The organism is Mycobacterium sp. NGS49, from assembly GCF_059812565.1.
In genome coordinates this window covers 56,420-248,598 of record NZ_JCALCX010000007.1, presented here as the reverse complement: position 1 = coordinate 248,598, position 192,179 = coordinate 56,420, and the positions used below count along the sequence as shown (strand labels likewise).

Annotated in this window: 166 protein-coding genes, 2 tRNA genes, 6 pseudogenes and 1 riboswitch (1 of these 175 cut by a window edge); of the genes and pseudogenes, 81 read left to right on the top strand and 93 right to left on the bottom strand. The window is 66.6% G+C overall.

The window, feature by feature from the left end; translation table 11 throughout:
• Positions 1–99: 99 nt before the first annotated feature.
• The 5 genes from AC5Y7D_RS09885 to AC5Y7D_RS09865 form a co-directional block, all read right to left on the bottom strand.
• A tRNA-Ala gene (locus tag AC5Y7D_RS09885) sits at positions 100–172 on the bottom strand.
• 49 nt (positions 173–221) lie between these two features.
• On the bottom strand, positions 222–1,289 hold the full coding sequence (sepX, locus tag AC5Y7D_RS09880) for a divisome protein SepX/GlpR (protein ID WP_499923563.1): 1,068 nt from the start codon (positions 1,287–1,289) through the stop codon (positions 222–224).
• Positions 1,290–1,546: 257 nt separating this feature from the next.
• Positions 1,547–2,200, bottom strand: coding sequence for a GNAT family N-acetyltransferase (locus AC5Y7D_RS09875; protein ID WP_499923560.1), 654 nt, complete (start codon positions 2,198–2,200; stop codon positions 1,547–1,549).
• Between the two features lie 15 nt (positions 2,201–2,215).
• Positions 2,216–3,496, bottom strand: a complete 1,281-nt coding sequence (glp, locus tag AC5Y7D_RS09870) for a molybdotransferase-like divisome protein Glp (RefSeq protein ID WP_499923558.1) — start codon at positions 3,494–3,496, stop codon at positions 2,216–2,218.
• Positions 3,497–3,553: 57 nt separating this feature from the next.
• Complete coding sequence (locus AC5Y7D_RS09865) at positions 3,554–4,465, bottom strand: UTP--glucose-1-phosphate uridylyltransferase (protein WP_499923556.1); 912 nt, start codon at positions 4,463–4,465, stop codon at positions 3,554–3,556.
• An 88-nt stretch (positions 4,466–4,553) separates the two neighbouring features.
• Here AC5Y7D_RS09865 and AC5Y7D_RS09860 point away from each other — a divergent pair, with 88 nt between their 5' ends.
• The 5 genes from AC5Y7D_RS09860 (at position 4,554) to AC5Y7D_RS09840 (ending at position 9,262) form a co-directional block, all read left to right on the top strand.
• On the top strand, positions 4,554–5,159 hold the full coding sequence (locus AC5Y7D_RS09860) for a 5-formyltetrahydrofolate cyclo-ligase (RefSeq protein WP_499923554.1): 606 nt from the start codon (positions 4,554–4,556) through the stop codon (positions 5,157–5,159).
• Positions 5,160–5,235: 76 nt separating this feature from the next.
• Entirely contained in the window at positions 5,236–5,553 is a 318-nt protein-coding gene (locus AC5Y7D_RS09855) for an FmdB family zinc ribbon protein (RefSeq protein WP_499923553.1), read from the top strand.
• A 283-nt stretch (positions 5,554–5,836) separates the two neighbouring features.
• Positions 5,837–7,534 (top strand): peroxidase family protein, encoded by a 1,698-nt coding sequence (locus AC5Y7D_RS09850; protein ID WP_499923551.1) that lies wholly within the window; start codon positions 5,837–5,839, stop codon positions 7,532–7,534.
• Positions 7,535–7,581: 47 nt separating this feature from the next.
• Entirely contained in the window at positions 7,582–8,241 is a 660-nt protein-coding gene (locus tag AC5Y7D_RS09845; RefSeq protein WP_499923550.1) for an SAF domain-containing protein, read from the top strand.
• 55 nt (positions 8,242–8,296) lie between these two features.
• The gene (locus tag AC5Y7D_RS09840) at positions 8,297–9,262 is read left to right on the top strand and encodes a polyprenyl synthetase family protein (protein WP_499923548.1); all 966 of its coding nucleotides are present in this window, start codon (positions 8,297–8,299) and stop codon (positions 9,260–9,262) included.
• 12 nt (positions 9,263–9,274) lie between these two features.
• On the opposite strand, the gene AC5Y7D_RS09835 is transcribed toward AC5Y7D_RS09840, so the two are convergent.
• The 3 genes from AC5Y7D_RS09835 to AC5Y7D_RS09825 are packed head-to-tail and all read right to left on the bottom strand — an operon-like array spanning position 9,275 to position 13,744.
• A complete protein-coding gene (locus AC5Y7D_RS09835; RefSeq protein ID WP_499923547.1) occupies positions 9,275–10,429 on the bottom strand; it encodes a lipocalin-like domain-containing protein in 1,155 nt (384 codons plus the stop codon).
• A gap of 5 nt (positions 10,430–10,434) precedes the next feature.
• Positions 10,435–13,038: an FtsX-like permease family protein gene (locus AC5Y7D_RS09830; RefSeq protein WP_499923544.1), complete on the bottom strand. Its 2,604-nt coding sequence runs from the start codon at positions 13,036–13,038 to the stop codon at positions 10,435–10,437.
• The gene (locus tag AC5Y7D_RS09825; protein WP_499923541.1) at positions 13,031–13,744 is read right to left on the bottom strand and encodes an ABC transporter ATP-binding protein; all 714 of its coding nucleotides are present in this window, start codon (positions 13,742–13,744) and stop codon (positions 13,031–13,033) included. The genes AC5Y7D_RS09830 and AC5Y7D_RS09825 overlap by 8 nt, the downstream gene beginning before the upstream one ends.
• 377 nt (positions 13,745–14,121) lie before the next feature.
• On the opposite strand from AC5Y7D_RS09825, the gene mscL reads away from it, so the two are divergent.
• The gene (mscL, locus tag AC5Y7D_RS09820; RefSeq protein ID WP_499923538.1) at positions 14,122–14,583 is read left to right on the top strand and encodes a large-conductance mechanosensitive channel protein MscL; all 462 of its coding nucleotides are present in this window, start codon (positions 14,122–14,124) and stop codon (positions 14,581–14,583) included.
• 11 nt (positions 14,584–14,594) lie between these two features.
• Here the strand turns inward: mscL and AC5Y7D_RS09815 are convergent, their stop codons facing one another.
• From AC5Y7D_RS09815 to rpmF, 5 genes and pseudogenes are all read right to left on the bottom strand, one after another.
• Positions 14,595–15,140, bottom strand: a complete 546-nt coding sequence (locus AC5Y7D_RS09815) for a MogA/MoaB family molybdenum cofactor biosynthesis protein (protein WP_065045409.1) — start codon at positions 15,138–15,140, stop codon at positions 14,595–14,597.
• Positions 15,140–16,337: pseudogene (locus AC5Y7D_RS09810) on the bottom strand (S1C family serine protease); the annotation flags it as partial. The gene AC5Y7D_RS09815 and the pseudogene AC5Y7D_RS09810, both read right to left, overlap by 1 nt.
• Positions 16,338–16,697: 360 nt before the next feature.
• Positions 16,698–18,227, bottom strand: a complete 1,530-nt coding sequence (locus tag AC5Y7D_RS09805; protein ID WP_499923587.1) for a HAMP domain-containing sensor histidine kinase — start codon at positions 18,225–18,227, stop codon at positions 16,698–16,700.
• A 2-nt stretch (positions 18,228–18,229) separates the two neighbouring features.
• Entirely contained in the window at positions 18,230–18,916 is a 687-nt protein-coding gene (mprA, locus tag AC5Y7D_RS09800; RefSeq protein ID WP_055576902.1) for a two-component system response regulator MprA, read from the bottom strand.
• Positions 18,917–18,991: 75 nt separating this feature from the next.
• Positions 18,992–19,165, bottom strand: a complete 174-nt coding sequence (gene rpmF / locus AC5Y7D_RS09795; RefSeq protein WP_499923536.1) for a 50S ribosomal protein L32 — start codon at positions 19,163–19,165, stop codon at positions 18,992–18,994.
• 259 nt (positions 19,166–19,424) lie between these two features.
• Between rpmF and AC5Y7D_RS09790 the strand changes: the two genes are divergently transcribed.
• The 10 genes from AC5Y7D_RS09790 (at position 19,425) to AC5Y7D_RS09745 (ending at position 31,184) form a co-directional block, all read left to right on the top strand.
• A complete protein-coding gene (locus tag AC5Y7D_RS09790; RefSeq protein WP_499923534.1) occupies positions 19,425–21,116 on the top strand; it encodes an acyclic terpene utilization AtuA family protein in 1,692 nt (563 codons plus the stop codon).
• A complete protein-coding gene (locus tag AC5Y7D_RS09785; RefSeq protein ID WP_499923532.1) occupies positions 21,113–22,261 on the top strand; it encodes an acyl-CoA dehydrogenase family protein in 1,149 nt (382 codons plus the stop codon). The genes AC5Y7D_RS09790 and AC5Y7D_RS09785 overlap by 4 nt, the downstream gene beginning before the upstream one ends.
• The gene (locus tag AC5Y7D_RS09780; RefSeq protein WP_499923531.1) at positions 22,258–23,853 is read left to right on the top strand and encodes an acyl-CoA carboxylase subunit beta; all 1,596 of its coding nucleotides are present in this window, start codon (positions 22,258–22,260) and stop codon (positions 23,851–23,853) included. Before AC5Y7D_RS09785 ends, AC5Y7D_RS09780 begins: the two co-directional genes overlap by 4 nt.
• Positions 23,854–23,858: 5 nt before the next feature.
• On the top strand, positions 23,859–25,841 hold the full coding sequence (locus tag AC5Y7D_RS09775) for an acetyl/propionyl/methylcrotonyl-CoA carboxylase subunit alpha (RefSeq protein ID WP_499923529.1): 1,983 nt from the start codon (positions 23,859–23,861) through the stop codon (positions 25,839–25,841).
• On the top strand, positions 25,838–27,004 hold the full coding sequence (locus tag AC5Y7D_RS09770) for an acyl-CoA dehydrogenase family protein (RefSeq protein ID WP_499923527.1): 1,167 nt from the start codon (positions 25,838–25,840) through the stop codon (positions 27,002–27,004). Before AC5Y7D_RS09775 ends, AC5Y7D_RS09770 begins: the two co-directional genes overlap by 4 nt.
• Entirely contained in the window at positions 27,004–27,789 is a 786-nt protein-coding gene (locus AC5Y7D_RS09765; protein ID WP_499923525.1) for an enoyl-CoA hydratase family protein, read from the top strand. Before AC5Y7D_RS09770 ends, AC5Y7D_RS09765 begins: the two co-directional genes overlap by 1 nt.
• An 87-nt stretch (positions 27,790–27,876) precedes the next feature.
• Positions 27,877–28,479, top strand: coding sequence for a DUF1707 SHOCT-like domain-containing protein (locus AC5Y7D_RS09760; RefSeq protein ID WP_499923522.1), 603 nt, complete (start codon positions 27,877–27,879; stop codon positions 28,477–28,479).
• 112 nt (positions 28,480–28,591) lie between these two features.
• Positions 28,592–28,882, top strand: a complete 291-nt coding sequence (locus tag AC5Y7D_RS09755) for a WXG100 family type VII secretion target (protein WP_499923519.1) — start codon at positions 28,592–28,594, stop codon at positions 28,880–28,882.
• The gene (locus AC5Y7D_RS09750; RefSeq protein WP_499923518.1) at positions 28,879–30,531 is read left to right on the top strand and encodes an alpha/beta hydrolase; all 1,653 of its coding nucleotides are present in this window, start codon (positions 28,879–28,881) and stop codon (positions 30,529–30,531) included. Before AC5Y7D_RS09755 ends, AC5Y7D_RS09750 begins: the two co-directional genes overlap by 4 nt.
• Positions 30,528–31,184, top strand: coding sequence for an LppA family lipoprotein (locus AC5Y7D_RS09745; RefSeq protein ID WP_499923516.1), 657 nt, complete (start codon positions 30,528–30,530; stop codon positions 31,182–31,184). Before AC5Y7D_RS09750 ends, AC5Y7D_RS09745 begins: the two co-directional genes overlap by 4 nt.
• Here the strand turns inward: AC5Y7D_RS09745 and AC5Y7D_RS09740 are convergent.
• From AC5Y7D_RS09740 to AC5Y7D_RS09715, 6 genes are all read right to left on the bottom strand, one after another.
• Positions 31,181–33,208 (bottom strand): vWA domain-containing protein, encoded by a 2,028-nt coding sequence (locus tag AC5Y7D_RS09740; protein WP_499923514.1) that lies wholly within the window; start codon positions 33,206–33,208, stop codon positions 31,181–31,183. The two genes, AC5Y7D_RS09745 and AC5Y7D_RS09740, sit on opposite strands and share 4 nt — an antisense overlap.
• Positions 33,201–34,583: a sigma 54-interacting transcriptional regulator gene (locus AC5Y7D_RS09735; protein ID WP_499923513.1), complete on the bottom strand. Its 1,383-nt coding sequence runs from the start codon at positions 34,581–34,583 to the stop codon at positions 33,201–33,203. Before AC5Y7D_RS09735 ends, AC5Y7D_RS09740 begins: the two co-directional genes overlap by 8 nt.
• Before the next feature lie 44 nt (positions 34,584–34,627).
• Positions 34,628–36,205 (bottom strand): bifunctional phosphoribosylaminoimidazolecarboxamide formyltransferase/IMP cyclohydrolase, encoded by a 1,578-nt coding sequence (gene purH, locus AC5Y7D_RS09730; protein ID WP_499923512.1) that lies wholly within the window; start codon positions 36,203–36,205, stop codon positions 34,628–34,630.
• On the bottom strand, positions 36,202–36,831 hold the full coding sequence (gene purN / locus AC5Y7D_RS09725; RefSeq protein ID WP_499923510.1) for a phosphoribosylglycinamide formyltransferase: 630 nt from the start codon (positions 36,829–36,831) through the stop codon (positions 36,202–36,204). The genes purH and purN overlap by 4 nt, the downstream gene beginning before the upstream one ends.
• A gap of 121 nt (positions 36,832–36,952) precedes the next feature.
• A complete protein-coding gene (locus tag AC5Y7D_RS09720; protein ID WP_499923509.1) occupies positions 36,953–38,275 on the bottom strand; it encodes a cell division protein PerM in 1,323 nt (440 codons plus the stop codon).
• Between the two features lie 39 nt (positions 38,276–38,314).
• Positions 38,315–39,223: a DUF5336 domain-containing protein gene (locus AC5Y7D_RS09715; RefSeq protein WP_499923508.1), complete on the bottom strand. Its 909-nt coding sequence runs from the start codon at positions 39,221–39,223 to the stop codon at positions 38,315–38,317.
• 179 nt (positions 39,224–39,402) lie between these two features.
• Here AC5Y7D_RS09715 and AC5Y7D_RS09710 point away from each other — a divergent pair, with 179 nt between their 5' ends.
• Positions 39,403–40,251 carry an LLM class F420-dependent oxidoreductase gene (locus tag AC5Y7D_RS09710; RefSeq protein WP_499923507.1) on the top strand — a complete coding sequence of 283 codons (849 nt, stop codon included), beginning with the start codon at positions 39,403–39,405 and terminating at the stop codon, positions 40,249–40,251.
• A 111-nt stretch (positions 40,252–40,362) separates the two neighbouring features.
• Here the strand turns inward: AC5Y7D_RS09710 and AC5Y7D_RS09705 are convergent.
• The 4 genes and pseudogenes from AC5Y7D_RS09705 to sucC all read right to left on the bottom strand — a co-directional run.
• Positions 40,363–40,832, bottom strand: a pseudogene (locus AC5Y7D_RS09705) (TLP1 C-terminal extension domain-containing protein); the annotation flags it as partial.
• Positions 40,833–40,947: 115 nt separating this feature from the next.
• Positions 40,948–41,133 (bottom strand): annotated as a pseudogene (locus tag AC5Y7D_RS09700) (acetyl-CoA acetyltransferase); the annotation flags it as partial.
• Between the two features lie 12 nt (positions 41,134–41,145).
• On the bottom strand, positions 41,146–42,048 hold the full coding sequence (gene sucD / locus AC5Y7D_RS09695) for a succinate--CoA ligase subunit alpha (RefSeq protein ID WP_499923506.1): 903 nt from the start codon (positions 42,046–42,048) through the stop codon (positions 41,146–41,148).
• A 13-nt stretch (positions 42,049–42,061) separates the two neighbouring features.
• On the bottom strand, positions 42,062–43,225 hold the full coding sequence (gene sucC, locus AC5Y7D_RS09690) for an ADP-forming succinate--CoA ligase subunit beta (protein ID WP_499923505.1): 1,164 nt from the start codon (positions 43,223–43,225) through the stop codon (positions 42,062–42,064).
• 281 nt (positions 43,226–43,506) lie between these two features.
• Here sucC and AC5Y7D_RS09685 point away from each other — a divergent pair, with 281 nt between their 5' ends.
• The gene (locus AC5Y7D_RS09685) at positions 43,507–44,565 is read left to right on the top strand and encodes a M23 family metallopeptidase (RefSeq protein ID WP_499923504.1); all 1,059 of its coding nucleotides are present in this window, start codon (positions 43,507–43,509) and stop codon (positions 44,563–44,565) included.
• 3 nt (positions 44,566–44,568) lie between these two features.
• Positions 44,569–45,141: a hypothetical protein gene (locus AC5Y7D_RS09680; protein ID WP_499923503.1), complete on the top strand. Its 573-nt coding sequence runs from the start codon at positions 44,569–44,571 to the stop codon at positions 45,139–45,141.
• Positions 45,142–45,225: 84 nt separating this feature from the next.
• Here AC5Y7D_RS09680 and pcrA read toward each other — a convergent pair whose 3' ends face one another.
• Both pcrA and AC5Y7D_RS09670 read right to left on the bottom strand, forming a co-directional pair.
• Positions 45,226–47,547, bottom strand: a complete 2,322-nt coding sequence (gene pcrA / locus AC5Y7D_RS09675) for a DNA helicase PcrA (protein ID WP_499923502.1) — start codon at positions 47,545–47,547, stop codon at positions 45,226–45,228.
• 54 nt (positions 47,548–47,601) lie between these two features.
• Positions 47,602–49,620 (bottom strand): PPE family protein, encoded by a 2,019-nt coding sequence (locus AC5Y7D_RS09670; protein ID WP_499923586.1) that lies wholly within the window; start codon positions 49,618–49,620, stop codon positions 47,602–47,604.
• Between the two features lie 342 nt (positions 49,621–49,962).
• Between AC5Y7D_RS09670 and AC5Y7D_RS09665 the strand changes: the two genes are divergently transcribed.
• From AC5Y7D_RS09665 to pgi, 3 genes are all read left to right on the top strand, one after another.
• Positions 49,963–50,277, top strand: coding sequence for a chorismate mutase (locus AC5Y7D_RS09665; RefSeq protein ID WP_499923501.1), 315 nt, complete (start codon positions 49,963–49,965; stop codon positions 50,275–50,277).
• A 62-nt stretch (positions 50,278–50,339) separates the two neighbouring features.
• Entirely contained in the window at positions 50,340–51,386 is a 1,047-nt protein-coding gene (locus tag AC5Y7D_RS09660; protein ID WP_499923500.1) for an esterase family protein, read from the top strand.
• A 49-nt stretch (positions 51,387–51,435) separates the two neighbouring features.
• Positions 51,436–53,097 (top strand): glucose-6-phosphate isomerase, encoded by a 1,662-nt coding sequence (pgi, locus tag AC5Y7D_RS09655; RefSeq protein ID WP_499923499.1) that lies wholly within the window; start codon positions 51,436–51,438, stop codon positions 53,095–53,097.
• Positions 53,098–53,119: 22 nt separating this feature from the next.
• Here pgi and AC5Y7D_RS09650 read toward each other — a convergent pair whose 3' ends face one another.
• The 8 genes and pseudogenes from AC5Y7D_RS09650 to cobF all read right to left on the bottom strand — a co-directional run bounded on the left by AC5Y7D_RS09650 (position 53,120) and on the right by cobF (position 61,822).
• Positions 53,120–54,661, bottom strand: coding sequence for a PE family protein (locus AC5Y7D_RS09650; RefSeq protein WP_499923498.1), 1,542 nt, complete (start codon positions 54,659–54,661; stop codon positions 53,120–53,122).
• A 255-nt stretch (positions 54,662–54,916) separates the two neighbouring features.
• The gene (locus tag AC5Y7D_RS09645; protein ID WP_499923497.1) at positions 54,917–55,666 is read right to left on the bottom strand and encodes an SDR family oxidoreductase; all 750 of its coding nucleotides are present in this window, start codon (positions 55,664–55,666) and stop codon (positions 54,917–54,919) included.
• 16 nt (positions 55,667–55,682) lie between these two features.
• Positions 55,683–56,153 (bottom strand): zinc finger domain-containing protein, encoded by a 471-nt coding sequence (locus AC5Y7D_RS09640; protein ID WP_499923584.1) that lies wholly within the window; start codon positions 56,151–56,153, stop codon positions 55,683–55,685.
• 150 nt (positions 56,154–56,303) lie between these two features.
• A pseudogene (locus AC5Y7D_RS09635) lies at positions 56,304–56,546 on the bottom strand (DNA-formamidopyrimidine glycosylase family protein); the annotation flags it as partial.
• A gap of 46 nt (positions 56,547–56,592) precedes the next feature.
• On the bottom strand, positions 56,593–58,107 hold the full coding sequence (locus AC5Y7D_RS09630; protein WP_499923496.1) for a PE family protein: 1,515 nt from the start codon (positions 58,105–58,107) through the stop codon (positions 56,593–56,595).
• Positions 58,108–58,212: 105 nt separating this feature from the next.
• The gene (locus AC5Y7D_RS09625) at positions 58,213–59,925 is read right to left on the bottom strand and encodes a PE family protein (protein WP_499923495.1); all 1,713 of its coding nucleotides are present in this window, start codon (positions 59,923–59,925) and stop codon (positions 58,213–58,215) included.
• Positions 59,926–60,037: 112 nt separating this feature from the next.
• A complete protein-coding gene (locus AC5Y7D_RS09620; protein WP_499923493.1) occupies positions 60,038–60,931 on the bottom strand; it encodes a PE family protein in 894 nt (297 codons plus the stop codon).
• A gap of 141 nt (positions 60,932–61,072) precedes the next feature.
• Positions 61,073–61,822: a precorrin-6A synthase (deacetylating) gene (gene cobF, locus AC5Y7D_RS09615; protein WP_499923492.1), complete on the bottom strand. Its 750-nt coding sequence runs from the start codon at positions 61,820–61,822 to the stop codon at positions 61,073–61,075.
• Between the two features lie 126 nt (positions 61,823–61,948).
• Between cobF and AC5Y7D_RS09610 the strand changes: the two genes are divergently transcribed.
• From AC5Y7D_RS09610 to AC5Y7D_RS09595, 4 genes are all read left to right on the top strand, one after another.
• Entirely contained in the window at positions 61,949–62,854 is a 906-nt protein-coding gene (locus tag AC5Y7D_RS09610) for an AurF N-oxygenase family protein (RefSeq protein ID WP_499923491.1), read from the top strand.
• Positions 62,851–64,017 carry a DUF4873 domain-containing protein gene (locus tag AC5Y7D_RS09605; protein ID WP_499923490.1) on the top strand — a complete coding sequence of 389 codons (1,167 nt, stop codon included), beginning with the start codon at positions 62,851–62,853 and terminating at the stop codon, positions 64,015–64,017. Before AC5Y7D_RS09610 ends, AC5Y7D_RS09605 begins: the two co-directional genes overlap by 4 nt.
• A 370-nt stretch (positions 64,018–64,387) precedes the next feature.
• Positions 64,388–65,161, top strand: coding sequence for an STAS domain-containing protein (locus AC5Y7D_RS09600; RefSeq protein ID WP_499923581.1), 774 nt, complete (start codon positions 64,388–64,390; stop codon positions 65,159–65,161).
• A 53-nt stretch (positions 65,162–65,214) separates the two neighbouring features.
• Positions 65,215–66,084 carry an LLM class flavin-dependent oxidoreductase gene (locus AC5Y7D_RS09595; RefSeq protein WP_499923488.1) on the top strand — a complete coding sequence of 290 codons (870 nt, stop codon included), beginning with the start codon at positions 65,215–65,217 and terminating at the stop codon, positions 66,082–66,084.
• A gap of 3 nt (positions 66,085–66,087) precedes the next feature.
• Here AC5Y7D_RS09595 and AC5Y7D_RS09590 read toward each other — a convergent pair whose 3' ends face one another.
• Positions 66,088–66,903 (bottom strand): enoyl-CoA hydratase/isomerase family protein, encoded by an 816-nt coding sequence (locus AC5Y7D_RS09590; RefSeq protein ID WP_499923487.1) that lies wholly within the window; start codon positions 66,901–66,903, stop codon positions 66,088–66,090.
• A 54-nt stretch (positions 66,904–66,957) separates the two neighbouring features.
• Here AC5Y7D_RS09590 and AC5Y7D_RS09585 point away from each other — a divergent pair, with 54 nt between their 5' ends.
• The 4 genes and pseudogenes from AC5Y7D_RS09585 to AC5Y7D_RS09570 all read left to right on the top strand — a co-directional run bounded on the left by AC5Y7D_RS09585 (position 66,958) and on the right by AC5Y7D_RS09570 (position 69,314).
• A complete protein-coding gene (locus tag AC5Y7D_RS09585; RefSeq protein WP_499923486.1) occupies positions 66,958–67,875 on the top strand; it encodes a class I SAM-dependent methyltransferase in 918 nt (305 codons plus the stop codon).
• A gap of 397 nt (positions 67,876–68,272) precedes the next feature.
• Positions 68,273–68,575, top strand: coding sequence for a ricin-type beta-trefoil lectin domain protein (locus AC5Y7D_RS09580; protein ID WP_499923484.1), 303 nt, complete (start codon positions 68,273–68,275; stop codon positions 68,573–68,575).
• Between the two features lie 212 nt (positions 68,576–68,787).
• A pseudogene (locus tag AC5Y7D_RS09575) lies at positions 68,788–68,892 on the top strand (hypothetical protein); the annotation flags it as partial.
• Between the two features lie 173 nt (positions 68,893–69,065).
• A complete protein-coding gene (locus tag AC5Y7D_RS09570; RefSeq protein ID WP_499923589.1) occupies positions 69,066–69,314 on the top strand; it encodes a hypothetical protein in 249 nt (82 codons plus the stop codon).
• 18 nt (positions 69,315–69,332) lie between these two features.
• Here AC5Y7D_RS09570 and AC5Y7D_RS09565 read toward each other — a convergent pair whose 3' ends face one another.
• Entirely contained in the window at positions 69,333–71,264 is a 1,932-nt protein-coding gene (locus AC5Y7D_RS09565; RefSeq protein WP_499923483.1) for a fumarylacetoacetate hydrolase family protein, read from the bottom strand.
• Positions 71,261–73,525 (bottom strand): ATP-dependent DNA ligase, encoded by a 2,265-nt coding sequence (locus AC5Y7D_RS09560; protein WP_499923481.1) that lies wholly within the window; start codon positions 73,523–73,525, stop codon positions 71,261–71,263. The genes AC5Y7D_RS09565 and AC5Y7D_RS09560 overlap by 4 nt, the downstream gene beginning before the upstream one ends.
• Before the next feature lie 23 nt (positions 73,526–73,548).
• Between AC5Y7D_RS09560 and AC5Y7D_RS09555 the strand changes: the two genes are divergently transcribed.
• From AC5Y7D_RS09555 to AC5Y7D_RS09540, 4 genes are all read left to right on the top strand, one after another.
• Positions 73,549–74,496, top strand: a complete 948-nt coding sequence (locus AC5Y7D_RS09555; protein WP_499923480.1) for a carbohydrate kinase family protein — start codon at positions 73,549–73,551, stop codon at positions 74,494–74,496.
• A 4-nt stretch (positions 74,497–74,500) separates the two neighbouring features.
• Complete coding sequence (gene ku, locus AC5Y7D_RS09550) at positions 74,501–75,412, top strand: non-homologous end joining protein Ku (protein ID WP_499923578.1); 912 nt, start codon at positions 74,501–74,503, stop codon at positions 75,410–75,412.
• An 80-nt stretch (positions 75,413–75,492) separates the two neighbouring features.
• Positions 75,493–76,620 (top strand): phosphate ABC transporter substrate-binding protein PstS, encoded by a 1,128-nt coding sequence (gene pstS, locus AC5Y7D_RS09545; protein WP_499923479.1) that lies wholly within the window; start codon positions 75,493–75,495, stop codon positions 76,618–76,620.
• Between the two features lie 256 nt (positions 76,621–76,876).
• Positions 76,877–79,000 carry a serine/threonine-protein kinase PknD gene (locus AC5Y7D_RS09540; RefSeq protein ID WP_499923478.1) on the top strand — a complete coding sequence of 708 codons (2,124 nt, stop codon included), beginning with the start codon at positions 76,877–76,879 and terminating at the stop codon, positions 78,998–79,000.
• A gap of 9 nt (positions 79,001–79,009) precedes the next feature.
• On the opposite strand, the gene pstA is transcribed toward AC5Y7D_RS09540, so the two are convergent.
• The 4 genes from pstA to AC5Y7D_RS09520 form a co-directional block, all read right to left on the bottom strand.
• A complete protein-coding gene (gene pstA / locus AC5Y7D_RS09535) occupies positions 79,010–79,921 on the bottom strand; it encodes a phosphate ABC transporter permease PstA (protein WP_499923476.1) in 912 nt (303 codons plus the stop codon).
• Entirely contained in the window at positions 79,918–80,892 is a 975-nt protein-coding gene (pstC, locus tag AC5Y7D_RS09530; RefSeq protein WP_499923475.1) for a phosphate ABC transporter permease subunit PstC, read from the bottom strand. The genes pstA and pstC overlap by 4 nt, the downstream gene beginning before the upstream one ends.
• A 12-nt stretch (positions 80,893–80,904) precedes the next feature.
• Positions 80,905–82,023: a phosphate ABC transporter substrate-binding protein PstS gene (gene pstS / locus AC5Y7D_RS09525; protein WP_499923474.1), complete on the bottom strand. Its 1,119-nt coding sequence runs from the start codon at positions 82,021–82,023 to the stop codon at positions 80,905–80,907.
• Between the two features lie 292 nt (positions 82,024–82,315).
• Positions 82,316–82,486 carry a hypothetical protein gene (locus AC5Y7D_RS09520; protein ID WP_499923473.1) on the bottom strand — a complete coding sequence of 57 codons (171 nt, stop codon included), beginning with the start codon at positions 82,484–82,486 and terminating at the stop codon, positions 82,316–82,318.
• A gap of 706 nt (positions 82,487–83,192) precedes the next feature.
• Between AC5Y7D_RS09520 and AC5Y7D_RS09515 the strand changes: the two genes are divergently transcribed.
• The 8 genes from AC5Y7D_RS09515 to AC5Y7D_RS09480 all read left to right on the top strand — a co-directional run bounded on the left by AC5Y7D_RS09515 (position 83,193) and on the right by AC5Y7D_RS09480 (position 90,676).
• The gene (locus tag AC5Y7D_RS09515) at positions 83,193–83,984 is read left to right on the top strand and encodes an SDR family oxidoreductase (protein ID WP_499923472.1); all 792 of its coding nucleotides are present in this window, start codon (positions 83,193–83,195) and stop codon (positions 83,982–83,984) included.
• A 10-nt stretch (positions 83,985–83,994) separates the two neighbouring features.
• Positions 83,995–85,077: an NAD(P)H-dependent amine dehydrogenase family protein gene (locus tag AC5Y7D_RS09510; protein WP_499923470.1), complete on the top strand. Its 1,083-nt coding sequence runs from the start codon at positions 83,995–83,997 to the stop codon at positions 85,075–85,077.
• Positions 85,078–85,174: 97 nt separating this feature from the next.
• The gene (locus AC5Y7D_RS09505; RefSeq protein ID WP_499923468.1) at positions 85,175–85,912 is read left to right on the top strand and encodes a flavodoxin family protein; all 738 of its coding nucleotides are present in this window, start codon (positions 85,175–85,177) and stop codon (positions 85,910–85,912) included.
• Between the two features lie 77 nt (positions 85,913–85,989).
• A complete protein-coding gene (locus tag AC5Y7D_RS09500; protein WP_499923466.1) occupies positions 85,990–87,231 on the top strand; it encodes an Nramp family divalent metal transporter in 1,242 nt (413 codons plus the stop codon).
• Positions 87,232–88,359, top strand: coding sequence for a poly-gamma-glutamate hydrolase family protein (locus tag AC5Y7D_RS09495; RefSeq protein ID WP_499923464.1), 1,128 nt, complete (start codon positions 87,232–87,234; stop codon positions 88,357–88,359).
• Between the two features lie 6 nt (positions 88,360–88,365).
• On the top strand, positions 88,366–89,190 hold the full coding sequence (locus AC5Y7D_RS09490; protein WP_499923463.1) for an LLM class F420-dependent oxidoreductase: 825 nt from the start codon (positions 88,366–88,368) through the stop codon (positions 89,188–89,190).
• 49 nt (positions 89,191–89,239) lie between these two features.
• Positions 89,240–89,312: transfer RNA gene (locus AC5Y7D_RS09485), tRNA-Arg, on the top strand.
• Positions 89,313–89,746: 434 nt separating this feature from the next.
• Positions 89,747–90,676 carry a sensor domain-containing diguanylate cyclase gene (locus AC5Y7D_RS09480; protein ID WP_499923461.1) on the top strand — a complete coding sequence of 310 codons (930 nt, stop codon included), beginning with the start codon at positions 89,747–89,749 and terminating at the stop codon, positions 90,674–90,676.
• Between the two features lie 39 nt (positions 90,677–90,715).
• On the opposite strand, the gene AC5Y7D_RS09475 is transcribed toward AC5Y7D_RS09480, so the two are convergent.
• From AC5Y7D_RS09475 to AC5Y7D_RS09465, 3 genes are all read right to left on the bottom strand, one after another.
• Complete coding sequence (locus AC5Y7D_RS09475; RefSeq protein WP_499923459.1) at positions 90,716–91,495, bottom strand: YoaK family protein; 780 nt, start codon at positions 91,493–91,495, stop codon at positions 90,716–90,718.
• Positions 91,496–91,621: 126 nt separating this feature from the next.
• The gene (locus AC5Y7D_RS09470; protein ID WP_499923458.1) at positions 91,622–92,782 is read right to left on the bottom strand and encodes a fatty acid desaturase family protein; all 1,161 of its coding nucleotides are present in this window, start codon (positions 92,780–92,782) and stop codon (positions 91,622–91,624) included.
• A 9-nt stretch (positions 92,783–92,791) separates the two neighbouring features.
• Positions 92,792–93,892 (bottom strand): ferredoxin reductase, encoded by a 1,101-nt coding sequence (locus AC5Y7D_RS09465; protein ID WP_499923456.1) that lies wholly within the window; start codon positions 93,890–93,892, stop codon positions 92,792–92,794.
• Between the two features lie 84 nt (positions 93,893–93,976).
• Between AC5Y7D_RS09465 and AC5Y7D_RS09460 the strand changes: the two genes are divergently transcribed.
• From AC5Y7D_RS09460 to AC5Y7D_RS09430, 7 genes are all read left to right on the top strand, one after another.
• Positions 93,977–95,179, top strand: coding sequence for a PucR family transcriptional regulator (locus AC5Y7D_RS09460; RefSeq protein WP_499923455.1), 1,203 nt, complete (start codon positions 93,977–93,979; stop codon positions 95,177–95,179).
• 103 nt (positions 95,180–95,282) lie between these two features.
• Positions 95,283–95,537, top strand: a complete 255-nt coding sequence (locus tag AC5Y7D_RS09455) for a hypothetical protein (protein ID WP_499923453.1) — start codon at positions 95,283–95,285, stop codon at positions 95,535–95,537.
• A 202-nt stretch (positions 95,538–95,739) separates the two neighbouring features.
• Complete coding sequence (locus tag AC5Y7D_RS09450; protein ID WP_499923452.1) at positions 95,740–96,039, top strand: PE family protein; 300 nt, start codon at positions 95,740–95,742, stop codon at positions 96,037–96,039.
• Positions 96,040–96,047: 8 nt separating this feature from the next.
• A complete protein-coding gene (locus tag AC5Y7D_RS09445) occupies positions 96,048–97,277 on the top strand; it encodes a PPE family protein (RefSeq protein ID WP_499923450.1) in 1,230 nt (409 codons plus the stop codon).
• 288 nt (positions 97,278–97,565) lie between these two features.
• Positions 97,566–98,798, top strand: a complete 1,233-nt coding sequence (locus AC5Y7D_RS09440) for an acetyl-CoA acetyltransferase (protein ID WP_499923448.1) — start codon at positions 97,566–97,568, stop codon at positions 98,796–98,798.
• 2 nt (positions 98,799–98,800) lie between these two features.
• On the top strand, positions 98,801–100,318 hold the full coding sequence (locus AC5Y7D_RS09435; protein ID WP_499923447.1) for a carotenoid oxygenase family protein: 1,518 nt from the start codon (positions 98,801–98,803) through the stop codon (positions 100,316–100,318).
• A 3-nt stretch (positions 100,319–100,321) separates the two neighbouring features.
• Positions 100,322–100,798, top strand: coding sequence for a VOC family protein (locus tag AC5Y7D_RS09430; RefSeq protein WP_499923445.1), 477 nt, complete (start codon positions 100,322–100,324; stop codon positions 100,796–100,798).
• A 92-nt stretch (positions 100,799–100,890) separates the two neighbouring features.
• On the opposite strand, the gene AC5Y7D_RS09425 is transcribed toward AC5Y7D_RS09430, so the two are convergent.
• Both AC5Y7D_RS09425 and AC5Y7D_RS09420 read right to left on the bottom strand, forming a co-directional pair.
• Positions 100,891–101,256, bottom strand: a complete 366-nt coding sequence (locus AC5Y7D_RS09425) for a hypothetical protein (RefSeq protein WP_499923444.1) — start codon at positions 101,254–101,256, stop codon at positions 100,891–100,893.
• Positions 101,222–101,440: a hypothetical protein gene (locus AC5Y7D_RS09420; RefSeq protein WP_499923442.1), complete on the bottom strand. Its 219-nt coding sequence runs from the start codon at positions 101,438–101,440 to the stop codon at positions 101,222–101,224. Before AC5Y7D_RS09420 ends, AC5Y7D_RS09425 begins: the two co-directional genes overlap by 35 nt.
• A gap of 202 nt (positions 101,441–101,642) precedes the next feature.
• Between AC5Y7D_RS09420 and AC5Y7D_RS09415 the strand changes: the two genes are divergently transcribed.
• Entirely contained in the window at positions 101,643–103,202 is a 1,560-nt protein-coding gene (locus AC5Y7D_RS09415) for an HNH endonuclease signature motif containing protein (protein ID WP_499923441.1), read from the top strand.
• Positions 103,203–103,327: 125 nt separating this feature from the next.
• Here the strand turns inward: AC5Y7D_RS09415 and AC5Y7D_RS09410 are convergent.
• The 10 genes and pseudogenes from AC5Y7D_RS09410 to AC5Y7D_RS09365 all read right to left on the bottom strand — a co-directional run bounded on the left by AC5Y7D_RS09410 (position 103,328) and on the right by AC5Y7D_RS09365 (position 116,089).
• A pseudogene (locus AC5Y7D_RS09410) lies at positions 103,328–104,409 on the bottom strand (IS110 family RNA-guided transposase).
• 97 nt (positions 104,410–104,506) lie between these two features.
• Complete coding sequence (locus tag AC5Y7D_RS09405) at positions 104,507–104,935, bottom strand: hypothetical protein (protein WP_499923439.1); 429 nt, start codon at positions 104,933–104,935, stop codon at positions 104,507–104,509.
• Between the two features lie 58 nt (positions 104,936–104,993).
• Positions 104,994–105,767, bottom strand: coding sequence for a VOC family protein (locus AC5Y7D_RS09400; protein WP_499923438.1), 774 nt, complete (start codon positions 105,765–105,767; stop codon positions 104,994–104,996).
• A gap of 66 nt (positions 105,768–105,833) precedes the next feature.
• Entirely contained in the window at positions 105,834–106,307 is a 474-nt protein-coding gene (locus AC5Y7D_RS09395) for a type II toxin-antitoxin system Rv0910 family toxin (protein WP_499923436.1), read from the bottom strand.
• A gap of 4 nt (positions 106,308–106,311) precedes the next feature.
• On the bottom strand, positions 106,312–106,515 hold the full coding sequence (locus tag AC5Y7D_RS09390) for an antitoxin (protein WP_499923434.1): 204 nt from the start codon (positions 106,513–106,515) through the stop codon (positions 106,312–106,314).
• Positions 106,516–106,591: 76 nt separating this feature from the next.
• Positions 106,592–109,948, bottom strand: coding sequence for a PPE family protein (locus AC5Y7D_RS09385; RefSeq protein ID WP_499923431.1), 3,357 nt, complete (start codon positions 109,946–109,948; stop codon positions 106,592–106,594).
• 258 nt (positions 109,949–110,206) lie between these two features.
• The gene (locus AC5Y7D_RS09380; protein WP_499923430.1) at positions 110,207–112,579 is read right to left on the bottom strand and encodes a cation-translocating P-type ATPase; all 2,373 of its coding nucleotides are present in this window, start codon (positions 112,577–112,579) and stop codon (positions 110,207–110,209) included.
• Complete coding sequence (locus AC5Y7D_RS09375) at positions 112,576–114,159, bottom strand: serine hydrolase (RefSeq protein ID WP_499923427.1); 1,584 nt, start codon at positions 114,157–114,159, stop codon at positions 112,576–112,578. The genes AC5Y7D_RS09380 and AC5Y7D_RS09375 overlap by 4 nt, the downstream gene beginning before the upstream one ends.
• 73 nt (positions 114,160–114,232) lie before the next feature.
• Positions 114,233–115,351 (bottom strand): MBL fold metallo-hydrolase, encoded by a 1,119-nt coding sequence (locus AC5Y7D_RS09370; protein WP_499923426.1) that lies wholly within the window; start codon positions 115,349–115,351, stop codon positions 114,233–114,235.
• A 6-nt stretch (positions 115,352–115,357) separates the two neighbouring features.
• Positions 115,358–116,089, bottom strand: coding sequence for an enoyl-CoA hydratase (locus AC5Y7D_RS09365; protein ID WP_499923424.1), 732 nt, complete (start codon positions 116,087–116,089; stop codon positions 115,358–115,360).
• 27 nt (positions 116,090–116,116) lie between these two features.
• On the opposite strand from AC5Y7D_RS09365, the gene AC5Y7D_RS09360 reads away from it, so the two are divergent.
• Positions 116,117–117,616, top strand: a complete 1,500-nt coding sequence (locus AC5Y7D_RS09360) for a carboxyl transferase domain-containing protein (protein WP_499923423.1) — start codon at positions 116,117–116,119, stop codon at positions 117,614–117,616.
• Here the strand turns inward: AC5Y7D_RS09360 and AC5Y7D_RS09355 are convergent.
• Positions 117,601–118,146 carry a TetR/AcrR family transcriptional regulator gene (locus AC5Y7D_RS09355; protein WP_499923421.1) on the bottom strand — a complete coding sequence of 182 codons (546 nt, stop codon included), beginning with the start codon at positions 118,144–118,146 and terminating at the stop codon, positions 117,601–117,603. The genes AC5Y7D_RS09360 and AC5Y7D_RS09355 overlap by 16 nt on opposite strands.
• Before the next feature lie 99 nt (positions 118,147–118,245).
• Here AC5Y7D_RS09355 and AC5Y7D_RS09350 point away from each other — a divergent pair, with 99 nt between their 5' ends.
• The 5 genes from AC5Y7D_RS09350 (at position 118,246) to AC5Y7D_RS09330 (ending at position 123,008) form a co-directional block, all read left to right on the top strand.
• On the top strand, positions 118,246–119,385 hold the full coding sequence (locus AC5Y7D_RS09350) for an FAD-dependent oxidoreductase (RefSeq protein WP_499923419.1): 1,140 nt from the start codon (positions 118,246–118,248) through the stop codon (positions 119,383–119,385).
• 167 nt (positions 119,386–119,552) lie between these two features.
• The gene (locus AC5Y7D_RS09345; protein WP_499923418.1) at positions 119,553–120,170 is read left to right on the top strand and encodes a TetR/AcrR family transcriptional regulator; all 618 of its coding nucleotides are present in this window, start codon (positions 119,553–119,555) and stop codon (positions 120,168–120,170) included.
• Between the two features lie 78 nt (positions 120,171–120,248).
• Complete coding sequence (locus AC5Y7D_RS09340; protein WP_499923416.1) at positions 120,249–120,863, top strand: TetR/AcrR family transcriptional regulator; 615 nt, start codon at positions 120,249–120,251, stop codon at positions 120,861–120,863.
• Between the two features lie 68 nt (positions 120,864–120,931).
• On the top strand, positions 120,932–121,642 hold the full coding sequence (gene prrA / locus AC5Y7D_RS09335; protein WP_499923415.1) for a two-component system response regulator PrrA: 711 nt from the start codon (positions 120,932–120,934) through the stop codon (positions 121,640–121,642).
• 25 nt (positions 121,643–121,667) lie between these two features.
• Positions 121,668–123,008: a HAMP domain-containing sensor histidine kinase gene (locus tag AC5Y7D_RS09330; RefSeq protein ID WP_499923577.1), complete on the top strand. Its 1,341-nt coding sequence runs from the start codon at positions 121,668–121,670 to the stop codon at positions 123,006–123,008.
• A gap of 31 nt (positions 123,009–123,039) precedes the next feature.
• On the opposite strand, the gene arfC is transcribed toward AC5Y7D_RS09330, so the two are convergent.
• Genes arfC through arfA form a run of 3 tightly spaced genes read right to left on the bottom strand, consistent with a single transcriptional unit; the run spans position 123,040 to position 125,463 of the window.
• Positions 123,040–123,729: a channel accessory protein ArfC, sunset domain variant gene (gene arfC, locus AC5Y7D_RS09325; RefSeq protein WP_499923411.1), complete on the bottom strand. Its 690-nt coding sequence runs from the start codon at positions 123,727–123,729 to the stop codon at positions 123,040–123,042.
• Positions 123,726–124,418 carry a channel accessory protein ArfB gene (gene arfB, locus AC5Y7D_RS09320; protein WP_499923407.1) on the bottom strand — a complete coding sequence of 231 codons (693 nt, stop codon included), beginning with the start codon at positions 124,416–124,418 and terminating at the stop codon, positions 123,726–123,728. The genes arfC and arfB overlap by 4 nt, the downstream gene beginning before the upstream one ends.
• Before the next feature lie 13 nt (positions 124,419–124,431).
• Positions 124,432–125,463 (bottom strand): channel-forming protein ArfA/OmpATb, encoded by a 1,032-nt coding sequence (arfA, locus tag AC5Y7D_RS09315; protein ID WP_499923575.1) that lies wholly within the window; start codon positions 125,461–125,463, stop codon positions 124,432–124,434.
• A gap of 99 nt (positions 125,464–125,562) precedes the next feature.
• Between arfA and AC5Y7D_RS09310 the strand changes: the two genes are divergently transcribed.
• Positions 125,563–125,826, top strand: a complete 264-nt coding sequence (locus tag AC5Y7D_RS09310) for a DUF2630 family protein (RefSeq protein ID WP_499923403.1) — start codon at positions 125,563–125,565, stop codon at positions 125,824–125,826.
• A gap of 9 nt (positions 125,827–125,835) precedes the next feature.
• Positions 125,836–127,389: a phytoene desaturase family protein gene (locus tag AC5Y7D_RS09305; RefSeq protein WP_499923401.1), complete on the top strand. Its 1,554-nt coding sequence runs from the start codon at positions 125,836–125,838 to the stop codon at positions 127,387–127,389.
• Between the two features lie 83 nt (positions 127,390–127,472).
• On the opposite strand, the gene AC5Y7D_RS09300 is transcribed toward AC5Y7D_RS09305, so the two are convergent.
• Positions 127,473–128,765 (bottom strand): citrate synthase, encoded by a 1,293-nt coding sequence (locus tag AC5Y7D_RS09300; RefSeq protein WP_499923399.1) that lies wholly within the window; start codon positions 128,763–128,765, stop codon positions 127,473–127,475.
• 191 nt (positions 128,766–128,956) lie between these two features.
• On the opposite strand from AC5Y7D_RS09300, the gene AC5Y7D_RS09295 reads away from it, so the two are divergent.
• A complete protein-coding gene (locus AC5Y7D_RS09295; protein WP_499923397.1) occupies positions 128,957–132,118 on the top strand; it encodes an AAA family ATPase in 3,162 nt (1,053 codons plus the stop codon).
• Between the two features lie 38 nt (positions 132,119–132,156).
• On the opposite strand, the gene AC5Y7D_RS09290 is transcribed toward AC5Y7D_RS09295, so the two are convergent.
• The 4 genes from AC5Y7D_RS09290 to pdxH form a co-directional block, all read right to left on the bottom strand.
• Positions 132,157–134,775: a helix-turn-helix transcriptional regulator gene (locus AC5Y7D_RS09290; RefSeq protein WP_499923394.1), complete on the bottom strand. Its 2,619-nt coding sequence runs from the start codon at positions 134,773–134,775 to the stop codon at positions 132,157–132,159.
• A gap of 140 nt (positions 134,776–134,915) precedes the next feature.
• On the bottom strand, positions 134,916–135,413 hold the full coding sequence (locus AC5Y7D_RS09285; protein WP_499923393.1) for a PE family protein: 498 nt from the start codon (positions 135,411–135,413) through the stop codon (positions 134,916–134,918).
• Between the two features lie 204 nt (positions 135,414–135,617).
• On the bottom strand, positions 135,618–136,883 hold the full coding sequence (locus AC5Y7D_RS09280; RefSeq protein ID WP_499923391.1) for an MFS transporter: 1,266 nt from the start codon (positions 136,881–136,883) through the stop codon (positions 135,618–135,620).
• A 115-nt stretch (positions 136,884–136,998) separates the two neighbouring features.
• Positions 136,999–137,625 (bottom strand): pyridoxamine 5'-phosphate oxidase, encoded by a 627-nt coding sequence (pdxH, locus tag AC5Y7D_RS09275; protein WP_499923573.1) that lies wholly within the window; start codon positions 137,623–137,625, stop codon positions 136,999–137,001.
• 105 nt (positions 137,626–137,730) lie between these two features.
• Here pdxH and AC5Y7D_RS09270 point away from each other — a divergent pair, with 105 nt between their 5' ends.
• On the top strand, positions 137,731–138,852 hold the full coding sequence (locus AC5Y7D_RS09270; RefSeq protein ID WP_499923390.1) for a citrate synthase 2: 1,122 nt from the start codon (positions 137,731–137,733) through the stop codon (positions 138,850–138,852).
• Positions 138,853–138,859: 7 nt separating this feature from the next.
• Here the strand turns inward: AC5Y7D_RS09270 and AC5Y7D_RS09265 are convergent, their stop codons facing one another.
• The 4 genes from AC5Y7D_RS09265 to AC5Y7D_RS09250 all read right to left on the bottom strand — a co-directional run bounded on the left by AC5Y7D_RS09265 (position 138,860) and on the right by AC5Y7D_RS09250 (position 140,984).
• On the bottom strand, positions 138,860–139,117 hold the full coding sequence (locus AC5Y7D_RS09265; protein ID WP_499923388.1) for an Orn/Lys/Arg family decarboxylase: 258 nt from the start codon (positions 139,115–139,117) through the stop codon (positions 138,860–138,862).
• Positions 139,118–139,178: 61 nt separating this feature from the next.
• The gene (locus tag AC5Y7D_RS09260) at positions 139,179–139,931 is read right to left on the bottom strand and encodes a sterol desaturase family protein (RefSeq protein WP_499923387.1); all 753 of its coding nucleotides are present in this window, start codon (positions 139,929–139,931) and stop codon (positions 139,179–139,181) included.
• Positions 139,932–139,939: 8 nt separating this feature from the next.
• Positions 139,940–140,542 (bottom strand): TetR/AcrR family transcriptional regulator, encoded by a 603-nt coding sequence (locus AC5Y7D_RS09255; protein ID WP_499923385.1) that lies wholly within the window; start codon positions 140,540–140,542, stop codon positions 139,940–139,942.
• 109 nt (positions 140,543–140,651) lie between these two features.
• On the bottom strand, positions 140,652–140,984 hold the full coding sequence (locus AC5Y7D_RS09250) for an SDR family NAD(P)-dependent oxidoreductase (protein ID WP_499923383.1): 333 nt from the start codon (positions 140,982–140,984) through the stop codon (positions 140,652–140,654).
• Positions 140,985–141,200: 216 nt separating this feature from the next.
• Here AC5Y7D_RS09250 and AC5Y7D_RS09245 point away from each other — a divergent pair, with 216 nt between their 5' ends.
• Complete coding sequence (locus AC5Y7D_RS09245) at positions 141,201–141,659, top strand: VOC family protein (protein ID WP_499923382.1); 459 nt, start codon at positions 141,201–141,203, stop codon at positions 141,657–141,659.
• Here AC5Y7D_RS09245 and AC5Y7D_RS09240 read toward each other — a convergent pair whose 3' ends face one another.
• Both AC5Y7D_RS09240 and AC5Y7D_RS09235 read right to left on the bottom strand, forming a co-directional pair.
• Positions 141,660–143,348: an FAD-dependent oxidoreductase gene (locus AC5Y7D_RS09240; RefSeq protein ID WP_499923380.1), complete on the bottom strand. Its 1,689-nt coding sequence runs from the start codon at positions 143,346–143,348 to the stop codon at positions 141,660–141,662.
• Between the two features lie 19 nt (positions 143,349–143,367).
• Positions 143,368–144,405 carry an AurF N-oxygenase family protein gene (locus tag AC5Y7D_RS09235; protein WP_499923378.1) on the bottom strand — a complete coding sequence of 346 codons (1,038 nt, stop codon included), beginning with the start codon at positions 144,403–144,405 and terminating at the stop codon, positions 143,368–143,370.
• A gap of 216 nt (positions 144,406–144,621) precedes the next feature.
• On the opposite strand from AC5Y7D_RS09235, the gene serC reads away from it, so the two are divergent.
• Together serC and sepH are read left to right on the top strand one after the other, a co-directional pair.
• Positions 144,622–145,752 (top strand): phosphoserine transaminase, encoded by a 1,131-nt coding sequence (gene serC, locus AC5Y7D_RS09230; protein WP_499923377.1) that lies wholly within the window; start codon positions 144,622–144,624, stop codon positions 145,750–145,752.
• Between the two features lie 146 nt (positions 145,753–145,898).
• Entirely contained in the window at positions 145,899–146,669 is a 771-nt protein-coding gene (gene sepH, locus AC5Y7D_RS09225) for a septation protein SepH (RefSeq protein ID WP_499923375.1), read from the top strand.
• Positions 146,670–146,748: 79 nt separating this feature from the next.
• Here sepH and AC5Y7D_RS09220 read toward each other — a convergent pair whose 3' ends face one another.
• The 3 genes from AC5Y7D_RS09220 to AC5Y7D_RS09210 are packed head-to-tail and all read right to left on the bottom strand — an operon-like array spanning position 146,749 to position 148,288.
• A complete protein-coding gene (locus AC5Y7D_RS09220; protein WP_499923374.1) occupies positions 146,749–147,024 on the bottom strand; it encodes a DUF2537 domain-containing protein in 276 nt (91 codons plus the stop codon).
• Positions 147,021–147,860: a TrmH family RNA methyltransferase gene (locus tag AC5Y7D_RS09215; RefSeq protein ID WP_499923372.1), complete on the bottom strand. Its 840-nt coding sequence runs from the start codon at positions 147,858–147,860 to the stop codon at positions 147,021–147,023. Before AC5Y7D_RS09215 ends, AC5Y7D_RS09220 begins: the two co-directional genes overlap by 4 nt.
• Positions 147,857–148,288 (bottom strand): Rv0880 family HTH-type transcriptional regulator, encoded by a 432-nt coding sequence (locus AC5Y7D_RS09210; protein WP_499923371.1) that lies wholly within the window; start codon positions 148,286–148,288, stop codon positions 147,857–147,859. The genes AC5Y7D_RS09215 and AC5Y7D_RS09210 overlap by 4 nt, the downstream gene beginning before the upstream one ends.
• Positions 148,289–148,407: 119 nt before the next feature.
• Here AC5Y7D_RS09210 and AC5Y7D_RS09205 point away from each other — a divergent pair, with 119 nt between their 5' ends.
• Positions 148,408–148,683, top strand: coding sequence for a DUF2530 domain-containing protein (locus AC5Y7D_RS09205; RefSeq protein ID WP_499923370.1), 276 nt, complete (start codon positions 148,408–148,410; stop codon positions 148,681–148,683).
• Between the two features lie 16 nt (positions 148,684–148,699).
• A complete protein-coding gene (locus AC5Y7D_RS09200; protein ID WP_499923368.1) occupies positions 148,700–149,155 on the top strand; it encodes an SRPBCC family protein in 456 nt (151 codons plus the stop codon).
• Here the strand turns inward: AC5Y7D_RS09200 and AC5Y7D_RS09195 are convergent.
• On the bottom strand, positions 149,152–150,060 hold the full coding sequence (locus tag AC5Y7D_RS09195) for a DUF3027 domain-containing protein (protein WP_499923367.1): 909 nt from the start codon (positions 150,058–150,060) through the stop codon (positions 149,152–149,154). The two genes, AC5Y7D_RS09200 and AC5Y7D_RS09195, sit on opposite strands and share 4 nt — an antisense overlap.
• A 159-nt stretch (positions 150,061–150,219) precedes the next feature.
• Here AC5Y7D_RS09195 and AC5Y7D_RS09190 point away from each other — a divergent pair, with 159 nt between their 5' ends.
• Together AC5Y7D_RS09190 and AC5Y7D_RS09185 are read left to right on the top strand one after the other, a co-directional pair.
• Positions 150,220–151,881 carry an MFS transporter gene (locus AC5Y7D_RS09190; RefSeq protein ID WP_499923571.1) on the top strand — a complete coding sequence of 554 codons (1,662 nt, stop codon included), beginning with the start codon at positions 150,220–150,222 and terminating at the stop codon, positions 151,879–151,881.
• Positions 151,878–152,363: a DUF2771 domain-containing protein gene (locus AC5Y7D_RS09185; RefSeq protein WP_499923366.1), complete on the top strand. Its 486-nt coding sequence runs from the start codon at positions 151,878–151,880 to the stop codon at positions 152,361–152,363. Before AC5Y7D_RS09190 ends, AC5Y7D_RS09185 begins: the two co-directional genes overlap by 4 nt.
• A 92-nt stretch (positions 152,364–152,455) precedes the next feature.
• On the opposite strand, the gene AC5Y7D_RS09180 is transcribed toward AC5Y7D_RS09185, so the two are convergent.
• The gene (locus AC5Y7D_RS09180) at positions 152,456–152,578 is read right to left on the bottom strand and encodes a hypothetical protein (protein ID WP_499923365.1); all 123 of its coding nucleotides are present in this window, start codon (positions 152,576–152,578) and stop codon (positions 152,456–152,458) included.
• A 140-nt stretch (positions 152,579–152,718) separates the two neighbouring features.
• Between AC5Y7D_RS09180 and AC5Y7D_RS09175 the strand changes: the two genes are divergently transcribed.
• Both AC5Y7D_RS09175 and AC5Y7D_RS09170 read left to right on the top strand, forming a co-directional pair.
• The gene (locus tag AC5Y7D_RS09175; protein ID WP_499923364.1) at positions 152,719–156,468 is read left to right on the top strand and encodes a PE family protein; all 3,750 of its coding nucleotides are present in this window, start codon (positions 152,719–152,721) and stop codon (positions 156,466–156,468) included.
• A gap of 58 nt (positions 156,469–156,526) precedes the next feature.
• Positions 156,527–156,856: a PE family protein gene (locus AC5Y7D_RS09170; protein WP_499923363.1), complete on the top strand. Its 330-nt coding sequence runs from the start codon at positions 156,527–156,529 to the stop codon at positions 156,854–156,856.
• A gap of 279 nt (positions 156,857–157,135) precedes the next feature.
• Here the strand turns inward: AC5Y7D_RS09170 and AC5Y7D_RS09165 are convergent, their stop codons facing one another.
• From AC5Y7D_RS09165 to AC5Y7D_RS09155, 3 genes are all read right to left on the bottom strand, one after another.
• On the bottom strand, positions 157,136–158,140 hold the full coding sequence (locus AC5Y7D_RS09165; RefSeq protein WP_499923362.1) for a glutathione S-transferase family protein: 1,005 nt from the start codon (positions 158,138–158,140) through the stop codon (positions 157,136–157,138).
• Positions 158,141–158,176: 36 nt separating this feature from the next.
• The gene (locus AC5Y7D_RS09160) at positions 158,177–160,123 is read right to left on the bottom strand and encodes an acyl-CoA dehydrogenase family protein (protein ID WP_499923361.1); all 1,947 of its coding nucleotides are present in this window, start codon (positions 160,121–160,123) and stop codon (positions 158,177–158,179) included.
• 87 nt (positions 160,124–160,210) lie between these two features.
• On the bottom strand, positions 160,211–160,630 hold the full coding sequence (locus AC5Y7D_RS09155; RefSeq protein ID WP_205874648.1) for a cold-shock protein: 420 nt from the start codon (positions 160,628–160,630) through the stop codon (positions 160,211–160,213).
• Positions 160,631–160,793: 163 nt separating this feature from the next.
• On the opposite strand from AC5Y7D_RS09155, the gene AC5Y7D_RS09150 reads away from it, so the two are divergent.
• The 4 genes from AC5Y7D_RS09150 to AC5Y7D_RS09135 all read left to right on the top strand — a co-directional run bounded on the left by AC5Y7D_RS09150 (position 160,794) and on the right by AC5Y7D_RS09135 (position 163,888).
• A complete protein-coding gene (locus tag AC5Y7D_RS09150) occupies positions 160,794–161,189 on the top strand; it encodes a YccF domain-containing protein (protein ID WP_499923360.1) in 396 nt (131 codons plus the stop codon).
• The gene (gene moaA, locus AC5Y7D_RS09145; protein ID WP_499923358.1) at positions 161,186–162,253 is read left to right on the top strand and encodes a GTP 3',8-cyclase MoaA; all 1,068 of its coding nucleotides are present in this window, start codon (positions 161,186–161,188) and stop codon (positions 162,251–162,253) included. The genes AC5Y7D_RS09150 and moaA overlap by 4 nt, the downstream gene beginning before the upstream one ends.
• Positions 162,246–162,536, top strand: a complete 291-nt coding sequence (locus tag AC5Y7D_RS09140; RefSeq protein ID WP_499923356.1) for a MoaD/ThiS family protein — start codon at positions 162,246–162,248, stop codon at positions 162,534–162,536. Before moaA ends, AC5Y7D_RS09140 begins: the two co-directional genes overlap by 8 nt.
• Before the next feature lie 248 nt (positions 162,537–162,784).
• Positions 162,785–162,961, top strand: a riboswitch (cyclic di-AMP (ydaO/yuaA leader).
• Positions 162,962–162,970: 9 nt separating this feature from the next.
• The gene (locus tag AC5Y7D_RS09135) at positions 162,971–163,888 is read left to right on the top strand and encodes a transglycosylase family protein (RefSeq protein WP_499923355.1); all 918 of its coding nucleotides are present in this window, start codon (positions 162,971–162,973) and stop codon (positions 163,886–163,888) included.
• Positions 163,889–163,930: 42 nt separating this feature from the next.
• Here the strand turns inward: AC5Y7D_RS09135 and AC5Y7D_RS09130 are convergent, their stop codons facing one another.
• From AC5Y7D_RS09130 to AC5Y7D_RS09115, 4 genes are read right to left on the bottom strand one after another with little or no spacing between them, the layout of a single operon-like run.
• Positions 163,931–164,356 carry a molybdenum cofactor biosynthesis protein MoaE gene (locus AC5Y7D_RS09130; protein WP_499923353.1) on the bottom strand — a complete coding sequence of 142 codons (426 nt, stop codon included), beginning with the start codon at positions 164,354–164,356 and terminating at the stop codon, positions 163,931–163,933.
• Entirely contained in the window at positions 164,353–164,832 is a 480-nt protein-coding gene (locus tag AC5Y7D_RS09125) for a MogA/MoaB family molybdenum cofactor biosynthesis protein (RefSeq protein WP_499923352.1), read from the bottom strand. The genes AC5Y7D_RS09130 and AC5Y7D_RS09125 overlap by 4 nt, the downstream gene beginning before the upstream one ends.
• A complete protein-coding gene (gene moaC, locus AC5Y7D_RS09120; RefSeq protein WP_499923350.1) occupies positions 164,829–165,341 on the bottom strand; it encodes a cyclic pyranopterin monophosphate synthase MoaC in 513 nt (170 codons plus the stop codon). The genes AC5Y7D_RS09125 and moaC overlap by 4 nt, the downstream gene beginning before the upstream one ends.
• Positions 165,342–165,350: 9 nt before the next feature.
• Positions 165,351–165,542 (bottom strand): hypothetical protein, encoded by a 192-nt coding sequence (locus AC5Y7D_RS09115; protein ID WP_499923349.1) that lies wholly within the window; start codon positions 165,540–165,542, stop codon positions 165,351–165,353.
• A gap of 71 nt (positions 165,543–165,613) precedes the next feature.
• Here AC5Y7D_RS09115 and AC5Y7D_RS09110 point away from each other — a divergent pair, with 71 nt between their 5' ends.
• Positions 165,614–167,887: a helicase-associated domain-containing protein gene (locus AC5Y7D_RS09110; protein ID WP_499923348.1), complete on the top strand. Its 2,274-nt coding sequence runs from the start codon at positions 165,614–165,616 to the stop codon at positions 167,885–167,887.
• Between the two features lie 60 nt (positions 167,888–167,947).
• Positions 167,948–169,597: a DNA repair helicase XPB gene (locus AC5Y7D_RS09105; RefSeq protein ID WP_499923347.1), complete on the top strand. Its 1,650-nt coding sequence runs from the start codon at positions 167,948–167,950 to the stop codon at positions 169,595–169,597.
• Between the two features lie 163 nt (positions 169,598–169,760).
• Here the strand turns inward: AC5Y7D_RS09105 and AC5Y7D_RS09100 are convergent, their stop codons facing one another.
• Both AC5Y7D_RS09100 and AC5Y7D_RS09095 read right to left on the bottom strand, forming a co-directional pair.
• On the bottom strand, positions 169,761–170,906 hold the full coding sequence (locus AC5Y7D_RS09100) for a thiolase family protein (RefSeq protein WP_499923346.1): 1,146 nt from the start codon (positions 170,904–170,906) through the stop codon (positions 169,761–169,763).
• Position 170,907: 1 nt separating this feature from the next.
• Positions 170,908–171,336, bottom strand: coding sequence for a Zn-ribbon domain-containing OB-fold protein (locus AC5Y7D_RS09095; RefSeq protein WP_499923345.1), 429 nt, complete (start codon positions 171,334–171,336; stop codon positions 170,908–170,910).
• A 144-nt stretch (positions 171,337–171,480) separates the two neighbouring features.
• On the opposite strand from AC5Y7D_RS09095, the gene AC5Y7D_RS09090 reads away from it, so the two are divergent.
• Positions 171,481–173,376, top strand: a complete 1,896-nt coding sequence (locus AC5Y7D_RS09090; RefSeq protein ID WP_499923343.1) for a serine/threonine-protein kinase — start codon at positions 171,481–171,483, stop codon at positions 173,374–173,376.
• A gap of 3 nt (positions 173,377–173,379) precedes the next feature.
• Entirely contained in the window at positions 173,380–175,257 is a 1,878-nt protein-coding gene (locus AC5Y7D_RS09085) for a serine/threonine-protein kinase (RefSeq protein WP_499923341.1), read from the top strand.
• Here AC5Y7D_RS09085 and AC5Y7D_RS09080 read toward each other — a convergent pair.
• Both AC5Y7D_RS09080 and AC5Y7D_RS09075 read right to left on the bottom strand, forming a co-directional pair.
• Positions 175,254–176,237 (bottom strand): LLM class F420-dependent oxidoreductase, encoded by a 984-nt coding sequence (locus AC5Y7D_RS09080; protein WP_499923339.1) that lies wholly within the window; start codon positions 176,235–176,237, stop codon positions 175,254–175,256. The genes AC5Y7D_RS09085 and AC5Y7D_RS09080 overlap by 4 nt on opposite strands.
• Before the next feature lie 71 nt (positions 176,238–176,308).
• On the bottom strand, positions 176,309–177,361 hold the full coding sequence (locus AC5Y7D_RS09075) for an LOG family protein (protein ID WP_499923338.1): 1,053 nt from the start codon (positions 177,359–177,361) through the stop codon (positions 176,309–176,311).
• A 673-nt stretch (positions 177,362–178,034) separates the two neighbouring features.
• On the opposite strand from AC5Y7D_RS09075, the gene AC5Y7D_RS09070 reads away from it, so the two are divergent.
• Positions 178,035–179,693, top strand: a complete 1,659-nt coding sequence (locus tag AC5Y7D_RS09070) for a PE family protein (protein WP_499923337.1) — start codon at positions 178,035–178,037, stop codon at positions 179,691–179,693.
• A 30-nt stretch (positions 179,694–179,723) separates the two neighbouring features.
• On the opposite strand, the gene AC5Y7D_RS09065 is transcribed toward AC5Y7D_RS09070, so the two are convergent.
• From AC5Y7D_RS09065 to AC5Y7D_RS09055, 3 genes are all read right to left on the bottom strand, one after another.
• Positions 179,724–181,367, bottom strand: coding sequence for a PE family protein (locus AC5Y7D_RS09065; RefSeq protein ID WP_499923335.1), 1,644 nt, complete (start codon positions 181,365–181,367; stop codon positions 179,724–179,726).
• Between the two features lie 380 nt (positions 181,368–181,747).
• On the bottom strand, positions 181,748–183,892 hold the full coding sequence (locus tag AC5Y7D_RS09060) for a 3-hydroxyacyl-CoA dehydrogenase NAD-binding domain-containing protein (protein WP_499923334.1): 2,145 nt from the start codon (positions 183,890–183,892) through the stop codon (positions 181,748–181,750).
• Between the two features lie 4 nt (positions 183,893–183,896).
• Positions 183,897–185,108, bottom strand: a complete 1,212-nt coding sequence (locus AC5Y7D_RS09055; protein ID WP_499923333.1) for an acetyl-CoA C-acetyltransferase — start codon at positions 185,106–185,108, stop codon at positions 183,897–183,899.
• 266 nt (positions 185,109–185,374) lie between these two features.
• Here AC5Y7D_RS09055 and AC5Y7D_RS09050 point away from each other — a divergent pair, with 266 nt between their 5' ends.
• Both AC5Y7D_RS09050 and AC5Y7D_RS09045 read left to right on the top strand, forming a co-directional pair.
• A complete protein-coding gene (locus AC5Y7D_RS09050; RefSeq protein WP_499923331.1) occupies positions 185,375–186,805 on the top strand; it encodes a PE family protein in 1,431 nt (476 codons plus the stop codon).
• 54 nt (positions 186,806–186,859) lie between these two features.
• Entirely contained in the window at positions 186,860–188,032 is a 1,173-nt protein-coding gene (locus tag AC5Y7D_RS09045; protein ID WP_499923330.1) for a pyridoxal phosphate-dependent aminotransferase, read from the top strand.
• Here AC5Y7D_RS09045 and AC5Y7D_RS09040 read toward each other — a convergent pair.
• From AC5Y7D_RS09040 to AC5Y7D_RS09025, 4 genes are read right to left on the bottom strand one after another with little or no spacing between them, the layout of a single operon-like run.
• A complete protein-coding gene (locus AC5Y7D_RS09040; RefSeq protein WP_499923328.1) occupies positions 188,029–188,463 on the bottom strand; it encodes an SRPBCC family protein in 435 nt (144 codons plus the stop codon). The genes AC5Y7D_RS09045 and AC5Y7D_RS09040 overlap by 4 nt on opposite strands.
• Positions 188,464–188,501: 38 nt before the next feature.
• The gene (locus tag AC5Y7D_RS09035) at positions 188,502–188,957 is read right to left on the bottom strand and encodes an SRPBCC family protein (RefSeq protein ID WP_499923326.1); all 456 of its coding nucleotides are present in this window, start codon (positions 188,955–188,957) and stop codon (positions 188,502–188,504) included.
• A gap of 57 nt (positions 188,958–189,014) precedes the next feature.
• Positions 189,015–190,094 (bottom strand): CaiB/BaiF CoA transferase family protein, encoded by a 1,080-nt coding sequence (locus AC5Y7D_RS09030; RefSeq protein ID WP_499923324.1) that lies wholly within the window; start codon positions 190,092–190,094, stop codon positions 189,015–189,017.
• Positions 190,095–190,111: 17 nt separating this feature from the next.
• Positions 190,112–190,558, bottom strand: a complete 447-nt coding sequence (locus tag AC5Y7D_RS09025) for an SRPBCC family protein (protein WP_499923323.1) — start codon at positions 190,556–190,558, stop codon at positions 190,112–190,114.
• Positions 190,559–190,641: 83 nt separating this feature from the next.
• Between AC5Y7D_RS09025 and AC5Y7D_RS09020 the strand changes: the two genes are divergently transcribed.
• Positions 190,642–192,179: the 5' portion of an alpha-keto acid decarboxylase family protein gene (locus tag AC5Y7D_RS09020; protein ID WP_499923321.1), read on the top strand. Its footprint extends 130 nt past the window's final position; only the first 1,538 of its 1,668 coding nucleotides appear in the window; it begins with the start codon at positions 190,642–190,644; its stop codon lies beyond the right edge, outside the window.

Below are 192,179 nucleotides of genomic sequence, written 5' to 3'. Positions count from 1 at the left end.
CTACTGGCGCAACCAACAGAAAAACCCCGGCCGATGGCCGGGGAATCTGTAACCCATGACGCGACTCATCTGTAACCGATGACGCGACTCATCACACTGTGGAGCTAAGGGGATTCGAACCCCTGACCTACTCGATGCGAACGAGTCGCGCTACCAACTGCGCCATAGCCCCTGATCGCTAGCAGGCTACCAGCCGCGGCCGCCAGGCAACCAACCGCGCACTACTGCCCGACGGCGCGCGGCAAGTCACGCGGCCAGCCGTAGTTGCGCATCGGCACCGCATAGTCCAGGTGCTCGAAGATCGGGTCCTCGTCGTCGATCTCCAGCACCACCGCACCCGGGCGGCGTAGGCGCGAGGGAACCAGGTCGTATTCGCGGTCCTGGGTGTTCTCCACGCCCAACCGGCTGCGTGCCATCCGCTGCATCCGGCGACGACGCACCTTCTCCTCGATCTTGGTCTGACGACGGAGATAGAACAGGTACAGCAGGGTGATCGTGGTCGCGACGCCGCACAGCCACCACGCCGCCGGCGTCACTTCGAAGGCGGCGATCGCCGAACCGACCAGGACCACCGCCATGGCCACCAACACGCGCTTGCGGAAGGCGTATTTACGGGCGCTTACCGCAGCGGCGGTCTTGTTGTCGAACCGGCGCCGCCTGTTGACACCCACCGCGTAGGCCGGCGGAGCGTCGTCGGCCTCGTCGTCGTCTTCCTCCGGCTCCAGACCAGAGGAGTCCTCCACGTACTCGTATTCGTCGTCTGCGAGTTCGTCACTGCCCTCGGTGTGTGCACCGGCAGCGTCGGCCTCCTCGACCACGAGCAGCGCCGGCGCGGGAGACCCTGCGGAGCGGGCGTCGCTGGCGCCCACCGGGAGCGCCGCCGCATCCTCGTCGATCACGTCGACGTCGAGATAGTCCGGTTCGGCAGGCTCGGCGACCTCCTCGGCCCGCGCCATCGCAGTGACCACCGACCGCGGCCGGGCAATCTCGCCGGTGTCGGCTTCCTCGTGCTCCGAGTGGTCCTTGTCGGCGTCGGCGAAGGCCCCGTCGATCGGCTCGGTGTCCCAGTCCTCCTCCGGCTTCCAGTCCGGGTCGCTGCGATGACCGGCCGCGGGACCGGTTCGTTTGAGCAGCCGGGCATTGGCTCCACCATTGAGCACTCTGGTCGCCAGGGCCACATCGCTGGTACGCCGGACCGCGTCGCGCTTGCTGATCAACATCGGCACCAGCACGAACAACCAGAGCACCACAAGCGAAATCCACAACAACGATTGCGGGATGCTGGGCATGATGACCTGCTCTCTTCGGTTGCTGTCCCCGCGCGGCCCGATGGTGGCCGGCGCGGCCGGGTCTTCCTGAGCGACCAGGGCAATTACACACCTGTAATTTGCCTCTTTCAAGCATCACACGCCACATATGTCACGCTAGCCACAAAATTGTTTCGGTTGTCTCACCGCGGGGCGCGCCGACCCATGCGAGATGGCCACCACGGTCGCGGTTCGGGCACGAATGCAGCCACGACGGCAATGTCGTCGCAAGGAGCGGATCAGACCCAGCTGGCGCGTCCGGCGCGGACCAGCGTGGAAGCCACCGATCCGTAGACCTCTTCCACGGTGAGCGCAACCAGCAGATGGTCGCGCCAGGCCCGGTCCACCTCGAGGTAGCGCCGCAGCAGGCCCTCTTCGCGAAAACCGGCCTTCGCGAGCACAGCCCGGCTCGCGGCGTTCTCCGGGCGGACCGTGGCCTCCACCCGGTGCAGCATCACCGGTCCGAAACAGTGGTCGAGCCCCAACGCGACGGCGCCCGTGGCCACTCCGCCGCCGGTGCACTCACTGGACACCCAATAGCCGATCCATGCCGACCGCAGCGCCCCATGGGTGACGTTGCCGATGGTCAGCTGACCACAGAACTGCCCGTCGAGCTCGATCACGTAGGGCAGCATCCGCCCTGTACGGGCCTCGGCGCGCAGGCCCGAGCACACCGCCGGCCATGCTGCCACCGAGTGACGCACCGGCCACTCCCCTTCGGTGCTGGGCTCCCATGGCTCCAACTTCGCACGGTCGGCCAGGCGGATCCGGCTCCACTGCGCGCCGTCGCGCATCCGCACCGGCCGCAGCCGGATCACCCCCGCCGCCACCCGCAGCGGTCCGACGCTAATCGGCCAGCCGGGATGCCGGGAATTGGATCGCAACAAGTTCACGAGCCGCAGCCGCGATCAGCCGTGCTGAGCCAGGAAGGCCACGTCGACGATTTCACCGGTACGAATCTGCTCGGCGCCGCTGGGCACCACCACCAGACAGTTCGCCTCGGCAAGCGTGGCCAGCAGGTGCGAGGACGCGCCCGGCGCGCCACCCAAGGCCTGCACCAGATATTCACCGCTGTCCTGGTCGCGCATCAGCTGGCCCCGCAGGAAGCCCTTGCGTCCGCTCACCGAGGTGATCGGCGACAGGGTTCGGGCCTGCACGATGCGTCGCATCGGGTGCCGCTTGCCCAGCGAAAGCCTGATCAGCGGCCGCACCATCACCTCGAAAACCACCAGCGCGCTGACCGGGTTGGCCGGCAGGAGAAACGTGGGCACGCCGTCGCGGCCGAGCTGGCCGAACCCCTGGACCGAGCCCGGGTGCATGGCGACCCGCACCACCTCCATGTCACCAAGTTCGGACAGCACCGCACGAACCGCCTCGGCAGCCGCGCCGCCTACTCCTCCGGCGATCACCAGCACCTCGGCCCGGTTGAGCTGGCCCTCGACGATCTCGCCGAGTTCTTTCGGGTTGTTGCTGACGATGCCGACGCGGTTCACCTCCGCACCGGCGTCACGGGCCGCGGCCGCCAGGGCGTAGGAGTTGACGTCATACACCTGCCCATTGCCCGGGCTCCGGGAAATGTCGACAAGCTCCCCGCCAACCGCCATCACCGACACCCGCGGGCGCGGGTGCACCAGCACCCGTTCGCGGCCGACCGCGGCCAGCAGTCCCACCTGGGCCGCACCGATGATGGTCCCGGAACGCACCGCCACATCGCCCGGCTGCACGTCGTCACCGGCGCGTCGCACATACGCACCCGAGGGCGCGCCGCGCAGCACCCGGACCCGGTTCATCCCGCCGTCGGTCCACCGCAACGGGAGCACGGCGTCGGCCAGCGTCGGTAGTGGTGCCCCGGTCTGTACCCGGGCAGCCTGGCGCGGCTGCAACCGGCTGGGGGTTCGCGCACCCGCCTCGATGGTGCCCATCACGGGCAGGGTGACCGGCTCGCGAGTCTCAGCGATGCCGTCATCGCCGACGGCTTCGAGTGGCCCGGAGTCACCGACACCGAGTACGTCGACGCTGCGCACGGCGTAACCGTCGATGGCGGCCTGGTCGAATCCGGGCAGGGGACGTTCGGTCACCACTTCTTCGGCGCACAACAGCCCCTGCGCCTCGGCAATCGCGACCTTGATCGGCCTGGGGGCTACCGCTGCTGCCGATATCCGTGCCTGTTGCTCCTCCACAGAACGCACAGTGCGCCTTCCTGCCGTCCAGCCCAGGCGAACTGAGCCCGAGCACCGGCATGCCGGCTAGTCTTCGGTCAGGCCCAATCGCGCCACCAACCACCGCCGCAGTTCCGGGCCGTAGTCGTCACGATCCAATGCAAAGTCAACCGCAGCCTTGAGGTAGCCGCCGGGATTTCCCAAGTCGTGTCGGGATCCGCGGTGCACCACCACATGGACCGGATGGCCCTCGGAGATCAACAGCGCGATGGCATCGGTGAGCTGTACTTCGCCGCCGGCACCGCGCTCGGTGCGGCGCAGCGCGTCGAAGATCGCGCGGTCCAGCACATAGCGTCCAGCCGCCGCGAACAGCGACGGCGCATCCTGAGCCTTCGGCTTTTCGACCATGCCCTTGACGCGCAGCACGTCCTGGCTGCCACCGTCCGGAACCGCTTCGACGTCGAAAACGCCGTAGGCGCTGATCTCCCCGGGCGACACCTCGATGGCGCACAGCACCGTGCCACCATGCTGCGCACGCACCTGCGCCATCGTCTCCAGGACGCCGGCGGGCAGCACCAGGTCGTCGGGAAGGAGCACCATCACCGCGTCTTCATCCGCCGCCAGAGCGGGCTCCACGCAGCTGATCGCGTGACCCAACCCGAGGGGTTCGGCCTGCACCACCGACTCGACCTTGATCAGTGCGGGGGCGCGACGGACCTTGGCGAGCATGGCCTTCTTGCCGCGGGCTTCCAGTGTGCCTTCCAGCACCAGGTCCTCGACGAAGTGCGCGACGACGCCGTCCTTGCCCTCGGAGGTGATGATGATCAGACGCTCGGCGCCGGCATCGGCGGCCTCGGCGGCCACCAGTTCGATCCCCGGCGTATCGACGACGGGCAGCAACTCCTTCGGCACGGTCTTGGTCGCGGGAAGAAACCGCGTTCCCAAACCGGCAGCGGGGACGATCGCCGTGAAGGGGATCGCTACTTCTGGTCGAGACATCGATTCACACCATAGCCTTATCGGCTGTACATAAACCGCCAGGTGGCGAGAACGCGCGGGTGTTCGGTGGTCTGTCATGGTTAGAGCCATGGCAACCGCGGGCAAGTCGGCGTTGCGGGATCGGCTCCTGGCGGCCCGCCGCAGCGTTGCCGACGAGGTTCGCGCCGCCGAGGCGCGGAGGCTCACCGAGCATTTGGAACAGGTGATAACCGGCGCCGGCACCGTGTGCGCCTACGTGCCGGTGGGCTCGGAGCCGGGTTCGCCGGCCATGCTCGAGGTGTTGCTGCGTCGGGCCGGCCGGGTCCTGCTGCCGGTGGCGCGCACCGGCGCCGATGACACACCGTTGCCGCTGCGGTGGGGCGAGTACCGTCACGGGGACGGCCGGCGTGGCCTGGTCGCCGCGCGCTGGGGGTTGCTGGAACCGCCGGAGCCGTGGTTACCGGAGTCGGCTCTGGCGGAGGCCGGCGTGGTGCTGCTGCCGGCCCTGGCGGTCGACCGCCGTGGCGTCCGGTTGGGCCGGGGCCGCGGCTTCTACGACCGCTCACTGGCGGCGCGCGACCCACGGGCGCGCCTGATTGCCATCGTTCGGGACCCCGAGCTGGTCGAGGAATTGCCGGCCGATCCACACGACGTGCCGATGACGCATGCTCTCACCCCGGGGCGCGGGCTGATTGCGCTGCCGACCGGGGAATGATCGCGGTCACGTGGCGGTTCTAGCACTTGAAACGGTAGAGTGCTAAGTCAGACTTGACATCATCCGGAGGTTTTTTGTGCCGACGTACAGCTACGCGTGCACCGAATGCGGCCACCGCTTCGACAAGGTGCAGGCCTTCACCGACGACGCGCTGACCACCTGCGAGAAATGCTCAGGGCGACTCCGCAAGCTGTTCAACTCGGTCGGAGTCGTGTTCAAGGGCAGCGGCTTCTACCGCACCGACAGCCGTGAGACCGCGAAGAAATCGACGGCCAGCGAGTCCAACGGTTCGGGTTCGGGTTCGGGCTCGGATTCGTCGGACAACAAGACCTCCGGTTCAGCGGAGAAGTCAACCAGCAACTCCACGGCGGCTACGGCGACCACGTCGAGCTGATCCAACAATTGCGGCGTGAATTAAATGGACACGATTCGTGCCTGAACATTACTTGACGCGGTAGCGTCAAAACCATTTACACGAGCCAGCTGCAGTATCGCGTTTTTATAACGCTTAGGCCTCGGTTCAATAACGGGCAGCGCCTTTCTGCGTCAGGTCAATAGCATTCGTCCGAAACGCGAGCAGGAGGTCTGCGATGGTTTTGGCACGTAAGGGCACCGGCCGACCCGACGCACCGACTGCGCCGGGGATGAGTTTTCGAATCTGGGCGTTCCGTCGGCTGTTGATCCATCGTCAATTCCTTATCCCTTTCATCGCGGGGTTTCCACGTTTCTGGAGCTGGGTGAATTCGACACGCAAACTGCGGCGCTGGTGCAATCGCGTGTTTGTCAACTTATTTGCCTACGCCGCGCAGCCGCGGCCCACCGCGCTCTCGCTCTGGAGCCCGGAGCCGGCGGCCCCCACACCCGACTACGTCAGTTGGACGGGCCTGGTGGACCGCCGCTACACGGCGCGGCAACTGCCGCCGGCAACCGCGGACTGGGTGCAGCGGCTTCCCGACCGCGGTGATCTCCGGCAGATTTTTCGGCGTCCGGCGGGCCAGATCAGCTACTGCCCTACCAGCACGGCGCTGTTGGGGTTCTTCGCCCAGTGGTTCACCGACGGCTTCATGCGTACGGACGCCGGGGATCCACGCTGCAACACGTCCAACCACGAGGTCGACCTCTGCCAGGTGTACGGGGTGCATGCCACCGACACGGAACTCCTGCGCGAACGATCCGGCGGCAGGCTCAAGAGCCAGCGCATCGACGGACAGGAGTACCCGCCGTACCTGTTCGAGAACGGCGAGGTGCGTCCGGAATTTCGCGGCCTGTCCTACGTCGGCCTGACCCCGGACGGGACATGGGGCTATCGCGACGCCCGGCTGGCGAACGACCCCTTGCTCACCCCGGAGCGCAAGGCCCGCCTCTTCGCGACGGGTCTCGAACGCGGCAATGTCACCGTCTTGTTCAGCGGCATCAGCACGATCTTCCTGCGCGAGCACAATCGGCTGAGCGCGGAGCTGCACCGGGCCTACCCGGACTGGGACGACGACCGGCTCTTCGAGACCGCGCGCAACATCAACATCGTGCAACTGCTGCGAATCGTCGTCGAGGACTACGTCAACCATCTTTCGCCCGTGAATTTCCGACTGATCGTCGATCGGAGTTGGGCCGAACGCGAGTACTGGTACCGCACCAACCGCATCAATGCAGAGTTCAACCTCCTGTACCGCTGGCATGCGCTCATGCCGGACGTGCTCACGATGCCGGGGTGCACGATTGCTGCCGCGGATTACATGCTGAACAACGAACAGCTACTGGTGCACGGTGTCGAGAACCTTATCGAGGCTGCCTCGTCCCAGCGAGCGGGCCTGATCAGCCTCCGCAACACACCAGACTTCCTGATCGAGGCGGATCTGGCTGCCATGGACAAATCCCGGAGCTGGCGCATCCGCTCCTACAACGACTATCGCGAGCTGTACAGCCTTGGACGCGTGGAGACATTCGCGGAGATTTCTTCAAACCCGACCATCAGCACCGCACTCAAGGATTTGTACGGCTCGGTGGACGACGTGGAATTTCTGGTGGGCCTGCTGGCCGAAGACCGGATCGCCGGGTCACCGCTTGGCGAAACGATGAGCATCATGGTCGGCACCGATGCCTTCACGCAGATCTATACCAATCCCCTGCTGTCTCAGAACGTGTATGGCGAGCAGGCATTCGCGGCGCTGGGGATGCGCAGCATCGAGCGCACTGAATCGTTCGCTCAGCTGGTCGCCCGCAATTGCAGCCCCGGCCGGGGGGCGCCACAGGTGTCGTTCACCCACGTGCGCGCCGAATCCGCATCCGTCCCGCACAACGTCCGCCGGCCCGTTGCCCGCAGCCTGACCGACACCGCCGTGGCCCTCTGGGGCGCACACGCGTTATCCACAGATTGACCTCTGCCGGATACGGCCGATGCTGTGCCGTGCTTAAAGTCTTGGGCATGGGCGAATCGCTCAATCCGACCCTGATCAGCCGTATCGCCGCGCTGTGCCGTCCGGACTGGAGCCGGACCGTCCTGGTCCGACGGATCGCCGCCGGCGCACTGGTGGGGCTGGCCGGACTGGCGGCGCTGCGCTCCAACCCTGAGGGTGATCGCGTCTACGTCCTGGTTGCCGCGCGGGACCTGAGTCCGGGCACCGCCCTGAGCGACACCGACGTGCGGGTTGAGCAGCGTTCGGCGGCAACCGTTCCCGAGGGATCACAGACAGATCCCGGCAGGGTGCTCGGCGTGACGCTGGCCAGCCCGGCGCGTCGCGGCGAGGTACTCACCGACGTCCGGTTGCTCGGTAGCCGGCTGGCGGAGTCGACGGCCGGCCCAGGGGCACGAATCGTGCCGCTGCATTTGGCCGACGGCGCGCTGATCGACCTGATACGGGTGGGCGACGTGGTCGATGTGCTGGCCGCTCCGGCCAACGACATCCAGCAGTCCGCGGTGAGCAAGGTGATAGCCACCGACGCCGTCGTGGTGCTCGTGTCGGCCAAGGAGAAGCTTCGGTCCAGCGAGCAAGACCGCGTAGTCCTGGTTGCGCTGCCGGCCCGCGTGGCCAACACGGTGGCAGGCTCAGCACTGGGGCAGACGGTGACGTTGACCCTGCACTGAGTCCGAAAGTCAGCTCCGACAGGCAGATCGGCCCGGCACACCATAAGTTGTACACGTGCCCAAAAAGAAGAACGGCGTCGCCGTCACCCGGTTTGCGGACGCCGAATCCGCCGCCGGTGTCCCTGACCTGCTCACCCGCATAGAGGACTTGATCGCAGGCGAGCTCGGTGTGAGCGGCGAGGCTGTCCGGGACGCGCTGCCGGACGCACGCCAAGTGGACGATGGTCGCTTGCGGCCGTTATTCACGGTTCTTGCAGCGCAATTCGGGCCGACTCCGGATGCCTGGCAGGTCACGGTCTCCGGCGCGGCCCTCGAACTGATACATCTGGCCACCGTGTGCCACGATGACGTCTCGGATGGGGACGGGGTGCGCCGCGCCGGCTCGAACACCCGCCAGGCCAACAACAACGCCATACTGGCCGGTGACTATCGGTTCGCGACGGCCTCAAAACTCGGCGCTCGCCTGGGCCAGCGGGGTTTCCAAGTTGTCGCGGAGGCTTTCGCCGAACTGATCACCGGAAAAATGCGCGAGATGCTTGGCGCCGCAACGGATGGCGACCCTGTCGAGCACTACCTACGGTGCGTGCGCGAGAAGGAGGGCTCGCTCGTTGCAGCGGCCGGACAACTCGGGGCGACGTTCGCCGGGGCGAGTGAAGAAGAGAGCCTTCGGTTATCCCGTCTGGGGCGGCTGATCGGGACCGCGTCGCAGATCGCCGACGACAATGTCGATATCGTCGGCGCTTTGCGACGCGGTGTCTACAACCTGCCGGTCCTCTACGGGCTCCAAGGGGAGGGGCGGGATGCGGACCGGCTGCGCACAGCGCTGGCCGCCCCTATCGACGACCCTAACGTCGCCCAGGCCGTTGCATCGGCTCGATCTTCGTCCGGCATGGCAGCGGCAGAGAAAGTGGTGGCCGGCTACGCGGCAATGGCACATGAGGAACTGTCCTTGTTGCCGGATTGCCCCGGCCGTCGGGCGCTGTCCAAGCTGATCGACGACTTGGTATCCGCGCGAGTGTAAAGGTGTCCGAGCTCACCGGACCGGTCTTGCATAGCCAGTCATTTCCACGTAGCCACGGCCCCTGATCGGCGTCTCTTGATGACGTCCGTCGAACCCGACCGCACCTTCCCAGTAGGTCGTTGCTCCGCGAAACTCCTGGTTCGGCATCAGTGCGGAGCCTGTCAACCGCAGCCCGAGTCGTCTCACCTCGATTTCCCAGCCACTGGGGTATGTGGCACCGCTGTCGCGGCTAGTCCAACGGCTTTTCACGTCCATGCGCCAGTCGGATCCGTCGAGATGGGTCACCCTACCGTCAGCCGCTACAAAGGAGCCGCTCGACAGCGGACTCACCCGGCCATCCGCCTCACGGATCTGACACACCATCAAGGCGGTCCCGTCATCGAATTGCAGAGAGAACCAGTCCCAGCCCACATCGTGGGAGCTCAGCGCACTGGTGCCGTATTCGTGATCCTTCCAACTGAGACCCGTCACCGCGAATGTTTCGCCATTCACGCTGACGGTACCCCGGGTGTCTTGCCGCACCAACGAGTAGTAGTAAGACGCGTTACCCGCATTCGTACTCTTGATGCTCAAACCGCCATCACCGTGCAGTACGGGCGGCAGATTTTGCGTTAGATTCAAGTCCAGCTTGATATTTCCCGCTTGCGCGAATAGTTGAACGACACCGTTTCCCGCGTCCCGGGCATACCAATCTTCCAGCCACACCCTGTATGGCTCGGCCGTGGCGCCGGCCAGGCCGAGGCTATTGCGACTGAACTTCTCATTCGGATAAAACGCGTTGTTGGCGATATCACTGACCGCAAAATGCGCCATATAGATGTTGTTCGCCCGCCAAGATGACGCATCGATGCCATGCACTTCGTTGCCGGGCGGGGTCAACGACCTCCGGAAAAACGTCAGCTGGTAACCGAAAAGCCTGCCGTCCCCGGTCTGCAGGTTCCCGGTGTAATACCACCATTCCGTCTGATAGTCGAAGTGTGGCCCAAGATCCCGTGGAAACTTAATGGCACCCGGCTGAGTTGCCAACGCATACCCAGCTACGTTCTCGTCGGACACCATGCTGAGCAATGGATCAGACGCGGCTGATTGCGGTTGGTGTTCTTGCCACCACCACAACCCCACCATAGTAGCGACGACCACGAGTAACGCCATTCCAGCCTTTTTCACAGGAATTACTCCTCACGAATCGCTGTGGCAATGCTGATTCGCCCCGATCGCCAAGCGGGATACACGCCGGCCGCCAGTGCAGCCACTAGAGCCACCATGACGGCTTGGCCGAAGTGACCCAATTCCCACTGCATTTCCAACGTCCAGCCGAAGGAGCGCACGTTGATGATATGAATGAGAATCCAGGCCAATGCGAAACCCGAGGGCAGGGCCATCGCGCTGGCCATTCCGCCCATCAGCAGGGTCTCCGCAAAGGTCAATCCCCACAACTGACGTGTACTCATACCGACGGCACGGAACGTACCGAATTCACGGGCCCTTACCAACTGCAAACTCATCAACGCACTCAATACCCCGACAAAAGCGACCACCGTGGCGACCAGCTGTACGGCACGAGTGACAGCAAAGCTGCGGTCGAACGTCGCCATTGCCGCTTCGCGAATGCTGCGTCCGGATTGAATCACAATGTCGTCTCGCCCTTCGAACTTGGCGCGCATCAGGTCCAGCACCCTAGCGGGGTTTGCACCTGATTCCAGTTGGAGAGACATCGTTGTGACATCCGCGTCGGCCCAATTCCGCTGATAACTGGCCTGACTGATCAGTACCACACCCTGATCCGATGTGTAATCGGAGAATACAGCCAGAATCGGAAACACTTTCGGCCCTGAATCCGTCATCAGGGTCAAGGAACCGGGTGGGGTCTTCAAATTCTGACGCGATACCAACGGCTCCGATACCATCACGCCTTCGCCGGACATCACTCGCGGCCAGACTTCGGCTTGATTATCGCCGGTCCAGGTCAGTCGTTGCTTACCCTCGGAAATATCGCCGGAGACCGCCATAACCTGCACATCTCGTCCCCAATCGGGGTCAAAAACCGATGCATACCGAGTCGTGACCGCCTTGCGCACACCCGGCCAGTTGCCCAGACTTGAAACGGCGTCGGCGGGCAGGCTACCGCGGGGACGCCCGGACGTCAGCGTGGGCGGCGACACGTATATATCAGTCGGCCAACTGAGCTCCAGCCAGCTGGCAAATGTCTGGCGAAATGAACCCACCATCATTGACACGCCGACGATGACCGAGATCGCTGTCATCAGTGCGGCGACGGCGATTGACGTCCGACTCAGCGAGCGCACGATATTGCGCGGCGCCATTCGGCCTATCGGGCCGAACAGAAGACCACCGCATGCAGCGAGGCGACACATGACAAACTGCGCCACTGGTGGCGTGATCAGAGCAAAGGAGATCAGAACGGCATAAAGACCGACGAACGCGACGATCAGGTTGTTGCCCGGCCACCGCAGCATTAGAACGCCGAAGCCACCCAGCAAGAGCCACGCGACCCACAACCACGGCATGAAGCTGCCGACTTTTCGTTCCAGGGACGACCGTCGCAAGACAGTGGCCGGCGTGGTGCGCATAGCTTCGTAGGCGGGCGGCACGGTAGCAAACAGGGCAGCCGCGATGCCGACTACCAGTCCTTTGACCAAGCCTGGAACAGCGACATCCACGCTGCGCACATCGGCGACGAAATAGTAGTCGTTGATGGATTTACTCACGAGCCCGACCAGGCCTTCGCCGAGCCAAACACCAAGAAACAGCCCAATTGCGGCGCCGATCAGCGCGGCAGTGAGCGATTCCAACATTATGATGCCGAACAACTGCCCACGGGAGACGCCCAGACAGCGCATGATGCCGAAAATGGGACGTCGCTGCACGATACTGAAGGTAATCGTGTTGTAGATCAGAAAGATGCCGACCAGCAGTGCCACCAAGCTGAGCGCGGCCAAGTTGATCGTAAATGCGGCGGACATCTGCTTGATCGCATTATTTCTTGTGTTCACCGCTTCCAGGCGCACACCGGCCGGTAATCGTCGTTCAATTTGCGCGGCCGTCGCGTCGTCATTGAGGATCAGGTCGATATGACTAAGCCGGCCATGCATGCGCAACATCTCTTGTGCGGTAGCGACATCGGCGATGATCACGTCCTGTAGGCGCTGTCGGCCGATGTCGTCCGCGGGTGCTATGAGACCGACCAGTGTGACAGTGGCCGGATTACCTTCCACTTGGACGGCAAAGTTGTCACCGAGAGCCAGGTTGTACTTTGCCGCCACATCTTGGCTCAATACGACACCATCCGGCCGGGTCAAGAACTTGCTTGCCGTCACGAAATCCTGTTGGGCCCACAAGTATGGCCGGAAAACCGGCTCGGCAAATGGATCCACGCCCATCAGGCGCATTGGGTGGTTTCCCATCTTCCCGGCACGCAGATAACCTTCGACAACGGGCGCCGTCAAATCGTAGCCGGCTTTGCGTAGATCGATGTAAATCTGTTGATCGAACCCTCTGGCGTTACCGCTGAGCAGCCGGTGGGTGGCCTTTCCGGTGACGGCTTCGGCAGAAAGGTCGAACGCGCGCATTGCCGAGCGGTTCGCCAGGTCGACGGCGACGATCATCGCCACGCCCAGCGCAATACCCAGGACCAGCAGGACATATTGAAACGGCTTCTTGCGAAGGCGGCGCCAAGCAATACGACACAATGCCGGGTAAGCGCGGAGCGGGTGAACAACTATGTGTGCTGCAGGGTCGGTACGCGACTCAACCATTGGCTGGTTGGCTTTCGTGGAACACGTCGGGCACCAATTTCCCGCCCTGCAGGTTGAGGACCCGGTCGGCACGTTCCGCAACGGCCGAGTTATGGGTGGCCATTATCAAGGTTTTGCCCGCCCGACGGGTGAGATCGAGCAGCAGCTCCAACACGGTCTCCCCCGATTCGTTGTCGAGGTTACCGGTCGGTTCGTCCGCCAATACCAGCATGGGATTACGCACCAACGCACGGCAAATAGCCACGCGTTGTTGTTCGCCGCCGGAAAGTTTATCGGGGAGACTTTTTTCGCGTTCAGCCATGCCTACCTTCTGCAGGAGGTGGCGCGCGATACCGGCCGCCTTCTTGTAGGGCACTCCGGCTAATTCTTGAGGCAGCGTGATGTTCTCGATTGCCGTGAGGGTGGGAATAAGGTTGAAAAACTGAAAGACGATTCCAATATGGTCGCGGCGAAATCGCGTCCGGTCCCGTTCGCTCTTGGCGGCCACGGGAAAACCGTCAATAATGACCTCGCCGGACGTGGGCGTTTCGATGCCACTGATGATATTAAGCAGGGTGCTCTTGCCGCTGCCACTGTGCCCCAACAGCACGACAAAATGCCCTCGGTCAAAATCGGCGGTGATGTCATCCAAGACGCGGCGTTGGGTTTCCCCTTCACTAAACGTCCTGCTCAGCTGCCTCAGCTGGACGATCGGCTGTTTACTCATCACGGTCCCTTGCCCGGAAAGTCACACCGTATTGTAGGCAAGTTTGTCGCATTTGGCTGAACGAGTGGGGACGGGATTTTTTATCGCTGGCTGGTGTGCCGGTTGGGAACCGATCGCGCCTGTGGTGCCGCGGCCACGTGTTTCACAAGTTTCTTTGCCAAATTCAATGAATTCTCATTGAATTCAAGTTGCCGAGACAAGCCGGGACGATTCGGTGTGCCTGCCCCGGCATGTGGGTCACCGGAGGCGCCGTTTGCTGATCCGCCGGCTAAGGGCCTCAATCCGCTCCCGCGCGGTGGAAAACGACGCAAATTGGGTTAGGTTTTCCTCGGGTGCCGATCCGGGACGGCTGATGACCACTGCAGAAAGGATGTCCCATGCTCAAAGGGTTCAAGGAGTTCCTGTCGAGGGGCAACATCGTCGACCTGTCCGTCGCGGTGGTCATCGGTACGGCGTTCACGGCGTTGGTCACCGCCTTCACCGACAGCATCATCAAGCCGCTGGTCAGCTCGATCGGTGTCAACCAGACATCGCAGATCAACATCCTGAAAATCCACGTCACCGGCGACCAGTACATCGACTTCAATGCCGTGTTGTCGGGGGCGATCAACTTCATTCTGGTGGCGGCGGTGGTGTACTTCCTGGTCGTGCTGCCGTACAGCAAGCTGCGCAAGCAGGGCGAGGTCGAACAGGCGGACGACGCGCAGGTGGTCCTGCTGCAGGAGATTCGCGATCTGCTGGCCCAGACCAACGGCAGCTCTTCGGGCAAGCACGGCGGCTCGCCCGCTGCCGTGCCGCTGTCAGCACCGCCGAACTACGGCCCCCGCGCCGACACCTAGGACGGCCGGGCTCAGATCTCGAGGCTGGACAGCTGGCCGATGATGTGCGCGGCCAGCGGGTTCAGCGTCGCCATGCCGTCACGTACGGCGTAGCGTGAGCCGGCGAGGTTGACCACCAGCGTGCTGCCGGAGACGCCGGCCAGGCCACGTGACAAGCCGGCGTCGGTGATGCCCGCGGACAGACCCGAAGCGCGAATGGCCTCGGCGATGCCCAGGATCTCCCGATCCAGGATGTCGCGCGTGGCTTCCGGTGTGACGTCGCGGGGCGTGACCCCGGTACCACCTACGGATACCACCAGGTCGACTCCGCCGATCACGGCCGTGTTCAAGGCATTTCTGATCTCGACCTCGTCCGCTTCGACTGCCACCACGCCGTCCACCACGAACCCGGCCTCGGTGAGCAACTCGGTGACCAGCGGCCCGCTGTGGTCCTCGTCGCCGTGCGCGGTCCGGTCGTCGACGACCACGACGAGTGCCCGACCGACTACCAACTCCGCACCCTGTTCCATGGGTGCCACCGTATAACCGAGGTCGGACAGCTGACCTTCGACCTTCATCACTGCTCCGCCTTCCCGAGCGTCACCTGCACGGTGCGGCTGCCGCCGGCAGGATCCTGGAATGTCAACGCCACCTTGTCGCCGGGCGCCTTGGACCGCACCGCAGCGACAAGAGCGTCGGCGCTGTTGATCGGACGGTCGTCGACCTTGGTGACGATCACCCCTTTGGGTACGCCCGCGTTGGCGGCCGCACCATTACCGATGACCTCCATCACCTTGGCACCGGGGACGCCCTTGTCGGTAGTCACCTGCACCCCCAGGGAGGCGTGGGTTGCCTTGCCGGTGCTGATCAGCTCATCGGCGATGCGCTTGGCCTGGTCGACCGGGATGGCGAAGCCCAGGCCGATGGAGCCGCTCTGCGCGTCCCCGGAATCGGCGCCCAAGGTGGCGATGGCCGAGTTGATGCCGACGAGTTGTCCATTCATATTGACCAGTGCACCGCCGGAGTTGCCGGGGTTGATCGCGGCATCGGTCTGGACGGCGTCCAGCACGGTGTTCTGGTTGCCGGCTTCACCGGTAGTCGAGACCGGCCGGTTCAGCGCGCTGACGATGCCGGTCGTCACGGTGCCCGCCAAACCCAGGGGGGACCCGATCGCCACGACCGGCTGACCGACCTTCAGGCCGGCCGAGGAGCCCATGGCGATCGGGGTCAGCCCGGAAGCGCCCTGCACCCGGACCACGGCGATGTCACTGGTCGGGTCGGCCCCGACCACACTGAACGACGCGGTACGGCCGTCGTAGAAGGTCACCGTCGTTTTCGGCGGAGGACTTCCGGCGGGCGGCTTGGCGGCGGCCGCGACGACGTGGTTGTTGGTCAGGATCAGCCCGTCAGCCGACAGGATGACACCAGAACCCTCTTCGGACTGCCGGCCCAGATCCGTCTCGAGCATCACGACGCTCGGCACCACCTTGGACGCCACCTGCTCCACCGAGCCGGGCGGCATATTCGCCGCCGGAACACTCGGGGCACCGCCCGACGCTGCGGTGGTGCCGCGTCCGGAACCCGAATCGTGACCCAGCTCCACGACCGTTGCGGCCGCACCGCCGATCCCGGCGGACACGACAGCGATGGCCAACGCGCCGAAGATCAGCCCGCCGGAGCGGCGCCGCCGGGGTGGGGCCATCGGGGGAAGCATGCCCGGGATCGGGCCGGCTCCGGTACCGCCGGGTATCGGGCGGGCGCCGGTACCTCCCGGGAGGGCACCCACGCCGGTGCTACCGGGGATCGGACCGGGCCCGGTGTTGCCGGGAATCGGGCCGCCTCCGGTGCCGGTGAGCGGGTCGTACGAGGGCCGGAACTGCTGCTGGGGCTGGTACCGCCAGTCGAACTGCTGGTTGTAGCTCTGCTGCCCCTGGGCATAAGCGGGCGGCACCGGCTGATTAGGCGTGGCGCCGTAACCCGGCTGCTGCGGCGGTGGCGAATACCTCGGGTGATTCGTCATGTCGCTGAAACGTTCTTCCTCTACCTTGGGGGCTTAGTTCAAGCCGACTCGACCATGCGTGCGTTGCATGGCACTGAATTTCAACACTAACTGCCAACTACCTTGCGCGCGCGGACTAAGAATCGACTGAGATGACATTCGCCGATCCCCGTGAGTTTTCGCTGTCCGGCGCCCGTCTGGTGAAGCCTCTCCGCATGTCGTTGTCGGCGCCGGCGGCGGCGGGGGGTGCCGCGACCGGCATCGGGCGCCCGGGCAACAACACGTAGATCGACGTGCCCGGGGGCTGACCGCCCGGCTCGGTGTCCTCGACTCGCAACGATCCGCCGTGGTTGAGCACCACCTGCTTGACGATCGCCAGGCCCAGACCCGAACCTGGCATCGCGCGGGCCGAGGCCGAGCGGTAGAAGCGCTCGAAGACCAGGCGGCGTTCCTGCGGCGGAATCCCCGGGCCGCGGTCGGACACCACCAGTTCGGCGTGCGACGGGTCGAGTTGGCGCAGCGTGACGCCCACCCGGCCACCCGGCGGGCTCCACTTGGCCGCGTTGTCCATCAGGTTCAGCGCTGCCCGCGACAGCCCGGCGGAGTCGCCGTACACCTGCCACGGGATCACCTCGACGTCGAAGTGAATGTCGTTGCGGCGGCGCCGGACCCGCTCCAGACTGCGGTCGATGACCTCGGCCACGTCGACCGGCTCGTGCACCGCGTGGCCGGCGTCACCCCTGGTCAGGTCCACCAGATCGCCGACCAGCGTGGACAGTTCCTCGATCTGCGCGATCACGTCGGCACGTAGGTCGATCATTTCCTGCTCGGGCAGGCGGGGCGCACCGGGTGCCATCGACGCCATCAGCAGTTCGACGTTGGTACGCAGCGACGTCAGCGGAGTTCGCAATTCGTGTCCGGCGTCGGTGACCAGACGCGCCTGCCGTTCCCGTGATTCGGCCAGCGCCCGCAGCATCAGGTTGAACGCCTCGGTGAGTCGGGCCAGTTCGTCGCTGCCGAACACCGGAATGGGTCGCAGGTCGTCGGTCCGTGCCACTCGCTCGGCCGCCTCGGTAAGACGGCCGACCGGGCGCAGCCCCGCCCGGGTCACCATCCCGCCGGCCACCGCGGCCACCGCCACGCCCACACCGCCGACCATCAGGAGCACGAAACGCAGCTTGCCCATGACGGCTTCGGTGGGCCGCAGGCTCTTCGAGATCAGCAGCGAACTGCCGTTGTTCAGGTGAATCGCGAGTATCCGCTGATCAGATGCGGTGCGTCGGGACATGAACAGCTCACCGCGGATGACCGCCTTCTCCGGCGCGCCCACCGGCAGGGTCTGGCCCGGCTGGTTGGCGGTGTAGATCGACTTGCCCGGGTTCACCAGCATCGCGTTGACGTCCGAATAGGCGGTGCCCTCGATGGCCTTGCCGGGGTCGGCCGCCAGCGAACCGCTGGCGATCAGCAACTGCGCCCGGCTCTGTAGCTGGTTGTCGATGTCGCTGTAGAGCGCGGCAGAGATCACCGCGTACACGGCCAAGGACATCAGCACGACGACCATCGCCACCATGGACATCGCCAGCAGCATCACCCGCCATCGCAGAGACAACGAGCTGGTCGTCCGCAGCGGTGCGCGGCCGGCCCGGCCGGGGCGGCGGGACCACATCATCAGGGCGGTGTTTCGCGTAGCACGTAACCCACCCCGCGCACGGTGTGGATCAGCCGCGGCTCGCCGTCGGCCTCGGTCTTGCGGCGCAGGTACCCGACATAGACCTCCAGCGCATTGCCCGAGGTCGGGAAGTCGAATCCCCAGACCTCTTCGAGAATGCGGCTGCGGGTCAGCACCCGTCGCGGGTTGGCGATCAACATCTCCAGCAAGGCGAACTCGGTGCGGGTGAGACTGATCCGGCGTTGCCCGCGGATGACTTCGCGGGTGACCGGGTCCAGGCTGAGGTCTGAGAAGGTCATCGCCACCGACTCGGCGGCGTCCTCCGGCTTGGTGCGGCGCAGCAGCGCACGCATCCGCGCCAGCAGTTCTTCGAGGGCGAACGGCTTGGGCAGGTAGTCGTCGGCCCCCGCGTCCAGGCCCGCCACCCGCTCGGAAACCGAATCACGCGCGGTCAGCACCAAGATTGGTAAGTCATCACCGGTGCTACGCAGCTGCCGGCACACTTCGAGGCCGTCCAGCCGCGGCATCATCACATCGAGTACCACCGCATCCGGCCGGTCGCTGGCGATCAGTTCGAGTGCCTCAACCCCGTCGTGGGCCAACTCCACCGAGTAACCGTTGAAGGAGAGCGACCTGCGCAGCGACTCGCGCACGGCACGATCGTCATCGACGACAAGTATTCGCACGGAGCCTAGTTTCGTACGAAGGCCTGAGAGCGGCCTGAGAGGCGCGCCGACCGAACTGCGGGGACAGCCCGGGCGCTAGCGCTTGTCGAGGTCGACCAGGCCAAGGCGGGCGGCCTTGAGCAGGCGCCGCGGCACCTTGTGCTTCTGGCCGGCCACGTTCACGGTGACCAGCCCTGTCGCAGTGGCCTTCCACTGGGAACGCCGGCTACGGGTATTCGAGCGCGACATTCTGCGCTTAGGTACGGCCATGGTCGGGCCTAACTCCTCGTTCGGGGTTCTCGGTCGGGGTGTCGCGCTCCATGGCTTGCAGGCCGGACGACGACAGTTGTGCTCAAGAGTAGTTGGTGAGCTGCTTGTCACCAAAATGCGCCCGTCCGGGCCCGCCGCACCGTACTGGTTGACGTGGTGCGGTCGGCACCCGCTAACCTACCGGTTGGTTGGTTGAGTCCGGCCGCCGAATCATCCCAATGGAGGGAGGACGCGCCCTTTGTCTCCTGATTCTGGTGCCGTGCGTATCGCGAACTGCTCCGGTTTCTACGGTGACCGGCTGTCTGCCATGCGCGAGGTGATCACCGGCGGCGAAGTCGACTATGTCACCGGCGACTACCTGGCCGAACTGACCATGCTCATCCTGGGCCGCGACCGGATGAAGAACCCCGAGCGCGGCTATGCCAAGACCTTCCTCACCCAGCTCGAGCAATGTCTGGGCCTGGCGCACGAGCGCGGGGTGCGCATCGTCACCAACGCCGGCGGCCTCAACCCCGCCGGACTGGCGGACGCGGTGCGGGCGCTGGCCGAGCGACTCGGCGTCCCGGCCCGGGTGGCCCATGTGGAGGGCGACGACCTGCAACCGCGTGCGGCCGAGCTGGGGCTCGGCACGCCGCTGACCGCCAACGCATACCTGGGCGGGTGGGGCATCGCAGACTGCCTCAACGCCGGGGCCGACGTCGTGGTCACCGGCCGGGTCACCGACGCCTCGGTGATCGTCGGATCGGCCGCCGCACATTTCGGCTGGGGACGCACCGACTACGACAAGCTCGCCGGTGCCGTCGTCGCGGGACATGTCATCGAGTGCGGCACCCAGGCCACCGGGGGCAACTACTCCTTCTTCCGAGAAATCCCAGGGATCGCCGACCTTGTTCTTCCCGGCTTCCCACTGGCCGAGGTTTTCGACGACGGTTCCTCGGTGATCACCAAGCATCCCGGCACCGGCGGTCTGGTCAGCGTCGACACCGTCACCGCGCAGTTGCTCTATGAGATCACCGGCGCGCGCTACGCCAACCCGGACGTCACGGCCCGGATGGACAGCATTGCGCTGTCCGCCGACGGGCCCGACCGGGTGCGTATCAGCGGCGTGGTCGGCGAACCGCCGCCGCCGACGCTGAAGGTGTCGCTGAACACCATCGGCGGTTTTCGCAACGCGATGACCTTCGTGCTGACCGGTCTGGACATCGAAGCGAAGGCGGAGTTGGTGCGGCGCCAGCTCGAAGCCACACTGAGCGTCAAGCCCGCCGAGTTGGAGTGGACGCTGGCCCGCACCGACCACCCGGACGCCGACACCGAACAAGGCGCCAGCGCGTTGTTGAGTTGCGTCGTGCGCGACCCGGACCCGGCCAACGTCGGACGCAAATTCTCCGCGGCCGCAGTCGAATTGGCGCTCGCCAGCTATCCGGGATTCACCGCCACCACCCCGCCCGGTGACGGCCAGGTGTACGGCGTCTACACGCCGGGCTACGTCGACGCGGCACTGGTGCCGCACGTTGCCGTGCACGCCGATGGCACTCGCGTCGAAATACCCTGTGCCACCGATACTTTGACGTTGGAGCCGGCGGCGGACCCGGAGCTGCCCGAACCGCTGATGGACGGCCCCACCCGGCGGGTACCGCTGGGCCTGATCACCGGCGCCCGCAGCGGCGACAAGGGCGGTTCGGCCAATGTCGGGGTGTGGGTGCGCACCGAGGACCAATGGCGTTGGCTGGTCAACACCTTGACCGTCGAACTGCTCAAGAAGCTGCTGCCCGAAGCGGCTGACCTGCCCGTGACTCGGCATGTGCTGCCGAATCTCCGGGCGGTGAACTTCGTGATCGAGGACATCCTCGGCCAGGGTGTGGCCTACCAGGCACGCTTCGATCCGCAGGCAAAGGGGCTGGGCGAATGGCTGCGCAGCCGTCACGTCGACATTCCGGAGAGTCTGTTATGAGCATCTGGACCACCCCCGAACGCGAGCAGCTACGCAAGACCGTGCGCTCATTCGCGGAACGGGAAATCCTGCCCAATATCGACGAATGGGAGCGCACCGGCGATCTGCCGCGTGAATTGCACCGGCGCGCCGGGGAGGCGGGTCTGCTCGGGGCGAACTTCCCCGAAGCCGTGGGCGGTGGCGGCGGCGACGGCGCCGACGCGGTGATCATCTGCGAGGAGATGCATCAATCCGGTGCGCCCGGAGGGGTTTTCGCGTCGCTGTTCACTTGCGGTATCGCGGTGCCGCACATCATCGCCTCGGGTGACCAGCGGCTGATCGACACGTATGTGCGCCCCACGCTGGCCGGTGACAAGATCGGCTCACTGGCCATCACCGAACCCGGCGGTGGATCCGATGTCGGGCACTTGAGGACGTCCGCGGTCAAAGACGGCGACCACTATGTGATCAACGGCGCCAAGACGTACATCACCTCTGGCGTGCGCGCCGACTTCGTCGTCACCGCGGTCCGCACGGGCGGCCCTGGTGCGGCAGGCGTTTCGCTGATCGTGGTGGACAAGGGCACGCCGGGGTTCGAGGTGACTCGCAAGCTGGACAAGATGGGCTGGCGCTCCTCTGACACCGCCGAGCTGTCCTACACCGACGTGCGGGTGCCCGCGGAGAACCTGGTCGGCGAGGAGAACACCGGCTTCGCCCAGATCGCACAGGCATTCGTTTCCGAGCGGATCGCTCTTGCCGCGCAGGCATATTCGAGTGCGCAGCGCTGCCTGGACATCACCGCACAGTGGTGTCGCGACCGGGAGACGTTCGGGCGCCCGTTGATTTCGCGGCAGGCGGTGCAGAACACCCTGGCCGAGATGGCCCGCCGCGTGGACGTCGCCCGCGTGTACGCGCGCAGCGTGGTCGAGCGCCAGCTGGCCGGCGAGACGAACCTGATCACGCAGGTGTGTTTCGCCAAGAACACGGCCGTCGAGGCCGGTGAGTGGGTGGCCAACCAGGGCGTCCAGTTATTCGGCGGAATGGGCTATATGGCTGAATCGGAAATCGAGCGCCAATACCGGGACATGCGAATCCTGGGCATCGGCGGGGGCACCACCGAGATCATGACGGCATTGGCCGCCAAGCTCCTGGGGTATCAGGCATGACCCAGCTGAAGTCCACTCTCGACCCGAACGGCGCGACCTTCTCCGAAGCCGCTGCCGCCGCGACGACCAGACTCGACGAGATCGCCGCCGAGTTCGCCAACGCCGTCGACGGGGGTGGACCCAAATACGTTGAGCGCCACCACGCTCGCGGCAAGCTGACCGCGCGCGAACGCGTCGAGTTGCTCGTCGACCCCGACTCCCCGTTCCTGGAACTGAGTCCACTTGCGGCCTGGGGCAGCCCATTCAAGGTGGGCGCCAGCACGGTCACCGGAATCGGCGTCGTCGAGGGTGTCGAGTGCATGATCGTCGCCAACGACCCCACGGTCAAAGGCGGCACCAGTAACCCCTGGACACTGAAGAAGATCCTGCGCGCCAACCAGATTGCCTTCGAGAACCGGCTTCCAGTGATCTCCATGGTGGAATCCGGCGGCGCCGATCTACCGACCCAGAAGGAGATCTTCATCCCGGGCGGACGGATGTTCCGGGACCTCACCAGGTTGTCGGCCGCCGGAATACCCACCATCGCTTTGGTATTCGGCAACTCCACCGCCGGTGGTGCCTACGTGCCGGGCATGTCCGACCACGTGGTGATGATCAAAGAGCGCTCCAAGGTGTTCCTGGCCGGTCCCCCACTGGTGAAGATGGCCACCGGTGAAGAGTCCGACGACGAGTCGCTGGGTGGCGCCGAAATGCACGCCCGGATCTCGGGTCTGGCCGACTACTTCGCCCACGACGAGCTGGACGCGATCCGCATCGGACGCCGCGTCGTGGCCCGGCTCAACTGGGTCAAGCAGGGACCGGCTCCCAGGCCGGTCACCGAGCCGCTGTTCGACAGCGAGGAACTGATCGGCATCGTGCCCGCCGACCTGCGCATCCCGTTCGATCCACGCGAGGTGATCGCCCGCGTCGTCGACGGCTCCGAGTTCGACGAGTTCAAGCCGTTGTACGGGTCGTCGCTGGTGACGGGCTGGGCGCAATTGCACGGGTACCCGATCGGCATCCTGGCCAACGCGCGCGGGGTGCTGTTCAGCGAGGAATCCCAGAAAGCCACTCAGTTCATCCAACTGGCGAACCGGTCCGACACGCCACTGTTGTTCCTGCACAACACCACCGGCTACATGGTGGGCAAGGACTACGAAGAGGGCGGCATGATCAAGCACGGCTCGATGATGATCAACGCCGTCTCCAACTCGACCGTGCCGCACATCTCGCTGCTGATCGGCGCGTCCTACGGCGCGGGCCACTACGGCATGTGCGGCCGCGCTTACGATCCCCGGTTCCTGTTCGCCTGGCCCAGCGCCAAGTCGGCGGTGATGGGCGGTGCCCAATTGGCCGGTGTGCTCTCCATCGTGGCCCGCGCGGCCGCCGAGGCCCGCGGCCAGCAGGTCGACGAGGCGGCTGATGCCGCGATGCGGGCCGCCGTCGAGGGCCAGATCGAAGCAGAGTCCCTGCCGCTGGTGTTGTCCGGGATGCTCTACGACGACGGGGTGATCGACCCGCGCGACACCCGCACCGTATTGGGAATGTGTCTGTCCGCCATAGCCAATGGCCCGATCAAGGGGACGTCGAACTTCGGCGTCTTCCGGATGTGAGCTTCATGGGGATCACGAGAGTACTGGTTGCCAACCGCGGCGAGATCGCCCGCCGGGTGTTCGCCACCTGCCGGCGACTGGGTGTGGGAACCGTCGCCGTCTACACCGAGCCCGACGCCGCCTCCCCGCACGTCGCCGAGGCCGACGCCCGGGTGCGGTTGGCGCAGACCAATGACTACCTCAACGCCGAGGCCATCATCGCGGCGGCGCGCGCCGCGGGCGCCGACGCCGTACACCCCGGCTACGGCTTCCTCTCCGAGAACGCCGAGTTCGCGGCGGCGGTGCAGGACGCCGGTCTGACCTGGATCGGACCGCCGGTCGACTCGGTGCGTGCGATGGGTTCCAAGATCGAGTCCAAGAAGCTGATGTCGGCCGCAGGTGTGCCGGTGCTCGAGGAACTCGATCCCGACACCGTGACGGCGGATCAGCTGCCGGTGCTGGTCAAGGCGTCGGCCGGCGGCGGTGGGCGCGGCATGCGCGTGGTGCGCGAATTGGGTTCGCTGGCAGCCGAAGTCGAGGCGGCACAACGCGAAGCGCAATCCGCGTTCGGCGATCCGACCGTCTTCTGTGAGCGTTATCTGCCGACCGGGCATCACATCGAGGTGCAGGTGATGGCGGACACCCACGGCACGGTCTGGGCCGTCGGGGAGCGGGAATGCTCCATCCAGCGCCGGCACCAGAAGGTCATCGAAGAGGCGCCGTCGCCGTTGGTCGAGCGCACACCGGGGATGCGCGACAAGCTCTTCGAGGCTGCCCGGCTGGCAGCCGGCGCGATCGGCTACACCGGAGCGGGGACGGTCGAGTTTCTCGCCGACGATAACGGCGAGTTCTTCTTCCTGGAGATGAACACCCGGCTGCAGGTCGAGCACCCGGTCACCGAGGAGACCACCGGCCTGGACCTCGTCGAACTGCAGCTCGACGTCGCGGCCGGTGGCCACCTGGCTACCGAACCTCCGGTGGGGCAAGGGCATTCGATCGAGGCGCGACTGTATGCCGAGGATCCCGCCCACGGGTGGCAGCCCCAGGCCGGCACGGTGCACCGCATTCACGTGCCGTCGGTGCGTGCCGAGTTCACCTCGCTGGGGCACCGGACCGGGATCCGGCTGGATTCCGGCATCGTCGACGGCTCGGTGGTGTCGATCTTCTACGACCCGATGCTGGCCAAGGTCATTTCGTACGCCCCCACTCGCCGGCAGTCGGCGCTGGTGCTCGCCGACGCGCTGGCCCGTGCCCACGTGCACGGTCTGCGCACCAACCGCGAACTGCTGGTGCACGTCCTGCGTCACCCGGCTTTCCTCGACGGCGCCACCGACACCGCGTTTTTCGACACGCACGGCCTGGCCGAATTGTCGGCGCCGCTGGCCGACACCGCGACGGTTCGGATTTCGGCGATCGCGGCCGCGCTGGCCGACGCCGCGCACAACCGCGCCACCGCCGGGGCGTTGGGGTCACTGCCCAGTGGGTGGCGCAACCTGTTCTCGGGGTATCAGGTCAAGACCTACCGGGACGACAACGACACCGGGCAATGCGTCGAATACCGGTTCACCCGGACATCTCTGGCGCTGCCGCACGACCCGACGGTACAACTGGTCTCCGCGTCACCGGAGGAAGTCGTGCTGGCCGAAGGCGGCGTGGCCAGCAGCTACGCCGTCGCACGCTTCGGCGATGACATCTACGTCGACTCGGCGCGCGGCCCCGTGCACCTGGTGGCCGTGCCGCGGTTCCCCGAACCGGGCTCGGCCGTCGAGCAGGGTTCTCTCGTTGCACCCATGCCCGGCAACGTCATCCGGATCGGTGCCGACGTCGGCGCCACCGTCACCGCCGGCCAGCCGCTGATCTGGCTGGAGGCCATGAAGATGGAGCACACCATCACCGCACCCAACGACGGGGTGCTCGTGGAGATCAATGTGCAAACGGGCCAGCAAGTCGAGGTGGGCGCTGTGCTGGCGCGCGTGGAAGTGCCTGAATCAGAAGGGGATCCGTCATGACCGATACCAGCTTCATCGAAAGCGAAGACCGCCAGGCGTTGCGCAAGGCGGTACGCGAGTGGGTGTCCAGCTACGGCGCCGAGTATTACCTGAAGAAGGCGCGTGCCCAGGAACACACCACCGAACTATGGTCCGAGGCAGGCAAACTCGGCTTCCTTGGGGTGAACCTGCCCGAAGAGTACGGCGGCGGCGGGGCCGGCATGTACGAGCTCGCGATGGTCATGGAGGAAATGGCCGCCGCGGGCAGCGCGCTGCTGCTGATGGTGGTGTCGCCGGCCATCAACGGGACCATCATCAGCAAGTTCGGCACCGAGGAGCAGAAGAAGCGCTGGGTTCCCGGCATCGCCGACGGCACGCTCACCATGGCGTTCGCGATCACCGAACCCGACGCCGGGTCCAACTCGCACAAGATCACCACGACCGCCCGCCGCGACGGCAGCGACTGGATCCTCAAGGGCCAGAAGGTCTACATCTCCGGTGTCGACCAGGCGCAAGCCGTTCTGGTCGTGGGGCGCACGGAAGAGGCCAAGACCGGCAAGCTACGCCCGGCGCTGTTCGTGGTGCCCACCGACTCCCCGGGCTTCACCTACACGCCGATCGAGATGGAGTTGATCAGCCCCGAGCGGCAGTTCCAGGTGTTCATCGACGACGTGCGGCTGCCGTCGGACGCGCTCGTGGGGGCCGAAGACGCCGCCATCGCACAGCTTTTCGCGGGCCTGAACCCCGAACGCATCATGGGTGCGGCCAGCGCCGTCGGGATGGGGCGGTTCGCGCTCGACCGTGCCGTGGACTACGTCAAGACCCGTCAGGTCTGGGGTACCCCGATTGGCGCGCACCAGGGTCTGGCGCACCCGCTGGCGCAGTGCCACATCGAGGTCGAGCTGGCCAAGTTGATGATGCAGAAGGCGGCGACCCTCTACGACGCCGGCGACGACGGAGGTGCGGCCCAGGCCGCCAACATGGCCAAGTATGCGGCCGGCGAGGCGTCCACCCGGGCCGTCGACCAGGCCGTGCAGTCGATGGGCGGGAACGGGCTGACCAAGGAGTACGGCGTGGCGGCCATGTTGACCGCATCGAGGCTGGCGCGGATCGCGCCGATCAGCCGCGAGATGGTGCTCAACTTCGTCGCGCAGACGTCGCTCGGCCTGCCCCGCTCGTACTGATGGACACCCTCGTCGAGTACGCCCGCGAGGGCGTGGTTGCCAGGCTCACGCTCAACTCGCCGCACAACCGCAACGCCCTGTCGACCACCTTGGTCACGCAGCTGCACGAGGGGCTGCGGGCGGCCGCGGCGGACCCCGCGGTCCGGGTGGTGGTGCTCGGACATGCCGGCGGCACCTTCTGCGCCGGCGCCGACCTCAGCGAGGCGGGCGGCGGCGACGACCCCTACGAGCTGGCCGTGGCTCGGGCGACCGAGATGACCGCGCTGTTGCGCGCCATCGTCTCCTCGCCGCGGCCGGTGATCGGGGCCATCGACGGTCATGTGCGGGCCGGCGGGTTCGGTCTGGTCGGCGCCTGCGACATAGTGGTGGCCGGACCGCGCAGCACCTTTGCCCTGACCGAGGCGCGCATCGGCGTGGCACCGGCGATCATCTCGCTGACCTTGCTGCCGAAGCTGTCCGCGCGAGCGGCCGCCCGCTACTACCTCACCGGCGAGACCTTCGGTGCCAGCGAAGCCGCCGAGATTGGTCTGATCACCCTGGCCGCCGACGACGTCGACGCCGCCGTGGCCGGTCTGGTCGCCGACGTGGGCCGCGGATCACCGCAGGGTCTGGCGGCCTCCAAGGCGCTCACCACCGCCGCGGTACTGGACGGGTTCGACCGCGACGCGCAGCGGCTCACCGAGGAATCCGCTCGGCTGTTCGTGTCCGAGGAAGCGCGCGAAGGCATGCTCGCGTTCCTGCAGAAACGCCCTCCGAGCTGGGTCGCCGACGCGGGTTCGGCGTAATGACCGGGCGGCCGGAGCTGGGGGAACGTTGCAGTTTAGCCAACACCTCTTGCAGCAAATCCTGGAAGTCGTAAGCTCGCGAGTGAGATGACCAACCCAGCCCAGCGTGATGTGAAGGCCACGCGTGACGCGTCGTCGCGCGCAGAGGACACCGATCGCATACAGATCGCGCAGTTGCTGGCCTACGCGGCCGAGCAGGGTCGCCTCCAGCTCAACGAGTACGAAGATCGGCTAACCAAGGCGTACGCGGCGACCACCTACCGGGAGTTGGACCAACTCCGCGCGGATCTGCCCGGCACGGCGGTGAGTCCGCAACGCGGCGGCAACTGCAACCCCGCACCGTCCACGCTGCTGCTGGCCATCATGAGCGGGTTCGAACGCCGCGGCCGGTGGAACATCCCAAAGAAGCTGACCACCTTCACGTTCTGGGGCAGTGGTGTCATCGACTTGCGCTATGCGGACTTCACCTCCACCGAGGTCGAGATCCACGCGTACTCGATCATGAGCGCTCAGACTTTCCTGTTGCCGCCCGAAGTCAACGTCGACATCAGCGGTCGCGGAGTTATGGGCAACTTCGACCAGACGGTGGTGGGCGAGGGCACCCGAGGCGCACCGACCGTGCGGTTCAAGGGTTTCTCCCTGTGGGGCGGTGTCGCGATCAAGCGCAAGGCGCGCAAAGCCCGCAAGTAGTGCCGGGCGGGTCGCCTGGCCAATCCACAAGGCCCACTGCTGGTGAGTGGCCCGCAGCGTTCTCCGTTGTCACAATTCGCCGAAAGTTCCCTTCGGCGGAAGGTGAGACGCGGTGGCAGCAGAACTCCGGGCGATTCCGGACGTGTTGGTCCACGTAGGCAGTGCACTGGCCGGCCACGGCCGGGCACTGCTGGTACTCCAGCAGTCGACGCACCGAGACGTCGACGGTGCCCAGCAAGGATGGGTCGGATCGTCGGCGGTAGCGTTACCGGGTCTATTGGACCGGTGGGCGGCCACCGCCGCGCGGCACCAGGCCCGCCTGGGTGATCATGTCAGCGGCATGCGACTCGCCGCCGCGGGGTTCACTCAGGTGGACCAGGACAACGCTGCCGCGTTGCGATGACGCTGACGCTGGCCGATATCGACCGCTGGGATCCCGCCGCGATCACGACGGTTTTCGAGGCCGCGATCGCCCGGGCACATGCAACCCGCACCACATCGGCGGCCGTCACCGAGTTGATGCGCCTGCTCGATTTCGGCGGAGACGCCGCGGAGGCCGCGCACGCGGCGGCCGCGCACACCACGCTCGTCCTGGACGACCACGCCGACGCGTGTGTCGCGCTGGCGCGCGCCGCCGAGCAGTCCGCCGCAGAGGTCACCGCGATCAAACGGCGGCTGGGGGCGATGCGCGACGGAGCACGGGAAAGCCACCTGGTGATCGATGGCGCACGGGCCACGGCATTGCCGCCGTCGAACCTGGCCGCTTACCGCGCCGGCGAGCAACAGGCCATCCTCGACGCGGCGGTGCGGCTGACCGCGGGCCTGCAGCAACTTCTCGCGGATGCCGAGCGGGCCGACGAAGACCTTGCCGCCGCCATCCGCGCCGCAGACGGTGACCTCGGTGATGCACAGGTCGACGCGCAACTGAGCCATCAGCCGCCCCAGGTGCCGCAACTGCCGGCAGCAGGCACCGATCCGCGCACCGTCGCCGCGTGGTGGCACGCGTTGACCCCCGGCCAGCAGGACCGGCTCCGGCAATGGCTTCCCGACTCGCTGCGAAACCTCGACGGCATCCCGGCCACTGTCCGAAGCCAGCTGAATATACCTGTGCTGCAACGGGAACTCGGCCGTGTGCAGCAGGGATGGGTCGACTCGTACGGGTGGCACAGCGATCCCGGCAAGTTGGCGGACCTGACCGCGCTACGAGACATCCTGGCCGCGAACCCGGACGCCAGCCTGCTCTTGCTGGACACCGCGTCCATCCCGGGGAAGGTCCTGGCGGCGGTCGCCGTCGGCGACGTCGACAACGCCGAACGCATCGGCGTCACCGTGGGCGGGCTGACCACCCGGGTCAGCGACACCACCTCAACCATGTTGCGCGAAGCCCGATTCCAGCGCGACGAGGCGCAGCTGCTGCGCGACCGAGCCCGCGTCGCCAACCCCGGTGCGGTGGCCTCCATCGCCTGGCTCGGGTACGACGCACCGGACAGCCTGCGCGATGTGGCGCACGACTGGCTCGCCCGCGACGGTGCCCGGGACCTGAACAGCTTCTACCGCGGGCTGGCTGCGGCCGGCAATGTCCGCGAGCCGCAGATCGTCGCGTTCGGCCACTCCTACGGGTCGTTGACCACCAGTCTGGCCCTGCAGCAGGGCGCGCCGGTCAGCGATGTGGTGCTCTACGGTTCACCCGGCGCCGAACTCACCGACGCCGCGCAGCTGGGCGTACGACCGGGGCACGCCTACTACATGATCGGGGCCGAAGACCTTGTCTCCGAAATGATTCCGGGATTCGAAGCATTCGGCGCCGCACCACAGGACGTGCCGGGAATGAGGGAGTTGTCCACGGATACCGACTATGCCCCGGGCGGCAGGAACGGTGACGGTCAGCTGCATGAACGGGCTTACGGGCACTCGGAGTATGCCCGGACCGGAAGCAACGGGGAACTGCGCATGAGTGGCTACAATCTTGCGGTGGTGCTCGCGGGATTGCCCAACGATCTCATCATGTCCTGGCCGGCCGACCGCGACCAACCGGATCCGTGCGAGCCATGAATCGACAGACGATCCTGCTCGGCACCGCCCTGCTGCTGACCGGCTGCGTGAAGCCGAACACCTTCGATCCGAGCGCCAATCCCGGGCGACCCGAGCTCGATCGGCTGCAGAGGATGGTCAACGCGCGCCCCGATTTGGAGACCGTCGAGCATCAGCTCGGTGAGCTGGACGCGGCGATTCGCGCGGCCATCGCGAAACACGCTCCGCAGAGCCACTTTTCCAGCAGGGCCACCAACGGTCTCACGAACGGCTGCCAGGACCCGTTCACCCGCAGCATCGGCCGTCAGGTCAACAGCGATATGTTCTTCGCCGATCCGCCGCCATCGCCTTCGCAATGGCTGAAGATCGTTACGGAGCTGCTGCCGGTGTTCACGACGGCCGGATTTCGGCCCAACAACTCGGCACCGGGCGGCCCACCGCTGCCGTTGGGCGCCGCCAACGACTCACAGATCCGCGGTGACGGCGCGATCATCAGATTGGTCAACGGCGGCAACGGTAGCCCCCTGAGCTACTCCTACGACACCGGTTGCCATCTACCGGCCGACTGGCGCACCGCACCGCCGCCGCCAGACATGCGGCCGTCGAACGACCCGAACGTGCACTACCCGTATCTGTACGGGTCGCCGGGCGGCCGGAGCGCCGACGCCTACTAGGTCGTCCGGCGTCGGGACCGCAAATAATCGCCCACCACAGCGGCACCCAGTCCGTCGAGGTCCGGCACCACCACCCGCCCCTCGACCCGGCGGGCGATCTTGTCGAGAAACCGGGCCAGGCCCGGGTCGCTGCCCAGCCGGAAAATGGTGATCTGCGCACCGAGCCGGGCCATGTCGTCGAATCCCTTGACGGTGAACGAGATGGTGCGCGGGTTAGGCGGGTAGTCAAAGAACACCGACGTGCCGTCGCCGTAGTCCTCCAGATGGGCGGTCGGCTCGCCGTCTGTCACCACCAGCACCACGGGCTGTGCGTTGGGATGCCGGCGCAGGTGGCGGCCGGCCAGCGCGAGCGCGTGGTGCAGGTTGGTGCCCTGTTCGTAGACGCCTTCCAAGCCGGTCAGCTCGGCGGCCGTCACGGTCCGCGCGTAGCGGCCGAAGGCGATGATCTGCAACGCATCTGACCGGAACCGGGTGCTCACCAGGTGGTTGAGCGCCAGCGCGGTGCGCTTCATCGGCAGCCACCGGTTCTCCATCACCATCGAGAACGAGGTGTCCACCAACAGCGCCACCGCGGCCTGGGTGCGCATCTCGGTCTCGGAGACTTCGACGTCGTCGACGGTGATGCGCAGTGGACCGTCCAGCGTGTGCGTTCCCGACTGTCGCAGCACGGCATTGGTCAGGGTACGGGAGATGTGCCACGGCTCGGTGTCGCCGAACTGCCAGGGCCTGGTGGCGCCGGTCAGCTCGCCGGCAGCGCCCGCCCGCCGATGGTCACGTTCACCCCGTCGGCCCGAAAGTTGTTGTGCCACATCACGCAAAGCCGTCTCACCGAGGCGGCGCATGGCCTTGGGAGACAGTCGCCACTGGCCGTCGGAACCGCGGTCCAGGAAGCCCTGATTGAGCAGCGCCCGTTCGAGTTCGGCGAGTGTTCGCGCGTCGACGGCCGCTTCGTCGCCGAGTTGGCGGGCCAGCGCGTCGAGGTCGACATCGTCCATGGTCGCGCCCGGATATGCCTGCGACAGCTGGTCGGCCAGTTGCTCCAGCTCGCCGATGTCGGCCAGCGCCTGCGCTCCTTCACCCATGCCCAGCGGATTGTCGCCGGAGAACTGCTGGTCTCCCGTCCAGTCCTCACCGGGCCGGGCGGCCTGTAGGTGCGCGTCGAGGCGATTCAGCGCGTTCATCAACGACGGCGAGCCAAAGGCCTGCTGCGCCAGCGCATCCAGTTCGTCGCGCTGCTGCTGGCTCAGGCTGTTGCGGAACCGCTGCGCGGCGGCCGCCCGCTTGGCCAGCGAATCCAGCAACTCCTCGACATTCTGCGGGTTCTCCGGGAAGAACTCGCCGTGCTTGTCCATGAATTCCTGGAAATCCTGCTGAGTGTCCTCACCACGAGAGTGCTTGTCCAGCAACTCGTTCAGATCATCCAGCATCTCGTTGACCCGCTGGCGGTCCTCGTCGGTGGCGCCTTCCAGGGCCTGCTTCATCCCGGCGAAGCGCTGGTCGAGCATCTCGCGGCCCAACAGATCCTTGATCTGATCGTACTTCTGGCGGGCCTCTGGGCTGCGCCACTGGTACTCGGAAAGCTCCTGCACGGCCTTGGCCGGCGACGGCGGCAACGACTCCAGCTGCAACTCAGAGAAGCGTGCGTCGTCATCGAGGGCGCGGGCCAGTTCCTTGCGCTCGGCCAACACCGCCTCGTCCAGCAGCTTTTTAATCTCCTGCAGGGTGCCGTCCAAGTTGTTGCGGCGCAGCAGATCCCGTCGTTTGCGGTTGGCTTCGGCGGCCAGCCGGTCGGCACCGCGCATGCTGTCGGTGCCGCGTCGCAGTAGCTCGGACAGCGCCCGGCGCGGCGAGGTCCCCGCCATGACGTCCTGCCCGATCTGTTCGAGCGCCTCACGCAGATCCACCGGCGGAGCCAGCGGATCGGGGCCGCCGGTGTACGCCGAGTATCGCTGTGAGTGCCCTAGTGACGATCGCGAGCGTTGGAAAGCCGGGCGCCGCGGGTCGTCACCATCAGACCTAGCCATATACGGTCTGCCCCTCCCCGGATACCTTGTCGACCCGCTTGGCCAGGTACAAAGCCTCGAGCGCCAGTTCCAGTGCGGCGGCCCGCTCCCCTTCGGACTCGGCGCCCAGTTTCGCGGCGATCTTGTCCACGACGGGCAGCCCCGGCACCGCGGCCAGCACATCTTTGGCCGACACCCGCTCGCCCGTCGTCACCGCGGACCCTCTTTCGACGGCGGACACCAGGGTGCCGACGTCGACGCCGCCCAGCACCCGGGAGGCGGTGTCGGCGGTCGCGCGGCGCAGCAGGTGCTCCAGAACGGCCTGCTCGCGGCCTTCCTCACCCGACTCGAATTCCAGCTTGCCGCGCAATACCTCGATGACGGTGCCCAGGTCGACCACCCGGGCCACCGGGTCGGTCTCTCCCAGGATCGCCCCGCGGTGTCGTGCCGAGGCCGCGACGGTCTCGGCCGCCGCGATGGCGAAGCGTGCCGACACCCCGGAACGCTGATCGACCGAACTGGACTCCCGCAGGTAGCGGGCGAACCGCGCGATCACCTGCAGCAGGTAGTCGGGCACCTGCGCACTCAGGTGGGCCTCCTGGGCGATGACGCCGATCTCGGCCGCCAACTCCAGCGGGTAGTGGGTGCGGATCTCGGCACCGAACCGGTCCTTGAGCGGCGTGATGATGCGTCCGCGGTTGGTGTAGTCCTCGGGGTTGGCGCTGGCCACCACCAGCACGTCCAGCGGCAACCGCAGTGTGTAGCCGCGGACCTGGATGTCGCGCTCTTCCATCACGTTCAGCATCGAGACCTGGATGCGCTCGGCGAGGTCGGGCAGCTCGTTGACGGCCACGATGCCCCGGTGCGCGCGCGGAATCAGCCCGTACGCGATGGTTTCGGGGTCACCGAGGCTGCGGCCTTCGGCGACCTTGATGGGGTCGATGTCGCCGACCAGGTCGGCGACGCTGGTGTCGGGAGTGGCCAGCTTCTCGGTGTAGCGCTCGCTGCGATGTTTCCAGGCCACCGGCAGGTCGTCCTGCAGCTGGGCGGCGCGGCGGATCCACTCCGGCGTGATCGGCGTGTAGGGATGCTCGCCCAGCTCGGACCCGTCGATCACCGGCGTCCACTCGTCGAGCAGACCGGTCAGCGCCCGCAGCAGCCGGGTCTTGCCCTGGCCCCGTTCACCCAGCAGCACGAAGTCGTGGCCGGCGATCAGCGCCCGCTCCAGTTGCGGAATCACGGTGTCGTCAAAGCCGAGAATCCCCGGCCATACCTCGTCTCCATCCGCCAGAGCGGTCAACAGATTCTCGCGGATCTCCTGCTTGACCCCCCGCTCGCGGTGACCGGAGGCACGCAGCTCGCCTAGGGTGCGGGGCAGATTGCTCGGTGAAGTCACCTCTCCAAGTTACGCGCTGTTGACAGGCGTCACCCGGTGAGCGTTCAGTGCGCGAAGTGCCGGGCGCCGGTGAGGTACAACGTGGCACCGGCTTCGGCGGCGGCCGCGGTCACTTCTTCGTCGCGCACCGAACCACCGGGGTGCACAATCGCCGTGACCCCGGCAGCGGCAAGCGTCTGTAAGCCGTCCGGGAAGGGGAAGAACGCGTCGGAGGCGGCGACGGCACCCTTGACCCGGTCGCCGCCTCGTGCACTGCCTCGTTCGACGGCCAGACGGGCCGCGTCGACCCGGTTCACCTGGCCCATGCCGACACCGATGGTGGCACCACCGGCGACGATCACGATCGCGTTGGATTTGACCGCGCGGCAGGCCCGCCAAGCGAACACCAGATCGGTGAGGGTGACCGGGTCGGCGGGTTCGCCGGCGGCCAGGGTCCAGTTGGCCGGGTTGTCGCCGTGCGCGTCGAGTTGGTCGCGTTGCTGGATCAGCAGTCCACCGCTGATCGGACGCAGCTCGTGGCCGCCGCCCAGTGGCTCCGAGGCGAGCAGTACCCGGATGTTCTTCTTCCGCGTCAACACCTCTACTGCGCCCGGCTCGTAGGCGGGCGCGACGATCACCTCGGTGAAGATCGTGCTGACGTACTCCGCCATCTCGACGGTGACCTCGGTGTTGGCCGCGATCACGCCGCCGAAAGCGCTGAGTGGATCACATTCGTGGGCCTTGCGATGCGCGTCGGCGACAGACACGTCCGAGATGGCGATGCCGCACGGATTGGCGTGCTTGATGATCGCTACGCACGTCTGCTCATGGTCGAAGGCAGCCCGCCAGGCGGCGTCGGCGTCGGTGAAGTTGTTGTAGGACATCTCTTTTCCGTGCAGCTGCTCGGCCTGCGCCAGACCGGGCCAGGCGCCGGGGTCCACGTAGAGCGCGGCCTGCTGATGCGGGTTCTCGCCGTAGCGCAAGGTCGCCTGGCGGTGCCAGTTGCGGGCGACGAAGTGCGGGAATTCCTGCGCCGGCTCTTCAGGCGCCAGCGTTTTCTGCATCCAGGTCGCCACCGCGATGTCGTACTCGGCGGTGTGCTGAAAAGCCAACGACGCCAGCTTCTTCCGCTCGGCCAGGGTGAACCCGCCGTGTCGTACCGCGGCCAGCACCCCGTCGTACCCGCGGGGATCGGTGACGACGGCCACGCTGGGGTGGTTCTTGGCGGCGGCACGCACCATCGACGGTCCGCCGATGTCGATCTGCTCGACGCACTCGTCGGGGCCGGCACCGGATTCCACGGTCTGGGTGAACGGGTAGAGGTTGACCACGACGAGTTCGAAGGCCGCGACCCCGAGTTGCTCGAGCGATGCCCGGTGCTCGGGCTTGCGCAGGTCGGCCAGCAGACCCGCGTGCACCTTGGGGTGCAGGGTCTTGACGCGCCCGTCGAGCACCTCCGGGAACCCGGTCAGTTCCTCGACTCTGGTCACCGGGATCGCTTTGTCCGCAATGGTCTTCGCGGTCGATCCGGTCGAGACGATCTCGACGCCGGCCGCGGTGAGACCCTGGGCGAGTTCGATCAGCCCGGTCTTGTCGTACACGCTGATCAAGGCGCGACGGATCGGCTTTTTGTCGATGTTCATCCCAGGGTCGCCTTTCGCTCTGTAACCGTCACGCCGCGGGTCGCGATCGCGGCCACCACGTTTACCAGTAGTTGGCGCTCCACGACCTTGATGCGTTCATGCAGGGTCTCTTCGTTGTCGCCGTCGCGCACCTCGACGGGCTGCTGCGCCAGTATCGGGCCCGTGTCCACGCCGGCATCCACCAGGTGGACCGTACAGCCGGTGACTTTCACACCGTAGGCCAGCGCGTCGCGGACGCCGTGCGCGCCGGGAAACGCGGGCAGCAACGCCGGGTGGGTGTTCAGGATGCGGCCGTTGAACCGCGAAAGGAATTGCGGCCCAAGGATCCTCATGAAGCCTGCAGACACCACCAGGTCCGGCTCGTGGGCAGCGGTGGCCGCGGTGATGGCGGTGTCCCAGTCGTCGCGGGTCGGATGCGCGTTGACGCGGACGGCGAAGGCGGGAATGCCGGCATTGGCGGCGATCTCGGTAGCCCGGCAGTCACGGTCGACCCCGACAGCGACGACCCGTGCCGGGTAGTCGCCTTGGGCGGCGTCCAGCAGCGAGTTCAGCAGCGATCCGGTGCCCGATGCCAGCACCACCAGCCGCGCCGGTGCACTCGGGGGTACACGGAGCGGAGCCAGCACACGGAGAGCCTAGCCGTCCCGTGCATCGAGAGTGCGCCCATGGCTGGTCCGCCGCGCTGGTCGCAGCCCTCACCGCAAACTCGACGCCACCTCCGCAGACTCGAGGCGCACGGGGGACGAACTAGTCCTCTTCGGGTACGTGGCGCGGATCGACAGCCTGCTCGTCGGGCATCGCGGGTTCTTCCTCGACGGCGCCCTGTTCGTCGTCGTCGTCGTCGTAGACGTCCGGCAGCGGCTCTTCGTGTTCGACCGGCTCCGGCGCGGCAACCGGTTTCACCCGTGGCCGCCGCGGCCGGCGCCGAACACCCCCGGCCATCACCACGGTGACCGCACCCACGAGGGTGAACCAGAACAGCACGCCGAGGAACATGGCTCCGTGGTCGATCCCGACGTCGCCGAAGTTTCCCAGCCTGCCGCCCCCGCCGTAGCCCAGCAGTGTCATCGTCGCCGCGGCGACCACCGCCGCGACCAGCAACTTGGCCATCGCGGGGAGCAACGGAAGCGCGCGGCGGGCACACTGCTGCCCTACCGCCACACCGGATGCCGCACCGATGATCAGCAGCGCAACCCAGATCGCCCCGAGCGGCGGTGTGGGCGCCGCAGCCAGGATCGGCAACGCCGGCACGTCACCGCCGAACACGGTGAATGAACTGAACGTCGCGAATCCGATGTGCGCGCTGGACCCGACCGCGACGGCCGCGGCACCCACCATGACGTTAGGCGCGTACAAGACCGACAGCGCGGTGAGGTTGAACTGTCCCCAGATGGAATCGGTGATGCCGTAGAGGTCCTGCATGGTCGCCCAGTGCACCACCAGCGACCCCGCCGTCACGATCCCGGAAAGTCCCAGCAGCGCCAACACCCCGGCAGCCGCCGCGCGCAGCGAATCGCCCAGCCAGTCGGGTACCGGCGAAGCGGCCAGGGCGCGTCGACCCACCCGCGACCACACCCCGATCGCGGCGCCGATCGCGTGTACCACCAGAACGCTGGTGAACGCGCGCAGCGCGCTGGGCGTCTGTAGCTCGGTCAGCACCGACGACGCGTCGTGAATGACTGCCAGCGCAATGGCGGCGATCAGCAGGGGGCCGCCCAGCGCCGAGGCGAATACCCAGCGGATCACCAGCCACGACGAATAGGCCGACGTGGCGCGCGCGGTCGTGCGTGCGGTGCCCCACACCATCATCAAGACCGGCAACAACGGCATGACGCCCAGTTCTCGGCCGCCGATCGAGATCGGCACTTGATGCACGCCCAGCCAGATGCTGGCAATGGCGCCCAACGCACCGGTCATGTCGCTGTTGGCGATCAGCAACTGCAACAGCGTGACCGCCGCGATCACCACCAGCGCCACCACGGCGGGGGCGAAAGCGACCCTGACCAGGTCGCGCGCCTGGCGGGCGCCCGTTGCCCGGCTGTCCTGGTTTCTTGCCGACACTCTTGTCACTCTTCGCGCGCGAACCTGACTAAGCGCGAGAGCGCACGGTTAGACCGGTGCCGAACCCGGTGCGGACTGCTGACCCTGACCGTAGGACGACTGCTGGCCGCCGGGAGCGTTGCCGTAACTGACCGGGGCCGAACCGCCCTGCGATCCCGTGCCGGCACTGACCGGCGGTGGCGGGCTGAAGCTCGGGAAGCCGGTCGGCGGGGTGTGGGCAGGCCCCTGCTGCTGCTGAGGCACCTGCTGAGTGGGTTGTGCCGCGAATCCGCCGGACTGCGGGTTCGGGTTCGACCCCGAGTAGCCGCCGCCGTACTGCGAGCCGTAACCGGACGATTGGGCCGGGTTCTGCGCGGGCTGCTGTGCACCCGGCTGACCGTAGTACCCGCCCGGCTGGCCCCCGTACTGGCCGTACTGTCCGTACTGACCGTAGCCGCCGAACGGGTCGTACTTGGGACGCGGTGTCGGCGCGGTGATCACGCCGGCGTCGAGCAGCAACGCGCCGACCGCGGCCACCGCCTCGAACACAATGCAGACCAGCACGATCCACAGCGCCCAGCCGGTCGAGTACGCGCCCGGCTTGTTGAAGGTCGCGGAGATGATCAGCAGTACTCCCAGAACCGAGAGCACCGCGATGACCGTCGCACGGCTCTTCGCGTTGGGCAGCAGGCCGACACCGGCCAGCAGCGCGGCGAGGAGTGCGGCGGTAATGGCTAGATGAGTGTCTGTCGAAGCTTCGACGCCTGACCCGCCGCCTGGGTCGGCGCTGTAGGTGAACATCGGGCCGAAGCTGAAGAAGTACGCCAACAGGCCCAGCGCCGATACCGCGACGGCAAGGTAAAGCCCCAGCTTGCTCTCGCCAGGCTCGGACTGGGCCGCTGCCGGCGCGGCCGCGCCATAGGAGCCGGACGGCTGCTGCGCGGATGGATATCCGGGACTACCGGGCGGGTAGGTCATGAGTCCTCCTATTGCTTCCGGTGCCGTCGCGGCCCCGCTGCTGCGGTGCGACGCCGTGCTGCCCGCGACGCATTCGATCAACCACGCTAGCGCACCTTCGGGAACAACTGCCCGTCGCCGCGACCGCCCGTCGCGGGGGTCGCCTGCGGCCAAAAGTAGAACACGTTCTAAATTGGGGCATGGACTACGGGCTCGTTCTTTTCACCAGCGATCGCGGCATATCCCCGGCGGCGGCGGCGAAACTTGCGGACGCACACGGATTTCACACGTTCTACGTGCCCGAACACACCCATATTCCGATCAGAAGGGAAGCGGCCCACCCCACCACAGGGGATGCCTCGCTGCCCGACGACCGGTACATGCGCACCCTTGACCCCTGGGTGAGCCTGGGCGCGGCGTGTGCGGTGACGTCGCGGGTCCGGCTGTCGACGGCGGTGGCGCTGCCGGTCGAACACGACCCGATTACGTTGGCAAAAAGCATCGCCACGCTGGACCATCTGTCCGGCGGGCGGGTCAGCCTCGGCGTCGGGTTCGGCTGGAACACCGACGAGCTCGCCGACCACAACGTGCCACCCGGCCGCAGGCGCACCATGCTGCGCGAGTACCTCGAGGCGATGCGGGTGCTGTGGACGCAGGAGGAAGCCGAATACGACGGCGAGTTTGTGAAGTTCGGTCCGAGCTGGGCCTGGCCCAAGCCGGTTCAGGCCCATATTCCGGTGCTGGTGGGTGCCGCGGGTAACGAGAAGAACTTCAAGTGGATCGCTCGCAGCGCCGACGGCTGGATCACCACTCCCCGTGACTTCGACATCGACGAACCGGTGAAGTTGTTGCAGGACACGTGGGCTGCGGCCGGGCGAGGCGGCGCCCCGCAGATCGTCGCCCTGGACTTCAAGCCCGATGCCGCGAAGTTGGCGCGCTGGGCTGAACTCGGCGTGACCGAAGTGCTGTTCGGCATGCCCGACAGCGATGAAGACAAGGTGGCCGCCTACGTGGAGCGGCTGGCGGGCAAGCTGGCCGCTTTCGCCTAGAGGCACCCAGCGGTTGCGGGTAGTCCTGCGGGGGTCGCCTGCGACGAAGTTGAAACCCCGGTCCCCGGCGTGTCGTGTACCGGGTCGCAGTGTCGCGAATGCCGTTCGGGGTCAGGCCGGTGTGCAGCGGTTGCCGTCATCGAATGAGCGCACCTGCACCCGCCGGCCGAGCGGGTCCCCGTCAACCAGCAGGGACACCAGAGCGTCGTCCTCGGTCGTGGCCAGGAAGCGGCTGTCGTCGGCGGCGAGCCGGCCGATGATGCGCCCGTAGGTCGGCTTCCGGGAACAAGTGCCTCGCGTCGCACCGTGTAGGTCTCGATGGCGGCGGGGCCGTCGGCGTTCTCGGTGACCGGCACCGTCGGCCCGCCGTGGACCTGTGCCTGCAATACAGCGCTGCGATCCGGCTTCCACTGCGCCGGCGCGGTCGAATAGACGCCGACCGAGAACTTGCTCTGAATCCCGCCGTTGGCGCCGACAAACCCGAATTGCCCAGGGGCCCTTCGCATTCGGGCCACAGTCTCGGCGACTCCGTGCATCGAGTAGTTGTTGCCGGCGCCACCTGAGAACGGCAACCCGCCGGTCACTGCTCTCGATGACGGTGACCAGTTCGTCGACCGTGCGCTCCACCGGCGCGGCGGAGTAGGGGTTGCTCGCCGCGACCTTGCTGAACGGCGCGAACAGCTCGGCCATCCGCCGGAGCGTCAGGCCGCGCGGATCGTCGGGCGCGATGGACAGCCCTTCGCAGATGTTGAACACCGGCAGCGGGAAGCAGCTGTACAGATCGAATGTGGCGACCTCCTCGACACCGATGCCGGCCACGGCGAGCGCCTCGCGGGCCGCCATCACCGCCGACGGTGCATGCCCGAGGTCTGCTCGCGTTAGAGGGTGCTCGCGCTAGAGGGTTTTCAGAATCTCCCGGGCCAGCGCCGCGGTCTCGGACGGCGTCTTGCCCACCCGCACGCCGGCGGCCTCCAGCGCCTCCTTCTTGGCGGCGGCGGTGCCCGACGAGCCGGACACGATCGCGCCCGCGTGCCCCATCGTCTTGCCTTCCGGCGCGGTGAAGCCCGCGACGTACCCGACGACCGGCTTGGTCACGTTGGCCTTGATGAAGTCGGCCGCCCGCTCCTCGGCGTCACCACCGATCTCGCCGATCATCACGATGAGCTTGGTGTCGGGGTCCTTCTCGAACGCCTCGATGGCGTCGATGTGGGTGGTGCCGATCACCGGGTCGCCGCCGATGCCGATCGACGTGGTGAATCCGAAATCGCGCAGCTCGAACATCATCTGGTAGGTCAAGGTGCCCGACTTCGATACCAGCCCGACCGGACCGGGACCGCTGATGTTGGCCGGGGTAATGCCCACCAGCGACTGACCGGGGCTGATGATGCCCGGGCAGTTGGGGCCGATGATGCGAGTTTTCTGACCCTTCTGGACGTTATAGGCCCAGGCGTAGGCGGTGTCCTGCACCGGGACTCCCTCGGTAATGACCACCAGCAGCGGGATCTCGGTGTCGATGGCCTCGATCATCGCGTCCTTGGTGAATTTCGGCGGCACGAAGATGATCGACACGTCGGCGCCGGTCTTCTCGATGGCCTCGACGACGGTGCCGAACACCGGCAGCTCGATGTCGTTGTCATGGGCATCCTTGTGCGAGACCGTGGTGCCGGCCTTGCGGGCGTTGACGCCGCCGACGATCTGGGTGCCGGCCTTGAGCATCCGCGCGGTGTGCGTGGTGGCCTCACCCCCGGTAATGCCCTGGACGATGACCTTGTTGTCCTTGTTCAGAAAGATAGCCATTTCCGTGGTCCTCTCAGGCGCTCGCCAGCTCGGCGGCTTTGTCGGCACCGGCGTCCATGGTGTCGGCCTGGATCACCAGCGGGTGGTTGGCGTCAGCCAGGATGCGCCGGCCCTCTTCGACGTTGTTGCCGTCCAATCGGACCACCAGCGGCTTGTTGGCCTCATCGCCCAGGATCTCCAGGGCTTTGACGATCCCGGTGGCCACCGCGTCACACGACGTGATGCCTCCGAAAACATTGACGAAGACACTCTTGACTTCCGGGTCGCCCAGGATCACGTCCAGGCCGGCCGCCATCACCTCGGCCGACGCGCCACCGCCGATGTCCAGGAAGTTGGCCGGCTTCACCCCGCCGTGCTTCTCACCGGCGTAGGCGACCACGTCCAGCGTCGACATCACCAGGCCCGCGCCGTTGCCGATGATGCCGACCTCGCCGCTCAGTTTCACGTAGTTGAGATCGTGTTCCTTGGCCTTCAGTTCCAGCGGGTCAGTCGACGCACGGTCCTCGAACTCGGCGTGTCCGGGTTGGCGGAAGTCGGCATTGGCATCCAGGGTCACCTTGCCGTCCAGCGCCAGGATCCGGTCGTCCGGCGTGCGGACCAGCGGGTTGACCTCCACCAGGGTGGCGTCCTCGCTGACGAACACGCCCCAGAGCTTCTCGATTGTGACGGCCGCGGCGTCGAGCACCTCCGCGGGCAGGTGGCCCTGCTCGGCGATGGACCGCGCGAAGGCCAGGTCGACGCCCGTGACGGCGTTCACCGGCACCTTGGCCAGCCGGTCGGGTTTGGTGGCGGCGACCTCTTCGATCTCCATGCCGCCCTCCACCGAGCACATCGCCAGGTAGGTGCGGTTGGCGCGGTCGAGCAGGAACGAGAGGTAGTACTCCTCGGCGATGTCGCTGGCCTCGGCGACGAGCAACTTCTTCACGATGTGGCCCTTGATGTCCAGGCCCAAGATGTTCTTGGCATGCTCGTAGGCTTCGTCGGCGTTCGCGGCGTATTTCACGCCACCCGCCTTGCCCCGGCCGCCGGTCTTGACCTGGGCTTTGACCATCACGGGCGCACCGATCTCCTCCGCGATGGCCTTGGCGCCTTCAGCGGTGTCGGTCACCCGGCCCTGCGTGCCGGGAACGCCGTGCTTGGCGAACAGTTCCTTAGCTTGGTACTCGAACAGATCCATGGGGCGTCACTGCCTTTGCTCGGCTTACTTGCTAGGCCAACTAGGGTGGCGGTGCCAGGTACTAGGCAACTCGCACGGAGGAACTGTATCGACCCCGAAAATCAGACCTGCCGCCGCATCCCACCGCTGTGGCGCACGTCATGTATCGATCGGAGCTTCCAAACGTGACTCAAGTCACAAAATCGGCCGGATTTGATACTGAGGTTGCCAGCCGCATACCTTTGCGGATACCTTCTCAAGGTCCAGATAACGTTATGGTCACGATCCGAGGACATTTCAGGTTGTCCCAGCACCTTTTCACCCGATCTGCCGCCGCAGTCACGCCTCGCGCACCCCGGGACCGCTGGCTGCGTCACCACCGCAACGAAGTCACCGAGATCATTCCGCTCGACGGATTCGACGAACTCGATGACCTGGAACTGGCCGACCTCGACGATCTCGACTTCGGCGAGGCCGCATTCGATGGCGAGCACGAACTCCTGGCCGCCCCCGAGCTAGATGACCTGAACGACACGGACGAGCTGACTCCGCTGTGGCTGGCCGCTCCGGTCACCGAGGTAATCCCCCGGTGCACCGTCGATCGCGTCCGCACACACACCGCAGACGTCACACCGGTCCCGCGTCGCGGCGGCAGCCACCGCAAGCAGCCGACCAGTGCCGCCAAGGGGCGTCTGCTCATCGGGGCGATGGCGGCCGGCGCGGCAGCAGCGGCGACGCACACCGCAGTCAACCAGTCCGACAACACCAAGATCGAAACGGTGCTGACGGCCAACGCCTCGACGCTCTCCGGTGGCTCCGGGGTGTCCGGGTCGAGCACCGCGCGCGGCGTCCAGGTCATCGCGGCCCAGCCGGCCAACGTCGCGGTACACAACGAAGAGCTGGCCCGCGGCGTGGCCTTCGCTCAGGAGCGCGCACAGCGCGAGGCGCGCCTGCAGCAGCCCCTGTACGTCATGCCGACCAGGGGCATCTTCACGTCGAACTTCGGCTACCGCTGGGGTGTGCTGCACGCCGGCATCGACCTGGCCAATGCGATCGGCACTCCGATTTACGCGGTGTCGGACGGTGTCGTCATCGACGCCGGCCCCACTGCCGGCTACGGAGCTTGGGTCAAGCTGCTGCACGCCGATGGCACTGTCACGTTGTACGGACACGTGAACACCACGCTGGTCAGCGTCGGTGACCGGGTGATGGCCGGCGACCAGATCGCCACCATGGGCAACCGGGGCAATTCCACCGGCCCGCACCTGCACTTCGAGGTACTGCTGGGCGGCAGCGAGCGGATCGACCCGGTGCCCTGGCTGGCCAAGCGAGGACTGTACGTCGGCAACTACGCCGGCTGACCGGTGACCGCGCCCAACGACCCTCCTGCGCGCGAGAACCCGCCCGAGCCCCCCGAAGCACCCGAAGAACCGCGGACCCGGATCATCCGGCGTGCCCCGACCGCCCCGCTGCCCCCGATCGCGTCTCAGCCGACCACCCAGATTCCGCGCGCCTCAACACCTTTGGCGGCGGGCGGCGGCATACCGCCGCTTCCCGTAGCGCTCGGACCCGAGCGCAGTCCCCGGACGGCGGTGGCGGCCAGCGCGGTGAGCATCGTCAGCGGCTGGGCCACGTCGGTGGTGGCCACGGACCTCATCGCCGGCTGGTGGCAGACCGACCGGCTGTTTTGCATTGCGGTCGGATTCCTCGCACTCGTCTTCGCGGTCACCACGGTCTCGGGCGTGATCATGCTGCTGCTGCACCGTCCCGTCGGGCGCTACCTGATCATGGCCGGCTCGGTGGTCGCGCTGCTGACCTACCTCGGGGTGTTCATCGCCGGTGCGCGGGTCGGGTGGGTGGTGCACACGCTGCCACTGCTGCCAATCGCCAGCGTACTGCTGGCGATGCTCCCCGATACCAGACGCTGGGCCGAATAACGATCGCCCCACTTCGCCGAACGTGAACTGGGGGCGGCATTTTCACGATTTTCTCGCCCTGATTGCACGTTCGGCGACGGGATCTCAGAGCTTGCTGATCGGCGCGTGGTTGTGCATCAGCTTGACCCGGCCGGCACTGCCGAAATCGATCAGCGACATCGCCGATTCCCCGACACCGGACACTTCCTCGACCCGGCCGAGACCGTACTTGTCGTGCGTGACCCGATCACCGGGTTCCAACACCACCAGCGGGCGTTTGATCGACCCGGAACGCGTCGGCGCCGACCGCGGAGTGCCGAACCGCCCGGCGCCGCTCACCGGCGCGCTGAACGACGGCTTGGGAGCGAGGCGACGCCAGTCGATGAGCTGCTGCGGAATCTCGCGCAGGAAACGCGATTCCGGGTTCAGCATCGGCTGGCCCCACGACGAACGGACGATCGCCCGGCTGAGGTAGAGCCGTTGCCGGGCCCGGGTGATGCCGACGTATGCCAGACGCCGTTCCTCGGAGAGCTCGGTGGGATCGTCCAGCGCCCGCATGTGCGGGAACATGCCGTCCTCCCAGCCGGTCACGAACACCACCGGGAACTCCAGTCCCTTGGCGGTGTGCAACGTCATCAACGTGACCAGCCCGGCACCGTCCTCCGGGATCTCGTCGGAGTCGGCGACGAGCGAGACGCGCTCCAGAAAAGCCGCCAGGACACCGGTGTCGGGGACGTCTTCGTCCTCTGGCGTATCTGCCGCCAGGGCGGCAGCGTTCGCCTGGTCGGTGCTGAATTCGTGTGCGACGGATACCAATTCGTTGAGGTTGTCCAGCCGCGCCAGTTCCTGGGGGTCGTTCGAAGACTCCAGCTCGCGGCGATATCCGGTGCGCTCCAATACCGCCTCGACCAGTTCGCCGAGGTCGTCGTCGAGGTGCCCACGCAGTTCGTCGAGCAGCTCCACGAAGCCCGCAATGCACTTCTCCGCACGGGTGTTGAGCATCGGCACCTTGCCCGCGGCCGCTGCCTGCAGAGCATCCGCGAAGCTGGCGCCGGTGTTCTCGGCATACACGGCCACACAGGCCTCGGCACGATCGCCGATGCCGCGGCGCGGGGTGTTCAGGATGCGCCGCATGCTCACCGCGTCACCGGGGTTGTCCAGCACCCGCAGATACGCGACGATGTCGCGGATCTCCTTGCGCTCGTAGAAGCGCACGCCCCCAACGACTTTGTACGGGATGCCGGCGCGGATGAAAACCTCTTCGAGCGAACGCGACGAGTTGTTGGTGCGGTAGAAGACGGCGACATCGTTGTAGGTGATGTCGCCCCGGTCTGCCAGTGCGTCGATCTCCTCGGCCACGAACCTGGCCTCGTCGTGCTCGTTGTCAGCGACGTAGCCAACGATCAGCTCGCCTTCGCCGGCATCGGTCCACAACCGCTTCTCCCGGCGCCCGGCGTTGCGGGCGATCACCGAGTTGGCCGCCGAGAGGATGTTCTGTGTCGAGCGGTAGTTCTGTTCCAACAGAATCGTCGTGGCATCCGGGTAGTCGCGCTCGAAGTCCTCGATGTTGCGGATGGTGGCGCCGCGAAAAGCGTAGATCGACTGATCGGCGTCGCCGACCACGCACAACTCCGCGGGCGGCACGTCCTGCTCGGCAGGGCCGACCAGTTCCCGCACCAGCATGTACTGAGCGTGGTTGGTGTCCTGGTACTCGTCGACCAGCACATGACGGAACCGCCGCCGGTAGTACTGGGCGATATCGGGGAAGGTCTGCAGCACTGCGACGGTCTCACCGATCAGGTCGTCGAAGTCCAGCGCGTTGGCCGCCCGCAGGCGCCGCTGGTATTCGCCGAAGACGGATGCGACGGTACGGGCGAGGTCGTCGGATTCGTCGGTGAGATTGGACACCGCCTGATGGGGGTCGATCAATTCGTTCTTCAGGTTTGAGATGGCGTTGGCCAGCAGTCGCGGCGAGTACCGCTTGATGTCCAGGCCCATGTCGCGGCCGATCATCTGCAGTAGCCGGCGGGAATCGTCGGCGTCGTAGATGGAGAAGTTCGAGTTGAGTCCCTCGATCAGCGAAGCCTGGTTGCGCAGGATCCGCACGCAGGACGAGTGGAAGGTGGACACCCACATGTACCGGGCCCGGTCGCCCACCAGATTCACCACCCGCTCGCGCATCTCGGCGGCGGCCTTGTTGGTGAAGGTGATGGCGAGGATCTGGCCGACCCCGACGCCGCGCTCGGCGATCAGGTAGGCGATGCGGCGGGTCAACACCGCTGTCTTGCCCGACCCGGCGCCGGCGACGATCAGCAGCGGCGAGCCTTCGTGTACCACCGCCTGGCGCTGTTGCGGGTTGAGCCCGTCCAGCAGTTCGTCGACCGCGCTGGGACGGGGGTACTTGGCTTGGGTCAGGTGCACACTCATGTCGGTCCAAACTTACCGCCGTCTGCCGACAGACCGCCGCCGGCCGGGCGGCAACTAGAACTCGAAACCCGACTGGTTCACGCCCGCATGATTGCTGCCCGAACTCCTGCTACCCGAGCTGCCCCAGCCGGAGTTGAGCGTCCCGGAGTGACCGAAGCCCGAGTTGTCGGTGCCGACATTCATGAAGCCGACATTCCCGGTGACGCCGCCGTTGGCGTAGCCGATGGCGAAGCTGGCGGTGTTGGAGAAGCCCACCGCGTTGAAACCCGAATTGAAGAAGCCGGTGTTGCGGCTGCTCGTGTTCTGGAAGCCGGTCTGGAAATTGCCGACGTTCCCGTAGCCTTCGCTCGAATTGCCGGTGTTCTGGAAACCCGAGGTGCCGTTCCCGTTGTTGTTGAAGCCCGACGTGCCGGTGCCGGTGTTGCCGAAACCGGAGCTGACGGCGCCGGTGTTGGTCGCGCTGCCGAAGCCGGTATTGGCAGCGCCCGCATTGCCGGCGCCGGTGTTGATGCTGCCCGAATTCCAGTAACCGGTGTTGGTGTTGCCTGAGTTTCCGAAGCCGGTATTGCCCGAGCCGGAATTGAAGAAGCCCACGCTGCTGGAGCCGGAGTTGAGGAAGCCGACGGTGCCGCTCGAACCCGAGTTGAACGCACCCACCGCGAAACCGCCACCGTTGCCCGCACCGACGTTGTTGCTACCCGCGTTCCAGAACCCGACGTTGCCGTGGCCGGAGTTCCCGAAGCCGACGTTGGTATTGGTGGTGTTGACCCAACCCGTGTTGTGGTGGCCGGAGTTCATGATGCCGGTGTTGATATCGCCGGAGTTGGCTAGTCCGGTGTTGAAGTCACCGGAGTTGCCGATACCCCAGTTGCCGTGTCCGGAGTTGAAGAAGCCGACGTTGTTGTTGCCGGAATTGAAGAGGCCGATGTTCCCGCTACCGGAGTTCAACCCGTTGAAGTTGATCCCGACCTGATTCTCTCCGGTGAGACCGATGCCGAAGTTGTTCTTGCCGGAGTTGCCGAACCCGATGTTGAACTCGCCGCTGTTGCCCAGGCCGATATTGAAGTTGCCGAAGTTGCCGATGCCGATGTTGGAGTTGCCGGTGTTGCCGAAGCCCAGGTTGGAGTTCCCGGCCGTGGGCACGGCTCCTGGGCCGCTGTTTCCGAAGCCGATGTTGGAGTTGCCGAAGTTGCCGCTGCCGATGTTGAGGTTGCCGGTATTTCCGTTCCCCCAGTTGCCGCTGCCGCTGTTGCCACTCCCGATATTTCCGCCACCGGTGCTCTGGGAATTGCCGAAGCCGATGTTCCCGTTGCCTCGATTGCCGCCGCCCAGGTTTCGGCTGCCGGTGTTGCCGCCGCCGAGGTTGAAAGAACCGGTGTTGCCCCCGCCGATGTTGAGGATCCCGTTGAGGTTCCCGTCTCCGAAATTGAGGTTGCCCCTGTTCCCGTTACCGAAGTTGAGGCCGCCGGTGTTGCCGCTGCCGAGGTTGAAGGTACCGATGTTGCCCAGACCCAGATTTGCGGCGCCGACGTTGCCCACGGCGGAGAACAGTTGCGGAAGTAACTGTTCCCAGGGAGGCAGCGCCTCGGCGATGGCCGACGCCCCGCTGAAGTAACCGAACATTGCCGCCACATCCTGGGCCCACATCTCCTCGTACACCGCTTCGGTGGCCGCGATTGCCCCGGCGTTCTGTCCGAACAGGTTCGACAGCACCAGCTGCACGATCTGAGAACGGTTGGCGGCGACGGCGATTGGCTGGATCATGGCCGACTGCGCGGCCTCGAACACCGCGGTCACCGTTCGGGCGTGCCCGGCGGCGTCCGCAGCCTGCGCCGCCGCCGCGGTGAGCCAGTCCGCATACGGCAGGGCGGCGGCCGTCATCGCCGCCGACGCCGGGCCCTGCCAGGCCTGGCCAACCAGCCCGGCGGTCACGGACCCGAACGAGGAGGCCGCAGCACCCAGTTCTTCTGCCAACGCGTCCCAGGCCTGCGCCGCTTCCAGCATCGGCAGGGACCCGGCGCCACTGAACATCAGCAGCGAGTTCACCTCTGGCGGCAACACCGAGAAATTCATCGACCGTCCCTTCAGGACCATCCGAACGACCGTCACAACCGCGAGTAGAGAGCCTACGACGATGTCGTTGGCCGCATCGGACAATTGCGCGAATTGTGTTCCCTTGTCGAATGCCGTCAGTTCGCTTGCCGCGCAACAACCGAAGGACGAGCCGCCGGAGCAGTGCCGGAGCCGGTTTTTGCACACCTAGACCACTTGGTGGCACACTCGGTGCGTGCTCAACACGCAGCCCCGATTTTTCTACGGGTACCGGCCAGCGGTGCCCGTGGTCTAGCTGCTTTCGCAGAGCCCCGTGGTCCGCTTCGGATTCGGGGCTCGTTTCTTGTGTGAGGCCCGAACCGGATGAGACCAGAACCACCACCTCACGAGAACGCGGAGATTGCCGACATGAACACAGAGACCATCGGCGCCGATCAACTCGGCATCGACGAATTGCGGGAAGAAATCGACCGGCTGGACGCCGAGATCCTGGCCGCGGTGAAACGGCGCGCCGAAGTCTCCCAGGCGATCGGCAGAGTCCGGATGGCGTCCGGCGGCACCCGGCTGGTGCACAGCCGCGAAATGAAGGTCATCGAACGCTACAGCGAACTCGGTCCCGAAGGTAAAGACCTGGCCATGCTGCTCTTGCGGTTGGGCCGGGGACGACTCGGCCACTAAACGATTACTACCGTCGTTACATTCGGCGAATTCCTGCTTTGCCGGGGTACATTTCGCCGGAAATGGTTACGGCATCTACACCAGGGGTTTCGCCGTTACGCCGGCTGACGTACCTATCAGCCGCAGCGTTGCTCGCACTGGCGGGCGGGCTGTTCAACAATTCGCCGACCTCATCTGCCTGGTCGCGCCAGGGCACGCCGATCGAATACCTGATGGTCCCCTCGCCGGCGATGAATCGTCAGGTCAAAGTGGAGTTCCAGGGCGGGGGCACCCGCGCGGTATACCTACTCGACGGGATGCTCGCCCGCGACGATTTCAACGGCTGGGACATCCATCTCCCGGTCTTCGAATGGTTCGGCCAATCCGGTCTGGCGGTGGTCATGCCGACCGGCGGTATGGCGAGCTTCTATTCCAACTGGTACCGCCCGGCGGTAGGCCACAGCGGAACAATGACCTACAAGTGGGAGACCTTCCTCAGCGAGGAGTTGCCGGCCTGGTTGGCCGCGAACAAGGCGATCAGCGCCGCCGGCAACGCCGTAGTGGGTGCCTCGATGTCCGGATCGGCTGCGCTGATCATGGCCGCCAATCACCCGCAGAACTTCATCTACGCGGCCTCGATGTCAGGTTTCCTGAATTTGTCCGCCGGAAACTGGCCCTCGCTGGTCGGTGCGGCGCAACTGGGCGCCGGTGGGTTTCGCTCGGACGCCATGTGGGGTCCGCCCGGCGACCCGGCGTGGGCCGCCAACGATCCGACCGTCAACGTGCCCAAGCTGGTCGCCAACAACACCCGCATCTGGGTGTACACCGGCAACGGCGGTGACTCAGATCTGGATACGAAGCTCGACGCCAGCCTGCTGGAAAGCGCCACTCGGATCAGCAACAAGGTCTTTGAGGCCCGGTACAAGCTCAAGGGCGGGCATAACGCCGTCTTCAACTTCCCGGCCAACGGCACCCACACGTGGTCGTACTGGGGCCAGCAGTTGCAGACGATGCTGCCGGACCTGCAGCAAGTGCTGGGCGCAGCCCAATCGCGAGTCCCCTCCGGCCTGAACAATTGCAGCGCGGCAGCGGGCAACGGCGCACCGAACTTCGGTGCCGGTGAGTGCTGACACGGCTTGCGGACCCACCGGCCCGGGCGAGCGGCGTTAGGGTCGAAAAATGACCTCCGAATCAATCCCCGACATCACCGCTACCCCGGCGTGGGACGCCCTGCGCACACATCACGATGAAATCGGAGCCACCCACCTTCGCCAATTCTTCGCCGACGATCCGAACCGCGGCCGCGACCTCACCCTGAGCGTCGGGGACCTCTACATCGACTACAGCAAACATCGCATCACCCGTGAAACGGTGCAGCTGCTGATCGACCTGGCCCGCGCAGCGAAGCTGGAAGAGCGCCGCGACGCGATGTTCGCCGGCGCCCGCATCAACACCTCGGAGGATCGTGCGGTGCTGCATACGGCGCTGCGACTGCCCCGCGACGCCGACCTGATCGTCGATGGCCAGAACGTCGTCAGAGACGTGCATGAGGTACTGGACGCCATGGGCGACTTCACCGACCGGTTGCGCAGCGGTGAATGGAAGGGCGCCACCGGGGAGCGGATCAAGACCGTCGTCAACATCGGGATAGGCGGTTCGGACCTCGGCCCGGTGATGGTGTACCAGGCGCTGCGCCACTACGCCGACGCCGGCATCTCGGCGCGCTTCGTCTCCAACGTCGACCCGGCCGACCTGGTCGCGACCCTGGTCGACTTGGAACCCGCCACAACACTTTTCGTCGTCGCGTCGAAGACGTTCTCGACGCTGGAGACCCTCACCAACGCCACGGCCGCACGCCGCTGGCTCACCGATGCACTTGGTGACGCCGCGGTGGCCAAGCACTTCGTCGCGGTGTCCACCAACAAGCGACTGGTCGACGAGTTCGGTATCAACACCGCCAACATGTTCGGCTTCTGGGACTGGGTCGGCGGACGCTACTCGGTGGACTCGGCCATCGGGCTGTCGGTGATGGCGGTGATCGGCCGAGAAGCGTTCGCCGACTTCCTGTCCGGGTTCCACCTCGTCGACGAGCATTTCCGCACCGCTCCGCTGGAGTCGAATGCGCCTGTGCTGCTTGGCCTGATCGGGCTGTGGTACTCCAACTTCTTCGGCGCGCAGTCGCGCGCGGTGTTGCCGTACTCCGACGACCTGGCCCGGTTCGCCGCCTATCTACAACAGCTGACCATGGAGTCCAACGGCAAGTCGACACGTGCCGACGGCACGCCGGTGACCACCGATACCGGCGAAATCTACTGGGGCGAGCCGGGAACCAACGGCCAGCACGCGTTCTACCAGTTGTTGCACCAGGGCACCCGGTTGATCCCCGCCGACTTCATCGGCTTCAGCCAGCCGCTCGACGACCTCCCGACCGCCGAGGGCAGCGGCAGCATGCACGACCTGCTGATGAGCAACTTCTTCGCCCAGACGCAGGTGCTGGCATTCGGCAAGACCGCCGAAGAGATCACCGACGAGGGCACCCCGGCTGAGGTGGTGCCGCACAAGGTGATGCCCGGAAACCGGCCGTCCACTTCGATTTTGGCCAACCGGCTCACACCGTCGGTACTCGGCCAACTGATCGCACTCTACGAGCATCAGGTCTTCACCGAGGGAGTGGTGTGGGGCATCGACTCCTTCGACCAGTGGGGCGTGGAACTCGGCAAGACGCAGGCCAAGGCCCTACTTCCGGTGATCACCAGTGACGCCTCGCCGGACAAGCAGTCCGACAGTTCGACCGATGCGCTGGTGCGGCGCTACCGCGTCGAAAGAGGCCGCTCCAACTAGTTCGCGCCCACTAGCTCCGACGTCAGCTCAGGCCAATCACGCCACTTAGGCCAAACAACCCGCCGGAGCCGCTCTCACCATACTTGCCATCGGTCAACCCTGGTCCGCCATTGCCGCCGTTGCCACCGATACCGAGGAACACCGCATTGCCGCCGTTACCACCGGCACCGCCCTCGTCCTGCCCGCGCCCTCCGTTTCCGCCAGCGCCGCCGTTGCCGATCAGCCCGGCGTTCCCACCGCGACCGCCGGCACCGCCGTCCACCAGGCTGAAGACAGCAACGTCGCCGCCATCACCGCCGGCCCCGCCATTGCCGAACAGCATGCCTGCGTTGCCACCAGCGCCGCCCGCTCCCCCGAAGCTCGTTTGGCCGGTGCCCGCACCGATCACCGAGCCGCCGTCACCCCCAGCACCGCCATTACCGAAGAGCATCCCGCCTGATCCGCCGATTCCGCCCACACCGCCGCTGCTCCCGAGGGTGGAGCGGGAAACCGCCCCACCGACGCCTCCATCGCCGCCGTGGCCACCGAACAGTCCACCGACGCCGCCGGCCCCGCCCGCACCACCGCTTACCGCGGATGTACTTGGACCCGCAGCCGCTCCCCCGGCCCCGCCGTTCCCGCCACGGCCGCCCAGCAACCCACCAGCGCCGCCGGCACCACCGGCACCGCCATAACCCGGACCGCCCAGGCCGCCGATGCCGATGCCGCCGTCGCCGCCGTCGCCGCCGTCGCCCATGAAGAACCCGCCAGCGCCACCGGCACCACCAACCCCGCCGTCACCAAGCGCGTTGGTGCCACCCACTCCGCCGTCGCCGCCCGTACCGAACAGCGGGCCGCCAGCCCCGCCCGCCCCTCCGGCACCGCCGGGTCTATCCACCCCGGTGCTCAATCCTCCCCGGCCACCGGCGCCTCCTGAACCAAACAGCCCTCCCGATCCGCCAGTTCCGCCGATTCCCGGGGCGGTGCCCTGCCCGCCGTTGCCGCCGGCCCCACCGTTGCCAAATAGCTGACCGCCGGCTCCGCCAGCCCCGCCGGCACCGTTTGACCCACCGGCACCGCCGACCCCGCCGGTGCCGAACCACCCTGCGGCTCCGCCGTTGCCACCCGCCTTCCCGGAGGCGCCGGATCCGCCCGCCCCGCCATTGCCGATCAGCAAGCCTCCCGGCGCACCGTTAGCCCCGGTCCCCGGAGCACCGTTGGCGCCATTGCCGATCAAGGGGCGTCCCAACAAGGCAAGAGCGGGTGCGTTCACCACGCCAAGAATGCTCTCCAAAGGACCCGTGCCGGCAGCCTCGGCGGCGGCATAAGTGCCGGCGGCAGCGGTCAGCGTCCGGACGAATTCCGTATGGAAGAGGGCCGCCTGGGCACTCACTCCCTGATAGGCCTCGCCGAATCCGGAGAAAAGGGCAGCGACCGCTTGCGAAACTTCATCGCCGGCCGCGGCGGCTACAGCCGTAATCGGCGGTGCCGCAGCAGCACTGGCGGCCCAGACCGACGAGCCGGCACTCGACAGCCCGCTTGCCGCGGCGGAAAGCGCTTCCGGATTGGTGATCAGAAATGACAATTTGCGTGCCTCTCCCGTGCAACCGGCACCCGAGATGCCCGCGCGGACTGAATTGATAACGCTGAACTTTGGGCGGTCAAATGCCGGTCAAGCGTAACTTTGTCACCGACATTGGTATCGAAAATGCGCGATATCGAATCATTGCTGCCGCGGTCGGCAACCAACACATAGAAATGTATTCGGGACCGGGTTGCGATTGAGTGAACATCAATTGCATGAGCAGGCCACCGCTCGGCGTCTTGACGCTCCGGTTTGCTAAGCGAAGCGCTTGGTCAGCGGTGGCGGCAGCACGCGCATCAGCTGAACCAGCGGCGCCCACGGCCACCACGGCACGGCCGCCCGGCCCGGTTCTCGCTCGATGGCCGCAACGAGTGCCTTCACCCCGGTCTCGTTGTCCACCATCAACATCGTGGTGCCGGACTTGGCCGTCATCTCCGACTCGATGTAGCCGGGCTCGATTACCGAGACCTTGATCGGACCCTTGGCGTACTCGGCGCGCAGCGATTCGCCCAGTGAGCTCAAGCCGGCCTTGCTTGCCGCATATGCGGCTTTGACGCCGGGCACACCTTTATTGCCGAGCACCGAGGAGATGAGCACCAGGTGGCCGGATCCGCATTTGTGGAACATCTCCAGCGCGGTTTCGATCTGCACCAGCGCCGAGACGAGGTTGGTTTCGATGGTCGCCTTGTTAGCCCACAACTTGCCCGAACCCAGCCGGGCGCCCTTGCCGATGCCGGCGTTGACGATGACGCGGTCGATGCCGCCCAACTCATCGCTCAATTCTCCGAATACTTTCGGCACCTGCTCGTGGTCATTGACGTCCAATGCGGCCACGGCGATGTTGATCGATGGATAGTGCTGGGAGAGTTCGGCTTTCAATTCTTCCAGCCGTTCGGTGCGGCGGGCGCACAACGCCAGGTCACGTCCCATGGCGGCGAAGTCGCGGGCCATACCGGCGCCCAGACCGGAACTGGCTCCGGTGATGAGGATTTTCTGGCGGGTCACCCAGGCAGCATATCGATCACTTGAGCAGCCGCGACATGCGCCGGTCGGCCAGCACCTTGCCGCCGGTCTGACACGTCGGGCAGTACTGAAAAGACTTGTCCGCAAAGGACACTTCGCGCACGGTGTCACCACACACCGGGCAGGGCAACCCGGTGCGGGCGTGCACTCGCAGTCCAGAGCGCTTCTCGCCCTTGAGCGTGGCGGCGCCCTGGCCGACGGACCGGCTCACCGCGTCGGTGAGGACGGAAATCATCGCGTCGTGCAGGGTGGCGATCTGTTCGGCCGACAGATTCGCCGCGGTGGCGAACGGCGAGATGCGCGCGACGTGCAAGATTTCGTCGCTATAGGCGTTGCCGATGCCGGCGATCACCTTCTGGTCGGTGATGACGGTCTTGATCCGTCCGGTATTGCCGGCCAGCACCCGGGCCAGGTCCTCGGGGCCGAGCTCCAACGCATCCGGGCCCAGGGCAGCGATCTGCGGAACCAGCTGCGGGTCACCGACCAACCACACCGCCAACCGCTTCTGGGTGCCGGCCTCGGTGAGGTCGAAGCCGGGTGCCGCACCGGGCGTGCCCAGGTGCACCCGCAGCGCGATCGGCCCCTTGCCCGGTCGCAGCGGCGCCGCCGCCAGCTTGTCCGACCAGCGCAACCAGCCCGCGCGGGACAGGTGCGTGATCAGCCACCGGTCGCCGGCCTGTAGGCCCAGGTACTTGCCCCATCGGCCGGCCCCGACGACGGTCTGGCCGTGTAGGGCGTTGATGGGCGGATCGAAGGTCTTGAGCACGCTCAGCGCGGCGACGTCGACGCGACCGACCGTCAGGCCGACGGCGTGCCGGCGCAGATGGTCGGCCAGCGCTTCGATCTCGGGGAGTTCGGGCACCTGATCAGTGTGCCGATCCCGTCAATCGGGTGTCTATCGACCCCAACTACGGAGGTCCGGCCACCCCCGGTTGCCCGAAGAGGCTTCCCCCGGTTCCCCCGGGCCCACCCTTGCCGGTACCGATGCCGACGCCGCCGTTGCCACCGTTGCCGATCAGGATGGCGTTGCCACCGGCGCCGCCGTTGCTCGAATTGCCGCCGCCACCGCCGTTGCCACCGGTCCCGCCGTTGCCGAAGAACAAGCCGCCGTTACCGCCCGCACCGCCGTTATTGCTGGTGACGGGCAGATTCTGCGGATTGTTGCCGCCGCTGGCACCGGCGCCGCCATTGCCGAACAGTTGCGCCGAGCCGCCGGCGCCCCCGGCTCCACCGTTACCGCCGATTGCATTGCCGCCCACAGGACTTACACCGCCGCGCCCGCCGTCGCCGCCAGCGCCGCCGGCGCCGCCGGCGCCGTTCAACCATCCACCGACTCCGCCGGCGCCACCGAGGCCGCCATTGCCGCCGTTACCGCCGAAGCGAACGGCGTTGGCACCGCTCCCGCCCGCCCCGCCCGTGCCGCCGTGTCCGCCGTTGCCCAGCATTCCGGCGTTGCCGCCGGCACCGGCCAGGCCGCCGGCACCGCCGCCGGCACCTACCTCGAAAATCCCTGGCGGGGGGCCGCCCCCGGCGCCGCTGTTGCCGCCGGCCCCGCCGTCGCCGTAGAAGAAGCCGGCGTCGCCACCGCGACCGCCGTTGCCTCCCGCACCGCCGATGCCGACGCTCGTCGAACTGAATAGCCGACCGGTGGCGGTCCCGCCGTCACCGCCGGAACCGCCGGCGCCGCCGGCACCACCGAGCAGCCCGCCGTGACCGCCCATGCCGCCCGAGCCGCCGGCGCCGCCGCTGGCCCCGACACCGCTGCCGGTATTCAGGGCAGCCCCGCCGAGTCCGCCGGCGCCACCCGCGCCACCGGCACCGAACAGCCAGCCCCCTGCCCCGCCGGCGCCACCGTTACCGGCTGGGCCGCCGGCAAGCGAGGCAGGCGTCCCGGGCGCACCGGCCCCACCCGCGCCGCCCGCCCCACCGTTGCCGATCAACCCCGCGGCACCGCCGCTGCCGCCGTTCTGACCGACCGCGCCCGAACCACCCCGGCCGCCATTGCCGAACAGCAGACCGCCGGCTCCACCGTTGCCACCGGTTCCGTCGATCCCGTTGGCGCCGTCACCGATCAGCGGGCGCCCGAGCACGGCCTGGCTGGGCGCATTGATCAGGTTCAGCGCCTGCTGGATCGGAGCGGCGTTGGCCGCCTCGGCGCTCGCGTACGCGCCGGCACCCGCGTTCAGCGCCTGCACGAACTGCTGGTGAAACGACGCCGCCTGCGTGCTGAGGACCTGATAGGCCTGGGCATGCAAGCCGAACATCGCCGCCACGGCCGCCGAGACTTCGTCGGCCCCGGCCGCCAGCACCGCCGACGTAGGTGCTGCAGCCGCCGCACTTGCCGCGTTGATCGAGGAACCGATGCTCGCCAGATCGGTCGCTGCGGCCGAGACCCACTCTGTCGATGCGTATACGAAGGACATGCGGCAACCTCTTCCCGATCAGACGCCACCAAAAATCCGCTGGAAGCGCAGCGTAGCGCTACAGTGGCGCTCCACAGGGGACGTTCGGGAAAAAGAGAACGCCCGTCAGGGGCCGGCCGGCCCGTCGGCGCCGCGCTCACCGAAGAGCGTGCCGCCGTCGCCTCCGGTGCCGCCGACACCACCCTGGGTTGCGCCGGCCCCGGGTCCACCGTTCCCGCCGTTACCGACCAACCCGGCATTGCCCCCGTTGCCACCGATCCCGTTACCCGTGGGAGCGTTGAAGCCGGCCGGGACCGTGCCGGCGAAGCCGCCGTTGCCGCCGTTGCCGTAGAGAAAGCCGCCGTTGCCGCCGTTGCCGCCCACAGCGCTCTGGAACACGTGCGCTGCTGAACCCGACCCCACGGCGCCGGTGTTCCCGCCGCTCCCGCCGGCCCCACCGTTGCCCCACAGCTGGGCGTCACCCCCACGGCCACCCAACACACCGGGACCGGCTCCGCCGAAGTTATTCCCGCCGCTGCCGGAGTTCCCGCCGCCTCCACCGGCACCGCCGGCACCGCCACTGCCGATCAGCCCGCTTTGTCCGCCTTGGCCGCCGAAGCCGCCGAAGCCGCCGCTACCGTTGAAGCTGAGTACCCCCGCCGCGGAGTTTCCGCCGTTGCCACCCAGGCCGCCTACACCGCCCTGGCCGCCATTGCCGACGAAGAAGCCACCGGCACCGCCATTGCCGCCGAAACCACCACCGCCACCCTGACCGGCGATGCCGAACGCACCGACGGTGACCGATTGTCCCGCGCCGCCCAGCCCGCCATTGCCGCCGGCTCCGCCGTTACCGAACAACCCTGCGTTGCCGCCGTTTCCGCCCGTTGCGTCGAAGCTACCGCCGCTCACCCCATTCGCCACGGCGCTGTCGGTCACAAACGAACCGCCGTTGCCGGAATCGCCACCGGCACCTCCGTCGCCGTAAATCCAGCCGCTGTGACCGCCGTTGCCGCCGTTGCCCGCCGCTCCGGCGGTACCAGAAACGGCACTACCCAGCCCGCCCGTGGCGTTGCCGCCGTCGCCGCCTCTACCGCCAATTCCGCCCTGGCCGAACAGCAATCCACCGGCCCCCCCGGCGCCGCCGCTACCACCCGCGCCGGCGTTGAAACCCGCGCCGAACGGATTCCCGCCGCTGGCGTTGCCGCCACTGCCCCCAGCGCCACCCAGTCCACCCTGGCCGTACAGCCAACCGCCATTCCCCCCGACGCCGCCGTTGCCACCGGCCTGTCCTGGTGCAGCCCCGACGGCGTCGGAGCCAGCTCCCCCGGCACCACCGTTGCCGCCGTTGCCGAACAAGCCCGCAGAGCCACCGGCACCGCCGTTCTGGCCCCCGGCACCCGCACCGCCGTTTCCGCCATTGCCGAACAGCCATCCGCCGTCACCGCCGGCGGCGCCGGTGCCGTTGATGCCGTCGGCGCCGTTGCCGATCAGCGGACGTCCGGCCAATGCCACGAAGGGGTCGGTGGTGGCCGCCGCGATCGCTTGCATGGGCAGCGCGTTGAGGGCTTCCGCCGTGGCGTACTGGTTGGCGCCCGCGCTCATCAACTGGACGAATTGCTGGTGAAACGTCGCCGCCTGTGCGCTGAGCGCCTGATAGGCCTGGGCGTGCGCCCCGAAAAGGGCGGCGATCACCGCCGAGACGTCGTCGGCCCCGGCAGCCAGGACCGCCGAGGTCGGCGCTGCCGCCACCGCACTGGCGGCGTCGATCGACGAGCCGATGCTCGCCAATTCCGTTGCCGCAGCAGCAACCCACTCCGTCGACGCGTACACAAAGGACATGCGCCAGCCTCTTCCCGACTAGAAACGTGAGCCGACTTCCGTGAGAGCGGATCGTAGCGCGACGGCTGCGCCCGGAGCCGGGCTTCCGGCGAATCGGGCTGAGAAAGGTCTGTCAGGCTGGTGCGGCGATGCCGGGCTCGCCCAGCACGCCACTACCGCCGGCGCCGCCGTGACCGAACAGGCCGGGCCCGACGCCGCGTCCGGCCGGGGCGAAGAAGGTGTCTGCACGCTCGAGAGCGCGGGCGGCGACGGGTGCGCCGTCACCGTAGAGCCAGCCGCTGCGGTCACCATCGCCGACTGCGGCGCCGGCTTCGGCATGCTGGACCTGCGCGGGGCTGGCGGTGTGCCCGTCGTTGCCGCTCTTGGCTGGTTGAGCCGCAGACGGAGCACTGGCGGCGCCCAGGCCGGCGTTCGCGCCGAGGAAGGGCGCGAACGCTCCCGTGTTGCCGGCGCCGACCGCGCCATCGGCGGCCGGTGCGACGCTGGCCTCCGCGCCGCTGCCGAGAGCACCCACGGCGCCGCCGCCGCCGGTGCCGAACAGTCCGGTAGATCCGCCGGTGGGCGCGGGAGCCATGGCAGCACGCGCACCGAACACCGACGCGCCGCTGCGGGCGGCCCCCAGCGCAGCGTGGACACGGTTGGTGCCGCCGCCGTTCAACTGCTGCGCGCCGGCCATCATGCCCGGTTCGTTCGACTGCGTGGCGCTGTGCTGCATCGGCACCGCGTTGGCTGCTTCGGCCGTCGCGTACTGGCTGGCACCCGCGGTCATCAGCTGGACGAACTGCTGGTGAAACAGCGCTGCCTGCGCGCTCAATTGCTGGTAGGCCTGCGCATGCGCTCCGAACAGGGCCGCGATGACGACCGAAACGTCATCGGCACCCGCCGCCATCACAGCGGAGGTGGGCATCGCCGCCGCCGAGCTGGCGGCGTTGATCGAGGAACCAATGCTCGCCAAATCCGTGGCCGCCGCGGCAACCCACTCCGGGGTGGCGAACACATACGACATCGACAACCTCTTCCCGACCGGCACGACGCGGTGCTAATCACGTGTCTAGCACGTGGAAGTGAATCGTATCGTGGTATCCGGTAACCGGAGCGCGCGTTCTTCGCCGAACGTGACGTCAAACCCTGCCGCGGGACGCCGTCATTACGAGCACCCGCCCGGACGCAGCAGGTAAGTGTCCATGATCCAGCCGTGCCGCGCGCGGGCCTGACCACGCACCGCCTCGATCTGGTCTCCGACCGTCCCGACGGTGCCTGCCAGCAGCAGTTCGTCAGGTGTACCGAGAAAGGCGCCCCACCAGATCCGCGTGTCGGGCGCACAGGCCTGGAACGTGCAGTCGCCGTCGAGCAGCACGACGGCCGAGCCGGCGAGTCCGTCGGCGCGCAGTTGGCGGCCGGTGGTGATCAGCACCGGCGCGCCGATGTCGTTGAGCGGAATGCGGTGGCGAGCGGTTAATGCCTGGATCGCGGTGATGCCGGGGATGACGTCATAGGTGAAATCGACCTCGGCGGCCAGCGCGTCGAGGATGCGCAGGGTGCTGTCGTAGAGGGCAGGGTCGCCCCACGCCAGGAAGGCGCCCACGCCGTCCGGCCCCAGCTCCGTGGCGATGGATGCCGCCCAGATCCGGGCCCGCGCGGCGTGCCAGTCGGAGACTGCCTCCCGGTAGTCGGCACCGGCGGAGCGCTGCGGATCGGCCAGTTCGACGAATCGGTAACCCGGCTCACGGATGAACCGCGCGCAGATCTGCCGGCGAAACGCGACCAGGTCGCTCTTCGCCTCACCCTTGTCCATGGCGAAGAACACCTGTGTGTCGTTGAGCGCGTTGATCGCCTGGACGGTCACATAGTCGGGGTCGCCCGCCCCGACACCGATGACGTGGATGTGACGGGTCATGTCGCCCAAGCTAATTCAGAAGGCGCGATTTCTACCTGGGACCGCAGGTACCCGGTACCAAGGGTATTGACTAAGGCGTGTGATCTGCCTAACGTCGGAGATACGCGATCGAAGGGACGGTCAACGATGACCACTGCGGTGCGCCCGGGTGGGCCCAGTCGTGAAGAATTCTCCGAGCGCCTGCTCAAGGGCTCGGTCAAGAAATCCTATGAACCGGTTGTCGATATCGACTGGGACGCGCCCCTGGACCCGGACAAGTTCTTCCTGCCGGCCAAGCTGGTGTCTCTGTACGGCACGCCGCTGTGGGACGAGATGACCCGCGAGCAACAGATCGAGCTGTCGCGACAGGAACTGGTCAACACCCTCTCGGCCGGCATCTGGTTCGAGAACATGCTCAACCAGTCGCTCCTGCGGACCATCCTGCACGAAGATCCCACCAGTCGCTCGACGCACTACAAGCTGACCGAGCTGGGCGACGAAACCCGGCACATGGTCATGTTCGGTAAGGCGATCGAACGAATCGGCGCAAAACCCGTGCAGCCGCGGCGTTTCCACCGCTACATCATCAATGCGCTGCCGCTGGCCTTCCAGCGCGGCTCGATGCTGTGGGTGGCCGCGCTGATCGGGGAGGAGATCTTCGACTCTCTGCAGCGGCAGATGCTGGACGACCCGGAGCTGCAGCCGATCATCCAGCGGCTCATGCGAATTCACGTCACCGAAGAAGCCCGCCACATCCAGTTCGCGCGGGACGGCGCACGCAAGCGGGTTGCCGAAATGCCGCGGTTCAATCGTTGGTTCATGGCCAACATCAACGGACTCGGTGGGTACTTCTTCAACTACCTGTTCAGCAACCCCGTCCCGTACGCGCGGGCCGGACTGGACCCGATGCGGGCCCGCCGCGCCGCACGCACCAGCGAGCACCGGCGGGAGATCCAAGTTGCCGGATTCGCTCCCCTCGCAGCATTTTTGGCCGAGGTGGGGCTGATGGGCAGGATCGGCCGCCGGGCCTGGAAACGCAGCAGGTTTCTGTGACAACGCCGCATGCGGTGGTGATCGCCGGGGCGGGAACCCGCGCACGCAGCGTGCAGGCCGCCCTGCACAAGGCCGGCATCGGTGACACCGAGACGTGCGCTGAAATGCAGCGCGCGCACTTCGACGACGACACCGACAGCTGGGCTCTGCGCACCGGCGACGGCGCGGTCCGGGCTCGGGTGGTCGTGGCGGCGCACCTGCCGCCCGCCACTCCCTGGATCCCGAACCTGGCCGGGCGCAGCGAGTTTCGCGGAGAATCGGTGCCCGCCGCCCGCTGGGACCCCAACTTCCGCGCGGCCGGTAAGCACATAGGGTTGGTCGGCACCGATTCCTTCGCGGGATACCACCTCGGCCGGCTCTTCGAATCAGCGCGGTCGGTCACCGTCTTTCCCCATGCGCCGCGCCGCGTGATCACCGAGATCGAACTGTGGCCCACCCGCGCCCGGCGCCGGCTGCTCCGCCGCACGCGCCCTGGACCTCAGGTGGGACCGGCGATCCAGGCGATCACCGCAACAGGTATCCGCACCGTGGACGACGCCGAGCATCCTGTCGACGCGATCATCTACGGCACGGGCCTCACCATTGACGGTGAGCCGCCGCTGGCCGGTGCTCGTGGGCTGACCCTGCGCCAGGCTTGGGCCGACGGCACGGAGCCGTTCTTCGGCGTGGCCGTCCGCGGTTTCCCCAACTTTTTCTTCCTCGCCGGCCCCGACATCAACGCCCAGGCGCGTTACATCGCCGCGTGTGTCGCGCAGATGCAACGCAGCGGCAGTCGCCGAATCGAGGTGCGCCACAGCAGCCAGCAGGTCTACAACGAACGCGCCCAGCTTGCGCCTGTCTCACCGCCGCCGCCTGTCTCCGCGTTCGATCTGTCGTCCAGCGCGCCGGACTACGAAGACACCTACGACGGCGAGGCGACGCTGGAGATCGGCGGCTGCCGCCAACCGGTACGCGTCCGGCTGGTCGGGCACCTGGACCCGCTGGACGGCAATTACCACTGGCAGGGGACCATTTTCGACGTCGATGACTCGCTCGATCGGGCGCGGGTCGGCACGCTGTCGGTGGGGCAGCGCAGCGCGTCGGCACGCATCGTCGAGCGGACGCCGTGGGGGACGCACTCGGTGGCGGGAGTCGGCGTGCCGCCGTACGCCCGCAACATCTGACCGCCTGAATTTCCGCGTCTGCGCCGCTGCGTCTGCCCGTCGGGCCGGATACCTACCCGCCTGGAGGTTGACCGCGCACGCGGAATGGGTAATCACTTCATTAGTGCGTGTCGGTAGTACGTGCTGGCAGGCGACAGGACGGCGAGAACGGCATGTTCGGCGTGGCAAAGCGCGGCCCCTCGCGGCCGCTCGGCCTTTTCTTGGATGCGCCAGCGATGCTGCACGTTCACAAAACGGTGTGCTTGCCCGAAGATAGATCTTCTTGGCGGAAATACGCGACGGGGCGATAGTTCGAGGAGCTGGACATGGAACCGCACGGCACGATCGAGTTGGGCTGCCGATTCACGTGTCTGCCGCGCATTGGTATCGGGTGGCCGCAGTGAGCGCGGTCGCGAAGTCGTCCAACTCGCTGGCCCTCGGATCGCGAACCGAGGAGTCGGTGGTCGTGCTGACAGCTGAAGGCGTGCTGGACGCCGGCAACTCCGCGGAACTCCGCGACAGCATCACCAAGGCCACGATCGATGTGCCCACCGCTGTGGTCGTCGACGTCAGCGGACTCCAGGTTCCGCAGGAAGCGGCGTGGTCGGCTTTTGTGAGCGCGCGCTGGCAGTTGGACACCAGACCGGATGTGCCAATTGTCCTCGTCTCGGGCAATCGCGCGGCCCGCGAGGCCATCACCCGCACCGGGGTTGCCCGCTTCATGCCTGTCTACCCGAACGAGAAGGGTGCGATGAAGGGCGTCGCCAAGCTCGGCCGTCGCAAGTTGCAGCACTCGCAGGCGAAGCTGCCCGCCAACTTGACCAGCCTGCGCGAATCGCGTCAGCTGGTCCGCGAGTGGCTCACCGCCTGGTCCAAGCCGGGGCTGATTCCGGTCGCACTGGTCGTGGTCAACGTCTTCATCGAGAACGTGCTCGAACACACCGGCAGCGACCCGGTGATGCGGGTCGAGTGTGAGGGCCAGACCGCGACCATCGCGGTGTCCGACACCAGTGGCGCGCCCGCCGTGCGGCTGTCTGCGCCACCCAAAGGCGTCGATGTCTCCGGGCTGGCCATCGTAGACGCGCTGTCGCGGGCCTGGGGCAGCACTGCGACCTCGTCGGGCAAGACGGTATGGGCGATCATCGGTCCGGAGAACCAGCTCTAAAGACCCGGTTCTACTGTCGAGGCACCCGCCCCTTCGACGAAAGCAGACATGACGTGCGGTTCAGTTTCGCCGAGTCGATGACGAATCCGGCCTTCTACATTCCGCTGGCCAAGGCCGCCGAGGCGGCCGGATACCACAGCATGACCATCGCCGACAGCCTTGCCTACCCCTTCGAATCCGACTCGAAATACCCCTACACCCCGGACGGCAACCGAGAGTTCCTCGAGGGAAAGGAGATGGTCGAAACATTCGTTCTGACAGCGGCTTTGGGTGCGGTGACGACAACGCTGCGGTTCAACTTCTTTGTGTTGAAGCTCCCTGTCCGGCACCCGGCGCTGACGGCCAAGCAGGCGGGCTCGCTGGTCGCGCTGATCGGTAACCGGGTGGGCCTGGGCGTGGGCACCAGCCCATGGCCCGAGGACTACGAGTTGATGGGCCTGCCGTTCGCCCGGCGCGGCAAGCGAATGGACGAATGCATCGAGATCGTGCGGGGACTCACCAGCGGCGACTACTTCGAGTTTCATGGCGAGTTCTACGACATACCCAAGACGAAGATGAGTCCGGCGCCGTCGGAGCCGATCCCGATCCTGGTCGGTGGGCACGCCGACGCGGCGTTGCGACGGGCGGCACGCCTGGACGGCTGGATGCACGGCGGCGGCAGCGACCCCGCCGAAGTCGACCGACTCATCGCTCGGGTCAAGCACTTTCGCGCAGCGCAGGGCGCGACGGGCCCGTTTGAGATCCACGTCATCTCGGCGGACGCCTACACCGTCGACGGCATCAAGCGCCTCGAGGACAAGGGCGTGACCGATGTCATCGTCGGCTTTCGCTGGCCCTACATCAACGGGCCCGACCCCGAGCCGCTGGACATCAAGATCCGCAACCTGGAGCGCTACGCCGACAAGGTGATGTCGAAAGTGTAATTCTCACAGCGGATCCCACCTCGGAGCTCGCTTTTCGCGGTGTGCCATGGCAGCCTCTGCGGGATTGTTGGTGAAGCCGGTCAGGATCTGGGTGCGGTTCTCGATCTCAATGGCATGTCGCAGACTCGGCGCGTCCAGCGCCGCATTGAGGCCGATCTTGGTCTGCCACACACCGAATGCGTTGTTGGCGGCAATCTCGCGCGCCTTCGCCAGCGCGGTGGTCATCAGGTCCTCGGATTTGACGACCTCGTGCACCAATTTGATGCGGTAGGCCTCGTCGGCGTCGATGATCCGACCGGTCAGCATCAGTTCCCGGGCGACCCCGGCGCCGACGATTTTCGGCAGTAGGTAGCTGGTGCCCATGTCCATCGACGAGAAGCCGGCTTTGATGAACACCGACCCGAATCGGGCTTGCTCAGCAGCAATCCGAATATCGGCGTGCAACGCGAACGCCAGCCCGCCCCCCACGGCGACGCCGTTGACCGCGGCAATCACCGGGATGGGCAGCTCGTACATCCGGACGAACAGTTCGGCCAGCCGCGCCTGCGCGTCATAGGTGACCTTGAACCCGGGAGTCGCCGGTTTGACGTCCGTCCAGGCCACACCGGTGCCGCTCAGATCGGCGCCGGCGCAGAATCCGCGCCCGGCCCCGGTCAGGATAGCAACCCGGTATTCGCCTCGGCTCAGCACATCCAGCGCCTCGTCCACGCCGTTGATCAGCGATCCGTCGATGGCGTTCAACAGCTTTGGGCGATTGAGGGTGATGCAGGCGATGTCGTCCTCGAGCGTTTCCAGTGTGACTGCGGGTTCGGGTGCCATATCCGAACGTTAGCGACTCTGCAGACTGCCGGGCATCGGGCTTACGGTAGGTCCATGGCACGTGCCGACGACGACAGCTGGGATCTGGCCACCAGTGTGGGGGCCACCGCCACCATGGTCGCGGCCGCACGGGCGGCCGCCGGCAGACGCCCCAAAGCCGTGGTCAGCGATCCATTCGCCGAGCCCCTGGTGCGCGCGGTGGGCATCGACCTGTTCACCCGGATCGCGGCGGGTGAGCTCGATGGGATCGACGCCGACGGCGAGCTGGGTTTCCCGCGGATGATCGACACGTTCGCCGCCCGCGCCAAGTTCTTCGACGATTACTTCATCGAGGCCGGCGGCGCGGGAGTGCAACAATTCGTGATCCTGGCGTCCGGCCTGGATTGCCGCCCCTTCCGGCTATCGTGGCCGGCCCACACGACGGTGTACGAGATCGACCAGCCCGGGGTCATCGAGTTCAAGACGTCGACGCTGCTCAAACGAGGCGCGAGTGCCGGCGCCGAACACCGGCCGGTGAGCATCGATCTGCGCGACGACTGGCCGGCAGCGCTGTTGGCAGCGGGTTTCGACACCGAGCAGCCGACGGCGTGGCTCGCCGAGGGACTGTTGATCGGTTATCTGCCACCGGAAGACGAAGTGCGGTTGCTGGACAACATCATCCTGCTCAGCGATTCGGGCAGCCGACTGGGCGCCGACTACGGGCAACTGGGCGGCCGGTCCGCCCAAGATCAGCAGCAGGCGCAGCGCATGACCGACCGGTGGCGCCGGCTCGGACTGGATCTGGACGTCGCCGGCCTTACCTACCCCGGCGAGCACACCGATGTGGCGGCTCACCTGTGGGCAAGCGGATGGAGCACGATCACGTCAGATCTCGGCGAGCTCTTCAGCGCCGCCGGGTTGGCGCCGCTCGGCGACGCCGCCGAGAGTGCGCCGGCGAATTCGATCGGATTCGTGCGGGCGTCGTCCCCCTGACGGCCGGTACCGGGCCGGTCAGTACCAACAGCTCGTCACCGGTCAGCAGCACACCCAGGCGGCCAATCGGCGACGCCGTCGTACTCCCGCGAGTAGATGTGTCGGCCAGGGCGTGTCGGCCGGTGTCGCGCCGTACAACGGCTGGCCCAGGCTGGGCAGCGTCAGGTCCGGAAAAGCGTGGCAGCAGAACCCCGTTCGGGTTCATCGGGTCACCTGGCCAAACGTCACTCTCACGTCGTGCGACCCGCCGATGCCGGAGTGACAGCCGTTCGGCAGTGAACGTCGAAGTCGGCGTCATACTGGAAGAGCGTCGAGGGCTCTTTGCCAGATCGAGAAGCCCCACCCGTGCCTGCGGCATGGACGGCGTTCTGTGACGCCATCACCATAAACAAGAAAGATGGAGCCGATGCCCGCAATGTCCGTGATGCGACGTGCTATTGCGATGCTGACCGTCTTCGTCACGGCGTCAGGAGTCGCGACGACAAGAGCTGGCGGGTCCAACGCCGATGGGCCGGCCTCGCTGAAAAGTCGGCTAGGTGACTGGTGTCTCGACGCCCGCAGTAGCGACAACAACACCACGGTAGTCGTCAATCCCTGCGGTAGTTCAGAATCTCAACGCTGGATAGTCAATGAGAGCGGGCAGATCGAAAGCGCGGCTTTCCCCGGCATGTGTTCGACAACCCGGCGAATAAACGCCTAGCTGGTCACCCTGTGGCCCTGTCAGCCCTACACCGTCAGCCAAACCTGGAGCTTCCGGCCGAACGGCCAACTGGCCGGTGGCCTCGGGGGCTTGTCCTGCCGCCAAGTTTTCGGGGCCGCCGATCCCGGAACTGCAGTGGCAGCACTGAATTGCGGTCTCAACGGCATCGGACAGCAGTGGGACAGCGTTTGACCGACCCCTTGCATCCGAAAATGTCCCTTCCGGAAAAGTTCACACCGCCCTCCGTGTCAACAACTTGCGCCGGGCACGACAGGAGCGTCAGCGCCCAGGCAGCGGCCTTCTACGACGAGTTCGTGCGCACGTTGTCCGCCGCTGCCGGGTCATACGGTTACGCCGAGGCCGCCAACGCGTCGCAATTGCAAGCCCCACACGACTTGCTGCACACGATCCACGCACCCACCCAGGCGCTGCTGGGTCGCCCGTTGATCGGCAACGGGGCGAACGGCGCACCGGGGCAATCCGCGGCGGGTTGCCGTTCGGAACGGGAGGAAACGGCGGCGTGGGCGGCACCCGAGGAGTCGGCGGGTCCGGCGCACACGGCGCCGGCGGCGGGATCGGCGGAAACGGCATCAACGGAGCAGCTCCCGGTCCCGGCGGTGACGGCGGTCGAGGTGGCGACGGCGGGTTGGGCGGCGCCGGCGGTACGGGCGGCGCCGGCGGGGCACCGGGTGGTGCCGGCCTGCTCGGCCAGCCGGGGCACACCGGAGCGCATGGCTGAAACCGGTGTCCTCGTCTCTCAACCCTGTTGCCTCTTCGCCAGCCACTCCGCCTGCATCACCACCAACCCCAGCAGCTCCAGCGCCGGCGTCTCCGGATCCAGTTCGCGGTAACGCTGATACATGTTGACCACGACCCGTTCGCAGTCCAGCCACGACGCGTACTCACCGAGGTCGACGGCCTCGACGGCCTCTCGAAACGACAGGCCCTTGCGGTACAGGGCGTCGGCCTGCTCGGTGATGTAAACGAAATAGTCACGCAGGGAACGGATTCCGTCGGGGTCGGTGACGGGTCCGTGGCCGGGCACGACGGTGGGCGCATCGAGCGCGATCATGGTGTCGCACGCGGCGATCCAGTTGGCGATCGGACCGGCCCACACGATCGGCGTGCAGCCGATGAACAACAGGTCGCCACCGAACAGCACACCGGCATCGGGCACGTGCACCACCGAGTCGGCCGCGGTATGGGCCGGCCCCAGGTTCAGCAGATCCACCCGGCGCCCTCCAACGTCAATGGTCAGCTCGCGGTCGAAGGTGTGATCGGCATTGCGAATATGGATACCGCGAAAGTCGAAATGCCCGAACCGGTCTCGCACGAACGGCGTCGCGACCGGGCCCAGGTCCGCAACCTGTATGGTAACCAGCCGGTCGGCGCTGAGGTCGTGCGAGATCTCCTCGGCGGTGTCGGCAGCCGCGATTATCCGCACGCCGGATCCCAACAGTTGATTGCCGTGCGTGTGGTCACCGTTGGAGTGCGTGATCAACGCATGGGTGATCGGCGCGTCATCGGTGATAGGCCGCATCGCCGAAAGCATTTCGCGCGTCAGCGGCAGGTCGAACAGCGTGTCCACCAACAGCGATGCCCCGTCGCCGGCAACCAAACCGGCATTGCTCCAACCGAACCCGCCGTCCGGCAACGTCCACGCCCACACCCGGTCACCAACCTCATGCAGTCCACGCGTGTAGGGCACTTTGGCGGGCGCCGGGTTGACCCGCACCGCCTCCGCCGCGGCCGCCGGATTGGGCCGCGGCGCCAACGGAACCGGCGCCGGAGTCGATCGCACGGTCTGCCGGGTCTCCCCCAACCCTTCGACCTGGAGAGTCACCACATCCCCGTCGCGCAGCCAGCCCGGGAAGGACTCCGGCTCCCTCAGGTGCTCAACCAGAGTGCAGGTGGGCACGGTGCCGGAGCCGATTACATCGCCGGGCCGCAGCAGCACACCCCGCGAGGCATAGGAGATGACTTCGCCGAAGGTCCAGTCCATCGACCCGGTCGAGCCCGTCCCGATGACGGTGTCGTTGACCAGCGCCCGCACCTCCAGGCTGAGTCTGCCGTCCCGAAAATGGACCTCCAGTTCATCGGGGGTGACCAGGTACGGGCCCAGGGTGACCCCGCTGTCCTTGCCCTTAGCCTGCCCGATCCGCAACTGGCCCTCGAGCATCTGCAGGTCCCGTGCCGACCAGTCGTTGAAGATCATGTAGCCGACGATCGCCTTCTCGGCCTGCTCGATCGTCAAGTCACGGCCGGATACCCCTATTACCGCGGCGATCTCCAATTCGAAGTCCTGCCAGGCACTGCCGGGTGCCGACGGCGCGTCGTCATACGGGCCTAATACCGTTGCCGGACAGGCGAAATAGAACGCCGGGATGCGATACCAGGTGTCGGCCAGTACCCGGCCCGCACCAGTGGCCTCCTGACAGTTGCGCATATGGTCGAGGAAGCACAGGCTGTCGCGTATCGAGGGCGGGCGCGGAATCGGCGCGGCCAGTGAGACATCCGCGAGCGCCACGACCGTCGTCGGTGACGCCAACGCCGCTTCGCCGGCACCGCGCAAATCGCCATCACTGATCAAATCCAGCAATGTCGTGCCCGGCGCCACCGCATAGATCTCGTCACCGGAGAGCACCCCGGCACGTTCACCCTCGGGACTGCGGTAGGTAACCCATTTCATTCGCGCACAACCTCATTCGGATTCTTGTCGGGCCGTAGCCCACGCCAGCTGGGCTGGCGAAGCCGGTTGTCCGGCGTCCACTCGCTGTAGCGCACTTCACCGACCAGGGTCGGCCGGACGAACGTGACTCCGCGCGCGTCGCGGGCGGGAAGCTTGCTACTGAACGGCGATTCGTCGGTGTGCAGCGGTTCCAGGGTCTGCTTGAGGTTGGCCAGGTCGCGATCGGTGAATCCGGTACCGACACGTCCGGCGAACTGCAGCCCGTCGGGGCCGGGGATGCCGACCATCAGCGCGCCGATACCGCCGCCGCGGCCACCCTCGCCCTGCCGCCAGCCGCCGATGACGACTTCCTGGGTGTTCCAGTGTTTGTCTTTGATCCACGACGCCGAGCGCCGGCCGGGCTGGTAAGTCGAGTCCCGTTTCTTGGCAACCACGCCCTCCCAACCCTGCCCGGCCGAATACTTCAGTGCCTCGCCACCATTACCGGGCAGCAGTTCGGGAACGATGAGATCGCCCGCCTCGCCCAGGGTTTCCAGCAGCCGCCGCCGGTCGGAGTACTTCGCCCGCAACAGCGACCGGCCGTCCAAGTACAAGAGGTCGAAGGCCCAGAACTCGATGCGGGTGGCCCGCACCCGGTTCTGCATCTGGTGGAAGTTGGGCACACCGTGCTCGTCCAGCGCCACCACCTCGCCGTCGAGCACCACGTGGTGAGCAGCGAGATTTGCTGCCAACGAACGTAATTGGGGAAACTCGAGGGTCACGTCCCGGCCGCTGCGGGAGCGCAGCGCGATGCTGCCGTGGTCGGCGTTGACCAGCAGTCGGTAGCCGTCCCACTTGCCTTCGAACGCCCACTGACCCTTCTTCAGACCGGTGACCGACCCGTGGGTGGTGAGCATGGGAGCGAGCCCGTCGAAATCGAAGACCTTTTGATCCTTCATCCGGTGCGCCAGCCATTGGTCGCCGTTGGTCCGGATCAGCGCGTACCGTCCGGAGATCCGGCTGCCGTGCAGGGTCACGATGACTTCGTTCTCGCGGAACTTCTCGGCCTCGTACGTGCCGGCATCCCAGATGATCACCTTGCCCGCCCCGTACTGGCCCTTGGGGATGGCGCCCTCGAAGCCGGCGTACTCCAGCGGATGGTCTTCGGTATGCACCGCCAAGTGGTTCACCGACGTGGTTTCGGGCAGATTCTTCGGGATCGCCCAGGACACCAGGACGCCGTCACGTTCCAGCCGGAAGTCATAGTGCAGGCGGCGGGCGTGGTGTTCCTGGATGACGAACGTATTGTCCTGCCCAGTAGCGGGTTTGGTCCGCGGCACCGGCTCCGGCGTCTTGGACGCGTTACGCATGCTGCGGTACTTGCTCAAACGATCGGCGATCGGCGCGTCGGTGTCGAGCTCGGCGAGCAGATCACCGTCGCGGGCCACCCGGTCCAGCACCTCGTCGTAGTTGAGCTGGCGCAGATCCGGGTCGTCGAGTTCCTCCCAGGTCCGCGGGGCGGCCACCGTGGGATGTTCGCGGCCCCGCAGTGAATACGGCGCGATGGTGGTTTTCGCGCCGTTGTTCTGGCTCCAGTCCATGAAGACCTTGCCGGCCCGCAGGCTCTTGGTCATGGTCGAGGTGACCAATTTCGGCATGGTCTTTTCCAGTTGCTGCGCAACGCGTTTGGCCAATACACTGGCGCCCCGGCTGCTCACCGGCTCGGCCAGCGGGCTGTAGAGGTGCAAGCCCTTGCTGCCGCTGGTCAGTGGATAGGTCCGCAACCCGATGTCGGCGATCAGGTCCCGCACTTCCCGCGCCACGTCGGCCAGTTGCGCCATCGTCACGCCTTCACCGGGATCCAAGTCGAACACCAGGCGGGTCGCCGGGCCCGGCTTGCGGCTCTCGCCGGCCCGGGTCCACTCCGCGACGAATCGCCACTGCGGCACGTGCACTTCCAGAGCGGCCTGCTGGGCGATCCAGGCCAGCCCGTCCACGCTGTCGATGATCGGGTAGGTCGTGGTTCCGGACCGGTGGGTGACGCTAGCGCGCGGCAACCAGTCGGGCGCGGACGAGGCCAGTTGCTTCTCGAAGAACGACTGGTGGTCGACGCCGTTGGGCCAGCGTTTGCGGGTGGCCGGGCGGCCGGCGATGTGCGCCAGCATCACCCCCGCGATGCCGGTGTAGTAGTCGAAGATGTCGGCCTTGGTGGTGCCGGTGGCCGGGTAGAGCACCTTCTCGGCGTTGGTCAGCCTGACCGCCTGCGGTGACGCCGTACCCATAATGCCAACGTAACGTGTCGGGCATGGGGCGTGGACTGATCATCGGAGAAGCCCTGATCGACATCGTCGACGGGCGATCCTACGTCGGCGGCAGCCCGCTCAACGTCGCCGTCGGGCTGGGGAGGCTGGGGCGCGGCGTCGACTTCCTGACCCATATCGGCTCCGACGCTCCCGGGCAGCGCATCGCCGAGTATGTCAAACATGCTGGCGTGCAGCTGGTTCCGGGAAGCACCGACGCCGCGCGGACCTCGACTGCGGTGGCCGGCATCGCCGCCGACGGCTCGGCCACCTATTCGTTCGACCTGGACTGGCAGCTCACCGGCACACCACCCGTCCCGCCACCATTGTTCGTGCACACCGGGTCGATCGCCGCCGTGCGCGAGCCGGGGTGCCTGGCCGTCGCGGCGCTGCTGGACGCCTACCGGGTGTCGGCGACCGTCACCCTAGACCCCAACGTGCGGCCCTCGCTGATCGTCGATCGCGACCAGGCCGGCGAACGCATCGACAACCTGCTCGCCCGCGCCGATGTGGTGAAGGTCAGTGACGAGGACCTGCGCTGGCTGGTGCCCCACCGTGCGCCCCCCGACACCGCGCGCAGCTGGCTGGCCTGCGGACCCGCGATCGTGGCACTGACCATGGGCGATCGAGGAGCGATGGCGTTCTGCGCGGCCGGTCAGACCGCGGTGCCCGCCCGGCCGGCCGACGTCGTGGACACCGTCGGGGCCGGCGACGCATTCATGGTCGGCCTGCTCGACACCCTCTGGGATCTGGACCTGCTCGGCGGCGACCGGCGAGATCAGCTGCGCCGGATCAGGCTCGACACGCTGAGATCGGCACTCGACGTGGCGGCCACCCTGTCCGCCCTGACGGTTTCCCGCGCCGGTGCCGACCTGCCGGATCGGGCCGCGCTACAGGCGCACGATCACCTGCGCGTGCCCCGGGGTAACCCGGATGCGCACGGGGCATACTGACAAAATGCGCTCCATCTGGAAGGGCTCGATCGCGTTCGGGCTCGTGAATGTGCCGGTAAAGGTGTACAGCGCCACCCAGGACCACGACATCAAGTTTCACCAGGTGCACGACAAGGACAATGGGCGCATCCGCTACAAGCGGGTGTGCGAGGTGTGCGGCGAGGTCGTCGAATACAGCCACATCGCCAGGGCCTTCGAGTCCGACGACGGCAAGAGCGTGATCATCACCGACGACGACATCGCCACTTTGCCCGAGGAGCGCAGCCGCGAAATCGAGGTACTGGAATTCGTTCCGGCCAGCGAAGTCGACCCGATGCTGTTCGACCGAAGCTACTTCCTGGAGCCGGACTCGAAATCGTCCAAATCCTATGTGCTGCTGGCCAAGACACTCGCCGAGACCGACCGGATGGCGATCGTGCATTTCTCGTTGCGCAACAAGACCCGGCTGGCTGCGTTGCGAGTCAAGGACTTCGGCAAGCGCGACGTCATGGTGATTCATACGCTGTTGTGGCCGGACGAGATTCGCGATCCCGATTTCCCGGTGCTGGACAAAGAGGTGGAGATCAAGCCGGCCGAGCTGAAGATGGCCGGCCAGGTGGTGGAGTCGATGGCCGACGACTTCGACCCGGACCGCTACCACGACACCTACCAGGAACAGTTGCAGGAGCTGGTCGAGGCCAAACTGGAAGGCGAAGAAGCCTTTACGGTCGAGGAACAACCGACCGAGCTCGACGAGACCGAGGACGTCTCCGATCTGCTCGCCAAGCTGGAGGCCAGCGTCAAGGCGCGCTCGGGCGCCAAGAAGGAGCCCGCCAACAAGGCGCCGGCGAAGAGGGCACCCGCCAAAGCGGCCAAGAAAGCTCCGGCCAAGAAAGCACCCGCAAAGAAGGCCGGCGCCAAAGCCGGCGGCAAATGAGCACCCGTGTTCGGCTTCCACGGGTTGTCCGTTCACGTATGCTCATCGTGCTGCCGACCCTGAGCATTCGAGGAGTTGCCGTGAATTCCATTCGATCTGGCGTCGCCCTCAGCCTCCTGGTGGTCGGCGCGCTGGTGCTGTCCGGATGTGGCGGCAATTCCGGGAATTCGGCGTCTTCGTCGGGATCCAGTGCCGCGCCCGTCGTTCCGGTGAACTGCGGCGGCAAGAAGAAGATCCTGGCCGGCGGCTCCACCGCGCAGAAGAACGCGATGGAACAGTTCGTCTACGCCTACATCCACGCCTGTCCCGGCCATACCCTCGACTACGCCGCCAACGGCTCGGGCGCCGGCATGAAGGCATTTCTGGGCAACGAGACCGACTTCGCCGGCTCCGACTCCCCGATGAACCCCGATAAGGGCGAACCCGATCGTGCCCGCGAGCGGTGCGGGTCGCCGGCATGGGACATCCCCGTCGTATTCGGCCCGATCGCGGTCACTTACAACATCAACGGAATCAACTCGCTGAGCCTGGACGGGCCGACCATCGCCAGGATCTTCAACGGTGCGATCACCAAATGGGACGACCCGGCCATCAAGGCTCTCAATCAGAGCACCAACCTGCCGCCCACCCCCATTCACGTCGTCTTCCGCGGTGACCAATCCGGTACCACCGACAACTTCCAGCGCTACCTGGACGCGGCATCCAACGGCGCCTGGGGCAAAGGCACCGGCCAAGGCTTCAACGGCGGCGTCGGCGAAGGCGCGGCGGGCAACGACGGCACCTCACAGGCCATGAAACGAACCGACGGGTCCATCACCTACAACGAATGGTCGTTCGCGGTCGGCCACCAGTTGAATATGGCCCAGATCATCACCTCGGCCGGCCCACAGGCGGTGTCGATCAGCGCCGAGACCGTCGGCAAGACGATCGCAGGGGCCACGTTCAAGGCGGGCAGCGACGAACGTGACCTGATCGTGGACACCTCGTCGTTCTACCGGCCAACGCAGGCCGGCGCTTATCCGATCGTGCTGGTGACCTATGAGATCGTCTGCTCGAAGTATCCCGACACCCCGACCGGCCAGGCGGTAAAGGCGTTCATGCAAGCCACAATTGGCGACGGGCAGATCGGCCTGGACGAGTACGGCTACATCCCGTTGCCGAACTCGTTCCAATCGAAACTCATACCGGTCGTCAACGCCATCGCGTGACCATTCGTATACGACCGACGTTGAGGGGCAAACGAATTCGGCGCTCTTGAGTCCGGGCCGGGGTCCGGCGACCGGCCGCTCCGTTACGCACTCGTGATTCAAAATTCATCCCGAGTCGCCGGATTCGGTTGTGTGCCTCCTCTCGGAGGATTTACCGTGTGTTAACCATCAGTTTTCGGCGCGACGGCGCCGGTGGCGTCGGATGTCGCCGGTAGCGGCCCGCGCATCGGGTGGCCGGGCGAAGGGAGCATCGACGGTGACCAACACCGGGTCGGAATCGCGGGTGGGGTCACGTTTTGGGCCCTACCAGTTGGTGCGCCTGATCGGCCGTGGCGGGATGGGCGAGGTGTACGAGGCCGAAGACACCCGCAAGCACCGGGTGGTGGCGCTCAAACTCATCTCGACACAGTTCTCCAACAACCCGGTCTTCCGCTCGCGGATGCAGCGGGAAGCGGATCTCGCCGGCCGGCTCAATGAACCGCACATCGTGCCGATCCATGACTACGGCGAGCTCGACGGGCACTTCTTCGTGGAGATGCGCCTGATCGACGGGGTGTCGCTGCGTTCCATGCTCACTCAGTTCGGGCCCCTCACCCCGGCCCGAACGGTCGCCATCGTGCGACAGGTCGCCGCCGCACTGGACGCCGCCCATGCCAGCGGCATCACGCACCGCGACGTGAAACCGGAGAACATCCTGGTGGCCCAGAATGACTTTGCCTACCTGGTGGACTTCGGGATCGCCCGCGCCGCCCACGACCCGAATCTGACGCAGAGCGGCATGGCCGTCGGGACCTACAACTACATGGCTCCGGAACGGTTCACCGGCGACGAGGTCACCTACCGGGCCGACATCTATGCGCTGGCCTGCGTATTGGGTGAGTGTTTGACCGGGGCGCCGCCGTACCGGGCGGACAGCGTGGAACGGCTGATCGCCTCGCACCTGATGGCACCGGTCCCCCGCCCCAGCGTGCTCCGGCCCGGGCGCGTTCCCGCTGCGTTGGACCAGGTGATCGCCAAGGGCATGGCGAAGAACCCCAGCGAGCGTTACATGACCGCCGGCGATCTGGCTTTGGCCGCGCACGAGGCCCTCAGCACGCCCGAGCAACGGCAGGAAGCCACCATCCTGCGGCAGGGCGACAACGAAACCCTGATGCTGCCCGCGGTCGATCCCGGCGCCGGCGGCTGGTCGAGCCAGGGCGGCTCGGGCTCGTACCCGAGCAGTCCCGCGACCATGCGGGCACCGGTTCCCCAGCAGTTCCGCTCCGGCGACGAGACGATGGCTCAGCCCGTGCCGTCCAATACCGGCGGATGGCGGGAGAAGCCCAACAACTCCGGCCAGTGGACCCAGGCCGCCCCGGTCGCCAACCCGGGGTGGGCCAGCCACCCCGGCGTCGCCACGTCGGGCCCCGTGCCGATGGGTCCGCCGCCGTTCCAGCAGCCCTCCCAGCAGTCATCTCAGCCGTACGCGACCACGACGCCACCACCCCAGCCACGGAAGTCACGCAAAGCGCTGATCTTCGGCGCCGCTGCCGCCGCCGTCCTGCTGGTCGTGATCGCGGCCACCGCGTTCCTCCTCACCCGCCCCGACGGTGGCGGGTCCTCCCCGCAGAACGCGAGCGGGCAGCACGTCCTGCCGTTCAACGGTCTCAATTTCCGTTTCGCTCCGGGCGGGGTTGCGGTCGACGGCAGCGGCACCGTCTACGTCACCAACCAGACCATGTACGGCCGCGTGGTGGCGTTGCCCGAAGGATCCAGCTCGCCCACGGTGAAGCCGTTCAACGGCCTCTACGAACCGCAGGGCATCGCCGTGGACGGGGCCGGCAAGATCTACGTCAGCGACTTCAACAACCGGGTGGTGGCCCTGGCCGGCGGCTCGAACAACCAGGTCGTGCTGCCGTTCAACGGTCTCAATTACCCCGAAGGCGTCGCGGTGGACCCGCAGGGCAATGTCTACGTGGCCGACCGGGGGAACAACCGGGTGCTCAAATTAGCGGCAGGCAGCAACGCCCAGACCGAGTTGCCGTTCAACGGGCTCAAGAACCCCGACGGGGTGGCGCTGGACAGCGAAGGCAACATCTATGTCACCGACACCGACAACAATCGGGTACTGATGCTGGATGCCGGAACCAGCAACCAGACGGTACTGCCGTTCACGGGCATCAACGCACCGTGGGGCATCACCGTCGACGGCCAGGGCAACGTCTACGTCACCGAGCACGACAACAACGTCGTGGCGAAATTGCCGGCCGGCGCGACCGCTTCGGTGGAGCTGCCGTTCACCGGTCTGAACACCCCACTGTCGGTGGCGGTGGACAAGAAGGGCAACGTCTACGTCGCCGACCGCGGCAATGGCCGGGTGCTCAAACTCGCGCAGAACTAGCGAGTGCTGTCAGCGTCGCCGGGTAGCCAGAAACCGCATGCCCGCCGCCGAAAGGTTGATCACGGCGACGATGATGATCAGGGTCAGGGCCGCTCCCCAGACACGCAGGAAACCGGCGTGTTCGGGGTTGGTGAGCTCGGTATAGATCAGCAGCGGTAGCGAAGCCATGTTGCCGTCGAAGATCTTGTAGTTGATCGACCGGCTGTAGCCCACCAGCACCAGCACCGGAGCGGTCTCGCCGATCACCCGGGCGACGGCCAGCAGGACCCCGGAAATGATTCCCGGCGTGGCGATCGGTCCCACGATCCGCACGATCGTCTTCCACTTCGGAACACCCAGTGCGTAACTGGCCTCGCGCAGCTCGTCGGGCACCAGCCGCAGCATCTCCTCGGTGGAGCGCACCACCACCGGCAGCATCAGCAGAACCAGAGCCAGCGACACCGCAAAGGCGCTCTGCTGGAATCCGAGGGTGGCGATCCACAGGCTGAAGATGAACAGCGCTGCCACGATCGAGGGCACCCCGGCCAGCACGTCGACCATGAACGTCGTCAGCCGAGCCAGCCGGCTGGTCCCGTATTCGACCAGATACACCGCGGTCATCAAGCCGAGCGGCACCGCAATCACCGCCGCCACTCCGGCCTGCACCACCGTTCCGTACAACGCTTGGTAGACCCCGCCGGTGAATTCCTCCGGCAGCACACCGCGCAGTGAATGCGTCCACCAGTCTGCCTGCACGACCGCATACCAACCGCGGGCGATCACCACGCCCAGCAACCAGCCCAACGGCACCAGCGCAATAAGGAACGAGGCGAGGAAGAGGAGGGTCGCGACGTTGTTCTTGATTCGGCGGGCCAGGCTCAGGGGCCGAAACACCACTGCCTTTACCGGCTGTTCGAGCGCGGCCGCATTCAGCTGGCTCATCCGTTGACCTTCCCGCCTGCGATCGCGCGGGCCGCGGCGTTGACCATGAACGTCAGTACGAACAACGCGAACCCGGCCGAAATGTACGCACCGGTCGGCAGCGGCTCACTGAATTCCGAAGCCGCCGAGGCGATTTTGGAGGCAAACGTATAGCCGCCGTCAAACAGCGACCAACTTCCGGCCTTGGCGGAAGAACGCAGAATGATCAGCACCGCCACCGTTTCGCCCAGCGCCCGGCCCAACCCCAGCATCGATGCGGCAATAACACCGCTGCGACCGAACGGCAGCACGGTCATCCGCACCACCTCCCACTTCGTCGCGCCCAGCGCCTGCGCGGCTTCGATCTGAATCGGCGGGGTCTGGCGGAACACTTCTCGCGACACCGACGTGACGATCGGCAGGATCATCACCGCCAGCACGATGCCCGCCGTGAAGATCGTGCCGCCACCGGCCAGCGACACGTTGCCGCTCTTGAACAGAAACAGCCAGCCCAGGTTGGTGTTGAGAAATCGGGCGACCGGCTCGAGCTTGGGAGCCAGCACGAAGATCCCCCACAACCCGAAGATGATGGACGGCACCGCGGCCAGCAGATCGACTATCGCCCCGAACGGGCGCGCGAGCCGTTTCGGTGCGTATTGGGTGATGAATACGGCGATGCCGACGGCGATCGGCACTGCCAGGGCCAGTGCGGTGATCGAGCTGAGCACGGTGACCATGAAGAGGTCGCTGATGCCGAACGCCAGCGTCTCGTCGTCGGAGGTGTCGAACTGCGCGCTGGTGAAGAAGTTCGCGTGGTTCGCGCGCAGCGAAGGTATCGCCTTGATCAGCAGGAACACCGCGATCAGCAGGATCGCCGCCACGATGGTGGACCCCGCCGCCGCGGCGATCAGCCGAAAAAGACGATCCGCTCGCCGGGCTGCGTGCGCGTCTACCTCCGCCAGCGCAGACTTTGCCAGCGGAGCTTTGACCACGTAATCCTCAGATCAGGAGATCGCGTTGACCGCGGTCGACAACCTGGACTTGAACGAGTCCGGGATAGGCACGTAGCCGTTGTCGCCCAAACCGTTTTGGCCGCCGCCGATGGTCGACTGCAGAAACGCCTTGACCGCCGTTCCGACATCCGCGGCGGGGTACTTCGAGCAGACGATCTCGTACGTCGCCAACACGATCGGGTACGAACCCGGCTGTGTGGGCCGGTAGAACGAGATCGTGTCGAGCACCAGGTCGTTGCCCTGGCCAGAGATCGTCGCCCCCGCGATCGTCTTGCCCACCGAGTCGGTGCCGATGGCAACGGGTTCGGGACCGGCAGTCGTGATGATCTTGGCCATGTTCAGGCGCTGCCCCTGGGCGAACGACCACTCGTTGTAGGTGATCGACCCTTCGGTGTTCTTGATGGCCGCCGCGGTGCCGTCGTTGCCCTTGGCGCCTTCACCGACACCGCCCTTGAAGGCCTTACCCGTGCCCTTGCCCCACGCACCGTTGGAGGCGGCGTCAAGGTAGCGCTGGAAGTTGTCCGTCGTACCGGACTCGTCACTCCGGAACACGACATGGATGGGAGTGGCGGGCAGGTTGGTGCCCGAGTTCAGCGCGGCGATCGCCGGGTCGTTCCAGGTGGTGATGCCGCCGCTGAAGATCTTGGCCAGGGTGGCGCCGTCCAGGTTCAGCGTACTGACGCCGCCGATGTTGTAGGTGACCGCGATGGGACCGAACACCACCGGCAGGTTCCAGGCCGGCGCGTCGCCGCAACGCTTCATCGCCGCCGCGGCCTCGTCCTTGCTCAACGGCGAGTCGGAACCCCCGAAATCGGTTTGGTTTCCGTTGAATTCGCTGATTCCCGCGCCGGAGCCGTTGCCTGTGTAGTTCAGCGTCTGACCAGGACAGGCCGATTCGAACGCCTTGACGAACCGGGTCATCGCGTTGGCCTGCGCGGTGGAGCCACTGGCCTTGAGCGTCTTCTTGCCGCCGCAATTCACGCTGCCCGACGAGCCACCCGACGTGCTTTGCCCTCCCCCACTTGCATTGTTGTCGCTACCGCACGCTGACAAGACCAGTGCGCCCGAAGCCAGGACACCGAGCGCGGCACCAAATCGGTTGAGTTTCAATTCAGTTCCTAACGGTAGAGATGAAACATACTACCCGCCGCCCCTCCGCACGGCTTGTCCGACCAGACCCTTTACTCACTCCCTTGCCGCTACATTAACAACAGGTAACCTACGGTGAAAGAGTCGACGAAGCCGACGTGGCCGGGCTCGGCGCCGGCAAGTCGGTGCGGGTGGTCCCTACCGCCCGGGTTATCAAAGAAAAGCTCTGGCGCTCAACGCATTTCGTTATCGGAGCGCAGCGCGAGGGCCGGCCACCGCCGGACGCACCCGGAGTGCGGCCGGCCCTCCCAGATCAGCGACCGTTCTGCGCGAGCTGCTCGACCATGACGTTGCCGGCCATGGAACCCGGTTCACCTAACCTGCTCGGGCCGTTGACGCACGCGGCTCCCGTGACCAGGAAGCCCGCGGCCAGTGCTGTCAGCACCACCAAAGCACGCATCTTGGCATGACCCATTTTCCTCATTGCTCATTCCTCCTAATCCGGTGCATCCACGAGAGGCATGGATACGCGCCAAGTATTACGCAATCAATGCTTGTCCGCGCCAATTTAGTCCGAACAATTCATTGCGTTGCGTTGTACCCACGACATCAGCTCGGTAACCAAGGTCGCGCGCCGCAATTCAACCGAGAGCGAGACCATTTCGAGGGGCACCACGCGCCACCGTTAATTCGCCGGACAGATGGGGTATCAGCACTGATGATCATGCTGTGAAACAGCTTTGGTGCCTGCCCGGCAAGTCCACCCGCGCCACGGTTATTTGTTCCTCACGAATGGATCTGTCCAAATTTGGGGCATGGAATTCCCGGTTGTAACATTTATAGTCACCGGACGCGGTATGTCTCATGTCTATATTGCTTGTCCAGTCACTTGACAATGACCACCGGTCACATAACCGGATTTTTCACCGCCGCCGTTCATCGGGCGATTGACGTAAGACACCCGTTCGAAGTGGGTTCGCCGACGACGGCGAGTGGTATGAGACCGCGCGCATCAGCAGGTCACTCCACCACCGCGTCACCGGAAGGCTGAGGCGCTCGCCGCACACCGGGTTCAGGACCTCTCGCGTTACATTTGCCGGGCAGTGTGACAAAGTAGAACTTGTTACAAAAAGCTCTCCGAGACGGTGCGCTCCACTGCCGTGTCGGCCGTCAACTGAAACGAGGCGGTAGTGATCCTCGACAGGTTTCGTCTGGACGACAAGGTCGCCGTGATCACCGGAGGCGGTCGCGGACTCGGTGCGGCCATTGCACTCGCTTTCGCCGAAGCCGGTGCCGACGTCGTCATTTCCTCGCGCACACAAGCGCAGCTGGACGAGGTGGCCGAGCAGGTACGTGCGACCGGGCGACGAGCCCACGTCGTCACCGCCGACCTGGCTCATCCGGAAGACACCGCCACGTTGGCCGGTGCAGCCGTCGAGGCCTTCGGAAAACTAGACATCGTTGTCAACAATGTCGGTGGCACCATGCCCAACACGCTGTTGACCACATCGACCAAAGACCTCAAGGACGCATTCACGTTCAATGTGGCAACGGCGCACGCTCTGACCGTCGCGGCGGTGCCGCTGATGCTCGAACACTCCGGTGGGGGCAGCATCATCAACATCACCTCGGCAATCGGCCGGCTGGCCGGACGTGGCTTCGCCGCTTATGGCACCGCCAAGGCCGCGCTTTCGCACTACACCCGGCTCGCGGCGCTGGACCTTTGCCCGCGCATCCGGGTCAACGCCATTGCGCCGGGTTCCATCCTGACCTCGGCGCTGGAAGTAGTGGCCGGCAACGAGGAACTGCGCGCACCTATGGAGAAGGCGACACCGCTGCGCCGTCTCGGCGATCCGGTCGACATCGCCGCTGCGGCAGTGTATTTGGCTTCGCCCGCTGGTGGCTTCCTGACCGGCAAGACGCTGGAGGTCGACGGCGGCCTCACGTATCCCAACCTTGATATCCCTGTCCCGGATCTGTGAGGAGCACACCATGGCCATCCGTGTCGCCCAGCTCGGCACCGGCAACGTCGGCGTCCACTCGCTGAAAGCTCTCATCAGCAACCCCGAGTTCGAGCTCACCGGTGTGTGGGTGTCCTCGGACGCGAAGGCAGGCAGGGACGCCGCCGAACTTGCCGGCCTGGAGGGATCCACCGGCGTGCTGGCCACCACCGATCTGGACGCAGTCTTGGCGACCGCACCACAGTGCGCCGTCTATAACGCCATGGCAGACAACCGCCTTCCCGAAGCCCTGGAAGACTACCGGCGGGTCCTCGCGGCCGGGATCAACGTCGTGGGCAGTGGCCCGGTGTTCCTGCAGTACCCATGGCAAGTGTTGCCCGAAGAGCTGGTCAAACCAATCGAAGATGCCGCGCGCGAAGGCAATTCAAGCGTGTTCGTCGGCGGCATCGACCCCGGCTTCGCCAATGACCTGCTGCCGATGGCGCTGGCCGGCACCTGCCAGAGTATCGAGCAGGTGCGGTGCATGGAGATCGTCGACTACGCGACCTACGACAGCGCCGTTGTCATGTTCGACGTGATGGGCTTCGGCAAGTCGCTCGAGGAGACTCCGATGCTGCTCCAGCCGGGCGTGCTGAGCCTGGCCTGGGGGTCGGTGGTTCGGCAACTTGCTGCCGGCCTTGGCATTTCGCTCGACGAGGTCACCGAGAAGTATGTCCGGCTACCCGCACCGGAGGCCTTCGACATCGCCTCGGGTCACATTCCCGAAGGCAGCGCCGCCGCGTTGCGGTTCGAGGTGCTCGGCATGGTCGACGGACGGCCGGCCGTGGTGCTCGAGCACATCACCCGGTTGCGAGAGGACCTGTGCCCGGATTGGCCGCAGCCCGCGCAGCAAGGCGGTTCCTATCGGGTCGAGATCACCGGTGAACCCTGTTATGCCATGGACATCTGCCTGAGCAGCCGCCGCGGTGACCACAACCACGCGGGTCTGGTTGCCACGGCAATGCGGGTGGTCAACGCAATCCCGGCGGTGGTGGCTGCCCCGCCAGGGATCTGCACAACCCTGGATCTACCGCTGATCCCCGGCCGCGGCCTGTACAGCCCTACAGCCGGCTGACCAGCCGCGCGGCGGTGTCCGGCGCTGGCGGTTCGCGGCACAGGTATTCTCTCGGCGAACAGGCCACCATCAACACCGACGGACAGGTGCGTAATCCTTGACTCTCCAAGACGGCACGTCATCACCGGAACCGCGTCGCGACGGCCTGCGAGCGCTTTTCATCAACGCCACTTTGAAGCGCTCCCCGGAGCTCAGTCACACCGAGGGGCTGATCGAACGCAGCGCCGGCATCATGCGCGAGCAGGGCGTCGAGATCGACAGCCTGCGCGCGATCGACCATGACATCGCCACCGGCGTGTGGCCGGACATGACCGAACATGGCTGGGCGACAGACGAATGGCCCGCCTTGTACGAACGAGTGCTGGCCGCCGACATTCTGGTGCTGTGCGGACCGATCTGGCTGGGCGACAACAGCTCGGTGATGAAGCGCGTCATCGAACGCCTCTATGCATGCTCGCATCTGCTCAACGCCGTCGGCCAGTACGCCTATTACGGCCGGGTGGGTGGATGCCTCATCACCGGCAACGAAGACGGGGTCAAGCATTGCGCGATGAACATCCTGTACAGCCTGCAGCACCTGGGGTACACGATCCCGCCGCAGGCCGACGCGGGCTGGATCGGTCCGGCCGGGCCGGGGCCTTCCTACCTCGACCCAGGGTCGGGCGGTCCGGAGAACGACTTCACCAATCGCAACACCACGTTCATGAGCTACAACCTGGTGCACCTGGCACGGATGTTGAAGGCCAACGGCGGCATAGCGGCGGAGGGAAACCAGCGCACCCAGTGGGATGCCGGTTGCCGTCCCGACTTTGCCAATCCCGAATACCGCAGCTGAGCCGGCCGCGGCCGGTGTCCGCACGGCTGAATGTTTCGGTTAACCTAACTTTTTGCTTCGAAGAGTAGGTCGCGGAGTTGGCGCAGGACATCACAACCTCGGACACGGCGAGCGCCGACCGGGCGGCCTGGTATCTGTTGGGTCCTGCCTTCGTCGCAGCGATCGCCTACGTCGACCCGGGTAACGTCGCCGCCAACGTCAGCTCGGGCGCCAAGTTCGGGTATCTGCTGCTGTGGGTCATCGTTGCGGCGAACGTCATGGCCGGACTCGTTCAGTACCTCTCAGCGAAACTCGGCCTGGTTACCGGACATTCGCTGCCCGAGGCGATAGGCCACGGAATGGGACGTCCCGCCCGGCTGGCTTACTGGGCACAAGCAGAGGTCGTGGCGATGTCGACCGATGTCGCCGAGGTGATCGGCGGAGCCATCGCTTTGCGCATCCTGTTCGGGTTGCCGCTGCCGCTCGGCGGTCTGATCACCGGCGCGATCTCCCTGGTGCTGCTGCTGATCAAAGACCGGCGGGGACAACGCCTGTTCGAGGCGGTCATCACCGGTCTGCTGCTGGTGATCGCCCTCGGGTTCACCGCGAGCTTCTTCGTCGCCACACCCCCGGCAGGCGAGGTGATGTCCGGCCTGGTGCCGCACTTCCAGGGCACCGAAAGTGTATTGCTGGCCGCGGCGATTCTCGGTGCCACCGTCATGCCGCATGCGGTCTATCTGCATTCCGGACTGGCCCGCGACCGGCACGGACGGCCGGAGCCGGGCACGGCACGGCGCCGACTGCTGCGCATCACCCGCTGGGACGTGGGAGTGGCGATGGTGATCGCCGGCGGGGTGAACGCCGCGATGCTGCTCGTGGCCGCGTTCAACATGCGCGGCCACGGAGAAGTGGGAACGATCGAGGACGCCTACGCCGCGGTTCGCGACACGATGGGACCCACCATCGCCGTGCTGTTCGCGATCGGGTTGCTGGCGTCCGGTCTGGCGTCGTCGTCGGTAGGCGCCTACGCCGGAGCGATGATCATGCAGGGGTTGCTGCACTGGTCGGTTCCGATGGTGGTGCGCCGCCTGGTCACGCTGGGTCCGGCGGTGGCGCTGCTGGCATTCAATGTCGACCCCACCCGGACCCTGGTCCTCTCACAGGTCGTGCTGTCGTTCGGGATTCCGTTCGCGGTGCTGCCGCTGGTCCGCCTCACCGCCAACCGTGAGCTGATGGGCGATCATGCCAACCACCCCGCCACGACGGTTGTTGGCTGGGTGGTCGCGGTGATGATTAGTCTGCTCAACGTGGCATTGATCTATCTGACGGTGACGGGCTGAATGCCGGTCCACCGGCACCTCTACTTCGCATATGGATCCAACCTGTGCGTGCGGCAGATGGCCGCCCGCTGCCCGGATGCCGGTGACCCGCACCCGGCGGTGCTGTCCAATCACGACTGGCTGATCAACGAACGCGGCGTGGCCACCGTTGAACCCTGCCCGGGAAGTGAAGTGCACGGCGTGCTGTGGCGGCTCTCGGATCGTGACCTGACCGTTCTGGACAGCGCGGAGGGGGTGCCGGTGCGCTACCGGCGCGACCGCCTGGACGTGAATACGGCATCGGGGTCGTTGCCGGCGTGGGTGTACATCGACCACCGGGTGACGCCCGGCCCGCCCCGGCCGGGTTATCTGTCGCGCATCGTCGACGGCGCCATTCACCACGGCCTGCCGCAACGTTGGATCGACTTCCTGCACCGCTGGGATCCGGCCCGCTGGCCACTGCCAATGGTCGCCGACGACGTTGGGCCACAGTCGCTTTCAGAGTTGTTGCGTGAGCCGGGGGTAGTGGAGCTGAGCCGGCTGCGCTCCCGTTTCGGCTTCCTTGCGATTCACGGCGGCGGGCTCGAGCAGATGACCGATGTGATTGCCGAGCGGGCCGCCCGGGACGCCGGGGCCTCGGTGTACGTGCTGCGCCACCCGGACCGCTATCCGCACCACCTGCCGTCATCGCGATTCGATCCGGCTGAATCCGCCCGGCTGGCGGAGTTCCTCGACCACGTCGATGTCGCTGTCTCACTGCATGGTTACGGCCGGATCGGGCGCAGCGCCCAGCTGCTGGCCGGCGGACGCAATCGCACCCTGGCCGCGCACGTGGCCGGGCACATTCGGCTGCCGGGTTATCAGGTCGTCACCGACCTCGGTGCCATCCCGACGGAGCTGCGGGGCCTGCACCCGGACAACCCGGTCAACCGGGTTCGGGGCGGCGGGGCGCAGCTGGAACTGCCGGTCCGGGTCCGCGGTTTGAGCCCGCGCAGCCTTCTGTTCGGCGACGACGCTGGGCGCACCGGCCAGCTGCGGAGCCGGACCATCCGGCCTGAGGCCGGGTCCGACGGGTTGCCACCGCTCCCTTCCGCGTTGGCGCAGGGTCTGGCGGCCGCGGCATGCTCGTGGCAGTTTCCTTCGGATTGATAGAGGTTGTTGGTGGACAAAGATTTTCGATTCGGCTTGAGCATCCGCTACTTCAAGTCGCGCGAGGCGTTGGTGGAAATCGCCAAGCGCGCGGAGAATCTGGGATTCGACGTGTTGTGCGTGCCGGATCACCTCGGCGCGGCCGCGCCGTTTCCGACGTTGACCGCGGCGGCAATGGTCACGGAGCGCATCCACCTGAGCATGTACGTGCTCAACGCCGCCTTCTACAAGCCGGCGCTGCTGAGCCGAGACATCGGCGCTCTCGACATCCTCAGCGACGGACGCTTGGAGGTGGGACTCGGAACCGGTTACGTCCGAGAAGAATTCGAGGCGGCCGAGCTGCCCTATCCGAGTGCAGGCGCGCGAGTCGACCACCTGCAACACATGACGCAATACCTGGCCGACCACCACTCGCGGGTGCCGATCATGATCGCGGGCAGCGGTGACCGGGTGATGACCCTGGCCGCCCGGCACGCCGACATCATCGGACTGACCGGCGCCAGGGTGCGCGATGTGGAGGACCCGCTGGCCGAGCGCGTCGATTTCGTCCGCACTGCGGCCGGTGACCGGTTCAGCGCCCTAGAGCTGAACCTGGTGATCACCGCGGTGCCCCGGGAGGACGAGAGCATGCCCGACCTGTCGTTGGCCCGGCGCAATGCGCCCGATCTGTCCGACGAGGAGTTGCTGGCCATGCATTCGGTGCTCAGTGGATCACCGGGCGAAATGGCCGAGAAGCTGTCGGGACACCGGGAGAAGTACGGCGTAACGCACTTCACCGTGCAGGACAACCACATCGACAACTTCGCCAGAGTGATCGCCGAACTGCGCTGACGGCGAGCGGTCGGTGCGCGATCGTGCGCCCGGTAAGCTCAGCGCGTCCGCCCTCGTAGCTCAGGGGATAGAGCACGGCTCTCCTAAAGCCGGTGTCGCAGGTTCGAATCCTGCCGGGGGCACGTTGCGTTTTTTTGATCGGCTCGGGTGGCGGCCCGCGCCGGCCCGGCAGGACTGCCACCGATTTTGGGCACTATGGCGGACGGAAAAGGCAGAAGTGCTCTATCGGGCGCCATCTCGGCAAGGGAGCATGGCGCAAATATTGCAGGTCTCAAGTGAGCAACACGGTGTCTGGTATGAGTCACCGGATGGTTGGGTGTAGTTCAGCCGAGCCTAGGGTGTGTGTGCAGTGATCGACGATGAGTTCCGAGACTCCGGACCAGGGATGGTGGCCGTTGCCGGCGCGCGCCGGCAGCCGGCCACTCGCCGACGCACGCGCCATGGCTGAGGGTCTGAGTGCCGTCCCAAGTCCCGCTTCGAAGTGGCGCGGAGGGCTTGCACCTGAGATCCTCGCTGGGCCTACGGCCGTCCTTTTCCGTCAAGAGAAGTCGCAATTATGCAAGACCTGACGACTCTGCACAGTTTGGTCTTCAACTCTTTAGACGATCAAATTGCCGTGATAGACGAGGCGGGCAACATCGTCGACGTCAATTCGGCATGGACCGACTTCGGCATGGCGAACGGGCTTTCTGCCAGCTACGCCTCGGTAGGCAGCAACTATCTAGAGGTCCTGTCCGCTTCTGTCGCCGGCGGCGACAGCCTAGCCGGAGAAGCTGCGGACGGAATTCTGGATGTGGTAAGTGGGCGGCGCGCATCGTACTACTTCGAATATCCCTGCCACAGTCCGCAGGAGAAGCGCTGGTTCATGATGCATGTCACCCGCCTGAAACATGATTCACTGCGCCTGTATATCATTTCCCATCGCAATATCACGCTGCGCAAATTGGCCGAGGAACGGGCCGAGCACCAGGCCATGCATGACCCGATCACCGGATTGCCCAATCGGCGCTATTTCAGCCAGTCCTTACACAGTGAGGTCCGGAACAGTATCCGTGATCGATCCGCGATCAGCCTCATCGAAGTTGATATCGATCACTTCAAGGACTACAACGACGCGTGCGGGCACCTTGCCGGCGACCAGAGTCTGGCCCGCGTCGGCCAGGTTCTGCTCGCCTATCGCCGCAGACCGACCGACCTTGCAGCACGCCTCGGCGGCGACGAATTCGCGCTGCTCCTGGGAGACACCGACCTCCGCGAATCACAAAGGTTTGCGACCGCGATACTGAAATCGATCAACGATCTATGCATCGTTTACGGCGACTCCAAGCAGGTGACGGTGAGCGTAGGTGTGGCCTCCGTGGTACCCACGCATCAGCAGCATGAGGAAATCTTGTTCAAGGAAGCGGACAAGGCGTTATACCTGGCGAAATTGGCGGGACGAAACCGCGTTGTGTCTGCAGGAACGTTGGTCGATCAGCAAACCTGAGCCGGCCGTTGATCTGATGCGATGCCGCGGCGCCCACGCTCACTGAGATCCCGCATGCGCCGATTGCACCGGCGCCTCATCCGGTTGATTCCGCGTGACGCCCAGCCCTTGCCTATTCAACAGTCCGGCCGTTGCCAGGGCCACACAAACGGCAGCCGGAAGAAACAGCGCGTAGCCGCCGTAGCGCGCACCAGCCAGCAGCCCCAATACTCCACCTAGCAGGAAGAACGCAAAGGTGACCGCAAGAATTGCGGCCTTCCACCTTTCGATTCCGTGCCGCCGGCTACGACCGAGCATCAACCCGAGGTCGGTGACGGTACCGGTGAAATGGGTGGTACGCACCGCCATCCCGCGGAAGTTGGACGTCATACCGTTCTGCATACCGAGCGCTGTGGCAGCGAACATCGCCTGAACCGTGTTCTGCTCGATGCCGAGCGCGGCGATCTGCGACTTGAACACCGACACTTCGAACTGTGTAGCAACGACTAGCAGCAGAATTGCCTCGATAATGAGCACGGCAGCCTGCCGCCTGCCGGTGAGCGCTTGGGTCGGCGCGAGAATCGCACCGGCCAAAGCGGCGCCGCCGAGGAAACCAAGAACGATCGCGGCAAGCAGGTGGCCTTCGTACAGCCATGGATTGGCGGTGTTCATCCCCAGTTGAGTCGTTACCGCGGTCACGTTCCCGACCGGGAACGCCAGTATCAGGATTGCCACGGCGTTGACGTATCCGGCGGTCAGCGCCAGCACGCCGGTATAACCCACCATCAACTTGCGACGGGAGGACTCACCACCACCGGTCGAGTTGCTCCGCGGCGGCATATGGTGAGGCACCCACTTTCACATATTGGAAGTTTATTAATTGTTGTCAGCAGCAACTTTTTGCGAGTCTAACAAGTACTTACCTCGCATGCCGTGCCGCCAAACGGCCTCATAGAGTGTTCTCAGTTACGCAGCTTGCGCTTCCTTGCGCGGTTTGGCGAACATCACCTCGAAGATCGCTGCCGGCTGGATGGCCTCCGACGCCTTGCGACCGAAGTCGTTGGGCAGCGACAGCCAGACTACCTTCTTCCACGCCGACGCGACCTGGCGAGGCAGCGAACCGGTGGTGTACGTCAGGCCGTACCGCTTGAACACCTCCTGCACCTTCGGGGCGATTTCCTGATAGCGATTGCTGGGCAGGTCCGGGTACAGGTGGTGCTCGATCTGGAACGATAGATTGCCACTCATGAAGTGCAGCAGAGCATTTCCCGAGATGTTGGCCGAACCGAGCATCTGGCGCAGGTACCACTGCCCTCGGGTTTCGCCCTCGATTGAGGTCTTCTCGTAGGTCTGCACGCCCTCGGGAAAATGACCGCACATGATGACCGAGTGAGTCCACCAGTTGCGGACCAGGTTTGCGGTGAGGTTCGCCGTCATCGTCGTGACGGCCGAAGGACCGGACAGCAAGGGGTGCAGTACGTAGTCACGCATCACGTGCTTACGCACCTTTGCCAACACCTTTTTGCCCTGCCGCTGAAATTCTTCCTTGTCGGTGCGGCCTTTGAGGTACTTGCCGATTTCGAGATCGTATGCAGCGATACCGTATTGGAATAGGCAGGCGTTGATGAAATTCCACAGCGGTTGGGCCAGATAAAATGGCTTCCACCGTTGATTCTCGTCGACCCGCATGATGCCGTAACCCAGATCATGGTCCTTGCCAAGGACATTGGTGTAGGTGTGGTGGACCTCGTTGTGGGAGTGCTTCCACATTTCCGCCGGGGATGCGTTGTCCCATTCCCAGGTGGTGGAGTGGATCTTCGGGTCGCGCATCCAGTCCCACTGCCCGTGCATCACGTTGTGGCCGATCTCCATGTTTTCCACGATCTTCGAAATCGACAGTCCCGCAGTGCCGATCAGCCAGGCGGGCGGGAAGAGCGAGAACAGCAGTACGGCGCGACTGGCCAACTCGAGACGGCGCTGTCCGTCGATGACGCTGCGGATGTAGGCGGCGTCGCGCTCGCCGCGGGCGGCGAGCACGTTCTCGCGGATGGCGTCGAGTTCGCGGCCCAGGTTCTCGATGTCCTCGGCGGACAGGTGAGCGGTCGGATCGGATTTCTTGGCAGTCATTGCAGCTCCTTACAGATCGATCTCGCAGGCACCCGCGGCAGCGGACACACAGGTCTGGATTTGCACGTTGTCACCCGGGTTGGCGGTCGTCACGTCACCGTTGCGCACGTCGCGCACCGCACCTTGGCGCAGCGGCACGACACAACCGAAACAGACGCCCATCCGGCACCCTGACGGCATCAGCACCCCGGCGGATTCGCCCGCATCCAGCAGCGTCTGAGATCCAGCGGCCTCGACGATGCTGCCGTTCTTGGTGAACGTCACCGTGCCGCCGTCACCGGCGGTGATGACGGCCGGCCGGAAACGCTCCACATGCAGCCGGTCCGCGATGCCGTCTGCAGACCAGCGCTGTTCCAGCGCGTCAAGCAATCCGGCCGGCCCGCAAGCCCAGGTCTCGCGCTCGGCGAGGTCCGGGACCACGTCGGCCAGGCGCGCCACTTCGAGCATGCCCTCGCTGTCGGTGTGCTTCTCCACCAACTTGATCCGGCCCTCCCGGGCCAGCATGCGCAGTTCCCAGCCGAAGATGACGTCGTCGGCAGTGGGCGCGGAATGCACGATGACGATGTCCGGGGCGGGTCCGTTGACGCCGGCGATGTTGCGCAGCATCCCCATCACCGGGGTGATGCCGCTGCCGGCGGTGACGAAGAGGACCTTCGGCGGGGCCTGGTCGCCGAGGATGAAGTCACCGGCGGCCTGTTCCAGCTGGATCACGGTGCCGACGGTGGCGCGGCGCACCAGATGATTGCTGACCACGCCGCCCGGGATGGCTTTCACGGTGACCGCGATGCATCCGTCCCGGCGGTGAGTCTTGGAAGTCAGCGAGTAGGCGCGCCACTGGCGAATACCGTCGACGTCCACTCCGATGCGCACATACTGCCCGGGGACATGTGGACGCCAGCCCCGGCCTGGCTTGATCACCAAGGTGACGGCGTCCCGGGTCTCGGGGTGGATCGCCAGGATGCGCCCGCGCAGGGCAGCACCGGACCGCAGCGGATCGATGACGTCCAGGTAGTCGCCGGGGACCAATGGCGTCGTCACCCTCTCGGCAAACTTCAGCATTCGGTTACGCAATGTTCCGACGACACTGGGTCGGGCGGCCACCGTTGTCATGGCTCCATAGTCGTTGTGAATATGTGTAAAGTCTTGACTAGATCGTGTGAAGTTTTAGCTCGAATTTGTTCATTAGGAATAGTTTTGTCCGATCCATCGCTTCGGTTCAGCGGGTTGCAGGTGGACGAACCCGTGGTCACAGCCCTGGAAGCGATCCTGCCCGCAATGGCGGAGCGAACAGTGACGGCGATCACCGTTGCGGTGCCGAGCTATGCCGATGCGTTCAGCGGCCGGATGGGCCAGATCATCGAGAACGCGGTCCAGACGTCGCTGGGGGTGTTCCTGCGGCTGGCCACCCGTCCCGAGGACACCGATTCCGGCACGTCGCTGCTCCCGGCCATCGACGGCGCCTACGAACTCGGACGTGGCGAAGCGCGTCAGGGCCGGACGATTGATGCATTGCTGGCCGCCTACCGGGTGGGCGCTCAGGTGGCGTGGCGGGAGTTGTCGGCGACCGCCGTCGCGGCGGGACTTCCCGCGTCCACCATCGCCAGGTTCGCCGAGTTGGTGTTCGCCTACATCGACGAGTTGTCCGCGGCCAGCGTGTCCGGCCATGCCGACGAACTGGCCACCACCGGACGTGTGCGGCAGCGCTACCTGGACCGGTTGAGCCAGGACCTGCTGGCCGGTGAGCCCGCGGCCGCCCTGTTGGCCGCGGCCGAGCAGGCCGGCTGGCAGCCCCCCGTCAGCCTTACCGCGGTCCTGGTGCCGTTGGCGCAAACACGCGGTCTGGCCACCCAATTCGGCCAGTCGACGCTGCAGTTGGCCGAGGACCTGCCCGGCGTCGACGCCTCGGAGGCCCTCGCCGTCCTGTTGGTCCCCGACATGGCGGGTCCCGCACGGCGCCAATTGCTGTCCACCCTGGCCAGCAGAAGGGCATTGGTCGGCCCGGCGCGGCCGTGGATGGAGGTCCGGTCGTCCTACTATCGCGCGCTGCGGGCCCGGGACCTGTTGCAGACCACGACCACCAACGCCATCGACACCGACGACCATCTCGTCGAGCTGGTACTCGGCGCCGACCTGGAATCCGCCGCTGACCTACGTGCCCGGGTCCTGGCGCCGCTCAACGGACTGCCCCCCAACACCGTCGAGCGGCTCACCGAAACCCTGCGTTCCTGGGTGCTGCATCAAGGCAGGCGGGACGCGGTAGCGGCGGACTTGTTCGTACATGCCCAGACGGTCCGCTACCGCATGGGCCAACTCCGCGAGCTGTACGGCGACCGACTCAGCGAACCGCGAACCGTGCTGGAACTCACCGTTGCCCTCGGCCTTGGCACGACCGCCTGAGCGCACCAACAGAACGGGCTTGCCGGGGGCCGCGCCAGCGCCTATCGTGATTCGTAATACGGATTCTCTTGATCCGTATTGCGGAACACTTGAGGAGAAGACGATGACCAGCCCCGCGATCAAGAACATTGGTATCTACGCCGCGTTCGCTGCCGCCGCCATAGCGCTGACGGCAACCCTGGGCCTTGACTCGAGCAGCCCAGAAACGACCTCGATGACCGGCACCGCAGGCTCCTCGGCGACTTCGGCCCCGGCGACGTACACGACGACCCTCACCCCACTCACCACCCTGGCTCCGCCGTCGACTCTGGACGCTCCCCCGGCCCTGTCGGCACCACCGGCTCCGCCGCTGCCCTGAACGCGACGCGCCCGGCGGAGAAGCCAATTTATCCAGTCTGACCTGGAAATATTCATCAGCGCCAAACCTGAAGCCGTTAGCCCAACGAAGCAGTAACCTGCAGCTAGCACGTGCCGCACCCGGAACTGGGACATCACCGGTGTGATCATCCAATCCCGCTACGGCACAGGCACTTCGGTTCGCATGGGCTTAGGAGACGCGGATGTCGTTTGTGGTCACGCACCCGGAGACGTTGGCTACCGCCGCGGCGAATCTGCTCGGAATCGGTTCGGCGGTGGCCGCGCAGAATGACACAGCGTTGGGACCCATCACGGAAGTGGTTCCGGCAGCTGCGGACGAGGTGTCGGCGCGGACAGCGTTTCGTTTCAATGCGCACGCCCAGGCGTACCGGGACCTCAGCCTGCAGGCTGCGATGATCCACGAGATGTTCGTCAGCACCCTGGCCGCCAGCGCCGGTTCATATGCGGTGACCGAGGCCGCCAACGCAATCGCGGCCGGCTAGGACGCGCGTTGGCTACCGACTTCGGGTTGCTGCCTCCGGAAGTCAATTCGGGCCGCATTTATGCCGGCCCGGGAGCCGGCTCTATGTTGGCCGCGGCCAACGCCTGGGACGGTCTGGCTACGGTGCTCACCTCGGCAGCGGTGTCGTACGGATCGGTCATCGCAGGCCTGGCGGTCGAGTCGTGGCTGGGCCCGGCGTCAGCAGCCATGGCGGCTGCGGCCGCACCGTACGCGGGTTGGCTGAGTGCGGCCGCGATGCAGGCGGAGCGAACCGCCGCGCAGGCACGCACCGCCGCCGCCGCGTACGAAGCGGCGTTCGCCATGACGGTGCCGCCGCCCTTGGTCGCGGCGAATCGCGAGCAGGTGATGGCGCTCGCGGCGACGAACATCTTGGGGCAGAACAGTCCGGTAATCGAGGCCTTGCAGGCCGAATACGCCGAGATGTGGGCGCAGGATGCCGCGGCCATGTTCACTTACGCGGCCTCATCGGAGGCGGCATCGACGCTGCCGCCGTTCACCGCACCGACGCCGGCCGCTGACCCGGCCGGCCCGGCGGCAGCGGCCGCGGCGCAAACGGCGCTGGACCTGATGCCGACGATCAACACGCAGACCCTGCAGGGGCTGGCCGCGCTGATGTCTCCCGCCTCATCGGCCATTGCGGGATCCGCCGCCGCGATCACCATTCCGACGCCGATCGGTGACCTGGACATAGCGGCCGCCTATATTGCCGTCACCGCGACCGCCAGCCTGTCGCTGTCCGCGGTGAACACCGCCCGGCCATGGATCTTCGGCTTCGGCGCTACCACCCCGACCCGGGACGATGAGGAGGATTTGGAGCCGACTCAAGCCGGCCCGGTTGCTTCACAACAGTTCGCCGCGCCGAGCGCAGGTGGAGGCGCGCCCAGCGCGGGCGTGGGTCAGGCTGCCCTGGTCGGCGCATTGACGGTCCCGCACAGTTGGACGGTGGCCGCACCAGAGATCCGGCTCGCCGTCGAGTCGCTGCCCGGCGCCGGTCCCGGCGCCGGCCCCGCTCCGGCGAACCTGAGCGCGGCACCGGCGGCCCTGCTCGGCGGCATGGCGCTGGCGAGTATGGCCGGCCGCGCCGGCGCCGGCACCGGCGCCTCGGGGACCGCCGACTCTGCGGCCGACGAGGAGGGGCAGCCCAAGCGCAAGCCCACGGTGGTGGTGATCCAGCAGCCACCTGCCGGCCCGGGTCCGGCGGGCAACCGTACACAATAAATCTGTCAACAATCGGTCCGCTCGAATCTTGTTGGCATTCATGCAATTGGGGCCACAGACCCTCGTTCGCGGCCGACCGTTGTCAAGACGAGATGTTTGTCATTGGCCGCGGATGGCAATGACCAAACGGAGGTGGGCGTATCGGCCGGCCTATATGCCCACCCAGGTCCCGTCGGTTCAGCCCGAGAGCCGACGGGACCGCTTTATCTCGGCCCCTTTTCGGCTGCGACCGCGGCGCGCCCCGATCTGCCGTGCTGCGGGCTCCTACCTGGGAGTACCGTGCCGCGTATGAATGGCTCTTCTGCCGGCGTGTGGATCCTGGGCGGCTATCAGAGCGACTTCGCCCGCAACCTGACTCGAGAGCAGTGCGACTTCGCCGCCCTGACGGCGGAGGTGGTGGAGTGCACGCTGGCGGCCGCCCGCCTGGACGCCAGCACCATCGGAGTAGTCCATGTCGGCAATGCCTTTGGTGAGATGTTCGCCACACAAGGTCACCTCGGAGCCATGCCGGCCACCGTGTGCGACGGCCTGTGGGACACCCCGGCCTCCCGCCATGAGGCGGCATGCGCGTCGGGCAGTGTGGCCACGCTGGCGGCGATGGCTGACCTGCGATCCGGGGCCTATGACAGCGCGCTCGTTGTCGGCCTGGAGCTGGAGAAGACCGTGCCCGGCGACACCGCCGCGCAATATCTGGGGGCGGCCGCCTGGACCGGACACGAGGGCGGCGAGGCCCGCTACCTGTGGCCGTCGATGTTCGCGCAAGTCGCCGACGAGTACGACCGACGGTACGGCCTGGACGACACGCACTTGCGGGCTATCGCTGCGGTCAACTACGCCAATGCGCGCCGCAACCCCAATGCTCAGACGCGCGGCTGGACGGTGCCGGATCCGATCACCGACGACGATGCGTCCAACCCGATCACCGAGGGGCGGTTGCGGCGATTGGACTGTAGCCAGATGACGGACGGCGGCGCCGGCGTGGTCCTGGTCAACGACGCGTATCTGCGGGATCACCCCGACGCGCGGCCGGTGGGCCGCATCGACGGCTGGGGGCACCGCACCGTCGGGCTCGGGCTCGCACAGAAGCTGGACCGCACCCGCAACGATCCTCGCGAGAGCTATGTCCTGCCGCATGTGCGGGCCGCGGTGCTGGACGCATTGGGGCGCGCGCAGGTGGCCCTCGATGACATCGACGGGTTCGAGGTGCATGACTGCTTCACGCCCAGCGAGTACCTGGCCATCGACCACATCGGGCTGACCGGGCCCGGGGAATCGTGGAAGGCCATCGAGAACGGAGAGATCGAGATCGGCGGGCGGCTGCCGATCAACCCGAGCGGCGGGCTGATCGGCGGCGGCCATCCGGTGGGTGCGTCCGGGGTACGTATGCTGCTCGATGCCGCCAAGCAGGTCAGCGGCGCGGCCGGCGACTACCAGGTGGAGGGCGCGAAGACGTTCGGCACGCTCAACTTCGGCGGCAGCACCGCCACCACCGTCAGTTTCGTCGTCAGTAAGGGCGTTTGATCATGGACGTGGAGATCGTCGGCAAGTACCTCTCGACACTTCCCGAGGATGACGACCATCCTTATCGCATCGGTCCCTGGCGACCGCAGACCACGGAATGGGATGCCGACGACCTCACCGCGGTGGAGGGTGAGGTTCCGGCAGACCTCGATGGCATCTATTTGCGGAATACCGAGAACCCACTGCACCCGGCATTCAAGACCTATCACCCGTTCGACGGCGACGGCATGGTCCACATTGTCGGCTTCCGCGACGGAAAGGCGTTCTACCGCAACCGTTTCGTTCAGACGGATGGATTCCTGGCGGAGAACGAGGCGGGCGAACCACTGTGGCCGGGCCTGGCCGAACCGGTGCAGTTCGCCAAGCGCGAAAAAGGCTGGGGCGCACGTGAATTGATGAAAGATGCGTCCAGCACCGACGTGATCGTGCACCGCGGCATCGCACTGACCAGTTTCTACCAGTGTGGTGACCTGTACCGGCTCGACCCGTACTCGGGCAACACGCTGGGCAAGGAGAGCTGGAACGGCGGATTCCCGACCGACTGGGGCGTGTCCGCACATCCCAAGGTGGACAACAAGACCGGCGAGTTGTTGTTCTTCAACTACAGCAAGCAGGACCCGTACATGCGCTACGGCGTGGTCGACGAGAACAACGATTTGGCCCACTACGTCGACGTCCCGCTGCCCGGCCCCCGGTTGCCGCACGACATGGCGTTTACCGAAAACTACGCCATCCTCAACGATTTCCCGCTGTTCTGGGACCCCCGACTGCTCGAACACAAGGTGCACCTGCCGCGCTACTACCCGGATATGCCGTCGCGTTTCGCGGTGCTTCCACGTCGCGGCTCCAGTTCCGACATCCGTTGGTTCGAGGCGGATCCGACCTTCGTGCTGCACTTCACGAACGCCTACGAGGACGGCGACGAGATCGTGCTCGACGGCTTCTACGAAGGCGCACCGCAGCCGTTCGATACCGGGGGGACCAAGTGGGAGAAGCTGTTTCGGTTCCTGGCTTTGGATCGGCTGCAGGCGCGGTTGCACCGGTGGCGACTCAACCTGGTCACCGGCGCGGTGAAGGAGGAGCCGCTGTCGGAATCCATCACCGAGTTCGGCACCATCAACGCCGACTACGCGACCAGCAACTACCGCTATGTGTATGCCGCGAGCGGTAAGCCGGGCTGGTTCCTGTTCGACGGGCTGGTCAAGCACGACCTGCTTACCGGACGTGAGGAAAGGCACTCCTTGGGTGAGGGCGTGTACGGCAGCGAGACAGCCATGGCTCCGCGGGTGGGCGGCAGCGGGCATGAGGACGACGGCTATCTTGTGACATTGACCACCGACATGAACGCCGACGCGTCTTTCTGTCTGGTGTTCGACGCGGCGCGGGTCGGCGATGGTCCGGTGTGCAAACTGGCGCTGCCGGAACGCATCAGCAGCGGTACCCATTCGACATGGGTGGCCGGCTCGGAATTGCGCCGGTGGGATCACGCCGAGACCGCAGCAGGGGCGGTGGGGCTGTAAGCCATGGGCAAGGGACATCGGGCGACGCACTGGCCCCTGCGGTTGGCGTCGATCGGCTCTATCAGATTCGCCCGGCGGTCGGCCAATTTTGCCGAAACGGTGCGCTTCTACCGCGACCTGGTGGGGTTGCCGCTCCACGAAACGTTCGGCGACAGCTATGGCAGCAACGGCGCCATTTTCGGACTGCCCAGCTGGAACCTGACGATGGAGATCGTCGAGTCGGTCGAATCCGTCGCGGTGGACCCGCATGAGCAGTTGTGCCTGTACTTCCCCCACCAGCAGGCGCAGCAGGCGGCGATAGCACGCCTTGAAGCGGCGGCGGTTCCGCGCGTCGAGCAGCATCCGTACTGGGCGGCGATGGGTGCGGTCACCTATCAGGATCCCGATGGTCGCGAGGTCGTGTTCGCGCCGTTCGTGTACGGCGTCAACGAGCCGGAGGGCAGTTCGTCATCCGGTACGCACGAATTCCCGTCGAACTGACCGCCTGATCTGGGTATCAACAGTTGGTGCTTTATCCACAGATTGTGCCTGTTGCCTCGTGTCAAGATGCGCGCGTAGGCGTCTTGGTTGCCTCATGTGGGCGTGCGCGTTTGTTGACACCGGCATTGGCTTTGCTGGTGGTCATTGTTAGGAGTTGATTCGCCAAGGCCTGGATCCGGCGTTGGACGGGGGCGGGGTTGAATCTTGCTCTGGGCGAGGGTTAGAGCCACGATGCGGCCCTCGTCGGTCATCGATGGGTGGTTGATCAGGCGGCGAAACCGGGTAGCCCCTGTGTCGTATTTGTTGGTCACCGTGGCGCCGTGGCGAACCTTGGACATTTGTTTCTGCTGCGGGTGGTAGTAGTTGGTCAGTTTGGACTGCAACAAACAGATCTCGTTGAGTAGCAACATTTCTGACGCGGTGTCATAGCGGTGGTAGCGGACCACGGTGCGGACCACTGCGCAGTTCTTCTGCTCGACGTGACAGCCATCGTCCTTGTTCCCTGGCCGCGCCCGGGTGAAGGTGATCTGCCTTGCGGGCGTGACCGCGGTGCCAGCCCGTGGTGGCACACAACTCGTCGAGAATGACGCCCTTGGTCTGCTTGTCCACCTGCGCATAATGCATCGCGGTCGCCTCGGTCACTGCCCCGCGTTCCGCCAATGTCAACCCCATCGCCCGGCCCTACCGACGTCGTAGCTGACCGATCAGTTAGGCGCGCCGCTCGCGCGCATTTCGGGTCAGGCAACGAAGACGAACATCGCCGCCCTTCACGCGCATTTTCGATGAGTCAACGCGGTCATCCAGCGAGGACTGAGAGTCGGTGACGCGGTGTACTATCGAACATATGTTCGAGCAATCGCCGGGCGGAGACGCTTCCAGTGAGGAGGACTCGTTCCCACGGTCGCCCACCGCGCAGGAGTGGGCGTTCTTTGATGCGCATCGGCGGGAATCGGCGGCGCGTCGGCAGGTGTTGGCGGTGGCCACCGAGGCGTCGGCGGGGTGGATGCAGCGGATCTGCGGGGCGGCGCGGGCGGTGAATCAGGACGCCGCCGCGGAGTTGGTGGCGATCGGGCAGTTGTTCGCCCACCGGCTGGTCCAGGGCGGGGAGGCCGAGGACTGGGCAATCGACACGATGAAGGCCGTCGCCGGGGAGGTGGCGGCGGGGTTGCGGATCAGCCAGGGCCGCGCGGAGACCAAGTTGCGCTATGCCCGGGCGATGCGGGAGCGGCTGCCCCAGGTCGCGGCGGTGTTCTGTGCGGGGGACATCGATTTGGAGGGCTTCGCCACGATTGTGTTCCGGACCGATCTGATCGAGGACCCCCAAGTGCTCGCGGCGGTGGATGCGGTGGTAGCCACCCGGGTGACCCGGTGGCCGTCGCTGAGCCGGCGGCGGTTGTCGCAGAAGGTAGACAAAATCGTGGCCCGCGCTGATGCCGATGCGCTGCGCCGCCGCCAGAAAACTCAGGCTGAGCGGGAAGTGTATGTCGGTCCGCCGCTGGATGGGCTGTGTGTCATCGAGGCCCGGGTCCGTCTCACCGACGCTGCGGCGATCGATGCCCAGCTCTCGGCGTTGGCGGCCACGGTGTGCCCCCATGATCCACGCACCCGTGATCAGCGCCGCGCTGATGCCCTGGGGGCGCTGGCCGCCCGTGCGACCCGGCTGGGCTGTGAGTGTGGGCGCGCTGACTGCACCGCCGCGAGCCAGAAGTCCGCGGGCCCGGTGCTGATTCATGTGATCGCCGAAGCGGCCAGCCTGGCTGGACGCGGTGACAGCCCCGGGTGTGTGCTGGGCGGTGACCTCATCACCCCCGAGCTGCTGGCCGAGCTGGCCCTGACCGCCCGCCAGGTCCCGTTGATCCACCCCGGCTACGGCCCGCCCGAACCCCAGCACATCCCGTCTCAGGCATTAGCCGACTTCGTGCGGTCCCGGGATCTCACCTGCCGCTGGCCCGGCTGCGACGTCCCGGCCACCCACTGCGACCTCGACCACACCATCCCCTACGCCAACGGTGGGCCCACCCACGCCGGCAACCTCAAGTGCTACTGCCGCACCCACCACTTGATGAAGACGTTTTGGGGCTGGACCGAAAATCAACTCCCCGACGGCACCCTGATCCTGACCTCCCAAGCCGGCGACACCCACGTCACCACCCCCGGCAGCGCGCTGCTGTTTCCCAGCCTGTGTCACGCCGTGGGCGGCATGCCCGCCCCCGAAGCCCAAACCCCCGACCCCGGCTACTGCGCCGAACGCACCGCGATGATGCCCAAACGCCGCCGCACCCGCGCCCAAGACCGCGCCCACCGCGTAGCCGCCGAACGCCGCGCCAACCACCAAGCCCGCACCACCACCCACGCAACCGCCGACGCCACCGGCCCACCCGACGACGAACCCCCACCCTTCTGATATGGGTGCTGGAAACATCGAGGGTAATACGCTGCGCCGCAACGTGATTCCTCATAGAAGGGACGCGTGTCGCTCGGTCAAACGCTTGCCTTCGTCATCGATACAATCGGGACGGTTGGGATGTGTCAGTCGTCGAGTACGGCCAACGACCAGCACCAGCCGGCGAGTTGTCGGGCGATGGCGGCATTGGCGATCACTGGGCGTTTGTGACGTTGGCCGAAGCGTGCCCAGCGAGTATGCCAGCGACGGTTGGCGGCGTGACTGCGAGCCCGGAGCGCAGGTGTTGCCGTTTCCCAGCGGCGTCGAAGGCGTTGGGAGGGCCGATAGGGTTTGCGGCGGTGCCAGGCGGACTCGATGAGCAATCGGCGGACGTGACCGTTGCCGGTCTTGGTCAGCCCGCCTTGGCTGCGTGTACCGCCCGAGGAATGCTCCGTTGGCACCAGACCGACGTGGGCGCCGATCGTGCGCCCGGTGAAGCGGCGCCAATCACCGATCTCGACGGCCAAACTGAGGGCCGTCAGCGTCGAGATCCCGCGTAGGCACTGCAGGCGGTCGGCGACGTCGGTGAACTCCGAGTCGGCGGCCATCTCGGCGATCGCGCGATCGAGGCGGTCGCGGCGATCCACGGTGGCCAGCATCGCGTCGAAGGCGGCGTCGAATGCTGCCTGCTGACCGCGATTGTCCAACCGCTGCTGCCGCAACCACTTCTCGTGCTTGCCGTTCCAGGCCTCGCCACCGGAATAGACGATTCCTTGGCGCAGCAACAGTTTCGATATCCGGTGCCGCGCACTCATCAGATCGCCGCGGCAATCTTCGCGAGCCCGAACCAGATCCCGGGCAGACGCTTGAGCCACCGAGGGAATCGCGACCGACACCACTTCACCGAGATGGAGAAGCCGGGCCGAATGCCGCGCATCGCGCGTGTCGGTCTTGACCCGATCCCCAGACGGCCGGATCAGCTTCGACGGCGCCAACACCTGGCAATCGATCCCGCCTGCATTCAATGCCCGGGCCAACCCGAATCCCGTCGGACCGGCCTCGTAGACCGCCTCACCGGTCCGGGCAGCGATTGCGCCCATTCAACGACCTCACGATGCGCGGGCGTCATCCGACGCTCGATGAGTTCACCCGTAACACCATCAAGTGCACACCCGAAGACCGATCGCGCGTGCACGTCCAGACCAACACTCGTACGCTGACGTATCACTGGGGCCTCCCAAATCTGGGGCTCTACCGGCCAGGACCTAACTTCCTGACGGCAACCCACGATCACATTTGAGTGAGGCCGCAGCCCCCCATACCGTCTAACGCCGCCCCCCGAACGCCGTGGCTGCCACCGCCCACAGCGCACAAAGCACTGCGCAGACGGCGGCGACCGCCCCCACGTAGAGGCCGTACCCGGCCGATACCGGGACACTGACGTTGCGCTGGTAGTACAGCATCATCAATGCGCCGATGAGCAGCGAAATGACCAGCGCGGCAATCGAAGCAGCCCGCACCGACAGTCCCCGGCCAGCCATGGCACCGGCCACCAACAGCGTCGAGGACAGCAGGACGATGAGCTGGCCGGCGCCGAACCCCCGGGGAAGTTCCAGGCTGCCGTGGGTTCCGCCGACCGCGTTAGCCCAGCCTCCGCCGTTCACATTCGTCGCCAACCAAGGCATCCAAGCGCTGGCCAACAACGCGGTGGCGAATAGCGCAACCAACCAACCGGGCTGCAGACGGCGCGTCATGGCAGCGAGGTTAGTCGAGTCGCTGACTACCTCCCGAGCCTCACGCCCGCGTGGCGCATCAGCCTTGCAGCGAACTCAGGTTGAACGCGACTCCGGTCGGGTCGGTCGCTGCGGCAAGCCGCCCGTACGGCGTGTCCTCTGCGTCTCGCAGCACTGCGCCACCGTTGTCGATGATCACCCGCAGCGTCTTGTCGACGTCTTCGGCACCGAAATAGACGGTCCACTGCGACGGCACGCCCTCCGGCAGGAAGCCGGCGCCGTCCATCACACCGAGCAATTGCTGATCGCCGAACCAGGCTGTGGTGTAGCGAAATTCGTCGGTGTCACCAACCTGCTCCGTGCGCCACCCTAACGCAGCACGGTAGAAGTCGACGGCAGCGCGGTAATCGCGCGTCGTCAGCTGGTGCCAAACGGGCGCGCCGGCCTCGCCGATCACCTCGAACCCGCGGTGCTGCAACGGCTGCCACAGCCCGAAGAGTGCACCGGCCGGGTCAGCTGCCATCGCCATGAAACCCTTGGCCGGGATCTCCATCGGCTGCAGGCAACCCGAGCCGCCGGCCGCCGTGATCGCGGAGACTGACGCATCGATATCCGCGGTGTGGAAGTAGGTCGCCCAGTTGTCCGGGGCCTGCCACTCTGGCTGGTTGGCCATCAGGCCCGCGACGGGGCGTCCATCCTTGGCGGCGTTGATGTACCCGCCGTAGTCGGGGCCGGCGGACTCGAAGGTCCACCCGAAGACGGTGCCGTAGAAGTCTTGCGCCCGGTCGACGTCGGATGTGGTCAGGTCGATCCAGCAGGGTGCGCCCAGCGGCGCGTCGTCACGGGTGGGCACGATGTTCTCCTTGGATACTCGGTTCGGTAGTGGACTACCTCTATCGACCGCCGCCAGGGAGAAAACTCATCGGTGAATTACCCGGTCTCCGTTCGTGCCCGGATCCGGGCGGGTGAACACCTGCACGAAGTTTTGCAGGGATTCGCTGATGTCGCTGCGCAGTGCGGCGGCCACCACCATGCCGATGGGCCCGAACAGCGCTGGCCCACCCAGGTGCACGTCGAAGCTGACGACGGAACCCCGATCTTTCGGGGCGACTTTGGCCATCAGTTTGACTTTGACGCCGCCCACGCCGTCGCCGTTGAGCGTCATGCCCTCCGGCGGCTTGTACCGCACGATCGTCCACTTGATGCGGTTGGGCATGCCCTTGACCTCGACGTAAGACTCGACGACGGTGCCCTTATCGAGAACCTCGGGGAGCTTGCTGCGCCAAACCTTGTGGATGGTGAGCCACTCCCGGTACCTGCTGAGATCGGAAGCGTGCGCCCAAGCCTGTTCGGGCGGCAGCGGTACGTCGATGGATCCGGAAAGTTTGGCCATCTGGTTAGCTCCGCGGCTCGCCGGTGTCGACTACTTTTCTGGCCTCCTCCTGCACCTTGTGGATGGTGTCGGAGTACTTGCCCTGTGTCTTGTCGTCGACGAACTCACCAGCCTTGGTGATTACCGTCTCCACCTTGTCGGCGTTCTGCGACAGCAGGTCCTTGCCCTTTTCCAGGCCCTTTTCCAGGGCTCTATCCAGAAATCCCATGCATGTTCCTTCCCCGTGGGGCTCCATCCCCCGGGAGCCCTACTTTGCTGGGGAAACCTTACTGGTAGCGGTGGGGCTACGGCACGCTGCCTTCCAGGAATAGCCCTGAGAGTCGGTTGCCGATGTTGCCGACACCGGAAATCAGACCGGCCATGGCAATGTTGAGGGCGCTGGTGTTGCCCAGACCGGAAACGGCACTGCCCAGGTTGCTCAGCCCGGACAGCAGGTTGCCGCCGAAGTTCTCGAAACCGGAGACCTGCGAGCCCACGTTCCAGAGGCCGGAGACAGTGTCGCCGATGTTGCCGAAGCCGGATACATTGCCGCCGCCGGAGTTGAAGAAGCCCGACGACGGGACGGCGCTCGAGTTTCCGATGCCAGGCATCGGGGGCAGATTCAGGACTGGGACGGTGATCGGGCCGATAGCTCCGGTCAGCCCGAGTGCCAGGAATGTCGTGTCGCTGCCGACGGTGAGGTCGAGCGGGATGCTGGCGATTCTGATCTCCGGCACCTGAATCGGCTCCAGCTGGGAGCGCAACGGAATCGTCAGTTTGATCGGCAGGCCGGAGATCGGAATAGTGACGGTCCCGACATCGAGCGGAAGATCGATCCTGATGTCGAAACCTTGGGTGTCCGCATCGACGAAGATGTTCACGTCGACCGGGATATTCCCGCCACCCACGCCGCGGATGGCAAATGGGTTGACGGTGAGGCCGGTGATGTCGCCGGTGATCGGCAGTTTGATGGTGCCGCCGCCGCCGAGAGTGAGGGGGATTTCGGGGATGGTCAGGGTGTAGTCGGCCTCGATCAGGCCCTGGCGCTCACCGCGCCAGAGCAGGCCGTTGCTCTGGTTGCCCGAGATCAGGGCCCCGGTGTTCAGGTCGCCGGTGTTGGCCCAGCCGGTGTTGGTGTCCCCGATATTGAAGTCCCCGGTGTTGATGTCACCAGGGTTGAAGGACCCGGAATTGAAATCACCGGTGTTGAACCCACCGCTGTTGTACCCGCCGGCATTGGCCCACCCGGTGTTGAACACCCCGGAGTTGAACATCCCGGTGTTCACCGTCCCGCTGTTGCCGATCCCGGTGTTCAACGACCCCGAGTTCGCGATCCCGAAATTCCCCGTCCCCGAATTGAAGAACCCGATGTTGTTCGTCCCCGAGTTGAACAACCCCACATTCCCGCTCCCGGAGTTCAGCGCCCCGAACCCAACCTGACCATCACCGCTCAACCCGAAACCAATATTATTCGACCCGGTATTCCCGAAACCCACATTATTCAGACCGGTGTTCCCGAACCCGAAATTGTAATCCCCCGCATTACCCCACCCCACATTAAACGAACCAAGATTCCCCAACCCCACATTACGGCCACCCAGGTTACCCCACCCCACATTGCCACTCCCCAGATTCCCCGACCCGAAATTCCCATCCCCCACATTCCCCCCACCCACATTCCCCCCACCCACATTCCCGCCACCCAGGTTGTAATCCCCCACATTCGCACTACCCACATTCCAGCCACCATGATTAGCCACACCCAGGTTAAACAAACTGACCTCATCCAGCCCCTGCGAGAACAACCCCGCCAGCTGCCCACCCACATTGCCCACACCCGACCCCACACTCGGCACCGAGTTGTACCACCCCGACACACCCTCACCCAGATTCAGCACCCCCGAACCCAGCGCCCCCACATTCCCCAACCCCGAAAACCCGACCACCCCCGTCGACACATTCCACCAACCCGAACCCCCACCCACATTCCCAAACCCCGACGCACTACCCGACCCACTATTGAAGAACCCCGACGACGGACCACCCGTGGAATTACCCAACCCCGGCCCCGCCGCCAACCCCAACACCGGAATCACCACCGGACCCACCCCCGGCCCCGAAAAACTCAACTGCAACCCCTGACCCGGCCCACCCACCTGCAGATCCAACGACGGACCCCGCACCACAATCGGATCCACCACAATCGGACCGATCGTGCCGCTCAATTCGGAACCATTGAGACGCAACGTGGGAATCGTGAACGACGGGATTGTGATGATCGGCTGTCCATTCACAATGGAACCGAGGGTGCCCGTCACGGGAAGGTCGATGGGTACATTGACGTCGAGGCCGATGGCGATGCGGGGGATGGTCAGGGTGTAGTCGAAGACGGCCTGACCCTGACTGTCCCCCCGCCAGAAAAACCCGTTGTTAAAGCTGCCCTGGTTGAACCCACCGGTGTTGAAGTCCCCGGTGTTGGCCCACCCGGTGTTGTAGTCCCCGGTATTGAACCACCCCGTGTTCGTCGCACCCGGATTCCACGAACCCGTGTTCGACACCCCCACATTGAAACTGCCCGAGTTATAACTCCCCGGATTCCCCACCCCGGTATTCAACAGACCCGCATTCAACACCCCGGTATTGAGCCGCCCTGCATTGAACACCCCGGTGTTCAACTCACCAGAGTTCCCGATCCCCCAGTTCCCACTCCCCGAGTTGAAGAACCCCACATTACCCGTCCCGGAGTTGAACAACCCCACATTACCGGTACCGGAATTCCACCCCCCAAACCCCACCTGACCATCACCGACCAACCCGAAACCAACATTATTCGACCCGGTATTCCCAAACCCGATATTCCCCACCCCAGCATTACCGAACCCATAATTATAGTCACCATGATTACCAAACCCGACATTGAACCCACCCAGATTCGCCGGCCCCACATTATAGACCCCCACATTCCCCGAACCCAGATTAAAACTCCCCAAATTACCCGACCCGAAATTCCAACTCCCCAAATTCCCGAACCCCACATTACCGCCACCCACACTGCCCGCACCCACATTCAGATCACCAACACCCGCCAACCCAACATTCCCCACCGCGGCCTGCGCTGAGGCGGCCACTGCCACCGACGGTCCATGCAACAACTGGGTGAACGGCGACAAGGCGGAAGCTACGGCGGAGGCTTCGGCGTGATAGCCGACCATGGCGGCGACATCCTGCGCCCACATCTGCTCGTACTCGGCTTCCACCGCAGCAATTGCCGGAGCATTGAAGCCGAACAGGTTGGAGGCTACTAGCGATAGCACGTTGGCGCGGTTGAGTAGGACCGCTCCCGGGTGCACCGTGGCCGCCCGCGTCGCCTCAAACACGGCAGCGGTCATCCGGACCTGCCTGGCCGCGTGCTCGGCCCCGGCTCCGGTTGAGATCAACCAGTCCACGTAGCGCGCGGCCACATCAACCATCGCCGTGGCGGCCGCGCCCTGCCACGCGGACCCCGCCAGCGCCGAAGTTACGGAAGAGAATGCGGTTGCCGCCGTCCCCAGCTCGCCGGCCAGGTCATCCCATGCCACCGCGGCGGCCAAGAGTGTGCCGGTCCCCGGACCGCCAAAGATGCGCGCGGAGTTGATCTCCGGTGGCGACACCAGGAAACTCATCGCATGCCTTCCCCGGGAGCGGTATAACCAATGACCGCCCACCGTTCAGCGACGGAACCATGCCGCGACAACCACCGCGAATGGTTCGACCGCTTCTCGCGGTTGATAGCGCGTCACCTTACGCCAGCAGTAGCCGGACTTTGTGGAATTTACCAAACGCAAATGACCATTGGTCATAGCAATTTGCGATCGATCCGAGAATGTCAAATGCGTGTACACGCCGAGAGCGGACTTTGTCTCGGATAGTCGCCGAGTTCGCTAGCACCACACCCGCGGCCGCACACCGAGAATCCGCCCCCGCACCCACCACATCGTCTCGATGGCCGCCGCGCCGACCGCACCGATCCCTATCGCGATGGATGTGATCCACAGGTTCGAAGGGTCGAGCGTGAACTGCTTCTGAGTCCAGGGCAAGCTGAAGATAACGACATATGCCAGCGCGGAGGCGATCACCAACGCCAGCCGCCACCACTGGTAAGGACGCGCCGCGACCGCAAGGACCCAGAGCGCGGTCACGAGCAAGGTAATCAGCGCCGCTGTGGACGCCTGGTCCTGCTGCACCGATGTGGCGTGACGGCCGTTATAGGCGATCAGGTAGGTCGCGAACGTCGCGATGCCGACGACCAAACCCGCCGGCAGTGCGGACGTCAGCACCCGCCGCACAAAACCCGGATAGGCGCGCTCGTTGTTTGGCGCAAACGACAGGATGAATGACGGGATGCCGATGGTGAACCAGGCCGCAATGGTCACGTGGATCGGCTGGAACGGAAAAACCAGTGGCTCGGCCCCTAGCGGCTTGGCGAGAAGGCACTCGATTCCCACCAGCAAGGCCAGCAAAGCGGAGTAGACCGTCTTGGTCAGGAAAAGACTGGCGACGCGTTCGATGTTGCCGATCACCCGCCGACCTTCGCCGACGACGTAGGGCAGCGTAGCGAACTTGTTGTCCAGCAGGACGATTTGCGCCACCGCTCGAGACGCGGGGCTGCCCGACCCCATCGCCACGCCGATGTCGGCGTCTTTGAGGGCCAAGACGTCGTTGACGCCGTCGCCGGTCATCGCCACGGTGTGGCCGTGCGACTGCAGGGCATGCACAATGGCGCGCTTCTGATCCGGGCGAACGCGACCGAAGGTGTCGCAGGCGTCCAGCACATCGGCGAGTTCCGCTTGATCGGCCGGCAACCGCCGAGCGTCCATTGCTCGGCCGTGCAAGCCGAGTTTATCGGCCACCGCTGCGACCGATACCGCGTTGTCGCCGGAGATCACTTTCACCGACACATTCTGGGCGGCAAAGTATTCCAGAGTCTCACGGGCATCGGGTCGCACTTTCTGCTCCAGTACCACCAGGGCGACCGGCTGCACGGCACCCGGAGCATCCGGATCGTCTACCGCGACATCCGCGGAACACAACAACAGCACCCGCAGCCCCCGGGCGCCGAACCGCTCGGCCTGCTCGGCAGCCGCTGACTTGGGGTCAAGCAGGACATCGGGTGCGCCGATCACCCAGTTGCCGTGGTCCCGAAACGACACCCCGCTCCACTTGGTTGCCGATTTGAAAGGTGCCGTCGCGGTGACGATCCAGTCGGGATGGTTATCACGTGTCTCGGCTATCGCCAGCATGCTGGCGTTAGGACGGGCGTCGGCCGCGGCCAGGGCGGCGAGCACGTCGCCGACCTGCTCTGCGGTAGCGCCCAGTTCCGCCACATCGGATACCCGCATCCCGCTTTCGGTCAGCGTGCCCGTCTTGTCGGCGCAAACCACGTCGACGCGAGCGAGTCCCTCGATGGCCGGCAACTCCTGCACCAGGCACTGACGCCGGCCCAGACGCACGACACCGACCGCGAACGCGATCGATGTCATCAGTACCAAACCTTCCGGCACCATCGGGACCAGTGCTCCCACCGTGGCGAGTACCGACTCCCGCCATCCCGCAGTCGTCGTGAACAACTGGGTATAGATGGTCAGCAGTCCCACCGGAATCAGCAGGTAAGTGATGAACTGCAGTATTCGGTTAATTCCGTTGCGTAGTTCGGATTTCACCAAAGTGAACTTGCTGGCCTCAGCGGCAAGTTTGGCCGCGTAGGCCGCACCACCCACCTTGGTAGCGCGATAGGCACCGGCTCCCGCGACGACGAAGCTGCCCGACATCACCTCGTTGCCGACGTCTTTGGCGATTGGATCGGCTTCGCCGGTCAGCAGCGATTCGTCGATCTCCAGGTTTTGATCTTCGACGACCTCGCCGTCGACCACGATCTGATCACCCGGGCCGAGTTCTATGATGTCGTCGAGTACCACCTCGCCCGGAGCCAAAGTGACCGTGCCGGATTGCCGGCGCACCAAAGGCTTTGCTTGACCGACTATCGCCAGCCTGTCCAGTGTTCGCTTCGCACGGATTTCCTGGACCATGCCGATGACGCTGTTCGCGACGATGAGCAGACCGAACAACCCGTTGATCAACGAGCCGGTGAGCACCACGATGGCAAACAGCACAGCGAGAATCGCGTTGATCCGGGTGAAGATGTTCGCCCGGACTATGTGGGCGATGCTGCGGGTGACGCGCTCGGGGATGTCGTTGGCTTTGCCGTCGGCAACCCGTTGTGCCACTTGCGCATCGGTCAGGCCACCGACAGTCATCGGGTGAAGGTGCCCAGATCGTTGGAATCGAAGTACTCGAGTTTCAGCGCATTGCCGGAAAAGACCGCTTTGGAAATCGATCCGGGCAGGGCATTTTCGGTAGACAAGACGAAGGTGAAGGTGTCGCCGTCCCAATGCGTCAGGTCGAATGTCTGGTTCTTCGGCCCCAGCGACAGCTGTAGCCGGCCGTCGTGGTCGGTCACGGTGGCCGGACCCCAGTAGTCGTTTGCGTAGACGCCGGCATAGTCGCTGAGCGGCCGGGCCGGCGCCGGACTGACCGGCGGCTGCTTGCCGACGAGTGTGCCGTCCGGATTGTTCATCGGCGCAAGTTGTCGGCGATACAGGTTCGCCCAGTCCTCACGTACCTGGCCGTACTGCACCAGATCCATGAATTCGGCGGTCAGCGTCTCGGGCACCCCGTAAGGCGCCGCGTTGGTCAGGGCGATGATGCCGACATCCTCGGCGGGCAGAACGGCGAAATTCGTTGCGGCACCGAGTCCGAAGGCACCCGAATGGCTGTACATGGTGCGCCCCGACGAGGTGACCGAGATGTTGAACCCGTGTCCGTAGGTACCCGCACGGGCATTCGGATTCTTGGCGGCGGTCGAGATGACCTGCGGGGTGATGGCGGGTAGCAGCGCTTCCGGCGAGGTGATCCGCCGGCCGTTGTAGATGCCGTTGGCCATCACCATGGTCAGCCAGCGAGCCATGTCGTTGACCGACGAACTCACCCCGCCCGCCGGTGTCTGGGCGTCGGCATCGCGTTGGAAACGGGCCTCCCATTTGTCGCCGACCTTGATGTGGTTGACCGCGTGGTTGGGCCTGGCCAGGAAATCGGCGAATCTCGAACTGGTGGACGTCATCCCCAGCGGGCGGTACAGCACCTCGTCGGACAACTCCTCCCAGGACTTGCCGGCGGCGGCGGCGACCGCCTCGGCGGCGGCAGTCACACCGAAGTTGGTGTAGGCGTAGCTGATTCGAAACGGGGCCAGCGGCAGGTACCGGAGCCGGTCCAGCACCTGCCGGCGGTCGTAGCCCAGATCCTCGAGCGCGTCACCGGCGTGATCGGGCAGGCCGGACCGGTGCGAGTACAGGTCGGCGACGCTGACGTTTGTGGTGACATAGGGATCGGCCAGGGTGAACCCCGGCAGCTTCGTCGTGACGGGCGTGTCCCAGGTGAGAACCCCTTCGGTCACCTCGTGGGCCACCACGGTCGCTCCCACCGGCTTGGAGATGGATGCCAGCTGAAATACGGTGTCGGCGTTGACCATGTTGTCCGGGCTGTCCGGTTTGCCGGCGTCCTTGACACCGAAACCCTTGGCATAAAGGACTTTTCCGCCATGAACTACGGCCACGGCCATGCCGGGGATGCCCGAGTTCTTCAGCAGCTCGGCAACCAGGCCGTCGACCTTTCCGACGGCCTCATCGATGCGCCCGGCGGGGATCTGCACCGCAGAGAACTCGTTGGGCGGCACCGCCGCGGGCGCCGACGAGGGATTCGATGCCGGCTGTGCGGGACCGCAACCGACCAGCGCCGCGAGCATCACCACGACTGCGGCTGCCGCCGCGCGTTTCGTCATGGCCGCACTCTAGCCCGATACGTGTCGCGCCCAGGTAAGGCGCTGGGGAGGCTTCGCGGCCGCACCGGCGAACCTACATCCGCCACCACGGGTTGAAGCGCAGCGGACTGACGGTGTCGATGCGCTGACCCGGTAGCGGCACTGCCACCGCAACGCCGTCCGGCTCGGCGGCCTTGAGCACCCGCTCCACCGGTTCCGCCCAGGGGTGCGGCGCCAGCCTGAAGGTGCCCCAGTGAATCGGAACCAGCAACCCCGAACCCGAGTCCGTGACGTCCAAATGTCCGCGCACCGCCTCCTCGGGATTCATGTGAATGTCGGGCCAGGCCGTGTTGTATGCGCCGATCGGCATCAGGGTCAGGTCGAAGGGGCCATGGTCGGAACCGATTTGAGCGAAGCTCTTGGTGTAGCCGGTGTCGCCGCCGAAGTAGGCGCGATGCCGCGGACCGATGAAGGCCCACGACGCCCACAGCGTGTTGTTGCGGCTCAAGAACCGCCCCGAGAAGTGTCGGGCCGGCATGCACACGATGGTCAGCTCGTCGACCTTCGCGCTCTGATTCCAGTCGAGTTCGACGATGCGCTCCTCGGGTATCCCCCACGACCGCAGATGCGCACCCACGCCCAGCGGCACGAAGAACGGCGACCGCTGCATGCGGGCCAACGCCCGCACGGTGTCGATGTCGAGATGGTCGTAGTGGTCGTGGCTGATCACCACCGCATCCACCGCCGGCAACCCTTCCAGCAGCACCGGCGGCGGATGCAACCGCTGCGGGCCCACCAGGTCCGACGGCGAACACCGGTCACTCCACACCGGATCGGTCAGCACGCGGTACCCGTCAACCTCAACCAACGCCGTCGAGTGACCGAACCAGCTCACCGCCAGTTCCGCCGGCTCACCCTGGTAGATCGATGGCGAGGCCAACGGAATCGGGCCCGCGGGCAGGCTGGCGCCGCGGTTGCCGATCAACTCCCACGCGATCTGCCGGATCTCCTCGCGGTTCATCACATACAGCGATGACGGGTCGAGGTTGAGGAACACTCCATCGCGATAGTTCGGTGAACCTGCTGAGACGGCCGCGATGGCCGCCGGGTCGGCGCCCAGCGCCGCCGGCGCGCCGTGCAGCGCCCGCAACAGCCAGCCGCCCGCCGCCAGCGAGGCGGTACCTCCGGCCAACCGCAGCGCCCGGCGCATCATGATGGTTCACGCCCCCTGAAAGTTCGGCGGCCGCTTCTCGATGCGGGCTACCTGCGCCTCGATCACGTCCTGGCTGCCCCATGCCTTGTCGAACAGGTCCTTGTGTTCGGGCCACGGCTCTTCGATCGAGCCGTCATCGTTGAGTACCCGCTTGGCATGCTGGATAGCCAGCGGCGCCAGACCGGAAATCTCCTGCGCCCAAGTCTGCGCATCGGCGAGCGAGCCGATCCGGTTGGCCATCCCGGTCTGCAGCGCCACCTCGGCCGTCAGCTTCTCAGCGGTCAACAGCATCGCCCGGGCCCTGCCGTGCCCGACCAGCGACGAAAGGCGCCGGATGCTCCAGTTATCGAGAGCCAGGCCGTATTTGGACGTCGGGAATTGAAAGAAGGCGTCCGGGGCGACGACCCGCAGATCGCATTGCATGGCCAACTGCAATCCGGCTCCGATGGCGGGACCGTTTACGGCGCCGATGACCGGAACCGGCACCGCGTCCATGACCCGGTGCAGCTCAACCAGCCGGTCGGGATAGTCGGCGGCGAAAGCGTCGCCGGACAGGTCCGCGCCGGCGCAGAACGCGGTGCCCTGCCCGGTCAGTACGACGGCCCGGATCTGTCCGTCACCGGTCTTGAGCAGAGCTTCCCGCAACTCCTCCACGAGCTGGGAGTTCAACGCATTACGTCGCTCGGGCCGCTGCAGCTCGATCGTCATGACAGCTTCGGTCTGGGTGATACCGATCATGGCGCCAGGATATATAGCCTCGTCGGTGTGAGCGGTGTCACGACCGACCAACTGCGCGAAGCAGTGCTCGACGAGGGCTCCTTCCTCAGTTGGGATACCGAGCCACTTCCAGTGCCGCTCTCGGACGGCTACGCCAGCGAACTGGCCGAGGCCCGCGCCGCCAGCGGCCGCGACGAGTCGGTATCGACGGGGGAAGGCCAGGTGTTCGGGCGCCGGGTTGCGGTGGTCGTCTGCGACTTCAGCTTTCTCGCCGGCTCGATCGGCGTGGCCGCAGCCGAACGGATCACCGCCGCCGTGCAGCGCGCCACGGCCGAGCGGCTGCCGCTGCTGGCGTCGCCGAGCTCCGGCGGCACCCGGATGCAGGAGGGAACCGTCGCGTTTCTGCAGATGGTGAAGATTGCCGCCGCCGTAAAGCTGCACCGCCAGGCACATCTGCCCTATCTGGTCTACCTGCGCAATCCGACCACCGGCGGAGTATTCGCGTCGTGGGGTTCGCTGGGTCACGTCACAGTCGCCGAGCCCGGCGCCCTGATCGGGTTTCTCGGCCCCCGGGTGTACCAGCTGCTCTACGGCTGGCCCTTCCCGGCCGGCGTCCAGACCGCGGAGAACCTGCAGCGGTACGGGGTGATCGACGGCGTCGTCGGGCTGAACGAACTGAGAGCGACGTTGAACCGGGCACTGACAGTCATCGCCGACGCTGCCGAACCACCACCGGCACGGCCGCGTCCGGAGCCGGTGCCCGACGTGCCCGCCTGGGATTCGGTGCTCGCGTCCAGGCGCCCAGACCGACCCGATGTGCGCGCCCTGCTGCGCCATGGCGCCACCGAACGGGTGCTGCTGTCGGGCACCGGCCGGGGTGAGGCGGCCACCACGCTGCTGGCACTGGCCCGCTTCGGCGGACAGCCCGTCGTGGTACTCGGTCAGCAGCGGATCAAAGACGGCGGGGGCAACATCGTCGGCCCAGGTTCACTGCGCGAAGCCCGTCGTGGCATGGCGCTGGCCGCGGAACTGCGTCTGCCCCTGGTGCTGGTGATCGATACGGCCGGCCCGGCCTTGTCGGCTGACGCTGAGCAGGGTGGGCTGGCCGGTCAGATCGCGCAGTGCCTGGCCGAACTCGTCACGCTGGATACGCCGACGGTGTCGGTGCTGCTGGGCCAGGGCAGCGGGGGGCCGGCGCTGGCGATGGTGCCCGCCGACCGGGTGCTGGCGGCGTTGCACGGCTGGTTGGCGCCCCTGCCGCCGGAGGGGGCCAGCGCGATCGTCTTCCGCGACATCGCTCATGCGCCTGAACTTGCTGCGGCGCAAGGCATTCGGTCGGCCGATCTGTTGGCATCGGGAATCGTGGACGCGATCGTGCCCGAAAATCCCGACGCGGCCGACGAACCGGTCGAGTTTTGCCGGCGCCTGTCGGCGGCCATCGCCGCCGAAGTTCACCTACTGCGTGCGACACCGGGGCCGCAGCGCCTGGCCGCCCGCCTACAGCGCTACCGCAGTATCGGCTTACCCGAGGCTCAGCCGTCCAGGTAGCGCTGAATCGTCGGACCCAGCCACTCGACCACCTCGTCCTGGCTCAGATCGACAACGGGCGGAAGCCGTAACACGTAGCGGCACAACGCCAAACCCAAAATCTGGGTGGCAACGAGCCCCGCTCGCTCGGGGGCCTGTTCCGCCGGCAACCGGGACGCCAACAACGGCTGCAACTGACTGCCGAAAATGTCGCGCATCCGTTGCGCCGCTTCGGTGTTGGTGGCGCTGCAGCGCAACAGGATCACCAGGGAGTCGTCACCACCCTCCCAGCGCCGCAGGAAATGGCCGACCAGCAGCCAGCCGAGCCGGTCCAGGTCAACCGCCGCGAAATCAGGGAACTCCAGATCGAATTCGGCTGCAGCGGCGAACAGCTGATCTTTGGTCCCGAAGTACCGCATCACCATCGCGGGATCCACGCCGGCATCGGCGGCGATCGCCCGGATCGTGGCGGCCTGAAATCCCGCCGACCCGAATCGCTCGCGCGCCTTCGCCAGAATCAGGGCCTTGGTCTCGGCCGATGAGCGCCTCATGTCAACGATTGTAGGCCAACACGTGTTGACATAACGACCCGATCAGGCGCATGATGGGCATGTCAACAACTGTTGACTTAGCTGGGTATAGGAGACGTCATGAACGACACCAAAGTCCTGATTATCGGCGCCGGCCCCACCGGGCTCACCCTGGCCGCATCCCTACTTACCCGCGGCGTCGAAGCGGTGGTGGTCGATCGATTGCCATCCGGCGCCAACACCTCACGCGCGGCCGTGGTCAATGCCCGCACCCTGGAACTGCTCGAAGATCTCGATGTGTCCCGGCGCTTGGTCAAGGCCGGGCTGGCCGCGCCCCGGTTCACCATGCGCCAGGGCTCGCGGGTGCTGATCCCGGTCGACTTCAGCAAACTCCCTACAAGCTATCCCTACAGTCTGATGATCTCCCAGGCCGAGACCGAGCAGGCACTGGAGGATCGGTTGAACGAACTGGGGGGCAACGTAATTCGCCCCAAGACGCTGAGCCGCCTGAGCCAGGACGGCACCGGGGTCACGGCGACATTCGAGGACGGCGAGAGCATCCGCGCGGACTACGTGGTCGGCGCCGACGGCATGCACAGCACGGTTCGCCGACAAGCCGGAATCGGCTTCACCGGTTCAGAGTTCCCGGAGTCCTTCACCCTGGCCGACGTCAGGGTCACCGGCGAAGCGCCGGCCGACGAGGTGATCCTGTTCTACGGCAACGAGGGCCTGACCGTGCTTGCGCCCCTGCCCGACGACGTTCATCGCATCGTGGCGCCGGCGGCCCAGGCCCCGGGAGTACCCACGGCGGAATTCATACAGAGTTTGCTGGATTCCCGCGGCTTCGGCCCGGGACACACTCTGGTCACCGAGCTGGTCTGGGGGTCGCGCTTCCGGATCCACCATCGCGTTGCCGACAGCTACCGGGCCGGGCGGCTGATCCTGGCCGGCGATGCGGCGCACGTGCACAGCCCCGCCGGGGGGCAGGGCATGAATCTGGGCATCAACGATGCCGTCGCACTCTCCCACGCGCTCACCGAGGTGATGGGCGGCGGATCTGATACCGCACTCGATGCCTACGGGGTGGCACAGCGCGGACGGGCACTGCAGGTGCTCAAGCTAACCGGACGGCTGACCAAGGTATCGACGTTGCCGCGTCCGTTGCGGCCGGTCCGCAATTCGGCGATGCGACTGGCCGCGCACTTTCCGTCGGCCCGCCGGGGATTGGCGTGGCGGTTGAGCGGCCTGGTCAATCGCTGAATTATGCAGATTTCGGCGCCGGGTCGGCGCCGAACACCCCTCACGTCCGGCACCGGCCTGCGGCCGCCTCGTCCCTGCACCCGAAATACAGAAGAGCATCTGCTGCGTATATGTATTATATGCTAACTTGTATCGGATGCCTGCGCAAATTCGTAGACGGAGGACCAATGACGTCGCCGAGCACCCGGCGGGTAACCAAACGCCGTGCTGAAACCCGGGGACGGCTGGTCGACGCGGCGATCGACGTCTTCGCGGACAAGGGTTACGGGCAGGTGACCATCAAAGATGTCTGCACCGCCGCCGGCTACACGCGTGGCGCGTTCTACTCGCAGTTCGACAGCCTCGAGGAACTGTTGTTCCTCATCTACCACCAGTGGGCGGCCCAGAACGCCGAGCACGTGCGACGCGCCGTGGAGGCCGGCGACCCGGCCGGCGATCTGCCCAGCATCGTCGCGCGCATCGTGGACACCCTGCTTGTGGACCGCAACTGGCTATTGATCAAGGTCGACTTGTTGGCGGTGGCCGCCCGCAACGCGGAGTTGGCCCACCGTTGGTCGGTACATCGGGCCAGGCTACGACAGACCATCGAGGATTTACTCTCCGCGAGGGGGATTGGGCTGCGCGACTCGATCGGCGGCGTGAGCGACGCCGCCCACGCCATCATTTCGCTCTATGACGGCTTCACCACGCAACTGCTGCTAGAAAGTGACGAGGGTGCGGCCCGGGCCCGGCTCATTCAGCTGCTCACCGCGGTGCTGACACCCGGACAGACCAGGAGGCCGTGACACCTTCTCCACCATGTGGCACCTCACGTATCCGATGTGGCAATGTATCGGCTACACAGGGAATCGGAGGCCACCCACATGTCAACCGAAACCACCGCCACCAAGCCGCCGCGGGTCACCAAACGCCGCGCCGAAACCCGCGCCCGGCTCATGGAGGCGGCCTTCCGGGTCTTCGCCGAGAAGGGCTACGGCCACGTGACCATCGAAGACGTGTGTGAAGCCGCCGGGTACACCCGCGGTGCGTTCTACTCGCAGTTCGACAGCCTCGAGGAGCTGTTCTTCCTGCTCTACGACCAGTGGGCGGCCCGCACCGCCGAGCAGGTCCGCACCGCGATGGAAGGTGCCGACCCGGTCACCGACCTACCCGGAGTCGTCGATCGCATCGTCGACACGCTGCTTCTCGACCGCGACTGGCTTCTGATCAAGTTCGACTTCCTGCTGTACTCCGCCCGCAATCCCGAGCTGGCCCACCGCTGGGAAGTCCACCGCGCACAACTGCGCAAAGACATCGAGGAACGGCTGTCGGCCAGCGGCATCGGTTTCCACAAGGCCATCGACTCCGTGACCGACACCGCCCGCGCCATCATCGCCGCCTACGACGGGGTCAGTGTTCAGCTGCTGCTCGACAGCGACCAGACCGCCGCGCGCGCGTGGCTCACCCAATTGATGAACGTGGTGCTGACGCGCGATTGAGCCCGCGAACTCTGATCCCCGCGAGTGGGGGGTGCGCCTCCCAGCGCGGTAGCGGTCGATCAGGCAAGATGGGCGGCATGGACACTGGTGTGAACTCACCTCGGGTCTTGGTGGTCGACGACGACTCCGACGTACTCGCCTCCCTGGAGCGCGGCCTGCGTCTGTCTGGATTCGAGGTGTCCACCGCGGTGGACGGCGCAGAGGCCCTGCGCAGCGCCACCGAGACCCGGCCGGACGCGATCGTGCTCGACATCAACATGCCCGTACTGGATGGGGTCAGCGTGGTCACCGCCTTGCGAGCGATGGACAACGACGTGCCGGTGTGTGTGCTCAGCGCTCGCAGCTCCGTCGACGACCGCGTGGCCGGACTCGAGGCCGGCGCCGACGACTATCTGGTCAAGCCGTTCGTGCTGGCCGAACTGGTGGCGCGGGTACGGGCACTGCTGCGCCGACGCGGCGCCACCGCCACTTCGTCGTCGGAAACCATCACGGTGGGCCCCTTGGAAGTGGACATCCCGGGCCGCCGCGCCCGGGTCAACGGCGTCGACGTGGATCTGACCAAGCGGGAGTTCGACCTGCTCGCCGTGCTGGCCGAGCACAAGACGGCGGTGTTGTCCCGCGCGCAGCTGCTCGAACTGGTGTGGGGTTACGACTTCGCCGCCGACACCAATGTCGTCGACGTCTTCATCGGATACCTGCGGCGCAAGCTCGAAGCCAACGGCGGCCCGCGGCTGCTGCACACCGTCCGAGGGGTCGGTTTCGTGCTCAGGATGCAATGACTCCGGCAGGTGCCCGATGGCGGCAGTGAACATCCTGTCGCGGATCTTTGCCCGCACGCCGTCACTTCGGACCCGGGTGGTGGTCGCTACGGTCATCGGCGCCGCGATTCCGGTGCTGATCGTCGGCGCGGTGGTGTGGGTCGGCATCACCAAGGACCGCAAGGAACGGCTGGATCGCCGCCTGGACGAGGCCGCCGGCTTCGCGATCCCCTTCGTGCCTCGCGGGCTGGATGAGATCCCGCGATCCCCAAACGACCAGGACGCACTGATCACGGTTCGCCGCGGCACCGTGATCAAGTCGAACACCGATATCAACCTGCCGAAATTGCAGGCCGACTACGCCGACACCTTCATCCACGGGGTGCGCTACCGGGTGCGAACGGTCGAGATTCCGGGCCCGGAACCGACGTCCGTCGCAGTCGCGGCAACCTATGACGCCACCTACGCCGAGACCAACAACCTGCATCGTCGGGTGCTGTTGATCTGCACGTTGGCGATCGGTGCTGCGGCGGTGTTCGCCTGGCTGCTGGCCGCATTCGCGGTACGACCGTTCAAGCAGCTGGCCGAGCAGACCCGCTCGATCGATGCCGGTGACGAGGACCCGCGGGTCGAAGTGCACGGCGCCAGCGAAGCCGTCGAGATTGCCGAAGCCATGCGGGGCATGCTGCAGCGCATTTGGAACGAGCAGAACCGCACCCAGGAGGCGCTGGCCTCGGCCCGCGACTTCGCGGCGGTCTCTTCCCACGAGTTGCGCACCCCGCTGACGGCGATGCGGACCAACCTCGAGGTGCTCGCCACCCTGGATCTGCCCGACGACCAACGCAAAGAAGTGCTCAGCGATGTGATCCGCACCCAGTCGCGGATCGAGGCCACCCTGAGTGCCCTCGAGCGACTGGCTCAGGGCGAGCTGTCGACCTCCGATGACCATGTTCCCGTCGACATCACCGATCTGCTCGACCGCGCCGCGCACGACGCCACCCGCGTCTACCCCGATCTCGACGTGTCCCTGGTGCCCTCGCCGACCTGCATCATCGTCGGGATGCCGGCCGGGTTGCGGCTCGCCGTCGACAACGCCATCGCGAACGCCGTAAAGCATGGCGGCGCAACGCACGTTCAACTGTCTGCGGTCAGCTCACGGGCCGGGGTTGAGATCGCCATCGACGACGACGGCGCCGGGGTGCCGGAGGAAGAGCGTCAGGTGGTGTTCGAACGTTTCTCCCGGGGTTCTACCGCTTCGCATTCCGGCTCGGGACTCGGGCTGGCGTTGGTGGCCCAGCAGGCTCATCTGCACGGCGGGACCGCATCGCTGGAAAGCAGCCCGCTGGGTGGCGCACGCCTGGTGTTGCGGCTTCCCGGGCCGAGTTAACTGCTCGCCCGATGCTTGTGCCACAACGCGATCAGCCGTTCCTGGCACTCTTGCGCCATGGCGTGAAAAACGCCCGGACGGCGAATTCCTCGTCCTCAAACCAGACCTGGGCCTCGGTCTCCGCATAACACGCGTCGCCTGGGGTATAGAAAAGCCGGGAATCCATGCGCCCCTTCACCACCCAGCCGTCCGGTCCACTCCCATCGGCGTTGGCGCGCATCGAACCGGGACCGTACGGCGGGTAGGGGATCAGCGGTATCACCGTCGTCGGCGCGTCGCTGCTCACCGGGATCTTCTCCGTCGCAGCGTCTTTCGCGACCGGCCGACGCCTGGTTGCCTGACCCTTCGGCCGCGCCTTAGCCTTGGCCGCGGCGGCCTTCTTCGCCGGCCTCTTACCGGGGATCGGAATCGTCTCCGTCGCATGGTCTTTGGCGACGTGGATCCGATTGGTCGCGGCATCGCCGGAGCCGGGCCTCCGCTTCTTGGGCGGCGCTTTGGTGGCCTTCTTGGCCGGCCCCGGTTTGGCGACGGGCATTTTCTTCGTCGGCGCCTCGGCGGCCGGGATCTTCATCGCCGGCTCCGGATTGGTGCGCGGTCTGGGTTCAGCGAGGACCCAGGCCGGCATTCGGGTCTTGGCGGGTCGAGCCAGCATGGTGAACGTCAGCACCAAGCCGAGAGCAAACGAGACGCCCGCCAGCCACCAGTGCACGTGGTCGGTCATCGCTTCACTCCGATGCCGGGCCACTGGGACGGAGGCCCGGGCCACTGCGGTTGCGACAATGCGGTTTCGGACTCAGCCTCAGTCGTTTCAGCGTCATCGCCGGGCGGCCCGGAATCTTCCGGCTCCCGCTCGGCGGGCTCGCGCTCGGGCTCGGTTGCAGCTGACGTGGGCTGCGGTGCGGGCCATTGCGGTTGCGACATCTCGGTCGCGGACTCGATGACGGGCGACTCGGCCCCCTCGGCAGGCGGATCAGCAGCTTCTGGTTCGTCGGCAAGCTCAACAGGTTCCGGCTCGGGCTGCTCAGGCTCGGGTTCAGGCTCAGGCTCAGGCTCCACGGGCTGGGGCTCGGGTTCAGGCTCGGGCTCGGACTGCACGGGCTGAAGCTCCGGCTCCGGCTCGGGCTCGGCACTCTGGGCGACCGGCTCGGTAGCCTCCGGCCACAACAGCTGTTCGAACGTTTCCGGCTCTTCCTCGGCCGATGTGCGCGACGCCACCGGCGACCCGGGCTCGGACACATCCGGCACCGGATGGGGATCAACCGGCTCGGGCTCCGCGGGCTGCGGCTCCGTCGCCCCAGACTCGCTCTCGGGCCGTTGCGGCTTGATCAGCAGGGCGGCAATCCCGTAGGCAACGGCCGACCCGGCCACGAAAGCAGCCAGGTAGACCAACCACTGGATCAGAAAACCCATGCTTGATTCTCCCCTAGCTCACCACAAGTTCGGCGCGACGGTTCTTCGCACGACCCTCCGCCGTGTCATTGCTGGCTATCGGGTTGGCCGAACCCAGCCCCTTGGCGGTCACGCGATCGCGGGTCACGCCATTGGCGATCAGGTATTCGGCGACCGCGGTGGCCCGCTGAGCGCTCAGCGGAATGTTGATGCCTTCGGCGCTGGCATTGTCGGTGTACCCGTTGACCGTGACGCGTGCGGCCGGGCATGCCTTGAGCTGGTCGGCCACCCGGATCAGGATCCCGTAGCCGTCCGAGGTCAGGCTCACCCCGTCGGGTCCGAAAGCCAATGGACCTCCGGTCATCTTGTTGATGACCGCCTGCAGGTCGTTGCAGGCACCCGGTCCCGGCGGGGGCACGGAAGCCCCGGCCTGCGGCAGGTTCGGCGTGATCTGCCCCCTCGCCGAGATTTTGTTGGCGACGTTGACCCCGGGCCAGGCACCGACCACCGCACGTTCCACGGCGTCCTTCTGATCGGGCGACGCGGTGCCGCTGAGCGTGACGGTGTCCTTCTCGACTTTGAGATTGAAATCGGGAATCTGCGCGCCCGCGTTGAAAATCGGCTCGGCGCTACCGAAATCGACGGTACGCACCAGCGGGTCGATGTGGATCTGGTCGATGACGTTGACGCCGGGTGTCATGAGCGCCTTGAGCGACTTCATCAGCGCCGCCTTGGCGGCGCCGTCCGGGACGTCGCCTATCAGCGTGATGCTGTTGCCGTTGCGGCTGATCGAAACCAGCGCCAAGGACAGGCTCGGGGCACCGGCGATGGCCGGCGAACCGGCGGGTGCGGCGGTGAGGGTCGGCAGGTTACCGGTCGGCCCGTTAATTCCCATGGGCCGTTCGTAGGCGCCGAACCCGATCACGGCGAGCAGGAACGGAATGGCGGCCACGGAGATCAACCAGGGGCGGCCCAGCCGTTGACGATGGTACTTCGTGGTGAGCTGGGCCTGATTGATCTGACGGGCGGGCGCCGGGGTTTCACCTCCCCCCATTTCTGGACCCACCATCGCTCCTCACTCCAGCCGACGTCATCGCGCTTCCAGGCGATATGAGCCTACCGAGTCACAACCCGATACCGGCGCAGCGTGGGGCAGACTGGAGCGATGGCCAACGCAAGCAAGCCGACGGACAGCGGCACCCTGGCACATATCCGCGAGCTCGTCGCGCAGGAGAAAGCGTTGCGGGCTCAACTGCAGCAGGGTGAAATCTCGACCGACGATGAACACGGGCGGCTGCACGCGCTGGAGGTGGAACTCGATCAGTGTTGGGACCTGCTCCGGCAGCGGCGGGCCCTGCGCGAAACCGGCGGCGACCCGCGCGAAGCCGCGGTACGGCCGGCCGACGAGGTCGAAGGCTACATCAACTAGTGCGTGACGATGGCTGACGCCGAATTCGATGCAGTCATCGTTGGCGGCGGTCACAACGGCCTGGTAGCGGCCGCGTACCTGGCCCGCGCGGGGCTTCGGGTGCGCCTGCTCGAGCGACTGCCGCACGTCGGTGGCGCCACCATATCTGCCCAGGTGTTCGAGGGCGTCGACGTGCGGTTGTCGCGCTACTCGTACCTGGTCAGCTTGCTCCCGTCCCGCATTCTCGACGACCTGGGCGCACAGGTGCAGCTGGCCAGACGACCCTACTCGTCCTACAGCCCCGACCCGGGAACGGCGGGGCGCACCGGTCTGCTGGTAGGGGCGTCCAACAGCTTCGCCGCGATCGGGGCGGCTGCTGATGAGCGCGCCTTCGCCGCCTTCTACCGGCGCTGCGGGCTGGTCACCCGGCGGCTGTGGCCCACCCTGCTCGATCCGCTGCCGACCCGCGAGCAGGCCCGTCAGCTGGTCCTGGCCGGCGGCGATCCGGACGCGGCGGCCGGATGGCGGGCCATGGTCGAAGAGCCGATCGGGCATGCCATCACCGATGCCGTCGCCAGTGATCTGGTTCGCGGGGTGATCGCCACCGACGCGTTGGTCGGCACCTTCGCCCGCCTCGATGATCCGTCGCTGCTGCAGAACATCTGCTTCCTGTATCACGTGCTCGGCGGCGGCACCGGCGACTGGTCCGTGCCGGTCGGCGGCATGGGCGCGGTGTCCTCGAACCTGGCCGCCGCAGCGACCCGGCACGGAGCCGAAACATGCACTGCAGCAGAGGTTTTCGCGGTAAATCCGGAAGGCGAGGTGTGGTACCGCAGCCGGGGCGGCGAGCACCGGGTGCGTGGCCGGTTCGTGCTGGCCGGCGTCGGACCGGCCGTGTTGGCCGGGCTGCTGGGCGAGCAGATGCCACCGGTGGCGCCGGGTTCGCAGGTCAAGGTCAACATGGTGCTGCGGCGCCTGCCGCGACTGCGCGACGAGACGGTGACACCCGCACAGGCATTCACCGGTACCTTTCACGTCAACGAGACTTGGTCGCAACTCGATGCCGGCTACCTGCGGGCCGCTGCCGGACAGTTGCCGGACCCGCTGCCGTGTGAGGCGTATTGCCATTCGCTGACTGACCCGAGCATCGTGTCGTCGGCACTGCGCGGCGTGCACACGATGACGGTGTTCGGCTTCCACACTCCGCACTCGCCGGCCGGTGCCCAACCGGACCTGCTGCGCGGGCAGCTCACCGAAGCGGTGCTGACATCGATGAATTCCGTTCTGGCCGAACCGATTCAGGACGTGCTGCTACCGGACGCGAACGACCGTCCCTGCCTGGAGACCACCACCACCCTGGACTTGCAGGACCGGCTGCGGATGGCCGCAGGCAACATATTCCACGGCGCCCTGTCGTGGCCGTTCGCCGAGGACGACGATCCGCTGGACACCCCGGCGCGCCGGTGGGGGGTGGCCACGCAGCACGAACGAATCATGCTGTGCGGCTCGGGCGCCCGGCGCGGCGGAGCGGTATCCGGAATCGGCGGACACAACGCCGCCATGGCGGTGCTGGCCTCGCTCTAACTGTGCGGGTCATCCCGCGCTAGCTGGGGGCACGCTCCCACAAGTGGGAGGTCCCCTCCCGCTTGCGGGGGAACGCGAACTAGCTACCGTCCGTCGATGCCGACGTAGTCGCGCTCGGTGTAGCCGGTGTAGATCTGGCGCGGCCGGCCGATCTTGCTGTCGCCCTCGTCGTGCATCTCCCGCCAGTGCGCGATCCAGCCCGGCAACCGGCCCAGTGCGAACAGCACCGTGAACATCCGCACCGGGAAGCCCAGCGCCCGGTAGATCAGTCCGGTGTAGAAGTCGACGTTCGGGTAGAGCTTGCGCTCGATGAAGTAGTCGTCGGTGAGCGCCGCCTCTTCCAGCTGCTTGGCTATGTCCAGCAGCGGGTCGCCGCCCAGCTTCGCCAGGATCTTGTCGGCCTGCTCTTTGACGATCCGGGCCCGCGGGTCGTAGTTCTTGTAGACGCGGTGCCCGAAGCCCATCAGCTTGACGCCGGCCTCGCGGTTCTTCACCTTGCGGACGAACTCGCCCACGTCGTCGCCGCTCTCGCGGATCTGCTCGAGCATCTCGAGCACCGCCTGGTTGGCACCGCCGTGCAGCGGGCCCCATAGCGCGTTGATGCCGCCCGAGATCGAGGTGAACAGGTTGGCCTGGGAGGAGCCCACCAGCCGAACGGTCGACGTCGAACAGTTCTGCTCGTGGTCGGCATGCAGGATCAGCAGCATGTCCAGCGCCCGCACGACCTCCGGGTCGGCCTGATACGGCTCGGCCGGCAGCCCGAACGTCATCCGCAGGAAGTTCTCTACCAAGGTCAGTGAATTGTCCGGGTAGAGGAAGGGCTGGCCCACCGACTTCTTGTACGCGTAAGCGGCGATCGTGGGCAGCTTGGCCAGCAGCCGGATGGTGGACAGCTCGACCTGGGTGTTGTCGGTGGGATCAAGCGAGTCCGGGTAGTACGCCGAAAGCGCGTTGACCGTGCTGGACAGCACCGGCATCGGGTGGGCGTTGCGTGGGAAGCCATCGAAGAACCGTTTGAGGTCCTCGTGCAGCATCGTGTGATGCTGGATGCGGCCGGTGAATTCGGCCAACTGCTCGGTGGTGGGCAGCTCGCCGTAGATCAGCAGGTAGGACACCTCGATGAAGGTCGACTTCTCGGCCAGCTGGTCGATGGGATAACCGCGGTAGCGCAGGATGCCCGCGTCGCCGTCGATGTAGGTGATGGCGCTCTTGCAGGACGCGGTGTTGACGAAGCCGTTGTCAAAGGTGGTGTGCCCGGTCTTGGACAGCAGCGGACCCAGCGCAATGCCGTCGGCACCTTCGGTGGCATGGACGACCTTCAGGTCGATCTCGCCCCCCGGGTACTTCAGAGTTGCGGTGTCGTCGGTGTCGCCCACGAGAACCCCTTTGCGCTCAGGCTTGATATGGCTGCCCGCCCTAGGTGCGTGATCGTGCACTAGGTGCGTATAGGTGAAGGTAGTCGTTATCTCGACGGCGTGCCTTCCCGGGGTCGGATCTGCACCTCGGGCGCCCCGCGGAGAACCAGGAACTCCCCTCGATGTGCTGGTGAGCGCCCTATCCTTAGGCAATGACGGGGTGCGGGTCATGCGGTAGCGACCTGCGCGAGCAGGCCAAGTTCTGCGACCAGTGCGGTACTCCCAGGACGTTCCCGGCAGCCACCGCGAAGTACAAGCAGGTCACCGTGCTGTTCGCCGACGTGGTGCGCTCGATGGACCTGGCGGCCGTCTTGGATATCGAGCGGCTCCGAGAAGTGATGACCGAGTTGGTGCAGCGGTCGGCTGCGGTGGCGCAGCGCTACGGCGGGACGGTGGAGTACAACGGCGATGGCGTGATGGCGCTGTTCGGAGCCCCGGTGGCATTGGAAGACCACGCCCTCCGCGGGTGTCTCGCCGCCCTGGAGATCCAACAGGAGGCGGCCGCGCTGGCGGCCGAGGTGGCCCGCCGCGACGGCGTGGCCCTGCAATTGCGGGTGGGCCTGAATTCGGGTCGGGTCATTGCGGGAGAGATCGCGCTGGGGTACGCAGCGACGGGCGAGACCGTAGGGCTGGCTCAGCGGATGGAATCCGCGGCCCGACCGGGCGAGGTGCTGCTGTCGGAGTCGACGGTGCGCCTGGTCGAGCAGGCCGCCGTGACGGGCCTGCCGGAACAGGTGAAGATCAAAGGTGCAGACGCGCCGGTGCCGGCGTTCCGATTGCTGGCCGTCTCCCGGCGCACCGCACCGGTGGGGCGCGCCGAGACGAATCTGGTGGGCCGACGCTGGGAGATGGCTGCGCTGGACGCCATGGTGCAACGGACGGTCGCCGGTCGTGGTGGCGTGGTGACGGTGGTGGGGCCGCCCGGCATAGGCAAGAGCCGGGCCGCCCGCGAAGTCGCGGCGATGGCCGCCGCCCGAGGTGTCGACGTGTATTGGACCTTCTGCGAATCGCACGCCTGCGACCACTCCTTCGGCGTGGTGGCAAAACTGTTGCGCGCAGCCAGCGGCGCTGCTGACCTGGACGGGGAAGCCGCCCGCGCACAGTTGAGGGCAACCGTGCCACCGAACACGAACCCACAGGACCTGTTGCTGGTCGACGATCTGTTGGGCATCGCCGACCCCGACGTGCCACTGCCCCAGATCGATCCCGAGGCGCGGCGGCGCCGGTTGACCAAACTGGTCAACACCACCTCACTCGCGCGCACCGCGCCCGCGCTTTTCCTCATCGAAGACGCGCACTGGATCGACGCGGTCAGCGAGTCGATGCTGGCCGATTTCCTCACCGTCATCCCCCGCACGCCCTCGCTGGTGCTGATCACCTACCGCCCCGAGTACGAGGGGACGCTGACACGGGTGCCCGGCGGCCAGACCATCGCGCTTGCCCCGCTTGCCGATTCGGACACAGCGGCTTTGGTGCACGGGCTCTTGGGTTCGAATCCCTCGGTGCGCAACCTGGCGCCGATCATCGCCGACCGCGCCGCGGGGAACCCGTTCTTCGCCGAGGAGATGGTGCGGGAACTGGTGCAGCGCGGGGTGCTGACCGGCGACCGCGGCAGCTACCTATGTTCTGCGGGAATCGCCGAATTGAGTGTGCCGGCCACCGTGCAGGCCGCCATCGCAGCACGCATCGACCGGTTGGACGCCGCCGCAAGGCAGACGCTGAACGCGGCATCGGTGATCGGTGCCCGCTTCGAGGCCGACCTGCTTTCGGCATTGGGCATCGAGCCGCAAATCGAGGAGTTGCTGCACGCGGAGCTCATCGACCAGGTGCGATTCGACCGGAACGCCGAGTACGCCTTTCGCCATCCGCTGATCCGCGCGGTGGCGTATGAATCACAGTTGAAGGCTGACCGCGCCACGTGGCACGGGCGACTGGCGACCGCCATCGAGTCGAGCAACCCGGTAACGGCCGACCAGAATGCCGCACTGATCGCGGAGCACCGGGAGGCCGCCGGTGACCTGGCCGCGGCATACGCCTGGCATATGCGCGCCGGCGCGCGGTCGGCCAACCTGGACGTCGGCGCCGCGCGGGTCAGTTGGGAACGGGCCATGCACATTGCCGACCTGCTTCCCGTCGAAGAACCCGGTCAACGAGCGATGCGCATCGCGCCCCGCACCATGCTGTGTGCCGTCAGCTGGCAGGCAATCCAGGAATCCCGGGGACTCTTCGAGGAGCTGCGGGAGTTGTGTACCGCGGCCGGAGACAAGGTATCCCTGGCCATCGGCATGACCGGGCTGGAAACCGAGCTGATGTACGCCGGGCAGACCCGGGAGGGGTCGCGGCTGGCATCCGAACAGATGGCGCTGCTCGCTTCGATCGAAGATCCGACTCCGACAATAGGTTTGGCGTTCATTGCGTTCAACAACTGGTTCGATGCCGGTGAGTTCGGCGAACTCCTGCGGTGGTCGCAGAGAGTGATCGAACTGGCCGACGGCGACCCCACCAAGGGAGCCGAATTCGGTTTTGGATCGCCCCTGGCGGCAGCGCTGGCATGGCGCGGGGTTGCGAGGTGGTGGGTGGGTCGTCCGCGCTGGCGGCAGGATCTCCTCGACGCTTACGAATTGGCCCGGCAGAGCGATCCGACCACTCACGCAATGGTCGCGGGCTGGACCTACGGCCTGCCGATAACCTACGGGGTGTTCCGGCCGGACGACTCCGCGCTGCACGAACTCGAGGCGGCGCTGCAGACCGCTGAGGGGTCGAGCAATGCCGCTCTGAGCATCGTCAAGTACGGACTCGCGGTCGCACTCCTGCACCGGGACGCCGCCGCCGACCGTGACCGCGGGCGGGAACTGATGATGCAGGTCCGCGAAATGTGGTTACGCGAGCCCATTCCGTTCCTGGTGCCAGTCGCCGAATTGTGGGTGGCACGGGAGAGGGCTCGCCGGGGCGACCTCGAAGGTGCGGTCGCGGTGATGCGTCCAACGATGGATGAGTTGCGCCGGGCGGGTCGTCCTTTCTTCGGGGTGCTGGGCAGCGGCATTCTGGTGGAGACACTGCTGGAGCGTGGCGCGGAGGGCGACGTAGCTGAAGCGCAGCAGGCGATCGAGGATCTGGCAAACCTTCACGCACAAGAGAATTGGGCCATGCGCGACGTCACGTTGCTGCGGCTGGATGCGCTGATGGCCCGCACGCGCGGCGACGATGACGCTTTCCGGGACCTGTTGTACCGCTATCGGACGATGGCGGAATCGCTTGGCTTCGAGGGACATATGGCCCTGGCGGAGTCGATGGCCGGGACGGTGTCGAGGTAGCAGCCGAGTCAGTCGCGTCTGGCCGGACAACTACCGAATCATAGCTGCCCGCCATTATGCGACACCAGCGCGGCAAGTTCCTCGCGGGTGGTGGTACCGGTCTTCGCCATAGCCCGGTAGATGTGGCTTTCCACGGTGCGCACGGAAAGCGTCAGCCGTTGCGCGACAGCGCGGTTGGATAAGCCCTCGCCGATCAACATCACGATCTCTCGTTCGCGGTCGGTGAACGGCAGCGGTTCGCTTGCCTGCCGTCGTGCCGGCGTCCAGGCACCACCGCACCGTTCGGCCAAAGCATCCGCGCGCGCTACGCTATTCAACGCCGAACCTCGCAGGCCCCGATTGCGGTAGGCAACTGCCGCGTGGGCGGCCGCGTCAACGGCGGCGATGAGGTCACCGATCCGTTCGAAGTCCGCTGATGCCGCCGCCATTTCAGCTGCGTCGCCAGCGCTGAGCGCGGCCGAGAATCGCGCCGCAACCCCGACCCGCGGCCCCTCCACGAGTCCTCGTAGCTCACTTAATCTGTCGGTACCCGATCGATCGCCGAATTGCGCAGCGGTCTGTAGGCATAGCACTTCCGCTGCGAATTGACCTTTGCCCCTTGCTCTTTCAGCTTCCAACAGCGAGCATGTAATCGCCTCCGACACGGCACCCTGGGCCGCGGCCACCCACGCCCGCGCCAGGCCGCGTTCGTAGGCCAGCGATCGGAAAGGACGATGCTGCCGATCAAGCGCCGCAAGCTCAGCAGTGGCCTGCGCACTGGATCCGCCGATGGCGAGCGCGGTGACGCGGGAGATGTCATAGCGGTATCCCCAGCCCAGCGCGTGCGTGGCGGTCAGCCCCACCACCGCGCGTTCGAGCAGATCTCCGCCGGATCCCAGATTTCCCGCACCGAGGGCGGCCCTACCCCTGATCGCGGCACCCAGCAATTGAACCGCGCCCGGCATGTCCGCCGCCCGGCGGCTCACCCCTTCGGCCACCTCAACGGCCTCGGCAATTCGGCCAGCCAACAACAACGCGCTGACGTGTGAATCGGCAATGTTGAATGCCATCTGCGGCGCGTCGAAAGAGCTTGCCGCACTGTCATATCCGGTCTCCGCGAGTGCCACGGCTTCGCCGACTCGTCCCGCATCCGCTCTGATCGTGGCCAGGACCCAGGCGATTTCAGCACCGACTACAGCAGGCAGCTCGGTCAATGCCAGGCTCTTCGACGCGCACAGCGCGGCATCCGGTTCGTCGGTCGCGAACCAGTAGACCGTGCGGAAGGCATCGATATAACTGCGCACGTGCGGCAGTGCGGTCAGCGCCGCGTCGTCGACGATGTCTTTCGCCCGCGCGGGATCCCCCAACGCCCACAGCATGTTGCTGGCCCGTAGGAACGCGAGTCGGGCACGCTCGTCATCGGTCAACAGGCCGTTGTCGATACCGGTCAGCACCGCGTCGGCCTCGGCACCCCGGCCCAACCAAGAAAGTGCATGCGCGCGGACGAAACTTGCTTCAGCACCGGCTCCGGCCCGGACCGCGGCGTCGCCGAGCCGATCGGCGAGCGGCAGATCCGCCAGCCAGACGGCGCCATGAGCCGCGCTGAGGAGAAGGTCGGGATCGGGTGTGAGATCGGAGTCCAGGCTCAGGGTGGCGCGACGCACCACGACCTGGATGTCGTCACTGCCGTGGCAGGTGCCGAGTTCGGCGGCCACGAGTCCGCGCAATCGCCGCAACCGGGTCGACGGAGCGCGCCGGCGCCGAACCTCCCCGTAGAGGGGGTGTGCCAATCGCACCTGCACGTCGCCGTCGGAAGGTTCGAGAGTGATGAGGGCACGTGCATCGGCATCCTCGATTGCTGCCGGGTCGGCGATGCGCCGCAGGTGTGTCAATTCGATGGGTTCTCCGATGGCGACCACGTCAACCACGTCGCTGACCGTCGCGGGCAGCGCACCGATGCGACATTCGATGAGCTCAATCAGCCCGGGAGGCATGACGGGATCACCGAGCCAGCGCCAGTAGCCGTCCCGGCGGATGATCCGCCGATCTGCGACCTCTTGTTCGACGATGTTGCGCAGATAAAGCAGGTTGCCGCGGGTGAGCCGCCAAAGCCGCTGAGCGGCTGATGGATCCACGGGTCCGCACAAGGTTGCCGAGAGCAGCGCAGTGGTGTCGTCGATTGACAGGGGTTGCAGGTCGATTCGTTCGAATTGGCCGATCCGCCATACCTCATGCACCGCAGGGGGAATCGGGTCACCACCGCGAACGGTGAGCAACACCTTCGCCGCACCCCGCTGCACGATCTGATGAAGAACGAATATCGAGAGCTCATCGAGCAATTGGACGTCATCGACGGCCAGGACCACGGGAGCGCCCGAGGGGGCCGCGGCCAGTGCTTGCATGACCGCGCGCGGCAACTGCACGATGTCGGTGACTCCTGGCTGCGCCCACTCCGTGAACGCGCCCAGCGGAATGGCCCGCCCCGCCGAGGTGCCGACGGCCCAACGGCCCTCGCACCCACCGGAAACAGCTGCGGAAAGCGCTTCACGAGCAACACGGCTCTTGCCGACCCCCGCTGCGCCGCAGACAACGATGCCGGGGGTATCCGGGGCCGCGAGAGCAGCTTTGATGATTCGCAACTGCTCGGAGCGGCCGACTAGCGGCCACGACAAGCGCACGTCCGTAGCGTACGTGGCGGCACCGCAGATTCCGCGGCTTATCGGAACAAAGAGCTCACCCTGAAAGTCGGTATGTCAGCTGATACCGAACGGAGCATCACCACAGTCACCCATTCGACCAAGCCCCGGTGACCTCACCCTCATCCGATAGCGGACGCAATAGTCGGCAGAATAATCGCCGCGCCCACCGCCCAGAGGAAGGCGCCGAGAAGCAGATAGGCAGCCGGCAGATAGGCAAACGCTTGAACAAACGCCGGCATCAGGTAGATCCAGGACGACACCCAGTTCGCATACGTGAGCGCAGCGAGAACCATCCCGACGCTGGGTCCAACCTGGATGGCGAACAATCCGTTCAGCAACAAGTTGTTGACGCTTTCGGCACCGGAGTACGAGATCGCGCCAGTCCTCAAATTCTGAACGATCTGATCCTGGTACGCCGCCGCTTGACCAGCCGCCGCGCGGTATTGCTGGGCGTGCTGGGCAAACAATTGCGCAATGCCGGCTGACACCTCGTCGGCGGCCGCCGGCACCAGCGCGAGGGTCGGTGCAGCCGCTGCCAGATGCGCGGCATCGAGGGTGGATCCGATGGTTTCCAGATCCGCTGCCGCCACCGTAATGATGTCCGGCGTCACGCTCACGTGCGACACGTCTCTCACCCGACTTCCGAGCTCCCGGGCCGGCCTCCCGGGACCGGCATGTCTTCCTGCACAGACAGCCTCACGCCAACCGAGGCGGCCGGCTTCAGTAGCCGGGTACTTAATCGGGGAACCGCCGTTGCGAGCCTTGCCAGACCTTGACCGCGCATTGAGTCCCCTCCCGACGATGACGAACGCGACCAACCTTCAGGAACCGTCCGGTGCCCGATACCGGATGAAACCCGGAGCCACGACCGCGGCGAGCAGCACGCCCACCAACACCAGCGCCCTGCCGCCGGCCGCGGCCGCCGTCGTACCCACTACCGCCGCCGCGGCACCGTGCAGTGTGTCCGCCAACCGGGGTCCACCGGCGACCACCACCGTGAACACACCCTGCAGCCGCCCGACCAACTCCTCGGAGGCCGCCTGCTGCAGGATGGTCTGCCGAAAAGCGGCAGACACCATGTCCGCCGCACCGCCGACCGCCAAAAACGCCACCGCCGCCCAGAGCATCGGTCCCGCCCGGCCGTGCGCCATACCGCACACCAACCCGAAGCCCACCATCGCCAGGCCCCACACCGTGATCGCGGCGACAACTGTCAACCCTTGGCGCCGGATCCCGGGCAGCCATCCGGAGAAGACGCCGCCGGCCGCCGCCCCCAGCGACATCGCGGCGGCCAGCAGGGCCATTGCCGAACCACCCTCGATGGGACCGCCGAAACTCTCATGAGCCAGCTGCGGGAACAGCGCCCGCGGCATTCCGAAGATCATGGCGATCAGATCGACGACGAACGACATCAACACCACGGTGTTGCCCGCCAGGTACCGGAAGCCCTCCAACACGCCGCCGATCCCCCAGCGCGCCGCACCGGACGCCTCCAGCGACGGCATGGGCGACAGGAGACACGTGACCCAAATGGGCGCCAGACAGGCCAGCGCGTCGACCAGATAAAGAGTGGACAGGTCCACCCAGTGCAACAGCAGGCCCGCGAGCAGCGGGCCCACAATCGCCCCGAACTGGCCGACGGTCATGTTCAGCGCATTGGCCGCGGGCAGCTGCTCCCCCGGCAGCATCCGCGGGATCGCCGCAGATCGCGCCGGCGAATTGACGGCGAAGAATGCCTGCTGCAGCGCCAGCAGACAGAGCAACACCCATACGTTGTTCAGGGCCAGCACTGCCTGCAGCCACAACAACGTCGCTCCCGCCGCCAGCCCGCACGCGGAGATGATCAGCAGCAACCGCCGGTCCATGGCGTCCGACCAGGCGCCACCCAGCAGCCCGAACACCACCAGGGGCACCAATGCGAACAGCCCGGCCAGCCCGACGTACGCGGAGTTCTGCGTCAGCGCATAGATCTGCACCGGGACGGCGAAAATTGTGAGGTTGGCCCCGATGACGGTCGGAATGCCGGCCACCCAGAGTCTGCGGAAGTCGGCTGTGCGCAGTGGCGTGGTGTCCGCGAACAGGGGCATCGCCGCCGAGCGTAGCCGCAAGCGGCGCCCCATGAACCCGCCGCGAACGTGAAGTCAGGGTGAGTTTCGTCGCAAGACCCGGCCCTGACGTCACGGTGGACGGGTGAGAAACAAGCTACGGCTGGAGCCGCTCGACTGCCCCGTCCATCACTCGAATCCGATTGTGCAACCGGTTCTCCCGGCCCTGCCAGAATTCCACAACTTCAGGGGCGATCAGGTAACCGCCCCAGTTCGGCGGCACCGGGATCTGCTCGGTGCCGGCGAAACGCGCAGTCACCTCCGCGAGTTGGTCGAGCAGCGCCGCGCGCGAGGCGATGGGCTGCGACTGTCTTGAGGCCCACGCACCCAACTGAGACCCGCGCGGACGCTTGGACCAGTAGTCCTCGGTGGCCTGCCGGTCGACCTTGCTCACGGTGCCACGGACGTGGATCTGCCGGCCCAACAGGTACCAGGGGAAGGTCGCCGACGCGTAGGGCATCGCCGCCAGTTCGAAGCCCTTGGCCGAGTCGTAGTTGGTGAAGAAGGTGATCCCCGTCTCATCGGCGCTCTTGCACAGGACCGTCCGGGTGACGGGCCGGCCGTCGGCCACCGTCGCTACCACCATGGCGTTGGGTTCGGCCATGCCGGCCTGCTTCGCGTCGTCAATCCACTTGTGGAACAACGTAAGCCAGCCGTCGGCAAGCCAGTCCAAATCAAGGTCCGGGCTGCCGTCCTTCTCGACGGAGCCATACTCCACCCGCATCCCCGCCAGGTGCTGCCCATGAGGTTCGGTCACCGTCCCAACGGTACTCGGGGACTGTTACCGGCCGGTAGTAAGCGGTCCCGGCAGGAGTGCGAGAATCTGCGCATGACTGTGGTCCCGGAGGATTTTGTCCCAGGCCTGGAAGGCGTCGTGGCCTTCACCACCGAAATCGCCGAACCCGATAAAGACGGCGGAGCGCTGCGCTACCGCGGCGTCGACATCCAGGATCTGGTCAGCCAGCGGGTCACGTTCGGAGACGTCTGGGCGCTGTTGGTGGACGGCAGGTTCGGCCACGGATTGCCGCCCGCCGAACCGTTCCCGCTGCCGATCCACACCGGCGACGTGCGGGTGGACGTGCAGGCCGGCCTCGCGATGCTTGCGCCCATCTGGGGGTACAAGCCGCTGCTGGACACCGAGGAGTCCGTCGCCCGCGACCAGCTGGCCCGGGCATCGGTGATGGCGCTGTCGTATGTGGCGCAGTCCGCCCGCGGCATCTACCAGCCGGCCGTCCCCCAACGCGTCATCGACGAATGCTCAACTGTCACCGCACGATTCATGACCCGCTGGCAGGGCGAGCCGGATCCCAGGCATGTCGAGGCGATCGACGCCTACTGGGTTTCGGCAGCCGAGCACGGCCTGAACGCTTCGACGTTCACCGCCCGGGTGATCGCTTCGACGGGTGCGGACGTGGCCGCCGCGTTGTCCGGCGCAATCGGAGCGATGAGCGGACCTCTGCACGGCGGCGCCCCGGCCCGGGTGTTGCCGATGATCGAACAGGTGGAACGCACCGGCGACGCCCGCGGTCTGGTCAAAGGCATCCTGGACCGCCGCGAGAAGCTGATGGGGTTCGGACACCGGGTGTACCGCGCCGAGGACCCGCGGGCGCGCGTGCTGCGGGCCACCGCGCAGCGGCTGAAGGCACCTCGTTATGAGGTTGCGGCCGCGCTTGAGCAGGCGGCGCTGACCGAGTTGCGCGAGCGCCGGCCGGACCGGGCGATCGAAACCAACGTCGAGTTCTGGGCCGCGGTCATCCTGGACTTTGCCGGTGTGCCGGCCAACATGATGCCGGCGATGTTCACCTGCGGGCGCACCGCCGGATGGTGCGCTCACATCCTCGAGCAGAAACGGCTCGGCAAGCTGGTCCGGCCGTCGGCCATCTACGTGGGTCCGGGTCCGCGCAGCCCGGAATCCGTCGAGGGCTGGGACCGCGTTCTCACCACGGCTTGAGCATCGATCATCTTGCAAAGAGCCGGAATTCGGCAAGGGACTGATCGGCGGCAGCTTCCACCATCACGCCCTCTGCGGACAGTCGCTGCATATAGTCGACGATTGCGTTAGTGAGCAGCTCGCCCGGGGCCACCACCGGGATCCCCGGCGGATACGGGCAGATCATTTCCGCCGACACCCGTCCGGCCGCGTTCTTCCACTGCACACGCTCGGTATGCCCCAGGTAGGCGTCACGCGGCCGGTCGACCGTTGGTGGGAGGTTCATGTCGGCGCACGCTCCCGCGAGAACGGCTTTACACGCTGAAGTGCGGAGACGGCTTGTCGGGTCAGGAAACGAGGGCAACCGGAGTGGCTGCCGGCTTCTTGTAGGTGCCAAAGACCTTGTCGCCGTAGGTCATTACGACCGAAAGGTTGGTGGGGCGCTTCTCGGAATGGTGCAATTCGTGCCCGGAGGCCGCCGGCAGCAGCCAGCGGGGATAAAACTTCATGTCGTAACCGCTGTGGGTGATCACCATCGCCGTGGTGTTGGCCACCGCATAGGCGACCACCACCATCGGATGTGCTCCGAACACCAACGGCGGCACATACAGGCACAGCATCACCATCAAACCCTCGACCGGATGAACCACGAAGTTGGTCCAGATGGTCAGCGGTGACTGCACGCGGTGGTGCATGTAATGCACCTTCTGAAAAACGAACCGGCTGCCGTGCTCGAGCCGGTGCCACCAATAAGTCAAGAATTCGCCGATCACCATGAAGCAGACCAGCTGGGTGGCGAAGGACACCAAAGTCGGTGCGGCGGTGGGCACGTCGGATACCCAGGGATGGAATATGCGATGCAGCACGAAGAACGCCACCGCAGCACCGACATAGGTCGTCATGATCCGCAATCCGAGTCTAGTCGCCGCCTTCGCCGAGATCCGCCGGTAGACAGCAACATCGAAGAACGAGTAGACCACCCCGGTCACCAGCACGACGGCGACCACCACGGGCAGGAAGTACAACGGGAACTCGAAGAATCCCACGCCCAGGTATCGCAGCATCCAGTCCCAAAGTGGTTGCAACGCTGTTTGGTTCACGGTCGCTCCTAGTCGTGAGGGGTATCGATCAGCAGCCGCCGGGCGGCGAGTCGCAACTCGGTGATGCATTGCTCCACGGTGATGTCACCGACTCCGAGCAATGCCAGATCGGCGAAGAAGACGCGCCCGAGCACCGTCATCGCGGGATCGAGTGACAACGACTCGGGAACGTTGTCTACCGCACCGCCCAGCAGGTCGAGGAACATCTGGCGCACACCCATGCGGAATTGCTCGGCGACCGGTCCCTGCGCCAGCACCGAGGCCATTGTGGCGCGGACCATCGGCAGGTCTGAGGCCGCTTCGCGCACCACCTGATCGATGGCGACGTCGACGGCGTCGGCCGGTTCCGCCGCCGCGACGGCCTGGGGAATGCGTTGCGCCACGTCCTGACCCCAGGCCAGCGCGGCCTCGCACACCACATGCTCCTTGGAGGCGAAGTAGCGGTAGGTCGTCGCGCGGGAAACGCCGGCGGTGATGGCGATCTGCTCCATCCGCACCGCTTCGTGGCCATGTTCCCGGATCAGCTGGCGTGCCGCAGCCAACAGCCGCGCCCGCACGTCACGCTGGCGCTCATCCAGCGTGCGGTGAATCGTCAGGGTCACTGCACTCACGCGGCCATCCGTTCGAAACGTCTGCTGAGACAGCTGTCTCAGCTAGGGTTGAGACGAATGTATCACCAAGAGTATCGGCGAGCAATGACGATCGCCCCGGCAACCCGAATCAGATCGTCGTCTGGTTGTAGGAGGGCCCGCGGATGACCGAAGTGATGGCCCGCCCGAAGCGGCGCTCCACGGAACCGATCATCTTCATCACCTGGGATTGATCGGTGCTGTCCGCGGCCACGGCGAACACCCGCTCGGAACTGTAGCCGTGCACGACCCGGCTCAACTGGCTGACGTGGCGCCCGCAGACCGCGACCGAGTAGCCGGCCGCCAGCAAGGCTCGCGCGGCGAAGTACCCGGCGTCGGTCCCGGCGTCCATGACCAGGAACAGTTTGGCTTGATCGGCGGACGGGGTCGGCGTCCGGGGCGGGGCCGGTGCGGTGAGCGACATAAGCCCAAGTAAAGGACGTTGGTCAGGGCGGCGGAATCCGCCGATCGGACAATCCCGGAGGAAACCGGGGTCAACCGATCGGAGGCGTAGGCACTCCCCCGATCGGCTGCGTGTTGTCGGTGGCCCGCCGTAGTGTCCGCGATGAGAAATGGCGTCCAGTCCGGTCAGTACACATGAGCCCGGGGCGGGCGATATCACCGATCAGAGGAGTAACCCATGGCCATCAACGTCGAACCAGCAGTGATCCCCCACCTTGTCGTCGACGACGCTGCCGCTGCCATCGACTTCTACGTCAAGGCGTTCGACGCCGTCGAACTGGCCCGAATTCCCGGTCCGGACGGCCGCCTGATCCACGCCGCGGTACAGATCAACGGCTCGATGGTGATGCTCAACGACGACTTCCCGGAAATGTGTAACGACCAGTCGATGACGCCCAAGGCGCTGGGCGGAACCCCGGTCACCATCCACCTGACGGTTACCGATGTCGACGCGAAGTTCCAGCGGGCGCTCGACGCCGGTGCCACCGTCGTGATGCCCTTGGAGGACCAGTTCTGGGGGGACCGCTACGGCGTGGTTGCCGACCCGTTCGGGCACAACTGGTCACTGGGCCAGCCGGTTCGCGAAGTCAGCATGGAAGAGATCAAGGAGTCGGTGTCCGCGCCGGCCACCGGGTAGTCAGTGGCGAAGCCGTGCCAGCAGGCGTCGTCCCGGTGATGGCTCCTGCGGCGCGGTGGTGGCGGCCGCCAGCATGTCACCGACGTCGGTGAACTTATTGCGCGGACGGCCATCGGCGCTGCCGCGTGCCACCTCCGCCGCGTCGATTGCGCGCCATCCCGACGAGTCGATGACATCGGGCCGGCGTGCGGCCACCAGGCCGGCCAGCGCCGCCGGCTTGGCCACCGGGTCGGTCAGGTGGCCGGCGTTGAAGTCGGCCACCAGGGCCTGCACTGTCTGCAGCGAGCAGGCCTTGTTGGTGCCGATGAAGCCAGTGGGCCCGCGCTTGATCCAGCCCGCGACGTAGGCGCCGGGCACGGGTCGGCCGGTGTCGGGTTCGACGACGCGCCCGCCGTCATTGGGCACGACGGCCGCCGCCTCGTCGAATGGCAGATCGCGAATGGGTTTGCCGCGGTAGCCAATTGACGTCAGTACCAAACCGGCCTCAATCCGACGGGGTTCGCCCGTACCGGTGACGGCGAACTCGGCTCCGCAAGCCCCGTGCTCACCGAGAATGCGTTGCGGCGTCAGCCCGTAGGCCAGCCGGATGCGCGGCCGTGCTACCGGGGCCGCGCTGTCGCCCAACCTGCTCAGCACCTCCAGTTTGCGTTTGGTCAACGGATCGGACACGGTGGCCAAATCCTCACGCACCCAGTCGCGGTCGGCGCTGTCCAGCACGACGTCGCAGGCGCCCGTGAGCCCGATCAACTCCGGCAGTGTGAACGCCGAATGAGCGGGCCCCCGGCGGGCCGCGATCACCACCTCGCGCACGGCTGACTTGCGCAAGGCCGTCAACGCATGGTCGGCGATGTCGGTGCAGGCCAACTCGTCGGGGTCGGCGGTGAGCACCCGCGCCACGTCCAGCGCGACGTTCCCATTGCCGATGATCACCACCCGCTCATGGCTGAGATCCACTGGCAGGCGGGCATAGTCGGGATGGCCGTTGATCCAGGCCACCAGTTCGGTGGCCGTGCCGGTACCGGGCAGTCCCATCCCGTCGACATCGAGCCGGCGGTCATCGGGTGCACCGACCGCGTACAGCACGGCGTGGTGGTGGTCCAGTATTTCGGCGTGGCTGACGTGCCGGCCCACCTCGACATTGAGGAAGAACCGGAAGCGGCGATGGCTGGTGACCCGGTCGAACATCCGGGTGACCCGCTTGGTGTGCTGGTGATCGGGCGCTACCCCGGCCCGCACCAAACCGTAGGGGGTGGGCAGCTTTTCGAACACGTTGACCCGCACGCCGGGCTGCACCAGGAGTTCATCGGCGGCGTACATCGCCGCCGGTCCGGAACCCACGACGGCGACCGTCAGTGGCCGGTGCCGTGCCCGCACCTGCGCCGCCGGTATCACCGAAGCGAGTTTCGAGGTCGGCGGCAACTTCGTGTCTGCCGGGCGAGCCGGGTAGAACGACGCGTTGATCTCCACGAACGGCAGCTGCCTGGCGTCAAGTTTGCTGTCCGGGACGATCGCTCCCACCGGGCAGGCACTCACGCAGGCGCCGCAGTCCACACAGGCCACCGGGTCGATATAGAGCATCTCCGATGTCGCGTAACCCGGTTCGTCCGGTGAGGGATGGATGCAATTGACCGGGCACGCGAATACGCAGGACCCGTCATTGCAGCACGATTGTGTGATCACGTGCGGCATAGAAAAACTCGCAGACTGGTCAGGCAGCCGGCGCAGTGGCCAGGTGCCGGCGCTGCGGCTCACTGCGATAGCGCGACGGCTTACCGTTGATCTTGCAGATCCGCCACATCAGCCGGGCTGAGCGGCTTTCCATCAGGCCGGTGTCATAAGCCAGCATCCGGACGTCGGCGAACATGTCGCGCAACCACTTTCGCGACTCCGGCGATCGGAAGAACAGTTCCTTCTTCACCGATCGCGGGATGTCGAATTCCTCCCAGAACGCCTTCGGCGGAATAAGGATCGCGTTGCACAATGTTCGCATGGTCAGCGGAAAGTAAAGCGAAACCCAGAAGCGTTGACGCCGAGTCAAATTCGGCAATCTACGCCGCAGGAACTCGTGCGCGAACGAGATGTGGCGCGCTTCCTCGGCCACGTGGATGGCCATCACCCGCTCCATGATCGGGTGCAGCGCTTTGCCTTCCCGGAGGACCTGTTTCTGGGTGTGGTCGATCGGTTCCTCACCGGCCAGCACACCGATGAAGAACGCCACCGGCAAGGGCCCGGCCACCAACGGAACCAAGGGCGAGATCCAGCGCAGTCGCCTCGGCATCCCCGGCACGTCGGCGCCCACCCGGTTCACCATCTCCTGGAACATCATGGTGTGGTTGCACTCTTCGACCGATTCATGCAGGCAGTAGCGATATTCCGGTGACCCGTTGGGCACCCAGAAGGTGTAGTTCATCAGCCCGCGAATCAGGATGGACTCGAAGTGCAGGCCGACCTTGGCCACGTTGGCCTGCCGCCACATTCCGATCTTGATCTTCTTCTCGTCGGACTGCGCCTGGTACCACGGGTGCCGGCCCAACGGATCGGTCGCCGGGAGGATCCACCGGGGATCGTTGTCAGTGACGGCGAAGTCCGGTGACTCCCAATCGATATCGGTGTACGGGTTGAAGTTCCGCCGCACCGACCCCTCGGACAGTGTGGCGAGCATCTCCACGTACGCCGCGTCGTCCCGCACTTCCATGTTGCGGCGCCAACGTCGAACCATGCGCGTCCTGGCAGTCGTAGCAACCATCAAGAGCCTCCCCAGCGAGGTTGAGATCCGGACGAATAAAGAACACGGTACCGCCGGTACTGGGAATTATCCAGGGCGGTCACTCCCGTGTGGTCCACGCCCCAATGAGCCCGATGTATGACCCGCATCACAGTCGGCCGCCGCCACACACCTGATTCCGAGCCTTATCCCGACCGCTTGATCTGCGCCCCGCCGCCCCTCACTACCCTGTTCACCATGGCTGACCAGCTGACGACTTCCCTCGAGATTCCCGCCGACCTCAAACCCCGCGACGGCCGCTTCGGCTGTGGCCCGTCGAAGGTACGGCCGGAGCAATTGCAGGCGCTGAGCACTACGGCTGCGGCGTTGTTCGGCACGTCGCACCGACAGGCGCCGGTCAAGAATCTGGTGGGCAGGGTGCGCTCGGGGCTCGCTGACCTGTTTTCGCTGCCCGACGGCTACGAGGTCATCTTGGGCAACGGCGGCGCGACGGCTTTCTGGGATGCCGCGGCCTTCGGATTGATCGACAAGCGCTCGCTGCACCTGACCTATGGCGAGTTCAGCTCGAAGTTCGCCTCATGCGTCGCAAAGAACCCGTTCATCGGCGACCCGATCGTCATCAAGGCCGACGCCGGTTCTGCGCCCGAACCCCAGTCCGACCCATCGGTCGACGTGATCGGCTGGGCGCACAACGAGACCTCGACGGGCGTCGCCGTGCCGGTGCGGCGTCCGGCCGACGCCGGGGACGCCCTCGTCCTCATCGACGCCACCTCGGGCGCCGGCGGTCTGCCCGTCGACATCAGCGACGTCGACGCCTACTACTTCGCGCCGCAGAAGAACTTCGCCAGCGACGGAGGCTTGTGGCTGGCCGTCATGAGTCCGGCCGCCCTGGCCCGCGTCGAGGCGATCGCAGGCTCGGGCCGGTGGGTGCCCGACTTCCTGTCGCTGCCGATCGCCGTCGAGAACAGCGTCAAGAACCAGACCTACAACACCCCGGCCATCGCGACGCTGGTGCTGCTGGCCGAACAGCTGGATTGGCTGCTGGGCAACGGCGGCCTCGACTGGGCGGTCAAGCGCACCGCGGATTCCTCGCAACGGCTGTACTCGTGGGCCGAGGAGCGTGCTTACACCACCCCATTCGTCGCCGACCCGGCGCTGCGCTCGCAGGTTGTCGGCACCATCGACTTCGTCGATGACGTCGATGCCGCAGCGGTGGCCAAGACACTGCGGGCCAACGGCATCGTCGACACCGAGCCCTACCGCAAACTCGGGCGCAACCAGCTGCGGATCGCGATGTTCCCGGCCGTGGACCCCGACGACATCAGCGCGCTGATCAACTGCATCGACTGGGTCGTCGAGCGGCTTTAACCTGGCGACGATGCGGGCCGGCAAGTCCTGCCCGGCCAGGCCGCAACTGCTCAGCGTGTCAGTACCGGGTTACCGGAGTTCGCTGCACTAGAGTTCGCACGTAACGGTTTCGTTGCTGACCTGCAATGAGCCGCCAAGGAGATGCCATGCGGGAACTCAAAGTGGTTGGGCTGGATCCCGACGGCAAATTCGTCCTGTGCGAGGGCGCCAACTCGGCCGAGAAGTTCCGGCTGCCCGCCGACGAACGTCTGCGCGCCGTCCTGGACGGCGAGCCGATACCGCCCGAGCAGCCTGCGCTGGACATCGTCGTGACTAACATGTTGAGCCCCAAGGAGATTCAGGCACGTATCCGCGCCGGTGCGTCGGTCGAGCAGGTCGCTTCGGCGTCCGGCTCCGACGTGGCACGCATCCAACGGTTCGCCAACCCGGTCCTTCTGGAGCGGTTCCGCGCCGCCGAGCTGGCGACTGCCGCCCATCCGGTGCTAGCCGACGGACCCGGGGTGCTGAGCCTGCTGGAAACAGTCACGGCGGCGCTGGTGTCGCGCGGCCTGAGCCCGGAGAGGCTCACCTGGGATGCCTGGCGCAACGAGGACAGCCGCTGGACGGTACAGCTGGGGTGGCAGGCCGGGCGGTCGGACAACGTCGCGCACTTCCGCTTCACACCCGGGGCGCATGGTGGCACCGTCACCGCGATCGACGATGCGGCCAGCGAGCTCATCGACCCGGACTTCAAGCCCCGCCAGCTCGCACCCGTGGCGCGCCTGGCCTTCGACGCAGTCGATGGCGCGACGCCGCCCTCGCAACCCACGCAGCCGGACCACCCCGCCGAGCAGCCGGCCGGCAGCCGGCGCGGGAAGCCGGCCATACCGGCCTGGGAGGACGTGCTGCTCGGGGTGCGCTCGGGCGGACAGCGCTGAATCGACCGCAGCGAGGTGGCTGGTAGGCACCCTCAGGGCCGCTGCTACCTGCAGCGGTTAGCCGATTGACCGGCCCCGGCTAACCGCCGAGCAGCGTCACCGCGAGCAGGGACACCCACGCCCCGGCCACACCCGCCGCTGCTCCCAAAACGAACCACCGCAGCACCGGAGTGCGTCGCCAACCCCACAAGGTGGGTGCGAGCCCGCCTACCGCAACGATATTGAGGCCCACGGCCAACAACGGATGCACCCGGATCAGCCCGAGGCTGAGCACCACGATCGCCGCTCCGGTGACTGCGGCAACGAAGCCGGCCACCGCCAAACCCGTTGCCCAGGGCACGGACTCATCGCTCACGTCGCGAGCCTAGCCCGCGAGCAGGACCGCTCGTAGAATGCCACCGCGGCAGCGGTGGCCACATTGAGCGAGTCGGTGCCACGCGACATCGGAATGCGCACCCGCATGTCGCTGATGCGCAGTGCGGCCGTCGTCAATCCGGGTCCTTCGGCGCCCACCAGCAAGGCCACCCGATCGTCTCGCACCGTCCCCATCGCCTCCCGCAGGCCGCGTGCGTCGCCGTGCGGAGTCATCGCCAGCAGCCGGAAGCCCCGCTCCCGCATTCGCACCAGGTCGCCGGGCCAGTCAGCGGATCGCGCAAACGGCACCAGCAGCGCGTGGCCCATGGAGACCCGAACCGCGCGCCGATAGAGCGGGTCGGCGCAGCCGGTGCCGAAGATCACCGCATCCACACCGAGGCCCGCCGCGTTGCGAAAGATCGAGCCCAGGTTCTCGTGGTCGTTGACCCCTTCAAGCACCGCTATGGTGTTTCCGCCGTCGATCGCCTGGTCCACGCCGGGTTCGGGCACCCGGCCGGCGCTGGCCAACACCCCGCGATTGAGATGAAACCCGACGGCCTGTGCCATCACCTCGGCGGACGTGCGGTAGTAGGGCGCCGGATTGCCGGCCAGGTCGTCGCGGAGTTCGGACAGTCTCCGATCGGTCCCCAGCAGCGCGCGCGGGGTGAACCTCGAGGCCAGCATGCGCTGCACCACCAGCACACCCTCGGCGATCACCAAACCTTTTCCGGTGGGCAGGTCCGGCCGGCGGTCCGCGCTGTTCAGGTCCCGGAAATCGTCCAGCCGCGGATCATCGGGATCGGTGATGTCCTGCACATCGACGTCGGGCGCCGTCACGGGCTTTCGTCGACCAGGGCCGAGATCAGATCGGAGGCATTGCGCAGGGTGTCGCGTTGGGCGTCATCCAGGGTCGCGAGCCGCTCGGCCAGCCACTCCTGACGTGCCTGACGCGCCGCCCTGACCAACTCGGCGCCCGCTTGGGAGACCGAAACCAGCACCTGGCGGCCGTCGACGGGATGCGGTGCCCGGTCCACCAGTCCTTCGTCGGCCAGCGAGGCGATCACCCGGGTCATCGACGGCGGGCGGACCCGCTCGCGGATCGCCAGCGCGCCGGGCGTCATCGCACCCTCGTTCGCCAGTGTCGTAAGCGCCGAAAGTTGGGTCAGCGATATCGGTGACGACGCGTTGCGAAACCGGAGTTGGCGAGCCAGCCGCATGACCGCCAACGACAAGTCTGCGGCCAACCGCGCATCGCTGTCGGGCACAGCGCGAGGTTACAACGGAACACCAGAGACAGGAACGGGAAACGCAAACCGCAGCCGATAGCCGCCGCCTTGCCGGTCCGAGCACCGCCCGCGGCCTCGGCGGTATGTTGAGACGCGATATGACTGACCAACCCGCCCCGGACCCGGAACCGCCGCCCCTGCCACCGGCGTTGCTTGCGGTATGGCCGATCATCCTGGTCGGCGCCCTGGCCTGGCTGGTCGTGGCGGCCACCACATTCCTGGTAACCGGTCTGGAAACGTGGCGTCCGGTGGCCATCGCCGGTCTCGGGGTGGGGGTGCTGGGAACCAGCATCTTCGTATGGCAGCTTGCCGCCGCCCGCCGTGGTGCGCGGGGCGCGCAGGACGGCCTCGAGGCGCTACTGGATCACGAATGACTCCGAGGAGGATGTAATGGCTGCCCCGTTGCTGCAGGCTTCAATCGATATCGATGCCCCGCCGTCGAAAGTCTGGGCACTGATCTCTGACATCCGGCGCATGCCGCAATGGAGTCCGCAATGCCGCTGGATGCGGCAGTTCGGCCCGCTGCGCAACGGAACCCGCACACTCAACCTCAACCGGCGCAACCGCCTGTTCTGGCCGACAACGTCCACGGTGGTCGAAGTCATCCCGGAGAAGAAGCTGGCGTTCCGGGTCGATGCCAACCGCACCATCTGGAGTTATGAACTCGAGCCGCAGGGCGAGGGCACCCGGGTGATCGAGAGCCGGCACGCCGAAAACGGCACCAGCGCGATCTCCAATATGACGGTGAATGCATTCCTGGGCGGAACGGCCAGTTTCGAACGGGAACTCGTCGAAGGCATGAACGCCTCGCTGGCGCGGATCAAGGCCGCCGCCGAGAAAAGCTAGGGCGCCTCGTTCGACGGGTCGGCAGGCTCGGACGGCTCGACGGGCCCGGCAGGTGCTGCGTCGGGTTCCGACGCTTCGATCTCGGGCTCGACCTCGACCTCGACCTCGGGCTCGACCACCTCGGCAGCGGGCTTCTCCACCACCTCGAGGACGCCGTCGTCGTACGGTTCGTACATCGGTGAGCCGGTTCCCGCCGGGGCCGGGGTGTCGGTGTGCGCACCACAGCCGTAGAACTTGTCGACCACGTGCCCGTCGGCGGAGAGTTTGTTGCCGCAGACGCCGAACATTTCGCCGAGCGATCCGGCCAGTGAGAGGAAGAAGCCGCAATCGCGGCACACGCGTTTGGTCGCGCGCGACATCGCCGAGTCGGGCCCGTAATCACCGTCGTGCCAGCGCTCTGCCGTATCGGCGCGGCCCCAGGCGCTCATCACCCAGCGCCGGCCCAGGCCCAGTTCGACGGCGACCTCGTCGATCTGCGGATCGCCGCTGAGGCTGTAACCCGGCACCAGCCGTGGGTCATCCTTGGCCGGCGCCAACAGGTCCCCGGGGCTCAGGTCGCCCGGTCGGACTCGCTGTTGCCACGGAACCCAGTCCGGTGCCAGCAGGGCGGTAGGACCGGGAATCAGCACCACCTCACTGATGGTGGCGCGGTCGGCACCGGCGTAACCCGCGACCACGACGGCCCACTGCCACCCCTGGTAGCCGGGCACATGCGCCAAGAAACGATGGGTGGCGGCGTTCGGGTCTTCGTAGCTGACGCCCAGATAATCCCCGACGGCTTCCGCCCCGCTGAACTCCGCAACTGCGGCCCTGGCCTGCTCAGCCGCACCAGTGAGCACCCCCGCGAGCTCGTCGGGCCATTCGGCCACGGTCGCCACGGAGGACTCCTCGATGGGTCCGGTCACAGTGTCACCTTAATGTCACCTTGCTCGTGCCGTTGTTCAGTGCGCCCCCATACTGCCCGAAGACACGGTGGCCGAGCCACACCCCGGTTTACTCCCCAGCGAGTGCGCATAGGACAGAATTGAATGGTGTCCGGACGGCGAGGTGATGATGCGGGCCGGATGGCCCCCCGCCCGGGCCGCCGGACCCGATCGGCGAACCAGCACCCGGGTATGGCCAACTACCCCGCCGACTATCCTGCCGACGGATCCGACTATCGCCGGTCGCGCCGTCCCCCGCCGATGCCCAGCGCCAACCGCTACCTGCCGCCGCTGGACCAGGAGCCCCCGCCGGAGCGCGACAGCGAGCCGGAATCGCCGCGGGGTTCGGGTGAACGGATCACCGTCACCCGCGCCGCGGCCATGCGCAGCCGCGAAATGGGATCGCGGATGTACTGGATGGTGCAGCGGGCCGCCACCGCCGACGGCGCCGACAAGTCTGGTCTGACGGCCCTGACCTGGCCGGTGATGGCGAACTTCGCCGTCGACTCCGCCATGGCGGTTGCGCTGGCCAACACGCTGTTCTTCGCGGCGGCCAGCGGGGAGAGCAAGTCCAAGGTCGCGTTGTACCTGCTGATCACGATCGCGCCGTTCGCGGTCATCGCGCCGCTGATCGGCCCGGCGCTGGACAAATTGCAGCACGGCCGGCGCGTCGCGCTGGCCCTATCGTTCGCGTTGCGCACGGCGTTGGCGCTGGTGCTGATCATGAATTACGACGGTGCCAGCGGCAGCTTCCCGCCCTGGGTGTTATACCCGTGTGCACTGGCCATGATGGTGTTCTCCAAATCGTTCAGCGTGCTGCGCAGCGCGGTGACGCCCCGGGTCATGCCGCCGACCATCGATCTGGTCCGGGTCAATTCCCGGCTGACGGTGTTCGGCCTGCTCGGCGGCACCATCGCCGGCGGCGCCATCGCGGCGGGCGTGGAGTTCGCATGCACCCACATGTTCAAGATGCCCGGCGCCCTGTTCGTCGTGGTGGGCATCACCATCGTCGGCGCGCTGCTTTCCATGCGAATTCCCAGCTGGGTCGAGGTGACCGCGGGCGAGGTGCCGGCCACGTTGAGCTATCACCGCCACAGCGACCACCTGCACCAGAGCTGGCAGGAAGAAAGCAAGAAAACCGGGGGAAAGCTACGACAACCGTTGGGCCGCAACATCATCACCTCGTTGTGGGGCAACTGCACGATCAAGGTCATGGTCGGGTTCCTGTTTCTCTACCCCGCGTTTGTGGCCAAGGCGCACGACGCCGACGGGTGGGTGCAACTGGCCATGCTGGGAATGATCGGCGCCGCGGCCGCCATCGGTAACTTCGCCGGCAACTTCGCCAGTGCACGGCTGAAACTGGGCCGGCCGGCCGTCCTGGTGGTGCGGTGCACGCTGGCAGTCACGGCCGTGGCCATCGTCGCCGCCGTCGCCGGAAACCTGGTCGTCGCGGCCATCGCGACGCTGATCACCTCGGGATCCAGTGCCATCGCCAAGGCGTCGCTGGACGCCTCGCTGCAGGACGATCTGCCGGAGGAATCGCGCGCGTCGGGATTCGGGCGTTCGGAGTCCACCCTGCAACTGGCCTGGGTGCTGGGTGGCGCGGTCGGGGTGCTGGTGTACACCGAACTGTGGGTGGGTTTCACCGCGGTCAGCGCGCTGCTGGTACTCGGCCTGGCCCAGACGATCGTCAGCTTCCGCGGCGACTCGCTGATTCCGGGCCTCGGCGGAAACCGGCCCGTCATGGTCGAGCAGGAGGGCCGGCGCATCGGCCCACCGGCCACCGGAGCGGTGCCCCGGTGAAGCGGACAGTGGCCGCGCTCGTCGCGGTCGTCGTGGTGGCACTGGCCGCGGGCGCCGGCCTCGGGGCATGGCTGCTCTCCCGAGATCGCGGTCCGCACCTGCCGGTGATCAGCGCCTACTCGCGCGGCCACACCATCAGGGTGGGCCCTTACCTGTACTGCAATGTGCTCAACCTCAACGACTGTCAGACGCCGCAGTCGCAGGGCGAACTACAGGTGAGCGAACGCTTTCCGGTGCAACTGTCGGTACCCGAGTCCATTGGCCGGGCCCCGTGGCGTCTGCTGCAGATCTACGAGGACCCGACCAACACCGCGACCACTTTCTTCCGGCCGGACAGCCGGCTGGCCGTCACCATCCCCACCGTCGATCCGCAGCGGGGACGGCTCACCGGGGTGGTCGTGCAGCTGCTGACCCTGGTGGTCGACGACGGCGAGCTGCGCGAAGCGCCGCACGCGGAATGGTCTGTGCGCGTGGTGTTTTGATCTCTGCCGGATGCAGGCACCGTGGCCGGCCGGCGCGCTGAAGTCCCGAGCGGCGGCCCCGGCGGGGTGCCGACACCAATCGGCCTGCCCCGCTATCCGCACCGGCGCAGCCGCACCGCATAGCCGTCACAGCCCTCCACGGTGACGCGGGTGGCGTCGACGCCGTCGAACTCCACGGCCACGCCGAGCCGACACGCCGGCGCGGTACCGGACACCGCTTTTTCTGTGCTGAATCCAGTTACCGCAAATATTTGCAATCAAGTGATTGATTCTGTCTCACGGGCATACAGTTGGCGCCGAACGAGACGGATCGGCCGCAGCAGAGCTGCCGCGTGAACAGCAAAAGGGGCGCCCGATGTCGCTACTGATCACATCGCCGGATCTGCTCATCGGCGGCGCAACACACATAGCTGGCATCGGTTCACTGATCGACAACGCCACTGTGGCAGCGACCGCAACCACGAACGTAATGACAGCCGCCAGCGACGAAGTCTCGCTGGCCATCGCCTCCCTGTTCGAGCAACACGGCGCCGATTACCAAACGATCGCGATCCGCATCGCGCGCTGGCACGCCCAGTTCGTCGACACCCTGACCAACACCGGTCTGATATATGCCGACTCCGAAACCGGCAACGCCCTGCGGTTGAGCGCCGCCGCCGAGACCGCTCCCCTGGCCCGCATACAGGCGGCCCTGATCAGCACTCCCGAAGCGCTGCTCCTGGACCCGATCGACACCGTCGGCCAGGGCTGGCTCACGAGCCCCCTGGGGTCCCTCGTCAACCCGGTGCTCAATGCACCGTTCACCGCCCTGACCGGGCGTGCCTTGGTGGGCAACGGCGCCGCCGGCGCGGTCGGGGTCAATGGTGGCAACGGCGGCAGCGGCGGTTGGCTCTATGGTCACGGCGGCGACGGCGCCGCCGCCACGGCCACGACCGCTGCCGGGCGTGGTGGTGACGCCGGATTGTTCGGCCACGGCGGGGCAGGTGGGGCGGCCCTGGCCAATTCTGGTGGCAACGGCGGGGCCGGCGGTAACGGCGGTCTGTACTTCGGCGACGGCGGACCCGGCGCACCGGGCGCGGCCTCGCTGAATCCGCTGATTCCCGGCGGCAACGGCGGCGCGGGCGGCAACGCGTGTTGGTACGGCAAAGGTGGTGCAGGTGGGGCCGGCGGGCTGGGCGCGCCCGGAGCGGCCGGCGCCGCGGGCGGCGCGGGCGGCAACGGCGGCGCCGGCGGCATGGGCGGCACCCTCTGGGGCAATGGCGGCGACGGTGGTGTCGGCGGTGCCGGCGGCCACGGCGGGCACGGCAGCAACGGCACTAACGGCGCGGCCGGCAACTTCAGCACCGGCAACGGCACCGGCGGAAACGGCACCAACGGCACGGACGGCGGGGCCGGCGGCGCGGGTGGGACGGGCGGCAACGCCGGCGGCGCCCGCGGCATCGGCGATGCCGGAACCAACGGCAGCGGTGGCGCCGGCGGCGCCGGCGGCAACGGCGGGTTGGCCGGAGACGGCGGAGTCGGCGCCGCGGGCAACGCCCAGTTCATCAACGGCGCGAACGGCGGCAACGGCGGTGAAGCCGGGGCCGCCGGCGCCGGCGGCCTCGGCGGCAACGCGGGAACCGGGGGAACCGGGGGAACTATCGGCGCCACGGGCCTAAGTGGCGCCGTGGTGGCCAGCGGTAGCGGCGGTAACGGCGGCGCCGGCTTCAGTGCCACCACCCCGAGCGCTCACGGCGGCAACGGCGGCAACGGTGGCGTTGGTGGGTCCGTCGGCAACGGCGGCAACGGCGGGGCCGGCGGAAACGGAGCCAACGCCACCGCGTCGGGCGCCGACGGCGGTAACGGCGGTAACGGCGGCAACGGTGGCAACGCCGGCGTCGATGGTGCGTCGGCCGGCAACTCCGGCGGCGGCGGCAACGGCGGCAACGGGTCCACCGGCAATGCGAGTGTCAACGCTGGTACCGGCGGCGCTGGCGGCCAGGGCGGCAATGCGGGCGCCGTCGGAAACGGTGGTACCAAAGCCGCCACCGTCGGCAATGCCGGCAACGGCGGCAACGGCGGCAACGGCTCCACCGATCGCGTCAACGGCGGACCCGGCGGCAACGGCGGCGCGGGCGGCGACGCCGGCACCGTCGGGTCCGGCGGCAACGGCGGCCGCGGCGGCGGGGGCGGAGCCGGCACCAGCTTCTCCGGGGCACGGGCCGACGGCGGTGACGGCGGCCACGGCGGCAACGGCAGTCAGGGTGGTGTCGCCGGCGACGGTGGCGACGGCGGAAACGGCGTCCAGGGCGGCAACGGTGGGCGTGGCGGCGACGGCGGAAACGCCGCCGGCGGCACCGCAGGCGACGGGGGCGACGGTGGAAACGGTGCGGGCAGCAACGTCCTCGGCGACGGGAGCGGCGGTAAGGGTGGAGCCGGCGGCAATGCCGGCACCGTCGGCGCTGCGGCCGACGGCGGCAACGGCGGAAACGGCGGCAACGGCAGCAACGGCAACACGAACGGAGTCGGCGGGGCCGGCGGCCACGGCGGCAACGCCACCTCCGGGCAGGGCCAAGCCGGTAACGGCGGCAACGGCGGCAAAGGTGGCTCCGGAATCCTGAACACCGGCACGGGGCTGGCCGGCGGTGACGGAGGAGACACCGGCACGATCGGCGCTCCCGCAACCGCCGGTAACGGCGGTGAAGGCGGTGCCGGAATTAACAACGGCAGCGGCGGAAACGGCGGAAAGGGCGGCAACGCAGCCAACAGCGGCACCGCCGGCAAAGGCGGCAACGGGGGCGCCGGCGGAGCGAACGGCGGCGCTGGCGGCAACGGCGGCGACGGCGGCAACGGCGGAGGCCACGGCGACGGTGGCAACGGCGGGGCCGGCGGAAACGGGGTACTTGGTTTCAACAACGGGACCGGCGGTGCCGGCGGCGCGGGCGGTAACGCCGGAGCGAACGGCAACGGCGGGGCCGGTGGCGCCGGCGGCAGAGGACTGATCGGCACGGCCGCGCAAAACCCGCAGCCACTGCCCGCCTCGACCAACCCCCCTGCAGCGACCGGCCAACCCGGCACCAACGGCACCGGACCGAACGGCGCGGGCGGCCCCGGCGGACCCGGGGCCATGGGCACCACCGCGCAGCCCGGCGGCGAGGGCGGCGGGGGCGGCAGCGGTCAGATCCTGCAGACGTCGGACGGCGGCAATGGTGGCAAGGGTGGGGATGGCGGAGCCACCAACGGATCCGTCGCAGCGGCAGGCGGCAAGGGCGGAGGCGGCGGCGACGGCCACTTCAGCGGCAAGGGCGGCGACGGCGGCAACGGCGGCACCGGTGGCAGCGGCGGCGGCAGCGGCGGCGACGGTGGCACCGGCGGCCCCGGCGGTATCAGTGGCAACGGCGGCAACGGCGGCAACGGCGGCACCGGCGGTATCGGCGGCGGCACCGGCGGCAACGGCGGCAATGCCCCCGGCGTCGTCGCGACCGGCGGAAACGGTGGCACCGGCGGCGCCGGCGGTGGATCGGGGGGCATCGGCGGCAACGGGTTCAACGGTGGCGTCGGCGGCACCGGCGGCACCGGCACGGCCGGCAACGACGGTGCCGCCGGCGGCAGCGGCGGCGCGGGTGGCGCAGGCGGGACCGTATCCGGCAACGGCGGCGCAGGCGGGGCCGGCGGCGCGGGCGGCGCCGGGGGCACGGGAGCGGTCGGTGGTCACGGCGGCACCGGCGGCGAGGGCGGCGTCAACGGTACGTCGGGCAACGGCGGTGCCGGGGGCCGTGGCGGCGTCGGCGGCGCGGGTGGAGCGGGCGGCGGCGGCGGTGCGGGTGGCACTGCAACCAACGGCACCGGCGGAACCGGCGGGGCCGGCGGCAATGGCGGGGCCGGCGCAACCGGTGGCACCGGTGGCAACGGTGGCGACAGTGGCAGCGCCGACTTCTACACCAGCCCGGGGCAGGGCGGCGTCGGTGGAACCGGTGGCGGTGGTGGCATCGGCGGCAATGCCGGCGCGGGCGGCCAGGGCGGCGGCAGCGTCACCGGCAACCCAGGCCTGTCGGGCCTCTCCGGTGTAGGCGGTGCCGACGGCAAGGCCGGCGCAAATGGCACCAAGGGCTCGGTCACACCCTGAGACTCGGCCGGACAGGTTTGCCGAAAAAGGATTGTTCAACGCAGAACAGAGGCAGACTATGTCGTCTGTTAGCCCGGAGTTGTTGGCCGTTGCAACCTCGGACCTGGCGGGAATCGGCACGGCGCTTGGGGCGGCCGACGCCGCGCCGACCACGGCGTTGGCCGCAGCCGGCGCCGATGAGGTGTCGGGCGCGCTGGCGGCGTTGTTCGGCGGCTATGGCCAGCAGTACCGGTCGGTGGCCGCTGAGATGACGTTGTCCCGCCAGCAGTTCGTCGCCAGCCTGAATTCGGCAGTTGCGACGTTGGGTGCGCTGCAGGCGGCGACGGCGGTCAAGGCGGAGCGGGTGGCGAAGGCGTCAGGGTCTTTTCGGAGAAAGTTTCGGGGGTAGCGGTGGCGCCCGTGGGGACGCCGGGAGTGCCGGGGGCAGCGGCCTGGGCACCGAGGGCGGCGATGCCGGAGCCGGCGGTACGAACGGCGACGGCACTGTGGCGGCCGGAGGCACCCGACGGCCTATCCGGCGGCAACGGGCAGGGCGGCACAACGGCGCGCCCGGCACCAAGGGCATGAACCACCACTCTAGGGACCTGACCCCGCCCGCGTTGTGGATCGGACCATGGCCGTGGGCTCCGTTGACAGCCCCGTGACGTAGCGGTCGGCGCGACAGCCGCTATGCCCCGTGATCGGCCGACACCCGCTCCCCCTCGAGCGGCGGCCCCGGCGGGGTGCCGTCGCCGAAAGGCCTGCCGCCCAACGTTTCCCGTCCATGCGGCGTGAGCCAGCCGGACAGCTCCGGCCCCTTGGGCACGATGCCGGTGGGGTTGATGTCGGCGTGCACGATGTAGTAGTGCTGCTTGATCTGAACGAAGTCGGTGGTATCACCGAAGCCCGGTGTCTGGAACAGGTCTCGCGCGTAGGCCCACAACACCGGCATCTCCGCCAGTTTCGACCGATTGCACTTGAAGTGCCCGTGATACACCGGGTCGAAGCGGGCCAGGGTGGTGAACAGCCGGACGTCGGCCTCGCTGATGGTGTCGCCCACCAGGTATCGCCGCTGCGCCAGCCGGTCACTGACCCAGTCCAGCGCGGCGAACAGCCGGTCGTAGGCCGCTTCGTAGGACTCCTGTGAGCCGGCGAACCCGCACCGGTACACCCCGTTGTTGATCTCGGTGTAGATCCGCTTGCTCACTTCGTCAATCTCGGTCCGCAGTTCCTCGGGGTACAGCTGAGGTGCCCCTTCCCGGTGATAGGCGGTCCACTCCGTGGAGAAGTCGAGGGTGATCTGCGCGAAGTCGTTGGTGACCACGGCACCGGTCGTGATGTCGACGATCGCCGGCACGGTGATGCCCTTGGAGTACTCGGGGTCACGCTCGAAGTAGGCATCCTGCAACCGCGGGATTTTCAGTACCGGGTCCACCCCACCGGGATCCAGGTCGAACGTCCAGCTGCGCTCGTCATGAGTTGGGCCGCAAAAGCCAATGGAGAGCACCGATTCCAGCCCCAAGAGTCTGCGCACGATGATCGCGCGGTTGGCCCACGGACATGCGCGGGCGACCACCAGCCGGTACCGGTCTGGCTCCACCGGATAACCGTCGCGCCCGTCGGCGGTGATGCGTGTGGTGATGTAGTTGGTGTCGCGGTTGAATTCGCCCTTGCCGGCAACGTAGGAGCCCATTCAGCCATCCTGCCGCACGCGACCCGACGCAGATATCTACCGGGTGGCGTCTACCGGCGCACTCTTGAATCGCCGAGCCAGATTCGACTCGGCGGACGGACCCGGCTCCCACTGCGCGATCCACGGCCCAGTGCCCTCCGACTGGTCGATGATGCCGTTCTCCAGCCAGGCGTAGCGCCCCTCCAGCACGGCGTTGGTCAGTGTGACATCGTCGCTGTCGGTGTTGGCCCACAACGCATCGAACAGTGCCTCGACCCGCAAAGTGGCTTGTCGGCAGAACAATTCGGCCAGTTCGTAGGCCGCCTCGCCGGCTACCGGATCGGTGGTCCGCTGCGCCTCGGCGCGCACGCAGGCCGCCGCCATGGCGAACAGCTCCGCCCCGATGTCCACGACCCGGCCGAGGAAGCCTTGTCTCTGCTCCAATTTGGCCTGCCACCGGGCCATTCCGTAGAACGTGTTGCGGGCCAGCTTGCGGCTGCAGCGCTCGACGAACCGCAAGTGCGCCGCCAGCCGGCCGAACTCGCCGTACGACGTGGGGCGTTGTCCGTCGCCGAACACCAGTTTCGGCAACCACTTTGCGTAGAACCCGCTCGCGCCCACGGCGGCCGCCGCCTTCTGGCGCAAGTCAGCGTCCGGTTTGGCCAAGTCGCCCGCGGCATCGAGATGGGCATCGACCGCCTCGCGGGCGATGAGCAGCCGCATGATTTCACTGGCGCCCTCGAAAATCCGGTTGATTCGCAGGTCGCGCAGGGATTGCTCCCCCGGTGCGGCACGCTCGCCGCGAGCGGCCAGCGATTCCGCGGTCTCATAGCCCCGCCCGCCGCGGATCTGCATCAGGTCGTCGGCAATCACACACGCCATCTCGCTGGACCACAGCTTGGCCAGCGCCGCTTCGATCCGGATGTCATTGCGCCCCTCGTCGGCCAGCTGACCCGACAACTCCAGCACCGCGTCAAGCGCGTAGGTGGTTGCGGCCATGAACGCGATCTTGCCGGCGACCGCTTCGTGCCTGCCGATCGGCTTGCCCCACTGCACCCGCTCCCGCGACCACTCCCGCGCGATCTTCAACGACCATTTGGCCGACCCGGTGGCCATCGCGGGCAGCGCCAACCGACCGACGTTCAACGTAGTAAGCGCGATTCGCAGACCGTCACCCTCACGGCCGATCAGGTTCTCGGCCGGAACCCGGACCCGATGCATCCTGGTGACACCGTTCTCGATACCGCGCAGACCCATGAACTGGTTGCGTCGCTCGACGGTGATGCCGGGCGAATCTGCCTCGACGACAAAGGCACTGATGCCGCCACGGTGTCCCTCACTCTTCGGCACCCGCGCCATCACCACCAGCAGTTCGGCGATCACGCCGTTGGTGGTCCACAACTTCACGCCCACGAGCTCGTAGGCCCGGCCGTCGTCGACCGGCGTCGCCGTGCATGCCAGCCGCGCGGGGTCCGAACCCACATCGGGTTCGGTCAGCAAGAACGCCGAGATCGCGCCGGCGGCGCAGCGCGGCAGGAACTTTCGTTTCTGTTCGGGGGAGCCGGCGAGCTTCAGCGGTTCGGGCACCCCGATCGACTGATGTGCCGACAACAGCGCACCGAGGCTGGGATGAACGGTCGAGACCAGCATGAGCGCGCGGTTGTAGGCGACCTGCGACATGTTCAGACCGCCGTATTCGGCGGGAATCTTCATTCCGAAACAGCCCAGTTCGGCCAAGCCGGCGAGGTATTCGTCAGGTATCTGTGCCTCGCGCTCGATGACGCTGCCCCTGACAGTGTCAAGGAATTCCCGCAGCCTGCCCAAAAACTCCGCGGTGCGTTCCTCCTCGGCGACGCGGGGCCGGGGGAAAGGGTGGATGAGGTCCAACGAGAACCGTCCGAGAAACAACTCCTTGGCGAAAGACGGCTTCTCCCAGCCACTTTCCCGCGATTCCTCGGCAACGGCCCGAGCCTGCTCTTCGGTTACCTGAACTTGCTGCGCCATCGCCGCCTCCTCGTTGCGCCCTTACAACCAGGAGTGAGTACCCGCTTCCCGGCGGGATACGCCGGGAACACGGGCGGCGGCGGCCGCCTAAGCCTCGAACTCCCGGGCCACGGCCTTGACCACCTCGGAGATCTGGCGGGCGGTCTTGCGATCCGGGTAGCGACCCTTGCGAAGCTCTGGTTGCACGGTGCTTTCCAGCAACGTGATCATGTCCTCGACCATGCCGTGGAGTTCGTCGGGACTGTGCTTGTGCTCGGCCGGAGCGTCGCGGCGCGGGCGGGCAGCCGACCGGGCCAGGCTTGGCGGCGGGTCGATCAGCTTCAGGCTCAAGGCCTGCGGCCCGCGCCGTCCGGAAGCGATGCCGAACTCGACCTTCTGTCCCGCCTTGAGCCCCTCGACACCCGCGGGCAACGCCGAGGAGCGGACGTAGACGTCCTCGCCATCCTCTTGCGACAGGAAGCCGAACCCCTTCTCGGAGTCGTACCACTTCACTTTGCCGGTCGGCACTGCTCTCACCTGCTTGTCTGATGGATCACTGGTATGCGACATAGAAGACGCGTCCCACCTGCGCAGGACGCGATGACGATCACAGATCCTACTCGGACGCCTGCCCACCGAGCACCCCGGTTTACCCGGCACTCGGTAGGCTGGCGGTACCGCTGGAGGAAAGATGCGCCTGATCCTGAACGTTATCTGGCTTGTTTTCGGTGGCCTCTGGCTGGCCTTGGGCTACCTACTGGCAGCGCTCGTGTGCTTCCTGCTGATCGTCACCATCCCGTTCGGTTTCGCGGCCCTGCGTATCGCGTCATATGCGCTGTGGCCCTTCGGCCGCACCATCGTCGAGAAGCCGGGCGCCGGGACCGGCGCCCTGATCGGCAATGTCATCTGGGTGCTGCTGTTCGGTCTGTGGCTGGCGATCGGCCATCTCACCAGTGCGATCGCGATGGCCGTCACAATCATCGGAATCCCCCTGGCGGTCGCGAATCTGAAGATGATCCCGGTATCACTGGTTCCGCTGGGCAAGGAGATCGTGCCCGCCGACTGGCCGGCGCGGAGGACCGCATGACGCTGACCACGCTCGGTGTTCCGGTCGTGCCCAGGCCGGGTGCCCCGGTCGAAGGCTTGGCCGGACCGTTGGTGGACAGCTTCGGCCGCGTCGCCACGGATCTGCGGGTCTCGCTCACCGACCGCTGCAATCTGCGCTGCAACTACTGCATGCCCGAAGAGGGCCTGAACTGGCTGCCGGGGCGGCAACTGCTTCAGCCCGACGAGTTGGCCCGGCTGCTGCGCATCGCGGTCACCCGGTTGGGGGTGACCAGTGTTCGGTTCACCGGTGGCGAACCGTTGCTGGCTCGCCATCTCGAAGAGGTGGTCGCCGCGGCGGCCGCTCTGACGCCGCGCCCGGAGATCTCGTTGACCACCAACGGGGTGGGGCTGGCACGACGGGCGGCGGCGCTGGCGGCAGCCGGCCTGGACCGGGTCAACGTTTCGCTGGACAGCGTCAACGCCGCCCATTTCGCGGCAATCACGCGTCGGGACCGGCTCGGCGACGTGTTGGCCGGCCTGGCGGGCGCCAAGGCCGCCGGCCTGCAGCCGGTCAAGGTCAACGCGGTGCTGGACCCCGGCACCGGACGCGAAGACGTCGTCGAATTGCTGCGCTACTGCCTGCAGCACGGCTACCAGCTGCGCATCATCGAGCAGATGCCACTCGACGCCGGACACCGGTGGCGTCCCGGCGCCGCGCTGAGCGCCGACGACGTCCTTGCGGCCCTGCGCCCGCACTTCCGTCTCGAACCGGACCCCGCACCGCGTGGTTCGGCCCCCGCTCAGTTGTGGCTGGTCGACGCGGGGCCGGAAACACCGGGCGGCAAGGTCGGAATCATCGCGTCGGTGTCGCATGCGTTCTGTTCGACATGCGATCGCACCCGGCTGACTGCCGACGGCCAGATCCGCAGCTGCCTGTTCTCCAGCGAGGAGACCGACCTCCGCGGCCTCCTGCGCGGCGGCGCCGACGATGACGTCATCGCGGCGGCGTGGCGCGCCGCCATGTGGGCCAAGCCCGCCGGCCACGGGATCAACGAACCAGGATTCGTCCAGCCCGCCCGTCCGATGAGCGCGATCGGTGGCTGAGACGAGAGCTCAGACGGCTCCGCAGGCCGTCCCGATCCGGGTGACGGTTCGCTATTTTGCGGCCGCCAGGGCCGCCGCCGGTATCGAGTCGGAAACGCTCACGTTGCCAACCGGTACGACAGTCGCCGGACTGGTTACGGAACTGGCCAATCGGGGTACTCGACTGGCAACAATTTTGAGCCGATGCTCTTATCTTCGCGATGGAATTGCCGTTCGAGATGAGGCCTCGGTGTTATCCACCGGCAACACGATTGACGTACTCCCCCCGTTTGCCGGCGGTTAAAACTGTGAGTTATCTCACGTAACGGAACGATAACAACGCGGCCACGCTCCGATGTCGAGTGCTATGAGCTGCGGTAACACGGTGCCGTCCTGGCGTTTTGCACGGTTGGTGTGACTAAAACGCCCAGCGGTCGCACACGTGACGGGATCGCCGGAAACCGCTACCGTCTCGGGAGGCTCGTCAACCAAACCCGAGAGATGAGCCCTCCTTCACCTACAGCGCGCCTAGCTCCATCCATGTAGGCGAGGGATTCCGACCCGCGGATGGAGGCGGGGGACCCAACAGGTCCACCGAGATCGGACCGGAGCCATTGGCGGCTCCTTGGGGTGAAGCCGGCGTCGTATCAACGGTGAACGACGCGGCCGGGGGACCTCTCCCATCCGAACCCGACAGCTCACCTCGCAGGCGTGTAACCGAGAGGAAATACCGAGCGTATGACTGGACGTCACCGCAAACCCACCACCTCAGGCGTCAGCGTCGCCAAGATCGCCTTCACCGGCGCGGTCATCGGCGGTGGCAGCCTCGCCATGGCCGCTCAGGCCGCGGCAGCCACCGACGCCGAATGGGACGCGGTTGCCCGCTGCGAGTCCGGCGGCAACTGGGCGATCAATACCGGTAACGGGTTCTACGGCGGCGTGCAGTTCGCAGCCGGCACCTGGGCCTCACACGGCGGCACCGAGTTCGCCCCGTCGGCCCAGCTGGCCACCAAGGATCAGCAGTTGGTCGTCGCCGAGCGCGTACTGGCCACACAGGGCCGCGGCGCCTGGCCGGTATGCGGGACCCCGCTGTCGGGGCCGAGCCCACGCACCCCCCAACCGGCGGCGCTGAACCAGCCGGTGGATGCTCCCGCACTCAACGGTGAGCAGATTCCGGACGCGCCACCGCCGGCAGAGGCTCCCGCGCCTCAGGTGCAACTCGCCGGCAACGACCTCGCGCTTGCTCCGGCTCCGGCCGACCTGGCTCCGGCTCCCGCCGACCTGCCGCCGGCCCCGGCCGACCTGCCGCCGGCCCCCGCCGACCTGGCTCCCGCCCCGGCCGACCTGCCGCCGGCCCCCGCCGACCTGCCGCCGGCCCCCGCCGACCTGGCTCCCGCCCCGGCCGACCTGCCGCCGGCTCCCGGCGATGACGTTCTGCCTCCGCCTGCCCCCGCGGTTGTCGAGACCGGCTTCCAGCCGGCTCCTCCCCCCGCGGATGTACCCGAGCAGGCGCCCGGCGACGTCGAAAACGCGCCGGTGGAGATTCACCAGGTCGCAGCCGTCGGCTACCACCGGCAGCTGTGGCAGGCGATCGTCGGCCAGGACATCGCCGGCAACGACGCGCTGGACGCGCTCGTCGCCGGTCCCGTCAGCTGACGTACGTGGCTCGGGCCTGACCCGGCGGGCTCAACCCGCGGGTCAGGCCGAACCCACCCATTCCTCAGTGCCGTCGTCGAAGAACTGGTGCTTCCATACCGGTAACCGCTGCTTGATGGCGTCCACAAGGCGCGCACACGTGGCGAACGCGGCCTGGCGATGGTCCGCCGCCACCGCAGTCACCAAAGCGGCCTCCCCGATCCGCAGGACACCGATGCGATGGCTGGCCGCGACCGCACGTACCCCGCTGGACTGATCGGCGACCTCGGACACCACCTCGGCGAACACGTCCGGGGCTGAAGGGTGCGCGGAATACTCCAGCCGAACCACCCGACGGCCTTCGTCGTGGTCGCGGATCACGCCGACAAAGCCGACCACAGCCCCCGCTGACTGGTGGGCCACCAAAGCTTCATGTTCGGCGAGCGAAATAGGCTGGTCGGTCACTGCGGCCCGCAGGACCTGCGTCATCGCTGGTGGTCTCCGCCGGCGAGCTGGTCCAGCGCGTGGCTGAGCACATCGGCCAGCACTGCGAGGCCGTCACGCACCCCGCCTGGTGAGCCGGGCAGGTTGATGATCAGCGTTTTGCCTGCCACACCACATACGCCGCGCGACAGCACGGAAGTGGGCACCTTCGGCAACCCGGACCGCCGAATCGCGTCGGCCAGTCCGGGAATCATGTAGTCCAACACCGCCACCGTCTGCTCCGGGGTGGTGTCGGTGGGCGCGATGCCCGTACCGCCAGAGGTGATGATCACATCGACTGCGGCCTCCAGCCCGTCGTGCAACGCGTCACCCACCGCTTCGCCATCGGCGACCACTCGTGGCTGTACGGGGAGAAACCCGCGTTGTTCCAGCCATTCCGCGATGATGGGCCCGCATTCATCGGCATAGACACCGGCCGAGGCGCGGGTGGAGGCGATGATGACCCGCGCCGTGCGGCTCATTGCCGCACCCAACTTCCGCTGCGCCCGCCTTCTTTACTGAGCACACGGATGTCGTCGATGCACGCGGCCGGGTCCACCGCCTTGATCATGTCGTACAGGGTCAGGGCCGCCACACTGACAGCGGTCAACGCTTCCATCTCCACCCCCGTTCGGTCGGTGCTGCGCACCATAGCAGTGATCACGATCTCCGCTTCGCCCATGGTGAAGTCGACGTCCACCCCGGTGAGTGCAAGCTGATGGCACAGCGGGATCAGGTCACTGGTCCGTTTGGCGGCCAGGATGCCCGCTACCCTCGCGGTGGCCAGCGCATCACCCTTGGGCAGTCCGCCGGCCGATATCAGCGCAACGACCTCAGCAGAGGTGCGCAGTGCGCCGGCGGCGACTGCGACGCGCCGGGTGACCCCTTTTTCCGTCACGTCGACCATGTGCGCCGCACCCCGCTCGTCCAGGTGCGACAGCGCCGACGCGGGGGCCTCAGAGCGTTCTTCAAAGGCCCCGGCCCCCGACATCCCGGCGGCCTACCAGGTGGCGTCCGTCACGGGATGGACATAGGGCAACTCTTCGGCAGGAATCGGAAACACCACTTCGCCGAACGGCGAGAGCGCACCCGTGCGGTCGGTCACGAGTTCGCTCACCGCGTGGTCATCGGGGTCGGTGGTCGGCCAGCCGGGGTCCACGTACTTTTCTTTGCGCGCCTTGGTGTCAGCCACGCGTCTATTCTGACAGGTCTGGTCACCGTCCGCGCCGGAAGGTTGATCCTCACGCCTAGGCTTGATCAGCAATGACCGAACACACCCCGGATATCCCGCTGGGGTCCTGGCTGGCCGACCTGCCCGACGAGCGGCTGATCCTGCTGTTGGAGCTGCGGCCGGACCTTGCCCAGCCACCCCCTGGCAGCGTGGCAGCGCTGGCCGCGCGTGCGCAGGCGCGTCAGTCGGTCAAGGCTGCCACCGATGACCTCGACTTTCTGCGGCTGGCGGTGCTGGATGCGCTGCTCGTGCTACAGGCCGACGCGGGGCCGGTTCCGGTCGGCAAGTTGGTGCCGCTGATCGCCGATACCGCGCCGGACGCCGACGTGATGGCGGCGCTGGAGGATCTCAGGAACCGCGCTTTGGTGTGGGGCGGCAGCGCGCTGCGGGTGGCCGCCGACGCCGGATCCGCGCTGCCTTGGCATCCCGGCCAGGTCACGCTCGAAGATCGCACGCACACCGGGGAGCGGATCGCCGCATTGATCGCCGAGGCCGACGAAGCGCAACGCGACGTGCTGAACAAGTTGCTCGAAGGGTCCCCGATGGGACGGACCCGCGACGCGGCGCCCGGGGCTCCGATGGACCGTCCGGTGCCGCAGTTGCTGGCGGCCGGCCTGCTGCGACGGGTCGACGACGAGACGGTGATCCTGCCCCGTCATGTTGCGCAGGTCTTGCGCGGCGAGACGCCCGGCCCGATGCACCTCACCGAGCCTGATCCGGTGGTATCGACCGTCAAAGCCGCGGCAGCCGACGCCTCGGCCGCCGGGGCCGTCGTCGACCTGCTCCGCCAGGTCGACGTATTGCTCGAAAACCTCAGTGCAGCACCCGTTTCCGAGTTGCGTAGCGGTGGTCTCGGGGTTCGGGAACTCAAGCGTCTGGCCAAAGTCACCGGCATCGACGAGCCCCGGCTGGGCCTGATCCTGGAGATCACCGCTGCGGCCGGGTTGATCGCCAGCGGCATGCCCGATCCCCAGCCGCAGCACGGTGATGGACCCTATTGGGCGCCGACGGCAACGGCCGACCGGTTCAGCACCATGTCCGCCGCCGACCGTTGGTACCTGCTGGCCACCACCTGGCTCGACTTGACCTGCCGGCCGACATTGATCGGCAGCCGCGGGCCCGACGGCAAACCCTATGGCGCACTGTCTAATTCACTGTTCTCTACCGCGGCTCCGCTGGACCGGCGACTGCTGCTGGCTTTGCTCGCCGGTCTCCCCGACGGGGCCGGAGTCGATGCGTATAGTGCTTCGGCAGCCCTGATCTGGCGGCGCCCGCGCTGGTCCCGACGGCTGCAACCGGAGCCGGTCGCCGATCTACTCGCCGAGGGGCATGCGCTGGGCCTGATCGGGCGCGGGGCGATCAGCACACCGGGCCGGGCCCTGCTCGAGGAGCAGTCTGACGAGCCCGGCACCGAGCCCGGTTCCGTCGTCGACGCAATGGCGCGCGCACTGCCCAAACCGATCGACCATTTTCTGGTCCAGGCCGACCTGACCGTGGTGGTGCCCGGACCGCTGGAACGCGACCTGGCCGACGACCTGGCCACCGTTGCCACCGTCGAATCCGCCGGTGCGGCAATGGTTTACCGGGTCGGTGAAGCATCGATCCGGCACGCACTCGATATCGGTAAGACCCGCGACTGGATGCACGCCTTCTTCGCCGACCACTCCAAAACCACGGTGCCGCAAGGGCTTACTTATCTCATCGACGATGTCGCCCGCCGGCACGGTCAGCTCCGTATCGGGATGGCGACGTCCTTCGTACGCTGCGAGGACCCTGCCCTGCTGGCGCAGGCGGTGGCAGCACCGGCCGCCGAAGGGTTACAGCTACGCGCGCTGGCCCCGACTGTGGCGGTGTCACCGGCGACCATCGCAGAAGTGCTCACCGCGCTGCGGGCAGCGGGGTTCGCCCCTGCCGCCGAAGACTCCACCGGCGCGATCGTCGACGTGCGGGCACGAGGCGCCCGGGTGCCCGCACCGCCCCACCGGCGCAGTTACCGGCCGGTCCCCCGTCCCAGCGCCGAGACCTTGAATGCGGTCGTGGGAGTGCTGCGAAAGGTGACCGCGGCCCCGTTCGGCAACATCCGGGTCGACCCCGCGGTGTCGATGTCCCTGCTGCAGCGCGCCGTCAAGGACCAGGACACGGTGCTCATCGGCTACCTCGACGCCGCGGGGGTGGCCACCCAGCGGGTGGTGTCCCCGGTGGTGGTCAGGGGCGGTCAGCTGGTGGCGTTCGATTCGGGGTCCGGGCGGATGCGTGACTTCGCCATCCACCGCATCACGTCGGTGATGTCGGCCAACGACGGATAATCGACTGATGCGCGCCGGCGACGATGCAGAGCGCAGCGATGAGAAGGAGCGGCGCCAGAAATGACTGACGGACCGTTGATTGTGCAGTCTGATAAGACAGTGCTGCTTGAGGTGGAGCACGAGCTGGCCGGGGCGGCGCGCGCCGCCATCGCGCCCTTCGCCGAGTTGGAGCGCGCACCCGAGCACATCCACACCTACCGCATCACGCCGCTGGCGCTGTGGAACGCCCGCGCCGCCGGCCACGACGCCGAGCAGGTGGTCGACGCGCTGGTCAGCTTCTCCCGCTATGCGGTGCCGCAACCGCTGCTGGTCGACATCGTCGACACGATGGCCCGCTACGGGCGGCTGCAACTGGTCAAGCACCCGGCACACGGCTTGACGCTGCTGAGCTTCGATCGCGCCGTCCTGGAAGAGGTGCTGCGCAACAAGAAGATCGCACCGATGCTCGGTACCCGCATCGATGACGACACGGTTGCCGTACACCCCAGCGAGCGCGGCCGGGTCAAGCAGATGCTGCTCAAAATCGGCTGGCCGGCCGAAGATCTCGCCGGCTATGTGGACGGCGAGGCGCACCCGATCAGTCTGGAGCCCGACGGGTGGGAACTGCGTGACTACCAGCAGCTGGCCGCCGACTCGTTCTGGGCCGGCGGCTCGGGGGTGGTGGTGCTGCCCTGTGGGGCCGGCAAGACGCTGGTCGGTGCGGCCGCGATGGCCAAAGCGCAGGCGACGACGCTGATTCTGGTCACCAACATCGTCGCGGCCCGGCAATGGAAGCGCGAGCTGGTGGCACGCACCTCGCTGACCGAGGACGAGATCGGCGAATACTCGGGCGAGCGCAAGGAGATTCGCCCTATCACCATTTCCACCTACCAGATGGTCACCCGCCGCACCAAGGGCGAGTACCGGCACCTGGAACTGTTCGACAGCCGTGACTGGGGCCTGATCATCTACGACGAGGTGCACCTGCTGCCGGCACCGGTGTTCCGGATGACCGCCGACCTGCAATCCAAGCGGCGCCTGGGTCTCACGGCCACATTGATCCGCGAGGACGGCCGCGAAGGTGACGTGTTCTCGCTGATCGGCCCGAAGCGATATGACGCGCCGTGGAAGGACATCGAGGCTCAGGGCTGGATCGCGCCGGCCGAGTGCGTGGAGGTCCGGGTGACCATGACCGATAACGAGCGGATGATCTACGCCACCGCCGAGCCCGAGGAACGCTACAAGCTGTGTTCGACGGTGCACACCAAAATCGCTGTGGTGAAATCGATTCTGAAGAACCACCCGGGTGAGCAGACCCTGGTGATCGGTGCCTATCTCGATCAGCTCGACGAGCTCGGTGCCGAGCTGGGGGCGCCGGTGATCCAGGGGTCGACGAAGACCCGCGAACGCGAAGACCTGTTCGACCAGTTCCGGCGCGGCGAGATCTCGACCCTGGTGGTGTCAAAGGTGGCCAATTTCTCCATCGATCTTCCGGAAGCTTCGGTCGCAGTGCAGGTTTCGGGGACGTTCGGATCGCGCCAGGAGGAGGCTCAGCGATTGGGCCGGCTGCTGCGGCCGAAGGCCGACGGGGGCGGCGCTATCTTCTATTCGGTGGTGGCCCGCGACAGCCTGGACGCCGAATACGCCGCACACCGGCAGCGGTTTCTGGCCGAGCAGGGCTACGGCTACATCATCCGCGACGCCGACGACCTGCTGGGCCCGGCGATCTAGCAGGCTCGCCCACTTCCCGCGCAGGCGCGCCCACTTCCCGCGCAGGCGCGCCCACTTCCCGCGCAGGCGCGCCCACTTCCCGCCAGCAGACGCAAAATCGCACGCGAAACGGCATTTTCGTGCGATTTCACGTCTGCTCGCCGAGCTGGCTGGACCCAGCCCGCTAGAGGGACAGGATCGTGGCCGATGCGGTCCCCGGTGCGCCGTAGACCTGCGCCAGGCCCACCCGGGGGTTGCCCGGCACCTGCCGTTCGCCGGCCTCGCCACGCAGTTGTCGCACCAATTCGTGCATCTGCCGCAGCCCTGACGCCCCGATCGGCTCACCGTTGGCGATCAGTCCGCCGTCGGTGTTGACCGGAATCGAGCCGCGGATCTCGGTGGCACCGTCGGCCACCAGCTTCTCTTGTTCGCCGTCGGCGCACAGACCCGTCTCGGCCATGTGGATCACCTCCGCACCGGCGTCGGTGTCCTGCAACTGGGCGGCGTCGACATCCTCCGGCCCGATGCCCGCCGCCTCGTAGGCGGCCCGGGCCGCATACACCGTAGGTGAGGAGTCGCCGTCCAGCGGAGCGAACGTGGCGTGCACCTCGTAGGCGCCGTAGCGGCGGGTGCGAATCTCGCAGGCCCGCACATACACCGGTTTTTCGGTGTACCTGCGCGCCATATCGGCCCGGCACATGATCACCGCCGCCGCGCCTTCATCGGGTGCGCAAAACATGTACTGCGTCAGCGGGTAGTTCAGCACCGTCGAGTTGAGGATCTCTTCCTCAGGAATCACCTTGCGGCGGAACGCGTTCGGATTCATCGCACCGTTGCGGAAGTTCTTGGCGGCCACCTTGGCCAGTGTCGCCTGCGAGATGTTGTGGTCGTGGATGTACTTGTTGGCTTTCATGCCAAAGAACTTCGTGGTGACGAACTGCCCGTTCTGCGCATACCACTGCGGCAGCGCCAGTTTGGCGGGGTCGTCGGTGAACGCGCCGCGCGGATGCTTGTCCAAACCGATGGCGATACCAAGGTCGTACTTGCCCAACCGGATGGTGTCGGCGGTTTGTTGGATGGCGCTGGCCGCCGTGGCACAGGCATTGAACACGTTGGTGAACGTGATGCCGGTCAGCCCGACCAGGCGGGTCACCGCGTCCGGGTTGGATACCTCGTGACTGCCGCCGAAGCCGAACTGGATGTCCTTCCACTCCAAGCCGGCGTCGGCCAATGCAGACTGAATCGCCTCGGCACCCATCTCCATCGCGGACTTCTCGAACCTGCCGAACGGGTGCAGGCCCACGCCGATGATGGCGACATCGTTGGTCATCTCATGCTCCTGCTGTTGCGACCGGCCGGAACGCGAACGTCATGACTTCAGCGCCCTCGTCGTCCCGAGTCAGCGGCACCATGGTGAGCTCGACCTCCTGGCCGAACTGCAACTTGGCCGGGTCGTTCTCGGTGAGCCGGCCCTCGACCCGGATCACGTCATCAAGCTGGACCAGGCCCACACCGAACGGCACGAAGTCCTTGCCGACGGGCCCCGCGTACGGCGCGCCGGGAGGGAAGCCCTGCGTGGTCCACGCCACCAGCGCGCCGCGCCGCGGCAACAGCACCTCGCTCATCTCGGCGCGACTACAGCGCGGGCAGTACTGCTGAACGGGGAACGTTGTGGCGTTGCAGCTGCCGCAGCGGCTGCCGATCAGCTGAGGGTTCTCGTCGGGCCAGGTAGATATTTCGGGCGCCAGTGCCTTCTGCATCGAGGTCCTCCGTCGAGCAAGAAAAAATCCGACTCACTGAACGCTACAACAGCGTTCCACAGAAACGGAAATCACATTCTCATCCCCGGCGGAACGTTCCGTTGTTCGGTGTCGGGGCGGAAATGCACCAATTACGATTTGGCCATGTCCCTTGAGGTTGGCCAGGAATTCGCCGGATACACGATCCTGCGGGTGTTGGGCGCCGGCGGAATGGGCAGGGTGTATCTGGCAACGCATCCACGCCTGCCCCGCGAGGACGCGCTCAAGGTGCTGCCCGCGGAATACACCGACGATCCTGAATACCGGACGAGGTTTGCCCGCGAGGCCGATCTGGCCGCGGGCTTGTCGCATCCGCACATCGTGCGGATCTACGACCGCGGCGAGAACGACGGCCAGCTGTGGATCTCGATGGACTACGTCCCCGGCACCGACGCCTCCCACCTGCTGTACGAGCGTTATCAGAGCGGTCTGCCCGTCGACGAGGTGGTCGCCATCGTCTCCGCCGTCGCGTCGGCCCTGGACTACGCCCATCACCGCGGGCTGCTGCACCGCGACGTGAAACCCGCGAACATCCTGCTCACCGAACCCGACGGCGGACAAGCGCGTCGCATCTACCTGGCGGACTTCGGCATCGCGCGTCGCATCGATGACGCAACCGGCTTGACGGCCGTCGACGTGGCGGTAGGTACGGTCGCCTACGCCGCACCCGAGCAACTCAAGGGGCAGTCGGTCGACGGGCGCACCGACCAATATGCGCTGGCCTGCACGGCTTATCACTTGTTGACCGGCGCTCCGCCGTTCACCGACAGCAGTCCCACCGTGGTGATTACCCAGCAGATCAGCTCCGCGCCGCCCCCGATCGGCACGCGCCGCCCGGAATTGTCTGGTCTGGACCCGGTGTTCGCCATCGCCCTGGCCAAAGACCCGGGCAACCGCTACGCCAGCTGCAGCGACTTTGCCATGGAACTGGCCAAGCACCTGGTGCCGCATAACTACGACACTCCCGTTGCGTTGCACGCCCAGCACACCCAGCCCGCGATCCCGCTGCCCACGCCGGCGACGCCGGACCCGAAGGGGTGGACCCGACGACCGGCAGTACTGTTCGGCGCCCTGGTGGCCGTCGCGTTGCTGATCGTGGGCGGTGTCTTCGCCGCCGCCACGCTTACCGAAGACCGCAAACAGGCCACCCCACCGCCCGGGTCGACCTCGACGGCGCCGCCGGCCACGCCCGCAGCGGCGGAGGGCCCGTTCACCGGCACCTACCGCGCCGACTTCGGCCCCCTGTCCAACCTGGACGGAACTCCTGCGCCGGATACGGAACCGTCTACGGGCACCTATGGCGTGCGGTCGATGTGCGGCGGCGCCGGTTGCGTCGCAACGGCGTCCCGGCTGAAGGGCGATCCCGCATTCGCCTCCACGATGGTGTTCGACCAACTGGCCGGGAACTGGGTGGCGGTGGCGCTGTCCACCCACCCGTGCCGCAACACCACCAGCGAGATCTGGGAGGTCTTCACGTTGCAGGCGCGTGCCGACGGAAGCCTGACCGGCGACCAGACTCGCACGGCCCGCAACAACTGCCAGGAGAAGCGGACCGTGACCTTCACCCGCACCGGCAACGCCCCGCCCGGTCTGCCCGACCCTGCCACCCTGCCACCTCGAGTGGCGTCACCGGCCGAAGCATTCCGCGGTCACTACGAAATGACACGCACCTTTACCGGCGGAAAGCCCGAGCGGATGGGCGATTCCGGAATCATCACGAACTGCCTACGCACCGGCGACCGGTGCATGAGTTACTTCCATTCCAAGGCCGGCGACGTGCCGCTGATCTTCGCCGGAGGCGGTTGGACGTGGGACGAACTGAGCAGCGGCAAGTGTCCGGACGGCAACCCGGCGACACTGCGGGGCACCGCGACCTTTCCGCTGCCCAAGCCTGCGCAAGATCCGTTGGTGTCACTGGTCGGACGTGGGCACTGGACGCAGACCGGGTCCTGTGCGGTCGACCTCGACTTCGACGAAATATTCACCCGCACCGGCGATTAGCACATGTCACTGAACGTCGGCCAGGTGTTCGCCGGATATACCGTGCTGCGCGTGCTGGGGGCGGGCGGCATGGGCACGGTCTACCTGGCGACGCATCCGCGGCTGCCGCGCGAGGACGCCCTGAAGGTCCTGCCCGCGGAGTTCACCGGCGATGCGGAGTATCGGGCGCGCTTCGCCCGTGAGGCCGATCTGGCGTCGGGTTTGTCCCATCCGCACATTGTCGGGATCCAGGACCGGGGCGAGTACGACGGCCGATTCTGGATCTCGATGGATTACGTCGCAGGCACCGATGCCGATCGCCTGTTGGACGAGCGTTACCAATCGGGCATGCCGGTCGACGAGGTGCTGACCATCGTCACTGCGGTCGCCTCAGCGCTGGACTATGCCCATCACCGCGGCCTGCTGCACCGAGACGTCAAGCCGGCCAACATCTTGCTGGCCGATCCCGACGGGCAGAACCAGCGGGTCTACCTGGCCGACTTCGGCATCGCCCGCCGCATCGACGATTCGGCTGGGCTGACCGAGACCAACGTTGCCGTCGGCACGGTGGCCTATGCCGCGCCGGAGCAACTCAAAGGTGATCCGGTGGACGGTCGGGCCGATCAATATGCATTGGCCTGTACGGCATTTCACCTGCTGACCGGTGCACCGCCGTATCCTGACCCCAATCCCACCGTCGTCATCACCCAGCATGTTTTCGCGCCGCCACCCTCGATAGGGGCTCGCCGTGCCGAACTCGGCGATCTGGATCCGGTGTTTGTGCGGGCAATGGCGAAGGAACCGGCCGACCGATTCGGCAGTTGCAGCGAGTTCGCCACCGAACTTCGCAGACACCTCGGTCCCCCGGTCACCACCAGGGCCGACGCCGTCACCGCGCCCGTCACCGCGCCCGTCGCCGTCCCGAGCCGCAAACGCCCGGTTGCCGTGCTCGCCGCGGTGGCGGGCGTCGCCCTATTGATCGGCGGCGGCCTGATCGTCGGTTCCAGACTCACCCAAAAACCCGTCGCGGCCCCCACGCCGAGCATCTCGACGCAGGCGACCGTCAGTACGCCGCCCCCTACCTCCGCACGGCCGCTGGTTCCCGGCCCGTTGAACGGCGTCTACCGTGCGGATTTCGGCGCCGCCACCGATCTCGACGGCAACGGCCGCGGGCCGGCGCCGGCCACCGGCAGCTACGGGCTCCGCTCGGTGTGCGGGGGTGCCGGATGCGTGGCGACAGCGGCGTATCTGGGCAGTGGCAGTGGGTTCGCCGCGACGATGGTGTTCGACGAGATCGACGGACGGTGGCTGGCGGTGGCCCTTGTCACCGATCAGTGCGGCTCCCTGTCATCGGAGTTTTGGCAGGTGTTCACGCTGCAACTGGATCCTGACGGTTCGCTCACCGGCGAGTTCACCCGTACCAGCGCAAGTACCTGTCGGGATAAGCGACCCGTAACCCTCACTCCCACCGGCAATCTGGACGTCAGCACCGTTGCCGACCCGGTAATCGAGGCGCCGCGGGTGGTATCGCCGGCCGAAGCATTACACGGCCGCTACCGCGTGCTGCGGAGCTTCCCTGACGGAACACCCTCGCAGCCGGGCGATTCCGCGGTGACCACCGCATGTCTGCGCACCGGCGAGCGGTGTATGAGCTACTTCCACGGACAATCCGGAGACTCGCCGCTGGTTTTCGCCAACGGCATCTGGTCGTTGAACGCCGAATCTGACTACCAGTGTCCAGCCGGTGGCACAACGCATTTCAGTGCTATCGCCCAGTTTCCGCTGCCGCAGCCGGCGCAGAATCCGATCCAGGTGCTCACCGGCGACGGACATCAGGAACAAACCGGAGCCTGCGCGGTGAACACCGCTTTCACCCAAACATTCACGCGCACGAGCGATTAACTCAGCGCCGGGATCACTTCCCGTTCGAACAGCTCAATTCCGGATCGGTCGTAGGCAGCTTCGGGGAAGTAGCAGATCGCGTACTCGCAGCCGAGATCGCGAACCTTGGCGAGTCGCTCGATCACCTGCTCGGTGGTGCCCATTGCCGAATCGGGCATACCACCGACCATCGAATCCGCCACCGCGTCCGGCAGATAGCCGTCCAATCGGTCACGCACCCGCTTCTTGCGGTCGTTCACCTCGGCTTCCGATGTCCCGACCACCGCGGTGAAGTTCGCCGATCGCACGATCGCATCGAAATCGGTGCCCAGCTTGCGGCAGTGCCCGGCGAGCACCTCGGACTTGTGGGCGAACGCTCCCAGTTCCGGGGTGAAGTTGGTGTACTGCGCATAAGCCGCGGCGATGCGCAATGTCACCTTCTCACCGCCGCCGGCGATCCACAGCGGAATTCCATTGCTCTGCAGCGGCTTCGGTGCCACGATGGCGCCGTCGACCTGGTACTGCTTACCCGCGAAGCTGACTCTGCCGTCGCGCCAGGCGTCGCGCATGATCTGCACGCCCTCGTCCAGGCGTGCCAGCCGCACACCGGCAGACGGGAATCCATAACCGTACGCACGCCACTCGTGTTCGTACCAGCCGCCACCGATGCCCATCTGGATGCGGCCGCCGGAGATGATGTCGGCGGTGGCCGCAACCTTGGCGAGGTACACCGGGTTCCGATAGCTCATCGCGGTGCACATCTGGCCCAGCTTGATTCGCGACGTGACCGCGGCGTACGCCGACATCAACGACCACGCCTCGTGGGTGGCCTCGTCGCTGGGCAGCGGGACGGTGTGGAAGTGGTCGTAGACCCACAGCGAATCCCAGACTCCGCCGTCGGCGTAGGTTGCCAGATCGCGCATCACCGCCCAGTGCCGCTCGGGTTCGATGCCGACGAGGTCCATCCGCCAGCCCTGCGGGATGAAGAGACCGAAACGCATAGACGGACTCTAGCCCCAGCTTCACGATGTTCGGACGCTCGGCGTCCAGGGTCACGTCAGCTTGGAGCTCATTAATGCGCGGCATCCGCCTCGCGGTCGTAATTCCACAACTCGCGGGCACGCGAATGCCGTCGTTCGAGTTTTGGCGCATGGCTCTCGAACGCGGTGATCACTTCTTTGACCGTCGTGACGAAATGCAGAAAGGTCCGGTCCGTACCGGCGAAAAGATTATCGAGTATGGGTTTGACTGGAAATCTCGCGGACCAGCTACTGTCAAGGTCAAGAAACACCATAGGGCGGTGATCACCTGCAGTGCTGTAGTAATTCTGGGCAGCGTCCTGAAATATTTCTTGAAGTGTTCCGGCCTTCCCCGGCGCATAGAGAACACCGTAAAGCGCAACAGCCAACAAGCCATCCTCCCGGATGGAGTTATCGAAATACTTGGCATGCCTATATGCGAGCGGCGTCGGCGTCTCGTAGCCGTATAACCAGGTTGGAATTCCGATAGATACCGGCCGCGTGTCCAAGCCGCTGGCCACGGCGAACGCGGGGGTTTGCCACCGGTGCAGAGCTGCCAGCGATTCTGGGCAGAAGCTGCCGCCTTTGATCAGTTCGCTCGGCTTCAAGGGGAAGGTGAGCGCGGCGGTGTCTGAGGCGATGCGGGTCAAAGCCGCCTCTAGCTCCGATGGCGCGGCGTTGGCGAACGATGCACCTAGGTGAGCGGCTTCCATCGCGCCGGGCCCGCCACCGGACAGGACCGTAAAGCCTGCCCGGGTGAGCGCTGCCGCGCATTCGGCCACGAGGCGATAACCGTGATCGTTGCGAGCCATCTCGTGACCGCCCATCACGGCCACCGGACGGGCTGCAGCGAGTTGCCTCGACAGCGACCTGGTGATCGAAACATCGTGCAGTGCACGCGATTTGGCGACTTGTTCATGCTGCGGATTCCGCAGACCCTGCACGGCCGCGCTGAGGTACGCGCGGGCATCCAGGGTGGCCGCATACGACCCTGGGTCGCGCTCTGACCAGCCATCGAGGAGTGACGGCACATCGTAGAGAGACGCACGCGGGGGCGGTACGAAGTCGGCGTCTGCGCGGCTGATGACGCCTACGGGTCCTGACATGCGTCCGCACTCCTCGCTCGTCGCAGCGTCCGCTACCCAGAAGATGACCGTGCGGTTCAGGTTCGGAGAGGTTTATCACGGGATCTCAGCCGCCAGGTCACACCGAAATTCGACGGCCCGATACATCCCATCGACACAGGTTAACGGCAACTTCGACCTTGTAACAGAGTCCGCTCGACTTTCAGTTGTCTTTGCGCACGTCCCCGATATCGGCTGCACAGTCCGACCCGCGAAGCGGCTCGATCGGTAGCGCTGCGCAGCCCTGAGCCCGTAGTTACCTCCGACCGTCCATCGCAGCGTCGATGGTCGCGCTGACAGTTGGCTGGGCGCCTGTTGACCACCGAATTGCGTTTCTTGGCAGGGCTTGTCAAGTCGGTGAGCGTCGTCCTGGCTTGGTAGCACTGCAACCGCCGGCAGCGCGACCGGCCGAGCGGCAGCCCGGTAAGCGTCGTTGGCCGCCGCTACAGCCGAAGCCGAGGCTGGGGATGCAGACACGCCGCCACCCGTCGAGATCGCGGTCGACAAGGCGACCATCACCGCAGGGGCAACGTTTGCCGAATTGCCAGCCCAACCCGCAGGCAACCCCATTGAATTTCCAGCGGAATACCGTCCACCCGGTACCGAAAGCCGATAGCCTCGGCGGCGGGCCTATCGATCGCGAGAGGACACACCCATGGGATTCGTGACAACCGCGCCGGAGTTCATTGATTTCGCCGCGACAGACTTGACGCGTATCGGTTCTTCGATAGCGACGGCAAACGCCACCGCGGCCCAACAGACGACGGGTTTGTTAGCCGCCGGGGCGGACGAGATCTCCGCGGTGGTCGCGGGCATTTTCGAAATGCATGCCCAGAATTATCAGGCGGTCGGCCTGCAGGCGGCGTCGTTCCATCAGCAGTTGGTTCAGACGTTGACCGCAGGAGCAAGCGCGTACGCCAGCGCGGAGGCGGCCAATGCATCTCCACTGCAGCAGCTGCTCAACGTGATCAATGCACCTACCCAAACGTTGCTTGGGCGTCCGCTGATCGGCAACGGCGTTGATGGTGCGCCGGGTACCGGCCAGAACGGTGGAGCAGGCGGGCTGCTGTTCGGCAACGGCGGCAATGGCGGGTCCGGGGTTCCAGGAGGTCCTGGGGGCACCGGCGGGCCCGCGGGCCTGTGGGGTGCGGGCGGCGCGGGCGGCGCGGGTGGTGCCGGCGTCGCCGGCGCAGTCGGTCAACCCGGCACTGCCGGCGGTACTGGCGGAGCAGGTGGTGCTGGCGGGATCCTGTTCGGCGATGGCGGCCGCGGCGGATCGGGTGGGGCCGGCGGGCAGGCCGGGGCGGCTGCGGTAGGAGCAAATGGCAACGACGGCGGAAACGGGGGCGCCGGTGGCGCCGCTGGGCGCGCCGGGCTGCTGATCGGTACAGGTGGAGCTGGTGGCAGCGGCGGGAACGGTGGCGATAGCACCGGTACCGATGCTCCTGCTGGCACCGGCGGTAGGGCCGGTTTGGGCGGGGCCGGTGCTGATGGCGCCAACGGCGGGTACTTGTACGGCGATGGCGGGCTCGGCGGAAATGCCGGAGACGGCGGGAATGGCATCGTGGACGCGAACGCCACGCAGGCCGCCCGAGGGGGCGGCGTAGTCAGTAATGGGGGCAATGGCGGAAGCGCCGTCTTATTCGGCAATGGCGGGGCCGGCGGCCACGGCGGGTCCGGCGGCGATGGCGTAGTCGGCAAGGTCCTTGGTGGCGCCGGTGGGGACAGTGATGGTCACGGCGGCAACGGCGGCAACGGCGGCATGCTATACGGCAACGGTGGGCAGGGCGGGTTCGGCGGGAGCGGCGGCAGCGGTGGCAGCGGCGCTGGTGCCGGCGGCAACGGCGGCAGCGCCGGCGCAGGTGGCAATGGCGGGATGAGCGGCATCATCGGCAATGGCGGCAACGCCGGCAATGGCGGCAACGGTGGCGACAGTGGCACCGGCGGAATCATCCTGGGGACTGGCAATGGCCAACACGGCGGGTTGGGCGGCAACGCCAGATTCTTCGGTAATGGCGGTGCCGGCGGCAACGGGGGCACCTCCGGCGCGCTCGGCTCGGTGATAGAAGCTGCCAACGGCGGGCGCGGCGGTAATGGCGGATTGTTCTTCGGCAACGGCGGCAGCGGCGGCAACGCCGGCGCCACTTCGAGCCTTCCGCTTATTTCCCAAAGTGGTTTCGGCGGCGACGGCGGTAGCGCCCAGTGGATCGGCAACGGCGGAAACGGCGGTGCGGGCGTCAACGGGCAACCCGGCGGGCAGGGTGGCAAACGCGGGCTGCTGGCTGGTATGCCTGGCGTAGCCGGGCCGCCGTAGCCGACGCGCACTGCGCAAGCGCGGTACCCACTACCCGGTGAAGCCGCCGAACACGCCGCCACTGCCACCGGTGCCGGCCTTTCCGCCGTTGACACCGTTGCCGCCATTGCCGCCGATTCCCACCAGCGACGGATTGAAGGCTCCGTCGGCAATCAACCCGGCATTGCCGCCGTTGCCGCCGTCGGCAGGCCCGACGCCAGTGCCGGCGTCGCCACCGTTCCCGCCGATGCCCAGGCTGAGCAGGCCGCCACCGTCACCGCCATCGCCGCCATTGCCGCCAGTCCCGCCGGCCGAACCACCGCCGTCACCGCCCGTGCCGCCGGCCCCGGCGCCGACGAGCGCAGCGCCCTGACCACCCTGCCCGCCCACCCCGCCGGTAGTTCCGAACCCGCCGCGGCCCCCGACACCGCCGGCGCCCAAGCCGACGAGCGCAGCGCCCTGACCACCCTGCCCACCCCCGCCCCCGGTAGCTGCGGCGCCACCTAGGCCGCCGAATCCCCCTACGCCGATGCCCACGAAAGCGGCGCCCGTGCCGCCCCCGCCGCCCGCGCCACCGGTGCCGAGGGCGACGCCACCCAAGCCACCCGCGCCGCCTTGGGCATAGCCAACCCAGGCGCTGCTGTCGCCGCCAACGCCACCGACACCGCCGGTGCCGACAAGGCCGACACCGGAGCCGATGCTGGCGCCGCCATCACCGCCGTTCCCGCCAAGGCCGAACAACAGCCCTTGTGCGGCGCCGCCCACGCCCCCGGCGCCGCCGGCGATGCCGCCCACTCCGCCCGCGCCTCCGTGACCACCCTGCCCGACGAGCAGACCGCGTGCCGTACCGCCGGCGCCTCCGGTACCTCCCGTTCCAGTCACGGCGTTACCGCCGGCGCCGCCGTCACCGCCCGGCCCAAGAAGAACACCACCGGTACCACCGTGGCCGCCCACCCCGCCCGTTCCAGAGGTGAAGGTGTTGGGGCCGCCGGCCCCACCGTTGCCGCCCCAGCCGAACAATCCCGCGTTGCCGCCCGCGCCACCAGCGCCGCCGATGCCGACGACGCCACCCCTTCCGACAACCGCCGCACCGCCGACGCCACCAGCGCCGCCGTTGCCGAGCAGCCATCCGCCGGCACCACCGGCTCCCCCGGCGGCTCCGGGCCCGCCGGCACCACCTTTGCCGCCGTTGCCGATCAAGCCCGCAGCACCACCGGCACCGCCGGCCAGCCCGTCAGCCGTTTGGGAGAAACCGTTCCCGCCGTTGCCGTACAAGATGCCACCGGCAGCGCCATTGGGACTCGCTACCGATCCATTAGCACCGTTGCCAATCAGCGGACGCCCGAACAATGTCTCGGTAGGCGCGTTGATCACGCCCAGCAGGTTCTGCTCCAACGCCTGCAGTGGCGCAGCACCGGCCGCCTCCGCGGCAGCGTACGCCCCACCGGCAGCATTCATCGTTTGCACAAGTCCGCGATGTAGCTCCGCAGCCTTGGCGCTCAACGACTGATATTGCGCGCCGTAACCGCTGAACAGCGACGCAACAGCTGCCGACACCTCATCGGCGCCGGCCACCAGCACTCGAGTTGTCGACGTCGCCGCCGCGGCGTTCGCCGCACTCAGCGACGTACCGATGCCGGCGATGCTCTGCGCTGCCGACGCCAGCAGTTCCGGAGCGGCGATCACAAACGACATCAAATCCATCCTCTCCACGGCATATGAACGGCCAGCTTCCCATACGCGCAATTGCAATTTCAACGCTAGCTCGACGAACAATTGACGATTATTGAGGGCAATTTGCAGGTATAGGAGCAACACGTGTGAAAGTTACGGTTACGTAGGCAAAAGCGACGGTTACGTAAGTGGAAGTGACGGTTCCGTATTTTTCTTGATAGAGCTTGGTCGAATTGCTGTCGGCAAAAGCGATACAACATCATTTCTTGAGCTGGCAGCGCTGCACGGCCGGGCAGCGGCGACAACGGGGACGGGCTGCCTGGGCGACCTTGTGGCGCGAACAGACACAAAATCGCCCATTTTGCTAGGCAAAAGGGCGATTTTGCGACTGCTCGGCAGTGTTAGGTGAGTGAGTCCGGCGGCAGGAAGCGGTCGCCGTACTTCTCGGCCAGCTCGCGGGCGCGGGCCACGAAGGCTTCCTTGCCCCGGCCGAGCGGGCCCTCGTAACCGAGGATGTACTGCGCGCTACCACCGGTCCACGGCGGGAACCCAATGCCCATGATCGATCCGATGTTGGCATCAGCCGTAGTCATCAGCACGTTCTCGTCGAGGCACTTCTGGGTTTCCAGCGCCTCGGCGAACAGCATCCGGTCGATCATGTCCTGCAGCGGCGGCTCCGAGGAACCGGACTTGAAGGTCTCCCGCAACCCCGGCCACAAGCCGGAACGCTTGCCGTCGGAGTACTCGTAGAACCCGGCACCCTTCAGACGGCCCGAGCGGCCGAGCTCAATCATCTTCTCCACCACGGCTTCTGCCGGGTGGGGCTCGTACTTGCCGCCCGCATCCTCGACACCCTTACGGGTAGCTGCGGCGATCTTGTGCATCAGCTCCAGATTGAGCTCGTCGGAGAGCTGCAGCGGCGGCGCCGGGTAACCGGCCTGCGAACCGGCCTGCTCGATGCTGGACGGCTCCACGCCTTCGCCGAGCATGGCCAACGCCTCGTTGACGAAGGTGCCGATGACGCGTGAGGTGAAGAAGCCGCGGCTGTCGTTGACCACGATCGGGGTCTTGCCGATGGCCAGCGTGTAGTCGAACACCCGGGCCAGCGCCTCGTCAGAAGTCTTCTCGCCCTTGATGATTTCCACCAGCGGCATCTTGTCGACCGGCGAGAAGAAGTGAATCCCGATGAAGTCTTCCTGCCGCTTGACGCCGGTCGCCAGACCGGTGATCGGCAGCGTCGAGGTGTTCGAGCCCAGCAATGCGTTGGGCTCGACGATGTCCTCGATCTCCTGGAAGACCTTGTGCTTGAGCTCCTGGCTCTCGAACACCGCCTCGATCACGAAGTCGACACCCTTGAAGTCAGCAGGGTCAGCGGTCGGGGTGATGCGGGCCAGCAGAGCGTCACTGCGCTCCTGCGTGGTGCGGCCCCGCTCCAGCGCCTTGGCTTCCAGCTTCTGCGAGTAGCCCTTGCCCTTTTCCGCGGCTTCGATGCTGACGTCCTTGAGCACCACGTCGTAACCGGCCTTGGCCGAGACGTAGGCGATCCCGGCGCCCATCATGCCGGCGCCGAGCACGCCGATCTTGTTGATCTTGACCGGCTCGATGCCGTCCGGGCGTGACTTGCCGGCGTTGATGGCCTGCAGGTCGAAGAAGAACGCCTGGATCATGTTCTTCGACACCTGGCCGGTGACCAGCGTGGTGAAGTACCGGCTCTCGATGCGGCTGGCGGTGTCGAAGTCGACCTGGGCACCCTCGACCGCGGCCGACAGGATCGCCTTCGGCGCCGGCATCGGCGCACCCTTGATCTGCTTGCGCAGCAACGCGGGGAACGACGGCAGGATCGACGCCAAGCCCGGCGACGACGGTGTGCCGCCGGGCATCTTGTAGCCCTTCTTGTCCCACGGCTGCTCGTGGCTGTCGGGGTTGGCCTTGATCCACGCCTTGGCGGCCGGCACCAACTCCTCGACGGTCGGCAGCAACTCGTCGATCAGTCCGAGTTCCTTGGCCTTGGCCGGCTTGAACCGGGTGCCCTGCGACAGGATGTTGACGAAGGCGTTCTGGATGCCGAACATGCGCACGGTGCGGGTGACACCGCCGGCGCCCGGGAGCAGACCCAGCGTCGCCTCGGGGAATCCGAACTGCGACCCCTTGACGTCGGCCGCAATCCGGTGATGGCACGCCAGTGCAATTTCGAGGCCGCCGCCCAGTGCTGCGCCGTTGAGGGCCGCCACGACGGGCTTGCCCAAGGTCTCCAGCGTACGCAGTTGCTTCTTGACGTTCTCGACCATGTCGAAGGCCTCACCGGCGTTCTCCGGCCCGATCTGGATCATGCTCTTGACGTCACCGCCGGCGAAGAAGGTCTTCTTGGCGCTGGTGATCACCACGCCGGTGATCGAATCCTTCTCGGCGACAAGACGATCCACCGTCTTGCCCATCGACTCGATGTAAGCCTCGTTCATCACGTTGGCTGACCCCGACGGGTCGTCCAGCGTCAGGGTGACGATTCCGTCGTCGTCCTTATCCCACTGAATGGTGTTGTCGGCCATGTACTTACACCCTCTCGATGATCGTCGCGACACCCATGCCGCCGCCAATACAGAGCGTCACCAGCGCGCGCCGGGCGTTGCGGCGCTCCAGCTCGTCGACCATGGTGCCCAGGATCATCGCGCCGGTGGCACCCAGCGGGTGGCCCATGGCGATCGCGCCGCCGTTGACGTTGAGCTTCTCGTCGGGGATGTTCAGGTCCTTCTGGAACTTCAGCACCACCGACGCGAACGCCTCGTTGAGCTCGAACAGGTCGATGTCGTCGACGGTCAGGCCGGCGCGGTCGAGCACCTTGCGGGTGGCCGGTGTCGGACCGGTCAGCATGATGACCGGGTCGGCGCCGCTGGTCGCGGTTGCGACGATGCGCGCACGCGGAGTCAGGCCCTGCGACTTGCCCGCGGCCTCGCTACCGATCAGCACCAGCGCGGCGCCGTCGACGATGCCCGAGCTGTTGCCACCGGTGTGCACGTGGTTGATCTTCTCCACCCAGTGGTACTTCTGCAGCGCCACGTCGTCGAAGCCACCCATGGCCGCGAGGGCCTCGAAGGCCGGCTTCAGCTTGCCCAGGTTTTCCTTGGTGGTGTCGGGCCGCATGTGCTCGTCGTGGTCGAGGATCAGCAGACCGTTCTGGTCGCGGACCGGCACGACGGACTTGGCGAAGTAACCGCCCGACCACGCCTCGGCGGCCTTCTGCTGGCTGCGCAGCGCGTAGTTGTCCACGTCATCGCGGGAGAAGCCCTCGATGGTGGCGATCAGGTCGGCGCCGATGCCCTGCGGGACGAACATCACGTCGTAGTTGGTGGCCGGGTCCAGGCCCATGGCGCCACCGTCGGAGCCCATCGGCACCCGGCTCATCGACTCGACGCCGCCGGCGAGCACCATGTCGTCCCAGCCCGAGCGCACCTTCTGCGCGGCGGTGTTGACGGCCTCGAGGCCGGAGGCGCAGAAGCGGTTGAGCTGCACGCCACCGGAGGTGACCGGCATGCCGGAGGCCAGCACCGCGGCGCGGGCGATGTCGCCACCCTGGTCGCCCACGGGTGAGACGCATCCCAGGATGACGTCGCTGATCAGGTTCTCGTCGAGGTCGGGGTTGCGTTTGCGCAGTTCCTCGATGAGACCCACGACCAGGTTCAGTGGCTTGACTTCGTTCAGCGCGCCGTTTCGCTGCTTGCCGCGCGGCGTACGGATGGCCTCATAGATGAAGGCTTCTTCGGACATGTCGGTTTCCTGTTCCAAAAAGGGGGTTTGGATCCGTCTTAAAGATTAGGTCCAGCAGGGGAACACTAACAGGGGCTTCGGCCAACCTGTTGGTTGGGCGGGAGCGTGACGAGTCCCAGCAGTCCCGTAAAGGGGTTCACCAGAAGTTAATCAATTCCTCGAATCTTGATCTGGAATTATTGCCGACCGAAGATACGGTGTCACAGCGCCACGGATCGCAGGTGCTCAGAAGTTGCCCTTTGCTGGTCAGAGATCGGAGATCATTCTTGACTTACGTACTGGCGGCACCAGAGGCGCTGGCTGCGGGGGCAACAGACGTGACGGCCATAGGTTCGGCGATCGACGCCGCCAACGCCGCCGCGGCGGTTCCGATCATCGGGGTGCTGGCGGCGGGGAGTGACGAGGTATCCGCGGCAGTCGCATCGCTTTTTTCGGCACACGGACAGGCCTACCAGGCGCTGAGCGCTCGGGTAGCGGCGTTGCACGTCCAGTTCGTCGAGGCGCTGAGGGCCGGCGGCGCTGTCTACGCCGGGGCCGAGGCCGCGAATGCCGTGTCACTGCAAACCGTCGGGCAGCAAGCCCTCAATCTCCTCAATGCGCCCAGCCTGACGGTGTTGGGGCGCCCCCTGATCGGCAACGGAGCCGACGCGACTGTGCCGGGGCAGTCCGGCGGAAGCGGCGGGGTCCTGTACGGCAGCGGTGGTGCTGGCGCGCCGGGCGCAGCAGGGCAGCGTGGCGGCTCAGGTGGCAATGCGGGGCTCATCGGCAACGGCGGAGCCGGCGGTGCGGGCGGAGCAGGCGCGCCCGGCGGAGCTGGCGGGGCCGGCGGGCTGTTATACGGCAACGGCGGCATCGGTGGGATCGGTTCGTTCGGGCAGCCTGGCGGCTCGGGTGGTAATGCGGGCCTTTTCGGAAACGGCGGGGCCGGCGGGACCAGCGAAGCCTGGGGTGCAGGCGCAGGCGGCGCAGGTGGTGCCGGTGGACTGCTGTACGGAAACGGCGGGATCGGCGGGGACGGAAGCGGCGCGAGCACCGCCGCCGGAAGGGATATGGGCGGGGCCGGCGGGGTCGGCGGGGCCGCCGGGCTGTTCGGTGCCGGCGGGGCCGGCGGCGGCGGTGGGAACGGGACGGAGGCGGGGACCGGCATCGGAGGGACCGGGGGAGCGGGCGGCAACGGAGGGCGCGGCGGGCTGCTGTTCGGTTGGGGTGGCAACGGTGGCACCGGCGGGGGCGGCGGCAATCTCATCGGTAGCAGCGCCACCGGAGGAGTTGGAGGCGAAGGCGGTGCAGGTGGCGATGGCGGATTCTTCGGCTTCGGAGGCGGCGGCGGTATCGGTGGCTTCGGCGGCGGTGGCAACGGCGACAAGATGGGGATCGGCGGCGGCGGCGGCGCAGGTGGCGGTGTCGGGTTGATCGGTATCGGCGGCTCGGGCGGCATTGGTGGCGCCGGCGGAACCGGCAACAACCCGCTGCTCAATGCGCCCGGCGGGTCGGGCGGCACGGGCGGTGACGGTGGTGATGTGGGGCTGGTCGGACTCGGCGGCGCCGGCGGCGCAGGGGGCGCCGGCGGCGCCGGTATCGGTGTGGGCGTGCCCGGCGGGGCTGGCGCCGCAGGCGGTGACGGCGGTGCTGTCGGGCTGATCGGCTTTGCCGGAACCGCTGGGAGTTCTGGACCGCCCGGCCTCGCAGGCCAGTAGCTGGCGCGTCCTGCGAAGCAGCTCGCGTCCCCGCAGCACCTAAGCTCGACCACCATGACCGTCAGCCGGCTGCAACCCTACGCGACCACGGTATTCGCCGAGATGTCGGCGTTGGCTGCGCGGGTGGGCGCGGTCAACCTCGGCCAGGGCTTTCCTGACGAGGACGGCCCGCCCGAGATGCTCAAGGCCGCGCAGGACGCCATCGCCGACGGCGTCAACCAGTACCCTCCGGGCCTGGGCATCGCCACTCTGAGACAGGCCATCGCCGCGCAGCGCCGCCGATGTTTCGGCATCGAGTACGACCCCGACACCGAAGTGCTGGTCACCGTCGGCGCCACCGAGGCCATTGCCGGCGCGGTGCTGGGTCTGGTGGAACCTGGCTCGGAGGTACTGCTGATCGAGCCGTTCTACGACTCCTACTCCCCGGTGGTGGCGATGGCCGGCGCCCACCGGGTCGCGGTACCCCTGATCGCCGACGGGCAAGGTTTCGCGTTGGACGCCGACGCGCTGCGACGCGCGGTCACGCCCCGGACGAAGACGTTGATCGTCAACTCGCCGCACAACCCCACCGGCGCGGTCCTGAGCCGGCCCGAGCTGCAGGCCATCGCCGAGATCGCGGTGTCGGCCGACCTACTGGTCATCACCGACGAGGTCTACGAGCATCTCGTATATGACGGTCACACCCATATGCCGCTGGCCGGTTTCGACGGCATGGCGCAGCGCACGGTCACCATCTCGAGCGCGGCCAAGATGTTCAACTGCACCGGTTGGAAAATCGGTTGGGCATGTGGACCGGCACATCTGATCACCGGCGTGCGCGCGGCCAAGCAGTACCTCAGTTACGTGGGCGGGGCGCCCTTCCAGCCCGCTGTGGCGCTGGCACTGAACACCCAGGACAACTGGGTCGCGGCCCTGCGCGATTCGCTGCAGACCCGTCGGGACCGGCTCGCGAAGGGACTGACCGACGTGGGCTTCGAGGTGCACGACAGCTACGGCACCTATTTCCTGTGCGCCGACCCGCGTCCGTTGGGCTACGACGACAGCTCAGACTTCTGCGCGGCGCTACCGGAGAAGGTCGGGGTGGCCGCCATCCCCATGACGGCCTTCTGCGATCCGACCGCCCAACACGCCGAGCTGTGGAATCACCTGGTGCGTTTCACTTTCTGCAAACGGCAGGACACCCTCGACGAGGCGGTCAGGCGACTGGCGGGCCTGCGCGACGGCTAGCTGCCCATCACCCGGCGTCGCAACCCCTCGGTCGCGGCATCGAGGATCTTCTTCCGCGCCCGGTTGACCAGGAATTCGGGCAGCGGCGCCGACGGCTCGACGGTGAGGGTGAAGCGGACCCGCGTCTTGTCGTCGCTCTCGCGGCTCAAGTTGTACTCACCGTGCTGACCGTGTTGTTGCTTGGTCTTCTTGGCGTCCCATACCACCCAGTCCGGGCCCCAGTGGTACTCGAGCAGTTCCCGGTCGACGATGCCGACCACCTTGATGGCCACCTTCACATAGCGCGGGCGACCGTCCGGCCACGTTTCGACGACCTCGGCGCGCTTGTGCACCGAGGACCACGACGGCACCGCCTGCATGTCGGCAAGCGCGTCGATGATCACGTCCGGTGGTGCGTCGATGACGACTTCACTCGATGCTTGGATGGCCATCGGTGTTCAAATTAGCAATCATCTATCGGTCGTGAACTTTATTGGCCCGCTGGAGCTGAATTGCCGCCCATGATGCGTTCTCGCAGGCCCTTGGCCGCGGCCTCCAACACTTGCTCGCTCGCCCGTTTCACGATGAATCCCGGAATCGGGCCCGCCGGTTCGACGGTGATATCGAACCGGACCCGCGTCTTGTCGACACCCTCGGGCTTGAGGTTGTATTCGACGTGTTGGCCGTGCTGCTGAAACGTCTTGTCGGCGTCGTACACCACCCAGTCCGGGCCCCAGTGGTATTCCAGGATCTCCTTGTCGACCAGGCCCAGGATCTTGATCGTGGCCCTGACGTGGTGCGGGCGCCCGTCCGGGTAGTAGTCGATCACTTCGACGTTCTTGTGCAGTGGCGACCAGGACGCCAGAGTGCCGACGTCGGCGAGCGCCTCCATGATCACTTCCTGAGGCGCATCAATGACGAATTCTCGCGATGCTTTTACGGCCACTGAGTTCAAGCTAGCAACGTCACCATGCGCCCGGGCCATGTTGGCGCAAATACTGCGTTACCAGCCTATTTCTGTGACCGCGGTGGTCTTTGCCGGCGGTCGCCCCACTGGGGGGGCCGGTGTCCGGGAGAAGCGGGGAGCCGGCGCGGCCTGTTGCACACCGTGCGCGGTGATGACCGTCGAACGTGCGGTCAGGTGCGCGTCGCGGGCGGCTTCGGCCCAGTTCAGCACCGGTGTCACACAGGCATCGGTGCCGGCGAAGATCTCGGTCCACTCGTCGCGGGTGCGGCTGGCGAACTTCTCGGTGAACAACTCGCGCATCCGGGGGAAGGAGCCGACGTCGAGTTGGCCGGGCACGTCATCGGCCGACAGGCCCAGTCCGGCCAGCAGCGCCGCGAAAAACTGTGGCTCGATGGCGCCGACGGCCAGGTATTTGCCGTCGGCGGTCTCGTAGCAGCGGTAGAACGGGGCGCCACCGTCCAACAGGAACGATTCGCGCTCGTCGCGCAGCGCGCCGGTCGACTTCATCGTCCACATCATCTGCGCGAGCAGGCTGACGCCGTCGACCATCGCAGCGTCAATCACCTGGCCCCGGCCCGAGGACTCCCGCTCGTACAGGGCCGCCACGATGCCCAGCAACACCAGCATCGAGCCCCCGCCGAAGTCTGCCACCAGGTTCAGCGGCGGCGTCGGGGGCCGGTCGCGATAACCCAGCGCCGACAGCGCACCGGTCTGCGACAGGTAGTTGATATCGTGACCCGCCGTCGACGCCAGCGGGCCATCCTGGCCCCAGCCGGTGATGCGCGCATAGATCAGCCGGGGGTTGACGGCCGCGCACTCTTCGGGGCCGATGCCGAGTCGCTCGCAGGTGCCGGGCCGGAAGCAGTCCAGCAACACATCGGCTTTGGCCGCTAACTCCAGCAGCACACCGGGCTGCGTCTTCACGTCCAGGTCGACGATCCGCTTCCCGCGGTGCAACAGATCACGATCCTCGGCAGGCATCTGGATGCCCCCGGGCCGCCGCACTCGCACCACGTCGGACCCGAGATCGGCAAGCACCATTCCCGCGTGCGGCCCGGGCCCGATGCCGCCGAGTTCGATGACCCTGACTCCGGCCAGGGGCCCCCCGCCCGCCACCGTCCCGTCTCCCGCGGCTACCTAGCCGCTTTCTTCACCTTCAGCACCCGGTCGCGCAACTCCTTGGTCGCGGAATCGACCGTTCCCTTCACGGCGCGCTTCAGCACGAAGCCCGGTAGCGGCACATTGGGATCTGCAAGGAGGTCGAACTTGACCAAGGTGCTGTCCCCCTTGGGAATCAAGGTGTACTTCCCGTCCTGAGCCTTCTGCTGGGATGAGCTGACCAGCTCCCAGCTCACCTCGTTGTCGCCCCACGTGTAGGCCACCACTTGTTCGTCGGTGATCCCGGCGACCTTGACCTTCATCTTCACCTTGTAAGGCCGCCCGTCGGATCCCGTCTCGAGGATCTCCGCACTCTGGTGCGGTTCGGACCACTCGGGCATCGCTTCAAAATCGGCGATGACATCCAGGATCTCCTCGGGACTGGCTTCGATGACGATCTCGCGGGATTCTTTGATTGCCATGGCCCGAACATTATCGCTTGCAGTGCCCCGGCGGGAATAGCCGCATCGCCGAAAGATGCACTGCCTGGCGTACCGTCGTTTTCGTGACCGATCCCGCTTACACCGTCGGCGACTATCTTCTCGACCGCCTTGCCGAGCTCGGCGTCACGGAGATTTTCGGCGTTCCGGGCGACTACAACCTGGCTTTTCTCGACCACATCGTGGCCCATCCGAAGCTGCGCTGGGTGGGGAACGCCAACGAACTGAACGCCGGCTACGCCGCCGACGGATACGGACGACTCCGCGGATTATCGGCTGTGGTAACGACATTCGGCGTCGGAGAGCTTTCACTCGCCAACGCGATCGCGGGCAGCTATGCCGAGAACGTGCCCGTCGTGCACATCGTGGGGGGGCCGTCCAAAGACGCTCAGGCCACCCGCCGCGCCCTGCACCACTCGCTCGGCGACGGCGATTTCGAGCACTTCTTCCGGATAAGCCGCGAAATCACCTGTGCTCAAACCAATCTCATGCCAGCAACGGCCCGGCGCGAAATCGACCGGGTGCTGTGCGAGGTGCGGGAACAAAAGCGCCCCGGCTACATCCTGATGTCTACCGACGTCGCCCGATTCCCCACCGAACCGGCCGGCGACCCGCTGCCCTTCTACAGCGGCGGCACCAGCCCACGTGCACTGGCACTGTTCACCGAGGCCGCCGCCCAACTGATCGGCGACCACCAGCTGACCGTGCTCGCCGACCTGTTGGTACACCGCCTGCAGGCGATCGAAGAACTCGAATCCCTGCTAGCGGCAGACGTTGTGCCGCACGCCACCCTGATGTGGGGCAAGAGCCTGCTCGACGAAAGCTCCCCCAACTTCCTGGGCATCTACGCCGGGGCGGCCAGCGCCGAGCGGGTCCGTACGGCCATCGAGCAGGCGCCGGTGCTGGTAACGGCCGGAGTGGTGTTCACCGACATGGTCAGCGGCTTCTTCAGTCAGCGGATCGACCCGGCGCGCACCATCGACATCGGCCAGTACCAGAGCAGTGTGGCCGACGAGGTTTTCGCACCCCTGGAGATGGGTGCCGCGCTCACCGCGCTGGCTGCGATTCTCACGAAGCGCGGGCTCACCTCACCGCCGGTCCCACCGCCGGCCACCCCGCCTCCGGCACCCACGCCCGCGCGCGAAGAGCCACTCACGCAACGCATGTTGTGGGACCGGCTGTGTGCGGCCCTCACGCCCGGCAATGTGGTACTGGCCGACCAGGGCACCTCGTTCTATGGAATGGCCGACCATGTGCTGCCTCAGGGAGTCACCTTCATCGGCCAACCCCTCTGGGGTTCAATCGGTTACACGTTGCCCGCGGCATTCGGCGCAGCGGTGGCCCACCCGGAGCGCAGGACGGTACTGCTGATCGGCGACGGGGCCGCCCAGCTGACCGTGCAGGAATTGGGTTCCTTCTCCCGGGAGGGGTTGTCGCCGGTTATCGTGGTGGTCAACAACGACGGCTACACCGTCGAACGGGCGATCCACGGAGAAACCGCCCCCTACAACGACATTGTGGCCTGGCGATGGACACAGGTGCCGAGCACGCTGGGGGTGGGCAACCACCTCGCTTTCCGCGCACAGAATTATGGTGAACTCGA

What these genes read in the sequence shown, in the direction of transcription:
- sepX (WP_499923563.1), bottom strand. Translation starts at nt 1,289, where the DNA reads ATGCCCAGCATCCCGCAATCGTTGTTGTGGATTTCGCTTGTGGTGCTC.
- AC5Y7D_RS09865 (WP_499923556.1), bottom strand. Translation starts at nt 4,465, where the DNA reads ATGTCTCGACCAGAAGTAGCGATCCCCTTCACGGCGATCGTCCCCGCT.
- AC5Y7D_RS09860 (WP_499923554.1), top strand. Translation starts at nt 4,554, where the DNA reads ATGGCAACCGCGGGCAAGTCGGCGTTGCGGGATCGGCTCCTGGCGGCC.
- AC5Y7D_RS09845 (WP_499923550.1), top strand. Translation starts at nt 7,582, where the DNA reads ATGGGCGAATCGCTCAATCCGACCCTGATCAGCCGTATCGCCGCGCTG.
- AC5Y7D_RS09830 (WP_499923544.1), bottom strand. Translation starts at nt 13,038, where the DNA reads ATGGTTGAGTCGCGTACCGACCCTGCAGCACACATAGTTGTTCACCCG.
- AC5Y7D_RS09825 (WP_499923541.1), bottom strand. Translation starts at nt 13,744, where the DNA reads ATGAGTAAACAGCCGATCGTCCAGCTGAGGCAGCTGAGCAGGACGTTT.
- mscL (WP_499923538.1), top strand. Translation starts at nt 14,122, where the DNA reads ATGCTCAAAGGGTTCAAGGAGTTCCTGTCGAGGGGCAACATCGTCGAC.
- AC5Y7D_RS09815 (WP_065045409.1), bottom strand. Translation starts at nt 15,140, where the DNA reads ATGAAGGTCGAAGGTCAGCTGTCCGACCTCGGTTATACGGTGGCACCC.
- AC5Y7D_RS09805 (WP_499923587.1), bottom strand. Translation starts at nt 18,227, where the DNA reads ATGTGGTCCCGCCGCCCCGGCCGGGCCGGCCGCGCACCGCTGCGGACG.
- rpmF (WP_499923536.1), bottom strand. Translation starts at nt 19,165, where the DNA reads ATGGCCGTACCTAAGCGCAGAATGTCGCGCTCGAATACCCGTAGCCGG.
- AC5Y7D_RS09785 (WP_499923532.1), top strand. Translation starts at nt 21,113, where the DNA reads ATGAGCATCTGGACCACCCCCGAACGCGAGCAGCTACGCAAGACCGTG.
- AC5Y7D_RS09780 (WP_499923531.1), top strand. Translation starts at nt 22,258, where the DNA reads ATGACCCAGCTGAAGTCCACTCTCGACCCGAACGGCGCGACCTTCTCC.
- AC5Y7D_RS09775 (WP_499923529.1), top strand. Translation starts at nt 23,859, where the DNA reads ATGGGGATCACGAGAGTACTGGTTGCCAACCGCGGCGAGATCGCCCGC.
- AC5Y7D_RS09770 (WP_499923527.1), top strand. Translation starts at nt 25,838, where the DNA reads ATGACCGATACCAGCTTCATCGAAAGCGAAGACCGCCAGGCGTTGCGC.
- AC5Y7D_RS09765 (WP_499923525.1), top strand. Translation starts at nt 27,004, where the DNA reads ATGGACACCCTCGTCGAGTACGCCCGCGAGGGCGTGGTTGCCAGGCTC.
- AC5Y7D_RS09760 (WP_499923522.1), top strand. Translation starts at nt 27,877, where the DNA reads ATGACCAACCCAGCCCAGCGTGATGTGAAGGCCACGCGTGACGCGTCG.
- AC5Y7D_RS09750 (WP_499923518.1), top strand. Translation starts at nt 28,879, where the DNA reads ATGACGCTGACGCTGGCCGATATCGACCGCTGGGATCCCGCCGCGATC.
- AC5Y7D_RS09745 (WP_499923516.1), top strand. Translation starts at nt 30,528, where the DNA reads ATGAATCGACAGACGATCCTGCTCGGCACCGCCCTGCTGCTGACCGGC.
- AC5Y7D_RS09740 (WP_499923514.1), bottom strand. Translation starts at nt 33,208, where the DNA reads ATGGCTAGGTCTGATGGTGACGACCCGCGGCGCCCGGCTTTCCAACGC.
- purH (WP_499923512.1), bottom strand. Translation starts at nt 36,205, where the DNA reads ATGAACATCGACAAAAAGCCGATCCGTCGCGCCTTGATCAGCGTGTAC.
- AC5Y7D_RS09715 (WP_499923508.1), bottom strand. Translation starts at nt 39,223, where the DNA reads ATGACCTACCCGCCCGGTAGTCCCGGATATCCATCCGCGCAGCAGCCG.
- AC5Y7D_RS09710 (WP_499923507.1), top strand. Translation starts at nt 39,403, where the DNA reads ATGGACTACGGGCTCGTTCTTTTCACCAGCGATCGCGGCATATCCCCG.
- sucD (WP_499923506.1), bottom strand. Translation starts at nt 42,048, where the DNA reads ATGGCTATCTTTCTGAACAAGGACAACAAGGTCATCGTCCAGGGCATT.
- sucC (WP_499923505.1), bottom strand. Translation starts at nt 43,225, where the DNA reads ATGGATCTGTTCGAGTACCAAGCTAAGGAACTGTTCGCCAAGCACGGC.
- pcrA (WP_499923502.1), bottom strand. Translation starts at nt 47,547, where the DNA reads ATGAGTGTGCACCTGACCCAAGCCAAGTACCCCCGTCCCAGCGCGGTC.
- AC5Y7D_RS09670 (WP_499923586.1), bottom strand. Translation starts at nt 49,620, where the DNA reads ATGAATTTCTCGGTGTTGCCGCCAGAGGTGAACTCGCTGCTGATGTTC.
- AC5Y7D_RS09665 (WP_499923501.1), top strand. Translation starts at nt 49,963, where the DNA reads ATGAGACCAGAACCACCACCTCACGAGAACGCGGAGATTGCCGACATG.
- AC5Y7D_RS09660 (WP_499923500.1), top strand. Translation starts at nt 50,340, where the DNA reads ATGGTTACGGCATCTACACCAGGGGTTTCGCCGTTACGCCGGCTGACG.
- pgi (WP_499923499.1), top strand. Translation starts at nt 51,436, where the DNA reads ATGACCTCCGAATCAATCCCCGACATCACCGCTACCCCGGCGTGGGAC.
- AC5Y7D_RS09630 (WP_499923496.1), bottom strand. Translation starts at nt 58,107, where the DNA reads ATGTCCTTCGTATACGCATCGACAGAGTGGGTCTCGGCCGCAGCGACC.
- AC5Y7D_RS09625 (WP_499923495.1), bottom strand. Translation starts at nt 59,925, where the DNA reads ATGTCCTTTGTGTACGCGTCGACGGAGTGGGTTGCTGCTGCGGCAACG.
- AC5Y7D_RS09620 (WP_499923493.1), bottom strand. Translation starts at nt 60,931, where the DNA reads ATGTCGTATGTGTTCGCCACCCCGGAGTGGGTTGCCGCGGCGGCCACG.
- cobF (WP_499923492.1), bottom strand. Translation starts at nt 61,822, where the DNA reads ATGACCCGTCACATCCACGTCATCGGTGTCGGGGCGGGCGACCCCGAC.
- AC5Y7D_RS09610 (WP_499923491.1), top strand. Translation starts at nt 61,949, where the DNA reads ATGACCACTGCGGTGCGCCCGGGTGGGCCCAGTCGTGAAGAATTCTCC.
- AC5Y7D_RS09590 (WP_499923487.1), bottom strand. Translation starts at nt 66,903, where the DNA reads ATGGCACCCGAACCCGCAGTCACACTGGAAACGCTCGAGGACGACATC.
- AC5Y7D_RS09585 (WP_499923486.1), top strand. Translation starts at nt 66,958, where the DNA reads ATGGCACGTGCCGACGACGACAGCTGGGATCTGGCCACCAGTGTGGGG.
- AC5Y7D_RS09580 (WP_499923484.1), top strand. Translation starts at nt 68,273, where the DNA reads ATGGAGCCGATGCCCGCAATGTCCGTGATGCGACGTGCTATTGCGATG.
- AC5Y7D_RS09565 (WP_499923483.1), bottom strand. Translation starts at nt 71,264, where the DNA reads ATGAAATGGGTTACCTACCGCAGTCCCGAGGGTGAACGTGCCGGGGTG.
- AC5Y7D_RS09560 (WP_499923481.1), bottom strand. Translation starts at nt 73,525, where the DNA reads ATGGGTACGGCGTCACCGCAGGCGGTCAGGCTGACCAACGCCGAGAAG.
- AC5Y7D_RS09555 (WP_499923480.1), top strand. Translation starts at nt 73,549, where the DNA reads ATGGGGCGTGGACTGATCATCGGAGAAGCCCTGATCGACATCGTCGAC.
- ku (WP_499923578.1), top strand. Translation starts at nt 74,501, where the DNA reads ATGCGCTCCATCTGGAAGGGCTCGATCGCGTTCGGGCTCGTGAATGTG.
- pstA (WP_499923476.1), bottom strand. Translation starts at nt 79,921, where the DNA reads ATGAGCCAGCTGAATGCGGCCGCGCTCGAACAGCCGGTAAAGGCAGTG.
- AC5Y7D_RS09520 (WP_499923473.1), bottom strand. Translation starts at nt 82,486, where the DNA reads ATGAGGAAAATGGGTCATGCCAAGATGCGTGCTTTGGTGGTGCTGACA.
- AC5Y7D_RS09510 (WP_499923470.1), top strand. Translation starts at nt 83,995, where the DNA reads ATGGCCATCCGTGTCGCCCAGCTCGGCACCGGCAACGTCGGCGTCCAC.
- AC5Y7D_RS09495 (WP_499923464.1), top strand. Translation starts at nt 87,232, where the DNA reads ATGCCGGTCCACCGGCACCTCTACTTCGCATATGGATCCAACCTGTGC.
- AC5Y7D_RS09480 (WP_499923461.1), top strand. Translation starts at nt 89,747, where the DNA reads ATGCAAGACCTGACGACTCTGCACAGTTTGGTCTTCAACTCTTTAGAC.
- AC5Y7D_RS09475 (WP_499923459.1), bottom strand. Translation starts at nt 91,495, where the DNA reads ATGCCGCCGCGGAGCAACTCGACCGGTGGTGGTGAGTCCTCCCGTCGC.
- AC5Y7D_RS09470 (WP_499923458.1), bottom strand. Translation starts at nt 92,782, where the DNA reads ATGACTGCCAAGAAATCCGATCCGACCGCTCACCTGTCCGCCGAGGAC.
- AC5Y7D_RS09465 (WP_499923456.1), bottom strand. Translation starts at nt 93,892, where the DNA reads ATGACAACGGTGGCCGCCCGACCCAGTGTCGTCGGAACATTGCGTAAC.
- AC5Y7D_RS09455 (WP_499923453.1), top strand. Translation starts at nt 95,283, where the DNA reads ATGACCAGCCCCGCGATCAAGAACATTGGTATCTACGCCGCGTTCGCT.
- AC5Y7D_RS09450 (WP_499923452.1), top strand. Translation starts at nt 95,740, where the DNA reads ATGTCGTTTGTGGTCACGCACCCGGAGACGTTGGCTACCGCCGCGGCG.
- AC5Y7D_RS09440 (WP_499923448.1), top strand. Translation starts at nt 97,566, where the DNA reads ATGAATGGCTCTTCTGCCGGCGTGTGGATCCTGGGCGGCTATCAGAGC.
- AC5Y7D_RS09435 (WP_499923447.1), top strand. Translation starts at nt 98,801, where the DNA reads ATGGACGTGGAGATCGTCGGCAAGTACCTCTCGACACTTCCCGAGGAT.
- AC5Y7D_RS09430 (WP_499923445.1), top strand. Translation starts at nt 100,322, where the DNA reads ATGGGCAAGGGACATCGGGCGACGCACTGGCCCCTGCGGTTGGCGTCG.
- AC5Y7D_RS09415 (WP_499923441.1), top strand. Translation starts at nt 101,643, where the DNA reads ATGTTCGAGCAATCGCCGGGCGGAGACGCTTCCAGTGAGGAGGACTCG.
- AC5Y7D_RS09405 (WP_499923439.1), bottom strand. Translation starts at nt 104,935, where the DNA reads ATGACGCGCCGTCTGCAGCCCGGTTGGTTGGTTGCGCTATTCGCCACC.
- AC5Y7D_RS09395 (WP_499923436.1), bottom strand. Translation starts at nt 106,307, where the DNA reads ATGGCCAAACTTTCCGGATCCATCGACGTACCGCTGCCGCCCGAACAG.
- AC5Y7D_RS09390 (WP_499923434.1), bottom strand. Translation starts at nt 106,515, where the DNA reads ATGGGATTTCTGGATAGAGCCCTGGAAAAGGGCCTGGAAAAGGGCAAG.
- AC5Y7D_RS09385 (WP_499923431.1), bottom strand. Translation starts at nt 109,948, where the DNA reads ATGAGTTTCCTGGTGTCGCCACCGGAGATCAACTCCGCGCGCATCTTT.
- AC5Y7D_RS09380 (WP_499923430.1), bottom strand. Translation starts at nt 112,579, where the DNA reads ATGACTGTCGGTGGCCTGACCGATGCGCAAGTGGCACAACGGGTTGCC.
- AC5Y7D_RS09375 (WP_499923427.1), bottom strand. Translation starts at nt 114,159, where the DNA reads ATGACGAAACGCGCGGCGGCAGCCGCAGTCGTGGTGATGCTCGCGGCG.
- AC5Y7D_RS09370 (WP_499923426.1), bottom strand. Translation starts at nt 115,351, where the DNA reads ATGATGCGCCGGGCGCTGCGGTTGGCCGGAGGTACCGCCTCGCTGGCG.
- AC5Y7D_RS09365 (WP_499923424.1), bottom strand. Translation starts at nt 116,089, where the DNA reads ATGATCGGTATCACCCAGACCGAAGCTGTCATGACGATCGAGCTGCAG.
- AC5Y7D_RS09355 (WP_499923421.1), bottom strand. Translation starts at nt 118,146, where the DNA reads ATGAGGCGCTCATCGGCCGAGACCAAGGCCCTGATTCTGGCGAAGGCG.
- AC5Y7D_RS09350 (WP_499923419.1), top strand. Translation starts at nt 118,246, where the DNA reads ATGAACGACACCAAAGTCCTGATTATCGGCGCCGGCCCCACCGGGCTC.
- AC5Y7D_RS09345 (WP_499923418.1), top strand. Translation starts at nt 119,553, where the DNA reads ATGACGTCGCCGAGCACCCGGCGGGTAACCAAACGCCGTGCTGAAACC.
- AC5Y7D_RS09340 (WP_499923416.1), top strand. Translation starts at nt 120,249, where the DNA reads ATGTCAACCGAAACCACCGCCACCAAGCCGCCGCGGGTCACCAAACGC.
- prrA (WP_499923415.1), top strand. Translation starts at nt 120,932, where the DNA reads ATGGGCGGCATGGACACTGGTGTGAACTCACCTCGGGTCTTGGTGGTC.
- arfC (WP_499923411.1), bottom strand. Translation starts at nt 123,729, where the DNA reads ATGACCGACCACGTGCACTGGTGGCTGGCGGGCGTCTCGTTTGCTCTC.
- arfB (WP_499923407.1), bottom strand. Translation starts at nt 124,418, where the DNA reads ATGGGTTTTCTGATCCAGTGGTTGGTCTACCTGGCTGCTTTCGTGGCC.
- AC5Y7D_RS09310 (WP_499923403.1), top strand. Translation starts at nt 125,563, where the DNA reads ATGGCCAACGCAAGCAAGCCGACGGACAGCGGCACCCTGGCACATATC.
- AC5Y7D_RS09305 (WP_499923401.1), top strand. Translation starts at nt 125,836, where the DNA reads ATGGCTGACGCCGAATTCGATGCAGTCATCGTTGGCGGCGGTCACAAC.
- AC5Y7D_RS09295 (WP_499923397.1), top strand. Translation starts at nt 128,957, where the DNA reads ATGACGGGGTGCGGGTCATGCGGTAGCGACCTGCGCGAGCAGGCCAAG.
- AC5Y7D_RS09280 (WP_499923391.1), bottom strand. Translation starts at nt 136,883, where the DNA reads ATGCCCCTGTTCGCGGACACCACGCCACTGCGCACAGCCGACTTCCGC.
- pdxH (WP_499923573.1), bottom strand. Translation starts at nt 137,625, where the DNA reads ATGCGGGTGGAGTATGGCTCCGTCGAGAAGGACGGCAGCCCGGACCTT.
- AC5Y7D_RS09270 (WP_499923390.1), top strand. Translation starts at nt 137,731, where the DNA reads ATGACTGTGGTCCCGGAGGATTTTGTCCCAGGCCTGGAAGGCGTCGTG.
- AC5Y7D_RS09265 (WP_499923388.1), bottom strand. Translation starts at nt 139,117, where the DNA reads ATGAACCTCCCACCAACGGTCGACCGGCCGCGTGACGCCTACCTGGGG.
- AC5Y7D_RS09250 (WP_499923383.1), bottom strand. Translation starts at nt 140,984, where the DNA reads ATGTCGCTCACCGCACCGGCCCCGCCCCGGACGCCGACCCCGTCCGCC.
- AC5Y7D_RS09245 (WP_499923382.1), top strand. Translation starts at nt 141,201, where the DNA reads ATGGCCATCAACGTCGAACCAGCAGTGATCCCCCACCTTGTCGTCGAC.
- AC5Y7D_RS09240 (WP_499923380.1), bottom strand. Translation starts at nt 143,348, where the DNA reads ATGCCGCACGTGATCACACAATCGTGCTGCAATGACGGGTCCTGCGTA.
- AC5Y7D_RS09235 (WP_499923378.1), bottom strand. Translation starts at nt 144,405, where the DNA reads ATGGTTGCTACGACTGCCAGGACGCGCATGGTTCGACGTTGGCGCCGC.
- serC (WP_499923377.1), top strand. Translation starts at nt 144,622, where the DNA reads ATGGCTGACCAGCTGACGACTTCCCTCGAGATTCCCGCCGACCTCAAA.
- sepH (WP_499923375.1), top strand. Translation starts at nt 145,899, where the DNA reads ATGCGGGAACTCAAAGTGGTTGGGCTGGATCCCGACGGCAAATTCGTC.
- AC5Y7D_RS09205 (WP_499923370.1), top strand. Translation starts at nt 148,408, where the DNA reads ATGACTGACCAACCCGCCCCGGACCCGGAACCGCCGCCCCTGCCACCG.
- AC5Y7D_RS09200 (WP_499923368.1), top strand. Translation starts at nt 148,700, where the DNA reads ATGGCTGCCCCGTTGCTGCAGGCTTCAATCGATATCGATGCCCCGCCG.
- AC5Y7D_RS09190 (WP_499923571.1), top strand. Translation starts at nt 150,220, where the DNA reads ATGGCCCCCCGCCCGGGCCGCCGGACCCGATCGGCGAACCAGCACCCG.
- AC5Y7D_RS09175 (WP_499923364.1), top strand. Translation starts at nt 152,719, where the DNA reads ATGTCGCTACTGATCACATCGCCGGATCTGCTCATCGGCGGCGCAACA.
- AC5Y7D_RS09170 (WP_499923363.1), top strand. Translation starts at nt 156,527, where the DNA reads ATGTCGTCTGTTAGCCCGGAGTTGTTGGCCGTTGCAACCTCGGACCTG.
- AC5Y7D_RS09165 (WP_499923362.1), bottom strand. Translation starts at nt 158,140, where the DNA reads ATGGGCTCCTACGTTGCCGGCAAGGGCGAATTCAACCGCGACACCAAC.
- AC5Y7D_RS09160 (WP_499923361.1), bottom strand. Translation starts at nt 160,123, where the DNA reads ATGGCGCAGCAAGTTCAGGTAACCGAAGAGCAGGCTCGGGCCGTTGCC.
- AC5Y7D_RS09150 (WP_499923360.1), top strand. Translation starts at nt 160,794, where the DNA reads ATGCGCCTGATCCTGAACGTTATCTGGCTTGTTTTCGGTGGCCTCTGG.
- moaA (WP_499923358.1), top strand. Translation starts at nt 161,186, where the DNA reads ATGACGCTGACCACGCTCGGTGTTCCGGTCGTGCCCAGGCCGGGTGCC.
- AC5Y7D_RS09135 (WP_499923355.1), top strand. Translation starts at nt 162,971, where the DNA reads ATGACTGGACGTCACCGCAAACCCACCACCTCAGGCGTCAGCGTCGCC.
- AC5Y7D_RS09130 (WP_499923353.1), bottom strand. Translation starts at nt 164,356, where the DNA reads ATGACGCAGGTCCTGCGGGCCGCAGTGACCGACCAGCCTATTTCGCTC.
- AC5Y7D_RS09125 (WP_499923352.1), bottom strand. Translation starts at nt 164,832, where the DNA reads ATGAGCCGCACGGCGCGGGTCATCATCGCCTCCACCCGCGCCTCGGCC.
- moaC (WP_499923350.1), bottom strand. Translation starts at nt 165,341, where the DNA reads ATGTCGGGGGCCGGGGCCTTTGAAGAACGCTCTGAGGCCCCCGCGTCG.
- AC5Y7D_RS09110 (WP_499923348.1), top strand. Translation starts at nt 165,614, where the DNA reads ATGACCGAACACACCCCGGATATCCCGCTGGGGTCCTGGCTGGCCGAC.
- AC5Y7D_RS09105 (WP_499923347.1), top strand. Translation starts at nt 167,948, where the DNA reads ATGACTGACGGACCGTTGATTGTGCAGTCTGATAAGACAGTGCTGCTT.
- AC5Y7D_RS09100 (WP_499923346.1), bottom strand. Translation starts at nt 170,906, where the DNA reads ATGACCAACGATGTCGCCATCATCGGCGTGGGCCTGCACCCGTTCGGC.
- AC5Y7D_RS09095 (WP_499923345.1), bottom strand. Translation starts at nt 171,336, where the DNA reads ATGCAGAAGGCACTGGCGCCCGAAATATCTACCTGGCCCGACGAGAAC.
- AC5Y7D_RS09090 (WP_499923343.1), top strand. Translation starts at nt 171,481, where the DNA reads ATGTCCCTTGAGGTTGGCCAGGAATTCGCCGGATACACGATCCTGCGG.
- AC5Y7D_RS09085 (WP_499923341.1), top strand. Translation starts at nt 173,380, where the DNA reads ATGTCACTGAACGTCGGCCAGGTGTTCGCCGGATATACCGTGCTGCGC.
- AC5Y7D_RS09080 (WP_499923339.1), bottom strand. Translation starts at nt 176,237, where the DNA reads ATGCGTTTCGGTCTCTTCATCCCGCAGGGCTGGCGGATGGACCTCGTC.
- AC5Y7D_RS09075 (WP_499923338.1), bottom strand. Translation starts at nt 177,361, where the DNA reads ATGTCAGGACCCGTAGGCGTCATCAGCCGCGCAGACGCCGACTTCGTA.
- AC5Y7D_RS09070 (WP_499923337.1), top strand. Translation starts at nt 178,035, where the DNA reads ATGGGATTCGTGACAACCGCGCCGGAGTTCATTGATTTCGCCGCGACA.
- AC5Y7D_RS09065 (WP_499923335.1), bottom strand. Translation starts at nt 181,367, where the DNA reads ATGTCGTTTGTGATCGCCGCTCCGGAACTGCTGGCGTCGGCAGCGCAG.
- AC5Y7D_RS09060 (WP_499923334.1), bottom strand. Translation starts at nt 183,892, where the DNA reads ATGGCCGACAACACCATTCAGTGGGATAAGGACGACGACGGAATCGTC.
- AC5Y7D_RS09055 (WP_499923333.1), bottom strand. Translation starts at nt 185,108, where the DNA reads ATGTCCGAAGAAGCCTTCATCTATGAGGCCATCCGTACGCCGCGCGGC.
- AC5Y7D_RS09045 (WP_499923330.1), top strand. Translation starts at nt 186,860, where the DNA reads ATGACCGTCAGCCGGCTGCAACCCTACGCGACCACGGTATTCGCCGAG.
- AC5Y7D_RS09040 (WP_499923328.1), bottom strand. Translation starts at nt 188,463, where the DNA reads ATGGCCATCCAAGCATCGAGTGAAGTCGTCATCGACGCACCACCGGAC.
- AC5Y7D_RS09025 (WP_499923323.1), bottom strand. Translation starts at nt 190,558, where the DNA reads ATGGCAATCAAAGAATCCCGCGAGATCGTCATCGAAGCCAGTCCCGAG.